The organism is Gordonia sp. NPDC003422 (assembly GCF_053588675.1).
In genome coordinates, this window is the sequence record NZ_JBSFQL010000010.1 from 1 (window position 1) to 176,378 (window position 176,378).

168 protein-coding genes and 2 tRNA genes are annotated in these 176,378 nt (G+C 66.0%); 88 read left to right on the forward strand and 82 right to left on the reverse strand.

Annotated features, from left to right (window positions below):
• Positions 1–148: 148 nt before the first annotated feature.
• A complete protein-coding gene (locus ACWDTF_RS10335) occupies positions 149–1,690 on the reverse strand; it encodes an alanine/glycine:cation symporter family protein (RefSeq protein WP_355275113.1) in 1,542 nt (513 codons plus the stop codon).
• Positions 1,691–1,959: 269 nt separating this feature from the next.
• On the opposite strand from ACWDTF_RS10335, the gene ACWDTF_RS10340 reads away from it, so the two are divergent.
• Positions 1,960–2,307, forward strand: a complete 348-nt coding sequence (locus tag ACWDTF_RS10340; RefSeq protein WP_355275115.1) for an FmdB family zinc ribbon protein — start codon at positions 1,960–1,962, stop codon at positions 2,305–2,307.
• A 44-nt stretch (positions 2,308–2,351) separates the two neighbouring features.
• On the opposite strand, the gene ACWDTF_RS10345 is transcribed toward ACWDTF_RS10340, so the two are convergent.
• Positions 2,352–2,930 carry a 5-formyltetrahydrofolate cyclo-ligase gene (locus ACWDTF_RS10345; protein WP_433259439.1) on the reverse strand — a complete coding sequence of 193 codons (579 nt, stop codon included), beginning with the start codon at positions 2,928–2,930 and terminating at the stop codon, positions 2,352–2,354.
• Positions 2,931–3,092: 162 nt separating this feature from the next.
• Here ACWDTF_RS10345 and ACWDTF_RS10350 point away from each other — a divergent pair, with 162 nt between their 5' ends.
• The 14 genes from ACWDTF_RS10350 to ACWDTF_RS10415 all read left to right on the forward strand — a co-directional run bounded on the left by ACWDTF_RS10350 (position 3,093) and on the right by ACWDTF_RS10415 (position 13,789).
• Positions 3,093–4,040 carry a UTP--glucose-1-phosphate uridylyltransferase gene (locus ACWDTF_RS10350; RefSeq protein WP_240856399.1) on the forward strand — a complete coding sequence of 316 codons (948 nt, stop codon included), beginning with the start codon at positions 3,093–3,095 and terminating at the stop codon, positions 4,038–4,040.
• Between the two features lie 31 nt (positions 4,041–4,071).
• Positions 4,072–4,398, forward strand: coding sequence for a nucleotidyltransferase family protein (locus ACWDTF_RS10355; protein ID WP_240856400.1), 327 nt, complete (start codon positions 4,072–4,074; stop codon positions 4,396–4,398).
• A 290-nt stretch (positions 4,399–4,688) separates the two neighbouring features.
• Positions 4,689–5,255, forward strand: coding sequence for a hypothetical protein (locus ACWDTF_RS10360; RefSeq protein ID WP_240856401.1), 567 nt, complete (start codon positions 4,689–4,691; stop codon positions 5,253–5,255).
• Positions 5,239–5,466: a hypothetical protein gene (locus ACWDTF_RS10365; protein WP_240856402.1), complete on the forward strand. Its 228-nt coding sequence runs from the start codon at positions 5,239–5,241 to the stop codon at positions 5,464–5,466. The genes ACWDTF_RS10360 and ACWDTF_RS10365 overlap by 17 nt, the downstream gene beginning before the upstream one ends.
• 90 nt (positions 5,467–5,556) lie before the next feature.
• Positions 5,557–6,861 (forward strand): molybdotransferase-like divisome protein Glp, encoded by a 1,305-nt coding sequence (gene glp, locus ACWDTF_RS10370; RefSeq protein ID WP_240856403.1) that lies wholly within the window; start codon positions 5,557–5,559, stop codon positions 6,859–6,861.
• A gap of 32 nt (positions 6,862–6,893) precedes the next feature.
• Positions 6,894–7,550: a GNAT family N-acetyltransferase gene (locus ACWDTF_RS10375; RefSeq protein ID WP_240856404.1), complete on the forward strand. Its 657-nt coding sequence runs from the start codon at positions 6,894–6,896 to the stop codon at positions 7,548–7,550.
• Positions 7,550–8,197, forward strand: coding sequence for an SIMPL domain-containing protein (locus ACWDTF_RS10380; protein WP_240856405.1), 648 nt, complete (start codon positions 7,550–7,552; stop codon positions 8,195–8,197). Before ACWDTF_RS10375 ends, ACWDTF_RS10380 begins: the two co-directional genes overlap by 1 nt.
• A 293-nt stretch (positions 8,198–8,490) precedes the next feature.
• On the forward strand, positions 8,491–8,925 hold the full coding sequence (locus ACWDTF_RS10385; protein ID WP_355275122.1) for a hypothetical protein: 435 nt from the start codon (positions 8,491–8,493) through the stop codon (positions 8,923–8,925).
• 153 nt (positions 8,926–9,078) lie between these two features.
• A complete protein-coding gene (sepX, locus tag ACWDTF_RS10390) occupies positions 9,079–10,242 on the forward strand; it encodes a divisome protein SepX/GlpR (protein ID WP_240856407.1) in 1,164 nt (387 codons plus the stop codon).
• A gap of 103 nt (positions 10,243–10,345) precedes the next feature.
• The gene (locus ACWDTF_RS10395) at positions 10,346–11,077 is read left to right on the forward strand and encodes a hypothetical protein (RefSeq protein ID WP_449754345.1); all 732 of its coding nucleotides are present in this window, start codon (positions 10,346–10,348) and stop codon (positions 11,075–11,077) included.
• The gene (locus ACWDTF_RS10400) at positions 11,074–11,778 is read left to right on the forward strand and encodes a hypothetical protein (RefSeq protein WP_449754346.1); all 705 of its coding nucleotides are present in this window, start codon (positions 11,074–11,076) and stop codon (positions 11,776–11,778) included. The genes ACWDTF_RS10395 and ACWDTF_RS10400 overlap by 4 nt, the downstream gene beginning before the upstream one ends.
• A 69-nt stretch (positions 11,779–11,847) precedes the next feature.
• Positions 11,848–12,105: a hypothetical protein gene (locus ACWDTF_RS10405; RefSeq protein ID WP_355275130.1), complete on the forward strand. Its 258-nt coding sequence runs from the start codon at positions 11,848–11,850 to the stop codon at positions 12,103–12,105.
• Entirely contained in the window at positions 12,102–12,500 is a 399-nt protein-coding gene (locus tag ACWDTF_RS10410) for a PIN domain-containing protein (protein ID WP_240856409.1), read from the forward strand. Before ACWDTF_RS10405 ends, ACWDTF_RS10410 begins: the two co-directional genes overlap by 4 nt.
• Before the next feature lie 413 nt (positions 12,501–12,913).
• A complete protein-coding gene (locus ACWDTF_RS10415; RefSeq protein WP_449754368.1) occupies positions 12,914–13,789 on the forward strand; it encodes an arylsulfotransferase family protein in 876 nt (291 codons plus the stop codon).
• A gap of 186 nt (positions 13,790–13,975) precedes the next feature.
• On the opposite strand, the gene ACWDTF_RS10420 is transcribed toward ACWDTF_RS10415, so the two are convergent.
• Positions 13,976–14,209 (reverse strand): FitA-like ribbon-helix-helix domain-containing protein, encoded by a 234-nt coding sequence (locus ACWDTF_RS10420; RefSeq protein ID WP_449754347.1) that lies wholly within the window; start codon positions 14,207–14,209, stop codon positions 13,976–13,978.
• A gap of 138 nt (positions 14,210–14,347) precedes the next feature.
• Here ACWDTF_RS10420 and ACWDTF_RS10425 point away from each other — a divergent pair, with 138 nt between their 5' ends.
• The 3 genes from ACWDTF_RS10425 (at position 14,348) to ACWDTF_RS10435 (ending at position 16,595) form a co-directional block, all read left to right on the forward strand.
• The gene (locus ACWDTF_RS10425; RefSeq protein WP_449754348.1) at positions 14,348–15,175 is read left to right on the forward strand and encodes a formate/nitrite transporter family protein; all 828 of its coding nucleotides are present in this window, start codon (positions 14,348–14,350) and stop codon (positions 15,173–15,175) included.
• A 561-nt stretch (positions 15,176–15,736) separates the two neighbouring features.
• Positions 15,737–16,147 carry a hypothetical protein gene (locus ACWDTF_RS10430; RefSeq protein WP_240856412.1) on the forward strand — a complete coding sequence of 137 codons (411 nt, stop codon included), beginning with the start codon at positions 15,737–15,739 and terminating at the stop codon, positions 16,145–16,147.
• 1 nt (position 16,148) lies between these two features.
• Positions 16,149–16,595 (forward strand): hypothetical protein, encoded by a 447-nt coding sequence (locus tag ACWDTF_RS10435; protein ID WP_240856413.1) that lies wholly within the window; start codon positions 16,149–16,151, stop codon positions 16,593–16,595.
• A 410-nt stretch (positions 16,596–17,005) separates the two neighbouring features.
• Here ACWDTF_RS10435 and ACWDTF_RS10440 read toward each other — a convergent pair.
• A tRNA-Ala gene (locus ACWDTF_RS10440) sits at positions 17,006–17,078 on the reverse strand.
• An 87-nt stretch (positions 17,079–17,165) separates the two neighbouring features.
• On the opposite strand from ACWDTF_RS10440, the gene ACWDTF_RS10445 reads away from it, so the two are divergent.
• Complete coding sequence (locus tag ACWDTF_RS10445) at positions 17,166–17,948, forward strand: hypothetical protein (protein WP_433258466.1); 783 nt, start codon at positions 17,166–17,168, stop codon at positions 17,946–17,948.
• Between the two features lie 10 nt (positions 17,949–17,958).
• Here ACWDTF_RS10445 and ACWDTF_RS10450 read toward each other — a convergent pair whose 3' ends face one another.
• Positions 17,959–19,158, reverse strand: a complete 1,200-nt coding sequence (locus ACWDTF_RS10450) for an arylsulfotransferase family protein (protein WP_449754349.1) — start codon at positions 19,156–19,158, stop codon at positions 17,959–17,961.
• A 200-nt stretch (positions 19,159–19,358) separates the two neighbouring features.
• On the opposite strand from ACWDTF_RS10450, the gene ACWDTF_RS10455 reads away from it, so the two are divergent.
• The gene (locus ACWDTF_RS10455; RefSeq protein WP_240856415.1) at positions 19,359–20,318 is read left to right on the forward strand and encodes an esterase/lipase family protein; all 960 of its coding nucleotides are present in this window, start codon (positions 19,359–19,361) and stop codon (positions 20,316–20,318) included.
• A 185-nt stretch (positions 20,319–20,503) separates the two neighbouring features.
• On the opposite strand, the gene ACWDTF_RS10460 is transcribed toward ACWDTF_RS10455, so the two are convergent.
• Positions 20,504–22,021, reverse strand: a complete 1,518-nt coding sequence (locus ACWDTF_RS10460; protein ID WP_355275144.1) for a hypothetical protein — start codon at positions 22,019–22,021, stop codon at positions 20,504–20,506.
• A gap of 183 nt (positions 22,022–22,204) precedes the next feature.
• Between ACWDTF_RS10460 and ACWDTF_RS10465 the strand changes: the two genes are divergently transcribed.
• On the forward strand, positions 22,205–23,521 hold the full coding sequence (locus ACWDTF_RS10465) for a family 1 glycosylhydrolase (RefSeq protein ID WP_240856417.1): 1,317 nt from the start codon (positions 22,205–22,207) through the stop codon (positions 23,519–23,521).
• A 9-nt stretch (positions 23,522–23,530) separates the two neighbouring features.
• Here the strand turns inward: ACWDTF_RS10465 and ACWDTF_RS10470 are convergent, their stop codons facing one another.
• Positions 23,531–23,851 (reverse strand): AzlD domain-containing protein, encoded by a 321-nt coding sequence (locus tag ACWDTF_RS10470; RefSeq protein WP_240856418.1) that lies wholly within the window; start codon positions 23,849–23,851, stop codon positions 23,531–23,533.
• Positions 23,848–24,615 (reverse strand): AzlC family ABC transporter permease, encoded by a 768-nt coding sequence (locus tag ACWDTF_RS10475; protein ID WP_240856419.1) that lies wholly within the window; start codon positions 24,613–24,615, stop codon positions 23,848–23,850. The genes ACWDTF_RS10470 and ACWDTF_RS10475 overlap by 4 nt, the downstream gene beginning before the upstream one ends.
• Before the next feature lie 18 nt (positions 24,616–24,633).
• On the opposite strand from ACWDTF_RS10475, the gene ACWDTF_RS10480 reads away from it, so the two are divergent.
• Both ACWDTF_RS10480 and ACWDTF_RS10485 read left to right on the forward strand, forming a co-directional pair.
• Positions 24,634–25,242 carry a helix-turn-helix domain-containing protein gene (locus tag ACWDTF_RS10480; RefSeq protein ID WP_240856420.1) on the forward strand — a complete coding sequence of 203 codons (609 nt, stop codon included), beginning with the start codon at positions 24,634–24,636 and terminating at the stop codon, positions 25,240–25,242.
• Positions 25,243–25,517: 275 nt separating this feature from the next.
• Positions 25,518–26,969 carry a DEAD/DEAH box helicase gene (locus ACWDTF_RS10485; RefSeq protein ID WP_240856421.1) on the forward strand — a complete coding sequence of 484 codons (1,452 nt, stop codon included), beginning with the start codon at positions 25,518–25,520 and terminating at the stop codon, positions 26,967–26,969.
• Between the two features lie 432 nt (positions 26,970–27,401).
• On the opposite strand, the gene ACWDTF_RS10490 is transcribed toward ACWDTF_RS10485, so the two are convergent.
• From ACWDTF_RS10490 to ACWDTF_RS10505, 4 genes are all read right to left on the reverse strand, one after another.
• Positions 27,402–28,208: a maleylpyruvate isomerase family mycothiol-dependent enzyme gene (locus ACWDTF_RS10490; RefSeq protein ID WP_240856422.1), complete on the reverse strand. Its 807-nt coding sequence runs from the start codon at positions 28,206–28,208 to the stop codon at positions 27,402–27,404.
• Positions 28,209–28,328: 120 nt separating this feature from the next.
• Entirely contained in the window at positions 28,329–28,805 is a 477-nt protein-coding gene (locus tag ACWDTF_RS10495; protein ID WP_240856423.1) for a hypothetical protein, read from the reverse strand.
• A gap of 17 nt (positions 28,806–28,822) precedes the next feature.
• The gene (locus ACWDTF_RS10500; RefSeq protein WP_433258478.1) at positions 28,823–30,382 is read right to left on the reverse strand and encodes a 4Fe-4S binding protein; all 1,560 of its coding nucleotides are present in this window, start codon (positions 30,380–30,382) and stop codon (positions 28,823–28,825) included.
• A 33-nt stretch (positions 30,383–30,415) separates the two neighbouring features.
• A complete protein-coding gene (locus tag ACWDTF_RS10505; protein WP_240856425.1) occupies positions 30,416–31,420 on the reverse strand; it encodes an AurF N-oxygenase family protein in 1,005 nt (334 codons plus the stop codon).
• A gap of 165 nt (positions 31,421–31,585) precedes the next feature.
• On the opposite strand from ACWDTF_RS10505, the gene ACWDTF_RS10510 reads away from it, so the two are divergent.
• Positions 31,586–33,397, forward strand: coding sequence for a cation:proton antiporter (locus tag ACWDTF_RS10510; protein ID WP_449754350.1), 1,812 nt, complete (start codon positions 31,586–31,588; stop codon positions 33,395–33,397).
• Between the two features lie 604 nt (positions 33,398–34,001).
• Here the strand turns inward: ACWDTF_RS10510 and rpsR are convergent.
• Genes rpsR through rpmB form a run of 4 tightly spaced genes read right to left on the reverse strand, consistent with a single transcriptional unit; the run spans position 34,002 to position 34,996 of the window.
• Positions 34,002–34,262, reverse strand: a complete 261-nt coding sequence (rpsR, locus tag ACWDTF_RS10515; protein ID WP_240856427.1) for a 30S ribosomal protein S18 — start codon at positions 34,260–34,262, stop codon at positions 34,002–34,004.
• A 22-nt stretch (positions 34,263–34,284) separates the two neighbouring features.
• Positions 34,285–34,590: a 30S ribosomal protein S14 gene (rpsN, locus tag ACWDTF_RS10520; protein WP_240856428.1), complete on the reverse strand. Its 306-nt coding sequence runs from the start codon at positions 34,588–34,590 to the stop codon at positions 34,285–34,287.
• Positions 34,590–34,760 (reverse strand): 50S ribosomal protein L33, encoded by a 171-nt coding sequence (gene rpmG / locus ACWDTF_RS10525; protein WP_240856429.1) that lies wholly within the window; start codon positions 34,758–34,760, stop codon positions 34,590–34,592. Before rpmG ends, rpsN begins: the two co-directional genes overlap by 1 nt.
• On the reverse strand, positions 34,760–34,996 hold the full coding sequence (rpmB, locus tag ACWDTF_RS10530; protein WP_449754351.1) for a 50S ribosomal protein L28: 237 nt from the start codon (positions 34,994–34,996) through the stop codon (positions 34,760–34,762). Before rpmB ends, rpmG begins: the two co-directional genes overlap by 1 nt.
• A 69-nt stretch (positions 34,997–35,065) precedes the next feature.
• Between rpmB and mrf the strand changes: the two genes are divergently transcribed.
• The 7 genes from mrf to ACWDTF_RS10565 all read left to right on the forward strand — a co-directional run bounded on the left by mrf (position 35,066) and on the right by ACWDTF_RS10565 (position 43,663).
• Entirely contained in the window at positions 35,066–36,421 is a 1,356-nt protein-coding gene (gene mrf, locus ACWDTF_RS10535; protein ID WP_240856535.1) for a ribosome hibernation factor-recruiting GTPase MRF, read from the forward strand.
• Positions 36,418–36,678 carry a type B 50S ribosomal protein L31 gene (locus ACWDTF_RS10540; RefSeq protein WP_240856431.1) on the forward strand — a complete coding sequence of 87 codons (261 nt, stop codon included), beginning with the start codon at positions 36,418–36,420 and terminating at the stop codon, positions 36,676–36,678. The genes mrf and ACWDTF_RS10540 overlap by 4 nt, the downstream gene beginning before the upstream one ends.
• Before the next feature lie 485 nt (positions 36,679–37,163).
• Complete coding sequence (locus ACWDTF_RS10545; protein WP_355277683.1) at positions 37,164–38,657, forward strand: FAD/NAD(P)-binding protein; 1,494 nt, start codon at positions 37,164–37,166, stop codon at positions 38,655–38,657.
• 3 nt (positions 38,658–38,660) lie between these two features.
• Complete coding sequence (locus ACWDTF_RS10550; protein WP_240856432.1) at positions 38,661–39,098, forward strand: hypothetical protein; 438 nt, start codon at positions 38,661–38,663, stop codon at positions 39,096–39,098.
• Complete coding sequence (locus ACWDTF_RS10555) at positions 39,095–40,690, forward strand: FHA domain-containing protein (RefSeq protein ID WP_355277653.1); 1,596 nt, start codon at positions 39,095–39,097, stop codon at positions 40,688–40,690. The genes ACWDTF_RS10550 and ACWDTF_RS10555 overlap by 4 nt, the downstream gene beginning before the upstream one ends.
• Before the next feature lie 11 nt (positions 40,691–40,701).
• Positions 40,702–42,849, forward strand: coding sequence for a cation:proton antiporter (locus ACWDTF_RS10560; RefSeq protein ID WP_449754352.1), 2,148 nt, complete (start codon positions 40,702–40,704; stop codon positions 42,847–42,849).
• A gap of 1 nt (position 42,850) precedes the next feature.
• Positions 42,851–43,663, forward strand: a complete 813-nt coding sequence (locus ACWDTF_RS10565; RefSeq protein ID WP_240856435.1) for a protein kinase domain-containing protein — start codon at positions 42,851–42,853, stop codon at positions 43,661–43,663.
• Positions 43,664–43,895: 232 nt separating this feature from the next.
• Here the strand turns inward: ACWDTF_RS10565 and ACWDTF_RS10570 are convergent, their stop codons facing one another.
• Both ACWDTF_RS10570 and ACWDTF_RS10575 read right to left on the reverse strand, forming a co-directional pair.
• Positions 43,896–45,476: a serine/threonine protein kinase gene (locus ACWDTF_RS10570; RefSeq protein WP_449754353.1), complete on the reverse strand. Its 1,581-nt coding sequence runs from the start codon at positions 45,474–45,476 to the stop codon at positions 43,896–43,898.
• A gap of 74 nt (positions 45,477–45,550) precedes the next feature.
• Positions 45,551–45,844: a hypothetical protein gene (locus ACWDTF_RS10575; protein ID WP_240856437.1), complete on the reverse strand. Its 294-nt coding sequence runs from the start codon at positions 45,842–45,844 to the stop codon at positions 45,551–45,553.
• 173 nt (positions 45,845–46,017) lie between these two features.
• On the opposite strand from ACWDTF_RS10575, the gene ACWDTF_RS10580 reads away from it, so the two are divergent.
• The 7 genes from ACWDTF_RS10580 (at position 46,018) to ACWDTF_RS10610 (ending at position 53,015) form a co-directional block, all read left to right on the forward strand.
• Positions 46,018–46,878, forward strand: coding sequence for a universal stress protein (locus ACWDTF_RS10580; RefSeq protein ID WP_240856438.1), 861 nt, complete (start codon positions 46,018–46,020; stop codon positions 46,876–46,878).
• Positions 46,879–47,042: 164 nt separating this feature from the next.
• Positions 47,043–47,492 carry a redox-sensitive transcriptional activator SoxR gene (gene soxR / locus ACWDTF_RS10585; protein ID WP_240856439.1) on the forward strand — a complete coding sequence of 150 codons (450 nt, stop codon included), beginning with the start codon at positions 47,043–47,045 and terminating at the stop codon, positions 47,490–47,492.
• Between the two features lie 29 nt (positions 47,493–47,521).
• Complete coding sequence (locus tag ACWDTF_RS10590; RefSeq protein WP_240856440.1) at positions 47,522–48,484, forward strand: patatin-like phospholipase family protein; 963 nt, start codon at positions 47,522–47,524, stop codon at positions 48,482–48,484.
• The gene (locus ACWDTF_RS10595; protein WP_433258491.1) at positions 48,481–49,686 is read left to right on the forward strand and encodes an MFS transporter; all 1,206 of its coding nucleotides are present in this window, start codon (positions 48,481–48,483) and stop codon (positions 49,684–49,686) included. Before ACWDTF_RS10590 ends, ACWDTF_RS10595 begins: the two co-directional genes overlap by 4 nt.
• A gap of 41 nt (positions 49,687–49,727) precedes the next feature.
• A complete protein-coding gene (locus tag ACWDTF_RS10600; protein ID WP_240856442.1) occupies positions 49,728–50,957 on the forward strand; it encodes an arginine deiminase in 1,230 nt (409 codons plus the stop codon).
• Positions 50,958–50,970: 13 nt separating this feature from the next.
• A complete protein-coding gene (locus tag ACWDTF_RS10605) occupies positions 50,971–51,342 on the forward strand; it encodes a GntR family transcriptional regulator (RefSeq protein WP_240856443.1) in 372 nt (123 codons plus the stop codon).
• 32 nt (positions 51,343–51,374) lie between these two features.
• Positions 51,375–53,015, forward strand: a complete 1,641-nt coding sequence (locus ACWDTF_RS10610) for a BCCT family transporter (protein WP_449754354.1) — start codon at positions 51,375–51,377, stop codon at positions 53,013–53,015.
• Between the two features lie 164 nt (positions 53,016–53,179).
• On the opposite strand, the gene ACWDTF_RS10615 is transcribed toward ACWDTF_RS10610, so the two are convergent.
• Complete coding sequence (locus ACWDTF_RS10615) at positions 53,180–54,769, reverse strand: dolichyl-phosphate-mannose--protein mannosyltransferase (protein ID WP_355277686.1); 1,590 nt, start codon at positions 54,767–54,769, stop codon at positions 53,180–53,182.
• Between the two features lie 44 nt (positions 54,770–54,813).
• On the opposite strand from ACWDTF_RS10615, the gene rsmI reads away from it, so the two are divergent.
• Entirely contained in the window at positions 54,814–55,680 is an 867-nt protein-coding gene (gene rsmI / locus ACWDTF_RS10620; protein ID WP_355277670.1) for a 16S rRNA (cytidine(1402)-2'-O)-methyltransferase, read from the forward strand.
• Here rsmI and ACWDTF_RS10625 read toward each other — a convergent pair.
• On the reverse strand, positions 55,613–56,881 hold the full coding sequence (locus ACWDTF_RS10625) for a sigma-54-dependent transcriptional regulator family protein (protein ID WP_355277673.1): 1,269 nt from the start codon (positions 56,879–56,881) through the stop codon (positions 55,613–55,615). The genes rsmI and ACWDTF_RS10625 overlap by 68 nt on opposite strands.
• A gap of 93 nt (positions 56,882–56,974) precedes the next feature.
• Here ACWDTF_RS10625 and ACWDTF_RS10630 point away from each other — a divergent pair, with 93 nt between their 5' ends.
• Both ACWDTF_RS10630 and ACWDTF_RS10635 read left to right on the forward strand, forming a co-directional pair.
• Positions 56,975–57,574, forward strand: a complete 600-nt coding sequence (locus tag ACWDTF_RS10630; RefSeq protein WP_355277676.1) for a TetR/AcrR family transcriptional regulator — start codon at positions 56,975–56,977, stop codon at positions 57,572–57,574.
• Entirely contained in the window at positions 57,574–58,689 is a 1,116-nt protein-coding gene (locus tag ACWDTF_RS10635; protein WP_355277679.1) for a glycosyltransferase, read from the forward strand. Before ACWDTF_RS10630 ends, ACWDTF_RS10635 begins: the two co-directional genes overlap by 1 nt.
• A 108-nt stretch (positions 58,690–58,797) precedes the next feature.
• Here ACWDTF_RS10635 and ACWDTF_RS10640 read toward each other — a convergent pair whose 3' ends face one another.
• The 18 genes from ACWDTF_RS10640 to ACWDTF_RS10725 all read right to left on the reverse strand — a co-directional run bounded on the left by ACWDTF_RS10640 (position 58,798) and on the right by ACWDTF_RS10725 (position 78,556).
• Positions 58,798–59,958 (reverse strand): aminodeoxychorismate synthase component I, encoded by a 1,161-nt coding sequence (locus ACWDTF_RS10640; protein ID WP_240856449.1) that lies wholly within the window; start codon positions 59,956–59,958, stop codon positions 58,798–58,800.
• A 10-nt stretch (positions 59,959–59,968) separates the two neighbouring features.
• A complete protein-coding gene (gene metG, locus ACWDTF_RS10645; RefSeq protein WP_449754355.1) occupies positions 59,969–61,543 on the reverse strand; it encodes a methionine--tRNA ligase in 1,575 nt (524 codons plus the stop codon).
• Between the two features lie 55 nt (positions 61,544–61,598).
• Entirely contained in the window at positions 61,599–62,597 is a 999-nt protein-coding gene (locus tag ACWDTF_RS10650; RefSeq protein ID WP_355278987.1) for a HEAT repeat domain-containing protein, read from the reverse strand.
• The gene (locus ACWDTF_RS10655) at positions 62,597–63,253 is read right to left on the reverse strand and encodes a HEAT repeat domain-containing protein (protein WP_355278990.1); all 657 of its coding nucleotides are present in this window, start codon (positions 63,251–63,253) and stop codon (positions 62,597–62,599) included. Before ACWDTF_RS10655 ends, ACWDTF_RS10650 begins: the two co-directional genes overlap by 1 nt.
• A gap of 161 nt (positions 63,254–63,414) precedes the next feature.
• The gene (locus ACWDTF_RS10660; RefSeq protein ID WP_240856453.1) at positions 63,415–65,778 is read right to left on the reverse strand and encodes a glycoside hydrolase family 65 protein; all 2,364 of its coding nucleotides are present in this window, start codon (positions 65,776–65,778) and stop codon (positions 63,415–63,417) included.
• A complete protein-coding gene (locus tag ACWDTF_RS10665) occupies positions 65,775–66,497 on the reverse strand; it encodes a beta-phosphoglucomutase family hydrolase (RefSeq protein WP_240856454.1) in 723 nt (240 codons plus the stop codon). Before ACWDTF_RS10665 ends, ACWDTF_RS10660 begins: the two co-directional genes overlap by 4 nt.
• Positions 66,498–66,555: 58 nt before the next feature.
• Positions 66,556–67,254, reverse strand: a complete 699-nt coding sequence (locus tag ACWDTF_RS10670) for a GntR family transcriptional regulator (RefSeq protein WP_240856455.1) — start codon at positions 67,252–67,254, stop codon at positions 66,556–66,558.
• Positions 67,251–68,093 carry an oxygenase MpaB family protein gene (locus ACWDTF_RS10675; protein WP_355278994.1) on the reverse strand — a complete coding sequence of 281 codons (843 nt, stop codon included), beginning with the start codon at positions 68,091–68,093 and terminating at the stop codon, positions 67,251–67,253. The genes ACWDTF_RS10670 and ACWDTF_RS10675 overlap by 4 nt, the downstream gene beginning before the upstream one ends.
• Positions 68,094–68,144: 51 nt before the next feature.
• On the reverse strand, positions 68,145–69,059 hold the full coding sequence (locus tag ACWDTF_RS10680; protein ID WP_240856457.1) for an oxygenase MpaB family protein: 915 nt from the start codon (positions 69,057–69,059) through the stop codon (positions 68,145–68,147).
• A gap of 53 nt (positions 69,060–69,112) precedes the next feature.
• On the reverse strand, positions 69,113–69,835 hold the full coding sequence (locus ACWDTF_RS10685) for a hypothetical protein (protein ID WP_355278998.1): 723 nt from the start codon (positions 69,833–69,835) through the stop codon (positions 69,113–69,115).
• On the reverse strand, positions 69,825–71,093 hold the full coding sequence (locus tag ACWDTF_RS10690) for an MlaD family protein (protein WP_240856459.1): 1,269 nt from the start codon (positions 71,091–71,093) through the stop codon (positions 69,825–69,827). The genes ACWDTF_RS10685 and ACWDTF_RS10690 overlap by 11 nt, the downstream gene beginning before the upstream one ends.
• Positions 71,090–72,232 carry an MCE family protein gene (locus ACWDTF_RS10695; RefSeq protein WP_355279001.1) on the reverse strand — a complete coding sequence of 381 codons (1,143 nt, stop codon included), beginning with the start codon at positions 72,230–72,232 and terminating at the stop codon, positions 71,090–71,092. The genes ACWDTF_RS10690 and ACWDTF_RS10695 overlap by 4 nt, the downstream gene beginning before the upstream one ends.
• Positions 72,232–73,434, reverse strand: coding sequence for an MCE family protein (locus tag ACWDTF_RS10700; RefSeq protein WP_355279004.1), 1,203 nt, complete (start codon positions 73,432–73,434; stop codon positions 72,232–72,234). Before ACWDTF_RS10700 ends, ACWDTF_RS10695 begins: the two co-directional genes overlap by 1 nt.
• Complete coding sequence (locus ACWDTF_RS10705; RefSeq protein ID WP_355279007.1) at positions 73,434–74,477, reverse strand: MlaD family protein; 1,044 nt, start codon at positions 74,475–74,477, stop codon at positions 73,434–73,436. Before ACWDTF_RS10705 ends, ACWDTF_RS10700 begins: the two co-directional genes overlap by 1 nt.
• Before the next feature lie 75 nt (positions 74,478–74,552).
• Positions 74,553–75,572, reverse strand: coding sequence for an MlaD family protein (locus ACWDTF_RS10710; protein WP_355279010.1), 1,020 nt, complete (start codon positions 75,570–75,572; stop codon positions 74,553–74,555).
• The gene (locus ACWDTF_RS10715; RefSeq protein ID WP_355279012.1) at positions 75,569–76,885 is read right to left on the reverse strand and encodes an MCE family protein; all 1,317 of its coding nucleotides are present in this window, start codon (positions 76,883–76,885) and stop codon (positions 75,569–75,571) included. Before ACWDTF_RS10715 ends, ACWDTF_RS10710 begins: the two co-directional genes overlap by 4 nt.
• A gap of 1 nt (position 76,886) precedes the next feature.
• Complete coding sequence (locus ACWDTF_RS10720; protein ID WP_240856465.1) at positions 76,887–77,747, reverse strand: MlaE family ABC transporter permease; 861 nt, start codon at positions 77,745–77,747, stop codon at positions 76,887–76,889.
• Positions 77,747–78,556: an MlaE family ABC transporter permease gene (locus ACWDTF_RS10725; protein ID WP_355279015.1), complete on the reverse strand. Its 810-nt coding sequence runs from the start codon at positions 78,554–78,556 to the stop codon at positions 77,747–77,749. Before ACWDTF_RS10725 ends, ACWDTF_RS10720 begins: the two co-directional genes overlap by 1 nt.
• Before the next feature lie 565 nt (positions 78,557–79,121).
• Between ACWDTF_RS10725 and ACWDTF_RS10730 the strand changes: the two genes are divergently transcribed.
• From ACWDTF_RS10730 to ACWDTF_RS10750, 5 genes are all read left to right on the forward strand, one after another.
• Positions 79,122–79,967, forward strand: coding sequence for a PhzF family phenazine biosynthesis protein (locus ACWDTF_RS10730; protein WP_449754356.1), 846 nt, complete (start codon positions 79,122–79,124; stop codon positions 79,965–79,967).
• Between the two features lie 21 nt (positions 79,968–79,988).
• The gene (locus ACWDTF_RS10735) at positions 79,989–80,861 is read left to right on the forward strand and encodes a TatD family hydrolase (protein ID WP_449754357.1); all 873 of its coding nucleotides are present in this window, start codon (positions 79,989–79,991) and stop codon (positions 80,859–80,861) included.
• A gap of 158 nt (positions 80,862–81,019) precedes the next feature.
• A complete protein-coding gene (locus ACWDTF_RS10740; RefSeq protein ID WP_449754358.1) occupies positions 81,020–82,138 on the forward strand; it encodes a transglycosylase family protein in 1,119 nt (372 codons plus the stop codon).
• Complete coding sequence (gene rsmA, locus ACWDTF_RS10745; protein ID WP_449754369.1) at positions 82,102–83,001, forward strand: 16S rRNA (adenine(1518)-N(6)/adenine(1519)-N(6))-dimethyltransferase RsmA; 900 nt, start codon at positions 82,102–82,104, stop codon at positions 82,999–83,001. The genes ACWDTF_RS10740 and rsmA overlap by 37 nt, the downstream gene beginning before the upstream one ends.
• Positions 83,002–83,232: 231 nt before the next feature.
• A complete protein-coding gene (locus tag ACWDTF_RS10750; protein ID WP_449754359.1) occupies positions 83,233–83,805 on the forward strand; it encodes a GNAT family N-acetyltransferase in 573 nt (190 codons plus the stop codon).
• A gap of 20 nt (positions 83,806–83,825) precedes the next feature.
• Here the strand turns inward: ACWDTF_RS10750 and ACWDTF_RS10755 are convergent, their stop codons facing one another.
• The gene (locus tag ACWDTF_RS10755; protein ID WP_449754360.1) at positions 83,826–84,821 is read right to left on the reverse strand and encodes a TIGR03557 family F420-dependent LLM class oxidoreductase; all 996 of its coding nucleotides are present in this window, start codon (positions 84,819–84,821) and stop codon (positions 83,826–83,828) included.
• A 112-nt stretch (positions 84,822–84,933) separates the two neighbouring features.
• On the opposite strand from ACWDTF_RS10755, the gene ACWDTF_RS10760 reads away from it, so the two are divergent.
• Together ACWDTF_RS10760 and ACWDTF_RS10765 are read left to right on the forward strand one after the other, a co-directional pair.
• Positions 84,934–85,626, forward strand: coding sequence for an HAD family hydrolase (locus tag ACWDTF_RS10760; protein WP_449754370.1), 693 nt, complete (start codon positions 84,934–84,936; stop codon positions 85,624–85,626).
• Between the two features lie 6 nt (positions 85,627–85,632).
• The gene (locus ACWDTF_RS10765; protein WP_449754361.1) at positions 85,633–86,586 is read left to right on the forward strand and encodes a 4-(cytidine 5'-diphospho)-2-C-methyl-D-erythritol kinase; all 954 of its coding nucleotides are present in this window, start codon (positions 85,633–85,635) and stop codon (positions 86,584–86,586) included.
• A gap of 185 nt (positions 86,587–86,771) precedes the next feature.
• Here the strand turns inward: ACWDTF_RS10765 and ACWDTF_RS10770 are convergent, their stop codons facing one another.
• Entirely contained in the window at positions 86,772–87,512 is a 741-nt protein-coding gene (locus tag ACWDTF_RS10770; RefSeq protein ID WP_240856472.1) for a glycoside hydrolase family 25 protein, read from the reverse strand.
• 42 nt (positions 87,513–87,554) lie between these two features.
• Between ACWDTF_RS10770 and ACWDTF_RS10775 the strand changes: the two genes are divergently transcribed.
• Positions 87,555–88,703: a lipase family protein gene (locus ACWDTF_RS10775; protein ID WP_449754362.1), complete on the forward strand. Its 1,149-nt coding sequence runs from the start codon at positions 87,555–87,557 to the stop codon at positions 88,701–88,703.
• Between the two features lie 17 nt (positions 88,704–88,720).
• On the opposite strand, the gene ACWDTF_RS10780 is transcribed toward ACWDTF_RS10775, so the two are convergent.
• The 3 genes from ACWDTF_RS10780 to ACWDTF_RS10790 all read right to left on the reverse strand — a co-directional run bounded on the left by ACWDTF_RS10780 (position 88,721) and on the right by ACWDTF_RS10790 (position 92,770).
• Positions 88,721–90,520, reverse strand: a complete 1,800-nt coding sequence (locus ACWDTF_RS10780) for an ABC-F family ATP-binding cassette domain-containing protein (protein ID WP_355276311.1) — start codon at positions 90,518–90,520, stop codon at positions 88,721–88,723.
• 24 nt (positions 90,521–90,544) lie between these two features.
• A complete protein-coding gene (locus ACWDTF_RS10785) occupies positions 90,545–91,417 on the reverse strand; it encodes a GDSL-type esterase/lipase family protein (protein ID WP_433258527.1) in 873 nt (290 codons plus the stop codon).
• Positions 91,418–91,576: 159 nt separating this feature from the next.
• Positions 91,577–92,770: an acyl-CoA dehydrogenase family protein gene (locus tag ACWDTF_RS10790; protein ID WP_355276309.1), complete on the reverse strand. Its 1,194-nt coding sequence runs from the start codon at positions 92,768–92,770 to the stop codon at positions 91,577–91,579.
• Between the two features lie 135 nt (positions 92,771–92,905).
• Between ACWDTF_RS10790 and ACWDTF_RS10795 the strand changes: the two genes are divergently transcribed.
• A complete protein-coding gene (locus tag ACWDTF_RS10795; RefSeq protein ID WP_449754363.1) occupies positions 92,906–94,129 on the forward strand; it encodes an acetyl-CoA C-acetyltransferase in 1,224 nt (407 codons plus the stop codon).
• 511 nt (positions 94,130–94,640) lie between these two features.
• On the opposite strand, the gene ACWDTF_RS10800 is transcribed toward ACWDTF_RS10795, so the two are convergent.
• Complete coding sequence (locus ACWDTF_RS10800; protein ID WP_355276305.1) at positions 94,641–95,375, reverse strand: alpha/beta fold hydrolase; 735 nt, start codon at positions 95,373–95,375, stop codon at positions 94,641–94,643.
• Between the two features lie 69 nt (positions 95,376–95,444).
• Complete coding sequence (locus tag ACWDTF_RS10805) at positions 95,445–97,058, reverse strand: ABC-F family ATP-binding cassette domain-containing protein (protein ID WP_355276303.1); 1,614 nt, start codon at positions 97,056–97,058, stop codon at positions 95,445–95,447.
• Positions 97,059–97,200: 142 nt separating this feature from the next.
• Here ACWDTF_RS10805 and ACWDTF_RS10810 point away from each other — a divergent pair, with 142 nt between their 5' ends.
• A complete protein-coding gene (locus tag ACWDTF_RS10810; protein WP_240856479.1) occupies positions 97,201–98,202 on the forward strand; it encodes an enoyl-CoA hydratase/isomerase family protein in 1,002 nt (333 codons plus the stop codon).
• 14 nt (positions 98,203–98,216) lie between these two features.
• Here ACWDTF_RS10810 and ACWDTF_RS10815 read toward each other — a convergent pair whose 3' ends face one another.
• The 4 genes from ACWDTF_RS10815 to ACWDTF_RS10830 form a co-directional block, all read right to left on the reverse strand.
• A complete protein-coding gene (locus tag ACWDTF_RS10815) occupies positions 98,217–98,972 on the reverse strand; it encodes a hypothetical protein (protein ID WP_355276300.1) in 756 nt (251 codons plus the stop codon).
• Between the two features lie 15 nt (positions 98,973–98,987).
• A complete protein-coding gene (locus ACWDTF_RS10820) occupies positions 98,988–100,607 on the reverse strand; it encodes a peptide chain release factor 3 (RefSeq protein ID WP_240856481.1) in 1,620 nt (539 codons plus the stop codon).
• Positions 100,608–100,692: 85 nt separating this feature from the next.
• The gene (locus tag ACWDTF_RS10825) at positions 100,693–101,544 is read right to left on the reverse strand and encodes a DUF559 domain-containing protein (protein ID WP_355276298.1); all 852 of its coding nucleotides are present in this window, start codon (positions 101,542–101,544) and stop codon (positions 100,693–100,695) included.
• Positions 101,545–101,655: 111 nt separating this feature from the next.
• Positions 101,656–102,672, reverse strand: a complete 1,017-nt coding sequence (locus ACWDTF_RS10830; protein ID WP_240856483.1) for a beta-ketoacyl-ACP synthase III — start codon at positions 102,670–102,672, stop codon at positions 101,656–101,658.
• Between the two features lie 173 nt (positions 102,673–102,845).
• Between ACWDTF_RS10830 and ACWDTF_RS10835 the strand changes: the two genes are divergently transcribed.
• Positions 102,846–103,850: an ATP-binding cassette domain-containing protein gene (locus ACWDTF_RS10835; RefSeq protein WP_240856484.1), complete on the forward strand. Its 1,005-nt coding sequence runs from the start codon at positions 102,846–102,848 to the stop codon at positions 103,848–103,850.
• On the forward strand, positions 103,847–104,671 hold the full coding sequence (locus ACWDTF_RS10840) for an ABC transporter permease (protein WP_276614618.1): 825 nt from the start codon (positions 103,847–103,849) through the stop codon (positions 104,669–104,671). Before ACWDTF_RS10835 ends, ACWDTF_RS10840 begins: the two co-directional genes overlap by 4 nt.
• Positions 104,672–104,798: 127 nt before the next feature.
• On the opposite strand, the gene ACWDTF_RS10845 is transcribed toward ACWDTF_RS10840, so the two are convergent.
• The 4 genes from ACWDTF_RS10845 to ACWDTF_RS10860 all read right to left on the reverse strand — a co-directional run bounded on the left by ACWDTF_RS10845 (position 104,799) and on the right by ACWDTF_RS10860 (position 109,698).
• On the reverse strand, positions 104,799–105,869 hold the full coding sequence (locus ACWDTF_RS10845; RefSeq protein ID WP_240856541.1) for a beta-ketoacyl-ACP synthase 3: 1,071 nt from the start codon (positions 105,867–105,869) through the stop codon (positions 104,799–104,801).
• A 741-nt stretch (positions 105,870–106,610) separates the two neighbouring features.
• Positions 106,611–108,410, reverse strand: coding sequence for an SLC13 family permease (locus ACWDTF_RS10850; protein ID WP_355276295.1), 1,800 nt, complete (start codon positions 108,408–108,410; stop codon positions 106,611–106,613).
• A 53-nt stretch (positions 108,411–108,463) separates the two neighbouring features.
• Entirely contained in the window at positions 108,464–109,030 is a 567-nt protein-coding gene (gene pth, locus ACWDTF_RS10855; protein ID WP_355276293.1) for an aminoacyl-tRNA hydrolase, read from the reverse strand.
• A 38-nt stretch (positions 109,031–109,068) separates the two neighbouring features.
• Complete coding sequence (locus ACWDTF_RS10860) at positions 109,069–109,698, reverse strand: 50S ribosomal protein L25/general stress protein Ctc (protein WP_240856487.1); 630 nt, start codon at positions 109,696–109,698, stop codon at positions 109,069–109,071.
• Between the two features lie 260 nt (positions 109,699–109,958).
• Between ACWDTF_RS10860 and ACWDTF_RS10865 the strand changes: the two genes are divergently transcribed.
• Both ACWDTF_RS10865 and ACWDTF_RS10870 read left to right on the forward strand, forming a co-directional pair.
• On the forward strand, positions 109,959–110,420 hold the full coding sequence (locus ACWDTF_RS10865; protein ID WP_240856488.1) for a limonene-1,2-epoxide hydrolase family protein: 462 nt from the start codon (positions 109,959–109,961) through the stop codon (positions 110,418–110,420).
• Positions 110,421–110,467: 47 nt separating this feature from the next.
• Positions 110,468–110,881, forward strand: coding sequence for an NINE protein (locus ACWDTF_RS10870; protein WP_240856489.1), 414 nt, complete (start codon positions 110,468–110,470; stop codon positions 110,879–110,881).
• A gap of 64 nt (positions 110,882–110,945) precedes the next feature.
• Here ACWDTF_RS10870 and arsC read toward each other — a convergent pair whose 3' ends face one another.
• The 4 genes from arsC to glmU all read right to left on the reverse strand — a co-directional run bounded on the left by arsC (position 110,946) and on the right by glmU (position 115,145).
• Positions 110,946–111,287 (reverse strand): arsenate reductase (glutaredoxin), encoded by a 342-nt coding sequence (arsC, locus tag ACWDTF_RS10875; protein ID WP_355276290.1) that lies wholly within the window; start codon positions 111,285–111,287, stop codon positions 110,946–110,948.
• 9 nt (positions 111,288–111,296) lie between these two features.
• On the reverse strand, positions 111,297–112,472 hold the full coding sequence (locus tag ACWDTF_RS10880; RefSeq protein WP_355276288.1) for an MFS transporter: 1,176 nt from the start codon (positions 112,470–112,472) through the stop codon (positions 111,297–111,299).
• A 224-nt stretch (positions 112,473–112,696) separates the two neighbouring features.
• Complete coding sequence (locus ACWDTF_RS10885; protein WP_240856492.1) at positions 112,697–113,674, reverse strand: ribose-phosphate diphosphokinase; 978 nt, start codon at positions 113,672–113,674, stop codon at positions 112,697–112,699.
• A gap of 10 nt (positions 113,675–113,684) precedes the next feature.
• Positions 113,685–115,145 (reverse strand): bifunctional UDP-N-acetylglucosamine diphosphorylase/glucosamine-1-phosphate N-acetyltransferase GlmU, encoded by a 1,461-nt coding sequence (gene glmU, locus ACWDTF_RS10890; protein WP_355276285.1) that lies wholly within the window; start codon positions 115,143–115,145, stop codon positions 113,685–113,687.
• A 237-nt stretch (positions 115,146–115,382) separates the two neighbouring features.
• Between glmU and ACWDTF_RS10895 the strand changes: the two genes are divergently transcribed.
• Together ACWDTF_RS10895 and ACWDTF_RS10900 are read left to right on the forward strand one after the other, a co-directional pair.
• Complete coding sequence (locus tag ACWDTF_RS10895; RefSeq protein ID WP_240856494.1) at positions 115,383–116,138, forward strand: SDR family oxidoreductase; 756 nt, start codon at positions 115,383–115,385, stop codon at positions 116,136–116,138.
• 61 nt (positions 116,139–116,199) lie between these two features.
• Positions 116,200–116,271 (forward strand) — tRNA-Gln (locus ACWDTF_RS10900).
• 50 nt (positions 116,272–116,321) lie between these two features.
• Here the strand turns inward: ACWDTF_RS10900 and ACWDTF_RS10905 are convergent.
• The gene (locus ACWDTF_RS10905) at positions 116,322–116,531 is read right to left on the reverse strand and encodes a hypothetical protein (protein ID WP_240856495.1); all 210 of its coding nucleotides are present in this window, start codon (positions 116,529–116,531) and stop codon (positions 116,322–116,324) included.
• Positions 116,532–116,852: 321 nt separating this feature from the next.
• On the opposite strand from ACWDTF_RS10905, the gene ACWDTF_RS10910 reads away from it, so the two are divergent.
• Together ACWDTF_RS10910 and ACWDTF_RS10915 are read left to right on the forward strand one after the other, a co-directional pair.
• The gene (locus ACWDTF_RS10910; protein WP_355276318.1) at positions 116,853–117,440 is read left to right on the forward strand and encodes a vitamin K epoxide reductase family protein; all 588 of its coding nucleotides are present in this window, start codon (positions 116,853–116,855) and stop codon (positions 117,438–117,440) included.
• Between the two features lie 66 nt (positions 117,441–117,506).
• Positions 117,507–118,061, forward strand: coding sequence for a hypothetical protein (locus ACWDTF_RS10915; RefSeq protein WP_240856496.1), 555 nt, complete (start codon positions 117,507–117,509; stop codon positions 118,059–118,061).
• 426 nt (positions 118,062–118,487) lie between these two features.
• Here ACWDTF_RS10915 and ACWDTF_RS10920 read toward each other — a convergent pair whose 3' ends face one another.
• Complete coding sequence (locus tag ACWDTF_RS10920) at positions 118,488–120,002, reverse strand: DHA2 family efflux MFS transporter permease subunit (protein ID WP_355276282.1); 1,515 nt, start codon at positions 120,000–120,002, stop codon at positions 118,488–118,490.
• 101 nt (positions 120,003–120,103) lie between these two features.
• Between ACWDTF_RS10920 and ACWDTF_RS10925 the strand changes: the two genes are divergently transcribed.
• Positions 120,104–120,790 (forward strand): TetR/AcrR family transcriptional regulator, encoded by a 687-nt coding sequence (locus ACWDTF_RS10925; RefSeq protein ID WP_240856498.1) that lies wholly within the window; start codon positions 120,104–120,106, stop codon positions 120,788–120,790.
• A 21-nt stretch (positions 120,791–120,811) separates the two neighbouring features.
• Here ACWDTF_RS10925 and ACWDTF_RS10930 read toward each other — a convergent pair whose 3' ends face one another.
• From ACWDTF_RS10930 to ACWDTF_RS10955, 6 genes are all read right to left on the reverse strand, one after another.
• Positions 120,812–121,711, reverse strand: a complete 900-nt coding sequence (locus ACWDTF_RS10930) for an AurF N-oxygenase family protein (RefSeq protein WP_355276280.1) — start codon at positions 121,709–121,711, stop codon at positions 120,812–120,814.
• Positions 121,712–121,742: 31 nt separating this feature from the next.
• The gene (locus ACWDTF_RS10935) at positions 121,743–122,741 is read right to left on the reverse strand and encodes a glycine betaine ABC transporter substrate-binding protein (RefSeq protein WP_240856500.1); all 999 of its coding nucleotides are present in this window, start codon (positions 122,739–122,741) and stop codon (positions 121,743–121,745) included.
• On the reverse strand, positions 122,738–123,478 hold the full coding sequence (locus ACWDTF_RS10940) for an ABC transporter permease (protein ID WP_240856501.1): 741 nt from the start codon (positions 123,476–123,478) through the stop codon (positions 122,738–122,740). Before ACWDTF_RS10940 ends, ACWDTF_RS10935 begins: the two co-directional genes overlap by 4 nt.
• Positions 123,475–124,764: an ABC transporter ATP-binding protein gene (locus ACWDTF_RS10945; RefSeq protein WP_240856502.1), complete on the reverse strand. Its 1,290-nt coding sequence runs from the start codon at positions 124,762–124,764 to the stop codon at positions 123,475–123,477. Before ACWDTF_RS10945 ends, ACWDTF_RS10940 begins: the two co-directional genes overlap by 4 nt.
• On the reverse strand, positions 124,761–125,405 hold the full coding sequence (locus tag ACWDTF_RS10950) for an ABC transporter permease (protein ID WP_240856503.1): 645 nt from the start codon (positions 125,403–125,405) through the stop codon (positions 124,761–124,763). The genes ACWDTF_RS10945 and ACWDTF_RS10950 overlap by 4 nt, the downstream gene beginning before the upstream one ends.
• Positions 125,406–125,563: 158 nt before the next feature.
• Positions 125,564–125,977: a nuclear transport factor 2 family protein gene (locus ACWDTF_RS10955; RefSeq protein WP_355276276.1), complete on the reverse strand. Its 414-nt coding sequence runs from the start codon at positions 125,975–125,977 to the stop codon at positions 125,564–125,566.
• A 62-nt stretch (positions 125,978–126,039) separates the two neighbouring features.
• On the opposite strand from ACWDTF_RS10955, the gene ACWDTF_RS10960 reads away from it, so the two are divergent.
• From ACWDTF_RS10960 to ACWDTF_RS10970, 3 genes are all read left to right on the forward strand, one after another.
• Complete coding sequence (locus tag ACWDTF_RS10960; protein ID WP_355276274.1) at positions 126,040–126,738, forward strand: TetR/AcrR family transcriptional regulator; 699 nt, start codon at positions 126,040–126,042, stop codon at positions 126,736–126,738.
• Positions 126,739–126,821: 83 nt separating this feature from the next.
• Complete coding sequence (locus ACWDTF_RS10965) at positions 126,822–127,175, forward strand: hypothetical protein (protein WP_355276272.1); 354 nt, start codon at positions 126,822–126,824, stop codon at positions 127,173–127,175.
• A gap of 103 nt (positions 127,176–127,278) precedes the next feature.
• The gene (locus tag ACWDTF_RS10970; protein WP_240856507.1) at positions 127,279–127,476 is read left to right on the forward strand and encodes a hypothetical protein; all 198 of its coding nucleotides are present in this window, start codon (positions 127,279–127,281) and stop codon (positions 127,474–127,476) included.
• A 4-nt stretch (positions 127,477–127,480) separates the two neighbouring features.
• On the opposite strand, the gene ACWDTF_RS10975 is transcribed toward ACWDTF_RS10970, so the two are convergent.
• A complete protein-coding gene (locus ACWDTF_RS10975) occupies positions 127,481–128,290 on the reverse strand; it encodes a dioxygenase family protein (RefSeq protein ID WP_449754364.1) in 810 nt (269 codons plus the stop codon).
• A gap of 90 nt (positions 128,291–128,380) precedes the next feature.
• Between ACWDTF_RS10975 and mfd the strand changes: the two genes are divergently transcribed.
• From mfd to ACWDTF_RS10995, 4 genes are all read left to right on the forward strand, one after another.
• Positions 128,381–131,965, forward strand: coding sequence for a transcription-repair coupling factor (gene mfd, locus ACWDTF_RS10980; protein WP_355276267.1), 3,585 nt, complete (start codon positions 128,381–128,383; stop codon positions 131,963–131,965).
• Between the two features lie 826 nt (positions 131,966–132,791).
• Complete coding sequence (locus ACWDTF_RS10985) at positions 132,792–133,718, forward strand: MazG family protein (protein WP_355276265.1); 927 nt, start codon at positions 132,792–132,794, stop codon at positions 133,716–133,718.
• 130 nt (positions 133,719–133,848) lie between these two features.
• Entirely contained in the window at positions 133,849–135,405 is a 1,557-nt protein-coding gene (locus ACWDTF_RS10990; protein ID WP_355276263.1) for a hypothetical protein, read from the forward strand.
• A gap of 59 nt (positions 135,406–135,464) precedes the next feature.
• A complete protein-coding gene (locus ACWDTF_RS10995; protein ID WP_449754371.1) occupies positions 135,465–136,142 on the forward strand; it encodes a glycosyltransferase in 678 nt (225 codons plus the stop codon).
• A gap of 4 nt (positions 136,143–136,146) precedes the next feature.
• Here ACWDTF_RS10995 and efeB read toward each other — a convergent pair whose 3' ends face one another.
• Genes efeB through efeU form a run of 3 tightly spaced genes read right to left on the reverse strand, consistent with a single transcriptional unit; the run spans position 136,147 to position 139,657 of the window.
• The gene (gene efeB / locus ACWDTF_RS11000; RefSeq protein ID WP_433258613.1) at positions 136,147–137,454 is read right to left on the reverse strand and encodes an iron uptake transporter deferrochelatase/peroxidase subunit; all 1,308 of its coding nucleotides are present in this window, start codon (positions 137,452–137,454) and stop codon (positions 136,147–136,149) included.
• A 38-nt stretch (positions 137,455–137,492) separates the two neighbouring features.
• Positions 137,493–138,722: an iron uptake system protein EfeO gene (gene efeO / locus ACWDTF_RS11005; RefSeq protein ID WP_355277932.1), complete on the reverse strand. Its 1,230-nt coding sequence runs from the start codon at positions 138,720–138,722 to the stop codon at positions 137,493–137,495.
• 11 nt (positions 138,723–138,733) lie between these two features.
• Positions 138,734–139,657 carry an iron uptake transporter permease EfeU gene (efeU, locus tag ACWDTF_RS11010; RefSeq protein ID WP_240856517.1) on the reverse strand — a complete coding sequence of 308 codons (924 nt, stop codon included), beginning with the start codon at positions 139,655–139,657 and terminating at the stop codon, positions 138,734–138,736.
• 248 nt (positions 139,658–139,905) lie between these two features.
• Between efeU and ACWDTF_RS11015 the strand changes: the two genes are divergently transcribed.
• From ACWDTF_RS11015 to ACWDTF_RS11045, 7 genes are all read left to right on the forward strand, one after another.
• Positions 139,906–140,625 (forward strand): lytic transglycosylase domain-containing protein, encoded by a 720-nt coding sequence (locus tag ACWDTF_RS11015; protein WP_240856544.1) that lies wholly within the window; start codon positions 139,906–139,908, stop codon positions 140,623–140,625.
• Positions 140,626–141,364: 739 nt separating this feature from the next.
• The gene (gene eno, locus ACWDTF_RS11020; RefSeq protein ID WP_240856518.1) at positions 141,365–142,648 is read left to right on the forward strand and encodes a phosphopyruvate hydratase; all 1,284 of its coding nucleotides are present in this window, start codon (positions 141,365–141,367) and stop codon (positions 142,646–142,648) included.
• A gap of 13 nt (positions 142,649–142,661) precedes the next feature.
• A complete protein-coding gene (locus tag ACWDTF_RS11025; protein WP_240856519.1) occupies positions 142,662–143,336 on the forward strand; it encodes an FtsB family cell division protein in 675 nt (224 codons plus the stop codon).
• Complete coding sequence (locus tag ACWDTF_RS11030; protein ID WP_240856520.1) at positions 143,333–143,860, forward strand: DUF501 domain-containing protein; 528 nt, start codon at positions 143,333–143,335, stop codon at positions 143,858–143,860. The genes ACWDTF_RS11025 and ACWDTF_RS11030 overlap by 4 nt, the downstream gene beginning before the upstream one ends.
• On the forward strand, positions 143,857–144,825 hold the full coding sequence (locus tag ACWDTF_RS11035; protein WP_355277936.1) for a Ppx/GppA phosphatase family protein: 969 nt from the start codon (positions 143,857–143,859) through the stop codon (positions 144,823–144,825). The genes ACWDTF_RS11030 and ACWDTF_RS11035 overlap by 4 nt, the downstream gene beginning before the upstream one ends.
• A gap of 126 nt (positions 144,826–144,951) precedes the next feature.
• Positions 144,952–145,455 carry a DUF4395 domain-containing protein gene (locus ACWDTF_RS11040; protein ID WP_240856522.1) on the forward strand — a complete coding sequence of 168 codons (504 nt, stop codon included), beginning with the start codon at positions 144,952–144,954 and terminating at the stop codon, positions 145,453–145,455.
• 58 nt (positions 145,456–145,513) lie between these two features.
• On the forward strand, positions 145,514–146,131 hold the full coding sequence (locus tag ACWDTF_RS11045) for a class I SAM-dependent methyltransferase (RefSeq protein WP_355277939.1): 618 nt from the start codon (positions 145,514–145,516) through the stop codon (positions 146,129–146,131).
• Between the two features lie 108 nt (positions 146,132–146,239).
• On the opposite strand, the gene ACWDTF_RS11050 is transcribed toward ACWDTF_RS11045, so the two are convergent.
• The 3 genes from ACWDTF_RS11050 to ACWDTF_RS11060 all read right to left on the reverse strand — a co-directional run bounded on the left by ACWDTF_RS11050 (position 146,240) and on the right by ACWDTF_RS11060 (position 149,216).
• Positions 146,240–146,680, reverse strand: a complete 441-nt coding sequence (locus ACWDTF_RS11050; RefSeq protein ID WP_240856524.1) for a hypothetical protein — start codon at positions 146,678–146,680, stop codon at positions 146,240–146,242.
• A gap of 111 nt (positions 146,681–146,791) precedes the next feature.
• Positions 146,792–148,051 carry a fatty acid desaturase family protein gene (locus tag ACWDTF_RS11055; RefSeq protein WP_355277942.1) on the reverse strand — a complete coding sequence of 420 codons (1,260 nt, stop codon included), beginning with the start codon at positions 148,049–148,051 and terminating at the stop codon, positions 146,792–146,794.
• A 46-nt stretch (positions 148,052–148,097) separates the two neighbouring features.
• Positions 148,098–149,216 carry a ferredoxin reductase gene (locus ACWDTF_RS11060; protein WP_355277945.1) on the reverse strand — a complete coding sequence of 373 codons (1,119 nt, stop codon included), beginning with the start codon at positions 149,214–149,216 and terminating at the stop codon, positions 148,098–148,100.
• A gap of 159 nt (positions 149,217–149,375) precedes the next feature.
• Here ACWDTF_RS11060 and ACWDTF_RS11065 point away from each other — a divergent pair, with 159 nt between their 5' ends.
• From ACWDTF_RS11065 to ACWDTF_RS11100, 8 genes are all read left to right on the forward strand, one after another.
• Positions 149,376–150,035 (forward strand): TetR family transcriptional regulator, encoded by a 660-nt coding sequence (locus ACWDTF_RS11065; RefSeq protein ID WP_433258620.1) that lies wholly within the window; start codon positions 149,376–149,378, stop codon positions 150,033–150,035.
• Positions 150,036–150,519: 484 nt separating this feature from the next.
• A complete protein-coding gene (locus ACWDTF_RS11070) occupies positions 150,520–151,695 on the forward strand; it encodes an LLM class flavin-dependent oxidoreductase (RefSeq protein WP_240856546.1) in 1,176 nt (391 codons plus the stop codon).
• 55 nt (positions 151,696–151,750) lie between these two features.
• Positions 151,751–152,863 carry a dimethylsulfone monooxygenase SfnG gene (gene sfnG / locus ACWDTF_RS11075; RefSeq protein WP_240856547.1) on the forward strand — a complete coding sequence of 371 codons (1,113 nt, stop codon included), beginning with the start codon at positions 151,751–151,753 and terminating at the stop codon, positions 152,861–152,863.
• Entirely contained in the window at positions 152,860–154,092 is a 1,233-nt protein-coding gene (locus ACWDTF_RS11080) for an SfnB family sulfur acquisition oxidoreductase (protein ID WP_355277952.1), read from the forward strand. Before sfnG ends, ACWDTF_RS11080 begins: the two co-directional genes overlap by 4 nt.
• Positions 154,093–154,178: 86 nt before the next feature.
• On the forward strand, positions 154,179–155,795 hold the full coding sequence (locus ACWDTF_RS11085) for a serine/threonine-protein kinase (protein WP_355277955.1): 1,617 nt from the start codon (positions 154,179–154,181) through the stop codon (positions 155,793–155,795).
• Positions 155,795–156,721, forward strand: a complete 927-nt coding sequence (locus ACWDTF_RS11090; RefSeq protein ID WP_355277958.1) for a serine hydrolase — start codon at positions 155,795–155,797, stop codon at positions 156,719–156,721. Before ACWDTF_RS11085 ends, ACWDTF_RS11090 begins: the two co-directional genes overlap by 1 nt.
• Positions 156,709–157,533, forward strand: a complete 825-nt coding sequence (locus ACWDTF_RS11095; RefSeq protein WP_355277961.1) for an N-acetylmuramoyl-L-alanine amidase — start codon at positions 156,709–156,711, stop codon at positions 157,531–157,533. The genes ACWDTF_RS11090 and ACWDTF_RS11095 overlap by 13 nt, the downstream gene beginning before the upstream one ends.
• A 135-nt stretch (positions 157,534–157,668) precedes the next feature.
• Complete coding sequence (locus tag ACWDTF_RS11100) at positions 157,669–158,505, forward strand: hypothetical protein (RefSeq protein ID WP_355277981.1); 837 nt, start codon at positions 157,669–157,671, stop codon at positions 158,503–158,505.
• Between the two features lie 235 nt (positions 158,506–158,740).
• Here the strand turns inward: ACWDTF_RS11100 and ACWDTF_RS11105 are convergent, their stop codons facing one another.
• From ACWDTF_RS11105 to ACWDTF_RS11125, 5 genes are all read right to left on the reverse strand, one after another.
• Positions 158,741–160,162: a YibE/F family protein gene (locus ACWDTF_RS11105; protein WP_355277984.1), complete on the reverse strand. Its 1,422-nt coding sequence runs from the start codon at positions 160,160–160,162 to the stop codon at positions 158,741–158,743.
• Between the two features lie 154 nt (positions 160,163–160,316).
• Positions 160,317–161,240, reverse strand: coding sequence for a MetQ/NlpA family ABC transporter substrate-binding protein (locus ACWDTF_RS11110; protein WP_355277964.1), 924 nt, complete (start codon positions 161,238–161,240; stop codon positions 160,317–160,319).
• Between the two features lie 41 nt (positions 161,241–161,281).
• Positions 161,282–161,989, reverse strand: a complete 708-nt coding sequence (locus tag ACWDTF_RS11115; RefSeq protein ID WP_240856553.1) for a methionine ABC transporter permease — start codon at positions 161,987–161,989, stop codon at positions 161,282–161,284.
• Positions 161,986–162,993: a methionine ABC transporter ATP-binding protein gene (locus ACWDTF_RS11120; RefSeq protein WP_355277966.1), complete on the reverse strand. Its 1,008-nt coding sequence runs from the start codon at positions 162,991–162,993 to the stop codon at positions 161,986–161,988. The genes ACWDTF_RS11115 and ACWDTF_RS11120 overlap by 4 nt, the downstream gene beginning before the upstream one ends.
• Positions 162,990–164,390: an LLM class flavin-dependent oxidoreductase gene (locus ACWDTF_RS11125; protein WP_449754372.1), complete on the reverse strand. Its 1,401-nt coding sequence runs from the start codon at positions 164,388–164,390 to the stop codon at positions 162,990–162,992. The genes ACWDTF_RS11120 and ACWDTF_RS11125 overlap by 4 nt, the downstream gene beginning before the upstream one ends.
• 171 nt (positions 164,391–164,561) lie before the next feature.
• On the opposite strand from ACWDTF_RS11125, the gene ACWDTF_RS11130 reads away from it, so the two are divergent.
• The 3 genes from ACWDTF_RS11130 to ACWDTF_RS11140 all read left to right on the forward strand — a co-directional run bounded on the left by ACWDTF_RS11130 (position 164,562) and on the right by ACWDTF_RS11140 (position 167,111).
• The gene (locus ACWDTF_RS11130) at positions 164,562–165,065 is read left to right on the forward strand and encodes a mycothiol transferase (RefSeq protein WP_355277971.1); all 504 of its coding nucleotides are present in this window, start codon (positions 164,562–164,564) and stop codon (positions 165,063–165,065) included.
• A gap of 176 nt (positions 165,066–165,241) precedes the next feature.
• Entirely contained in the window at positions 165,242–166,147 is a 906-nt protein-coding gene (locus ACWDTF_RS11135) for a cation diffusion facilitator family transporter (protein WP_355277973.1), read from the forward strand.
• A gap of 34 nt (positions 166,148–166,181) precedes the next feature.
• Entirely contained in the window at positions 166,182–167,111 is a 930-nt protein-coding gene (locus ACWDTF_RS11140; RefSeq protein WP_355277976.1) for an LLM class F420-dependent oxidoreductase, read from the forward strand.
• 12 nt (positions 167,112–167,123) lie between these two features.
• Here ACWDTF_RS11140 and ACWDTF_RS11145 read toward each other — a convergent pair whose 3' ends face one another.
• Entirely contained in the window at positions 167,124–167,858 is a 735-nt protein-coding gene (locus tag ACWDTF_RS11145; RefSeq protein WP_355277978.1) for a pirin family protein, read from the reverse strand.
• Positions 167,859–167,943: 85 nt separating this feature from the next.
• Between ACWDTF_RS11145 and ACWDTF_RS11150 the strand changes: the two genes are divergently transcribed.
• Both ACWDTF_RS11150 and ACWDTF_RS11155 read left to right on the forward strand, forming a co-directional pair.
• Positions 167,944–168,336: a hypothetical protein gene (locus ACWDTF_RS11150; protein WP_240856559.1), complete on the forward strand. Its 393-nt coding sequence runs from the start codon at positions 167,944–167,946 to the stop codon at positions 168,334–168,336.
• A gap of 5 nt (positions 168,337–168,341) precedes the next feature.
• A complete protein-coding gene (locus ACWDTF_RS11155; RefSeq protein WP_449754365.1) occupies positions 168,342–169,196 on the forward strand; it encodes an alpha/beta hydrolase in 855 nt (284 codons plus the stop codon).
• Between the two features lie 294 nt (positions 169,197–169,490).
• Here ACWDTF_RS11155 and ACWDTF_RS11160 read toward each other — a convergent pair whose 3' ends face one another.
• Positions 169,491–171,062, reverse strand: a complete 1,572-nt coding sequence (locus ACWDTF_RS11160; protein ID WP_355277599.1) for an alpha/beta hydrolase — start codon at positions 171,060–171,062, stop codon at positions 169,491–169,493.
• A gap of 123 nt (positions 171,063–171,185) precedes the next feature.
• On the reverse strand, positions 171,186–172,610 hold the full coding sequence (locus ACWDTF_RS11165) for an aldehyde dehydrogenase family protein (protein ID WP_240856562.1): 1,425 nt from the start codon (positions 172,608–172,610) through the stop codon (positions 171,186–171,188).
• A 149-nt stretch (positions 172,611–172,759) separates the two neighbouring features.
• Between ACWDTF_RS11165 and ACWDTF_RS11170 the strand changes: the two genes are divergently transcribed.
• On the forward strand, positions 172,760–173,080 hold the full coding sequence (locus ACWDTF_RS11170) for a putative quinol monooxygenase (RefSeq protein WP_240856563.1): 321 nt from the start codon (positions 172,760–172,762) through the stop codon (positions 173,078–173,080).
• 4 nt (positions 173,081–173,084) lie between these two features.
• On the opposite strand, the gene ACWDTF_RS11175 is transcribed toward ACWDTF_RS11170, so the two are convergent.
• Positions 173,085–175,442, reverse strand: coding sequence for an MMPL family transporter (locus ACWDTF_RS11175; RefSeq protein ID WP_449754366.1), 2,358 nt, complete (start codon positions 175,440–175,442; stop codon positions 173,085–173,087).
• Between the two features lie 4 nt (positions 175,443–175,446).
• Positions 175,447–176,100: a TetR/AcrR family transcriptional regulator gene (locus ACWDTF_RS11180; RefSeq protein WP_449754367.1), complete on the reverse strand. Its 654-nt coding sequence runs from the start codon at positions 176,098–176,100 to the stop codon at positions 175,447–175,449.
• Positions 176,101–176,378: the final 278 nt, after the last annotated feature.

Consider the following 176,378-nt stretch of genomic DNA (forward strand, 5'->3'; position numbering starts at 1 on the left):
CTAGGCGGCCTCGGGGCCCTGCGCTCCACCGGCTCCCGCTCACCCTTTTCGCTCCCGCTTATTAGATCTAATAAGCGGGAGCGAAAAGGGTGAGCGGGAGTTCTTCCCCAACTTTCAGTGCCACCCGGGTGGCGTTGGGGTCAGGCCGTCAGGCCGAAACCGATTCCTTGCGTTCGTCTTTGGGTTGGTAGCTCTCCCAGAACGACGCGCCGACGATGCCGAGCGCGATCGGATCGAACACGGGATCCTTGCCCTGCTTCTTCTGGCGTTCGTAGTCGCGTAGCGCCTTGAACGCGGGTTGCTGGAGGATCAGGATGCCGACGATGTTGAGCCAGGCCATCAGGCCGACGCCGATGTCGCCGAGCGTCCAGGCTTCGGTAGCCGTCGACACCGCACCGATCGCCACCGACACCAGGATCAGGCCCTGCAGCAGCATGGTGACGTTGGTTCCCACCGTGCTGCGCAGGGGCTGGATGTAGACGGTCGACGCCTTGCCGAGCAAGAACCGCAGATTGGTTTCGGCCATGTAGTAGTAGGCGATGATCGTCGTCAAACAGAAGAAGGCCAGTGAAATGGCGACGAACGACGAACCCGCGCCGCTCCAAAGGGTGTCGAAGCCGGCCTGGACGAACGTGGGACCCACCTCGACGCCGTCGTCAAGCAGCCCGCCGTCGGCGATGACGGCGCCGGAATCGGACTCGCCCTCGAACACGCGGTAGGCCCCGGTCGACAGGATGAGGAATCCGGTCGCCGAACAGATGAACAGGGTGTCGACGTACACCGCGAACGCCTGCACGAGTCCCTGCTTGGCGGGGTGCGACACCTCGGCTGCGGCCGCCGCGTGCGGGCCGGTGCCCTGGCCGGCCTCGTTGGAGTAGATGCCGCGCTTGACGCCCCACATGATGGCCGCGCCGATGATCGCACCGAATGCCGAGTCCAACCCGAAGGCGCTGCTGAACACCATGCGCACGACGCCGGGAACCTCCGAGGCGTTCATCGCGACGATGACGATGGCCAGGACGATGTAGACGATCGCCATGAAGGGGACCACGATCGACGCGAACGCCGCGATCCGCTTGACGCCACCGATGATGATGAACGCCAGGACGATCACCATGCCGATCGCAGCCCAGTAGGTCGAGATGCCCCACGCGTCGTTCATCGCCACTGCCATCGAGTTCGACTGCACGCTCGGGAGCAGCAGCCCGCAGGCGAGCACGGTGACCGCGGCGAAGACGAGGCCGTAGACCTTGAAGTACGGCGCCGCCTTGGTGTGCGCCAGTGCGCGGCTGAGGTAGTACGCGGGACCGCCGCGGTATTCGTTGGTCAGGCGGTCGCGGGTCTTGTAGATCTGGCCGAGGGTGCACTCCACGAACGACGTCGACGCCCCGAGGAACGCGACCATCCACATCCAGAACAGCGCACCCGGTCCGCCGAAGGCGATGGCTGTGGCGACGCCCGCGATGTTGCCGGTGCCGACGCGGCCGGCCAGCGACATCGTCAGCGCCTGAAACGACGAGACGCCGTCGGGGGAGCGTTCACCGTGCAGCATCACCCGGATCATCTCCGGGATCTGGCGTACCTGCACAAACCTGGTGCGCAGCGAGAAGAACACCCCCGCTGCCAGGCAGAGGTACACGAGCGGATTGCTCCAGATGTAGCCGTTGACGGTGTCGAGAAAATCGGTCATGGGAACGTGCTCCGGGATCGGGTGCTGGGTCTCATGGCACGGGGCTCCGTTGTCCGCCGCCGACCTTTACCATTCCATGACCAAAGGATGTTCGCGACGCGAACGGGTGGAGAACCGAACAGGTTGCAACGACACTCGGAAAACGAGCGTCATGGCAATCGGAGTTCACTGGCACGGCGCACCGTCGGACCAGCGGCTTAGCACTCGGAATGTTGGAGTGCCAAAATCGGTTACACTTGTCAGCGATTCACTGACTTCCGGAGGTTTCGGTGCCCACTTATTCGTATGCGTGCACGGAGTGCGACAACAAGTTCGACATCGTCCAGTCGTTCTCGGACGACTCGCTGACCGAATGCCCGCAGTGCACCGGACGCCTCCGCAAGTTGTTCAACAGTGTCGGCATCGTCTTCAAGGGCAGCGGCTTCTACCGCACCGACTCCCGTCCCGGCTCGTCCTCCTCGGACAGCTCCTCGAGCGACAGCTCGTCGTCGAGTTCGGAGTCGAGCTCGACGAAGTCCGATTCGAGTTCGAGTAAGTCAGAGAGCAGCAGCTCGTCGAAGTCCGACAGCAGCTCGTCGAGTTCGAGTTCGACAACCAAAGCTGCCGCGCCGGCCTGATCAACCAGGTCTGAAACCCAGCTAGCCCAATGCCCCGAACCCGGCTAGCCCAACGCCCCGAACCCACCCTCAGGGGTGAGTACCCAGCCGACCGGTACGTCGTACGGTCCTGCGGGTAGGGAGTCGACGAGCTCGTCGTCGTAGATCACCGCGACCACGTCGGCGGTCAGTCCGGTGAGGGTGCGGTCGTAGTAGCCGCCGCCACGGCCCAGTCGGACGCCGGACTTGTCGACCGCGAGCGCAGGGACCAGGATCACCGACGCCGCGCGGATGGCCTCGGCTCCCAGGCGCGAACCGGTCGGTTCCCACAGTCCCCATCGGCCGCGGGCCAGCGACTGCTGGCCGGTGTAACGGGCCCAGTCGAGGCGGTCGGGTTCGCCGGGCGGCACCACCGGGATGAGGACGGTGACGCCGCGGTCGAGCAGGGCGTCGAGCATCGCCAACGATCCGGGCTCCGACTCCACCGGCACGTACGCGGCAACCGTGACGTCGTATTCCAGGCGGAACGGCGCCGCGTAGATCCATTCGGCGAGGTTGGCCGCAGCCTGCTCGCGCGCAAACGGGGACATGCGGGCCCGATGCTCGGTGCCCTCATCCCGTAGTCGTCTCTTCAGAGTCCGCAACCCCGACCATCCCTCGCGCAGATCCCGATGCTTCTCGAACCGGACTGTAGCCGATCGCACACCGCGTCGGACCCGCTACGACCAGGAATTCACCTGTTCGACCGAGGTGACTTGCATCGTGACGACAGGCTTCTGACAGCGAGCTGTCCTAGGGTGGTGACCATGACGTCCAGCACGCAAACCGACGAGTTCACCGAGTACGAAGCCGTACCGAACACTCCGCCGATCCCACGCACCGCCGTCGTCCCCGCGGCCGGTCTGGGTACCCGATTCCTGCCCGCCACCAAGACGGTGCCCAAGGAATTGCTGCCGGTCGTCGACACCCCCGGCATCGAGCTGGTCGCCGAGGAGGCCAAGGCCGCCGGCGCCGAACGTCTGCTCATCGTCACCTCGCCCGGCAAGGACGGCGTCGTCGCGCACTTTGTCGAAGACCTGGTGCTGGAGAACACGCTGGCCAAGCGGGGCAAGGCCGCGATGCTGGCCAAGGTGCGCAAGGCGCCGTCGCTGCTCGAGGTGGCGTCGGTGGTCCAGGAGAAGCCGCTCGGCCTCGGACACGCCGTCGGATGTGTGGAGAAGTACCTCGACGACGACGAAGACGCCATCGCGGTCCTCCTACCCGACGACCTTGTCCTTCCGGGCGGCGTGCTCGAGGTCATGGCCCGTACACGTCAGCGACGCGGCGGGTCGGTGCTGTGCGCGATCGAGGTACCCGGAGACCGGATCTCCGCGTATGGCGTGTTCGACGTCGAGGAGTTGCCCGACGCGCACAATCCGAATGTCAAACGTCTCAAGGGAATGGTGGAGAAACCGGACCCCAAGGACGCTCCCTCGAACCTCGCGGCCGCCGGACGCTACATCCTCGACCGCAAGATCTTCGACGCCCTGCGCCGCATCGAACCCGGCGCCGGCGGCGAGCTGCAACTCACCGACGCCATCGCACTGCTCATCGCAGAAGGCGAGCCGGTGCACGTCGTCGTGCATCGCGGCACGCGTCACGACCTCGGCAACCCAGGCGGCTACCTCAAGGCGGCCGTCGACTTCGCCCTCGACCGCGAGGATTACGGACCCGACCTGCGGGAGTGGCTGCAGAAGCGGCTCGCAGAGGGCTGAGGACATACCACGACTGGTATAAACTCTGGCTGTGGATCGCGCGGAATTGAGCAGACGAACACGGCAGCGTCCATCGGTTCTGCTCAAGAAGCATCGCGACGAGATCATCGAGCTGGTCGCCGCTCATCGGGGCTCGAACGTCCGGGTATTCGGTAGCGCCGCAAGCGGTATCGACACCATCGACAGCGACCTCGACCTCCTCGTCACCTTTCTTCCGGACACGCACCTGGGTGAGGTGGGCATCTTGATGTCGGAGCTCAGCGACTTGCTCGGTATCAAAGTCGACGTGATCAGCGAAGGTGCACTCACTGATGATCGGTTCTCTCGGCGCGTACTCGCCGACGCTGTGTCGTTGTGAGGCGGTGTCCGCCGGCCACCTCCCGGTGGAATTCCGGAACGCCTATTCCGGCCAGCCGTGGGATCTGGTCATCGGCATAGGCAGCACCAATCAGCTCTACGAAACGTCGTGCGCTCAACAGGATTTGCAGTGCTCGTCCAGAAGTACTGCAGTCGATTGCGAATTGATGCCCTTGAGCGTGTCTAGGATTCAGGGCGACATCGGAACGCTATTTCCCGGAGGACCGAGCGCTGCGACCCGCACCACGTAACAACCCGCTGGGCGGACCGACGGCCGCTGATGCCCGCGACTTGATCGCTTATCTCGACGCCACGATGCCGGGCGACGATCTTTCTGGTGAGGAGCGTGCTGCCGTTGTGCGTTGGCAGGGATTGGATCGCTTCTACGAAAGGGTCCAAGCGATTGAACGCGAAATCGACCCTCCCGCCGACTACGAGGCCGAAGAGGTGCGCGACTTTCTTGAGGTTGTGATTCGGCGCCATCCGATCGGTCGCCGTGCGATGGCGTGGCGCGGTATCCGCGACGCGGGGTCGGCTTTGGGCGTCGCGGGCCATGAAGTCGAACAATTGGTCGACCGAGTAGTGCGTGTAGGCGGTTTCTTGGCCACGTCGCCGTTGCGCTCGATTGCTTCTTCATTCACGGTTCCTCCGCGTGATCCCCTCGTTCTCCGTCTGATCGTGCCGGCCGGCACTGGGGTGTTGTGGGTGCCGCCCGCTGGAGTGCCTGCACTCGCTGAGCAGTATGAGCTGTTGATGAGGTCATCGGCCCTGTATATCCTCGGGGTGAGCAGCGGAGAAGATGGGACTCCCGAGCTGACGGCAGAGTTGCGGAGGTGGGACGATGGCGATCATGAATGAACGAGTGCAGGACGACAGCGTCTTTCTGCACTCTGGGGAGCCGCGCCCAGCGCCTCAGTCATTGGGCGCACTGCTGGCCTGCCTTCGTCTCGACTACGCCGACATTGCCGCCCAGCGGGCTGGGCTGCGGCGTTGGCTCGACGACAACGAGCCGTCGAAACGCTTGATGAGCAGCATCGAGCGGCAGGGATTTGGCGACCTGCTGACCTGACAGTCGGTAGCGGTCCGCGCGCCTGCGTCGTACCCTCCGCTCGAACCGCTACAGTTTTCGCTGTGCTGTATCCGGTGAGAGTGCGGTGAAATGCGTTCGGTCGAGGATCATCTGACCCTGGTGACCGCTGCTGCCGTGGCGCCACGGCCGGTGCGGGTGGCGATCTCGGAGTCGCAGGGTTTGATGTGCGCCGAGGAAGTGGTCACCGAGCTGCCCATGCCCGGGTTCGATCAGGCCGCCATCGACGGCTACGCCGTGCGGGCCGTCGACGTCGGGCTCGCGGGCACCATCGCACCCGAGGACATCGAGGACTTCGACACCGCCGGAGCCGAATTGGTGGACCTCGAGCCGAATGAGCCGATGATCGTGTCGTTGCCGGTGGTCGGGGAGATGGAGCCGGGCACCCGCACGCCGACGAGACTGCAACCGCATCAGGCGGTGCGCGTCGAAACCGGTGCGCCCATGCCCACTCTCGCCGACGCGGTGGTCCCGCTGCGCTGGACCGACGGCGGCGAGCAGAAGGTCAAGATCGGTCACGCCGTCGAGAGCGGCGACTACGTCCGACGCGTCGGCGACGACGTGCAACCCGGTGACGTCGCCGTGCGGTCCGGGTCCATCATCGGTCCCGCCCAGGTGGGACTGCTTGCGGCGGTAGGACAGTCGCGGGTGATGGTGCATCCCCGGCCGCGCCTGTCGGTGATCTCGGTGGGCAGCGAACTAGTCGACATCGACCGCACCCCCGGGCCCGGCCAGATCTACGACGTCAACAGCTACGCGCTCGCCGCCGCCGCGCGCGACGCCGGTGCCGACGTGAATCGCGTCGGCATCGCCGAGCGCGAGGCGTCGCGGATGCGGGAAGTGGTTGAGGCGCAACTCATCCGGTCGGAGATCGTGGTGATCTGCGGCGCGGTGGGCGGCAGCGCGTCGCGCGCCATCGCCGACGCCCTGGCCGACCTCGGTGATCTCGAGATCGTGCGCGTCGCCATGCATCCGGGTTCCGTGCAGGGCTTCGGCCGGCTGGGGCGAGACGAGGTCCCAACGTTCCTGCTGCCCGCCAACCCGGTGAGCGCGCTCGTCACGTTCGAGGTGATGGTTCGACCCCTCATCCGCATCGCCCTCGGCAAACGGCAACCCATGCGCCGCGTCATCAAGGCACGCACCATCGGACCGATCGCGTCGGTCCAGGGTCGTAAGGGCTATCTACGGGGACAGCTTATGCGGGACGAACGGTCGGGGGACTACTTGGTGCAGGTGCTCGGCGCGTCGCCGACCGGGTCGTCGCACCTGCTCGCCGAACTCGCCGAGGCAAACTGCCTGATCATGGTCGATCCCGAGGTCGACGAACTCGGCACCGGCGACGAAGTCGACGTCGCGTTCCTCGCGCAACGCGGCTGAGGTTTGCCTTTCACCGCATAAACTCAACTCTTGTGTTCAGGTGGTTGAGCGGTGAGCAGGCCAGTCCGGGGTGGCCGGCGACCCTCGGTCCGTTGCGTTTGCCCGCGGGAGCGGTGAATTTGCGGCCGGTGAAGCTTCGCGACGGCAAGACGTGGAGCGAACTGCGCATCCGCAACCAGAATTCGTTGCTGCCGTGGGAGCCGACCGGCGTCGGAAGCTGGGCCGACCGTCACCAACCGAGTTCGTGGCCGCCGCTCTTCGCGATCCTGAAATCCGAGGCCAAACGCGGCACCATCCTGCCATTCGTGATCGAACTCGACGGTGTGTACGTGGGGCAGCTGACCGTCGGCAACATTCAGCGGGGCGCGGTACGGACCGCGTGGATCGGCTACTGGATCGACGAGGTGCACGCGGGCAAGGGCATTGCGACCGCGGCTGTCGCCCTCGGCGTCGACCATTGTTTCGGCGTGGTCGGGCTGCACCGGCTCGACGCAACGGTTCAGCCGTCGAACGTTGCGTCGCAAAAAGTCTTGAGCAAGGTCGGTTTCCGTCAGGAAGGGCTGCTCGAGCGGTACATGGACGTCAACAAACGCTGGCGCGACCACCTGCTGTTCGCGTTGACCGTCGAAGAGGTGGCCGGCAGCGCCGCCGAGACGCTGGTGCGGGCGGGTCGGGCGAGCTTCCGCTGATGAGCCCACTGGAGATCGTGGTCCGCGGCAACGCGAGCGGCAGGTATGCGCCGGAGTTGGCGGTCGTGGGTCTTGCGGTGCGCGCCGAGGACAACGACAAGGCGACGGTCCGTTCCGCCGCAGCCGCCGCGCACGCCTCACTCACCGAGGCGCTCGCGTCGTTGGAGGCCGACGGTGCGGTGACGACGTGGTCGAGCGATGCCGTGCGCGTCTACTCCCACCGCCCCTACGATCCGAGCGGTGAACGCCGAGAACTCTTGTACACCACAAGGATCGGGGTCGAGGCGACGTTCGTCGACTTCGAGAAGCTCTCCGAGTTCGTCGATCGATGGATCGGCGCCGACGACGTCGAGGTGAGTCGGGTGTCGTGGGCCGTCACCGAGGAGAACCGGCGAGCGTTCGAGCGAGATCTGCGTCGGCTGGCCGTCGACGACGCCGTCGACAAGGCGCAGGCGTACGCCGACGCGGTGGGACGCGGACCGGTCGTGGCGACGCAACTCGCCGATCCCAACATGCTCGCCGAACCGCGACCGATGCCGATGATGCGCGCGGCCGCACCGATGGGCGACACCGGCCCGAGCATCGAACTGCGACCCGAGGACATCGAGATCGTCGTCGCTGTCGACGCACGGTTCGCTGCGGACTGAGTTGCGCTGGCGGCTTGCCCACCCCGCTGCCTGAGGTGCGAGGAGCGCTAGCCGCCGGGCTGAGGAGCCCCATGCGAGGTACGAGCATGGAGCGTCTCGAAGTCGACGAGCCTCGAAGGCCTGGCGAGCCGACAATGTCCTCTCACCCGGGCTTCGAGGCTCTCGGCTGGCGCCTCGAGCACCTCAGCCAGCGGGGTGGCGCCCTCCGGCAAGGGGGCGGACCATCGAGCGGGGTGGTGACTCAAGGTAAGTTCGACATCACAAATTCGCGATGCGACAGAGACGGGGGGCAGATGATGAAGTTGCGTGTGCTTGCGGGGGTCATGGCCATCGGTGCGGGGGTGACGAGTGTCGTGGTGGCGACACCGACAGCCGACGCCGCGCCTGCGCCGTCGGTTCGGGTCTGCGCGTCGTGGTTCGACGGTCGGCCCTACCACGGCGGCGTGACGCTGGTGAATCGCAACTGGTGGGAGATCGGCCGTACCCAGGGGACAACCGGCAACGGCTGCACCGTTTTCCGGAACGTACGGCCGCTCACCACCTACCGGGTGCTGGTGAACACCGAGATCAAGCCCTGCAGTCAGGCGTTGCGGCCCGACGGCAGTTGGTACAAGACCGGCACCAAACGTGACGCGGTCGGTTCGTCGCGGTGGCAGACCACACCACGACACGGGCAGGTCGACCTCGGACGATTCCGGGTCAACATCTCGGAGCAACTCTGTCAGTGAGGTAGCCCGGTTTCATGGCGGTCTTGCTGAGAGGCCGCTATGAAACTGGCCGACTTTGCTCTCCCTCGGCGCGTCTGCGCAGGACCCGCGGTGATCGGCAATAGATTGTCGAGTGAATCCGTGTGACCAGAGTGAAAGAAAGGGAGAGTCACCATGCCCAACTCTGTACTGTGGGTCTGCCTCGTCGCGGTCTGGCTCTTCGTGCTGGTCCCGATGGTGATCAAGGGCCGGCCGCAGATGCTCAGGTCCACCGACATCGCCCGCGCCACCCGACTCCTACATCGCGGCGGAACCAAGACCGCGACGCCGCGTCGACGTGCCGCCGGGCGCCATCCCGACAGCCCATCATGGTCACGCAAGACCAAGGAAGAACGACTCAAGGCGAAGCTCGGCGACGCCGCCGAATCCGACGAGGTCGATTCTGACGCCGCTGATTCGGACGACGAGAAGGTCGAGTCGACGACGGTGCGGCGGGCCTCCGCCGAGGCTGTCGAAGCACCGGTGGTCGACGACGCCGATCTCGACGAAGATGCGGAGGCCGATCAGCCGGCCGATGCCGACGCTGAGGCCGAGGACGCTGAAGACGCCGAGTACGAGGACGAGTACGACGAGGACGCCGAGTACGAGGACGACGCCGACTACGAAGATGCCGAGTACGACGAGGATTACGACGACGAAGACGACTACGAGGCAGAGTCCGAGTACGAGTCCGAAGACGACGACCTCGACGAGGACGAGTACGACGGCTACTCGCGGTCGGCACACGAGGACGACGATGTCCGCGCCGACGATGCCGAGGATGCGACCGAATCCGAGACCGCGCAGCGCTCCGAAGCCGGTCGGGGAAGCCGCGTGCGTGGATCCACCCGCAGCAGTGCGTATTCCATTGAAGACAAGGGTCGCGACCTGCGCTACCGCGAACGGCAGCGCGTCACCATCGGCCTGCTGATCCTGGTGTTCGCGGCAGTCGCCGGCGGGTTCGCCTTCGGGTTGGCGGGCTGGGTCGCAACCGGCGTGACCGCGACACTGCTTCTCGGCTATCTCTTCTACCTACGACGCGCCACCAAGACCGAGCAGAAGATCCGGGCTCAGCGCGCCACACGGGCTCAGCGGGTGCGCCGTCAGGAAGCCGAGCGGCGTCGTCGTATGGAGCAGACCCCCGAATTCGCTGCTGCGCCACCGCCTCCCCGGTTGCGCCGCCCCGGCGGTGCGGTGGTGCTGGAGATCGACGACGAGGACCCGGCGTTCGAGCATCTGCCGCCGTTCCAGCGTCGCCGCGTGATGCGCGAAGAGCCGGAGTACCGCCGCGTCGGCTGACCGAGCGAAAGGCATTTCGTCAATCCGCCGACAACTCGGTACCCCATCGACTTGACTGGTTTGTGCACGACCACTGCCAGTCCAGCGATGGAGGCTCAGGATCATGCCGAAGCCAAAGCCGGTGCGCGTCAAGCACGTAGTGGCGACGTTGTTCGCCGGGGCGTGTGTGACCGCCGCAGCCCTTCCCGCGATGGTCGGCGGTGCCCATGTGTCCGTCGAGCCGGCTCCGGGCCGGTCGGCTTCGTCGGGCCCGCCGATCGTGGTGGTGTCCAAGAAGGTCGTCGTGCCACGGTGGGCCGTACCGGCCGCCCCGGTTGGTCGCGAAACCACCTTGAACACAACGATTTCGACCGTGCCAACCTTCGACGACGGCGCGCGCACCTACGCGCGGTCCTCGACAACCCGATCCAGATTTGTCGACGGTCGATGGTGGTCGGTCTCGGCCGCGACGGTCGGCATGCTCTCGAGTGACGGCGGATGGAAGTCGGTGAGCGCCACGACCGCCCGGTCGGCGACGGTCGACGATCAGGTGCTGTCGATCACCACGACCGTCGCCACTCCGGTCGCCGGAGATGCAGAATCCCTTTCCGTCACCACCACCACCGCTCGGCCCATGTTCGGTGACGGTGGCTGGTTGTACGGCAACGGTCGGGACGCCCTGGTCGTCGATCCTGACTGCACGAGTAACTGCGTCGGCGAGGACGGTGGACTGCTCGGCGGTGACGGCGGTGACGGTGCCTTCGGCGGTGCGGGTGGCAGTGCCTGGCTGTTCGGCAATGGAGGACGCGGCGGGGACGGTCTGAACGCGGTGTACGACAGCACCGGACGGTGGTGACGGCGACCAATGGTGGCGTGGGCGGCGACGGCGGACTGCTGAGCGGAAGCGGCGGCGACGGCGGCAACGGCGGCTGTGACATTCAAACGTCCGGGGTACTCGGCGCCATCGCCGGAGACGGCGCCATCGCCGGAGACGGCGCCATCGGCGGTGCCAGCGGATTGTTCGGTGGCAACTCGGGCCGCGGAGGCGACGGCGGCGATGCGTACGCGGCCTACGGTGACGCCTTTGCGGGTGACGGTGCCGACGCCGGTTCGCGCATCTCGGATCTCAACTTCTTCGGTGACAGCGGTGGCGGCGGCAACGGCGGCGACGCCACAGCGGTCAATGGCAACGCGACCGGCGGAAATGGCGGAAATGGCGGCGACGCCAAGGGCGGTCACACCACGACCGGCGGCAAGGGTGGCAACGGCGCTTACGGCGGCTTCATCGGCAATGGGAACGGCGGCAACGGAGGGAACGGTGGCAACGCCGACTCCGCCGACACGAAGACCGGAACGGCGAACGGCGGAAACGGCGGAAACGGTGATGATGGTGGCGTGGTGGCCGGCAATGGTGGTGACGGCGGGAACGGCGGAAATGCCAACGGCGGCAACAAGAACAACCCCGGAAACGGCGGCGACGGAGGGAACGGCGGCGTCGGGGGCAACAACGGTGACAACGGTAACGACGGTGACGGTGGTGACGACAGCGGGAGCTGACGAGTGAGGTGCTCCTGCGTCGATCACCAGCAACGCTCGTGTAGCACCGAATCAGCGCTACGCTGATGCATGGCGAATCTGACGATCATAGTCGACGACGAGACGCTGAAGCGAGCCCGGATTCGCGCCATCGAACGTGGTGAATCGGTGAATCAGTATCTGGCGCAACGTCTTGTCGAGTATGCCGACGCGGACACCGCACGTTCGCGTCGGCAACGGGCGGCCGCCGACTTTGTCGATTTGTCCCGCGAGTTGAGTGGCAGCTCCGAAGGTGCCGGCTGGACACGTGAAGAGCTGTACGACGAGCCGCGCAAGGCGCAGCGGTGACCGTCTTTCTCGACACCAACCTCCTCGCGTATCAGTTCGACGACAGTCTCCCGGGTAAGCAGTCCCGTGCCCGCGAGGTGTTCGCCGCACATGCCGCTGACGCGGTGATCAGCACACAGGTGCGTGTCGAATTGCACTCGGTGCTGATCCGCAAACTCGGTCGGTCGCGGTCTGAGGCTGCCAGAGTTCTCGACTCGTTGCCGCTTGACGTCATCCCCGCGGATGCCGAACTTGTTCGGGTGGCTGCGCACACCGCCGCACGACACGAGCTGTCGATCTTCGACGCGATGATCCTGGAAGCGGCTGTCCGCGGTGGGTGCGACGAACTCTGGACCGAGGACCTGGCGGACGGCGGCACTCTGCGGGGAGTGCGTGTCGTCAATCCGCTGAGCTGACGTGCTTTTGCCCAACCAGAGTCCGTCGAAGTCTGCCGACGACTAGAATCGCTGTACCGAGCATCCTCCAGTGCCTCATTGGGGAGGACACGATGCAGACGACGACTCGTCGGCCTTGGACGCTCATCTGCGCTGCCCTGTTGATGGCGGCGGTCGTCGGAATCTCGATCATCTGTGCTCCGGCGGCGACCGCCGAACCCCGACAACCCACACTGCCGTTCGGCACGCCCTGGTACACGGTCTGGGTCAACAAGCCGAACGCCCAACCCGGGTATGTCTTTCTACACCACCGGAATGGCGGTCGCGCTTCCGATCCAGCTCGACCTCTCGCTGTTCCCACCGACCCGACCGGCCAACATCATCGCCGACAAGTCCGGGCGTGAAGTGTTCCGCTACACCCGCCGAGCGGTCAGCTGGTCGCCGACTTCCGCGCCCAGACGTACCGGGGCCGCAAGGTGCTCACCTGGTGGCAGGGCGACGGAACCAACGGCATCGGCTCGGGCGTGCACTACATGGCCGACACCCGCGGCCGCATCATCAAAAGGGTCACAGCGGGTGCCGGATTGACGTCGGACCTGCACGAGTTCCAGCTCACCCCGGACGGCCGGGTGCTGATCATCTCGTACGTGCCGGTCCCTGCCGACCTCACCCCGGTTGGCGGGCCACGCAACGGCACACTGTTCGACTGCGTCGCCTCGGTCATCGACGTCGCGTCCGGACGAGCACTGACGCGCTGGTCGACGCGGGCCCACGTCCCCTTCACCGAATCGACGATGCCCCTCGCGGCGGGTAGTTCCACCTACGACGCCTACCACATGAACTCGGTCTCGCTCGATCCGTCCGGAAACCTGCTGATGTCGTTCCGGAACATCAATGCCGTCATCCGCACCGGCAGGGTGAATTGGCAACTGGGCGGCAAACATCCGACCCTCGCCATGGGTCCGGGAACCTCGATCGCCGGGCAGCACGACGCCCAGTTCACCGACGCCAACACGGTCCGCGTGTTCAACAACAACGAGGACGGCAACAATCAGCTCGGCTATTCGAGCATCAAGTGGATCCGGATCGATCCCGCTCGCCGCACGGCCCGATTAGTAGGCGCCACAACGCACCCCGCCGGTCTTGCCAGTTTGGCGATGGGCAATGCGCACGGCCTGTCCAACGGCGGCGTCTTCGGTGGCTGGGGCTCGTCACCACACATCTCGGAGTTCTCCCGCTCGGGCGAACTCGTCTACGACGCCACGCTGCCGGTCGGGACGTATCGCGCGTATCTTGGCGCCTGGCCGTGAGTTTCGGTGGCAACGAGGCTCTGCGCCTGGGTTCGGGGCGTCAGCAAACGTCCACCCGGCACCGAATCCCGGGTGCGCGTGACAGTTTCGCGTCTCGAGTAAGCAGTGAGGCTCCAAGATGCTCGGCGAGACCATTGGGATCCAGCCACAGCGACACCAGGACCGAAGCGTCCACCACGAGAGTCGTCAACTGCGGTCGGTGTTCAGGTCCTCGAGAATGTCGTCGACGGTGGTCGCCGGATTGGCGCTCGCCGAGGCGCGAGCATCAGCGAGCCAGTCCTCCAAGGTGGGCTGGGCGGCAAGGCGCTCGAGTTCGGCGACCAGGTACTCCTGCAGAGACCGCCCTGACCGTGCCGCGCGATCGGCGAGCACATCCCGCGTGTGGTTCGGAACGTGGCGAATCGTGATCGACACAGGCATGCATGCATTTTAGCGGCACCTTCGGTGGTCCTTCGTGATGATGCCGCCGTGCGCATATCGTGGGTCGGACGTAGGCAAAGCAGTGGAGCTGTGTTGGCGGCGGCAAAGCACGTTCCGCGTTTCGAAGAGTGGGCGAGGATGAGCGACGACACACAGCGACGGCGCATCGGCCGCAACGACGCACCCGTCGAAGAAGAACTCGAACGCAGTTTTGAGGCCGTGGTCACCGAGGGTGCCGAACGCCTGCATCGCACAACGCGCGCCGTCATCATCACCGGACTCTTCGGCGGGATCGAGGTATCGGTCGGCATCATGGCGATGCTTGCCGTGCTCCACGAGACCGGAAATCACCTTCTCGCCGGCGTGGCCTTCTCCATCGGACTCATCGCCATCTACCTCGCGCACAGCGAATTGTTCACCGAGGACTTCCTGATGCCGATCGCCGCAGTCGTGGCGCGGGACGGCAAGCTTCGTCACCTGGCCAAACTGTGGGTCGGCACGCTCGCAGCCAATCTGGTCGGCGGCGCGATCATGATGTGGATCGTGACCCGCGCGTTTCCCGAGTGGAGTTCGACGCTGGCCGAATCGGCCGAATACTTTGTCAACGCGCCTCTCAATCTGCAATCCATCTGCCTGGCAGTGCTCGGCGGGAGCACGATGACCCTGCTGACCCGGATGCAACAGGGCACCGATTCGCCCGTCGCGCGGATCATTGCGTGTGTCGGCGCGGCCTTTCTACTTGCCGGCCTCCAACTCTTCCACTCGGTACTCGACTCGCTGCTCATCTTCGGCGGCATCTTCTCCGGAGCCGACGTCAGCTATGCCGATTGGCTCGGATTCTTCTGGTACGCAGTGCTGTTCAACATCGTCGGCGGAGTCGTGATCGTGACATCGCTGCGGCTCTTGCGGACGAAGGAGTTGGTCGAGGAAGAGCGCAAGGAAGGAAGTAACTACAGCGACGGGTGAACGATCGTGATTGTCGACCAACGCGTCGAGCAGCCGACGCCCGCTGATACGAGCCCAATCCGCTGAATGCCGCCGTGAACTGGGCGTTCTCTAGTGGAGTTAGGGGAAATCGAACCCTTGACCTACTCGATGTGAACGAGGCTTCCGGGGTATTTGCTGCGCCAAACCTGAGTTGGTTGTGTGTGAACCACTGCGGTCGCGAAGTTGGTTTCGCTGGCGCCTGGAAGCGGCCTTTGGGCCTGTTGCGGACTGCCCTCTGCTTCAACATGCGATCACCGCTAGGCAGTTCGAAGCAGGTGCCGTAGCGAGTACTCGTCTGGTTCCTCGGCCAACGCTGTCGACGCGTGCCTTGATCGAGTTCGGGAAGGCGATCGCCCTTGGTTGACAATTGGGCGGTTCCCCGGGGCGCCGACATCCGTCGCCAACTCGTCGAGCGAATTCGCCATCGACGCCTCTCCGCGCTCGGCTGCGAGCTATTCAGCGGCTTGTCAAGCAATCCATGTACTGTTGACTACTTACTTGTTGTGGATTCAGTGACCGTCCGTATGGGAGGGGCAGTCCATGGGCGCCGGATTTCTGGCTACTCAGCTCGACAAGCTGATGCTGCGAGGCAAGATGAGTCCTGCTGACACCGACATCAACGACCTCCCCGAACGGACTGGCGCCGAGATCGCTGCAGAGCTGGGCGGACGTATGCTTCTGAGGTATGTCGAGCATCCGGATGAGGTAGGACGAACCCACCCGACGTTCGTGTGTCCGACGCCTTACTCTATGGACGAGGTGTATCAATGGCTTGCTCTGCCGAAGCCGTTGAGTGTGCGTAGATGGGTTGTGGTACTTGACCCAACTGGTATTGATTACGTTAAGGGACCAAAGGAGTGCTCCCTGGGCGGAGGTATCGAGTACCTGCTGCCCAACGGGTATGAGTCCGGGGCAATAGCTTCACCCGGATGGGCTGTGGAGGTTCGGTGAAATGGAACTGATTGACACGGAAATCCGTGAGTCGGTCGTGACAGCCACGGAGAAGGCATTTCACGAATTCGGTGCGGAAACCGTCTACTTGGGGATCGATAGACATGGCGTCACAGAGTCCGTGGCGCTGCGTCGCACTGCCGATCCTGACGTTCTTGTGTTTGTAGCCCTGGCTGCATGGACTCCGCAAGCCGACGGTCATTCGCTCATGATTCAGTCCTCCTACGCGGTGAAGAACCTCGCTTCGACAGTGCGTCGAGAGGTCGACACGATCACGATTGCCGAGGCCGAGCAGCATCGGGAGCTCCATACTCTGGTGATGCGTGCCGTAGAGTCCGCATTCCGAGCGAGCGACAAGCTGGTAAAAAGTCCGCCACCCGCTGATCAACCGCTAACTGAGGGACTGCTTAGCTCTGAGGCCTACGAAGGGCTTGCGCGGGCAACGTAGTAGAGCGGCACCGCCCGTCCCACAAGAGATGTGGCAGATCGGAGCAAAGCTCAGCGATCTCGTTGGGACTTGTGACCGACGTCCTTGCCGCAGATTGAGCGCGCTTCGAGAGTGCCTTCACCCTGCCTGTGGACAGCACACCAATCCTAGGTTTACGGTTGGCCGGATGACGAAGCGGCGCCGTACCAACGGTGCCGGGCAGCAGCGCCCTTTCGAGGCTCCGAGTCGCGTGGTCACCTCCAACGCCTGCTCCACCGCTCGACGTACAGGTCAGAGCTTCACGGGAGCAATCGTAGTCGCAGGGCGCGACTCGCCGGGCGTGCCCTGGCTGTGCCCTTCAGGTTCGGCCAGACAGACGACGAGACCCCTAGCTCCTGCTCCTTCGCAGGTGAGAGGGGGTCTCGCGATTGTGGAGCTAAGGGGAATCGAACCCCTGACCTACTCGATGCGAACGAGTCGCGCTACCAACTGCGCCATAGCCCCGGGCGGTCTCTCGACCGGCCGCGTGTCACTTTATCAGTCGATGCCGAGCACATCCCAAACGCACCCGGAGCCGGATAGGCTTCGGGTGTGGCGCAGATGTCCGACCAGCAGATCGCGACGGTTCTCGACAATGCCGTGGCCGGGATCAACCCCGTGCTCGACGCCCTCGCCGAACGCGACCCGTTCGGTCTGAAGGGTCACACCTTCCACGACCATGCGGACGACGAGTCCGGTCTGGAACGCACCAAGCATCACGCCGCCCGATTCCTGAATGCCGCCGACTGGCCGGGCACCAAGGGGTGGTCGGAGCGTCCGATGAACAAGCGGGCCAGCTGGTGGGTCAGCCGCATCGGCACCATCAACACCGGTGCCGTCGCGTTTCCCGGCATCTTCGGAGCGTGGACCAAGAAGCTTCCGGTCGCGTCGGTCCTGGGGTTCGCGAATCAGGCGATGGTCCTCGTCGCGATCGCCCGCGAATACGGCGTCACCGACCGCGCGAAGCAGGTGCGTCTGCTTGGCGCGGTGCTGTGTCAACGCGACCTCGTCGATCCGGACGTGGGCGTCGAATCGAAACCGGCGCTACCGGCAGAAGGCAAGGCGCGCAAGAAGTCTCTGACACGGGCTGTCTGGGACACGGCCAAGACCTTGCGCGCCATCAGCGACGAACTCGATCGCCGACCCCAACCGATCTTCTTCTTCCGGATGCTCGCCTGGATTCCGCTGATCGGCGCGCCGGCTCTGTATATCGGTGAGCGGCTTGCGCTTTCCCGTGCGGTGAAGCGTGGTCGTGCGTGGATCGTCGCGCACCCCGACACCGTCGAGCCCAAAAAGGCCGACGACGAGTCAGGCGAGGCAGAACACGCCGGTTAGGGACGCACCGTCACGGCCAGGTGTCGAGATATGCGCGGTAGGTGCCGATGGGTAGCGTCGCGTCGTAGACGAGTTGCCCGCTGGGGCTGAATTCGGAGATGTGCGGCGCAGTTCCCCAGCTGCCGAACGTGTTTCCGTTCGACAACCCCTGAGCGTTGCCGGTCGCGGCCGCCGACAATCCGGCTGGATGCCTCTGCGCCCGAACCAGATGCGCTGTCCGACGCTGCAGGTCGAGGCGAATCCACTTGATGCTCGACGTGCCCAACTGCTGGGTGCCGGTGATGTTGTTGTCGAAGACGCGGATGGTGTTCGGGCCGGCGTATTCGGCGTCGTGCTGGCCGTGCATGGCCACACCCGCGCCCAGCTTGAGATCTGAATGTTTGCCGCCCAGACGCCAATTCACTTTGCCGCTCCGGATGTCCACGTTGTAGATCGCGCTCAGATTCCGGAACGAGAAGAGCAGGTTGCCCGACGGGTCGAGCACGATCGAGTTCATGTGGTACGGGTCGAAGGTGGACCCGAGGACGGCGTTGCGCGGGTCGCCATACCGCAGCGCCGTCTCCGACACTGGGATGTGTGCGTGCGATGACCATTGCAGGACAACACGTTTGGTTGCGACGTCGATGACGGTGGCCACGCAGTCGAGGATGGTGCCGTTGCGCGGTCCGCCGACCGAACTCAGGTCGGCGGCGATCGGGACGTACGACGTGATGAGCGCCCGACCGTCCGGGGTCAACCGGAACTCGTGGACGTCGGACTTGAGGCGTCCGGGCGTCACGGTGGTGATCAGACGGCCGCGGGTGTCGGTGATGTAGTTGACGCCCTCGCCGTGCCCGCCACCGCCGCCGCCCTGCCACCAGGTGAGCACCTTGCGGCCCTGGTAGACCTGGGTGCGGAAGTTGGAGACGCTCTGGCCCTTCGGCGGGACGTAGCGCCACACCTCTTTGCCCGACTTGTCGACGATGATGTTGGCCTGCCCGAACTGGTCGAGCCCCGGGCCGCCGACGGTGAACGGCACCGCCGCGGCCAGGCCGCTGGTGTAGAAGATGTAGCCCGGCGCGCCGCCCGGTCTGTTGACCTGCACCGTGTAGGTGGGCGTTCCGAACGGCAGGGTCGGCAGCGCCGTGGCGTCCGGCGCGAGCAGAGCACTCACGCCGAAGACTCCGGCGAACAACAGCGCAATGCGCGCCACCAACGTTTGACGGTGCATGACGACCCCCTTCGAGACAGACGAATGCATGATTCGCCGCATCCGACGCCGGCGCAACGCGGACATGCCGGGCAAAGCGGATCAATCAGGGCGGTTGCTGCAGCTTCCGGAGTTGCGATCGGGCGGCACAAAACACCAGGTTTCCGCAGATTCGGTCAACCGTGCCACCTGCCAACCAAGCACTTGCTAGGTTCGGCGTCATGCCGTTGACCAAGCCTGCCTTCCGCCGCGCTGCTCTGAGCGCGCTCCTCGCTGCAGTTCTCGCGGGATCGTTCCTTGCCGCGGGCAATCTCCGCGCCGAACCGCTGCCGGTGACGTTCAACTTCTTCGCCGGCATCCCCGCCGAACTCGCGCATCCGGGCGGCTCGCTGCCAGGCTCCAACGACTTCGCGTGCAAACCGTCGTCGCGGCATCCCCGGCCGGTGGTGCTCGCGCACGGCACGGGCGGCTCCCAGCAGACCAACTGGGGAACCTACGTGCCGCTGCTCAAGAACGAGGGGTACTGCGTCTTCGCCCTGACCTACGGCGCGCCGACGTACCTGCCGTGGCCCGGCAGCGCCATCGGCGGCATGGGCACGATGGAGGACAGCGCGAAGCAGTTCAAGACGTTCGTCGACAAGGTGCTCCGCGCGACCGGGGCGTCGAAGTTCGACGTCGTGGGGCATTCGCAGGGGACCGTCGTGCCCGCGTACTACGCGAAATACCTTGGTGGGCGGAACAAGATCGGCAAGTATGTGTCGCTCGCCCCGGCCTGGAACGGGACGACGCTGGCGGGCACCGACCTCCTGCTGCCGTTCTGGCGCGGGTTGGGCGTCAGCGCAGAGCAGGTTCCGGTCTGCCATGCGTGCTTCCAACTCGATCCGCAGTCACCGTTCCTACGCAAGGTGCGCGCAGGGGGTTACTACCTCCCGAACGTGGAATACACCAACATCGCCACCCGCCACGACGAACTGATCGTCCCGTACTGGCTCGGTCTGCCGCCCGGCCGGAACACGCGCAACATCGTCGTCCAGGACGGATGCCCGGTCGACTACACCGAACACGCAGGCGTCGCGGGGTCGCGCCGGGCGGCGTACTTCGTACTCAACGCCCTCGACCCGCAACACCCACGTCCGGTCCCATGCGACCGCGCAGCGCCATTCACCGGTGCTGCATTCTGATTCGACGAGTCCCATCCGCTCCCTGAGCAGGCCTTCCACCCGCTCCCTGAGGTGTCCCCTTACGCTCCCTGAGGTGCGAGCGGAGCGAGCCTCGAAGGGGCCGGTGAGACGACAATGTCATCTCACCAACGGCTTCGAGGCTCGCGCCTCAGCCATCGACAGGGGCGCTCCTCCCGAGAACGCGCTCAGGTGGCCGCCGTGACCTGCTCGGTCGGCGTCGGACTTTCGCCGGCAGAGGAATCCGGTTTCGGAGCGACGGCGTTGCGGCCCGGTGCGGCGGCGAACTCGAAGGCGATGAGCACCAGGACGGCGATCACCGCGGTCCAGAACACCACCAGACCTGTGGGGAACTCCCAGAACACCAGGACCAGGCCGGCCGCCACCGCGATGGTCACCCGCACCGGGATGCGGATGCGCCACAGCGTCTGCTCGATGTTGTTGGGTTCGCGCTTGCCTCGGCCACCCATCAGAGCGGCGTGCCGGAACGCGTCTCGGGTCGCCGACGCCGTGCGCGACGGACCGCTGAAGAAGCTGATGATCGCGACGGCGAGCGCGATCACGGCAACCACGCGAAGCGGTACTCGCAGCGGATTGATGAGCGTGTCGAAGATGTAGGACGCCGCAGCCGGGGACAGCACGTCGGTCGGGATGGCGTGGAGGTAGAACGACCGTCCGATCAGCAGGCCTAGTGCCAGCGCGAACATGGCGATCAGGAGTGCGACCGCGACGGTCGTCACCATGGCGCGTCGTCGGCCTGCACCGACCAGGGCCACCGCCCCGATGGCGCATGCGAGCGCGATCCACGGCAACCAGGTGCCGGCGCGGTCGAGTACGTGGAAAGTGTTCTGCGCCCGGGCAAGTGGCGCCGACTGGACGATGACGAATTCCTTGTTGATCGTGGGAATCCTTGCGGCGAGCGAGAATCCGCGTTGAACCAGCCTCTGCTTCACCTGATCGATGATGGGGCCGAGCTGGATACTGATCGTGCCCGCCTTGTCCATCTTGACCGCGGCGTTCTTCGGGTCGGCGCTCACGAGACCCAGAATGCGTTCCTGGGCACGCTTGTTCGCGTTGATCCACAACGTCTGGAAGTCGGGGGATCGGACGAACTCGCTGACCGTCTTGTTGATGTACGACGTTGCCTGCCCGGCGATGACCGGTGCCAGTCCGACGAAGGCCGCATCGATTCGAGGCCGGTCGGCCGGTGTCGCGTCGACGATCTTCTGCAGCGCGTCGCCGACCACCGCTTCGAGATTCAGCTGGTCGTTGATCGCGGTCGTGATGGAGGTGATCACCTGATCCTGAACCGCTGGATTCGCCGCGATCGGCGTCACCATCGCGACATAGCGGTCGGTGTTGATGATGTCGTTCTGGATGTAGCGGGTGACCACGCCGAGGATCGCCAAGAGGGCGCACACCACGACCAGGAAACCGGCGACGATGCGTCGGCCCAGGTGCCGGGGGAGTTTGTCGTCCTGTTTCGACTCGGCGTCGGTCTTCGCACGCAGCGACGCGACCTCCGCGCGCAGGCGCTCGAGTTCGGCACGTTCGTCGGCTTCTAGCTTGTTCAGCGGAGCGGTCACGACCGGTGTGGTCTTTGCGGGCTCAGGTGAGTCGCTGGTGATCTCGGTGGTAGGGGTCGCGTCGTCGGAGTCGGTACTCTCCGACGATGAATCGTCCGCGGGTGGTGGCTCGGTGGTCATGGCGCTCCTGTGGACTCAAGTGTCGCGAAAACCGTACTTCGTGGTGGTGCTCCGAACAGGTCGGTCGGAGAACATCACACAGACAATCGCACGTGCGACGGCGCGGGGCATCCCCCGTCACGTGTGAGATCGTCGCGTCGATTCGTGCGTCGGCGGCGTCGTCGATGGGGTAGAAATCCAGAGATGCGCCAGTTTCGAGTGTTCATGACGATGATCGTGTCGGTCGCACTCGCTGCGGCCATGCTGGTGCTGGTCGGCCCGACGCCCGCGCGCGCAGCGGTACCAGACCTCGGACCCGGGTTCCAGTTCGGCGTCGCACAGTCGGGATTCCAGTCCGAGGGCTACAACCGCGACTCCAACTGGTTGCGCTACGGCAAGCAGGGCAAGGTCGACCAACCGGTCGGGAGGGCGGTCGACTTCTTCCACCAGTATCGCGGCGACATCGCCCGCGCCAAGTCGCTCGGCGTCGGGATCTATCGGACGTCGATCGAGTGGTCGAGGGTGCAGCCCGCGCCCGGTCGTTACGATCCGGCGGGCTGGGCGTTCTATGACCGCGTGATCCGTGACGTCGTCGACTCCGGCATGCGACCGATGATCACGCTGAATCACTGGGTGCATCCCGGCTGGGAGGTGGATCGGGGCGGATGGAATCGGGCCGGGATGGCCGCCGATCTGGTCGCATTCGCCAACCGTGCGGTGAACCGGTACGCATGGGCCAATCCGCTCTGGATCACCTTCAACGAGCCGACCGAGTACGTGCGTCGCGAACTGATGTACGGCGGTGTGCGACCCGAGAATCTCGGCCGAATGGTCGACGGGATCATCGCGGCCCACCGCGCAATCTACCGTCACATCCACGCCGTGCAGCCGGGCGCGCAGGTGTCGTCGAACTTGGCGTACTTCCCGGTGCCGGGCGTCCAGTCGTGGTTGGAAAGTCTCTTCCCGGAACGACTTCGAGACACGCTGGACTTTGTTGGCGTAGACCATTACTACTCGTTCTCGGTGACCGATGCGTCGGTGGCATATGGCGCGACCGGTGAGTTCTGGAAGAGTTCGCAGGCGCCGGAGTCCATCTACTACGTCCTTCGTCATGTGGCGCAACGGTTTCCGGGGAAGCCGATCCGGGTGGTCGAGAACGGTCTGGCCACCGATCCGCGAGGTTGGCGAGCCGACGGATACCGTCGGGGCGATCATCTGCGCGACACCGTGTACTGGTTGCAACGCGCCAAGCAGGACGGTGTGCCGGTGGTTTCGTACAACTACTGGAGCCTGACGGACAACTACGAATGGGGTGACTTCGACGCGCGGTTCGGTCTGTACACCGTTGACGCACAGGGTGATCCGTCGCTGAAGCGCCATGCCACCGATGGCGTTGTCGCTTATCGTGCAATCACGGCCGCCCGCGGCGTTCCGGTGGGATACCGGCCCACCCGCATGCCTGTGCCCTGCTCGCTGGTCGCCGTTCCCGACAGCTGCACCCATCCAGCGGTGGTGCGCTGACCACGAGGGTCAGGGGAGTCCGAGCAGGCGTAGTCCAGCGGCTGTTGCGGCGGCCAGGATCACGACGACGGCGATCGGCGCCTTGCACAGCGCGGCTACGACGCCGACCCCGACACCCGCGGGCCGAGCCCAGCCGGCGAAATCGTGGTCGACGAACATCGTGCCGGTCACGGCAACGGCCACCAGCAGGACGATCGCGGCGCGGTCGAGAAGGGCCTCGGTGGCGGACGAGATCGTGATGCGGTTGCGCAGCGTCGGACCCGCGAGCCGGATGAGGTAGGTGCCAACAGCGAGCACCCCGACAGCAATTCCCAGAGCCCATCCGCTCATCGCAAACCCGCCTCGTCGACCTGTAGGAATTCTGTACCCCGGGGCTCTGCCGAGTGCACAGTGCACCCGACGACGCTCCCAGGTACAGATTTCGGCGGACGACGCAGCGCTTCGAGGGCGGCGAACCCGGCGAGTGCGCCGAGGATCGGCAGGCCAGCTGGGGTGAACGGCGTGAGCATAAGTGCGACAGCGCCGCCGACGAGTGCCGCAAGCAGGGTTCGACGATCACGCAACGCTGGGATCGCGAGTGCGGCCAGGAGTGCGGGGAAGGCGGCGTCGAGGCCGAGCGCCTCCGGCGACGCGATGACGCCGCCCATTGCGGCACCGATTGCCGCACCGGCCGGCCAGGCCACGAGAATGCCTGCGCCGCAGAGTAAAAACGCTGCGCGAGCCCGTCGGGGATCGCGTTCCGCAGTGGTCAGCGCCGCCGTCTCGTCGTTGATGAGGTGGGCTCGAATGAGCAGACCCCGACCGCCTGGCAGATGTTTGCCGACCGCCAGCCCGTAGCCGAAATTGCGTGTGTTGACCAGGATTCCGGCGAGTGCACCGAGAATGGGGGCGCCGCCGGCGGCAAGGATTCCGACAAAGACGAACTCCGACGACCCTGCCAGCACCACGGTCGCGATGCCGACGATCTGCCACCACGTCAGCCCCGCGCCATGGGCCGTGACGCCGTACGACGCGCCGATGACGAGAACCGACAGGCACATGACGGCCACCGCACGCACCGTCGAGCCGTCTAATGTTCTCCAAGCCGAACGCATGTCCACTATAATGAACACATGACACCTGTTCGTCAAGACGGACACTCGTTCAATGAACCGAACGACTCGCGCCGCGCGACCGCCGATCCCAAAGCGCTGGTCGCGGCGTCGCTCAAACGTGAGCGCACCAGGGCGGGGCTGTCGATCGGCGAACTCGCGCGACGTGCGGGTATTGGCAAGTCGACGTTGTCGCAGCTCGAGTCGGGCGACGGAAACCCCAGCGTGGAGACGTTGTGGGCCCTCTCGACTGCCCTCGGAATACAGTTCTCGGCACTGCTCGACTCGCCGACCCCGACCGTCGAGGTCATCCGCTTCGGCGGCGGTCCGGTGATTCCAGCAGCCGACGCCGACTACTCGGCGACGCTGCTCTCCACCGCGGCGCCCGGATCACGCCGGGACATGTATGTCATCCGGGCCGAACCCGGCAAGCCGCGGATATCGGCGCCGCATGCGCGGGGGATCGTCGAACATGTCGTGATCAGCGCAGGCCGCGCCCGACTCGGACCGACCGACGCACCGGAGGAACTCGGACCCGGTGACTACATCTCGTATCCGGGCGACGTGGAGCACGTTTTCGCGGCACTGGAGCCGGGCACGGTCGCGGTGATGCTGAGCGAAGCGTTCTGACGGCCAAAGGCGACGTGGGTCACAGAATTGGCCGTGCGACTACTAGACACGTAGGGTGGTCAGCGGTGACGCGCCCGATGGGCGACGTCAACGCGTCGTAGAACGCTGATTCGCAGCGCGGCCGCAGGACAAACAGACCCAGTCCGCAACCCGGCCCCTGCTCCACGACTTCGTACGGCGAACGGACCCGCACACCTGCGTGTTCGCCATCTGAGCACCTGAGATCGACCGGCAATGGCCGCGATCGGAGCGTGCCTCAACGCAGAAAGCAGTACATGACCACATTCGAATCCCTCGGTGTGCCCGCAGAACTGGTGAAAGTTCTTGCCGCCGAAGGTAAAACCGAAGCATTCCCGATTCAGGCCGACACCCTGGGCGACACCCTCGAGGGCAACGACGTCCTCGGTCGCGGAAAAACCGGCTCGGGTAAGACCCTCGCCTTCTCCATCCCGCTGGTCGCGGGTCTGGCCGAGTTGAAGGTCGCCCGCACCCCGGGCGCGCCGACCGGCCTGGTCCTGGCCCCGACCCGTGAGCTCGCAACGCAGATCGCGGGCGTCGTCGAACCGCTCGCGGCGGCCGTCGGCCTGCGCGTGACCACCGTGTTCGGTGGCGTCAAACAGGCCCGCCAGGAGCAGGCTTTCCGGCGTGGCGTCGACATCGTCGTCGCATGCCCGGGCCGTTTGGACGACCTGATGAAGCAGGGCATCGTGACGCTCGACGACGTGGAGATCACGGTCATCGACGAGGCCGACCACATGGCCGACCTCGGTTTCTTGCCGGTCGTCACCCGGATTCTGGCCGCGACTCCCGCCGACGGACAGCGCCTGCTGTTCTCGGCGACCCTCGACAACGGCGTCGACAAGCTCGTACGCCGCTTCCTCGACAACCCGGCGATGCATTCGGTCGACGAGGCCAATTCGCCGGTCGCGGCCATGACCCACCACGTCTTCGAGGTGTCCGCGAGCGACAAGGCGGCGCTGATCACCGAACTCGCGTCGGGCGCCGGGCGTCGAATCCTGTTCACCCGCACCAAGCATCACGCCAAGAAGCTTGCTCGCAAGCTGACCGAGGGTGGCATCCCGGCGGTGGACCTGCACGGCAATCTCAGTCAGCCCCAACGTGATCGGAACCTGGGCGCTTTCGGTTCCGGTGATGTGCGCGTGCTGGTCGCGACCGATGTCGCGGCCCGCGGCGTGCATGTCGACGACATCGAGCTCGTCGTGCACGTCGACCCGCCCGCCGAACACAAGGCGTACCTTCATCGTTCGGGCCGTACCGCTCGTGCGGGCAGCGCAGGCGACGTGGTGACGGTGTGCCTGCCCGACCAGCGGCGCGACGTCGCTGCTCTGCTGCGCAAGGCCAAGATCTCGGTGTCGCCGACCGTGGTGTCGCCGACCTCCGAGGCGGTCGGCGTCCTGGTCGGCGAGCGTGCCGCGCACGTCGCACCTGCGCCGGCGAAGGCTCCGCAGGCGCGCTCCCAGTCGGGCAAGTCCCAGCCGGGTAAGCAGCGTCGACGCGGTTCCGGCCGGTCACACTCGGGTGCCGGTGCGGCGGATGGTCGTCGCAGCGGTGCCGGGAATGCGCGCCGGACCGGACACACCGGCAGCGGACACGCAGGCGGCGGACACGCGGGCACCGGACACTCAGGTGGTGGCGCCCAGGGCGCGGCTCATCGTCGTGCCGGGCAGTCGCGCGGACGCCGACGCGCGGTGCGCGCAGCCGGCTGACCACGTCCATCCAAGCCAAGACGATCCGTTTGAAGTTGAGCCTGGAATCCGGACCCAACGTCGAACGGATGAGGCCTGTCACCAGACTCGTCGGATCAGCGGCCCACCCGCCGCCTGCGGCGGCGATCGTGGAGGCGGGAAGAGGGCCGTGGAGCGCGACGCGGCGACGATGATCCACGAAAAATAGGGGAAGAAACTCGTCCGCTACCCCTGGAGTCCTCCCCGCGAACTTTCTCGCGGACGACTCAACAAGCAGGGGCAGAAAGTAGGGGAAGAACCTTCCCCTACTTTCAGTGGTCCGGTGGCTCGCTGACGTGGCCCGTTCACCTGCCCTTCGAGGTATCCCTCGGCTGGCGCCTCGGGCACCTCCGAGAGCGTGGGGCGGTGGACGCTTATGTGCAGGTCAGAGCGCTAGTCACCGAACTCGTCGAATCAGGCAGGCAGAAACCGTTTGGCGAGTGCCGGAGCCAGCCAGGGTTTGCCACCCCAGGCGAAGGCCCGGCCCGTCACGCCCGCCCACATCGGTGAGCAACGACCGTAGCCGGCCAACAGCGCCGTGGTTGGCTCGACGCTGATGTGGACGTCGGTGGGCCGGGGGTCGGGCGGGTTGATCTCCAGATTTCCCGCGGTGAACTCGTAGATGAACGATTCGTCGGAGCCGCGCAGGTGGATGTCGTAGGTGGCGAAGTGGCCGGCGCAGGCCGAAGCGTTCACCCAGCTCGGCAAGATCTGGTGTCGTCCGCGGGCGATCATCGCCGCCACCTCCGGGTCCACCGGCCATGGCGCGCGGACCGTGCGGGCGATGTCGTGTCCGTGCACCACGAACTCGCCGATGAGGATGCCCAGCGCCGCGTCGGCCCGGATCATCCGATCGCCGTCGAAGTGCATCTTGGGTACCTGCGCACCGAAGTGGGCGACCGCGTCGAGAAGCTCGTCGAGGTCGTCGAGCAGGGTTGCGACCAGGATCGGAATGTCGCGGCTGGTGAGGTTCGCGATCTGTTTCGCGTTGAAATCGGGCACGTCAGCGGCGTGGAACGACCAGTCGCCTACACCGCGGGCCAGGGCGAGATAGCGGGCCGGTGCGGTCGAGACGTGTCCGACGCAATCGGCCACCGTCCAGCCGGGGGTTGCCGAGAGTCGGGCTTCGGGATCGGTGACCGAACTGACGAGTGCGGCGAACTGGGCTGCCGTCGCACGGGCAGCGTCGATGTAATCGAATCTCGAGTACATCTGCGTCATCGGTGGGTCCCCCACATGGGGGACGAGATTACTCCCGGAGGCCGGGGTGTGCGAGGCATCGAATCCGGGTCGTCACCAAACTGAGTTGATCCGTGATCAGATGCGCTGTGGCAGTACAGGTCAGGGATTCTTCGCGCCGACGATCGCCGCACGGACGGCTTCCTGGCACGCCGTGCCATCGGGTGCGCCGACCCCGATGTGGAGACTGCCCGGCTGAGCATCCGCGCCGAAACCGGTGACCGAGAAGCCGTCGTCGGACGTCGGACCCAGCTGCTGCATCGAGGCACGGGCGAGCGGCACCGACAGCGCACTGGTACCGCGTTGTGCGCCCGACACCACGACGATCAGGTGTGTCGGATGCAGAACCACCAGCGTCTGGTGCTCGGAATCGGGATCGACGGCGTTGGCTCGCCGCCCGAACAGCTTGCCGAAAAACGTCGTCGACGGCGGATTGATGCTCCGGGTGATCCAGGCCGGCAGATCGTCGGTGATCTGCAACTGATGTGACTTGGCGTGCTCGCGAAGAGCGGTCGCCATGCCGGGAGCCAGGTCGGTCAGGTCGGCGTGTGTGGTGGTGCGCTGGTATGCCGCTGCCATGGCCCCAGCGTAGATGCCTACCGCGCGAGGAGTCTGCGACGACGAGTCGCAGCGGGTGCCCCGAGTGCCCCGGACTCCAGATCGGCGATCAGCGCGGCGACGGTCTCGGCGGAGTCGGTCTTGTTGGTCCCGATGAAGCCCGACGGTCCGCGTTTGATCCAGCCGGTTACATACATGCCGGTCAGCGGGTCGTCGCCGTCGTACACGCGTCCCGAGCGATGGCTGATGGTTCCGGTCGATTCGTCGAACGGCAGACCCGGAACGGGCCGCCCACGGTAACCCACCGAGGTCAGCACCAGGCTGGTGTCGACAGTGATCGTCGCGCCGGTCGGCTCGACACCTCCGTCTGCGGTGGCCCGATTGCGGCCGAGGACGACGCCGGTGGCCACGCCCTTCGACGAGGTGATGACCTCGAGCGGCGAGGAGAAGAAGGCCAGCCGGATGTGTCGTTCGGCGGGTACGCCACGATCGGCGATCTCGCGCAACAGGTTCAGCTTCGCCGTGTCGGTCGCGTCGCGTGGGATCTGGGGGTCGAGGTGGTCGAGGTCAGCGGGGTCGACGGCCACCGGGACGCCGGAGTCGACGAGTCCGACCAGTTCGGGCAGCGTGAACGCCGCATGTTCGGGGCCGCGTCGACCCGCGACAATCACTTCCTGCACCTGCGAGGTCCGCAGTGCACGCAGGGCCCGACGCGAAATCGTGGTGTGCGCCAGTGCGTCGGGGTCCGACACCAGGATGCGGGCGACATCCAGTGCCACGTTCCCGTTGCCGATGACGAGAGCGCTCTCGCCATCCAGGTCCAGACATTTCCCGTCGCTTCGCTCGCCCCGGTCGAGGTCGGCGAAATCGGGATGGTCGTTGTACCAGCCGACAAACGACGTCGCGCTGGCAACGCCGGGCGCGTCGATGCCGGGGATGTCGAGACGCTTGTCGGTGGGTGCGCCGCCGGCCCAGATGACCGCATGATGCCGTGCGCGCAGCTCGTCGAGCGTGATGTCGCGTCCGACCTGCGTGTTCAGCAGGATGTCGAGCCGGGGGTTGGCCGCGACGTCGTCGAAGAGCCGCATCACCGTGCGGGTGGCCAGGTGATCGGGTGCGACGCCGTATCGAGCCAGGCCGAACGGTTTGTCGAGGCGCTCGTAGATGGTGACCGAGATGCTGGGGTGGCGCAGCAGTTCGTCGGCGGCGTACATGGCCGACGGTCCCGATCCGACGATCCCGACCGTGACATCGCCGTCGACGGCGATCCGACGCGGCTGGTCGATGGGGGCTAGGGGTAACCGCATCGCAGGATCGACGGGGAACCGTGCGCCGACGTCCATCGGATCGGCGTAGGCGGCTGCGTTGATGTCGGCGAACCGCTCCTGGCCTTCCGGCAGGCGGTGGCCGGGAACGATCGCGCCGACCGGGCACGCGCTTACGCAGGCGCCGCAGTCGACACACGTCGACGGGTCGATGTAGAGCATCTCGGCAATGCCGAAATCGGGCTCTTCGGGTGTGGGGTGAATGCAGTTGACCGGGCATGCGTAGACGCACGAGGCGTCACCGCAGCACGCCTGCGTTACGACATGAGGCATGAGTTTGCTTGCTGGGTAGGCGGATTGGTCGAATCAGGCTGCGGTGTAGATGGGTTCGCTGCGGAACCGCGACGACCGGCCGTCGATTCCCAGCACGCGCCAGACCAACCGGGAGATCGGGTTCATCAGGCCGCATTGTTCGGCCAGCATCCGCACGTCGCCGAAGACGTTGCGGCGCACACGCTTGGACTCTCCGGAACGCCAGAAGATGTCCTTCATCACCTCGCGGGGCACGTCGAACTCCTTGGCGAAGGAGCGCGGCGGAACCATGATGGCGCCGAGCAGGATTCGCATCGTGAGGGGGAACATCAACGACAGCGCGAACCGCTGGATGCGGCCCTTACCCGGAACGGTGGCGCGCAAGTGGTTGTGCGCGAACGAGATGTGCCGGGCCTCCTCGGCGACGTGTAGCTGCATCACCGCTGCCATTGCCGGGTGCAGGTTCGAGCGGGTGCGCAGGAAGTCCTTCTGCAAGTGGTCGATCGGCTCCTCGCCACCGAGGACGCCGAAGAAGAAAATGCTCGGGAACGTCGTCGACGCCAGGGGGACCAGCGGCGAGATCAGCCGGTAGCCGACCTTGGCGCCGGGAACGTCCATGCCGATGCGGTTGACCAGTTCCTGAAACATCAGGGTGTGGTTGCACTCTTCCTTGGACTCGTGCGTCGTGTAGCGGAATCGCTTGTCGCCGTTGGAGAGTTTGAAGCTGTACTGCATGAGACCGCGGATCAGGATGGACTCGAACTGCAGTCCCACTTTGGCCACGTTGGCCTGGCGCCACATGCCGATCTTGATCTGCTTGTCCTGCGGCAGGTTCTGGTACCAGGGGTGGCGACCGATGGGGTCCACGTCGTAGGAGAGGATCCACCGCGGATCGTTCTCGACGACCGCCATGTGCGGTGCGTCCCAGTCGATGTCGAGGTATGGATCGAAATTGCGGTGCACCGACGCGGACGACAGGTCGTCGAGGACCTGGGCGTAGTCATCTGCAGCGATGGACTTGTCATGTTCGGGCACGTAACGCACGGCGGCGTCGGTCATCGTCCTCGCCTCTCTCGTCGTCGACGCGACCGAGAGTCGCGTCAGGTGTGTTGGTTGCGAAACTATGTCCAGCGGGGCTATTTGTCAACATTCAATGTCACATTCGCTGATGGCACGGGGTGTCATCGGGGTATCCCGACGCGGCGATGGACGATGATGGTCTCCATGGAGCATGTCCTGCTGGTGGTCCTTGCTGTGCTCGCGATCGCGGCCGTGCACGAACTGGCCCCTCGAGTGCACGTCGCACCCGCGCTGGTGCTGGTCGTATTCGGCGCCGTGATCGGGGTGATGCCCGGCGTGCCCGAGGTCGAGATCGATCCCGAATGGATCCTCGTCGGTGTGCTGCCGCCACTGCTCTACGCTGCGGCCGTCTCGATGCCGACCATGGATTTCCGACGGGACTTCGGGACCATCAGCGCGCTCTCGGTGGTGCTCGTCGTGATCAGTTCCGTTGCGCTCGGGTTCTTCTTCTACTGGCTGATTCCCGGCATCGGTCTCGCCGCGGGTATCGCGCTCGGCGCGATCGTGAGTCCGACCGACGCCGTGGCCACCGCGATCGCGAAACGCATGGGCGCGCCGTCGCGGGTGACGGCGGTGCTGGAAGGCGAGAGCATGCTCAACGACGCCACCGCCCTGGTGCTGCTGCGCTCGGCGATGGCGGCGATCTCGATGAGTGTGTCGTTCGGCGGCGTCGTCCTCGGTTTCGCGTGGGCGGTGGTGGGCGCGGTGATCATCGGCAGCGTCGTCGGGGTGCTCAATCTGCTTGTGCGATCGCGGGTCTCGGATGCGACGGTGAACACCGCGATCTCCTTCACCGCGCCCTACCTGGCGTATCTGCCGGCCGAGCACTTCGAGGCGTCGGGCCTGGTCGCCGCGGTCACCGCCGGCCTGATCACCGGTGCCGGCGCGGCGCGCTACCTGACGCCGCAGCACCGGCTCTCCGACACCCAGAACTGGCACACCGTCGAGCTGATCCTGGAAGGCGGGGTGTTTCTGCTGATGGGTCTGGAGGTGTTCGCGCTGATCCAAGACGTGGAGAGGCACCACGAAGGGGTGATGCGCGCGGTGTGGATCGGACTGGCCGCGCTGGCGGTGACGCTGCTCATCCGAGCGTTGTATGTCACACCGCTGGCCTGGCTGCTGAATCGGGCGGCGAAACGCGGGTTGGCGGTGCGCCCATACCTGGAGACGATGAACGACAACATCACCTCACATGCGAAGACGCAGCGATTGTCGGCGCAGTCGGCGTCGGGTGCCACGTCGTCGGGCAAGCGACGACGCCAGAAGGTCGACCGCCGGCTGCGACGCGCACTGTCCGGTCGAAAAGGGGCAGGCGAACCAGCTGACGTATCGCAGCTCGGACCCGAGACCGCGCGGCTCTACAGTTTGCGCATTCGTCGCCAGATCGCGGACATCGACTACTACCTCGCCGCTCCGTTGGGCCCCAAGGAGGGCACGCTCGTCGTGTGGGCGGGAATGCGCGGCGTCGTGACGGTGGCGGCGGCACAGACGCTGGACCCGGACACGCACTACCGCTCGCTGCTGGTGCTCATCGCCTTTGTGGTGGCTGCGGCGTCGCTTCTGTTGCAGTCGGGCACCCTACCGTGGCTGATCAGGAAGCTCGGGGTCGCCGACAAGCCCGAGGAACTCGCCGCCGAGCACGACCGCCTGCGCGCCGACCTGAACAAGACCGCGCAACGTGTGATGACCGAATCCGATGCGGTGCAACGATTCCCGTGGCTGCGCGCCCGGATCGAGCAGATGGAACGGGAATCCGACGAGGACGAGGACGCCACCGGCAGCGCTCTGGACTACCGCGCGAGTTTCGAGAAGACCCGACGCGCGATCATCGAAGCCCAACGCCGCACCCTGCTCGCGTTGCGCAAACAGGGCACCTACTCGTCGGCCCTTCTCACCCGCGAACTCAAGCAACTCGATGCCGAGGAGATCAGTCTCGACATGCGGACGGAGGATTGACTGGCCGCCGACAGCCGGAGATCACGGGTGGCCAGAAACCGCTGGTGTACATCGGGTTTCTAACTGAACACACGATTTATGGCATCGCGACGCGTCGCGATCACAAAGACCTCACAAATGAGGTCCATGTCGCAGCCCTGCTCCGACGATCCAGGTCGTTGGCTGACGGTCGTGAGCCCGGAAGACCTGGTGGCACGCGCGCTTTCCCCTAGATTTCGCGGTCGGGTCGCTGGCGTTTCTCCCCGATTCGGGGGTTGGCAACCGAACTCGCCGAGTCAGCGACCCACCCGCCACCTGCGGCGGCGACCCTGGAGGTGGGAAGAGCGACGCCGTCCGAAGCGTCCCAAGAAAGTAGGGGAAGAAACTCGTCCCCTATTCTTGGAGCCCTCCCCGCGAATCTTCTCGCGGGCGACTCAACAAGCAGGGGCAGAAAGTAGGGGAAGAACCTTCCCCTACTTTCAGTGGTCCGGTGGCTCGCTGACGTGGCCCGTTCGCCTGCCCTTCGAGGCGGCATCCCTCGGCTGGCGTCTCGGGCACCTCGGAGAGCGGTGGGGTGGTGGACGCTTATGCGCAGGTCAGAGCCCTGTTCGCCTAACTCGTCGAGTCAGCGATTGCTGCCGTAGGGCAGCAGCGCCATTTCTCGTGCGTTGCGAATCGCGGTGGCCACCTGGCGTTGCTCCTGGGGTGACAATCCGGTGACTCGTCGGCTGCGGATCTTGCCTCGATCGGAGAGGAAGGTGCGCAGCAGGGAGACGTTCTTGTAGTCCACCGGGTTGCGACCGTCCACCTTGATTCCCTGTGCGGTCAGTTGATTACGCGCCTTGCGGGCGGGTTCGGCCGCGCGTCGGCGAGAGGGTTTGGGCATCGATGGCTCCTGAGATCGGCTGTTACCAGCTGGATTTGTGGATTCCGGGCAGCTCGCCGCGGTGGGCCAGTTCACGGAACCGGACCCGTGAGACCCCGGCCTTCCCGATGTATCCGCGGGGGCGGCCGTCGATGGCGTCGCGGTTGCGCAATCGGGTGGGGCTGGCGTTGCGGGGGAGTGCCTGCAGTTCGCTCTGCGCACGACGACGGTCGGCGGCGGGCAACGATATGTCGGCGATGGTGCGTTTGAGGGCAGCGCGACGCTCCGCGTGGCGGGCGACGATCACCTTGCGCTGCTCGTTGCGAATCACCTTGGACTTCTTGGCCATCAGCGTTCCTCCCGGAATTCCACGTGGCGACGGACAACGGGGTCGTATTTCTTCAACGTCATGCGGTCGGGATCGTTGCGCCGATTCTTGCGCGTCACATAGGTGTATCCCGTTCCGGCAGTTGACTTCAGCTTGACGATGGGGCGAATCTCGCTTCCGCGCGCGGCCATCAGATCTCCTCCCCGCGGGCGCGAATACCGGCCACCACGGACTCGATGCCCTGGCGGTCGATGGTGCGCAACCCTTTGGTGCTGACGCGCAAGGTGATGTAGCGGTTCTCGCTCGGCAGGTAGAACCGCCGACGTTGGATGTTGGGGTTCCAGCGACGACGAGTTCGCCTGTGCGAGTGCGAGACCCGATTACCGAAGCCGGGTGAGCGGCCGGTGACCTGGCAGTGTGCGGACACGAGCACTCCTTTTTTGTTGGCAATGATTTCCAATTACTGTCAGGACACGGTAGCGTGGTCGACGTGCAAATGGAAATTGTTCCCAATAGCCGGACGCCGGTGATCCTGGTTTCCGGGCTCGACCGTGACGGCGTTGCCCGCGTGAGCGACTCGCTTGCGACGCCAGGAACGACGCTGATCCACCACGACCTGCGATCGCTGAACTCCGGCGCAGTCATTCGAACGGTGCGCTCGGTGGACCCCGACGGCACCGACCGTCAACAGTCCACTCTCGTGCAACTCGAGCACGGATGTGCGTCGTGCACGCTGCGCTTCGACCTCCTGCCGCTGCTTCGTCAGCTGCATCGGCGCACCAGCGTGAATCGCATTGTCCTCGAACTCGACTCCACCCTGGAACCCGAGGTGATCAGCGAGGCCATCGACACCGTGATGATCACGGACATGCCCGGTTTCGTCGACGGGCCGGCCGGCCTGGATGTCGACATCCACGCGACGGTGGTCTGTGTCGCAGAGGCCGATTGGCTCGACGCGGCGACCGGCGACATCACGCTGGGCGAAGCGGGCCTGCTGAATCGCGAACCATCGATCGGCGACGACGTCCCGGAATCGGAGATGATTTCGGTCGAGTACGACGACGATCGGACGCTCGCGCAGGTGGCCGTGGGTCAGGTCGCGTTCGCCGATGCCCTCGTGGTGTCCGCCGCCGATCCGGCTGTGCGCGACAACTGGGCATCGGCACGTTTGATGGCCGTCCTCACGAGGTTGGCGCCCAAGGCGCCTATCATTCTGGAACTCCCGCAACGGCCGATGTCGTCGTCGCATGCGACAAGCCTGCTGCAGGCCATACAGCCGGGTGCTCGCCGCGGTCGGGTGAGCGGTCCGCACAGTCCGCTCCTCGTCGGCGAACCGCCGCTGGATTCCGAGTGTGGTGTGCAGATCGTCGAGTTCCATTCCGATCGGCCCTTCCATCCCGAACGACTGCACGAAGCGCTCGACGCCCTGCTCGACGGTGTGGTGTGTTCGCGGGCGCGGGTGTGGTTGGCGACGCGGCCCGACCACATGTTCTGGCTCGAATCCGCCGGTGGCGCCCTGCGGGTCAGCGAGGCGGGCCGGTGGCTGGTCGCGACGCCGGTCGACGAACTGGCCGGCGTCGACGCCCAGTGGCGCGCGATGGCGGCGCTGCGCTGGGACGACACCCATGGAGACCGGCACTCGTCGATGGTCGCGCTCGTCCACCGGGCCGACCCGATCGAGATACAGGAAGCGCTCCGCGACGCCTGCCTGACCGACGCCGAGATGGCTGAGGGGCCGCAGGCTTGGCTCAGTTATTCCGACCCGTTCGGTGTCGTCCACAACGACCCCTGCGAACCCGATGAACGCGATGCCGACGAGTCGACGAGCATCGCCCGAGAGGACCGACGATGAAGAAGGGTGTTCACCCGGAATACCACCCGGTGGTCTTCCGCGACGCCAACACCGGCGACGAATTCATGACCCGATCGACCGCGACCTCGTCGTCGACCGTGGAGTGGAGCGATGGTGAGACCTACCCACTCATCGTGGTGGAGATCTCATCGAAGTCGCATCCGTTCTGGACCGGCAGGGCGCGGGTGCTCGACCGGGAAGGCCGCGTCGAACGCTTCCGTCGGAAGTACGCTGACCTGGGTCGAAACGCCGGATGAAAGCCATCTGTCGCGTGTCGTCTGATTGAGTGGTTGTGATCGCCGGTCGGATTTCTACGGGTTAGAGTTGTCGCACCAAGTTCCCGCCTCTCACCTGGAGGACCGATGTGCGGTCAGGCTAGCCCGTCCGGCGCCGTGCACGCGATCGTCCCAGTTCGATTGAGTGTCACCGGACACCCGAGGACACTGGGGTGAGCGCGCCACGAGGGCCGCACGATCCGCGTGGCCCGCAAGGTCCGACGCGGATCGTGCCTGCCTCCCCTCCTCCGGGCGGGCCGCCGCCTCCCGGTCCACCACCGCGATACCCCGGTCGGCCGGGAGGACCACCTCCGGGACCGGGTTTTCCGCCGCCTCCTCCAGGTCAACGACCACCCGGTCCGCCGCCGAAGTCTGGGGCACCGCAGCCAGCTGCACGTGGTCAGGTGCAGACCGTCGGCGGTGACCTGACACCGGAGCTCATCGACTCCGACGTCTGGACCGACCAGATGGTCGAGCTCGCCGGGATCCCGGTTGTCGACGTGCCTTTCGTGACGGTCGGATCGGGTATCGGCTCCTTTGTCACGGTCGACTACCTCCGCATTTGTGGCGTCCCGCTGGACCGGATCGCGGTGCTCGGTCCGCAGGATGTGCCGTGGCACAGCTACGAATACCTGACGCGGGTGTCGCAGATCCCGCGCGGTGAGCGGCTGCGCTCGGACTCCGCCTCGACGCCGGACAACATCTGGGGATTCCCGTCGTATGCGGTGCGGGAAGCGTGGAACGACAAGAAGATCGGGCCGCTGTGGAACGTGCTGACCGAGCCGATCTTCTCGAACTACTACACGCCCAAGGCCGGGCACGCATTCGAGTCGATGGAGAAGGAGTGCAACCGGATCGGCTACCTGAATTGCCTGCATCGCGGACAGGTTCGGATGATCCGACGCCGGGCCGGTGGCGGCTACTTCACGATTCTCACACCGCCGCAAGGAACTTCGCCCACCAAGCGCGTCGCGTTCCGCAGCCAGTGGGTTCACGTGGCCATCGGCTACCCGGGTATCAAACTGCTGCCCGACCTGCAGGCATTCCGTGAGAAGTACCGCGACGCAAGCAAGGTCGTCAACGCCTACGAGCCGCACGAACACATTTACCAGTCCCTCCAGCGCAAGCCCGGCACGGTGATGATCCGCGGTGCCGGTATCGTCGCATCGCGTGTCCTGCAGCGGCTCATCGACGACCGCGACAAGTACGGCCTGCAGACCCAGATCGTGCATCTGTTCCGCAGCTACGTCGACAAAGCGCACGGACCGCACATCTTCATGCGGCGCAAAGGCAAGGACGGATGGGCCTACCAGGGCTTCAACTATCCGAAATCGGTGTGGGGTGGCCAACTCAAGGCGCGCATGCGCAAACTCGAGGGCCACGAACGCGCCGAGGCGTACAAGCAGATGGGCGGCACCAACACTCCGGTGCGCGACGACTGGCAGGAGCAACTCAAACGCGGACGCTCCGAGGGCTGGTATCGCGTCGCGGTGGGCAAGGCCGAGAGTCTGGTCCCGGCCCAGGGCGGTCAGGGCGTGATGGCGACGGTGCGCGTCGACCCGCACGCACCGATCGAACAGCAACACCGGCCGGACGGGACCTTCGAGCTGTACGCCGATTACGTGATCGACTGCACCGGACTGGAAGCCGACGTCCGCGAGCATCGGCTACTCGCCGACCTCCTCGACCACACCGGCGCCGGCATCAACCCGGTCGGTCGCATGGATGTCGAACGGGACTTCGAGCTCAAGGGCACGCGCAATGGCAGCGGGAAGATCTATGCCTCGGGCAGTGCGACTCTCGGTGGGTACTTCCCGGGCGTCGACACCTTCCTCGGGCTGCAGATCGCGGCCCTCGAGATCGTCGATGATCTTGCCAAGCAGGGCTTTTGCAAGCGGCTCGGACCGGGCAGATCGGTGCGGCAGTGGTGGCGCTGGGTGAATCACAAGGGGGTGGACTGACCCATGCTGCCAACTCTGTGGGGCCGAATTCAGACCCGGGTGCTGGTCCTGGGCATCCTCGGTGGACTCTGGACGCTGGTCCTCGCTCCGTTCCTGCCCGACGGCGCTCCGATTGCCACCAGCTATCAGGTGGCGTTCACGGTGCTGGCCGTGGTCATCGTGCTGGGTGTCGGCTGGGAGTTCATCTACCACTTCCTGCAACAGTTCCGGTGGGAGAAGGACTGGCCGACCCTGTTCGGATTGCTCACCGCCATCAACGAGGGCATCGCGGCCTGGTTCTTCCTCAAATACGTCCCGGTGCTGCCCGACGATGTGGAGCTGACCCCACTCGTGTTCTGTATCCAGTTCATCACCACCTGGCTGATCGTGTGGGTGGCGGTCAACGGGCCGTTGCGAGCGATCTTCCCGCACTGGCGATTCCAAGGAGGCCGGTTCTTTTGACCACGTCAGCCGAGACCCCGAGTCTGACGCCCACCGTCACCCTGGTCCCGGGCGACGGAATCGTGATCCGCAAACCCGCATTCCTGTGCGTGCTCACCACCGACGCACCGGCCGCGCTGCTCAAGGACGTCACTGCGCTGCAGGCCGCCGTCGCGGTACCCGACCGGATGCCGCGCCGCGGCCGTCATCTGGTGCGCAAGCTCGCCGAGATCGTCGCCACCGCCGACGACCCGGTGAACATCGCCTTCGCCGCGCCCGACAGCGCCGGAATCGCAATCTTCATGTCCGGGGCGGTGTTTGCCGAAGCCGACGGTGAGCGACTCGAACCGGAGGGCGACGAACCGTTCGACCGCGCCGTGGTGTGGCCGTTCGAAGGATTGGGACTGTATCTGGTCGGCGCAGTCCCCGCCGAACCGGGCGAAGAGTCCTTCGACCTGGTCAACGGCGTGGTCCCGGCCAGGGGTGCCCTGTTGCACACGCCGCTGGGCCTGCGGGGCACCGAAATCCACGAGATCGCGGCGCCACCACCGCGTATTCGTCCGGAAGTCCACGTCGACGACATCGCATCCAAGCCTGCCGCCGAGCCGGTCGACGCCGAGTCCGACGAGTCCGTTCCGGCCTTCCACGAACCGCCCCTGGACTTTTCGAAGCCGGCGCCGGAGCCACCGGTGGAAGAGCCGGTCGTCCAACCGGATCCGGTTGCGCCCGCGCCGGCCGTCGACGCTGTGGACGAATCGATGAACTCGGCGACCGAACCCATGCGGGCGCCAACTCCGCCGCCGCCTCCTCCTCATCCTCCGCAGCCCGAGCCGCGCCCTGGCCCGGTGGCAGTGCCCGAACCGCAGCCGTTCCAGTCGTCGTCACTGGGCGGTGGTGAACCTTTCCAGTCGGCGTCGCTCGGTTCCGCAGTTCCCGACCCCGTTGCACCCGAGCCCATTTCGCCCGAGCCGGTTCCGCAGCCGCTTCCCGTCGAACCCGTGCGACCCGCCGAACCGGTGCCGCACGCACACGTGCATCACGACGACCTGCACGAACCGGTGGAGCAGCGCGCACCGCTGCCCAAGCAGGAACATCAGCGGCCGGCAACCGAGGTTGTGAAGATCGAGGAATCCCGCGCACATGTTCACGGGATTCGCTGCTCCCGTGGACATCTCAACCACCCGCAATCGTGGCTGTGCGGGGTGTGCGGCATCCGCATGGATCAGCTCACCGCGATCCTGGTCGAAGGGGAGCGGCCGCCGCTGGGCTGGCTGTTGCTCGACAACGGGTCCACGTACCTGCTCGACGAGGATCTGGTGATCGGACGTGAACCGGGAACCGGAGGGGGTGGAGGGCGGGGGAAGCCCAAACCGATTCGCGTGCAGGACGAGTCCGGACAGCTCTCCCGGCGACACGTCGAGATCCGGCTCGTCGAATGGACGGTGCAACTCGTCGACCTTGGTTCGGCGAACGGTACCTACGTCGTCGACCCGTTGAGCGGCAATCGGGAGACCCGACTGCCCGCGCAGCGCCCGCATGTGCTCGCTCCCGGTTCGCACGTGCGAATCGGCGGACGGCACTTCATCTTCGAATCCCCGCACGCCCGAGTCTGACCGAGGGCGACATGGCCGACACGCACACCGTCACGTTCCTTCTCCTCGACGTCGCCGTCGTCATCGCGGCGGCGCGAGCGGGTGGCTTCGTGGCACGTAAGTTGGGGCAGCCCGCGGTGGTAGGTGAGATCGCGGCCGGAATCGCGCTGGGGCCGAGCCTGCTCGGGCTGTTCCCGGGCAACCCCGACGAATGGCTGTTCCCGACCGAGGTGCGACCGCTGCTCTTGGCGATAGCCCAGCTCGGGCTGGTCTTGTTCATGTTCATCGTCGGGCTCGAACTCGACATGCGGCTCATCAAGGGGCGTGAACGCGCTGCGGCGAGCATCTCGCTGTCGTCGATCATCCTGCCGTTCGCGCTGGGTGCGGCACTCGCCCTGATCCTGTACGACCAGCACGACGACAAGTCGCTCGCCCCGAATGTCAGTCTCGCGAACCTGACGCTGTTTCTCGGAATAGCCATGTCCATCACCGCATTTCCGGTGCTGGCCCGCATTCTGAACGACCGCGGGATGATGCGCACGGTGCCCGGCGTGTTCAGCCTGGCCGCAGCCGCGGTCGACGACATCGTCGCCTGGACCCTCCTCGCATTCGTGACCGCCATCATCGGTGGCGAGAACGTGGGTGACGTCGGCAAGATCGTCGGGCTATCGCTGTTGTACTGCGCGGTGATGTTCCTCGTCGTGCGCCCGTTGCTCGCTCGTCTGGTCGAGTGGCGCGACACCGCGGGCCGCATGACTCCCGACATCCTCGCTGTTGTCCTGATCGGGCTGTTCCTGTCGGCGGCGGCCACCGAGTGGATCGGCATCCACTTGATCATCGGTGCCTTTGTGTTCGGTGCGGTGATGCCGAAAGTCGGCGCCGAACAACTGCACCGGGAGATCCTCGAACGGCTGGAACAGGCCAGTGTGCTGCTCTTGCTGCCGATGTTCTTTGTGGTCACCGGTCTGGCGGTGGACCTGAGCGGCATCGGTCTGGACGGGTTGTGGCAGCTCGTGCTGGTTCTCCTCGTGGCGATCGCGGGTAAGTTCCTCGGAGCCTTTGCCGGTGCTCGGGCCAGTGCGATCCCGGGCAGACAGAGCGCTGCGATAGCCGTGCTGATGAACACCCGAGGGCTCACCGAGTTGGTGATCCTGTCCGTGGGGCTCAGCCTCGACGTGCTCACACCCCAGCTCTACGCGATGCTCGTGGTCATGGCGCTGGTCACCACTGTGCTCACCGCGCCGCTCCTACGACTCGCGTATCCGGATTCGGTGGTGGCCAACGACATTGCGGAGGCTGAGCGCCTCGCATTGGCGGCCGGATCGGCCAACCGGGCGATGGTGGTGCTGACCGATCTCGACGCGAGTGTCGACGAACTGTTGCATCGACATCGGCGACTCTTCGGTGCGGCGGCGGGCTACGACGTGGTCCTGGCCGGCGTACTCTCGGTCACGGCGCCCGCGAAGCGGCTCGAGGTCGGGGTGCCGATCATGCCGGACTTCGCTGCGATGGCGTCGGCCGTGGAGAAGCTGAACATGTTGGGATCGGCGTTACCGGGCCCGGATTCGGTGTCGGTGCTGTGCCGCTTCAGTGCCGACCCGGTGGTCGATCTGACCGAGATGGCCGAGAACGCCAACATCGATTTCATCTTCCTCGACAGCAGCCGTTCCGAGATCGCCGACGGGCTGCAGATCGCACCCGTGGTGACGGTGGACGAGCGAGCTCCGGGACCCGATATTGCTGCGAGCGGGGATCGGGGGGCCGCGTCGATCGTCTGCGTCGCACCGGAGACGCGTGCCGGCCGGACCGCCATTCTTGTGGCTGCCGGGTTGGCACTCAACGAATCTGCGCCGCTGACGATCGTGACCGGCGCATCTCGGCGTCGCATGCTCGCCGATCTGGAACCGGCGATCGACCAAGGTCTCGAGATCAGCGTCATCGACCGCAAGCGCTCCTACGATCGGGTCGCGGCATTGATTGTGGTGGCCGACGAGGAGACCGACGGCACCGTCAAGGTCGTCGACCATGTGGGAACCAGTGAAGAAGGCTTGGGGGACAGGGTGAGTCGCTACTTTGAACGGGTGGTCGCAGAACGGGTGGACTCAGCCGCCCCGCGCCCGATACTCGGGCAACCAGTGCACACGCACACCACAGCACACGAAACACCGGAGAGGCACTGACATGGCCACCGTCGAGATTCCGCAACAGCTCGCGGATTTCACTGTGCTCAGCAAGTTGGGTGCAGGAGGAAACGGCACGTTCTACGTGGCGGTCCCACCACCGCGCCTGAACATCAACGCCGAGCGCGTAGTGGTGAAGGTGTTCAGCGGCACCTGTAGTGACGATGCCTATCGTCGCGGTGTCCGCGAGCTCCGCGCGTTCGCCGCGGTGCAGTCGCCGTATCTCGCCGCGTTGTACGACGCTGTGCTCCAAGGCCAATTCATGTATGCCATGGAGTATTTCCCGCTGGGATCGCTGGGCGCTCCGACTCGGCCGCTGACCCGCAACGAGAAGCTGTCGGCGATCGCCGACGCGGCCCGTGGCGTCGACGCACTGCACGAAGCTGGGATCGCCCACGCCAACATCACGCCGACGAGCATCATGGTCACCGAGGGCGGCGGTCGCATCTCGGACCTCGGTCTGGCCCGGGTTCTCGCCGCCGATGAGCCGATCACCAGTTTCGCGCAGCCCGGCGCGGTCCAGTACATGGATCCTGCTCTGCTGGCCGGTGACACACCATCCCGTGCCACCGACATCTGGTCGCTCGGTGCGTGCCTGCACGTCGCGCTCACCGGTCGCGGCGTGTACGGCGACATCCCAGAAGCCCAGCCGCTGTTGGCGATTCGCGCCGCACTGTCCACTCCGCCGGCGCTCTCGGAGAACCTCGACCGCGACGAGCGTGCGCTGATCGCGAGTTGTCTCGCACTGGCCGGCACCCGCCCGGCCACCGCACTCGAGGTCGCCGACAAGATCGAGGCGATCAAAGAGGCGTGAGCCCAGCCGCCGGGAGAGCCGACCATCCGCTCCCTGGCTCGAAGGGCCTATTCCGCTCCCTGAGGTGCGAGCGAAGCGAGCCTCGAAGGGGCTTGGTGAGACAACAACACAATCTCACCAGGGAGGCTTCGAGGCTCGTCGTTTGCGCTCCTCGCACCTCAGCCGACGGGACGCCTCAGCCGACGGGACGCCTCAGCCGGCGGAAGCGGTCTCGAGTTGGGGATGGTCACCGTCAGGTGCCGAAAGGTGCTGTCTGCCACCAGTCGTCGAGGACTTGCTGCCCGGTGTGGCCGGGCCACGTGGCGACGATCGTGTAGGGGCGCCGTGGGTCGTCGTTGAAGTTGGTGATGGTCCAGCCGTGCGGGACCGTGTCGGGGCTGGCGAAGACCGGGCCCTCATCCCACCGGTGGGGCTGGCCGGGGCGTTTGGGCAAGTCGGCGGTGACGACGGACCGGCCGGCCATGGTGGCGGTGTGCCACACGACGAACGTGAGGTTGTTGGGGTTGATGCAGCTGATCCCGGGGACGTCGCCGTTGGTGATCTCCTTGCATCCGGAGTCACCCCAGCCGTTCTCGGCCGGTCGCGAGGGAAGCAGGTCGGGGAAGGTGTCGGCGATCGGTGCGGCGGCCGACGACCACTTGTCGCCGCCGTTCCGCGCCCCCAGGTAGGCGAGCGTGCCGATGACGACACCGACGATGACCAGCACGGAGACGATGGGCACCACGACGGGCGGCATCCGCCGGTTGTGGGCAGATTTGGCACGGACTGCCGACCCCGATCGAGATGCGTTGCGCGGCTGGGGATGATGAGAGGCGTCGGCCTGCCCGAGGGCGGCGCGGCGGTCGGTGACCACCTCGGTGGCACTCTCCGGATTTGCCCGCGGGGTGAACAGTCGCCGGAGGCGGGTGGTCGGCTGGTCTATCGCCTGGGTGGTCGCCTCCACTGAAGCAGGAGCGGGTTGTGATCGCTGCGCGTCGGCGACCTGTGCGGCCCTCGTCGCCGACGACGACGGCGGCACCGGGCTCCCCGACGGGAAGTCGCCCGACGGCGGTGGCTGGGCGGCTTCGGGCCGGGACAGTGTGACGGCGAGTTCGGCCGCGCGCGTGAATTCGGCGCACGTGCGATAGCGCACGTTCTTGTCGGCACCGAGGGCGCGGTCGATGGCCGACCGCAGGGTGGGCGAAATGCTCTCCGACAGTGGTTCATTGGGTGACGGAGGGGTTCCGGTGAGCAGCTCGAGGAGCACGTAGGCCAGCATGTGAACGTCGTTCGCGGGATGGTACCGGGCGTCGTCTGCGGTGCGCGACAGGGCAAATCCGGTGAGGACGGCGCGTGGTGCAGCTGTCTGCTGTCCCGCCTCGGCTGGCACGAGGATGATCGTGGCCGGGCTGATGTTGCGCAGGACAAGGCCTTTGCGGTGCGCGCTGTCGAGCCCCTTGCCGATGTCGGTGACGATGGCGACGGCGGTCTCTTCGTCGAAAGCGTTGGGTCCACTGCGGAGACGTTCGGCAGCGGAGATGCCGTCGAGGTGTCGGGCGGCCACCCACAGTTGCGCGTTGTCGCTCCCGCGTCCGAGCACTTCGGCGAGGTTGGGATGCCGCAAGCGCGTTGCGACGTCGATGGCGCGCTCGAGTCGGCGTCGAAAGTCGGGATCGGCGGAGAGATCGGGTCGGATCAGGGTGAGGTCCACCGGCTCCGGGTGCGAGGGGTTGGTGGCGAGGTAGGTGACCCCGCCCGGGTCCGCCCGCAACACGGCCTCGATCCGATGCCCTGACACTGTGGTTCCCGGCGGGACGGTGCCAGAGATGTTCACAGTCGGATCTGCTCCCCGAGTCGTGAGGTTACTGCCCGTCGCTTCGCTCGCCCCGGGTTTGTTGGAGTCTAGCCCTAAGACTCGACGAGTTCGCCTGCCGTGCCGAAGAGCGTGATCACGAAGAATGCGAGCAGAAACCACGATCCGCCCTGCCATACCTGCCAGCGGCCTTCGTTTCGCCAGACCCGATAGGTGCGCCACAACATGGCGAGTGCCCCCAGCAGTGCCACGATCGGTGACGCCGCGAACAGCGCCGTGCGCAAGGGCGAGGACGACGCGACGGCGACGCCGATGAGGCCGAAGGTGAAAGCGACAGTGACGATCACGTGAATGGCCACCGCGCGGAGATCGTCCGACGTGCCGGTCATCGGGCCGACTCCTGGTAGTTCGCAAGCATGTTCATCGTCGACAACACCCTACACGGAGCTTCGCAACGCGTAAGAACGGGACTTTCGCCTTATTGCCACCACAGTCGTAACCGGGCACGATAGAAGGTGAGGATAAGAGTATCCTCCAGTCGAATTGAGGAGATGGTCTGCATATGAACGCGATTCTCGTCGGCGTTGACGGGTCGGACGCGGCAACAGGTGCAGTACGGTGGGCGGCTCGAGCCGCCGCGGTGGAGAACGCCGAACTCAAGTTGGTGGGCGTGTATGACGCCAGCACCAGTGACTACGCCCCGGGGTTGATCATTCCCCAGGACGTCATCGACGCAATTCGTCAAGATGCCTCTGATGCGGTACATGCCGCCGCGGATGCGGCCAAGCAGGTGGCTCCCGACGTCAGTGTCGTCACCTCGATCGTCGACGGCGATGCCGGCCGCGTCCTTCTCGAACTCGGCAAGGAAGCATCGATGATCGTCCTCGGTACCCGCGGGCTCGGCAGCGTCAAAGGACTGTTCCTGGGTTCGGTGAGCACCACGGTCGCCGCACACGCGCATGGGCGCGTCGTGATCGTCGCCGGTGAAGGCGGCGGCGGACCGGTGGTGGTCGGTGTCGACGATTCGCCGGTCAGCGAAGCCGCTGTCGCCGAGGCGTACCGGCAGGCGTCGTTGCGCAACGCGACACTCGTGGCAGTGCACACCTGGACACCGCTGGATGTGGATGCCCTGCACGGCTATGGCATCGACCCCGATGAGGTCGCGCGGATGTCGCAGGACGCCGTGGAAGCCGTTGCCGAGCGGATGGCCGGATTCGCCTCCGACTATCCCGACGTCAACGTCGAGCGCAAGGTGCTGCCGGAGGATCCGGCCAAGGCGCTGCTGGACGCTGCGGGCGACGACGCTCAACTGATAGTCGTGGGCAGCCGCGGTCGTGGCGGCTTCAAAGGACTACTGCTCGGCTCGACCAGCCAGAAGGTCATGCACCAGGCGCAATGCCCGGTGATGGTCGTCCGGGCCTGACAGACTCGCGTCCGCGGGCGTGCGGGCGCAATCGATCGAACACCCCATGATCCCGTCGGGGGCAGGGGTGTTCGTGATCATGGATCGCCGACGGTGGCCTTCGTACGACGACGGGCCGCTCGCTGCGATCCTTCTCCGGGACCGGTGACGCCTACCATGGCGGCATGGCCCTGAAGAAGCTCGAGCTCTCCGTGGGAGAACTCGCGCAGCGGGCAGGAATCGCACCGTCGGCGGTCCGATTCTATGAGGAGCAGGGACTCATCTTCTCCCGGCGTACCTCGGGGAATCAGCGACGCTATCACCGTGCGATGCTGCGTCGAGTGGCCTTCATCCGGGCGTCGCAGGCAGCCGGGATTCCGCTGGCAGTGATTGCCGAGGTCCTCTCCGAACTCGGTGACCACGAATCGCCGCCGAAAGCGATGTGGGAAGCGGCGTCCAAACGGTGGATCGACGACATCAACCATCGCATCGCACTCCTGGAGAACATGCGCGACATGATCGGCTCGTGTGTGGGCTGCGGATGCCTGTCGCTGGGGGAGTGTCACCTGCTCAATCCGGGGGACGAACTCAACAAACTCGGCCCCGGGCCGCGTCGACTGATGCGGGATAACTGACTTTCTGGGGGCGTCGATAGTGTGGGGGCATGGCTCGACCGACGCGGGTGGCGCTCGCCCTGGGTAGTGGTGGCGCGCGGGGCTACGCGCACATCGGGGTGATCGAGGAACTCCTTGCGCGTGATTTCGAGATCGTCAGCGTCGCGGGCTCGTCGATGGGTGCACTCGTGGGTGGACTGCACTGTGCGGGCCGCCTCGATGAGTATGTCGAGTGGATCGCGGGTCTGCGACAACTCGACGTCGTCCGCCTGGTGGATGTGTCGTTGAACAAACCGGGCGGAGTGATCGGTGCCGAGCGGGTCGTCGACCGAGTTCGGGAGATGCTGGGAGACAAGCAGATCGAGGATCTCGAGATCCCGTTCACCGCTGTCGCCACCGACCTGAACGCCGGGCGGGCGGTGTGGTTCCAGCGTGGCCAACTCGTCGACGCGATCCGCGCTTCGATCGCCATTCCGGGTGTCATCAGTCCACACGAATACCAGGGACAACTCCTCGGCGACGGCGGCATTCTGGATCCGCTTCCGGTGGCACCGACCTCGGCGGTACCCAGCGACGTCACGATCGGGGTGATCCTCGGCTCCGACAGCGGGCCCGACGACGGCGCATCGCGGGAACCGCGCCCCAAGGGCCTGCTGCGCCGCAACGTGGCACCGATCCTGGAGACCGAGTTCGTCCGATCGGTCCGCGAACGCTTCGGCTTCGATGGCACCGGTTCCGATACCGACACCAAGGACACCGACGACACCGCCGACGCCGCCGACGCCAAGGAAGGGCCGCAGCGGATGGGCCGAATCGAGGTTCTCGGCCGTTCGCTCGACATCATGCAGGAAGCGCTGACGCGCTACCAGGTCGCCGGATACCCGCCGGATGTGCTCATCCGGGTCCCGCGCAATGCGGTCCGGACCCTCGACTTCCACAAGGCGTCCGAGATGATCCAACTCGGGCGGGAACTCACCGCGCAGGCGCTCGACGATCTGCCCGAGCGGCCATGAAGCAGATTCCTCGCGGTATCTGGGTGTTGCTCGCCGCCAACGTGGTGATCGCCCTCGGCTATGGCCTGATCGCACCCGCGTTGCCGAGTTTTGCGCGCAGTTTCAACGTGTCGCTCACCGCGGCGACGGCCGTCGTGTCGGCGTTCGCGGTGATGCGGCTGCTGTTCGCGCCGGCCACCGGGCGTCTCGTCACCCTGTTCGGTGAACGCCGCATCTACCTCACCGGGCTGTTGATCGTCGCCGTCAGTACCTTCGCGTGTGCGTTCGCGCAGGGCTACTGGCAGTTGCTGGTGTTCCGGGCGGCCGGTGGCATCGGATCGACGATGTTCAGCATCTCCGCGATGGCGCTGCTGATCAGGATGTCGCCCAACGACATTCGCGGTCGCGTGTCCGGATTCTTCTCGGCCGGTTTCCTGATCGGCAACATCACCGGCCCGCTGATCGGGGCGGCGCTCGTCGGGTTCGGGCTCCGTATGCCGTTCGTCGTCTACGCGATCGCACTGGTGATCGCCTCCGCGGTGGTGGCCACCCAGCTGCGTGAGGTGCCGGCACCCGACCGCACCGACGGCCCGGCGAGCGGCGTCATCTCCTTTCGGCACGCCCTCGGCGACAGCGCCTACCGCGCGATCATCGCGTCCAACTTCACCCAGGGCTGGGCGTCGATGGGGGTGCGGGTTGCCGTGGTTCCGCTGTTCGTCACCGAAGGGCTCGACGAGGGTGCCGGCATGGCGGGGGTGGTGCTGGCCGTGTACGCCGCCGGCAACGTCGTCGCGATCCTCAGCGCGGGCCGGCTGTCGGACAGGTACGGTCGTCGGCCCGTCATGCTGCCCGGACTGGTCCTGATGGCGGCCTCGACGGCCGCTCTCGGGTTCTCCGCGAACATCGTTGTCGCGCTGGTCCTGTCGCTCGTCGCGGGTGCGGGATCGGGGTTGTTCGCACCCACCCATCAGGCGGCCCTCGCCGATGTGCTCGGAAATCGGCAACAGGGCGGCTCTGCGTTGGCGGCCTATGGCATGTCGTCGGATCTGGGTGCGATCAGTGGGCCAGTGATCGTCGGGTTCGTGGCCGACCGGGTGGGTTTCGGTCCAGCGTTCGTGTTGACGGGTGTGGTGGCGGCGCTCGCCTGCGTGATGTGGCTGTTCGCGCGGGAGACCGCGCCGGCGATCGTCGGCGACGGTCCGACGATCACACCCACCGGATGATTTGAAATGTGCGCGCCTCGCCGAGGCTCTACCGTTGACTCATGACCGATCGGGACGCGTACGACTATCGGCTCGGGGCGACATCGGAGGTGGGCCGACTCCGCGCCGTCATGCTGCACCGGCCCGGCGACGAGCTCAGGCGTCTGACCCCGCGCAACAACGATCAACTCCTGTTCGACGGTCTGCCCTGGGTGGGTCGCGCGCAGGAGGAGCACGACGCCTTCGCGCAGGTGCTGACCGACCGCGGTGTCGACGTCTACCTCCTCGGTGATCTCCTCACCCAAACCCTCGAACACAGTGGTGCCGCACGTATTCAGGGGATCGCGGCGGCGGTCAGTGCGCGGCGGCTGGGCAACCACCTGGCCGAGGACCTCGCCGGCCACCTCCGGTCGTTGCCGCCCGCCGAACTCGCCCGTGTCCTGACCGCGGGAATGACCTACGACGAACTGCCGATCACACCGTCGGCGGCCACGTCGTCGCTGGTGCGTCGGATGCACCACGGGCCGGAGTTCGCGATCGACCCGCTGCCGAATCTGCTGTTCACCCGCGACAGTTCGTTCTGGATCGGGCCGCGGTTCGCGATCACCTCGCTGGCCCTGCCGGCGCGTGCCCGCGAAACCTCCCTGACCGACCTCATCTACGCACACCACCCGCGGTTCACCGGTGCCCGACGCGCCTATGAGTCGCAGGTGGCGCCCGTCGAAGGGGGTGACGTGCTGCTGCTCGCCCCGGGCGTGGTGGCGGTCGGTGTCGGCGAACGCACCACACCGGCCGGTGCGGAAGCCTTGGCGCGCAGTCTCTTCGACGACGAACTCGCGCACACCGTGCTCGCGGTGCCGATCGAACAGGCCCGCGCGTTCATGCACCTCGACACCGTCTGCACCATGGTCGACACCGACGCCGTCGTGATGTACCCCAACATCCGCGACACGATGTCGGCGTTCACGTTGACCCACCGCGACGGCGAGGTGACCGTGACCGGTTCGCGACCCTTCGTCGACGCCGCCGCCGAGGCGATGGGAATCGACAAGCTTCGCGTGATCGACACCGGACTCGATCCGGTGACCGCCGAACGTGAGCAATGGGACGACGGGAACAACACGTTGGCCGTCGCCCCGGGCGTGGTGGTCTCCTATAACCGGAATGTGGAAACCAATCGACGCCTTGTGGATTCGGGTATCGAGGTGATCGAGATCGAAGGCCGCGAACTCGGTTCGGGCCGTGGGGGACCGCGCTGCATGTCCTGCCCCATCGCCCGAGATCCACTGTGAGAAGCGACGTTCCATGACGCTCGCCGAGAAGCTGGCCATCGACCCGTCGTCCGACCGGGCGCCGTTCGAGCAGGTTCGCCTGGGCATCATCGAGCTGATCTCGACCGGCGCACTGCTGGCCGGCGAGCGTCTGCCGACCGTCCGGGCACTCGCCACCGACCTGAACCTCGCGTCGAACACCGTCGCCCGCAGCTATCGCGAACTCGAGGCGGCGGACGTGATCGAGACCCGCGGCCGTCAGGGGTCGTTCGTCAAAGCCGGACGAAGCACCACGCTCGACGCGGCCGCGCGGGCCACCGTCGAGCATGTGACATCCCTGCGTGAACTGGGTGTCGACGACGAGACGATTGTTTCGCTAGTGCAACGAGTGGTGCGTGGTGCTTGAAGTCTCATATCAAGATTTGATTACGTGAAGTAATGACAGCTGAACAGTTCCTGAAGAAGCCGGCTCGCCCGGTGGTGGATCCGTGGGTTTTCGGGATCACTGCGGTGATTGTGATCGCCTTCGTCGTCTGGGGCCTCGTCGATCAGGAAAGCCTGAACAACGTCAGCCAGGACGTCCTCGACGTGATCACCGAGAACCTCGGCTGGCTGTTCATCCTGGCCTCCACCGGCTTCGTCATCTTCGCCGTGTGGCTCGCCCTGTCCAAGTACGGGCGCATCCCGCTCGGCAAGGACGACGACAAGCCCGAATTCCGCACGGTCAGCTGGATCGCGATGATGTTCAGCGCAGGCATGGGCATCGGCCTGATGTTCTTCGGTGCCTACGAACCGCTGTTTCACTACGTGAGTGCGCCACCGGAGTTCCCGGAGGCCGACATCCGCGCAGCGATGGCGACCACGATGTTCCACTGGGGTTTCCACCCGTGGGCGATGTACGCGGTGGTGGGCCTCGCGATCGCCTACAGCACCTACCGGGTGGGGCGGACCCAGCTGATGAGCGCGGTGTTCGCCCCGTTCCTGGGCGAGCGCACCAACGGGCCGGGCGGCAAGATCATCGACATCCTGGCGATCTTCGCGACGCTGTTCGGCACCGTCGCGTCGCTGGGACTCGGTGCCCTTCAGATCGGGTCCGGTCTGGACACCGTCGGGTGGGTACACGAGCCGACGACACCCCTGCTGGTGGGCATCATCGCCGTTCTCACCGCCGCATTCGTGCTGTCGGCGGTGTCGGGCATTGCCAAGGGCATCCAGTGGCTCTCCAACATCAACATGGTGGCGGCGATCGTCCTGGCGGTTTTCGTGTTCGTCGTCGGCCCGACGATCTTCATCCTGAACCTGCTGCCCACCACGCTGGGTGCCTATGCCACCGACATCACCACGTTCTCGGCCCGGTCGGCGGCCACGGTCGGCGACGAGGGCGAGAAGTGGCTGGCGGACTGGACGATCTTCTACTGGGCATGGTGGGTGAGCTGGACGCCGTTCGTGGGCATGTTCCTGGCCAAGATCAGCAAGGGCCGGACGATCCGCGAATTCGTTGTCGGCGTGATGCTGGTGCCGACCACGGTGTCGTTGGTGTGGTTCTGCATCTTCGGTGGTACCGCCATCCGGCAGCAGATGACCGGCGAACTCGGTTTCAGTTCCGACTCGTCCAGTGACTCGGCACTCTTCGACGTCCTCGGCCACCTCCCGTTGACGGGTATCGCATCCGCACTCGTGATGTTCCTCGTCGCCATCTTCTTCGTGTCGGGTGCCGACGCGGCGTCGTTGGTGATGGCCACACTGTCCGAACGCGGCGCGGAGGATCCGTCGCGATCGGTCACCATCTTCTGGGGTGTGCTGACCGGTGCCGTGGCCGCGCTGCTGCTCGCCATCAGCGGCGACGACGCACTCGAGGGAATCAAGAAGATGGCGATCATCGCGGCACTGCCGTTCGTCATCGTGATGATCGGTATGTGCCTGGCCCTCTACAAGGATCTCCGGCGCGATCCGCTGATCGTGTCGCGCAAGATCCTGACGACCCAGGTGGACAAGCACATTCGGGAGCAGGCCGAGAAGATCACGACCGGCGAGTTCGAGGCGATCGACCCGGCGACCGCGGAGCGTGTCGATGGATGACGAAGCGCCTCCCGCCGGCTGAGGTGTGAGGAGCGATAGCGACGAGCCTCGAAGCCCTGGTGAGACGAAGTTGTTGTCTCACCAGGCCCTTCGAGGCTCGTCGCTTGCGCTCCTCACACCTCAGGGAGCGGGGGCGCAGGTGGCGAAGGCGGGAGTGTCGTCCATCAGCCCCAGCTGGGCAGCCAGATCTGCTGGTCCCACTGGGCCGGCGAGATCGGGGAGCCGGTGAGGATCGGCCACAGCCAGACGAAGTTGGTCACCACGAGGCCGACGTAGATGGCGACCACCAGGATCGCGAGTATGCGACGTTCGGGTCTGACGCCGGCGCGGGCGGTGGCCGAGCGCAGGATGTCCCCGCAACACAGGGCCAACCCCATCACCAGGAACGGTGCCATCACCGTGGCGTAGAAGAAGTACATCTGCCGGTCGATCTCGGCGAACCAGGGGAGGAACCCGGCGGCGTACCCGGTGAGGACGGCGGCGTAGCGCCAGTCACGGCGCACGATCCACGACCACAGACCCCAGAGCAGCATCGGCAGGGCGAGCCACCACAGTGCGGGCGAACCGATGAGCATCTGCGCGCGGACACATTCGCCGACGCCGCAGTGGTCGGGCCCGCTCTCGTAGGCGTAGAGCATGGGGCGCAGGCTCATCGGCCAGGTCCATGGCTTGGACTCCCACGGATGGTGGTTGCCCGCCGAGTTCGTGAGTCCGGCATGGAATTCCAGGATGCCCGACTCGTAATACCAGAGCGATCGCCAAGCGCCGGGCACCCAGGCCCAGGTTCCTCCGGTGCCGATCGAGTTGCCGACCTGGTACCGGTACACGGCGGTCTCGCTGTTGAACCAGGGGATGAATGTCGCCAGATAGATGGCGATCGGCATCACCACGAGACTTGCGCCCGACGGCACCACGTCGCGTACCAGCGTCCCCACCCACGGGCGCTTGACGTGGTACGCCCGCCGCGCCGCGACGTCGAACCCGATGGCCAGCAGTACGAAGAAGATGACGAAATAGATGCCCGACCACTTGGTGCCGCACGTCAGACCGAGCATCACACCGGCGGTGAACCGATACCAGCGGAATCCCAGGCGCGGGCCGAAGTCGGAGTCGTCGATGCGGCCCTCGACGTACACGCGGTGCATGCGGGCGCGTACCTGATCGCGATCGGCGATCAGCGCGGTGAACGCGGCCACCACGAAGACGGCCTGGAAGATGTCGAGCATGCCCATCCGCGACTGCACGAACAGCACGCCGTCGCAGACAGCGAACACGCCGGCGATCGCGCCGACAAGGGTGGACCGCGACATCCGTCGCACCACGAAGTAGATCATCACCACGGTGGCGACACCGCAGACTGCCGATGCCACTCGCCAGCCGAGCGGACCGTAGCCGAACATGCCCTCCGACGCGGCGAGCAACCACTTGCCGACCGGCGGGTGCACGACCAGCCCGTACCCCGGATTGTCCTCGATCCAATTGCCCCCGGTGAGTACCTGCCACCCCTGCGGCACGTAGTGCTTCTCGTCGAACACCGGGGTGCCGTGGTCGGTGGGGTTCTGCAGGTTCCAGAACCGGGTGGCGATCGCCAGCAGGGCGATCACGGCTCCGACGACGAGTCCGCGCGCACGGTCGGGCGCACCGAACAGGGGGGTCGGGATCGCCGCGGCGAGTTGTGCCTGAGTGCCGCTCGGTTCGGTGGGCGGTCCGCCGTCGGCGGCGACGTCCGGCTCGCGGTCGCCGACAGCGGTCATGGTCACCCGTCCGATCGTAGGGGACACTCGTAAGCTGGCTCATCATGGACGCTCCGCACTCGGTCGAACACACCACGGACTCGGGTCGCCTGGTCCTCGCCGCGACCCCGATGGGGCAGGCCGACGACGCGTCCCCGAGGCTGCGTGCCGCGTTGGCGACCGCGGACGTGGTGGCCGCCGAGGACACCCGGCGCGCCCGATCGCTCGCGGCCGCGCTCGGTGTCGAGATCGGCGGCCGGCTGGTGAGCTACTACGACCAGGTGGAGGCGGCGCGCACACCGGCACTGCTCGACGCGATCGCAGCCGGTTCCACGGTCCTGCTGATCACCGATGCCGGAATGCCGTCGGTGAGCGATCCCGGCTACCGCATTGTCGTGGCCTGCGCCGATGCCGGCCTGCCGGTGACCGCACTGCCGGGTCCGTCGGCGGTGACCACCGCGCTGGCGGTGTCGGCGATGCCGTCGGAGCGGTTCTGCTTCGAGGGTTTCGCGCCCCGCAAACCCGGTGCACGTCGGGATTGGCTGGCCACCCTGGTCGACGAGCGTCGGACCGTGGTGTTCTTCGAATCGCCCCATCGACTCGCCGAGACGCTGTCGGCCGCGGTGGACGTCCTCGGCCCCGACCGGCGTGCGGCGGTGTGCCGCGAACTCACCAAGACCTATGAGGAGGTGCGGCGGGGCCCGGTGTCGGAGTTGGCGCAGTGGGCCGCCGACGGTGTGCGCGGCGAGATCACGGTGGTCGTCGCGGGTGCCGAGATCGCCGAACCAGATGTGGGCGAGCTCGCCGATCGTGCCGAGCAGCTGGTCGAGGCCGGCACCCGCCTCAAGGAGGCGTGCGTGATCGTCACGCGAGGAACCGCTGCCTCTCGTCGAGACGTGTATCAAATGGTGCTCGAGCGCCGTCGGGAGTGACACCGTCGGGAGTAACACCGTCGGGGATGAGGCGGAGTTCGACGTCGGGCGCCAGTCGGTAGGGCCTGCTGGTCACCAGCGCGCCGACGGCACGGCGCAGGCGCGACATCTCGGCGCGCACGGTCACCAGGTGTCCGCCGTCGCCGAAGATCAAGTGGCTTAATCGTTCTGCGTTGAGGCCGTGGTCGCCCGCGTTGCCGAGCAGGATCAGTATCTCGGCGTGGCGGGGCGTCAGCACGGTGTGCCACGGCTCGGCGTCACCACTGACGGTCACCGTCGGCTCGCCGCGCAGATCCAGCTCGGCAACCACCGGCGACGACGGCCCGACCTGCCGGACCAGCCAGCCCTTCGGCAGGCGTTCGACGACGCACGCACCGAGGCCCGGAATGAACTGGCGCATGCCGTCGACCGGTGCCGCGACGCGGGTCGGCTGCGTGCAGCCGCGGCCTTCGGCGACCCATCCGTCGTCGTCGATCAGCAGTCCGGGTCCCCGAATTCCGGCCAGCCGCGAGGTTCCCGCGCTCCGCAGCTCGGCCAGGGCGGCGAGGTGTGCCGTGGACATCTCGTGCTCGCCGAGTGTGGCGATGGCGGTGGTGAACGCGGTGGCGGCCGGTTGTAGCGCCATTGCCGGGCCGGCGAGTCCGGCAATGGCGACCATCTCACCGGTCCGCCGGTCGTGGATAGGGGCGGCGGTGCAGTACAGGCCGTGCAGGGCACGGTTGTAGTGTTCGGCGCCGAAGAGCCGGGTGGGCCGCTGATGCCGGACGACGAGTCCGACGGCTGTCGTGGCGGTGGACTCCTCGTCCCATCGGGCACCTTCGACGAGGTGGAGGCGGTCGGCCACCGTCAGCAGGCCCGATGACCCGCCGCGCCACAGGAGTACGCCGTCGGCGTCGAAGATGCCCATGGCCATCGCGGTGTCGTCGGCCGCGTCGGAAAACAAGGTCTGGATCTTCTCGACCGCGTCCCGGACCGGGTGGTGGGCGCGCCGCTCGGCGAGTTCGGTGCCGCTGATCGACGTCGGATTGTGGGTGTCGGGGCTGGGGCGTGTGCCGGACGAGCGTGCGCGCGTCCATGATTCGTGCACGTCGTCGTCGGGCGCGGCCGTCGGGGTCGCGCCGGCCATCACGGCGTCGTGCGTCGCGCTCAGATCGCGTGCGAGAACCGTGAGGTCGGTACCCGGAGCGATGGGGATGCCCATGGTCGGCAGTCTACGCAGGCTGCGTATATCCGGCCTGCTTGACGCGACGCCACGGGTGGTGCCCGGGCAACTTTGATGTTAACGTCGATTGACATGAAATCTGCGGGGTCGCCGGCCGATACGCGGCGGTACCGTCAGACGGCGCGCGCCGAGAAGTCGGCGCGGACGGCGCAACGAATTCTCGATGCGTGCCTGGAACTGGCGTCGACCACTCCGCTGACGTCCATCACATTGACGAAGATCGCCGAGACCGCCGACGTATCTGTTCAGACGGTCATGCGGCGCTTCGGAAGTCGTGACGGGGTGGTGGCCGCGGCCGTCGAGCACTTCCAGGTGTCGGTCACCGATCAGCGCCGCGTCACACCGGGCAACATCGATGAGGCCGTCCGAGTCGTGGTGGAGCATTACGAAGAGTACGGCGACATCGTCATCGGGCTACTCGCGCAGGAGAACGAGGATGCTCAAGTTGCCGCGATCACCCAGCAGGGCAGAGAACTTCACGATCGATGGGTATCCGACTCCTTTGCGCCGGCCGGCCCGGTGATCCATCGACTACTCGTGGTGGCCACCGATGTGTACACCTGGAAACTGTTGCGATGCGACCGCGGTCTGACCGCGACGCACACCGAAGAACACATGCGCAGGCTGTGCCACGCGATCCTGGCAGATGCGTCGAACACCGAGGAGAACTGATGGCCGACATACTGTTCGTCACGATGGATGCGGGCGGCAACGTGCAGCCGATGCTCGGGGTGGCGCAGGCCGTTGCTGCCATGGGGCATGACATTCGGGTCGTGGGCCATGAGTCGCTGCGCGCCGAAGCGTCGCGGTACGGTGTCGACCTGATTGCGTATAGATCTGTACGACAATGGGATTCACTCAAAGTGCAGAGTCCGCTACGGTGGCCGCAGATGCTCAACGACCGGCGGATCGGCGACGAGGTGCGTGAGCTGTGTGAGACTCGACGGCCCGACGTCGCGGTCGTCGATTGTCTGCTGGCGCCTGCGCATCATGTGGTTCGTGAACTGGGAATATCGCGCGTCGTGTTCACTCACACCTTCCGCGAGTATGCCGACCACATGCGTCAGCTCCGACGGCTCGGCGGTGGCAGCCCCGCCGCGTTCTACGGCTATCGTCTTGGTGCGCTGTGGAACTCGGCGTCGGCGAACCTGGTTGCGACGCACCGCGCACTCGATCCTGCGTCCCGTCGTACGCAGCCGGCCAACGTGGAGTGGACGGGTGTGGTACTGCCCGAGGTCGTCGGGCCTGCCGCGTCGTCAGCGAGCAATGTGCTGGTAAGTATGTCCACCAACGGTTTTCCCGGTCAGGATCGCACCTTGCGGCGGATTGTCGAGGCGCTCGGGGACTTACCGGTGCAGGCGACGGTGACAACCGGAGGGGTCTTCGATCCGTCGGCCTTCGACGCACCCGACAACGTGACGATCACCGGCTATGCGGACCACCTGACGCTGATGCCGCAGTGTTCGCTGTTGATCGGCCACGGCGGACACTCGACCACCATGCGTGCCCTGGCTCATGGCATGCCGGTCCTCGTCATCCCGGCTTCGGCGTTCCTGGACCAGCGGATGATCGGGCGGGCATTACGTACTGCGGGCGTCGGAAATGTGTTGCCGCGCTGGTCATCGGCCGCGGCGATTCGACGGGCCGTGCAGACCTTGCTGGACGAGGAGGACATGCGTCGTCGGGCGGCGGCGTTGGGGGCCGAACTTCGTGCCGAGGACGGTGCGCGTCGTGCTGCCGAGAAGATCGACGCGCTGGTCGCGACGCGCGGTGTCGACTCGGCGTGACGATTCGCTCGCGTGCGGGATGACCGTGCCACTGCCGGTGCTTCCGCAGCGGATGGGATCTTCGGGCGAGGGAGCGGATACGACTCTACGAGGCAATGCGGTGCGCGATCACGGCTCGCTATGCTGCACGATGCTGGCCGCCTTGTCGAGGCACTCCTGCCATTCGGCGAGGGGGTCGGAGTCGATGGTGATCCCGCCGCCGACCCCGAGGGTGGCGCGCCCGTCCGGCGCGATCGCGACGGTGCGGATTGCGACATTGAGGTCCAGTTCCCCTCCGGGGCCGGCGATTCCGACCGCTCCGCAGTACACGCCGCGCGCAGCGGATTCCCACTCCGAAAGTAGCTCCAGCGCACGTAGTTTGGGGGTTCCGGTGACCGATGGTGGGGGAAACGTGGCCGCCAGCAGGGCGTCGTTACCGGTGCCGACCTCCAGGATGGCCTGAACGCGGGAGACGAGGTGCCATACCCCGGGGGCGGGCATGATCGAGAGCAGCTCAGGTACCCGAACCGATCCGGGTACCGCGAGGCGGCCGAGGTCGTTGCGGGTCAGGTCGACGATCATGATGTTCTCCGCGACATCCTTGACCGACGACGAGAGCACGTTCGGGTCGTCGTGGCCGGCGATGGTGCCCTTGATCGGCGCCGACGAGACGATGTTCCCGGTCCTGCGCAGGAACAGTTCCGGCGAGAAGCTCGCCACCGAGCCCCAACTGCCTTGCAGGAAAGCAGCTTTCGCCGGTGCGGTGGCGGCGGTGAGGTCGGCGAAGTAGTCGAGAGCGTTTCCGGTGACGCTCCCGGTGAACTGTGTGCATACGCAGGCCTGGTACACCTCACCGGCCCGTATCGCCGCCAGGCACCGCTCGATCGCCATCAAGTGGGGATCACGTTGTGGTGCAACCCAGTCCGCATGCCATTCGTTCCCTCTGGCCGGCCGAGCCGATGAATTGCCTGCGACGACGGCCAGTGCCCACGGCGGCACATCGCCGATCGTCTCCCAGACGCCGTCGCGCAAGATCAGCAGGTGGTCGGTGAGTCCACCGACCACCGTCGGAAGCGGCGATCGGTCGTTGTGCACCGGAAAACCCAAGTAGCCGAGCCAGTATCGGTCCGGGTTGTCGGGTGGGCGCACACCCGCGCGCAACTCGATCGACGGCGCGATGACCGCGTCCGCGTCCCACCACTCGCCGACCAGGGCGGCCGGCGGCGCCACGCCGTGTTCGGCGGTGTGGGCAGACAGCGCCCGCAGGACGTCGAGCGCGGTGCCGACCATCCGCGTCGGATCAGCTTTCGTAGCGCGGGAAGACCGGCGACGGCTTGGGCAGGGCGGTGCCCGGCACCAGGCGATCGCCGACCGCGCTGAACTGCCGGTCGGGCCCCACCGCGAGCAGGTCGAGCATCTTCGCGGTCGACGTCGGCATCACCGGCTGGCTGAGCAGGGCGACGATGCGCACCACCTCCGAGCACACGTACAGGACGGTTCCGGTGCGGCCGAGATCGGTCTTGGCCAGCTTCCACGGTTCCTGCGCGGAGATGTAGCGGTTGGTGTCGGCCAGCACCGCCCACAGCGCTTCCAGCCCGAGGTGGATGGCTTGGACATCGAATTGTGCACGGACCGCGTCGAGCAGCGCGTCGGCCTTGGCGAGCAGCTCGGTGTCGGCGTCGAGATAGACCCCCGGCGCCGGTAGTTCACCGTCGAAGTACTTGCCGATCATCGACAGAGTGCGTTGGGCGAGGTTGCCGAATTCGTTGGCGAGGTCGGCGTTGATACGGGCGATGATGGCGTCGGTCGAGTACGAACCGTCCTGGCCGTAGGAGATCTCGCGCAGGAAGAAGTAGCGGACGGGGTCGAGGCCGAACTCGGCGACGAGGGCATCGGGATCGAGGACGTTGCCGACCGACTTGCTCATCTTCTCGCCCTTGTTCAGCAAGAACCCGTGCACGAACACCCGCTTGGGGAGCTCGATCCCCGCACTCATCAGGAATGCCGGCCAATAGACGCAGTGGAACCGGATGATGTCCTTGCCGATGATGTGGAGATCGGCCGGCCAGAAACGACGCAGCGTTTCCTCGTCGTCGGGGAAGCCGACGCCGGTCAGGTAGTTGGTGAGGGCGTCGACCCACACGTACATGACGTGGTCGGGGTGGTCGGGGACCGGGACGCCCCAGTCGAAGGTGGTGCGCGAGATCGACAGGTCGGTGAGGCCGCCCTTGACGAAGCTGACCACCTCGTTGCGCCGGACGTCGGGACCGATGAACGACGGATCGGCGTCGTAGAGCTCGAGCAGCTTGTCCTGATAGGCGGACAGCCGGAAGAAGTACGTCTCCTCCTCGGTCCACGTCACCACATGCCCGGATTCGGTTGCGACGCGGTCGCCCGCCTCGTTCACGCTGGTCTCGGAATCAGCGTAGAAGGTCTCGTCGCGGACGTCGTACCAGCCCGAATACTTGTCCAGGTAGATGTCGCCGTTGTCGTTCATCCGCTGCCAGATGGCCTCCGACGCTCGCTTGTGGTCCTCGTCGGAGGTGCGGATGAAGCGGTCGTAGCTCGACGACAGGCGGTCCTGCAGAGCCTGGAACCGGTCGGAGTTGCGGTTGGCGAGCTCGGCAGTCGGGATGCCCTCGGCCTCCGCGGTCTGCTGCATCTTCTGGCCGTGCACGTCGGTCCCGGTGAGGAACCGCACGTCGTACCCGTCGAGCCGTTTGAACCGGGCGAGGACGTCGGCCGAGATGTACTCGTAGGCGTGGCCGATGTGCGGTGCGCCGTTGGGGTAGGCGATCGCGGTGGTGATGTAGAACGGGCCCCCGTCACCGTGCGAGGTGGCAGGGGTGTCGGTGCTGGTCGGGTTCTCGGCCATAGTGGTGCCAGATTACCGATCGCGGGGTTCGGGCCACCAACCGGCGTACACGCCGCTACGACGAGTTGCGGTGGCGCAGGATCGCCGCCGCGGTCCCGGCGACCGTCGCGTCGGGATCGGTGGTCATCTGGGTCAGCACGTCGACCGCACCCGGACCCGGAATCTCCGCCAGGGCCTGTGCGAGGCGTTGGCGCTGGGCTGGGCTCCCGTCGCCGAGTGCGGTGGTGAGAGTGCCGACGATCTGCACGGCGACGGTCGGGTCGTCGGCGTAGGTGCCGAGTATTTCGGCGGCCTCGACGTCGCGGCGGCCCTCGACGATGAGGCCGACCAACGACGTCACCGCGACCTGATCACCGCGCGCACCGAGCGCGAGCGCACTCCGATGACGGATCTCGTCGTCGGAGTCGGTGAGTAGTCGTCGGAGCAACTCGGTTGCACGATCGTCGTCGAAGCCCGCGATCGCCGTCGCCGCGCGGCGTCGCACATCGACATCGGTCGAGTCCAACCCTTGTGCGAGGACTGATAATCCGTCGCCATCAGACTGTGCCAACGCCCACCGCAACGCGCCGGCGACGTTGGTGTCGCTTTCGGTGAGGACGGCTTCGGCGAGACTGTCGGCCGACAGCCCGGGTGGGCTCGGGGACTCGAGCGCCGCCCGCTGCCGCAGCGCCGCATGCTCGGATTCGACGCCGCGCAGGAGTGCGACCACGTGCAGCACCGAGTCCCAATCGGTCGGCCCGGCATCCGATACGTGCTCTAGGCGTTCGAGAAGGTCGGCGTCAGCGGCCATCCGGTTGCGGGTGTGGCGGATCAGGTCGGCGACGAGGGCGGACGGTGCGAAGCCGGGGTCGTCGAGCGCGTTGTGGATGTCGCGCAATGACATGCCCAGTGTCCGAAGGCTTTCCACGTGCAGCAGGCGCGTGATGTCGTCGGCCGAATATTCGCGGTAGCCGCCAGAGGTTCGGCCGGTCGGTCGCACGAGCCCCAGCTTGTCATAGTGACGCAGCATCCGTGTGCTGACGCCGGAGCGTCGTGCGACCTCGCCGATCAACATCAGGCGTCGTCACCAAGCGCCGCAACGCGTTTGGCCGATTCGACCTCCAGCGCGAAGTCGGTGTCGGGGTCGAGCATCAGGCGCTCGGTGGCAATTGCGTGCGCCCGAACGCTTTCGAGCGCAGGAACAGCGGCCTCACCCAACGCGACAAGGGCGCGGCTCAAACTGCGCTGGACATCGATGTCGCCGCGGCCGAGTTGCGCTGTGAGCGTTCTCGCCAGTGCAGCTTCGCTGCCCGACGGCACCAGTGCGACGGCCGCCCGCCACGCGCTGCGCGCCACCTCGTCGTTGTCGTCGTCCATCAACGACGACGTTATCGCGGCCCAGGCCCGACGATCGCCGATCTTGGACAGCGTGTGCAGCGCCTGGCTGCGTGCCTGCGGGTTCGGTGCGCCGAGCTCGACGATCAGGCGCTCGACGGTGACCTCGGTCGGCAGTCGGGTCAGTGCCCACGTCAACATGTCGCGGACGAAGAAGTCCGGCTCGACCCCGCACCGTTCGGTGAGCGTGTCGACGAGTCCGGCGTCGGCGTGCGTGCCGGCCGCCAGTGCCGCCTGCAGTCGAGTCGACGCGTTCGGCGCGGCGAGCGCGGCTACGAGTCGGTTGTCGACGGTGTGCCGGGTCGCTGGGTGCTGGGTCGTGCTGTTCTGGGTCATGGGGACCACCTCCTTCACCCATGACCCAACACCTTGTCACCGTGTGAAGGTCAACGGTGGTCTCGACACGACGCCTCGCCCCACGGGGCTCGGTGTCGGCTCGACCAGCGGTGGGTGCGGGTTGGCTGGTGGTCTCGACCAGCGGTGGGGGCGGTGGTGGGTCAGATCTCCCGGCGGTAGGGTTCGCAGCCGTGTGGCGCCTTCGGGGGTTCGCGGTACTCGAGGGGTGGGATTTCCATCGCCACGGGTGCCGATTCCAGGGTGAACTTCTCACCGTGGTGGGCGAGGTCGATGGGCGGTCCGGAGAGCAGCCGGTAGGTGGCGTGATCCTTGTCGATCGCGACGACGATCTTGGAGTCGCGCACGATCATGCGGAACGACAAGTAGGTGAGCCGGCTCGGTAGCCGCGGCGCGAACGTGATGTTGCCGCCGAAGTCGCGCATCCCGCCGAACCCGGCGACGCAGTCGGTCCACGCCCCGGCGAGGGCCGCGATGTGCAGACCGCTGTTGACGTTGTTGTGCAGATCGTGCAGATCGGTGAACACCGATTCGGCGAGCAGGTCGTAGGCGAGATCGAGATATCCCACCTCGGCGGCGGTGACCGCCTCACAGCACGCCGACAGCGACGAGTCGCGCACGGTCAGCGGGTAGTAGTAGTCGAAATTGCGCAGCTTCTGTTCGGGCGTGAACGACGACCCGAACAGGTAGGTCGCGAACACCAGGTCGGCCTGCTTGACCACCTGCTTGCGATAGAGGTCGTAGTACGGGTAGTTCAGCAACAGCGGGTAGCGGCCGGCCGACGACTCGAAGTCCCACGCGCCGAGCAGGGTGAACGACTCACACTGCTGGTGCACGCCGAGCGCCTCGTCGTAGGGGATCGTCATGTCGTCGGCACACGATTCCCAGTGTGCGGCTTCGGCATTGGTGACACCGAATTGCTCGGCCAAATCGGGTCGACGATGGACCGCGGCCACCGCGTCACGCAGATTCTGCTGCGCGGCAAGGTTGGTGAAGGTGTTGTTGTTGACGACGGCGGTGTACTCGTCGGGTCCGGTCACACCGTCGATGCGGAAGCGTCCGTTGGCATCGTGATGTCCGAGCCCGGCGAACAGTCGCGCCGTCTCCACGAGAATCTCGACGCCGCACTCGGTTTCGAACTGCTCGTCATGCGTCGCGCGTAGGTAGCGGCCGGTCGCGTTGGCGATGTCGGCCGACACGTGCACACCGGCGGTGCCCGCGGGCCAGTAGCCCGAACACTCGTCGCCGTTGATGGAACGCCACGGGAACATCGCCCCGCGCTGGCCGAGTTCGGCGGCGCGGCTCTTGGCCTTGTCCATGGTCGCATGCCGCCATCGCAGTTCCTCGCCGGCCGCCGCGGGCACGGTGTAGGTCAGCATGGGCAGGATGAAACTCTCGGTGTCCCAGAAGGTGTGGCCGTCGTATCCGGGTCCGGTCAGACCCTTCGCCGGGATGGCGCGGGACTGCCCGCGGGCGCCGGCCTGCAGGACGTGGAACAGGGCGAAGCGCACGGCCTGTTGCAGTTCGGGGTCGCCGTCGATCTCGACGTCGGCGTCTCGCCAGAACTCCTCGAGGTAATGCACCTGATCGGCCTTGAGGGAGTCCCATCCCGTCTCCATCGCCATGGCGAGCGCGGCGTCGACCTGGGCACGGAGCGCGGGCACCGAACGTCGCGCCGACCACCCGTAGCCGATGTACTTGGTGAGCGTGATGCTCTTGCCCTGCGGCACATTCGCGGCGATGGTGAGGCGGGCCAGGTCCGCGTCGGCGCGGATGAACGTGTCGGCCTTGTCCGGGAAGTAGATCTCGTGGTCCATGCCGGCGGCGATGTGCAGGCCAGACTTCTTGGTGTGGTGGACCAGCATGCCCCAGTAGTTGCGGCATGTTGCGAGATCGGAGACCAACGGCGCGTCGAGCGCCGCGGCCAGACGTGGATCGTTGCCGGGCGCCGGAACCGGTTCGTTGGCAAGCAGATCGGACTGCAGGACCAGCTTCATGTCCTCGCCGATGGGCTCGACCTCGTAGCGGATCGCGGCGATGGTGCGCTTGGTGAACGACACCAGCCGCTCGGATTTGATGCGCACGGTACGACCGGTCGGCGACGTCCACAGCGTATGTCTGCGCAGGGTTCCGGTCCGGAAGTCCAGTACCCGCTCGTGAATTTCGGTGCGTCCGTAGCGAAGATCCATCGGCTCGTCTTCGACGAGCAGCCGGATGATCTTGCCGTCGGTGACGTTCACCACCGTCTGGCCGGATTCCGGGTAACCGTAACCACTTTCGGCGTAGGGCAGGTCACGTAGCTCGTAGAAGCCGTTCAGATAGGTGCCCGGATGATCGACCGGCTCACCCTCCTCGAATGTTCCGCGCAGCCCGATGTGTCCGTTGGACAACGCGAACAGCGTCTCCGTGGCCCCGAGCATGTCGAGTTCGACTCCGGCCGAACGCTTGAGCTGCCAGGGATCGATCTCGAAGCCGAAGCCGCTCTCCTGCGGCGAGTGGCCGCTCATGCGGGGAGCAATTCGTCGAGATCGCCGACGACGACGCTGGCTCCGGCCGCACGCATGGCCTCGGTCTGCGCACCGTCATGCCGGTCGATGGCGACGACGAACCCGAATTGGCCTGCGTGACCGGCCTGCACGCCCGAGATCGCATCCTCGAACACGGCGGCCTGCGCCGGCGGGACACCCATCAGTTCGGCGCCCAGCAGGAACGAGTCGGGAGCGGGCTTGCCCGCCAAGCCTTTCTCGACGATCTCGAGGCCGTCGACCCGGACCTCGACGAACTGTGACAGGTCGGCTGCATCCAGCACGGCTGCTCCATTCTTCGATGACGTCACCACGGCGATGCGCAGACCCGCATCGCGTGCCGCGTTCAGATAGCGCACAGAACCCGGGTAGGCCTCGACACCCCCCTCCGACAGTGCGGTCAAGAACATCTCGTTCTTGCCGGTGCCGATGGCGGCAATCGTGTCGTCGTCGACGTCATCGATGGCACGCGAGTGCAGAAAGGCGCGGACGCCTGCCTCGCGCGGACGCCCGTCGACATAGTCGAGGTAGTCCTGATCGGTGAACTCGACGAAGTCGGGACTGTCCGTCCCGCCCGCCCGTTCGGAGAGGAAGTCGTCGAAGGCCGTCTTCCATGCCTTGCGGTGCAAGACCGCTGTGGACGTGAGCACACCGTCGAGATCGAACAGTGCCACCGAGATCGCTTCTGGCAAACCCAACACGCTTGGCAACGCTACCCGTCCGACGCCGCTCTGGCGCGGTTAGCGCGTGTCCTGGCGTTCAGGCCGAAGTCGCGGCGGGTTCGGAGTCGTCGTCCCAGAAGCCGATCGACTCGAGTTGGGCGATCAGACGATCGCGCGCGTCGGCGAATCGGGCGTGGATCTCGTCGCGGATACCGCGGACATCGCCGGTACGCAGTTGCTCGATCAGCAGGCGGTGGCTCGTCACCGCCTCGCGTCCCCAGGTCTCGTCGCCGGAGTACAGCTCGAACGGGTTGTACTTGCTCGCGGCGTACTGGAACCATGCCAGTTTCTTGCTGTTCGCCATCAGGTGCACCTTGCGATGAAAGGCGAACTCGCCGGCGAGCACGCGGTCGGCAAAGCCTGCGTCGACCGCCCGCTCGAGGTCGTCGACGATGGCGGACAGCTCGGCAAGATGGCGTTCGATGTCGGGCGTGTCGACGGCGTGAGTGGCCAGCCGCGACGACAATTCCGCCTGCATCCAGAAGATGTCGACGATGTCGCCGCGGTCGAGTGGTTCGACGATGAATCCACGGTGCGGTGACGAGCGGACCAGTCCTTCGCCGCGCAGGGTCACCAGCGCTTCACGAACCGGAGTCACACTGCAGCCGAGTGCCGACGCGGTCTCGTCGAGCCGGACGAAGTCACCCGGCCGGAGTTGTCCGGTCATGATCCGGTTGCGGAGGTAGTCGGCGACCTCGTCGGTCAGTTGGGTACGCCGAAGGGACGCGGGGCTCATGTGCGGCTCCGTTGGTTCAGGGGGTCGTGATACACGGAGTTCTCTTTCAGTCGCGTGACCGCCTTGGCGGCCTTGCGCTTGCCGTGGCGACGTCGGGAGGGGCCAGGCCAGCACGCTTGCTTCCACCGTACTGTCCGGACGGCTCTTCGGAAGCGAACATCGTGTGCGGGGGTCCACTCGATGCCGTAGATCGATCGAAGTTGTGCGCCGGCCATGCCCCAGGTGATCAGCCGGACGCGCGGTATCTGGCGCACATGTCGCCAGGGTAGGGAGTAGGTCGAGAAGACCTGCGTCGCGACATCGCCCGGGGTGGCCGTCTCCGGCGGGTCGGCCGGGTCCGACCGTGGACGATGCGCCGGGTAGTCGCCCTCCATGTAGGCGACGTAGGAGCGCAGGGCGGCGACGTCCACCGGCCAGTCGCCCACCTTCATCTGCAGCAGCGTGCCGACCGGGAGGAACTCTCGGTAGAGCTGCTCGATGACGTCGTCGTCGAGCGGGGAGACGAACAACTGGTAGGTGTCGACGATGCTGACGAACCAGGTCGAGGCCACCCACAGCTGGTGGCCCGGATCGAACGCGGGGCGCCGACGACCATCCGGATGACCCGCGGGTACGCGGACATCGGCGTGGATGCGGTTGACCTCACGGACCAGCGGACGAAGCACCTCGTCGTCGCCCGAGGTGGCCAGACGCAAGTAGTTGATGGTGCCCGCCCAGCGTCGGGCCCCACGCATCCCGTAGACACCGCTTTCCACCTCGGTGGGAGCGATGTCGTCATGGGCGAGCTGCATGAGTGCTGCACGCGGCCACATCAAGTAGATGACCGGTTCGTTGAGCACCCGCTGCAGGTCGGGTCTCGACCTGGTTCGCAATGTCAGTACTCCGGGTCCTCAGACCATCGCCCGGTCGTGCTTCATGCGGAAACGCAGGTCGCGCATCAGCATTCGGCTGCCACCGAAGCGGATCGACTTGGGCAGGAACTTGTTGACCACCGACACGAAGGTGAACAGGTGCTGGAACCGACGGCGGTCGTCCTCGGTCCATTCCAGACCGAGCTGGTCGCGGTAGATGGGCGGCAGGGTGCCGATGGTGAGGAAGCGCAGCAGGTTCACGAACGGCAGCCGGATCATCGGGTTGATCATCCGCAGGTCGACCAGGTCGTTGAGGAAGTCGCAGGTGGTGTCGTCGATGACGATGCGCTGGCAGGCCACGTTCCAGTAATGGTCGAATTCCTTGCGGCTGGCCGGCCACATGTCGTCGGGGACCTGCAGCGTGGTGCCCAGGGTCTTCGACGACTGGTAGAACTCCTCGGCTTCTTCCTCGTTCATGACGCCGTGCAGCAGCTGGTGGGTGTCTTCGATGCCGACGAACAGGCAGGCGGCCACCCACATCTGGAGTTCGCGGTTGAAGGCGTTGTACTTGACCGGGCTGTTGGCGTCGGACTTGACGTGCCGGTGGGCGGAGTTGACGGCCTCGCGGAACGCGGCCTTCTCCTCGTCGGTGCCGAGGATCGCCACGGCCAGGTACTGGCCGGTGGTGCGGGCACGCTTCCAGGGATGTTTGACCAGCGACCCGGATTCCACCTTGGACTCCATGACGCCGTAGGCGACCTCGGGCCAGCCGAGTTGCATGACGACGTTGGCGGCGCCGCCGGCGAAGGACCAGAAGTCGATGGCCTCCTGGATGCGCGCCGGCTTACGCAGACTGGTGGAACGACGTTTGCGGGTGTCGATCTCGATCCGTGTTTTGGCGGTGGTCAACTCGGGGACGGTCTCGGTGAGAACGGGCAGGTAACTAGCGGCCATCGTCGTTCCTTTCTGTGTTCTGCGGTGGGTGGTGACGCACTATTCGGTTGTGATCACTTCGTCTGGATGTCGTCGACCAGCCAGTGGCCGTTGGAGTTCTTGAGCTTGACCACCATGCGGTAGGCCTGGGTCTTGCCGGTCGGTGCGACCACGTTGCGGGCCTGCTGGTCGACGAACAGCATCACGGTGGCGTCGGTTGCGCTGACCTGCTCGGCCGCTGCGTGACTGACGGTTGCGGTGGCCTCGCCCTTGCCGTCGGTGACGATCTGGGTGAGGTCGGTGACCATCTGGCTGTACTTGGCGGCGAACTCGGGGGTCGACATCGCCGCGATCGCCGCACGGTTCTTGTTCAGGTCGCGATAGTCGAAGCTGGACAGCTTGATCGCGTAATCCTTGGCGGTGTCGATGGCCTCGGCGGTGCTCGGCGCGGCCGCGCTCGAGGCGTCGTCGTCGGAGAGGAACTGATAGGCGAAGAAGCCGACCACGCCGATCAGGATGACGAACAGCAGGCTGACTGCACTGATGATCAGCGCGCGGGGCCGGCCTCGCTCGGGCGCAACGTCGCTCGAAGTGTCGGTGTCGGTGTCGGTGTTGTGGCCCACGGTCTTCGAGTCTCGTGTGGCGCTCGGCCGTTTGGCCTGCTTGCGCCGCGCGACCGGGGCCGTGCGTGCGGCAGCGCTCTTCTTGCCGCGGGGCGTGTCGGTCTCGCCGGTTGCCCCGGTGTCGTTCTTCTCAGTGTCCTTCTTCTCGGTGAGAGAGGTTGTATCAGTTGCCACTTCGTGCCCTTTCTAGAAGCTCTTGCCACCACTGGAGAAGTTCGACGCCGTTCGGGATGAGAAGCGGGTCGGCGACTGCGGGCGGCCCGGAAACCCCGCCCGGGGTGGTCATGTTGGTCGTTCCGAGTCCATTGGGTCGCGGTGCGTTTACCGCCCCGCGCTGTCCGTAGCCGTTTCCGGGCGGGCAGTAGCGGGTGAGATTGGGTGCGGTGACGGTGAGATCGCCGATCGCGCTGCGCGGTACGTCGTAGAACATGCACACCGGCCCCTGCGTGCCGATGAGGGCGAAGTCGGCGCGGTTGCCCTTGACGATCGATCGCAGGTCGAGCAGCCCCTGCGGAATCGTGTTCAAACCGGTTGTGAGCGCGGCATTTCGGTCGCTGATGATCGGCTCGACGACGGCCAGGTTGGCGAGCACACCGCCGAAGGTTCCGCGGTAACGATCGAAGAGAGTGCGGGTGCGCGCCAGGCTCTTCGGTCCGTGGTCGAGCAGGTAGACAAAGGTCGGCTGGTTGGCGTCGAGTTGGTCGGTGAAGTTCGCCACCGACCGCATGCCCGACTCGAAGGCCGCCGTGTTGTTGCTCATCGCGCCGAGCACGCTCAGCAGGTCGTCGAAGAGACCACGCAGGATCGGCGCATTGCGGTTGACGAGACTGGCGAGCGCGCTGCCGTTGCTGACGAGCTTGGCCAGCGCCTGATCGTTGTGATTGAAGGCGGCATAGAACTCGTTGCCGAAGGTGCTCAGATGGCCGGTCCCGATGCTGCGCAACACCGATGCGGCCTCGGTGATGATGGCGTCCATCTGCTTGGGCTGCAATTGCTGTGGGGCCTTGATGCTGTCACCGGATTTGAGGAACGGCGGCTCCTGGTCGGGCGTGATGATGTCGACGCTCTGGATGCCGGCCATCGAGGCCATGGTGACCTGCATGACGGAGTCGACCGGGATGAGGGTGTCGCCCCGGACGGTGAGTTCGATGTCGGCACTGTCGCCGGTGTCACTGAGGGACACCGATTTGACGGTGCCGATGTCGACGCCGCGAAGCGTGACCCCGGTGCCCGGGGTGAGGCCGAAGGCGTCGACCATGGTGGCGTGCAGCGTCATCTTGTCGCGCAGCCCCTCGGGCCCGGACACGAAGGTGATGCCGTAGGGGATCACCACGGCGGACAACACCAGGAAGATGATGAACTGCAGGGTTCCGGTGCGCGGCTTGGGCATCCGGTGGCGGCGTTTGGTTCCCGAGGGTGTGGTGTGAGTCATCGCGGGGCTCCTGGCCGGGTCGTCGTCGGGCGGGCCGGACTCGGTTGCGGTGTGGCGGGGCGATTGGCGCGAGCCTGCTTCTGAGGCCGCCCGAGGCCACCGGTGAGGGCGTCCTCGAGCTGCTTGGGTGTCGGCAGCGGCTGGCCGCTGAGCAGCAGCCCGCCGGTGAGGATCTGGTCGATGCCGCCGGGGATGTCGAGTGCACCGTCGAAGACGAGGTAGTCGCCGCGGATGGCCCGATTGAAGTTGCGCATGAACGAATTCATGTTGTTCAGCGTGGTGCCGACCGTCCCGTTGAACGCGGCCAACGACTGCACCAGGATGTTCGCGTTGGCGACCATCGTGTTCAGCGACGCCTGACGTCCCTTGACGACGGCGTCGAGATTGACGGCTAGCGTGGTGGTGTTTCGCATCAGCGATGCGACCTGATCACGCTGTGCGGCAAGGACTCCAACGGCGGTCGGCGCCTGCTGCAGGAAGTCGTCGACGACGGTTCGCTGGCTGACCAGCAGGTTGCTGACCTCGGTTGCAGCGGCGATCGCCGCGTTGAAGTCGTTGGTGTACACCGACGATCGGGACAGCAGCCGGTTGAGTGTGTCGATGAGATCGCCGACCTTGTCCGACCGGTTCTCGAACGCCGTGTTGAGGCTGTTCATCACCGACTGCAACTGGCTGACACCGCTGCCGCCCAGGATGTTTCCGAGTGCGGCCAGGGTGCTCTCGATCTGTGGGCCGACCGACGTCTGGGCGAGCGGCAGGTGTGAGCCGTCGCTGAGTTCGCCCTCGGGATCCTTGGGTGCGCTCAGCCGGATGAACGGAGTGCCCAGGGCCGACGGCAATTCGACGGTCGCATTGGTGTTGGCGGGCAGCGTGGTGCCGTCCTCGAGCGTCATCGTGATCTCGGCGTGGTTGCCGTAGAGGCCGATGTCGGTGACCCGTCCGACGATCTGCTGACCGTGGCGCACGTCGGCGCCCGACACCACTCCGTCGGCGGTGATCAGTTCGGCGGTCACGTCGAAGGAGTCGCCGCTGCCGGCACCCAACGGGAGATCCTGCAGTCCCGCCGAGCAGGCGGACAGCGGGATCGTCACGGCCGCTGCGAGAGTCGCGACGCGCAGTGCGGTCTTACGCCCGGCCATCAGTTCCCACCCCTCGGTGCTGGTGTCCCATTCCCTGGTGTCACTGCTGGGGGCCGGACGGGCAGCGCACCGCCGGTGATCGCCGAGACGATGCCCAGCGGATCGGACGAGCTGATCGGGAAGGCGATCGGGTTGGTGAGGCCTGCCCCGATGCAGATCGGCATCGGGAACTGATCGCACAGCGGCTTCAGCTTCTTGAACTGGGCCAGTGTGGTGGAGATGTTGAGGCGGATCCGACCACGACGGTCGGGGCCGATGGTGCTCGACAGGTTCTGCATCATCAGCGGTGCGAGATCCATGAACTCGGCGAGCCCGGCCTTGTTGGCGACCAGGGTGTTGCCGAGGTTCTCGAGGTTCTCGGCGACCACGCCCACGTCGTTGCCGTGTTGCATCACGAAGCCGTTGATCTGGTCGAAGACGATCCGCAGGTCGTTGATGGGTGTGGTGATGTCCTGGTTGGCGCCGGCCCACTGCGTGGACAGTCGGCTCATCGCCTCGACCAGGCCCGTCAGCGACACCTGCTTGGAGCGGAAGGTCTGCATGAGCTGATTGAGGCTCTCGATCAGATCCTGCAGATCCTCGGTGCGTGCGCCGAAGACGCCGGAGGCCGACGCCAGGCCCGTCATCATGGTGCCGAACTGTTCGCCGCGTCCGTCCCACGACTTTGCGGTGGCGGCCAAGAGCGTGCCGATGCCGTTGGGGTCGTTGTTGTTTGCGCCGCCCGGTGCAGGGCCCATGATCTTGGTCAGCGTGCCGATGCTGTCGAGCAGCTGGTCGAAGCTGATGGGGGAGTGGGTGTGTTCCATCGGGATGGTGCCGCCGTCGGGGAACTGCGGTCCGCCGGTGTAGGCCGGGCCGAGTTCGAGGTGGCGGTCGCTGATCACCGACGGATTCAGCACGTACGCCTGGACATTGGCGGGCAACTTCACGTCGGCCGGCATGCTCAGGGTGACGTTGACGTGGTTGCCGGCCGGCTCGACGGTCTCGATGCGGCCGATGTGGACGCCGAGCACCGTGACCTTGGAGCCTTCGTAAAGACCGTTGACGAAGGCGAATTCGGCATGCACGGTTCGGGTGTCGGCCTTGTCGACAAAGACGTACCAGTAGCCGGCGACGAGCGCGCCCACCAGCAGCAGTGCCATGAAGATCTTGCCGCCGTGGGTCTTACGCCGGCGTACTTCGCGAACTTGACGGAAGGTCATCAGCGGCACCCCTGCATCGCACCGAGCAAACACAGCATGTTGTCCGGGATCACCGCACTCGGCGACACCACGTCGGCCCAGTTGCCGTTGCCGGTCGCGTCGGTGATGGTCCGGATGGCCGGTGGCAACTGCTTCATGATGGCGTCGATGGTGGTGACGTTGGCGCTCAGCGTGCCGGTCACCGACTGGATATTCGTCACGAGTTGCCCCATCGGGATCTTCGGGAAGGTGGCGGCCATCTGGGCGAGAATGGTCCGGAGGTTGTCGACCAGGCGCGTCAGCACGATCCGGCGCACCGCGAGGGTCTGCACGATCAGCTGGGTGCTCGAGAAGGCACTCGCCACCGAATCACTCTGCTGCGCAGTCACTGTCGCGAGCCGCTTGGAGATGGCGAGCAGCTGGTCGATCTGCGTGCCGGTCTGGGTGATGGCCGCGGTGGCACCGGCCGCACCGGCGATCGACTGATCGAGGGTGTCGCCGTTGGGCACGATCTGGTTCATGGTGGTGATCATTGCGCGCACCGCGTCGGAGTCGATGTCGCGCGAGGTGTGCACCGCCGCGCTGGAGATGTCGTCGAGGTTGTACGGAACCGTGGTGCGCGACAACGGAATCGTGTTGTCGGGACCCACCTGGCCGGAGCCGGCCGGGATGATCTCCAGGTAGCGCTTGCCGAGCACGGTCCGCAGTCGCACCGTGGCGCGGGTCTGGTTTCCGAGCGGCTGGCCGTTGTCGAGGCGGAAACCGACCCGCACCTTGTCGCCGGCCAGGTCGATCGACTCGATGCGGCCGGCCGGAACACCTGCCACCAGAACCGGATCGGCGGTGGTGAGGCCGGAGGCGTTCTTGAGTTCGGCGGTGAACGGCGAGGTTTCGGCGTGGTACTTGAGCTGCGGGACGCCGAGGGCGATCAGCATGAGTGTCAGCAGGGTGATGATCCCGGCGGTACCCAGCACGGCCGCCGACGCACCCTGGGCACGCTTGTCGGACTTGAAGACGAACTCCAAGATTCCGACGAAGACGTCGATGAGTCTGACCAGAAACACGGGCTGGGCTCCTACTTTCTTTCCGGCTGTCGGCTGATGGGCAAGTCGTTGGTGGTCACGGGTTGTCGCATTCGCTCACATGCAGACCGGCGAGTGCTGCGGACCGAAGATGTTGGCCTCCAGGTTGAACGCCTTGAGGGTGAAGTTGCAGAGGTAGAGCATCATGAAGCCGCCGTAGCGTCCGCTCTGGTTGATCTTCTGCGCGAGCACCGGGAACTGTTTGAGGAATGTCGTGAACTGCGGGGTGTGGGCGACCCAGGTCGAGGTGACACCTTCCAGGCCGGTGAGGGCCTGCTGGAAGTTGCCGCCGGCCGACGTCATCATCTGCGCCAGTGAGGACACCGCGCGGTCGCCACTGGTGAGCAGGGCCGCGAACTGTCCGCTGTCGCCGACCACCGCCGACGTCAACGAGCTCAGCCCGTTGAACAGCTGGGTGAGCTGCGGGTTGTGTGAATCCATCGTGCCCATGAGCTCGTTGAGGTTGGTGACGAGCTGCGCGAAGATCGCGCTGTTGGCCGACAGATTCGATCCCATGCTGCCGATTTGCTTGAGCAGCAACTGGACCGAACCCTGGCGACCCTCGAAGGTGTCGACGAAGCCGCGGGCGAGTTCGTTGACCTGCTTGGGATCCAGCGCGGAGAACAGTGGCTGGAATCCGTTCATGAGAGCGGTCAGGTTCACCGGTGCCGACGTCGCTTCGACCGGGATGTCGGTGCCGTTGCGGCCCGGCTGTCCCGGACGAGCCTGGGAAAGCGCGATGTAGCGGGCGCCGAGCATGTCGCCGTACCGGATGGACGCGTGCACCTGCTGGGGAAGGCTGACGTCTTGCTGGATGTCGACCTCGACGTCGGCGAGCGCGGTGCCGTCGGGCTGCGGGCTGAACTCGATCTTCTTCACCCGTCCGATCCGCACGCCGGACATGGTCACCGGGTTGCCTTCCAGCAGGCCTTCGGCGTCGGTGAATTGGATGCTGTAGGTCGTCGTCGGACCCGAAACCGGAACGCGCAGAGTGTTGCTGACGATCACGGCCGCGATGATGCCGATGATCACGAAGGACATCGACTTGACGACGGTCACCCAGGACAGGCGGGTCATCGCACCCTCACCTCGTTTCCGCGGAGCATCGGGCCGAGCATCAATGTGGTCGCCGGGTTCGGGGTCGCCGCCACCGGTCCGCCGCGCAGCTGGGTCTCGAGCCCGGCCAAGGTGGGCGCTTCGGCAGCACCGTCGATGACGGCGGGTCCGGTGAAGCCGGACGGTGTGTAGCCCGGCCGCGCGGTCTGCCGAGGCGACAGCAACGGTGGGTTGGGGGCGCCGGGCGCGCGCACCGGACCGGTACCGAGGCCATTGCCGGCGCCGAAGCACTGCTGGCCGCGCAGGTTCACATACGTCGGGCAGTTGGCGGCCGTGTACGGCATCGGTTGCGAGAACGTCGGTACCGCAGTGATGTTGAACCGTCCGCTGGAGAAAAGGATGGTGCCGGCGGCACCGAACTTGGCGGCCTCGGTGACGGTGTCGGTGATGCCCGACGGGTTCTGCGCGACGGTCGACAGGATGACGTTCGTCGAACTCAGCACCGTGATGAGGTTCTTGCGCTGCTGCGCGATGAACGGGGCGACGCTCCCGACGAAGCCGGAGGCCGAGGCGAGGAAGGCGCCGAGGTTCTCCTGGTGTTCCACGATCCCACGGGAGATCGAGGTGGTCGACTGCAGGGTCCGGGTGATCGATGGTGTTGCGCGACGCAGGCTTTCGACGACGGCACGGAACCGCGGCGTCGAGTCGATGAATCGGTTGATGGTCGATTCGAGTTCACGCGACGCCTGCCACCAGTCGTCGATCATGATCCCGAGATCTCCACCGCTGGTACCGATTGCCTGCGAGACCGCGGCAAGCGCGATGTTCATCTTCTCCGGCTGCACTTCGGCGAGGACGCTGGAGAGCTTGCTGAAGATGTCGTACAGGTTGATCGCGTCGGGTCCGGCGTCGATCTTGATCTCGTCACCGTCGCTGAGCGACTCGGTGGACCCGGCCGGGGCCAGCGAGTTGTCGACGAGCTGAACATAGATGTCGCCGAAGAACGTTCGGGGAAGAACCCGCATGACGACGGTGCTCGGGATCTTCGACAGTTCGTCTTCTTTGATGGCGAGACTGACCTGCGACGACGTTGTGCCGGCGTCGATCGAGCTGATCTCGCCGACCTTGACGCCGTGGTAGCGCACGGGTGCGCCGGTGGTGATGAGACCGGCCTCGACCGGCACCTCGGCGTGGATCTCGGGTTCGGTCTCGAGAACGCCGGTGCTTCGGGCCACCATCCAGATGGCGAAAGTGCCCACGAGGACGGTCGCGATGAGGGCACGCAGGATGTAGGACGTGCGGGACACGGGATTTCCGGGCAGCATGACCGACATTTCAGATTCCGAATCCCGGAATCTGCGGGACCAGGCCCCAGAGTCCGAACGTGAAGATGACGTCGAAGATGCCGATCGCGAGGATCGACGTGCGCAGCGCGCGGCCGGCGGCCTGGCCGACACCCTCGGGTCCGCCGGAGGCGAAATAGCCATAGCTGCAATGCACGAGCGCCACGATGGCGGCGAAGACGATCGCCTTGGTCGCCGAGTAGAGCAGGTCGGTGGGGGTGAGGGCGAGATGGAAGAAGTAGTCGTAGGTGCCCGAGGATTCGCCGTTGTACCAGACGACCACGAGGCGGGTGGCGATGTAGCTCGCCAGCAGGCCGACCATGTAGATCGGCAGGATGCAGACCATCGCGGCGATCATGCGGGTGGTCGCGAGGAACGGGATCGACCGGATGGCCATCGAGTCCAGCGCCGCGATCTCGTCGGAGATGCGCATCGCGCCGACTTGTGCGGTGAATCCGGTTCCGACCTTGGCGGCCAACGCAATTCCGACGACGACGGGCGCGAGTTCGCGGGTGTTGGCGATCGCCGCGAGCATGCCCGACAGCGAGGTCATCCCCACCAACTGGAGTCCGCGGTAGGTCTCGACACCCAGCATCATGGCCGCGGCGAGTGACATGGCCAACACGATGCCGAGGGTGCCGCCGCCGGAGAGCAGGGACTTGGAACCGAAGGTGACCTCGGCGATCTGGTTGAGCACGTGCTTGCGGTAGTGCACCAGGGTGAACGGGATCGCGATGATCGAGCGCCAGATGAAGGTGACGAACTCGCCGAGCCGGACCAGACCGGACGTGAACTGTTGCAGCCGAGCCGAAGTGCGGCGCTGGACGCGCAAGGAGAAGTCTGCGGAAACCATCAGTACGCTCCCACCGCCGGGACGATCACCGTGTACAGCTGCGACAGGATCGTGTTGAAGATGAACACCAGCGCGAAGGCGATGACGACGGCCTCGTTGACCGCGTCGGCAACACCGCGTGGTCCGCCTCGGGCGTGTAATCCCTTGAAGGTGGCCACGATTGTGGATGTCAGCGCGAAGATGGTCGCCTTCACCAGCGCCATGACGAAGTCCGAGAAGCGTCCGTACTGGCTGAAGGTCGCCATGAAAGCGCCGGCGGGCAGGTGCTGGACGTAGATGTGGTAGAGGTAGCACGCCCCGACGCCGGTCACGGTGATCAGTGAGCACAGCACGAGCGAGACGATGATCGCGGCCAGGATGCGCGGCGCGACGAGACGCTCGATCACGTTGAGCCCCATGACTTCCATCGCGTCGATCTCTTCGCGGATCTTGCGGGAGCCGAGGTCGGTGCAGATCGCGGAACCGGCGACACCGGCCATCATGAGCGCGCAGACGAGGGCCGAGGCCTGACCGACGATGACGAAGGCGACGACCGCACCGGAGTATCCGCCGGCCCCGATCCGGCCGGCGAGTTCACCGACCGAGACGGCGATGAAGACACCGACGGGAATCATCAGCAGCAGCGACGGTCCGGTGCTGACCCGTCCGATGAAGACGGTCTGGTTCAGCGTCTCGGCGATCGACAGTCGACGTCGAAATGTGGCGACGACGAGGGCCCCGATGGCCTGGAGTGCGAATCCAAGAGTGTGGCCGGCCTCGTTCGCGAGATCGCGGACCGGCCCCTTGGATGCGGGCAGCTCGAACGCCAATGTGACCCCCTGTCATCGTGCGCGCTCTTGAAGCGGCGAGACGGGTCGCACCTACTGCGTATGGTGTGACCCGCATCGCAACGGAAAGCTATCGTGTTTCATATATGAAATCAACTCCTGAGTTGGTCGATCGACCAGAATTGGGGTTCACGCGGCTCCCTGAGGTGCTCGAGGCGCTAGCTTTCGCCGCTCCCTGAGGTGCTCGAGGCGCCAGCTTTCGCCGCTCCCTGAGGTGCTCGAGGCGCTAGCCGAGAGCCTCGAAGGGGCCTGGTGAGACGACAATCTGAGCTCACCAGGGGCTTCGAGGCTCGTCGCTATCGCTCCTCGCACCTCAGCCATCGGGAGGGGCCTCCTCGCACCTAGCCATCGGGAGGGGCCTCCTCGCACCTCAGCCATCGGGAGGGGCTTTCTCGCACCTCAGCATCGGGAGGGGCTTTCTCGCACCTCAGCCGTCGGGTGGGGGCTTCGTGTGGCCATCGGGTGGGCGGCTCGCGCCCGAGTCATCGGGAGTCTCGTCCGAAAACCGGTGGCCCCGCCGCCAGCCCATACCGCAGGATGACGACTCATGAAGAGACGTTTCGCGCAGGTGGATGTGTTCTCGGCGGTCGGCACTCTCGGCAATCCGGTCGCCGTGGTGCTCGACGGGGATGGACTGACGCCCGACGAGATGGCGGCGTTCGCGCGGTGGACGAACCTGTCGGAGACGACGTTCGTGCTGCCTGCCACCGACCCGCCTCATGCTGATGTTGCCGCCGACTACCGGCTGGTGATCTACACGCCGGGCGGTGAGTTGCCGTTCGCGGGTCATCCGACGCTGGGGTCGGCGTTCGCCTGGCTCGCGGCCGGTGGGTCTTCGCGTAGGGAACGGATCGTTCAGGAGTGCGGAATCGGCCTGGTCGAGATCCGGGAGGAGGCGGGGCGGTTGTCGTTTGCCGCGCCGCCGTTGACCCGGTCGGGCGCGGTCGATGCAACAACGGTCGACGAGGTGTGTGCGGCTCTGGGCGTCGGGATCGACGAGGTCTCGGATGCGCAGTGGGTCGTCAACGGGCCGGAGTGGATGGTCCTGCGGCTGCCGTCGGCCCAACGCGTGCTGGACGTGACACCGGACATGGCCGCTCTCGGCGATCACCTCGTCGGGCTGGTCGGCGCCCATCCGGTGAACGGCGACGCGGCGATCGAGGTGCGGGCATTCGGGCCCGGCGTCGGGGTGCCCGAGGATCCGGTGACCGGCAGCCTCAATGCCGGCATCGCGGTCTGGCTTCGCGCCACCGATGCCGTGCCGTCGCAGTACATCGCGACCCAGGGCGCCGCGCTGGGTCGCGCCGGCCGGGTGCACGTGGACGACGACGGCACCGACATCTGGATCGGTGGTGACTGCATTCGGGTCATCGACGGAACGGTCGACATCTGACTCTGTGACATCGTTGGGTTCATGACCGAGGAGACGTTGAGCAACAAGGCGGCCAAGAAGCGTCGTCGTCGTGAGCCGCCGCCGGATCCTCAACCGCTGCCCGGGCTTGTCGACGCACACACTCACCTTGCGGCCTGTGGTGGCCGGGATGCGGAGACGGTCCACGCGATCCTCGACCACGCCGAAGCGGTCGGGGTGGGCCAGGTCGTGACGGTGGCCGACGACATGATCGACGCGCGCTGGGCGGTTGCGGCCGCCGAATGGGACGACCGCGCGTTCGCCGCCATCGCCCTGCACCCGATGCACGCGGGTGATCTGACCGACGAGGCCGCTGCGGAACTGGAAGAGATGGCGCGGCATCCGCGAGTGGTGGCGATCGGCGAGACCGGGCTCGACTACTACTGGCCGGCGCGATCGGAGGACTGTGCCGATCCGGCGATTCAGCACGAGGCGTTCCGATGGCACATCGACCTCGCCAAACGCGTCGGCAAACCCCTGATGATCCACAATCGGGAGGCCGATCGGGACCTGCTCGATGTCCTCGCGGACGTCGGCGCGCCGGAGACCGTGATCATGCACTGCTTCTCCGGTGACCGAAATGTTGCATCCGAATGCATAGATCGCGGGTACTTGCTGAGCTTTGCCGGAACTGTGAGCTTCGCCAATGCCGGAGAACTCCGAGCCGCGGCCGAGATCGTGCCCGACGATCAAGTACTGGTCGAGACCGACGCGCCCTTTCTGACCCCGGATCCCTATCGTGGCCAGCCCAATCAGTCCTATTGCCTGCCGTACACCGCCCGTGCGCTGGCGCAGGTCCGGGGCGTCGACGACGCCGAGATGGCGCGGGTCCTGGGCGACAACGCCAGAAGAATTTACCGACTGCCTTTGCAGTAATCAGGCCGGTTCGTTATCGTACTGTGATCCACCAGTGCTTCGAGGATCCCGCCAGGATTCCGAGGAGACATTCCGGCCACGAGGGGCTTACGGCCGTCGGGGATGTTTGTGTCTAGCGCGTTGGTGGACGCCCGTGTAGTCGATCAGGATGTTTCACCTTGTCTGTGCTCTCGAAGATCAACGAGTCCAAGTCCACCCGTGCGCGTGTGGCCGTCGGAGCTGTGCTCGCGACCGTCGCCGCCGGTGGTGTCATGGGCATCGCCATGCACAAGAACGTCACGATCGACGTCGACGGCTCCACTCAGAACGTGTCGACGATGGCGTTGTCGGTGGAATCGCTCCTCTCCTCACAGGGCATCGACCCGGTCGACGGCGACAAGGTGACCCCGGCGCTCGACTCCGGCTTCGACGACGGCCAGACGATCACCGTGCACCGGAAGAAGACCCTCACCCTCGACATCGACGGTCGTTCCGAGGTTGTTACCACCAACGCGGTCACCATCGACCAACTGTTGGCCGAGCGCGGACTCGCGCACGCCGCAGATCTCCCGAACTTCCAGCCGCACGCCGCGATGCCGGTCAAGGGCGGCGTCGTCGATCTCGCCATGCCCAAGAAGGTGCAGCTGACCGACGGCACCGCGGTCTCGCGACCGACCGTTGCCGCCCAGACCGTCGCCGATCTGCTCGCGACCCTGGGTAATCCGCTGGTCGCCACCGACAAGGTGGTGCCCCCGGCGAACACCCCGGTCAGCGCGAACATGAAGATCAACGTGACGCGCATCCGCACCGAGACGTCGACCGTCAACGAAGCTGTCGCACCGCCAGAGGTCAAGAAGAACGATCCGACCCTCATCAAGGACCGCAAGGTCGTGGTGAAGAAGGGTAAGCCAGGTCAGGCGCGCGTGACTTACAACATCACCACCGTCAACGGCAAGGTCGTCAAGCGCGAGCGCCTGCAGTCGGTCGTACTGGCTGCGCCGGTCGCCGCGACCGTCCGCGTGGGCACCAAGCCGGGTGCACCGTTCGTGCCGTACGGCGTCTGGGACGCCCTCGCGCAGTGTGAGGCCACCGGCAACTGGGCCATCAACACCGGCAACGGCTTCTACGGCGGCGTCCAGTTCGACCAGAACACCTGGGATCGCTGGGGTGGCCAGGAGTACGCGCCGCGCGCCGACCTGGCGACACGCGAGGAGCAGATCGCCATCGCCAAGAAGACTCAGGCCGCACAGGGCTGGGGCGCCTGGCCGTCCTGCTCGTCCCGACTGGGTCTGCGCTGAGCGACTCCGACGCACGCAGGGTCGGTCTCCTCGGTCCTGTAGAGATCCGTCGGCTCGCCGACGAGGTGGGGGTGCGCCCCACCAAGACACTGGGTCAGAACTTCGTTCATGACGCCAATACGGTGCGACGTATCGTCGCGGTCTCGGGTGTTGGCCCCGACGACACCGTCCTCGAGGTTGGTCCCGGCCTCGGATCACTGACCCTCGCGTTGCTCGAGGTCGTCGGTCGGGTGGTGGCGGTGGAGATCGATCCTGTTCTCGCCGAGCTACTTCCGAGGACTGTCGCAGACCGCGCGCCGTCGCGCGTGGATCACTTCGAGGTGATCACTGCGGACGCGCTGCGTGTGTCGAGAAGTGATCTGCCGGTGCTGCCGACCGCGTTGGTCGCGAATCTGCCGTACAACGTCGCCGTTCCGGTGTTATTGCATCTTCTGGCCGAATTCCCGGAGATCACAACCGCTTTGGTGATGGTGCAGGCGGAAGTGGCCGATCGGCTCGCCGCCGGACCGGGCAGCCGCACGTACGGGGTCCCCAGCGTGAAGGCGCGCTACCACGGCACGGTCAGTCGTGCCGGAGCGGTGGGCCGCAACGTCTTCTGGCCCGAGCCGAAGGTCGAATCGGGGCTGGTGCGCGTCGAACGGACGTCCACCTACCCGCAGGATGCCGAGTTGCGAGCGAATGTCTTCGCGGTCATCGACGCAGCATTTGCGCAGCGCCGCAAGACGATGCGCTCGGCACTCGCCGGCTGGGCCGGCTCACCCGCCGAGGCCGAACGCCGACTGCGCGCCGCCGACATCGATCCCGGAATCCGTGGTGAACGGCTGTCCGTCGACGATTTCGTGCGGCTCGCCCAAACGAACTAGGGCGTGTCTCCCAATCCCCTTTGCGGGTCTTGGCGGCTCGATTGCACCCTGGCTGCGTTGTCGTCGAATCACAATAGCGCCGCTATTGCTCTCTCCTCCGCCTTGCCAGAGCACAATCGACTCCACCAATCCCTCGCAGTGGGATTGGGAGGCACGCCCTAATTCGCTCGCTTTGTCCGGTTCCGGCTCGTAGCGTGTTGCAACACAAGCCGATACCGAAGGGAGAGCGCGATGACAGTAGACACGCACGTGAAGACCCTACGCACAGGACGACTCGTCATGCGCCTTCCCGAAGAGCGCGACATCGAGCCGATCTTTCAGGCGTGTCAGGACCCGCTCATCCAGCGATTCACGCTGGTGCCGGTTCCGTATCGACGCTCGGACGCCGAATGGTTCGTTCGGGTGAACGCGCCGAACCCCGCCTCGGTGACCTGGTCGATCGAGGCCGCCGACGGGCATCTCGCCGGGACGATCGGGGTGTCGTTGAAGGGCGACGGGTCGGGTTCGGTCGGGTACTGGTGCGCGCCCGCCGATCGAGGCAACGGCTATCTGGGTGAAGCGCTGCATGCCGTCGTAGAGCACGCGTTCGACGACGAGGACGGGCTCGGGCTGCGGCGGGTGACGTGGCGAGCTCTGTGCGACAATGTCGTGTCGGCCCGCATGGCTGCGGCGGCCGGGTTCCGCTACACAGGGGTACGCACCGACAACCTGCGTGATGGCGACGAACGGATGCACACCGCCGAGCTCTGGGCAGCCGATGATCGGTCGCCGCAGATCTGGCCGCACGAGGTGGTCGAGGTCTGACGCCGACGGCGGCTCGGTTCTCAGTTCGGCGCGGCCTCGCGGAGCTTGCGCAGCAATGGTTGGGCGGCCTCGCGTAGGAAGGCATCCTGTGCGTCGCCGCCGACCTGGACCAGCGCGATGTCGGTGAAACCTGCACACCAGTATGCGGCGACCGCGTCGACGATCTGGTCCAGGTCGGGTCCGCACGGTATCGCATTGGCGACGTCCTCGGCGCGCACGTACTGGGTGGCGGCCGCAAATCCCGCGGTGGTGCGGAGATCGGCGTTGACGTCCCAGCCGCCGGCGAACCACCGGAACTGCTCGTGCGCGCGGGCAATCGCGGTGTCGCGGTCGGGATCCCAGCAGATCGGAATCTGCCCGATTGCGCGGGTGGCGGGGCTATCGATTGTCGGGGTGCGGTCGTGCCGATTCCATGTCTCGACGAGTTCGGCGTCGGGCTCGACGGCGATGAGGTGGTCGGCGAGGGAGGCGAACCGGTCGACGCCCGTCGCGCCGGCCACTGCGACGCCGATCGGTACGGGTGTCTCGGGGAGATCCCAGATGCGTGCGGCGTCGACCTGGAAGTACTCACCGCGATGGTCGACGAGTTCGCCGTCGTGGAGCTTGCGGATGATCTCGATGGCCTCGGCAAGCATGTTCTGTCGGTCGGCGACCGCAGGCCACCGGGCGCCGACGACGTGCTCATTGAGGTTCTCGCCGGAGCCCAACCCCAGGATGAACCGGCCGTCGGCCAGGATCTGCAAGGTCGCCGCCTTCTGCGCAACGATCGCCGGGTGGTACCGGATCGTCGGGCAGGTCACATACGTCATGAGTTCGACGCGCTGGGTTGCGTGGGCGACGGCGCCGAGGACTGTCCACGCGTAGGGGGCGTGCCCCTGTGCGGAGAGCCACGGAAAGAAGTGATCGCTGGACACCTCGAAGTCGAAGCCCGCGGCTTCTGCGTCGACCGCGTAGCGGACCAGATCCTTTGGACCGGCTTGCTCGGTCATCAGCGTGTAACCGAATCGAACGGGCATGGAGTGCTCCTCTTCTCCGAGCCTGTTGTCGACCGTCGTCGACGTCGGCCCGGTGATGGGATGTGTGCAAGGCTGGGATGCGGGCACGATTCTCGACCCGGAGGGAGATTCGATGGCACCGGAGACCGGACCTGTCGACACTGTGCTCCTCGATGTCGACGGTACGCTGATCGACTCGACCTATCTGCACGCGTTGGCCTGGATGCGGGCGTTCGCCGCTCATGACCTCACCCCGAAGTGGTGGCACGTGCATCGTGCCATCGGCATGGGTGGTGACATGTTGGTCGGGGAGATATGCGGGCAATCGGTCGAGGACTCGATCGGGGATGAGCTGCGGGCCGCCTGGGAAGCACGCTATCGCGAACTGTTGCCTGAAGTGAATCCGATACCCGGTGCGGCGCAATTGATCTCGGAGCTCGGCGGGGCGGGCTTCAAAGTGGCGCTCGCCTCGTCGGGGAAATCGGAATTCACTGATGCGGCAATCGATTCGCTCGGCTTTCGCCTGGTGGACTTCGCGGCGGTCACGAGTTCCGACGACGCCGAGAAGTCCAAGCCCGAGCCGGACATCCTCGGTGTCGCACTCGAGGCGGCCGGGGGTACTCGATCGGTGGTGATCGGTGACACGGTGTGGGATGTGGCGTCGGCAAACCGGCTGCCGGCCGCGTGCGTCGCCGTGCGCAGTGGGGGTTTCGCGGAAGCCGAACTCGCCGACGCCGGGGCGGTGCTCGTGGTGGATGATGTGGGCGTGCTGGCCGAGCGGGGGTGGCTACCCGGGCGCACGTCACCCGGTGGCCCGCTACGCTGATTTCTTGTGCCTCGCTCGTCCCTGTCGGTGGTGTCCGACTCCGTCACGGCGCGGGCTCCGTCCAAGGTCAATCTGCACCTGGGTGTGGGTCCGCGCCGGGCAGACGGCTACCACGACCTCGTCACGGTCTTCCAGGCCCTGTCGCTGCACGACGACGTGCGGGTAGCGCCGGCCACCGGCCTGCAGGTGACGGTGCGCGGCGAGGGAGCGTCGTCGGTGCCCGCCGACGACTCCAACCTGGCCGCACGAGCAGTGATCGCGCTCGCGCAGTGGGCCGGACGCGAACCCCGCGTCGACATCGACATCGACAAATCGATCCCGGTGGCCGGCGGCATGGCCGGTGGCAGCGCCGACGCGGCGGCCGCCCTCGTGGCCGCGGCCACGATGTGGAAGCTCGACATCGACCGCGCAGAACTGGCCGAGATCGCGGCCACGCTGGGCAGCGACGTGCCCTTTGCTCTCCATGGCACCACCGCGCTGGGGACCGGCCGGGGTGAGCAACTCATGTCGGTGCTGTCGCGTGGTGAGTTCCACTGGGTGCTGGCGTTGGCCCGAGAAGGGTTGTCGACGCCGCAGGTGTACGGCGAACTGGATCGGTTGCGCGACAGCCGATCTGACGGTTCCGAAGACGATGAGGATTTGCTGCGTTCGCCCGACGAATTGATGGTGGCGTTGGCTGCCGGCGACCCGGAAGCCGTCGCCCCGCTACTGCACAACGATCTGCAGCCGGCGGCCCTGAGTTTGCAGCCCACGCTGCGTCGAACGCTGCGCGCCGGGGTGGACGCGGGTGCGCTGAATGGCATCGTGTCGGGCTCCGGACCGACCTGTGCGTTCCTGTGCGCGGACGAGGATGCCGCGGTCAACGTCGCGGCGGAACTCTCCGGGGCCGGGGTCGCGCGTTCGGTGCGCACCGCGTCGGGACCGGCGGTCGGTGCGCGGGTGGTCAGTCCGGGCGTGTGATTCCCTGCCTCTCCCTGAGGCGCCCCCTCCGCTCCCTGAGGTGCGAGCGAAGCGAGCCTCGAAGGGCCTGGTGAGACGACCAATGTCCTCTCGCCAGGGGGCTTCGAGGCTCGCAGGCTCGCACCTCAGCCATCGGTGGGGGCTGCTCGCACCTAGCTGGCGGGGGTGCGGTGACGCTCGGTGGATCAACTGCCGAAGACGTTGATGGCGTTTCCGTAGGCGCGCAGCGACGCGATCGAACCGTTGTAGCGGTTCAGATCGACGCGGGTGGGGACGCCGGGCAGGCGACCCGACGAGGTGTACTGCCAGAACCGCCAGGTGCGCCAGCCGCCGCGCGGCATCTGTGGGGCACTGCGGCCGTTGTACGACGCGATCCAGAGTGGGTGGTCGGCGAACTCGCGGGTCCCGCCCATCGCGGTGTTCCAGAAGTTCGGGTAGGTGTACAGGATCGTCTTGCGTCCGGTGAGCGGCTCGAGCGTCGCGAAGAACTCCCGCGCCCACGCGGCGAGAGCCCGCGGCCCGAGGCCGCCGCTGTGCTCGAAGTCGAGTACCGGCGGAAGGTCGAGAATGCCGTTCTGGCCGAGCACGATCGTCGCGTAGAAGATGGCTTGCGGCGCAGCGGGCCGACTGGGGTCGGCGTAGTGGTAGGTCCCGCGAATCAGTCCGGCGGCGCGCATGGCGAGACTGTCGGTGATGAAATACGGGTTCACATACCAGGTCGACTCGGTGGCCTTCACCATCGCGATCTGTTGCCCGGCCGCGCGAACCGCGAACCAGTTGATCGACGCACCGCCCGGATGCTGATGGCTCGACACGTCGGGACCGATGGTCTGCGGAGCCGCGTCCGCGCCCGGGACCTGCGACAACCCGCCCACGACGAGGGCAGCGGTGAGTGTGACGGCGACCACGATTCGTCGGACAACCACAGGTCAACGCTAGGTGATGCGGTGGACTATTACAGTTGTTTCGTGCGACCGACACTCATCCGGCCCGTGGTGGCAGCGATCGTGGTGCTGCTCGCCGCCGCCTGGGGGGTCGCCGTCGTGCCGCCGCAGGCGTCGGCCGCGGCACCCACCCCCGGCTTTGTCTTCTCGGCACGGCCCCTCGCTGCCGACCAGTTGCCCTCGGGTGCGGCGCAGGGCACCGACCTCGTCTACGCGACTCTCGATCAGAACGGCCGCCCTGCCATGGCGAGCGGGGTCTTCTGGACGCCGCGCGGCACCCCGCCTGCCGGTGGATGGCCGGTGGTGTCGTGGGCGCACGGAACCACCGGCATCGCCGATGACTGCGCACCGAGTCGAACTCGGCACGGCGACGGTCTCGAAGCTCCCGTCCGAAAGGCGCTCGACGCCGGATACGCCGTCACCGCCACCGACTACGCCGGGATGGGATCGGCGGGGGAGACCGAGTACCTCGGTGGCCGGGCGGCCGCGCACGCGATCGTCGACATCATCCATGCCGCACGGTCGATCGATTCCTCACTGTCGACGCGGTGGGTGTCGACCGGGCATTCGCAGGGTGGGCATGCCGCGCTGTTCGCGGCCCGGTTCGCCGGCGAGTACGCGCCGGATCTGTCGCTGCGCGCGGCCGTTGCCATCGCCCCGGTGTCGTCGATCGAGAACTACTTCGGCCTCTTTGGCCCGCGCACACCGGGATTGGGCCGATTCAACGGATTCAGCGGACTGTTCCTCTACATCTTGGCCGGCCTCGACCACGCCCGCCGCGACCTCGGCATCGCCGACCACCTCACCGACAACGGCCGCCGCTACCTCGACGCCGCCCGCGAACAGTGCTACGGCGACCTGAACGAGTCGCTGCGGTCGACGTCACCGGGATCGTTGGTGGCCAAGCCTTTTGACGACAGCGCGTTCCGCGACGCCCTGCGTGACTACGCGGCGGTACCGACCGGTGGCTACTCCGTGCCGGTGCGCATCGAACACGGCTTCCTCGACCCCGTTCTGCCGTACTTCCTGAGCCGCGATCTCCGCAAGGAAATGCGCGACGACGGCACCGACGTCACGCTGAAGACCTACCTGCGAGCCGACCACACGACCGTCGTCGACGAGTCACTCGACGACACGATGCGGGCCATCAAGGACGGGTTCGCGCGGGACTGATCAGCCGATCAGCCCCGTCAGCCGATCAGTTCCGACAACTCCAGCCAGCGTTCCTCGAGTTCGGCGGTCTCCACCTCGACCGCCCGCAACGAACCGGCGAGTTCGTGCAGACCGGTGTGATCGCTCTGATCGTGCTCGGCCATCCGCTGATGCAGACGCTCGACCTCGACGCCCAACTTGTCGAGCCGCCGCTCGATGGACGACGCCTCCTTTTCTGCCGCGCGACGATCGGCGCCCGACAACGCCGGTGCACCAGCCGTATCGGGTTTCGGTGAAGCCACAACCGATTCCGACGCCGAGGCCTCGGCCCGCCGCAGTCGCAGGAACTCGTCGACGCCGCCCGGCAGATGTCGGAGTCGTCGGTGGAGGATGCCGTACTGCTGATCGGTGACGCGTTCGAGGAAGTACCGGTCGTGGGAGACGACGATCAAGGTGCCGGGCCACGAATCGAGCAGGTCCTCGAGCGCGGCCAGCATGTCGGTGTCGAGGTCGTTGGTCGGCTCGTCGAGGATGAGGACGTTGGGTGCGTCGAGCAGGATGAGCAACAGTTGCAGCCGGCGCTTCTGCCCGCCGGACAGATCGCGGACCGGGGTGGACAGCTGTGCACCGTCGAAGCCGAGTCGTTCGAGGAGCTGCGACGGTGAGAGTTCCTGCGCCTTGGAGCCCGACCCGAAGGTGTAGGTGCTGCGCAGGTCGGCCAGCACCACCCGCACCGGGTCGTCGAGGAAGGGGTCGAGGTCGTCGAGACGCTGGGTGAGTGTCGCGACCTTGACGGTCTTGCCGCGCTTGACCCGTCCGCCCGTCGGTTCCACCGTGCCGGCGATCAGACCGAGCAGCGTCGACTTGCCCGCGCCGTTGGCCCCGAGGATGCCGGTGCGTTCACCGGGTGCCAGTCGCCACTCGACGTCGTGCAGCACCTCGCGACCGTCGTAGGACACCGAGGCGTCGAGAAGGTCGACGACGTCCTTGCCGAGGCGTGCGACCGCGAGCGACTGCAGAGCGACGTTGTCGCGGATCTGCGGGACGTCGGCGATGAGTGCGTTGGCGGCGTCGACGCGGAACTTGGGTTTCGAGGTCCGGGCCGGGGCCCCGCGTCGTAGCCAGGCGAGTTCCTTGCGGGCGAGGTTCTGCCGGCGCGCCTCGATGGCGGCGGCCTGCCGGTCTCGTTCCACCCGCTGCAGGATGTAGGCCGCGTAGCCACCCTCGAAGGGTTCGACGATGCGGTCGTGCACCTCCCAGGTGGTGGTGCACACCTCGTCGAGGAACCACCGGTCGTGGGTGACCACCAGCAGCCCACCGGCGTTCGGCGGCCAGCGTTTCTTGAGATGCTCCGCGAGCCAGGTGATGGCCTCGACGTCGAGGTGGTTGGTCGGCTCGTCGAGGGCGAGGATGTCGTGATCGCCGGCGAGCAGCCGGGCCAGCGAGACGCGTCGCCGTTGCCCGCCGGACAGCGATTCGACCGGGGCGTTCCAGTCGACGTCGCCGAGCAGACCGGCGATGACGTCGCGGATTCGCGGGTCCGACGCCCATTCGTGTTCGGGTCGGTCGCCGACCACCACGTCGCCGACCGTTTGATCGCCGTCGAACACATCGGCCTGATCCAGCACACCTACTCGGACCCCGCCGCGGACCGTCACGCGGCCCGAGTCGGGCTCGCGCCGCCCGGCCAGCATCGCCAGCAGGCTGGACTTGCCGTCACCGTTGCGTCCGACGATGCCGATCCGGTCGCCCTCGTTGACGCCGAGGGACACCGAGTCGAAGACCTTGGTCGTCGGATACTCCAGGCCGAGGGCTTCTGCCCCGAGAAGATGTGCCACCCGACAACGCTAACCGAGGTGCGATTACCGCCTGATGGCGCCGTTCACCATCATCGCGATGGCCAGTGCGCCGGCCTGGTTGAGGTGGAACGGATAGGCGATGGTGTTGGACAACGCGGATTCGTACCAGGGGTTGATGAGGTTGCACGGATCGTGCCCGGCAGAGAGGCGATTGGCGTCGACGAAGGTTCCGTTCACTTTCACCGTCGCCCGCCACAGTGCACCGTTCGCGCGGTTGAACACCCGGTTCATGTAGCGGGTGTCGGGGTCGCTGAGCGGCACCATCGGCCAGCAGCCGTGGTTGCCCATGAAGCCACCGATGCCGACGACGATGATCTGTGCGCGGGGCGCCTTGCGTCGGATCGCCTTGAGCGCAGGCGTGACCCGGTTCTCCATCTTAGCGATTCGCGCGCGGACCTCGTTCTCGACGCTACGGCTGTGCCGGCAGCGTCGATCCTGGAACGGCGCGGTGGTGCATCGGGCGTAGATCCGGCCCCAGGCCATGTCGTTGCCGCCGATGCTGACGGTGATCAGCTCGGCGTCGCGCGGGACCAGATACAGCTGCGGCACCTTGTATCCGGCGTTGGTGCGCTGCCCGTAGGCATAGAGGTTGGCCGACTTCGCGCCGGCGCAGGACGTGTCGACGTAGCGGCGGGGAAGCGTCATCGCGGCGACGTAGAGCGGGTAGTTCAGCAACGACCGTTTGCAGCCGAGGAAGTAGTCGGGCGTCATGGAAAAGAACGCGCCCGACGCGCGGGAATCGCCCATCGCGACATAGGGGCCGTGGTTGTAGCGGACGGGCTGGGCGACCGGTTCGGCGTTGGGTTCGGCTTGAGCCGGCGACCACGCGGCGGACACCAAGGAAAGGACGAAAGCGGTCACCAGGACCAACGTCACGCCGCGCCCGATCCCCCGATGTGTCCCTCCTCGACGTACCACCCGAACCACTCGTCCACTCACTTTCGCCAACCAACATCTGGCACCGGCCCCGGCGCTCAGCAGATTCTAAGGCACGACCCACTTTCTCGGGTCAACTATGGCGTACGCCACATTTGCTCACCTGTCGCGGTACTCCCGCAGCAGGCCGCGGCTGATGATCTGCTTCTGGATCTCGCTCGTGCCCTCGCCGATCAGCAGGAACGGCGCCTCACGCATGAGACGTTCGATCTCGTATTCCTTCGAGTAGCCGTAGCCGCCATGGATGCGGAAGCTGGCCTGGGTGACCTCGGCGCAGTATTCGCTGGTCAGGTACTTGGCCATGCCCGCGGCGACGTCGTTGCGTTCCCCGGAGTCCTTGAGGCGTGCCGCGTTGACCATCATCAGGTGTCCGGCCTCCACCTTGGTGGCCATCTCGGCGAGCGAGAACGCCACAGCCTGGTGTTCGGCGATGGGCTTGCCGAAGGTGCTGCGCTGCTGCGCGTAGCGGACGGCGAGTTCGAAGGCCCGCTGCGCCACCCCGCACGCCCGGGCAGACACGTTCACGCGGCCGACCTCGACACCGTCCATCATGTGGGCGAAGCCGCGGCCGCTGACCCCGCCCAGAATGTCGGTTCGCTCAGCCCGGTAGTCGTCGAAGATGAGCTCGGTGGTGTCGATGCCCTTGTAACCCATCTTCTCGATCTTCCCGGGGATGGTGAGGCCCGGTTTGATCTCGCCGAAGCCCGACGGTTTCTCGATCAGGAAGGTCGTCAGATTGTGGTGTGGTTTCTCGGCACCTTCGTCGGTGCGGACCAGGGCGGCGACCAGGGTGGACGATGCGCCGTTGGTCAGCCACATCTTCTGTCCGTTGATCCGGTAGCCGTCGCCGTCGGCCTTGGCGGTCGTCTTGATGGCCGCGACGTCGGAACCGAGGTCGGGTTCGCTCATCGAGAAGGCGCCGCGCACCTCGCCGGTGGCCATGCGCGGCAAGAAGTGCTGCTTCTGTTCGTCGGTGCCGTGCTGGCGGATCATGTAGGCCACGATGAAGTGCGTGTTGATCACCCCGGACACGCTCATCCAGCCGCGCGCCAGTTCTTCCACACACAGCGCGTAGGTGAGCAGCGACTCGCCGAGGCCCCCGTACTCCTCGGGAATCATCAGGCCGAACAGACCCATCTCGCGCATGTCGGCCACGATCTTCTCGGGGTAGGCGTCGGCATGCTCGAGTTCGTTTGCGGCCGGGATGATCTCGCGGTCGACGTAGGACCGGACGGTGGCGAGGATGTCGCGCTGGAACTCGGTGAGATCGAGGGTCTGGGCGATGCGGGCCATGTGGTCAGCTCCGTTGCTTCTCGGCAGTGATGGCGCCGTGTGAGTGTCACACATCGCGGGACCCGGGGGTGGCCCGGGATGTGTGACGTGTAGAACGATTCTCGTTGCCACAACTTGCCCGAGAGGACCCACCCCATGCGTGAGATCGTCATCTGCGAACCGCTCCGCACACCGATCGGCCGGTATGGCGGGATGTTCGCGTCACTCACGGCCGTCGACCTGGGTGTCGCCGTGCTGACCGGCCTGCTGGAGCGGACGGGCCTGCTCGCCGATGCCGTCGACGACGTGATCCTCGGGCAGTGCAATCCCAACAGTGAGGCTCCGGCCATCGGACGTGTGGTGGCGCTCGACGCCGGGCTCGGGGTGAGCGTGCCCGGTATGCACGTCGATCGTCGGTGCGGTTCCGGCTTGCAGGCGGTGATCCAGGCCGGTCTGCAGGTCGCCGCCGGCGCCGACGACGTGGTGATCGCCGGTGGGACCGAGTCGATGAGCAACGCGTCGTTCTACTCGCTGGACATGCGGTGGGGCGGCGCGCGGTCGGGTGTCGAGGTGCACGACAGCCTCGCGCGCGCTCGCACGACGTCCGGTGGACGGAATCACCCGGTCGCGGGCGGGATGATCGAGACCGCGGAGAACCTGCGCCGGGAGTACGGCATCGAGCGCGTCGAGCAGGACGAGTTGTCGCTGGCATCGCACGAGCGCGCGGTCCGCGCCCAGCGCGACGGCATCTTCGCCGAGGAGATCATCCCGGTGCGGGTGGCCGGGCGTAAGGGCGAGACGATCATCGACACCGACGAGCACCCGCGCCCCGACATCTCGATGGACGCGCTGGCCAAGCTGAAACCGATTCTGGCGTCCTCGGATTCGGAGGCGACGGTCACCGCGGGCAATGCCAGCGGCCAGAACGACGCGGCGTCGATGTGCGTGGTGACGACACCCGACGTCGCACACCGTCACGGCCTGGTGCCGATGGTGCGCCTGGTGTCGTGGGCGACGGCGGGAGTACCGCCGGAGACGATGGGCATCGGTCCGGTGCCGGCGACCGCCAAGGCTCTGGGACTCGCCGGTCTCTCGCTCGACGACGTCGGCCTCATCGAGCTCAACGAGGCGTTCGCCGCGCAGGCGCTCGCGGTGACCCGTGAGTGGGGGTTCGGGACATTCGGTGCCGGAACGGGTTTCGACCGGACCAACGTCAACGGCTCCGGAATCTCGCTGGGCCACCCGGTCGGCGCCACCGGTGGGCGCATGCTGGCGACGCTAGCCCGCGAAATGCGTCGTCACTCAGTGCGTTACGGACTCGAGACGATGTGTATCGGTGGTGGCCAGGGACTTGCCGCGGTGTTCGAACTGGTGGATTGAGCCGCCGCAGCGTGGGCCCGCATTTCCGCTCCCTGAGCTGAGCGGGAGTAGCGCTTGCCGCCACCGCTCCCTGATCCGAAGAGTTCGGTGACCGACGCTCTGACCTGGGCAAATACGCTTGCATCGTGCCGAAAAATCTAGGGGAAGAACTTCCTCCCCTAAGTTCCAAGTCGTCCCCGCGAAAATTTGTGGGGAGGACTCCAAGGGTCGGGGAAGAAGTTTCTTCCCCTATTTTCTGTGCGGTCCCAGGCCGGACGACCACCCTTGTCTGGGTGCTCGTCGGCGTGTCGCGAACCGAGAACCGCGTTCTTCCCGCCTCCACGATCGCCGACGACGTCGGCGGGTGGGTCGCTGATACCCAAATAGCCCATTTGCCCTGGTCACGACGCCACCCCCGTGGCCGCAACACTGAGGTTCAAGGCTCTCGGCCGGCGCCTGGATCACCTAGCCAGCGGTGGACGGCGGCTTCGAGGCTCTCGGCCGGCGGAGTGGGGTGGGTGCGCAAACCGGCTCAAGCAACCGGCGGCAACCCCAGCGAGCACGACGACGCGAAATCGTCGATCAGCCGGCCCGTGCGTTCAGGCTGGATGAGCGGAAACAGGTGGCTCGCACCGGGGATGACGGTGAGTGCGGTGGCGTCGGATACGGCTTCGAATCGGCGTTCGTGCGCGCGGAACGGATCGCGTCCGCCGTTGACGAGTGCGATGGGACCCGGGAATCGCCCCAGTTCGCCCAGTGCGTCGAAATGCCGTACCTCGCCGACCACGTCGGAGATCGCGGCCAGGGCCAGACCGCCGATCTCCATGTCGTCGGACACCTGACGACCGACGGTCACCCGGGTGAGCCAGCGGCTGATGGCGGCCGCCTCTTTCGGTAGGAAAGCGGTTGCCGCACCGAAGATCTGGAACGGCAGCGCGAACACGCGGCCGGGTTGGACGGTGGCGCACATCGGCATCACCCCGGCGACGAGTTCGGGATGCCGGCCGGCGACGGCCATCGCCACGTAGCCACCCATCGACATCCCGGCGATCACAGCTGGCCGGCCGAAGCCCTCGATCGCCGCGACCGCGGTGGCGACTGCGCCGTCGAGCGTGAAGGTTTCGGCCTGGCGCGCCCCGTGCCCGGGGAGGTCGGGATGCACGACGCGGCGGTTGGGGATGGCGGCGGCGATGCGGTGCAACGACTCGCCGCTCACCCGGATGCCGTGCACGAGAACGACTGGTGTGGCGTCATGAACAGAGGTCACCCCAGGCAGCGTGCAGGTTGTGGCTGGCGTGGCGGTGGCCGGGAGGAAAACGTCGGGTGACAACCCCGTTCAGCTGTCGTCTCCCAGCGCAACAGTGCGGTCGATGCCGATCGCGTCGAGGAAACCACTGTCGTGCGACACGACGAGCAGTGCACCAGTCCAGTTGTTGAGGGCGTCGGCCAACTGGGTGACGGTGTCGAGATCGAGGTTGTTGGTCGGCTCGTCGAGGACTATCAGTTTCGGGGCGAGCGAAGCGACGGGGGATTGATGCGGGGCGAGCGAAGCGACGGGGGATTGATTCGGCGGAGACTCACGAAGGAGTGCCGACGCCAGGGCGACTCGTAGCCGTTCGCCGCCGGAGAGTTCATCGACCGCGCGCTCGGCACGTGCACCTCGAAACAGGAACCGGGCCAGGTGCGCACGGACCTGCTGTGCCGGAATGTCGGGATGTGCCGCGCTGAGTTCGTCGGCGATGCTGCGGTGCGGATCGTCGAAGCCGAATCGCTGTGGCACATAGGCAAACGGGACGACGATCCGCCCGGTGTCGATCAGTTCGGTGATGAGCGTGGACTTCCCGGACCCGTTGGGGCCCACGAGCGCGACCCGCTCTGGACCGTCGATGCGCAGTCGGTCGTCGGTGATGACCTGCGCGTGGGCTGCCAGTTCCACTGTCGGCACGGTGATTCGGGTAGTGCGATCGTCGCGGATGTCCGCACGTGCGGCGTCGAGCCGGGCGGATGCCGCAGTGACGTCGTCGCGATGGGCGTTGCGCAGCTTGCCGGCCGAGACTTGCGCTGCATCCCGCCGCAGGTGCGCGATGATCTTCGGGACCCGTTTCTCCCGTTCGGCCTTGTCGGCGGTGCGGGCGCGGCGGTCGAGCTTGATCTGTGCGTCGACGAGTTCGCGCTTCTGCTTGCGCAGATCCCCGGCCGCGGTCGTCGCGGTCGCGACCGCCGCGTCCTGCTCGGCGTCGACGACCTCCCGGTAGTGCGTGTACGGACCACCGAAGAGTCGGACCGAACCACGGTACAACTCGAGCGTGGCGTCGACCCGGTCGAGGAGTTCGAGGTCGTGGCTGACCACCACCACGGTTCCGGTGAAGGCATCGAGAGCATCGAAAAGCCTTGCTCGCGAGCGACTGTCGAGGTTGTTGGTCGGTTCGTCGAGCAACAGGACGGCCGGGCGGAGCAGCAGGCGGGCAGCGATCGCCAGCAGCGTGGCCTCACCGCCGGACAGACCGCCGACTCTGCGGTCGAGGTCTGTCGGCAACCCGAGTTTCGACAGCTCGGAGATCGCGCGATCTTCGATGTCCCACTCGTCTCCGACGACGGCGAAGTCGCGTTCGTCGACGGAGCCCGCCTCGATCCGACGGATCGCGTCGGCCACCGATGCCACGCCGAGGGCGGCGGCGATCGTCGTCGTGGGCTCGTCGAAGCTGTGCTGCGGAACAAGAGCCACGGCGCCGTGTGTGGTGACCGACCCGGAACTCGGCCGCAGTCGGCCGGCGATCAGTGCGAGCAGCGTCGACTTGCCCGCGCCGTTGGCGCCCACGAGCGAGTGCACACCCGTGCCGACGGTGAACGACAGGCCGTCGAACACCGGTGTGCCGTCCGGCCACGCGAAGGTGACGTCCGAGAAGGTGATGGGGGCCGACGATGGTGCGCCGAAATGAGATGCGGTCATGAAAACTCCCGAGATGGTGGCGGATCACGCGATGGGCGGTGTCCGCGGCGACGTGCGGACGCATCTCAGCTGTTCATGATGGCTCCACCGTAACGCCCGGGTGGGTCGGGATGTCAAGTTGGTTTCGCGCTACCGTGACGGCATGTCGCTTATTCGTACCTCGGTCGCCAACGGTGTCGGTGAAGTCATCCTCGATCGCCCCAAGGCGCTCAACGCGCTGGATCAGAGCATGATCGACGACATGCATGCGGTCCTCACCGTCTGGGCCGACGACGACTCGGTCGAGACGGTGCTCGTCACCTCGGCGAGCGACCGCGCATTCTGTGCGGGCGGCGACATCCGTGCGATCCGCGACCACGCCGTCGATGGCGACATCGACGCGATCACCCACTACTTCCACAGCGAGTACCGCCTCGACCAACTCGTCGCCGACTATCCGAAGGCCTATGTCAGCCTCATCGACGGCGCCGCGATGGGCGGTGGACTGGGAATCAGTGTGCACGGCGAGATCCGGGTGGTGACCGAGAAGGCCCTCATCGCGATGCCGGAGACCGCGATCGGCTTCTTCCCGGACATCGGCTCCACGTATTTCCTGCCGCGGCTGCCCGACGGCGTCGGAATGTGGCTGGGGCTCACCGGTGCTCGTATTCGCGGCATCGACGCGGTGGCGGTCGGCCTCGCCACCCATTTCGTCGCGTCCGCGGATCTGCCGGACGTCGCCGACGCGATCCGGTCCGGCGCGCCGCTCGCCGACGCCCTCGCGACGTCGGGAACCGACGAAACCAGCGACGTGCCACTACGCAAGATCGGGGAGTACTTCGCCGACGACAACGTCGTGGCGATCGTCGGCGGCCTGCGCGGCGCGGTCGGCGACGAGTGGGCCGCCGAGATGCTGGCGCTGATCGAGAACGCCTCGCCGACAAGCCTGTTGGTCACCGCAGCGATGGTGAAGGCGGGCGCGCGATCGGGTCTCGACGAATGCTTCGATCGCGAACTCCATGCAGCACAACGGATCACAACCACCAACGACTTCCTCGAAGGGGTCCGGGCGGTACTGGTCGACAAGGATCGCAACCCGCATTTCGACCCCGCCACCATCGAGGCGGTCGACCCGGCCGTCGTGGCCACGATCGTCGGGGACTGAAGTCCGGACGCACCTCACGGACGGATGTCGAACCACCCACTGAACGACACCGTGGCCGGTGGACCCGGCGTCGTCGTCGATGTGGTGGGCGGAAGAGTCGTCCCAGGAGCGGGAGGCGGTGGCGGTGGTGGCGCGCTCGACGACGACTCGTCGGCGTCGTAGGGCACCGCGTCGTCGGGTGCGATGGGGTTCGCGTCGGTGAGCGCGGCGGTCGGGCAGACGAAGGAGCCGGCCGCGCGGTCGTCGGACATCGCGGTGATCGTCAACGCGCACACCGCGGAATGGTGATAAGCGCCTCCCGCCGAGACGCCGACCTGGGCGTTGATCGGCGCGGTGAGCGGTCCGACCTTGGGTCGTACGGTCCCGATGTTCGGGAGGACGCCACCGGTGAGCTCGCCGATGAGAAACTCGAGCTGCGCGCCGTCGGTACCCGCACCCTTGAAGACGAACAGCAGGGAATCCGGCGGCACGTCCGGTTGCGCCGGACCCCATCTGGCGAATTCGTAGCAGGTCGTATTGTCCGGCCCCACCACCGCGACGCGCATGAATCCCTTGCGGAACGCCAGATCGTGTGCGGCGCGGTCGATCCTGCCCTGGGGTGCTTCGGCGAGGCACTGGTCGGTTTCGAGGGTGCGTGAGGTGGCGGGCGTCGTGGGGGCGGCCGTCGACGACGCAGCATCGTCGGTGGTTTCCGCCCCGCAGCCTACGACGCCAAGCGCAACGACAACGCCCAGCGCCGCGAACAACCGCATCCGAGAACGTGCGCTCATATCGGTTGTCCGCTCTCAATCCGCGGTCGCGACAAGGGGTTCCAGCGTGAGATCGGAATGCTCTTTCTCGATGTACTGCAGCCGCCACTTGTCGCTGAACAGCGCGAGGATCGCGCCGTCGGTACGAGTGAACACTTCGACGCCGCGCTGCCGATCGAGTTCGGGTGCGCTCTGCTCGTCGGTCCGTCGGGCCAGGGTGTAGCCGAGCGGGTCGATGACGGTGTCGACGTTGAACTCCGACTTCATCCGTGCGGTGACCACTTCGAACTGCATCGGACCCACCGCCGCGAGCACCGGCGAGGCGTCGCCTCGGGTGTCGTTGCGCAGGACCTGAACCACGCCTTCGCTGTCGAGTTGATCCATCGCCTTGCGGAACTGCTTGTACTTGTCCGCGGTGGTTGCCCGCAGCGACGAGAAGTGTTCGGGTGCAAAGGACGGGATCGGCGGGAACTGCACCCGTGGGCCGTCGAACAGTGTGTCGCCAGGGGCGAGTGCGGTCGCGTTGACCAGTCCCACCACGTCGCCGGGAAATGCCACGTCGACCGTCGAACGGTCCCGACCGAACACCGCCTGGGCGTACTTGGTGGCGAACGGTTTCCCGGTCTGCGCATGGGTGACCACCATGCCGCGCTCGAACTCGCCGGACACAATACGCATGTACGCCAAGCGATCTCGGTGACTCGCGTCCATGCCGGCCTGCACCTTGAACACCACCGCGCTGAACGGGTCGGTGACCTCACGCTCGCCGCCGTCGACGTCCGCGCGACCGGCGGGTGCGGGGGCCAGCTCGACGAGCGTCTCCAGCAGTTGTCGCACACCGAAGTTGAGCATGGCCGACGCGAAGATCATCGGGGACGTCTGCCCGGCGAGGAACATCTCCTGATCGTGATCCTGACCCATCTCGCTGAGCAGTTCGCTCTCCTCGACGGCGGCGATCCAGGCGTCACCTTCGCGTTCGGCCGCGTCGTCGGCAGTCACAAACTCCTCGGGTGCGATCTTGGCGCCGCCCGCGGTGCGGGTGAAATGCACGTACTCGCCGGTGCGACGATCGAGCAGTCCGCGGAAGTCGCCGGCGATGCCGACCGGCACGAACAACGGCGTCGGCGTGAGGCCGATGCGTTCGGAGATCTCGTCGATCAGTTCGAGGGGTGTGCGGCCGGGTCGGTCCCATTTGTTGATGACCGTGACCACCGGGATACCGCGATGCCGGCACACCTGGAACAGCTTCAGCGTCTGCGGTTCGAGACCCTTGGCTGCGTCGATGAGCATCACCGCCGCGTCGACCGCCGTGAGCACCCGGTAGGTGTCCTCGGAGAAGTCGGCGTGGCCGGGGGTGTCGACGAGATTGATGACGTGCGGCAGGTCGGGATTGTCGGGTGAAGTGGTCGGCGAACCCTGCGAGGTGTAGTTGAACTGCAGCGCGGTCGAGCTCACCGAGATGCCGCGAGCCTTCTCCATCTCCATCCAGTCCGAGACGGTCGATTTGCGTCCGGCCTTGCCGTGGATGGCACCGGCTTCGCTGATCATGCGCGCATGCAACGCCAGCGCCTCGGTCATCGTCGACTTACCCGCGTCGGGGTGGGAGATGATCGCGAAGGTCCGGCGGCGTCTCACTTCTTCGGCCACAGAACTCACCTGATGAGGCTACCCGTCGGTCCGACAGTGGCCCAAACCGGCGAGGTTGCCACGACGCTCGGAAACCGAGCGCGGTGGCAACCACTCATGCTGCGGGCCGTTTGAGTGCGTGCCGGACTTCTGCCGCGACCTTCATCGGCCGCAATGTGATGTCGTCCCACGTGAAGTGCAGTGCTCGCCAACCGTTGCCTGTCAGAACGTTGCGTTTGGTGCGATCACGCTGAAACACCTCGGAATCACGGTGGTACGCGAATCCGTCGATTTCGACGATGAGCTCGGACTCTTCGAACACGAAGTCCCACGGGTGACCATGGATCTCGAAGTTGGCGATCCATCCAGTGATGTCCGCGTCGCGAAACACCTCCGCGACGATGCGCTCGGCCTCGCTACGTGTTCCGTTTCGCATCGCGGCGAGGGTCTGCCGTGCCCACGGCGCACCGCGTCGTCGTGGATATCGCGCATGGGCCGCGTCGAGCTGGTCAAGTGTCACCCGCTTGCGCAACAGTGCGTTGTCGAGCACACGCACGCCCTGAACGGCGGCGGCCTCGAGCGCGGTCAGGGCCGGCGCTGTGACGCGCAGGCCGTCTACGACGACGACGTCGCACTCGTGAAGCCGTCGGCAATGGATGTCGATGTCGCTGCCGACGGTTCGATGGCGTCCTTTCGCCGGCGTCGTCACACTGAGCATGGCCGGCAGCCTGTCGATCAGGCCCAGCCACCATGCGGCGGAGACCCCGCTCAGCGCTGCGACTTTTCCCGCCGACGCCACCGCCGCGCGAACGCGCGTCCGGTCGGTCTCCGGGTGTGCCGCCGACCGGTAGACCCCCAACACAACTCGTACCCACTCACCGCGGGCGACGCGACGATTCGCTGGTGCCGAGCTCATGCCGCAGGCGCGGGCCTCGGCTATGGTGATGATGCCGTCGTGCGCTGCCAAGAAAGTGCGTATGTCCACATGAGATCAGACGCTCTGCACCGCCCGGCGGATCCCCCGGATCGAAAGTGGTTGCCACGACGCTCGGAAACCGAGCGCCTTGGCAACCGGAACTCACTCGAACGGCACCGGCGGCATCTTGACGACCTGCGCCGCGTAGGAGAGTCCGGCTCCATAGCCGAGCAGCAGTGCGGTGTCGCCGGGCTTGGCGCGCCCGGTGGAGAGCAGGTCTTCCATGGCGAGCGGGATCGAGGCGGCCGACGTGTTGCCGGTGTGCTTGATGTCGTCGGCGACGACAGCGTCCTCGCGGAGCTTGAGGGTCTTGGCGAGCAGGTCGTTGATACGCGAATTCGCCTGGTGTGGAACAAAGACGTCGAGGTCCTCGGCGCCGACCTTCGCGGCGTCGAGGGCCTTCTGACCGGCCTTGCCCATTTCGAACGCAGCCCAACGGAACACCGCGGTGCCCTCGAGACGCAGGTAGGGGCGCTGCACACGGTCGCCGTCGAGGAAGGTGATCCAGTCGATGTCCTGGGCGATCGCCTTGAACTGGGTGCCGTCGGAGCCCCACACCACCGGTCCGAGTTGCTGGTCCTCGGTCGGTCCGACGACAACAGCGCCGGCACCGTCACCGAAGATGAAGCAATTGGTGCGATCGGTCATGTCCATGGTGACCGACAGTTGCTCGGCGCCGATGACGAGTACGTGCGTCGCGCTGCCGCCGCGGACCATGTCCGACGCGATCGCCATGGCGTAGCCGAAGCCCGCGCAGCCGACGGTGACGTCGAAGGCCGGGACACCGTTCGCGCCGAGTTCGGTGGCGACCTTGACCGCACCCGCCGGGGTCAGGAGCAGGTGCGTATTGGTGGCCAGGATGACGGCGTCGATGTCGGACCCGGACAGCAGTGCGTTCGCGATCGCCTTGCGGCCCGCGTTGACCGCCATCTCCATCACCGTCTCGTCACGTCGGGCGAAGCGTCGGGTCTTGATGCCGGTGCGGGTGTAGATCCACTCGTCGGAGGAGTCGATGTTCTCGCAGATCTCGTCGTTGGTGACCACACGCTCCGGGCGGTACGTACCGATGCTGAGCATCCCGATGTTGTTGGTCCCCGTCTGTTCTGCGAGCACAGTCATGTCGATCCTTCCGTTATGTGACCCGCCATAGACCGTACTCATGTGCTGCGCTACTGGGAAGTAGGGGCCGACACGGTTGGCCTGCGGACCGCAGCTGTCCGCGATCCGGTGAATTCTGTCGGTGAACGAAGTCAGAATCGTCGGGCCGCAAAAGACACAACGAGGGGAGCGACATGATCCACGCGAGAGGTCTGGTGCAGACATTCAGCACCGGGCGGGGAAAGCAGAAACGTGAGGTGCGGGCCGTCGACGGCGTCGACCTCGACATCGCCGAGGGTGAGGTGGTGGGGTTCCTCGGACCCAACGGCGCCGGAAAGACCACCACGTTGCGCATGCTGACGACGCTGCTGCGGCCCACCGCCGGCACCGCGACCGTCAACGGGTTCGACGTCGTCAAGGACGCCGTGATGGTGCGCCGCAGCATCGGATACGTGTCGCAGGCGGGTGGGACGTTCAGTCAGGCGCAGGCCGGCGACGAGGTGGTCGACCACGGGATGCTCTACGGACTCTCCCGCGCGGAGGCAACCCGACGCGGCAAGGCGCTCTTCGACGAACTGCAGCTCGACGGCCTGTGGGAGCGGATGCCGAAGAACATGTCCGGCGGCCAGAAACGACGCCTCGACATCGTGATGGGCCTCGTCCACGAACCGACACTGGTGTTTCTCGATGAGCCGACCACCGGCCTCGACCCGCAGGCCCGCGCCAACCTGTGGGAACACATCCGACGGTTGCGCACCGAACGCGGCGCGACAGTGTTCCTGACCACCCACTACCTCGACGAGGCCGACGAACTCTCGGACCGGATCATCGTCATCGACAACGGTCAGATCGTCGCCGCCGACACCGCCGACAACCTCAAAGCCCAGGTGTCCGGCGATCTCGTCGACCTCGAGGTGTCCGACGACGCGCTCGTGGCGGTATCGGCGGAGAAGCTGGCGTCGATCGCGTCGTCGGTCGACACCGACGGTCGTCACGTCCGTGGTCGCGTGCAGCGGGCCGGACGTGCGGTGCCCGGACTGCTCCGCGATCTCGAATCCGCCGGCGTCGCACTGGATTCCATCGAGGTGATCCGACCCACCCTCGACGATGTCTTCCTCACCCTCACCGGCCGATCGCTGCGCGACGCCGAATCAGAAAAGCCCGCAGACGAGCCAACCCCGGCAGGAGCCCAACAATGACCACCTCCACGAAATCACCGGAATCCGCGGCAGCCCATCCGGTCAAGACACTGCCCAAGGGCAACTTCTTCCGGGAGAGCTACATCGTCTTCCATCGGCAGATCCGGATGAACCTGCGCAACCCGGCGTGGGTGCTGATCGGGGTCCTGCAGCCGGTTCTGTACCTGGTGTTGTTCGGGCCGTTGCTCAAGCCGATCGTGTCGTCATTTCCGGGTGGGGACGAGAATGCCTACACCTTCTTGGTTCCAGGTCTGCTCGTCCAGCTTGGGTTCTTCGGAGCGATGTTCGCCGGATTCAGCCTGATCGGGGAGTGGCGCGAAGGGGTCATCGAAGCAGAACGCGTGACCCCCGCAAGTCGTACCGCGCTACTGGTCGGCCGACTCATGCGCGACGTGCTGCAGTTGCTCGTGCAGTCGGTGATCCTTGTCGTGCTCGGTTTCGCCATGGGGATGCGTGGGTCGTTCCTGGGCATCATCGTCGGCATCGTGATCACCCTGCTCGTCGGCGGCGCCTGCGCGGCGGCGTCGAACGCGTTGGCTCTGACCACCAAGAGCGAAGACGTGATGGCACCCGTGGTCAACATGGTGATGATGCCGGTGCTGCTGCTCTCCGGCATCCTGCTGCCGATGACCCTCGGACCCACCTGGCTGCAGAAGCTGAGCGACTTCATGCCGTTCAAGTGGATCGTCGACGCGGTGCGTTCCGCATTCGGCGGCGACATCGCGACCGCGCAGGTGGCCTACGGTCTCATCGCGTCGATCGTGCTGGCCGCCCTCGGAACCTGGTGGGGCACATCGGTGTTCCGCAAGGAGAACGCCTGATTATTCCCGCTCACCCCATTCGTTCCCGCCTACTGGATCCAATAAGCGGCAACGAACTGGGTGAGCGGGAACTCAGTCGAGGTCGTCGAAGCTGGTCACCTCTGGTGCCGGGGGTAGCGTCACGGTGTCACCCCAGGTCGTCGAAGCTGGTCACCTCTGGTGCCGGGGGTAGCGTCACGACAGCTCCCGCGTACGACAGCCCCGCACCGAACCCGAGCAGCAACGCGGTCTGCCCGCCCTTCGCCTTACCGGTCGCGAGCATTTCTTCCATCGCCAGCGGGATCGACGCGGCCGACGTGTTGCCGGTGTTCTCGATGTCGTTGGCCATCGGGATGTCGTCGGCGAGCCCGAGATTCTGCTTCATCAGCTCGTTGATCCGGGCGTTGGCCTGGTGCGGTACAAACACTTCGATGTCGTTGACCGCGACGCCCGCGGTGTCGAGCACCGACGACAACGCCTTGGGCAAAGTGATTGCCGCCCAACGGAACACCCGTGGTCCCTGCATGGTGACCACCATCCGGCCGACGGGATCGGTTGCGGGGTCCTTGTGCTGATACTCCTGCGCGCGATCCATGTACTCGGGGATGTCGTAGTTCTGGCCGATGGCCTCGGCGTTCTCGCCGTCGGATCCCCACACCGTGGGGGAGATGCCGTTCTCCTCGCTCGGCCCGACGACGACCGCGCCCGCACCGTCGCCGAAGATGAATGCGGTGTTGCGGTCGGTGGGTTCCATCACCACAGACATCGTCTCCACCCCGACGACGAGCACGTACTGCGCCGAACCTGCGCGGACGGTGTCCGCGGCGATCCCCAGCCCGTAGCCGAAGCCGCCGCACCCGGCCGCGACGTCGTAGGCGGGAATGCCGTTGAGCCCGATGTCGTAGGCGATGATCGGCCCGCCGTGCGGGATCTTGGTCTTCCAGCTGTTGGTGGCGAGGATCAGCGCACCGATCTTCTCCTTGTCGATGCCGGAGTTGGCGATCGCCCGTTCGGCGGCAGTAGCGGCCATCGACCGTGCCGACTCGTCGCCGGAGATCCAGCGGCGATTGCGGATGCCGCTGCGCTCGAAGATCCACTCGTCGGTGGAGTCGAGCACCTTGCACACCTCGTGGTTGCTCACCAGCCGACTCGGTCGGCAGGCGCCGATGCCCAGCATCGCCACATTCTGATGTCCGGTGTTCGCCGCGATTTTCGCCACAGTCATCCGCCCCTTTGCAGAATTGTTCCCCGCGATTCTATTCCGTCCACGACGCGGCGTGAGTGAGCCCATGGTCCCGCGTGCGTCGCGTCACATCGCAGCGAACTGGGTCAAAGGACCAGATCAGCGACCCGCCCGCCGACATCGTCGGCGATCGTGGAGGCGGGAAGAGCGCCGTGGAGCGCGACGCGGCGACGATGATCCACGAAAAATAGGGGAAGAAACTCGTCCCCTACCCCTGGAGTCCTCCCCGCGAATTTTCTCGCGGACGACTCAACAAGCAGGGGCAGAAAGTAGGGGAAGAACCTTCCCCTACTTTCAGTGGTCCGGTGGCTCGCTGACGTGGCCCGTTCACCTGCCCTTCGAGGCATCATCCAACTCAACTCGAATTCGCGCAGCTCGACGCGGGATGAGGCCACACCCTGTGCCGAGTCGGCTCATCTGTGTGCTGCACCACACAGATTCTCCACCAGGACACAGAGTGTCCGGAGCACCTCCCCGGGCAGGCCGCGTTTCACCAGGTCAGAGAGTTAGTCACCGAACTCTTCGGATCGGCTTCACTCCGTCGGCGTGCCGACGGTCATGGAGGCGGGCAGAACTGGGGACGCCACGCGCGCGGCATGGATTCTCTGCGAGACCGGTACTCGCCACAACCGGTGCCGAGTTGGAGAATGCGAGTGCTGTAGCACTCGCATTCTCCAACTCAACTCGCGATCTCTCAGGTCGACGCCGGACGTGGCTTCACAGCGGCCAGATCAGCGGGATCAGGACGGTCGAGATCGCCAGCCAGCACACCATGATGACCGCGCCGAGCCGCCAGTAGTCGCCGAAGCGGTAGCCGCCGGGGTTCATCACGATCATGTTGGCGGGCGTGCCGATGGGGGTGAGGAATGCGGCCGCGGCGGCGACACAGACCAGCATCAGCACCGGGCGTGGGTCGACGCCCACATCGGTGGCCGCCGACACCGCGATCGGAATCACGATCAGCACCGTCGCCGCATTCGAGATGAACTGGCCCAACGCGGCAGTGAGGACGAACAGCGTCAGCAGCAGGACGTAGGGGCTGTGGTCGGCGACCAGGTCGACGATCGGCTTCGCCACCATGTCGGCGCCACCGCTGTCGGATACCGCCGTCGACATCGGAATGAGGGCGGCGATCAGCACCAGCGTCGGCCAGGAGATCGCCCGGTAGGCGTGTTCGGAGGTGAGCACCCGCGAGAGCACCATGGCCACCGCCGCGAGGAGTCCCGCGACGACCGGCGGCACCACCCCGGTCGCGAGCAGCACGATCATCGCGACCAGGATGACGGCCGCCCGCGGTGCGGTTCGACCCAGGCCGGCCGCCTGCCGTCGTACCTGCTCGGAGGATTCGACCACCAGCACTCGACGGTCGTCGGCGAGCGCGTCGATCGCCGTCCACGGCCCGTGGACCAGCATGGTGTCGCCCTCGGTGAGTTCGACGACGCGGGCCCCGACATCCTTGTTGCGTCGTCGGATCGACAGCACGAGCAGACCGTCGTCGGGCCGCACCATGCCCGGAAATGCTTGCGTGCCGATCCATTCCGACCGCGGCGGCACCACCACCTCGCTGATCCCGACGTCGCGGCCCAGCAACCGTCCGCCACCGCGACGCCCGGCAACGTCCTCGATGGTCAGTGATGCCTCGCGGGCCAGCGATTCGACAATCGCGCCCGGCCCGGACACCACGATCACGTCACCATCACCGAGTTCCGCGACGTCGTCGGCCACGCGCGGCCCCTGCTCGGTGGCGATCAGGGTGAGCGCTGCGTCGCCGACCACCTGCCGGGTGCTCCGACCGACGGATGCCGACCCGGCCTCCACGCGCAGCCGGTAGACGAGTTGGTCGAGTCCGTAGTGGTCGACGATGGTGCCGACGTAGTTGCGGAAATCGGCGGGCAACGACGTCGACTCGCGCACCGGCAACAAGCGGTGGCCCAGCACGACGGTCACCAGGACGGTCACCACCAGCAGCGGCGCACCGATCAGCGCGAACTCGAAGAAGCCGAATCCGTTTCCGGTGTAGTCACCCGCGGCCTCGTCGATGATCACGTTGACCGGGCTGCCGGACAGGGTGAGCAGCGCTCCGGCGCTCGCTGCGTAGGCGAGCGGGATCAGGACGCGCGACGGCGACATGCTCGCGTGTCGGGCGATCGCGGCGGTCACCGGCACCAGTGCGGCTGCTGCACCGTTCACGGTGATCAGGGCACTGAGGATGGCGCCGAGCAGCATGATCGAGCCGATGACCCGGGCCCGTGAGGTTCCGGCGGCGCGACTCATCAGACCACCCACCCAGCCGGTGATGCCAGATGCCTCGAGTCCTTCGCTGACCACGAACAGTGCCGCGATGAACGCGATCACCGACGCGCCGAGGCCACTGGTGAGGGTGTCGACGTCGATGAGGTCGAAGAAATACAGCGCGAGCGCGGAACTGATCGCCACGATGCCGACGGGCAGCCGGTTCCAGATGAACAGGGCAACAGTCACCCCGAGGATGACGAGGCTGAGCGTCGCATCGGACACCACCCAATCGTGGCATCGAGCTCAGCGCTTCGCAGGGAGAGGGCAGAACCCACTCACCATGCGTGGACGGTGTTCTGGGCGGCCTCGAGGCCACTGTCGATCAGCAACTCCACGGCGTCGCAGCCGTTGGTGATCAACAGTTCGACGTCGGCGCGGGCTGCCGACGGAAAGGGTTTCAGCACGAAGTCGGCGGGATCCTGTCGGCCCGGCGGTCGCCCGATGCCGAGCCGGACGCGGAGATAGTCACGCGTGCCGACGGCTTGACTGATGGATCGCAGACCATTGTGGCCGCCTTCACCACCGCCGCGCTTGAGCCGTACAGCCCCGAAGTCGATGTCGAGTTCGTCGTGCACGACGATCAGATCCTCGGGCGCCACCGAATAGAAGCTCGCCAGCGGACCGATCTGGCGTCCCGCGGTGTTCATGTAGGTGCGGGGTTTGGCGATGAGTACGGCCTGTCCGGCGAGGGTGGTCGAGGCGACGTCGGCGCCGGAGCGCTTGTGCACCTTCCACCGCTCGCCGGCCGAGGCGACGAGGGCGTCGGCGACCATTGCGCCGACGTTGTGCCTCGTCTTCTCGTACTTGGGACCGGGATTACCCAGTCCGACAATGAGTTTCACTGCTTGGGATTTTCACCACTCAGGGAGCAGCGGTCGGGTTACTCCGACTCTTCGGTCTCGTCGCTCTCGGTGGGCACCTCGGCGCCGGCCTCCACGGCCTCTTCCTCGAGATCGGCAGCGGTCGGGGCCTCGTTGACCGCGACGATGAGGGTCTCGGGGTCCGACACCAGTGCAACGCCCTCGGGCAGGTCCAGATCCGACGCGTGGAAGCTGGTGCCGGCCTCGACATCTTCGACGCTGACGGTGATCTGCTCCGGGATCGACAGCGCGTCGGCCTCGATCTCGACGGTGTTGGCGTCCTGGACGACGAGGGTGCCGCTGGCGGCGTCGCCCTCGACCACGATGGTCACCTCGACGGTGACCTTCTCGCCACGACGGATCACGAGCAGGTCGACATGCTCGATGTAGCTGCGGATCGGGTGAACGTCGATCTGCTTGGTCAGGGCGAGCTGGCTGGTGCCCTCGATGTCGAGGTCGATGATCGCGTTGGTGCCGTTGGCACGCAGGATCGTGGCCAGTTCACGCGACGGCAGGTTCAGGTGCTGCGGGTCGGTGCCGTGTCCGTACAGCACGGCCGGGACCAGGCCGTCGCGGCGTGCGCGGCGGGCGGCGCCCTTGCCCTTCTCGGTGCGGGTGGTTACCGCGAGCTTGGCGGTGTCGTTGGCCATGATGATCTCCTCGTGATCGATATCGGCGGTGGGTCGGTCACGACGAGCGGACACAACCAGCTTCACGCCATCGGGTTCAGACGCCCGAGAGGAGAACTGCGATGGTCGCGCCGATAACGGTGACCCAGGACTTTCACCCAGTCACCCTCGCCGAGACAACGGCAATCAGAATAGTCGACGGGGACGGTCGATGTCACATCGCTGCATGTCGGGTTCCCAGACCTTCCGTTGGCGCTGCGACAACCGGCATACTCGCCGGCATGACATCTCAGACCCCGATCGACATCACGACCGCTCTGCTCGATGGACTCGCCCGCGACGACATCGACGCCGCTCTGGGCGTCGTCGACGACGACATCGACTACACCAACGTCTCGATGCCGACGGTGCGCGGCAAGAAGAGGGTCGGCAAGATCTTTGCGCCGATGGCGCGCAACAGTCGGGTCGGTTTCAACTACCGCATGGTGAACGTGAGCGCCGACGGTCCGGTGGTGCTGACCGAACGGGTCGACGAGATCCGGATCGGCCGCGTCCACCTACAGTTCTGGGTGTGCGGGCGCTTCGAGGTCCGGGAGGGCCGGATCGTGGTGTGGCGCGACTACTTCGACTATCTCGACTTCACCAAGGCCATCGTCCGGGGTCTCGTCGGCGCCGTGATTCCCGCCGTCGTGCGTCCATTGCCGGTCCGCCGGCAGGTTGGCGGTGTTCAGTCGATCGGATGACGTCGGCGAGTATCGGAATCGGGTGATTTCCCATATGATTTCGCCCCATGAGCTACCAGCAGCCGGTTTACGGTGCACCCCCGAGCGGCGCCTACTACATCAACGTCCTGGGCCAGGAGCAAGGTCCTCTCGACGTCGGACAGCTTCACCAGATGGCCCTGGCCGGCCAACTGAAGAGTTCGACCATCGTCCGCTCCGCGGACAACCCGAATCAGTTCCCCGCAGGCCAGATCCCGGGTCTGTTCTCCGACAAGTCCAAGATGATCGCGGGCCTGCTCGAGATCTTCCTGGGTAGCTTCGGCGTCGGCCGGTTCTACCTCGGGTACACCGGCCTCGGCATCGCCCAGATCGCCGTTGTCTGGCTGACCTGTGGCCTCGGTGCCATCTGGCCGCTCATCGACGGCATCATGATGCTGCTCGGCAAGGTGCCGGACTCCGACAACCGACCGCTGATCGACTGACCCTCGTCGAAGACCTCGAGGCCGGATGGTTCACCGAACCATCCGGCCTCACTTATATTGAGGCTCAGATGATTTCGTCGAGCTTCTCGATCGGACGCGCGAGCCGGGTGCCGTTGTCGGTCACCACGAAGGGCCGCTCCACCAGAATCGGGTGCTCGACCATCTCGGCGAGGAGTTGCGCGTCGGTGGCCGAGTCGAGTTCGAGTTCTTTGTAGAGCGCCTCGCGTTTGCGTGCTGCTTGGGCAACGGTGAGTCCGGCGTCGGCGATGAGACGTTCGAGCTGGGCCCGGGTGTAGGGCTTCTCGAGATACTTGACGATCGTCGGTTCGATCCCGGCGTCGAGCAGCTTCTGCAGTGCCTTGCGTGAGGTCGAGCACTTCGGGTTGTGATAGATCGTCGCGTTCACCCGGACAGCTTAATGCGTGGCGGGGCGTCGTACGGGCAGCGTGATGGTCAGCAGGGCGGCGGCCACGCAACACAGCGCACCCACCGCGATCGGCGTGCTCGGGCCACCGCGGTCGATGGCGATGGCACCCACGAGCGCCCCGATCGCGATCGACGAGTTGAAGGTGGTGGCGTACAGGGTTGTCGCAGCTTCGCGGGCCTGCGGTGCGGCGCGGAAGACGGTGGTCTGCAAGCCGACCGGGATTGCCGCGTACGCCGCGGCCCACGCCAGCAGCATGACGATGGCGATCGCGGCGATCGGGGCGGTGATCAACACCAGGGCCAGTGCCCCGGCCAGCGACCCGACAAGTCCGGTCAGCGCCCAGCGCAACGACGTCGCGCGGGTCATGAAGGCGCCGGCCGCGAAGTTGCCCGCCACCCCGGCGGCACCCATCGCGAGGAGTACGGCGCTGACCAGATCGTCGTCGATGCCGATGCTGTCGACGATGAACGGTGTGACATACGTGTATGCCGCGTAGGCGCCGATGATCACCAGAGCTGTCACACCCAGCGTCGACGCGAGTACACGATTGCGCAGCACCGCGGGCAGTTTGCGCAGCGAGACGCTCCCGACCGGCGCGGTGGGACGCATGAACACCGCGAGCGCGACGAAGGCGATCGCGCTGAGCCCGGCCAGACCCCAATACGCCGCCCGCCACCCCAACGACTGCCCGACGAAAGTGCCCAGCGGCATCCCGGCGACCGATGCGATCGACACACCGGAGAACGCGATGGTGGTCGCACGAACCGATGCCGATGCAGGGACCAGCAGGACGGCGGTCGCAGCGACGATCGCCCACATCAAGCCGAGCGCACACCCGATGACCGCGCGCACCGCGACGAGCAGCACGTAGTTGCCGGCAAGTGCGGTGAGCGCGTTTCCGACCGCGAACATCGCGAGGACGGTCAGAAGGATGACTCGGCGGTCGAGCCGACGGGTCGCGGTGGCCAGTGTCGGCGAGGCGATCGCGGCGACGGCCGCGAAGAACGTCACGGTGAGCCCGATCATGCCCTCCGACACGTCGAGGTCGTCGGCCATCGGTGCGAGCAGCCCGATCGGCATGATCTCGGTGGTGGTGATCGTGAAGACCCCGAGCCCGAGTGTTGCGACCGCGGCCCAGTCGCGCCAGGTGGCCGGTGTCCCCATGCGACCCATTCTCATCCGCCGGCACTCAACGCGCTGATCGAGCGGGTGCCAGGTCCACCTTCACGCCGATCGAGCCCCTACCGCTGATCGAGCCGGGACCGAGCCGCTAAGCGAGGACCCGTGTCGAGATCACGTCGGCGCGCCAGTGGTCTCGACACGCCGCCTCGCCCTAGGGGCTCGGTTGCGGCTCGACCAGCGCGGGTTGTGCCAGATGGTGGTGGGCCCTACGCGACGCCGTCGAAAAGGCTTGTCACCGAACCGTTCTCGAAGACCTCGCGGATGGTCTGGCCGAGCAGCGGCGCGATCGACAGAACGGTGAGGTTGTCGAAGCGCTTCTCCGGGGGAATCGGGAGAGTGTCGGTCGCGATGACCTCGGTTGCGCCGCAGTTGGCGAGCCGCTCAGGTGCCGGATCGGAGAAGACGGCGTGGGTGGTGGCGATGATGACATCACCGGCGCCGGCGTCCTTGAGCTTGCTGACCGCGCCCGCGATGGTGCCGCCGGTGTCGATCATGTCGTCGATGAGGACGCAGGTGCGGCCTTCGACCTCGCCGACGACGCGGTGGGCGACCACCTGGTTGGCGACCATCGGGTCGCGCGTCTTGTGAATGAAGGCGACCGGGGCTCCGCCGAGTGCGTCGGCCCACTTCTCGGCCACACGCACACGGCCCGAGTCGGGGGAGACGATCGCGATGTTGTCGGTGCCGTACTTGTCGCGCACGTAGTCCGACAGCTGGCCGAGCGCGTGCATGTGATCGACCGGGCCGTCGAAGAAGCCCTGGATCTGGTCGGTGTGCAGGTCGACGGTGATGATGCGGTCGGCGCCGGCGGTCTTGAGCAGATCGGCGATGAGGCGAGCCGAGATCGGTTCGCGGCCGCGGTGCTTCTTGTCCTGGCGGGCGTACGGGTAGAACGGCAGGATCACGCTGATGCGCTTGGCCGATCCGCGCTTGAGCGCGTCGATCATGATCAGCGCTTCCATCACCCATTGGTTGAGCGGGAACGGGCAGCTCTGCAGCACAAAGGCATCCGAACCGCGCACGGACTCCTCGAACCGCACGAACAGCTCGCCGTTGGCGAAGTCACGCGCGGTCTGCGGGGTGACCTTGATGCCCAGTTCGTCGGCGACGGTTTCGGCCAGTTCGGGATGGGCGCGACCAGAGAACAGCATGAGGTTCTTCTGGTTGTCGGTGGTCCAGGTCATGAAAACTCTTCTACTCGGTTGGCTGCTGTCTGGCTGTGCGAGCGGCACGGGCGGCCGGGGTGTCCGGTCGCTTGCGTACCACCCAGTCTTCGATATTGCGTTGTTCGCCCGCCGAAACAGCCAGGGCTCCCGGCGGGACATCATGCCGTACGACGGTTCCCGCACCGGTGTATGCCCCATCCCCGACGTTCACCGGCGCGACAAACATGTTGTCAGACCCGGTACGGCAGTGGGACCCGATTGTGGTGTGATGCTTGGTCACACCGTCGTAGTTGACGAAGACACTCGATGCGCCGACGTTCGACTGTTCGCCGATCGTCGCGTCGCCGACGTAGGTCAGGTGGGGCACTTTGCTCCCGGTGCCGATGCTGGCGTTCTTGGTTTCGACGAAGGTGCCGATCTTCCCGTCGGCGCCGAGCTCGGTGCCCGGACGTAGATAGGCGAACGGGCCCACCGATGCGCCGTCGCCGATCACCGCGGAACTGCCGTGGGTGCGAATCACGTGGGCGCCCTTGCCGATTGACACGTCGGTGAGGGTGGTGTCGGGGCCGATGACCGCGTCGGTGTCGATGCGCGTGTAGCCGTGCAGTTGTGTGCCCGGGTCGATGCGCACGTCGGCCTCGATCGTGACGTCGACGTCGATCCAGGTGGTCGCCGGATCGACGACGGTGACGCCGGCCAGCTGATGGCGTCGGATGATGCGGCGATTGAATTCGGCGGCGAGGTCGGCCAGTTGCACCCGGTCGTTGCAGCCGGCAACCACCACCGGATCGGTGACGGTAAAGGCGCGCACCGGGTGCCCGCCGCGACGTGCGATCTCCACGACATCGGTCAGGTAGAACTCGCCCTGCGCGTTACCGGTGGACAATTGCGCCAGTGCGGCCCGCAGTGTGTTGACGTCGAAGGCGTAGATGCCGGCGTTCACCTCGGTGATCGCTCGCTGAGCGTCGGTGGCGTCCTTCTCTTCGACGATGGCCTGCACGGAGCCGTCGTTGGTGCGGATGATGCGCCCATAGCCGGTCGGCTCGTCGGCGATGAACGACGTGAGTGTGACGACCGCCGGGTTGTCGCCCGCGGTGTGTGTGGCAACGAGGCCGCGCAGCGTGTCGGCATCGAGAAGCGGAACGTCGGCCGCGGTGACGATGACGATGCCGTCGAAGTCGGCGGGCAGTGCCTCGAGCCCCACCCGCGCCGCGTCGCCGGTGCCGAGCGGCGCCTGCTGCCAGGCGGTGACGTACGGCAGGTCCAGATGGACGACGGCGGTGTCGACCGCGTTGGCCACTCGGTCGCCCTCATGTCCGACGACGGCGACGACATCGCTGGGACCGATTCCGGCTGCGGCGTGCAGCACGTGACCGACCAGAGACCGGCCCGCAATGGTGTGCAGGATCTTCGGTGTCTTGGATTTCATCCGGGTGCCAGCGCCCGCAGCGAGAACGATCACGGCAACGGGTGACGTGGTAGCCGTCATGACTTCGTCCGCCTTTCTGCCGCACCGGGTGCGATCCTACGCACCGCGTGCGTTGTGCAGGCACGCACCGGGCGAGTTCGGCGCCTGATAGAAAACAAGGTGAACCGCAACCCCGTGCGCGTGATCATCGTCTAGTTCCGAGGCGATTCCTACCGCATCAGGGGGCCGGGGACCAAAACGAACTCGCCGTGTCGACCGTCGGGCCGCCACAGCACAGTCACCAACGGAGGTAATTCGATGAGCACTCAGAAGACCGCGATCGTCACCGGGTCGGCCCGGGGAATCGGCGCGGCCGTCGCCAAGCGCCTGGCGTCCGACGGACTCGCGGTCGCCGTCCTCGACCTCGACGCCGACGCGTGCGCCGACACCGTCAAGGCCATCACCGACGCAGGTGGCAAGGCTATTGCCGTCGGCGCCGACGTTGCCGACGAAGCTTCGGTGCAGGCCGCTGTGGTGACCGTCTTCGATCAGCTCGGTGCCCCGACGGTGGTGGTCAACAATGCCGGCGTGCTCCGCGACAACCTGCTTTTCAAGATGACGGTCTCCGATTGGGACACCGTCCTGGCGGTCCACCTGCGTGGTGCCTTCAATGTGACCAAGGCCGCTCAGAAGCACATGGTCGACGCCGGGTGGGGTCGCATCGTGAACCTGTCGAGCACCTCGGCGCTCGGAAACCGCGGCCAGGCCAACTACTCGGCCGCCAAGGCCGGCATGCAGGGCTTCACCAAGACCCTCGCGATCGAACTCGGCAAGTTTGGCGTGACCGCCAACGCCATCGCCCCCGGCTTCATCGAGACCGAGATGACCGCCGCGACCGCCGCCCGCGTCGGCGTGCCGTTCGAGGACTTCAAGAAAGCCGCCGCGTCGCAGATCCCGGTCAACCGGACCGGCGTCCCCGAGGACATCGCGCACACCGCGTCGTTCTTCGTCAGCGAGGGCGCGGGCTTCGTCTCCGGCCAGGTCATCTACGTCGCAGGTGGTCCCAAGGACTGACCTGAGGGGTTCCTCAACGCTGTGGCACAATCGTGTCCGCAGTAATTGGAGCCCGCAGTATTCCCCCATGGTGTAATCGGCAACACTTCTGATTTTGGTTCAGGCATTCTAGGTTCGAGTCCTGGTGGGGGAGCAACGGTAAGCCAAGCAAGTCCTGAGTGGGCACTTCTGAACTGATCGCGACTACCCCGACCTCTGCGATGAGTAGCGAACCGGGGTATCGCCCAGCCCGTGCAAGAAGGTGTCGACGGCACGGGCCGATCGTCGGGCCAGGGAGTCGTCGGCTCCGAGTGGCACAGCAGCGGCCTTGACCAGCGTGAGGTAGACGGTCGCCGCCCAAACGAGATCGACGTCCGGCGCGAGGTGGCCGTGCGCCTCAGGTAGGTCATCCACACGATCGCTGAGGCCGGCACCGGGTAGCGATCGGTGTCGGGATTTCCGGACTCGAGATCGCGCAGCACCCAACCCCAGTCCACCTTCAGCAGTCGCAATGTCACCGAGTGCAGGCGAACCACCGGTGGCTCCTCGGCCAACATGCCGGACCGCAACTCGCCGCGCCCAACGCCGTCGCTTGACCCGCCGGCAGATCACGGCCCACCGATTAGGGACCAACTCCCATAGTCACGTCTCAGGCGCCTGGTTCATTCTGTAGTGGTGCAAGAAGCTGCAGCGCCGCAACAGGATGAACTCGACGACGCGTCCGTCCCGGAGTCCGTGGTCGAATCATGGACTCGAATCGTCGCGTGGACGCTGACTGTCGGAGGGCTGATCGCGTTCATCGCCTCGTTCACCCTGACGATCGAACGCATCGAGCTGTTGAAGAACCCCGACTACGTGCCGTCGTGCAGCTTCAACCCGGTGTTGTCCTGCGGATCGGTGATGAAGACGTGGCAGGCGGCGCTGTTCGGGTTCCCCAACCCGCTGATCGGTATCGCGGCCTTCGCCGTGGTGATGACCGTCGGTGTCGGGATCTTCGCCGGTGCTCGCTATGCGGGGTGGTTCTGGGCCGGTCTGCAGGTGGGGGTGACGCTCGGCATGATCTTCATCTGCTGGCTGATCTCGCAGAGCCTGTACAGCATCGACGCCCTGTGCCCGTACTGCATGGTGGTCTGGGCGATGATGATCCCGATCTTCGTCTTCGTCAGCGTTCGCAACGCGCACGCCAGCGGCTTGACCAGCCGTTCCGGGTTCGTCGCCTTCCTGGCGCGCAACCACGCACTGATCATCACGGTCGCGGTTCTGGTGATCATCGCGATGATCGGCCAGCGATTCTGGTCGTACTGGTCGAGCCTCTACTCATAGATTCCAACACGCCCGGGTCTCACCGTTTTCCGGTCGGATGACCTGACCAGGCAGCAGGATGGCCATATGACCCAATTGACGTACGAGGAGTTCGGACGCCGGTTCTTTGAGGTTGCGGTCACCGAGGAGCGCGTCGAGTCGGCATTCGCGTCCATAGTCGGTGATTCCTTCGAGGTCGGTCCCATCTCCTCCGGACCCGGCGGCATCGCCAAGGTGCTCGCACGCGTGCGCATCGACGAGCCGCGTATCACTCGCGACGTGGGGGAGCTGATCACGTTCGCGGTGGAGATCCCGCTGACGATCCGACTTCTCGTCGACCTCAAGCTCGACCGCATCAAGTACGACGTCGACGGCCAGGTGGCACTGTCGCTGACCGCGCGGGCCGCGGAGCCGCTCGAGCTACGCATCGAAGTGCAACCACCCAAGCCACGCGACGTGACGGTCGGCGTGGCATCGCACAATCTGCGCGGCGAGATCATCCGCATCGTCGGGCAGGTCGACGACGAGATCAAGCGATTCATCGCCCGTCATGTGGCCGCCGAGATCGACAAACCAGAGGTGCGCAAGGCCCGGATCATCGACGTCGCAACCGAACTCGGCCGCGCCTTCGAGTCGCTGTAGCAACGGTCGCCGTGACGTGTCTCCGAGGGCAATATTCCCTCGGTGGCACCTGAGGGCGACCGCTTCGGACGGCTCCGATCTTCCCGCCTCGACGACGTCGGTGGGTGTTGGCACCACCGATGCGTCGTCGGCGTGTCGCGATGTCAGAAACCGCGTGTCTGGTCAGAAACCCGAGGCGCACCAGCGGTTTCTGGCTACACCGGCGGTTTCTGGCCACGAATGCGGTTTCTGCGACGACGACCGCGATCTTCCCGCCTCCATGTCGTCGGCAACGCCGACGGAGGGACGCTGACTCGAAGAGTGTGGCGACCTGCGTCGCCACCTCGGCAAACGCAATGTCGACGATTCCGTCGCGCAGCAACACAAGACCCGGCATCGCACGGGGCGATGCCGGGTCCTCGGTGTTGCGATGTGGCGCGCGATTCCTCAGTGCGCCATGGCGACTGCTTCTTCGGACGCGACCGGCAGCTTGCCGCTACGCACCACCAGTCCCGCGATGACTCCGCCGACAGCGAAGACCGCGGCCGCCACCCAGAATGCTGTGGTGTAGGAGTGCACGGCAGCCAACTCGGCCAGTTGCTGTGGATTGCCAACGCGCGCAGCATTATCCGCCACATAGGCGGTCGCCGCGCTGGCGGCGATGGTGCTCAGCAATGCGGTGCCGATCGATCCGCCGACCTGCTGCATCGTGTTGACCGTCGCCGACGCCACGCCCGCATCCTCGGAAGACACGCCCGAGATCGCACCCTGCATGGCCGGTGCCATCGACGCGCCGATTCCGACGCCGAGGATGAGCAGCGCGGGCAGGATGTGCGTCGCATACGAGCTGGTCGGGGTGATCTGCGTCAGGTAGGCCATACCGAGCGATGCCACGATCATGCCGCCGGCCATCAACCAGCGAGGACCGAAGCGGGGCAACAGAACTCCTGTCGACGTGGTTGCGGTCACGATCAGCATGCCGATCATCGGCAGGAACGCAAGACCGGTCCGGATCGGCGAGAACATCAGGTTCTGCTGCATGTAGTAGGTGAGGAACAGGAAGATCCCGAACATGCCGATACCGGCGATGAACACCACGAGGTAGGAGCCCGCCCGGGTACGGTCGGTGATCACCCGCAGCGGCAACAACGCGTGATCGGTGCGGGCCTGCAGCCATACGAAAACCGCGAGAAGCGCTGCACCGGCGACCAGCCAGGTGATCGTCGCCCAGTCGGCCCAGCCGTTGGTCTCGGCGTTGGAGAAGCCGTAGACGATCGAGAAGAGCGCGACCGAGACGGTCACCACGCCCGGGATGTCCAGACGCGGACGGTGTTCGGAACGATGCGACCCGAGAAACAGGACGGCCCCGACCAGGGCGATCGCGGCGATCACCAGGTTGACGTAGAGGCACCAGCGCCAGTCGGCCCATTCGGTCAGCATGCCGCCGAGGAGGAGGCCCAGCGCGCCGCCACCGCCGGCGATCGCGCCGAAGATGCCGAACGCCCGCCCACGCTCGGCGGGATCGGTGAAGGTGGTCGTCAGCAACGACAACGCGGCAGGCGCGAGCAGGGCGCCGAAGACGCCTTGGCCGGCACGAGCGGCGACCAGCATCTCGAAGTTCACTGCTGCGCCGCCGATCGCGGACATCACCGCGAAGCCGATGAGGCCGGTGATGAAGGTGACCTTGCGGCCCAGCAGATCCGACAACCTGCCGCCGAGAAGCAGCAGGCTGCCGAAAGCAAGGGCGTAGGCGGTGACGATCCACTGCCGGTCCTCGTTTCCGAAGCCGAGTGACTCCTGCGCATGGGGAAGAGCGATGTTCACGATGGTCGCGTCGAGCACGACCATGAGCTGTGCGAGTGCGAGCACACCGAGAATCACCCAGCGCAGCCGGTGATGGCGGTCGGCGGGTGATTCGACGTCTGCCGACGAGGTGTCGAGCTCGTTGTAGGTGGTCGTCATCGCGCCTCCAATTCTGAGATCAGGCGGAGGTGTTTCCTCCGGTTCTTAGTAGCCAACGGGGGACAAGCGGAGATGATTCCTCCGATTGCTAGACTGTGACCATGACCACCGGATCGACGTCGAATGCCCGCGAGCGTCCGCTGCGCGCCGACGCCGAGCGCAACCGGCTGCGAATCATCGCAACCGCGCGCGAACTGTTCGCCGAACGCGGCCTCGACGTCTCACTCGACGACGTCGCAGCCGCGGCAGGTGTCGGCGTCGGGACGGTCTACCGGCGGTTCGCGAACCGCGACGAACTCATCGTCGGGGTCTTCGTCGAGCACCTCAAGCAGGTGAGCGCGCAGGTCGCCGGCGCCCTCGAGGACCCGGATCCGTGGGCCGGCGTGGTCAACCTCATGACCTGGTTCGGCACCATCACCGCAGGTGACCGTGGCTTGGCCGCGATCATCATGCGCATCGACCACACCGACCCGGAGATCGAGAAGGTGAAGGCGGGGATGAACGAGCGCATCCAACTCGTCTTCGATCGTGCGCAGGCGGCAGGTGTGCTGCGTCCCGACCTCGCGTCGACCGACTTCTTCGCCCTGTTCACGATGCTGTCATCGGTCGCCGAGGTCACCGAGCCGACGGTCCCCGGGGTGTGGCGTCGCTACCTCGAACTGATACTGCCCGGCATCCGCGCCGGCAGTGAGCAGATCCCCTTCACCGTGCCCGCGTTGTCGGAGGTGCAGATCCGCGCGGTGCAGCGGGATCGGGCGCAGCGTCGACGGACGTCTCCTTCCGGCTGAGCGGTGTGAGGAGCGGTGGGCTCACAGCATGTGCACCTTGCGATAGACCTTCGCGGCTGCCGGCGTGAGGAGTCCGACCTCGTCGAGGAAGGCCATCAGGTGCGCGCACCCGGTGCGCACCATCGACTGGAAATGGTGGTTGCGACGCATCTCGGCGACGGCACGGTACTTGTCGAGTCCGGCGTCGGAATATGCTTGTGGCCGAACAAGGCTGGTGAAGATGAACGACGCAGCGACGGCGGTGTGATACGCGCTCCAGCGCTGCTTGAGGGGTCCGGCTGCCGCCATCGCCTCGCGCACCTGCTCGCGGGCGTACTTCATATGCCGGGATTCTTCGAGGACGTGGATCTCGTTGACGGTCCGGATGAAGGGGAGGACTCGATCGTCGCGCATGCATCCGCGTTGGAAGACGTCGAGGATCTCCTCGGCGACGAGGATGCCCGCGTAGGCCACCTCGTCCTTCGCGGTGGCGCCGAAGAGTTTGGCGGCCTTGCCGATTCGCGGATGTGGCCGATAGGACGTGCCGACCATCTTCTCGGTCGCCTTGGCGAACATCAGCGAGTGGCGGCATTCGTCGGCGATCTCGGTGAGCGCGAACTGATACTCGGCGCGATGGTAGTCGCCGAGGTACTGGTCGCGTAATACCAACTGCTGCAACAACATCTCGAACCAGATGCCGATGCTCATGATCGACGCGAACTCGTGTCGGGTCAGCGTCACACGCTGCTGCTCGGTCATCTCGTCCCAATATGCGGTTCCGTACAGCGTCGACCACTCGGGGCTGCACCCGTAGTGCGCGGGGTCCATCGGCGCGTTCCAGTCGATCTCGGTCATCGCGTTACGCGAGAGGCGCGCCGCGGAGGTCAGTAGACGGCGTGATACTTCTTCGGTGTCCGAGAGCGTCGAACTCTGACATTGCATAATGGCAACGTACCATCACGCAATGGCATAGTCACGCGTCCGGGTCGTCCTCGACGACCAGTCCCTGACTCACGAGCCAGTCGTAGGCGACGTCGGCGGGGTCCTGTCCGTCGATGTCGACGCGGGCGTTGAGGTCGAGCATCACCTCGTTGGTGAGGCGCTTGGAGATGGTGTCGAGGAGGCCGCGCAGCTGTGGGTACTGACGCAGGATCTCGCCACGCACCACCGCGGTGCCGCTGTAGGGGAGGAAGAATTTCTTGTCGTCCTCGAGGAGGACGAGTCCGAGGTTCTTGACGCGGCCGTCGGTGGTGTACACCTCGCCGAAATTGCAGGGGTCGCTGTCGGCGGTGGCGGTGTAGATCACGCCGGCATCCATGCGCGTGACGTTCTGGATGGGCACACCGTCGGGGGTGTTGTACGGCATGCCGTAGGCGGCGAGCATCTTCACGAAACCGTCCGGCCGAGAGAAGAACTCGTCATCGACGCAGAAGGTGCGTTCCTTCACCGGGAGACGGGTGATGTCGGAGATGGTGTGCACGTTCAGTCGTTTGTGCACGGCAGGGGCGGCAGCGAAAGCGTAGGTGTCGTTGAAGTTGGCCGGCGCCATCCAGATGAGGTCGTGTTCGCTCTCCTCGATCGCGGCGACCTCTCGCCACAACTCCTGCGGATCTGCGATTGTCTCGGTCTGGTTGTGATAGTTCAGCCACGCGGTACCGGTGTACTCCCACACGATGTCGGCGTCGTTGTTGAGGATCGCCTGCCGCGACGACGCAGACCCGGGCGCGCCGGTCAGGTCGGTGATGTTGGCGCCGGCGGCCGCAAGGTAGGTTGCGGTGATCTTGCCCAGGATGACGCCCTCGGTGAAGCTCTTCGACGTGACGACGATGTCGGCGCCGTCGAGCGGGCGCGCACCGTCCGGCAGTGCGGCGCTCTGGAACGTGCCCGACGAACTGACCAGCCCGCAACCGGCCAGCAGCGCAATCGTGGCCAGGATGCTGATGGCCAGGGTGAGCAGGCGGCGTGGTCTCATCGCACACCTCGCGGGGTCGCGGCCAATTCGAACAGTCGGCCGAGCCAGTCGATGATCATCGCGAGGAGGGCCACCAGGATCGCCCCGGACACAAGGAGTTTGGGTAAGAAGAGGGTGATCCCGGTGTTGATCAGCGTGCCGAGGCTGGTGGCGCCGATGAAGACGGACAGCGTCGCCGTGCCGACCAGGATCACCAGCGCCGTGCGCACCCCGTTGAGAATCACCGGAACCGCGAGGGGCAATTCCACCTGGACCAGGGTGCGCAAACCCGAGTAGCCGATGCCGCGGGCTGCTTCGACGGTCCGCGGATCGACCTGTCGCAGACCGACGATCGTGTTCTGCAGGATCGGCAGCACGGCGTAGACCACGAGCGCGACGACGGCGGTCTTGAAGCCGGTACCGAGCCAGAAGGTGAACAGCACCAGCAGGCCGAGGGCGGGAGCAGCCTGACCGACGTTGGCGATGTTGACGACGATCGGGTTGAGCCGGCGCATCGACGGCCGGGTCAGTGCGATGCCGAGCGGAATGGCGATCACGATGACGATGAGCGTCGCGGTGAGGGTGAGTTTGATGTGGTCGAAGATGGTCGACTGCAACGTTTCCCAGGCCAGTGAGGTCTCCTCGACCTCGGTGAAATCGGTGGTGGCGTACCAGATGAAGTAGCCGACGCCGACCACCAGAATGACCAACGGCTCCAGCCACACATCCAGGGGCGTGCTCTTGAATCGTTGTTTCATCGCGGCGCGGACCCGTCGGGATCGGTCTCGGTGGGTACGTCGAGCACTTCGGTGACGTCGATGGGGCCGGTGCCCTCGGCGTGTTCGGCGTACGACGTGGAATCTTCCTGCGCGCGGGCTTCGGCGAGCTGCCCGCGGATGATGTCCATGACCGCGTCGATGTTGAGGGCTCCGACCACCGCGCCCTGCGCGTCGGCGACCAGCACGCCGCCCTGGCTGGCGGCCAGCATGGTGTCGAGTGCGTCATTGAGGGTCGACGACCGCGCGACCACCGGCAATCGCGCGTCGACGTAGTCGGAGACCTCCGGTTTGGAGGCGAGTTCGTCGAGCGACGGCCACGCGCGTGGCCGCCCGTGCTCGTCGACGACGACCACCCACGTGTGTCCGGCGGCGCGCGCTCGCGTTATCACCTGTCCGGCCGGCTCGCCGACCTTGGCGGTGACGATGTCGGCGTGCGCGACGTCGCGCACCCGGGTCAGCGTGAGCTGGGCCAGCGTCGCACCCGACCCGATGAAGTCCTCCACGAACGGCGTCGCCGGATTGGCAAGGATCTCTTCGGGAGTCGCGTACTGCTCGATGTGGCCGCCCTCGGAGAGGATGAGGACCTTGTCGCCGAGTTTGGTCGCCTCTTCGAAGTCGTGGGTGACGATCACGATGGTCTTGGCCAGCTCGTGCTGAATCGCGATCAGGCTGTCCTGCAACCGAAGCCGAGTGATCGGGTCGACCGCGCTGAACGGCTCGTCCATCAGCAGGACCGGCGGGTCGGCGGCCAAAGCGCGTGCGACACCGACACGTTGCTGCTGGCCGCCGGACATGTCCTTGGGCAGACGGTCGGCAAAGGTGGCGGCGTCGAGTCCGACGAGATCGAGGAGGTAGTCGGTGCGGTCGGCGATCTTCTTCTTGTCCCACTTGAGGACTCGCGGAATCGCGCCGATGTTCTTGGCGACCGACCAATGCGGGAACAGGCCACCGGACTGGATCACGTAACCGATGGATTGGCGCAGCTTGTCGGGATCCTCCTTGGTGACATCGCGTCCCCCGATGAAGATCCGGCCCTCGGTGGGTTCGATGAGACGGTTGATCATCTTGAGCGTCGTGGTCTTTCCGCACCCTGACGGTCCGACGAAGGCGACGATATGTCCGGCCTCGATGTCGAGGTCGAGCTGGTGAACCGCGGGTTCGGTCTGTCCCCGGTACCGCTTGACGATTTTGTCGAGGTGGATGTCGGCCCCGGTGACCGTGCGCTGGGCCGACGGCGCGGTCGGTTGGTCGGTGAGGTCGGTCATGACAGTCCCTTTGAGATCGTGAGGCGGCCGAGCAGTACCAGCAGTGCGTCGAAGACGAGTGCGATGATGACGATGAGAATTGTTCCGGTGAGCGCCATTTCGAGGGCATTCGCGCCGCCGAGGCGCGAGAACCCGTTGAAGATCAACGATCCGAGTCCCGGTCCGAGGACGTAGGCGACGATCGCCGCGACGCCGACGATCATCTGGGTGGACACCCGAATGCCGGTGAGGATGACCGGCCAGGCGATGGGAAGTTCGACGGTGAACAAGATGCGGAATCTGGAAAGACCGATGCCACGCGCGGATTCGACGACCGCCGGTGGCACCGAACGTAGTCCGACGACCGCGTTACCGATCACCGGCAGCGCCGCGAAGAAAGCCAGCATGATGAACGACGGCACCACGCCGAGCCCGAACGGGACGATCAGCAGCGCCAGTAAGGCGAGCGAGGGAATCGTCAGCGCGATGCGACTCGTGGTGAGTGTCAGCGACGACACCAGCGGCAACCGATAGACGCCGATCGCGATCGCTATGGCCACGAGCGTGCCGACGAGAACGGTCTGAAAGGCCAAGGACGCATGTTGATACGTCAGGAACGTGAGCCTGTCGGCATGGTCGGACACGTAGTTCCACAGCTGCACGATCGTCCCATCGTCAGGGGTGCTTGGATCTGACCTTACGCATACCGAACGGCCATGCGGTGCTCTTTGGACGTCGTTGTTGTCGGCGCGAACTGCGGTAGACCTGCTGATCAGGCGATTCCGCCTGCCCCCCGGCTTTTACTCGCGATGATGAAATGTCACGCGACCCGGGCGTCGAAGCACTTCTCCAACGACCGGGCGGTGATTCGCCAGCCGTCGTCGGTCAGAATCCACGCGTCGCGGTACCAGAGTCCCAACAGATGCGTCGAGGAGTCGGTCTGCATCGGATTGAGACACAGGGTTCGCGTCCGTGCACGAGTGCCGTCGACCGTTATGTCGTGATTGCCCACCAAGTGGCAGTAGGCGGTGAAGGCGGGCAGAACCTCGCCCAGCCACGCCTGCACTTCGGCCAGGTCACCGACGATTCCGCCCATCGCGCTGTAGTCGATGCGTGCGTCGGCGGTGAACACCCGGTCGAGGTCACCGAACCGTCGTGCGTCGACGGCGGTGGAGTAGTCGGTCAAGGCCTGCGTGATCTCCAGGCGGGCAGAAATCTCCTCGATGCTCAGCATCCGTGCAGTCTGACACCGTAGTGCAGCGCTTGGGAGAACCTTCGGAGTACTAGTCTGTTGCCATGGCAGTCAGTCGTCCCACTGATGGTGGCGCCGAGGTGCGACGCGCCCCGCGGGCCCGGATGACCGGTGCGCAGCGTCGCCTGCAGCTGATCGAGGTGGCCCGCGGATTGTTCGCCGAACGCGGCTTCGAGGGCACGTCCATCGAAGAGATCGCGCAGCGCGCCGGTGTGTCCAAGCCGATCGTCTACGAGCACTTCGGTGGCAAAGAGGGTCTGTACGCGGTGGTCGTCGACCGCGAGATGGAAACCCTTCTCGAGATGGTGACGTCGTCGCTGACGAAGAACCGGTCGCTGTACCGCATCCAACAGGTGGCGCTTGCGTTGCTGACCTACATGGAGGAGCGTACCGACGGCTTCCGTATTCTGGTTCGCGGCGACAGCACCGCGTCGACCGACGAAACAGCCACGTACTCAAGCCTTTTGAACGATGCCATCAGCCAGGTCGAGCACATCCTGGCCGGCGATTTCGAACGCCGCGGCTTCGAGCCGGGGCTTGCACCTCTGTATGCGCAGGCGCTGGTGGGCATGGTGTCGGTCACCGCGCAATGGTGGCTTGATGTCCGCGAACCGTCGAAAGAGGTTGTCGCAGCACATCTTGTCAACCTGTGCTGGAACGGACTGACCCGCCTGGACCCGAATCCCGAACTGGTGGGACCCGACTATGTGGAACCCAAGGAGCGCAGGTCCTCCGACGAGTGACTTGGTGCGCCGCCTGTGGATCGTCGTCGACCACAGTGCTGAACCGGTGTTAGCGTGACGCGAAACAACCAGGGGGGAAGCGCATGTCAGATCTTGTCGTGGATCCATCGTCACTCACATCGGCTGCCGTCGAGATCCAGCAGTGCGCTGCGCGGTTGCGTGCGCTCAAGTTGGCGGCCGGCTTCCGAAGTGGTTACTCGACAGCGACCTTCGGTCAGCTCGCGGGCGCGTTCAAGGGTGCGACCACCGACATAACGGATGTCGCCGGCGCGGCCGACCAGCAGATCGCCAGATCGTTGGCCAATACGTCCGCCCGGCCTTTGTGCATGCAGCTTCGGCAGTCGAAACCCAGTCCGTCATCGTGGCAGTTGCGCTGGTGGTGGCGCGCGCAATCGCTGCACCGCGTCGCCCCACCGCCGTCCGCTGGGCATTGGTAATCGCGGTTGGTGCGTGTGTTGGTGGTCTGACCTCCGTGTTGCTGCCGGTGTGGCACTGAACATGGGCGGTCGATTCTTCGGTCCCGCAACACCATTCGCGGCGATGGTTGCACTGGGTGCGGCAGTGATCGCGGTGACCTACCTCTGGGTGGTCGGTTTCCTTGTGATCGTAGCGTTCGCGCTGGTTGCGGCAGCGTGCGCAATTGCCCCCGGCAAGCAACGCCAGTTCGGAGTAGGGGCAGTCATCGGATGCGCGGTCTGCGTGAGTGGACTCGCGGTGGCGATTGCCACGACGTTCTAGCGCGCTACGTCAGTACAAGACTCCGTTTGGCCAACCCCATCCAGAAGCCGTCGATCACCTGGTCCGGGCGTTGTTCTGGGTCCGTACTCGCGCCGAGGGTGACGAACAGCGGTGAGAAGTGCTCGATGGTCGGGTGGGCGTACGGCATTCCCGGGGCCTTGATGCGAAAGTCGATGAGCGACTCCACATCTCCGGCGGTGAAACGTTCGTGTGCCCAGGCGTCGAATTCGGCGGACCACGTCGGAGGTGTCGCGTCGGGCCGCGGATCGGTGAGGTAGGGAAGTCCGTGCGTGGTGAACCCGGACCCGATGATCAGCACGCCCTCGGCGCGCAGCGGCGCCAGTCGACGGCCGAGGTCGAGAAGTCGCTCCGGGTCGAGTGTCGGTAGGGAGATCTGGAGAACCGGAATCTCGGCGTCCGGGTACATGACGGTGAGCGGGACGTAGGCACCGTGGTCGAGCCGGCGATTCGGGGCGTGCGCGACGGGCTCGCCGTCGGGCATCAACGCCGCGACGCGTCGGGCGAGCTCCGGGGCGCCGGGTGACCAGTAAGTGGTCTCGTAGAAGCGGTCCGGGAAGCCCCAGAAGTCGTAGGTCAGCGGGGTGTGCGGGTCGGTGGACCCGATGGTCAGTGGTGCGGCTTCCCAGTGCGCGGACACGACGAGGATCGCGGTCGGGCGCGGGAGGTCTGCGGAGAGGCCGGCAAGTTGCTCGACCCATATCTCGCTGTCGACCAGCGGCGGGGCGCCGTGGCTGAGGAACAACGCGGGGATGCGATCCGACTGGGGGGCGTCGGTGGGCTCTGACATGGACATATCTTACTAAACAGAACTGCGGTCCGGTTTGTTTCCACAGGTGGCCGGGGTGATCGTGGCCGTCCCGGCGTCCCACCTACAATTGCTGGAGTGTCGACTCCGCGCGCCCTCGTCGGGCTTTCAGAACTTGCCTGCGCCGACACGGCGATCCACGGACTCGTCGCACGACGCGACGAACGCCGCCTCGACATCACCGCTCCCGACGCCGCACGACCGTTCGTGGTGTCCTGCCTGGCCAAGGATTCAGCGGCCCCGCTCCTCGTCGTCTCCGCGAACGGACGGGAGGCCGACGACCTGACCGCCGAACTCGGCGAGCTGCTCGACGACCCCGAAGCGGTCGCCCAGTTCCCCTCCTGGGAGACGCTCCCGCATGAGCGGCTGTCGCCCAGCGCCGACACCGTCGGCCAGCGACTCGCAGTTCTCCATCGGCTCGCCGATCCCGGCGATCGCCCGCTCGCAGTCGTGGTCACCACGGTGCGCTCGCTGGTGCAGCCGATGGCACCGGGACTTGGTGACGTCACCACGATCACTCTCCGTGAGGGTCTCGAGATCGACTTCGACCGCTTGCTCGTCGACCTGGTCGAGATGGCTTACGAGCGGGTCGACATGGTCGGCCGCCGCGGCGAGTTCGCGGTACGCGGCGGCATCCTCGACGTCTTCGGCACCACCGCCGACTTCCCGGTGCGCGTCGAGTTCTGGGGCGACGAGATCACCGAGATGCGCGCGTTCTCCGTGGCCGACCAGCGCAGCCAGCCCGAGGTCGACGCGTCCACAGTGATCGTCCACCCGTGCCGCGAGTTGCTCCTGACCCACCAGATACGCAGTCGGGCAGCCGAACTCGCCGAGAAGTCCGAGGGTGACCCGACGCTCACCGAGATGCTGACCAAGCTGGCCGAGGGTATTCCGGTCAACGGCATGGAAGCTCTCATCCCGGCACTCGTCGACGGTGAGATGCAACTCCTCACCGAAGTGGTGCCGGACGGGACGCGGGTACTGATCCTCGATCCCGAGAAGGTGCGCACGCGCGCAGCCGATCTGGCCAAGACGGGTGCAGAGTTCCTCGAGGCGTCGTGGACCGCTGCGGCGATGGGCGCCTCGGCCCCGATCGACGGGCGTTCGTCGCAAACCCTCGGAGTGGATCTGCAGGCGAGTGCCTACCGGCCGCTCGACGGGGTGGAAGAGTCCACGTTGGCGGCGGGGCGGTCGTGGTGGACGATGAGTCCGCTGTCCACCGGCTCGGGTGACGAGGTGGAGCTCGATCTCGCGGCGGGCCCGGCTCCACGCGGCAACAACGACGAGATCGCCGCGGTGTTCGCACAACTGCGCGCGCATGTGACGGGTGGTAAGACGGCAGCGATCGTGGTGGCGGGCAAGGGAACTGCCCAGCGCGTCGGCGAGCGGCTGGCCGACGCCGAAGTTCCGCACGTGCTTGCCGAACCCGGGTACCGGCCCCAGCCGGGCGAGGTGACGGTGTTCGGCGGCACCTTGCGTCAGGGGCTGGTGTGTCCCGACGCCGGGTTGGTCATCGTCACCGAATCCGATCTCACCGGCACCCGGGTCGCGAATGTCCGTGACGGGCGCCGACTTCCGGCCAAGCGTCGCAACCAGGTCGATCCGCTGGCGCTGACCGCAGGCGATCTCGTCGTCCACGACCAGCACGGCATCGGCAAATTCGTCGAGATGATCGAGCGCACGGTGTCGGGTGCGCGGCGGGAGTACCTGGTGCTCGAGTACTCACCGTCGAAGCGTGGCCAGCCGGGCGACCGATTGTATGTCCCGATGGATGCCCTCGACCAGCTCTCCCGCTACGTCGGCGGCGAGCAGCCGTCGCTGTCCAAACTGGGCGGATCGGACTGGCAGAACACAAAGCGCAAGGCGCGCAAGGCGGTCCGTGAGATCGCCGGCGAGCTCGTGCAACTCTACGCCGCGCGGCATGCCGCTCCCGGTCACGCGTTCGGGCCCGACACCCCCTGGCAGCAGGAGATGGAAGACGCCTTCGACTTCACCGAGACCGTCGACCAGCTCACCGTCATCGCCGAGGTCAAGTCCGACATGGAACGACCGGTGCCGATGGACCGGGTGATCGTCGGCGACGTCGGCTACGGAAAGACCGAGATCGCGGTCCGCGCCGCTTTCAAGGCGGTGCAGGACGGCAAGCAGGTTGCCGTGCTGGTCCCGACGACGATCCTTGCGCAACAACATCTTCAGACCTTTTCCGAACGGATGACCGGGTTCCCGGTGCGGGTTCGCGGCCTGTCGCGGTTCACCGACGCCAAAGAGTCCAAAGAGGTCATCGGCGCGATGGCGAGCGGTGAGGTGGACATCGTGATCGGCACCCACCGCCTGCTGCAGACCGGCGTCACCTGGAAAGATCTGGGTCTGGTGATCGTCGACGAGGAGCAGCGCTTCGGCGTCGAACACAAGGAACACATCAAATCCCTTCGGACGCATGTGGATGTGCTGACGATGTCGGCGACGCCGATCCCGCGCACACTGGAGATGTCGATGGCCGGGATCCGGGAGATGTCGACGATCCTCACCCCGCCGGAGGAACGTCATCCCGTCCTCACCTATGTCGGCGCCTACGCGCCGAAGCAGGTCGCCGCCGCCATCCGGCGCGAACTCCTGCGTGACGGCCAGGTCTTCTACGTGCACAACCGGGTGTCGACCATCGACAAGACCGCGCGCGACATCTCCGCGATGGTTCCGGAGGCGAAGGTTGTTGTCGCGCATGGTCAGATGAACGAGGATCAGCTGGAACGAACGGTGTCGGGGTTCTGGAATCGCGAGTTCGACGTGCTGGTGTGTACCACGATCATCGAGACCGGCCTGGACATCTCGAATGCCAACACGCTGATCGTCGACCGTGCGGAGAACCTCGGGCTCTCCCAGTTGCACCAGTTGCGTGGCCGTGTGGGCCGCAGCCGCGAACGCGGGTATGCCTACCTGCTGTACAGCCCTGAGCGGCCATTGACCGAGACGGCTTACGACCGCCTTGCGACGATCGCGCAGAACAACGAGCTCGGTGCCGGAATGGCGGTGGCGCTCAAGGATCTCGAGCTTCGCGGTGCCGGTAATGTGCTCGGTGCGGAGCAGTCCGGGCATGTGGCGGGCGTGGGTTTCGACCTCTACGTCCGGCTCGTCGGGGAGGCCGTGGAAGCCTACCGCGCAGCCGCCGACGGGCGTGAAGTGACCACCCAGGAAACCGGGGAGGTGCGCATCGACCTGCCGGTCGACGCGCACATTCCGGTCGAGTATGTCGACTCCGACCGCCTACGACTCGAGGCCTACCGCAAGCTCGCGTCGGCCACCGACGACGCCGCAGTCGACGGCGTGATCGCCGAACTCACCGACCGCTACGGCGAGCCCCCGGTCGAGACAACACGATTGGCGTCGATCGCGCGCCTGCGGTTGCGTTGTCGCGAGCGTGGCGTCACCGAGATCGGCTTGGCCGGAACAGGAATGAAGATCTCGCCGCTGCCGCTGCTCGACAGCGAGCAGGTGCGCCTGAAGCGCCTCTACCCGGCTGCCACCTTCCGCGCGACCACATCCGTTGTGACGCTGCCCATCCCACGCACCGGAGGCGTGGGATCAGCACGCTTGCGCGACGACGAGCTCATCGTCTACCTGACGACTTTCCTGACGCAGCTCAAGCCGACTCCCGCTGCCGACTGATCCGAAGAGTACTGCTTTCGGCCTCCTTGAACTGGGGTTATGTGGAGCCTCCGCTGCGGCTGTCCCACCGAAAGTAGGGGAAGTGGTTTCTTCCGCGAGGTTCGGAGTCGTCCCCTAGAAATTCATAGGGCAAGACACCAAGGGTAGGGGACGAGTCTTCTTCCCCTACTTTCTTCGGTGACGCGGGAAGCCTTCTCCTCTCGTCGGGGCGTGGTCCTCGACGCCGTGACCAGGATCGGGCCGCTGGGGAGCGTCCTCCGGAATATTCCCGGCGGACCACCCTGAGGGGCCCGCTCTCAGTCATCCGAGGGGCCAGGGGGTACAGAGTTTCCGACGGGGGTGGCAGTGTGCTCCCGTGGTCTGACCGGTTCGCTGCTGACTCGAAGAGTTCGGTGGCGAGCGCTCTGACCTGGGCAAACGCCGCAGCGCTCTGCCCCTGAAAATAGGGGAAGAACTTCTTCCCCGGGGTTCGAAGTCGTCTCCTAGAAAATCTGCGGGGAGGACACCAAAGGTAGGGGACGAGTTTTCTTCCCCTGATTTCTGCAGCGACCGCGCACCCCTGCGCTACGACGAGCCTCTTCCCGCGTCCATGATCGCCGCCGCAGACGGCGGGTGGGTCGCTGATCCGAAGTGTTCGGCGACCGGCCCCGGACCGGGAAGTCTCCACTCGGTCTACCTGCGGACCCCAACCACCAATCGTCTCGACACACGTTCTTTGTCGCCCACCCGCGTGGCGGCGCTGCGCCCTGCGAATGACCGCACGTATGGTTTAAACATTCCGACGTGCATCGATCGTGGGGGTTCGAGTGAAAGGCGCACTGCCGAGATGACCGTGGTTCTGCTGGACCCCAGCCGCCCCGACCTGATCCCGATCCGGGCCCGCACCCTGCTGTCCGGGCGGGTGATGGTCACCGAGGACGTGTCGGCCGCGACGCTCTGGGAGTTCGATCACGTGGAACCCGCGGTCGACGCCCCACCCGGCTCGGACGGGTCCGACGCAGTGGCCGTGCTGGTCAGCACCGATCCGGCCCACCCGCTCGTACGCACCCGGATCGCTCGGGGTGAGGAGGTGATCGCCGCCGAGCGAGTGTCCGGTGCCGTGCTGCTCGAGGCCGTCGCGCTGATGGACACCCTGCGCCGAAACGGGCCGTGGGAGAGTCAGCAAACCCACGCATCACTGCGCCGATACCTCCTCGAGGAGGTCTACGAACTCCTCGACGCCATCGAACTCGACAACCCGGACGAACTGCGCGAGGAATTGGGAGACCTGCTGCTGCAGGTGCTCTTCCACGCGCGGATCGCCGCCGACGATCCGGATACCCCGTTCGACATCGACGACGTCGCACGCAGTTTCACCCAGAAGGTGACCGGGCGGACACCGGGCGTGCTGTCGGGTGCGCATTCCGACCTCGAAACACAGATCCGCGAATGGGAGGAGCGCAAGGCGGCGGAGAAGCAGCGCGGATCGGTGCTCGACGGCATCGCCACCACCGCGCCGGCACTCGCCCTCACCCAAAAGGTGCTCGAACGGCTCACCGCCGCGGCCTATCCGGTCGAGACGATCGATCCGCAGGTCCTGACGATCACCGTGACGGCCGACGGCGACAGCGTCGAAGACACCGCCCGCCGTCGTGTCCTCGCCTTGATCGACCAGGTGCGAGCCGCCGAGGAACGCGCCAAGAGCGCCGACGTGACACTCGACACCGCCGACGCCTGGCACGGGGTGCTAGTCGACGTTAGTCGAGAAGACTGATGGTATCTCCGTTGACCGCGAGCGACGGTCACGAGCGATTGACCCGATCGGCGGTAGACGCGTATGGGTCTTTGTCGGCGGGGCAGATTCGGGACGGCAAGGCTCGGGCCTGGGGAGTATGGAGGTACGCATGACGATCGCCGACGGCGACGATGGGGATGCGAGCACCGAATGGGTGTGTGTTCATTTTGCGCTGGTGGTCCCAACGAGGGTTGGCGACCTACTTGTTCCAGAGGGATGGTCTGCCGGCGCGTACCCCGGGGCGGACCATCCCTACGCTGGAGCGTTGCAGCGCAATGGAATCGGTGGTGGTGGAGATCCTGCGGAGTGGTTCCCCGGGCGACTGGCTGACGCCACCGCGAACAGGAACAGCGGTAATCGATCCGCGAGGGCGTACAAGCGTCTGGACGCGCCGGGCTATACGCGCGGCAACGTGGCTGTGATAGCGCTGGAATTGCTGACCTTTACATGTGACAGTGACGCGCAGGCAAACGATTTCGTCATCGCCCACATTTCGGTCGATCGGCCAGATGCGACTCAACTGATGCTGATCTCTCAGAATCTTCGTCGACCCTGGGTCGATCCCTTCGGAGATGTGGAGGAGCGGAGCTATTACGATCCGATGGGGATCGTGGTGCGAGCAATAGAGGTCGAGTTGCATGCGGCGGTCGGAATCGATCTGGTGGCGATCGGTGCCAGCGGACGGGTGAGGTTCGCCCGTCCGCTGCAGCAACAGAACCCCGTCAACGACAGAGCGCCCCTTTCGGTGTCCGTATCCGGTGTGGCGACACGTCTGCCTGCGGTTTCGGCGCTGGGTGTCCAGTATGGCGACACTGCTTGGTCGCCGCAGCAACTGTGGGCATTTGCCCTTGCTTATGGACTTGCGCCGGGCATGCAATGGCCAGGCGACACGCTTTCGGCAGCCGAGGAGGTTACTGTCGACTGTCCGAAGGATTGGACGGGTGTCGTCACTGAGATCGGGCAGGCATTCATCTGTGTCGATCCAAGCCCGGACGATGTGCGGTTTCGAGGATTCTGGAATTTGGGCCATACGCGTTTCGTGGACCTGCTCATTCTGGGTTCCCGCCAGACTCACCTGCTCGAGCTCTTGTCCGAAGACCTCGTGGCGCTAGGACGGGACGCATTCGAGAAGACGCGCCGCATCGATGACATGACGATCTCTGGCGTTTCCGAGCTTCGTTTGGAGGTTGAGAGGTTTGGGCAGCGATATGCCGAGTTTCGTAACGACAACTGGTTCACCATCATCCCTAGGCGGAATCGCGCTACTGTAATCTTGCAGCAGATCCAACGCCGGCTGTATGCGCAGCAGTTGTTGGACGATATCGACGCGGAGCTCCGCAGGATGTCCGAGATCATCACTGTTGCCGCCGATCGGCGTCATGAGGCCCATGAGCAGGCTTTGCGTGAGCGTGTCGAGGCGCGAAATGCATTGGTTCAGGAAGAATCTCGGGCTCGAGAACTCGAGCGGGCAAAGCGTGACTGGCTCATATCCGTGATTTCGGCATTAATCGGTCTTCCATCGATCACTTACGCTCTGGCCGCGATATCAACTCCTTCAGGTGCATGGAACGGGGCGCTGTGGAGCATCGTCTGGATGGTCTTGGCGGTTCCGACAATACTATTCGTGCATTGGTTGATAACACGCAGGGGATCGGGAGGTCGGTAATGAGCTCACCTGAGATCGCCGTGATAACAACGGTTGACCCTTCGCGGACCGATCACCTGATGAGCACCTATCAATCACTCCAAGAACAGATCGATGTAAATTGGGAATGGTGCGTTTACTTTGACGGACCGGGGGTGCAGCACCCGCTGGAGTCCACGTCAGATTCGCGAGTGAAGGTTAGACGCGGAGATAGGTCCCGCGGAGCCGCATTCGGTAGAAACTGCGCGGTGCTCATGTCCAGGTCTGAGTTCTTGAGGAACCTTGATGCCGACGACCTGCTGATCGGAACCACCGCATTGTCGCTCTGCTTGAACAATCTGATGAGGCCGGGGATTGGATTCTGTGTAACCGTCACGGCCGACCAGAAGCACGATGGGTCATTGACGAACTTTGAATCGAGGTTTACGCCGTACGGCGTCCTTCCGCGGGGGTACTGGGGATCAGCGTGGATCGAGCATCGGTTCTTGGATATGCGCGCCCACACGCTAGGTTGTCGAAAGGACCTGTACTGGGTCTGCGGGGGGTACCGTGCAATGCAGTTTGCCGAAGATGTGACGCTCATCGTTTCGATGAACGAACTCTGTGAGGGTTGGTTCGAGCGCACGCCGTCTTCGATCTATCGACTGTGGTCGGGTCAGATGTCCGCTGCGCCCGAGCGTCCCTGGGAGCTCGACGCAACTTACCGTGAGGTGACACAGTCCGTTGGATCCTTGCGACGCTGGCTGGGTCCGCACTGATTCCCTAAGACTCGAACAACCCCTGACCCCACCACTCGCCGTCGGCCAGTCCGGGCGGAACCGCGAAGATCGATGAGCCGTTGGGGATCAGGTATTCGGTCATGGCGTCGCGTCGTGAAAGTTCTTGCTGCATCGGGATGAACTGGGTCTGCGGGTCCCGGTTGAAGGCGATGAAGAACAAACCGGCGTCGAGGTGGCCGAATCCGTCGGAACCGTCGGTGAAGTTGTATCCGCGCCGGAGGATCTGCACACCGCCGAGGTTGTCCGGATGTGCCAGGCGCACATGGGCATTGCGCGGGATCATGGGTGCGCCGTAGGAGGTGATCTGGAAGTCGGGGGTGTCGAATTCCTTCTTCTGGCCCAACGGTGCGCCGCTGTTCTTCTCTCGGCCGATGATCTGCTCCTGCTCAAGGAGGTTGGCGCGGTCCCACGGCTCGATGTCCATCCGGATACGACGGGCAACCAGATAGCTGCCGCCAGTCATCCATTGGGCTCCCGGCGGATTGTCGGCGGCGTCCACCCACACCCAGCGGTCGAGCAGGTCGGTGTCCTCCGCGCGCAGGTTCGCGGTGCCGTCCTTGAACCCGAACATGTTTCGCGGGGTCTCCTGGGCCTGCGTGGTGGAGGCGGTGCGACCGAAGCCGAGCTGCGACCATCGCACGGCCACCACCCCGAAACCCATTCGGGCGAGGTTGCGGATCGCGTGGACGGCGACTTGCGGGTCGTCGGCGCAGGCCTGCACGCAGATGTCGCCGTAGGAGCGCAGCGGATCGATGCGCTCGGCAGCGAAGATGGGAAGGTCCTGCAGCACAGCCGGTTTCCGGTCGGCGAGACCGAATCGGTCGCCGCGGCCGGGAAATGCTGCGGTGGGTCCGAACAGTCCGGGACCGAATCCGATGGTCAGGGTGAGCTTTGACGGCGAGAGTCCCAGCGCCTCACCGGTGTCGGCGGGTGGGACGTAGTTGCCCAACCCGGTCGCGCCGTTCTCGACGGTCTCTTCGCCGCGCGTCATCCGCTCCGCGGCAACCGTCCACGCTTTGAGCATGGCCACCAGATCGTCACGCGACTCGGTCACGACGTCGAAACTGGCGAAATGCAGACGATCCTGGGCCGCGGTCACGATGCCGGCCTGTCGCTCGCCGCGGAACGCGACGATCTCCGACGACTCCTCCGGCTCGGGCGCAGTCGCCCGGCCGACGGCCATCCCGCCGGCCGCAGCGACCACCACACCGGCCCCGGCGCCACCCAGCAACGCGCGCCGTGACAGCCGCGAGCGTCCTGAATCTTCCGGTGCCGGTGTGGTTTCGCTCATCGTGTCCCCGTCATCGCGTCCCAGTCGTCGTATAGACGTTACTGCGGCAGGACGATGCCCGGCACCTGCGAGAGGGTCGCCGACAAGGCGTCGATCTTGGCCGACAGATCCTTGCGCTGCTCCGGTGTCACCTGCGTGTAGGAGACGTAACCCTCGCCCTGCTGGAACTGGTTGATCGCGGCGCGAACATCCGCGAACTGCGCGGTGATCTTGTCCATCAGCGGCTGGTCCTTGGCGGAGATGATCGGCTGCATGGTCGCGATGGCCGTCTCCGAACCGTCCACGTTGGCGGCGAAGTCCCAGAGGTCGGTGTGCGAGTAGCGATCTTCCTCACCGTTGACCTTGGTGGCAGCGACCTCGTCGATCAGGGCCTGCGGTCCCTGAACGAAAGATCTTGTCTCGAAGTTGAAGTCGGGCTTGTTGACCTCGTCGTGCAGCTTGTTGACGTTGGCGAGCAACAAGTCTGCCTGCTGGTCGATGTTGGCCTTGGTGTCGGTGGCCTTGGCGTTGGCCGCGTCGGCCGGACTGATCTGTCCTTCGCCGTCACCGATCTCGTTCGGCTGCGGCGGCCACAGGAATCGTTCGATGCGGTGGAAGCCGGTGAACGGTTGCGTGCCGTTTTCGGTGTCCTCCCAACGCATGTCGATGGCCGGGTCGAGGTCGGGGAACGACTCGGCGACCGGCTCGATGCGCTCGTAGGGCGTGCGCACGAGACCGAACTGGGCGCGCGCGGCGTCGAGGTTGCCGCTCTTGACGTTGTTCACGAACGACTGGGTCTGTGCCTGCAGCGTGTTCAACTGGTTGCGGACATAGCCGAGGTAGGCGACCTTGGCGGCGTTGACATCCGCGGGCACCTCGGCCTTTTCCTTCTTCTCACCGCTGACGGTGATCTCCTTGCGGATACCGGTGCCGACCATGCCGGGCTTGCAGGCCACGGTGTAGGTGCCCGGGTCGACGATCTCGACCGTCAGGTTGCCGGAGACACCCGGACCGATGTTCTCGACCTCGCCGAGAACCCGGTTGTTGTTGCCATAGACGTAGAACTCGGTGACCTTGGTCCCGTTGTTGGTCACGGTGAAATCGACGTCGCCGGTCTGCGCTTCGGTGCTCGCCAGATCGCACTCCGAGTCCGACGAGGTCACCTTGATGGCGCCCTCCGAGTCGGTCTTCGACGTACAGCCCACCAGGAGCAGTGGGGTGGCGCACACAAGGGCGGCGGCGGCAATTGTCGTCGCTACCTTGCGATTCGCTCGAAGGCGTTTGCGCATCGGGTTTCCTTTCAGCGGCCGGCGTCGGGAGTTGCCGGGGTTTCGGGGGAGGTGTCGGCGGGCGTGCTCGCGGGAGCGCGATCGGCCGGTCGACGGCGGTTGGCGCGTAGGAAGATCGTCAGCACCACCACGACGTAGAGCACCCAGGCCACCACCTGCAAGACGGTGGGGTCGGGCCGGAAGTTGAAGATGCCCGCGAGCACCGTGCCGTACCACGACGACTGGTCGTAACTCGCGGAGATGTCGAAGGCGATGTTGTTGAGGCCGGGTAGCCAGCCGACCGTCTGCAACGCGCGCACCCCGTAGGAGAGGATGCCCGCGGCGACGATGATCAGGAAGATCCCGGTGTAGAGGAAGAACCGGTGGAAATCCAGGCGGATCGCACCCTGATAGAGGAGCACCGTCAGCACGATCGCGACCACCACGCCGATCAGCAGACCCAGCAGTGGCCACCATCCGCCCGACACGCTCTCCGCATATCCGACCATCAGCAGCGCGGTCTCGAAGCCCTCTCGGCCGACGGCCAGGAAGGCCAGGCCCATCACCGACGCACCGCCGGCCAGCAGTGCGTCGGACATGCTGTCCTTCAGGTCCGACGAGATGTGCGAGGCGGCCTTGCTCATCCACAGCACCATGAAGGTGACGATCGCCACCGCGACCAGCGACGCGACTCCGGCGATCAGCTCGGCGGCCAACGGCGTCATCGTCGACGTCCCGAAATGGATGACGAGGAAGACGACCACCACCATGGCGACCGCTGCCGCGACACCTGCCCAGATCCATTTGAGGGCGCCGCGGCGGCCCGCACGCGTCACGAAGGCCACCAGAATCATGACCACAATGCCGGTTTCGAGGCCTTCGCGAAGTCCTATCAGTCCGCTTCCGAACATCTGCGCGAAAACCGAGGGCGCGCCACCCGAAGCGAGAATCTCCACCGTGCTCTTTCCGACGGCCCGCTCCCGAAGCGGAGTGTGGTGAGGCTAACCAGACGACAGTAGCGCCGGATCCCGGGAACCGGAAGCTGAGACGGCGAGTTGACTATGCGATTGGGTCTTAAGTCCTCATCATGCGATGGTGGGTGGTCGTCGCGACGGATCTGTGCGAATCGGTCGCGACCAACAAGGCAGGGAGTGAGTGAGTAGTGCGTGTGCGTGGTCCGTTGTCGCGGGCAGTACAGGGTGCAATGGTCGGCGTCGCCGCGGTGGCGGCGTCGGTCGTGCTGGCCGGGTGCATCGACCTGCCCACGTTCGACCGGCCCGACATCCCCGACGGCATCCCGCCCGGTCCGGGGACCCCGCAGCCCTACATCGACATCAACGCGCCCGGACGTACCGCCGAACTCATGCGTGAGTGGGCCACGCCCATCGCGGACTCGACGGGTATCCCGCTCATCGCGATGGAGGCCTACGGCAACGCCGCCGAGATCCAGCGCCAGCAGCACCCCGAATGCGGACTGGCCTGGACCACCCTGGCGGGCATCGCGGGGGTGGAGAGCAAACACGGCACGTATCGCGGAACCCGGATCGCGGCCAACGGTGACACCTCACCGCCCATCCGCGGAGCCAAGCTCGACGGCTCGCGCGGCAACCTCGAGATCCACGACACCGACGGTGGCCGCCTCGACGGTGACGCCACCCACGACCGCGCCATGGGCCCCTTCCAGTTCATCCCCGAGACCTGGACCCGGTACGGCGTCGACGCGAACGGCGACGGCAAGGCCGACCCGGACAACATCGACGACGCGGCCCTGTCGGCGGCGCGCTACCTGTGCGTGTCGTCGGGCGGCGACATGACGACGCCGTCGGGCTGGGAAAAGGCCGTGAAGGTCTACAACAATTCGATGGCCTACGTCCTCGACGTGCGGGATCACTCCAACGCCTACTCGATCAACGTCCGCTACTGACCGGTCCGGATCTGTGGCAACCGACCATCCCTCGGGCCGTCGGAAATCTGTACCTCGGAGGCCGGCCAGGTGCATAGTGCACGTGGGCGGGGTTGGGAGGTACAGGCCGTCCGACGGGGTGGTGGTGCGCTCGCGTGAAATGACCCCGGGACGACGACGTCGTCGGGTCGGTGGCTCGGTAGCGTTCCTTCTGAACTGGGGAAACGCGATCCAGCGGCCCGCAAAATCTAGGGGAAGAAGTTTCTTCCCCTGGGTTCGTAGTCATCCGCGAGAATTTTCTGGGGGAGGACTCCAAGGCTAGGGGAAGAACTTCTTCCCCTAGATTTTGCGGGCGCGTGTTCCTGGCGTCGCGTTCGGCGGAACGCGATGACCACGATCGGTGACTGAGATCGGGCCCGTCAGCGTCCGCTTCCGGGAGATACCCGGAGCACCACAGTCAGGGGCCCGATCCTGGCCACCGGTCCGACCTCCAACCCTTCCCGCCTCCACGACCCCCCGCCGCACTTGTGGAATCTGTACCTGGGAACCCATGAAGTGCACAGTGCACTTGGTCGGGCTGGGGGGTACAGATATCCGACGGGGGTGGGGCTCCCGCGGCCTGGTCGGGTCGCCGACTTCACGAATTTGTTTCGTGCGCGGCCCTTGCCACATGTGTCGAGGCACTAGCGATTAGGCTTTGACCCGTACCTTGGCCGTCGCCAGATGCGTCGGCCCACCACCGAGAAATAGGGGTTGAACCGTGGCAATCATCGAGCAGGTTGGTGCACGAGAGATTCTCGATTCGCGGGGCAACCCGACGGTCGAGGTCGAGGTCGTCCTCGATGACGGCACGTTCACGCGGGCCGCTGTGCCGTCGGGCGCCTCGACCGGTGAGCACGAGGCCGTCGAACTCCGAGACGGTGGCGAGCGCTACCTCGGTAAAGGCGTCACCAAGGCCGTCGAAGGTGTGCTCGGTGAGCTCGCGCCGGCGGTCATCGGGATCGAGGCCGAGGAGCAGCGTCTCGTCGACCAGGCCCTGCTCGACTGCGACGGCACCCCCGACAAGGGCCGCGTCGGTGCGAACGCGCTGCTGGGTGTGTCCCTCGCCGTCGCCAAGGGAGCTGCCGAATCGGCCGGACTGCCGCTGTTCCGCTACATCGGCGGACCCAACGCGCACATCCTGCCCGTGCCCTGTATGAACATCATCAACGGCGGCGAGCACGCCGACAACGGCATCGATTTTCAGGAGTTCATGATCTGCCCGGTCGGTGCGCCGACCTTCAAGGAAGCCCTGCGCTGCGGCGCGGAGGTGTACCACGCACTCAAGTCCGTGCTGAACAAGCAGGGACTCAACACCGCGCTCGGCGACGAGGGTGGCTTTGCACCCGACCTGCCCCACACCGACGCTGCGATCTCGGTGATCGGCGAGGCGGTCGGCAAGGCCGGCTACAACTTCGGCAAGGACGTCGTGATCGCGCTCGACGCGGCCGCGACCGAGTTCTACTCCGATGGCGTCTACAAGCTCGAGGGCAAGGACTACTCGACCGCCGACATGGTGCCGTTCTACGAGAAGCTCATCGCCGACTTCCCGATCGTCTCGATCGAGGACGGACTGGCCGAGGACGACTGGGACGGGTGGGCCAAGCTGACCGAGGCGGTCGGCGACAAGGTGCAGCTCGTCGGTGACGACCTGTTCGTGACCAACCCCGAGCGTCTCGAACGCGGGATCACCGAGGGAGTCGCCAATGCCCTTCTGGTGAAGGTCAACCAGATCGGCACGCTCACCGAGACCCTCGACGCGGTGGCCCTGGCGCACAACAACAGCTACAAGACGATGATGAGCCACCGGTCCGGTGAGACCGAGGACACCACCATCGCCGACCTGGCCGTTGCCTGCGCGTGTGGTCAGATCAAGACGGGTGCGCCGGCGCGCAGCGAGCGTGTCGCCAAGTACAACCAGCTGTTGCGCATCGAGGAAGGTCTCGGCGACGCGGCACGCTACGCCGGTGACCTCGCCTTCCCGCGTTTTTCGTTTGGTTCGTGATTAGCTGGAGCCCATGGCTAACCGTGGGCTCAGTGACAGTGCTGGGCGTCGGCGGGTCCGCGACTCGCGAGGCGATGCGCGCTCGCGTGAGCGCGCACGCCAGACTCGCCGACGCCGGCCGACCGCAACCCAGGCCGACGCGTCGGAGTCGGCCACCCAGACCGACGCACCCGACTCGGTCACCCAGACCGGCGAGCACGAACTCGACACCGTCGGCGCCGACGAGCAGAGCACGCGCAAGCGTCCGCGTCGGATCTCGAACGCCCGTCGGCGCCCGGACGGGTCCCGTTCGGCAGCGTTGGTGTCGCGGGTTCGGCATGTCGACGCCAAGCGGGCCGTCGTGCTGGCTCTGGTGATCAGCATCGTGGCGCTCACCCTCGCGATGCCGATGCGTACCTACTTCGCCCAGCGCTCCGAGTTGCGTCAGCTCACGGCGGCCAACGTGGAGAAGGAACGTGAACTCGCCGACTACCGGCAGAAGGTGAATGAGCAGGAAGACCCGGCCTACATCGAGGCCAAGGCACGGTCGGAACTTCTGTTCGTGAAGCCGGGTGAGACGCCGCTGGTGATGATGTACCCCGGCGACGAACAGCGTCGAGCCGCAGCCGCGGCAGCCGAAAAGCGTGCTCGCGCACCGTGGTACGGCCGACTGTGGGATTCGGTCGCGACTCCTCCCGGCGTCCGGTGAGCACCTTCGACGCCGACCTCGAGATCGTTGCGCGACAGCTCGGCCGGGAGCCGCGTGGCGTCATCGAGGTGAGTTACCGAACGCCCGACGGAGTGCCGGCCGTGGTGAAGACCGCTCCGAAGCTGCCCGACGGCACACCGTTCCCGACGCTCTACTACCTCACCGATCCACGGCTGACCGCCGAGGCCAGCCGCCAGGAGTCGGCCGGGGTGATGAGGGAGATGACCGCCAGGCTCGCGGAAGACGTTGAACTCGCGGCGGCCTATCGCCGTGCGCACGAGAGTTATCTCGCTGAACGCGATGCGATCGAGTCGCTGGGCACCGACTTCACCGGTGGCGGGATGCCCGACCGCGTGAAATGCCTGCATGTCCTGATCGCGCACTCGCTGGCCAAGGGGCCGGGAGTCAACCCGCTCGGTGATGAGGCGGTGGCGCTCGCCGCCGACAACGGTCTTCGCGGCACAGCCATTCCGGCGGACTGGCCGCATCTGACGGCGGACGATACCGAGGGTGACGAATCGTGACCGTCGTTGCGGCGGTCGATTGCGGCACCAACTCGATCCGCCTGCTCGTCGCGCGGCCCGACGACTCGGGACGGTTGATCGACATCCACCGCGAGATGCGGGTCGTCCGGCTCGGGCAGGGGGTCGACGCCACCGGGCGCTTCGCCGATGAGGCGATCGACCGCACCCGGATCGCGCTCGCCGACTACGTGGAGATCATGCGGTCGCACCGGGTCGAGCAGGTGCGCATGGTGGCCACCTCGGCCACCCGCGATGCGTCGAACCGTGATGCGTTCTTCGGCATGACGGCCGAACTCCTGGGTTGTGTGGTGCCCGACGCGATCGCCGAGGTGATCACCGGCGACGAGGAAGCGCGGCTCTCGTTCCGCGGCGCCGTCGGCGAATTGGATTCGGCGCAAGGGCCTTTCGTCGTCACCGACCTGGGCGGTGGCTCCACCGAGGTGGTGTTCGGCGGTACGGGGACAGGCGGGGCCGACGGCGTGCGCGCCGCTTTTTCGGCCGACATCGGGTGTGTTCGGCTGACCGAGCGGTGTCTGCCGTCAGATCCGCCGACCCCCGCCGAGGTGTCCGCGGCGCAGGCGTTCACGCGGGAGCGACTTGCCGAGGCGTTTGCGGCGGTGCCCGTCGACGGCGCCCGCACCTGGGTGGGCGTGGCCGGAACGATGACGACGCTGGCGGCACTCGGTGCCGGACTCGACACCTACGATCCCGAGGTCATCCATTTGTCGCGGATCCCGCTCGACGACCTCGACCAGGTGTGCCGACGGCTGGTGTCGATGACGCGCGCCGACCGCGCCGCCCTCGGACCGATGCATCCCGGTCGGGTGGACGTGATCGGCGGTGGTTCCCTGGTCACGATGGAACTGGCCCGCGAGTTGTCGGCGCGCGCGGGCATCACCGAACTCGTGGTGAGCGAGCACGACATCCTCGACGGTATCGCCCTCGGCCTCCTCGACCCCCGTTGACCGTGCGTCCCAAATCGTTGACCGTGCATTCCCGGCCGGTTTAGACCCGCAGTGGGTCCAACGTTTGGCCTGCTGGGCGCACACGCGTAGCTTGGTTTCGTTACGCACCCACACAGGAGGTCAGGAGTGTCGACACCGTCGGTGTTCACCTTTCCCAATCCGGTCAACGACTACGCAGCGCGTTCGACCGCCGGCCTGGTCGTCGCGCTGGCGATCGTGACGGTCGCCGTCAACCATTGGGCGCTGTACGCGGTGTTGGCGATCGGCTTCGCGCTTCGTGTGCTTTCGGGACCCAAGCTGTCGCCGTTCGGCCAGTTGTCGGTGCGGGTGATCGCACCGAAAATCTGGCGCAAGACGAAGCTCGTTCCTGGTCCGCCGAAGCGGTTCGCACAGACCATCGGCCTCGTGGTGAGCACCACGGCCCTCATCCTGAGTCTGCTCGGCTTCGGACTCGCCGCCCAGCTCGTCGTCGGTGTCCTCATCGTCGCCGCGACACTCGAGTTCGTTTTCGGTTTCTGCCTGGGCTGCACCATCTTTGGCTTCCTGCAGCGTCGCGGCGTCATCCCGGACACCGTGTGCGAGGCCTGCAACAACATCTCGCTGCGCACACCCGAACCCGCGCAGAGCTGACACACGCCGAGGCGGCGATGACTGCGGTGGGAAGCGGCTCATAGCCCACAATGAACCGGTGAGTCAGCCCGGATACGACGCCCTCGCCGCTCTGTACGCCGACACCTTTCCCACCCCGTACATCACCTCGTTGGAGCGACACGCGGTCCACGCGTTCGCCGACACGGCCGCTGCGCAACTCGGTGGCGATGTCGTCGTCGACATCGGATGCGGCCTTGGTCATGTCACCGCCGACCTGCATGATCGCGGCCTGCCGATCGTCGGGATCGAACCCAGTGCCGGCATGGTCGAACTCGCGCGCACCGGCCACCCGCACTGTGAGTTCATTGCCGACGACGCACACCTGCGCGGCACCGCCGCCGACCTCCGTATCGGCGCGATCCTGGCGCGCTTCAGCCTGATCCACGTGTCTCCGTCGGTGCTCCCGCAGGTGCTGCGAGCCTGGTCAAGTCGCCTTTCTGACGGAAGCCCCGTGTTGATCGCGTGCCAGACCCTGGACCGCGGCACCGAGGAGGAGTTCGACCACCGGGTTGCCAGAGCATGGCTGCGTCACCCGGATCACCTCGCTGCACAACTGAAGGAAAGCGGCTTCGACGAAGTCTGGCGAATGATCAGCCGCCCCGACGACGAACACCGGTTCCCGGAGCTGCATCTCCTGGCGCGTCGACGACCATGACAAGTCGCTGACCTATTGCGGAATGCACGGTCAACGATTTGCGACGCACGGTCAACGGTTTGAGGCGCACTGTCAACGGTGACAGGACCGTGGCGACCTGGGCAATCGCTACTCCGGCGCGACCGGAGCCTCCATCGCACCCTCGAGGGTGACGTCGTGGATGTCTCCGGAATCGTCGGTGTCGATCTCGGGTGAGTCGAGTTCCTGCGGCACGACGGGCGCCTCGATCGATGCCTCGATGTTCAGCGGCTCATCCTCGATGTCGTCGTCTTCGAGGTCGGCCAGCTCTGCGTCCTCGAGCTCGGCGTCCGCGGGTTCCGCATCGACGATCTCGTCGACCAGGTCGGCATCGAGGATGCGTTCCTCGTCGAGCTTCGCCTTACGCGCGGCCTCACGCATCTCGAAACCGTCGGTGAAGATCTCACCGACCTCACGGGCCACACCGGCGACGGCGCCGGTGATGATGGTCGCGATCTGACCGACGTGATTGGCGGTCGACTCGACGAGCTCTTGAATCAGGTCCTTGTTGCGTTCGATGCGATCGACCATCTGATCGGACTCCTTGTCGCTGGGGACCATCCGGGGAAACCACACCCGGGCGGCATCGCCGACGACGATACCGCCCGGAAGGTGGTGGTGCCATGGGACGTCGCGGACCGTTCAGGCAACGTCCGCCGGCTTGTTGCGCTCGACGATGACGGTGAGGTCATCGTCGTCGCGCGTCATGAAATTGGGCAGCGACAGCTTGGCGATCTTCTTCCAGGTCGACGCGAGCTGCTGGCTCAGCGAACCGGTGTTGTAGGGCAACCCGTAGCGTTCGCAGATCTCCTGGACCTCGCCCGACACCTCCGGGTAGCGGCTGGCCGGGATGTCCGGGAACAGATGGTGCTCGATCTGATGCGACAAGTTGCCGCTCATGATGTGGAACAGCGGGCTTCCGGTGATGTTGGCCGACCCGAGCATCTGCCGCAGGTACCACTGTCCGCGCGTCTCGTCTGCGCATTCCTCGGAGGTGAATGTCTGTGCACCGGTGGGGAAGTGGCCGCAGAAGATGATCGAGAACGTCCACAGGTTGCGCACGAGGTTGGCGCTCGCGTTGCCGACGAGAGTCGACACGAACAGCGGTCCGGTCAGCGCCGGGAAGACGACGTAGTCCTTGAGCACCTGACGACCGGCCTTGCGCCACATGCCTTTCACCAGGCCCTTGATGTCGGTCCACTTGCGCTTGCCCGCGATGATGTTCTCGGCTTCGAGATCGTGCAGCATCACGCCCCACTCGAACAGCAGCATCAGGGCGGTGGCGTAACCGAGGTTGCCCAGGTAGTAGGGATTCCACTTCTGGTCACGGGCCATGCGCAGGATGCCGTAGCCGATGTCGCGGTCCTCACCGATGATGTTGGTGAAGGTGTGGTGCAGGTAGTTGTGGCTGTGCTTCCACTGGTCGGCCGGACACACTGTGTCCCACTCGAATTCGCGCGAGTTGTAGGTGTCCTCGCGCATCCAGTCGTACTGGCCGTGCATGACGTTGTGGCCGATCTCCATGTTGTCGAGGATCTTGGAGACCGAGAGTGCGCCGACCGCCGCGATCCATGCGGGCGGGAAGAAACCCAGGTACATCAGGGCCCGTCCGGTGACCTCGAACCCGCGTTGGGCGCGGATGACCGAGTACAGGTATTCGCGGTCCTTCTCGCCGAGGTCGGCGACGATCCGGGCGCGCAATTTGTCCAGGTCGCGACCGAGTGCCTCGACCTGCTCATAGGAGAGAACGACGGTATTGGGGTCGGTCACCTGCGTGGCCGCCGGATCGATCACGGTTGTTTCCGCGGTCGCGTCGGATGTCGGTTTGGTTGCCTCGGGTTCGATCACCGCAGGCAGATGGGCGGGGCGGAGTTCGGTGTCACGGGTGAGCTCGATGGTCATGGTGATACCTCCGTAGGGGTGTTGGGCGATTGCGGGGTGGTGGCGGTCAGATGTCGATGTCGACGTCGCCGACCGGGGCGTTGATGCAGAGCTGGATCTGTTTGTCGGCTTCGGTGTCGAGTTCTCCGGTCAGCACATTGCGGGTGCATCCGGAGAGCTTGGTCGCGGTGCATGAGAAGCAGATGCCCATGCGGCATCCGGACTCGGGCGTCAGGCCGGCCGATTCGGCCTGATCGAGGATCGGACGACCGTCGTTGGTCGTGGTGGCGCCGGAGGCGAGGAAGGCCAGTTCGCCGGTGATCGGTTCGTCGGGGTCGACGGCGATCGGTGCGGCGAGGGTGAATGCCTCGGTGTGCAGCGGCCGATGCAGTCCTGCGGCCTCGTGGAAGTCCGACACGGCGTCCATCAGGGCTCCGGGGCCGCACACGAACACGTCCGCGTCGACCAGGTCGGCGACGCCATCGAGATGCGCTTCGCTGAAATGGTCGTCATCGACTCGCGTGTAGTAGCAGCGCAGGTCGAGGTTCGGATTCACCGCCGCCAGCGATGCGAGTTCGGCACGGTATGCGGCCTCGCGGGGTGTCGGCGCGTAGTGCACAAAGGTGATCGGTCCGTCGTAGTCGTCGGACAGCAGTGTGCGCAGCATTGAGAGTACAGGTGTAACACCGCTGCCGCCGCTGATGAAGACGACCGAACGAGGATCGGACTCAGGCAGGGTGAACTCGCCCTGGGCTTGCGACAGGCCGACGACGTCGCCCGCGCGGGCCGTGGCGGCCAAGTGACGGGAGACAAAGCCGTCGTCGTGGGCAGCGATGGTGAGTTCGATGTCGCCGTCGCGTCCCGCGGCATTGGCCGGCGAGAAGCAGCGGCTGTGCCGAACGCCGTCGATGACGACGCTGAGCTGCACAAACTGGCCTGCTCGGTGTCCCTTCCACTGCCGCGTGGGCCGCAGTTGGAGGCGTACAGTGTGCGGGGTGGGGTGCTCGACGCGGACGATCTGCGCACGCAGGTCGCGCCAGGTCAGCATCGGGTCGATGAGTTCGAGGTAGCGATCCACCGGATGCGGCGACATTGCCGCTTCGACGATGGAACCGAACCAACGGTTGAGTCGGCCGGTCGACGCGGTGGCGTCGGCGGTGCGAGTTTGGGGGGTGCGGATGCTCATGGGCGGGCTCCGTTCTGGGTTGTTTCAGTGAACAACTGTACACGGAAAAGTGTGACACACGGGCGCGGTGCCGCGTCAAGGGTTGATTGCCGTGACGGCTGTCACTTGGCGCGGAGGGTCGTGCCCGAATGTGCCGGCAGCACCACTTAGACTCGGATGGTGACCCGGACGCGACACACGAGCCAGCGTGAGACGCAGTCGCGTGCCGACAAGAAGAACCAGACGCGTCAGGCTCTCCTCGACACGACGTTGACCCTGGTGGGTGAGCGCAGCTTCGGGAGCATCAGCCTGCGTGAGGTGGCACGTGGCGCCGGAATCGTGCCGACGGCCTTCTACCGCCACTTCGCGTCGATGGAGGATCTGGGCGTCACCCTGGTCGAGGATTCGATGCGGGTGCTGCGTCGTGCGTTGCGGGACGGTCGGCGTGATCTGGCCAGTCGTCAGGCGCTGCCGACCGCGCAGAATTCACTCGCCATCCTCTTGCGGCACGTCCACGAGAACGAACCCGCGTTCCGCTTCCTGATCCGCGAACAACATGGCGGGATCGCCGAGGTTCGACGCGCCATCGACACCGAATTGCGGCTGTTCTCCAAGGAACTCGCCATCGACCTCGCGCGGATGCCCGCCCTCGTCGGGTGGGAGGCCGAGGACCTCGAACTCGCCGCCGACCTCATCGTCACCATCATGCTGACCGCCGTCGCGGATCTGATCGACGGTGAGTACCGGGGGCGCGATGCCGAGCGCGACGTCGTCGAACGCACCGAACGCCAACTCGTCATGGTGTTCCTCGGCATGGGGCAGTGGCGTACCGGCGGTTGATTCGACGAGTCAGGTGACCATCCCGCTGACCTGGGCAAATGTAATGGACCCGGCCGCGGCCGTCCCACTAAATCTAGGGGAGGAAGTTTGTTCCCCGATGTTCGGAGTCGCCCCCTAGAAAGTTTGCGGGGAGGACACCAAGGTTAGGGGAAGAGTTTCTTCCCCTACCTTCTTCGAGACGCTCCGGTGGATCGATGGTTCGTCTGCCGGGTCGGATCGCCGGGACGATCGGCCTCGTCTGAAACGGTCTTCCTGGCGTGCATCCGAGGGAAATGTGCCCTCGGTGGCTCCTCACGGAGACCGTTCCGGACGGCCTCACTCTTCCCGCCTCCACGATCGCCGACGACGTCGGCGGGTGGGTCGATGTTGCAACCAGGGCGATTTCAAGGGTGGGCAGCGCAATGATGTGGTCCGACACTACTCGTCGGACCACATCCGCGGGGGTTGGCGATCGCCTGCGCCCCGACCACATGAAAGGCACCTGGTGTCACTGCAATTCCACTGGTTCCTGCCCACGTACGGAGACTCGCGCAATCTGATCGCCGGTGGTCACGGCAGTCAGATGTCGGGAGACCGGCGGGCGGATCTCCGCTATCTCAAGCAGTTGGCGGGAGCGGCCGAGATCAACGGCTTCGAGGCCGTGCTCACCCCGGCCGGATTGTGGTGTGAGGACGCGTGGCTCACGACGGCGGCCTTGATCGACGCGACCGAGACACTCAAGTTCCTGGTGGCCTTCCGGCCGGGACTGCTCAGTCCGACGCTGGCCGCGCAGATGGCAGCGACGTTCCAGTGGCAGTCGGAGGGTCGCCTGCTGGTGAACGTCGTGACCGGTGGTGAGGCGAGTGAGCAGCGGGCGTTCGGCGACTTCCTCACCAAGAACGCGCGTTACGAGCGGTGCGGCGAGTTCCTCGACATCGTCCGCAAGCTGTGGACGTCACCCGAGCCGGTCGACGTCGTCGGGAAATACCTGCGGGTCGAGAACGCTCAGCTCGGCCGGCAACCCGATCCGGCGCCGGAGGTGTTCTTCGGTGGGTCGTCGCCTGCGGCAGGCGATGTGGCGGCCAAGTTCGCCGACGTCTACCTGACCTGGGGTGAGCGGCCAGATGCAGTGGCCGACAAGATCTCCTGGATCGACGGCCTCGCCGCGGCACAGGAACGACGCGTCCGGCATGGCATCCGGTTCCATGTGATCGCACGGGAGACCACTGAGCAGGCGTGGGCCGAGGCGGAGCGGTTGCTCACCGCGCTCGATCCGGAAACCGTCGCCAATGCGCAGCGCAATCTCGCGCAGTCGGAGTCCGAGGGTCAGCGTCGTATGTCCGAATTGCACGGTCGGGGATCGAATTTCGACGGATCCCGCGATCCGCGGTCGCTCCAGATTCATCCCGGCGTGTGGTCGGGTGTCGGCTTGGTCCGTGGAGGTGCGGGTACTGCGCTCGTCGGGTCGTACGCGGAGGTCGCCGATCTCATCGCGGAGTATGCAAATCTCGGACTCGAACACTTTGTGCTGTCCGGATATCCGCATCTCGAAGAGGCCTACCACTTCGGTGAAGGTGTGCGTCCTGCTCTTGCCCGTCTGGGGCTCATCGAGTCCGACGATCGTGGCCGCGAGGCCGTTCGCGGCGCATTCCTGCCGACCCTGCAAGCCGCTTCTTCCTGATCACAGCTGTTCTGCCCCAAGCTCTTCTGAACCAGCGCCAACCGAGAGGTAAATCATGTCCACCGAATCGATCGCCGACGAGATCAAGTTCGCCTACTGGGTACCCAACGTCAGTGGCGGCCTGGTCACCAGCACCATCGAACAGCGCACCAGCTGGGACTATGACTACAACGTGAAGCTCGCGCAGACCGCGGAGAACAACGGCTTCGAGTACGCACTGTCGCAGGTGCGCTACGAGGCGAGCTACGGTGCGGAATTCCAGCACGAATCAACGAGTTTCAGTCTTGCCTTGCTGTTGGCGACGCAGCGACTGAAGGTGATTGCCGCCGTGCACCCGGGTCTCTGGCATCCGGCGGTACTGGCCAAGCTCGGCGCCACCGCAGACCACCTGTCGAATGGCCGGTTTGCCATCAACGTGGTGTCGGGCTGGTTCAAAGACGAATTCACCCACCTCGGTGAGCCGTGGCTCGAACACGACGAACGTTACCGTCGCAGTGCGGAATTCCTCGAGGTGATCCGCAAGATCTGGACCGAGGACAACGTCGACTTCCGCGGCGACTTCTACCGCATCCACGACTTCACGCTCAAGCCCAAGCCGCTCAACACCCCCGAACGGCCCAATCCTGAACTTTTCCAGGGTGGTAACTCGACGGCGGCCCGTAGCAACGGTGGACGTTTCTCCGACTGGTACTTCTCCAACGGCAAAGATTTCGACGGCGTCACCGAGCAACTCGACGACCTGCGTGCGGTCGCTCGGGCGCACAGTCGCGAGGTGAAGTTCGGACTCAACGGCTTCATCATCGCCCGCGACACCGAAGCCGAGGCTCGGGACACCCTGCGGGAGATCGTCGAGAAGGCGAATCGTCCTGCGGTGGAGGGCTTCCGCGATGCCGTGCAGCAGGCCGGCAACTCGACCGGAAACAAGACGGGAATGTGGGCGGACTCGACCTTCGAGGATCTCGTCCAGTACAACGACGGTTTCCGCACCCAGTTGATCGGTACGCCAGAGCAGGTGGCCGAGCGGATCGTCGCCTACAAGCGTCTCGGCGTAGACCTGATCCTGGGTGGATTCCTGCACTTCCAGGAGGAGATCGAGTACTTCGGTGAGCGGGTGCTTCCGCTGGTCCGCGAACTGGAGGCAGCGCAGGAGCCCGCGGGGGTCGCGTGACCCGGGTGAGTTCGGCAGCCCGGATCGCCACGGCACGCGAGGCCGTGGCGATCGCGCGGGAGCTGGCAACCGAGTTCTCGGCAGGTGCCGCGCAACGGGATGCGCAGCGCCGGTTGCCTTTCGAGGAGATCGAGCAACTGTCATCGACGGGCCTGCTCGCGGTGACAGTGCCGCATCGCTTCGGTGGCGCCGACCTCCCACCCAGCGTCGTGGCAGAGCTGACCGCGATCATCGCGGCCGCCGACCCGAGCATCGCGCAGATCCCGCACAGTCACTTCGTGTATCTGAATCTGCTCCGTCTTGGTGCGTCCGACGATCTGCAGAAGCGGATCTTCGGCACGGTGCTCGACGGCGGCCGGGTGGCCAACGCGCAGTCCGAACGTGGCGGCAGGACCATCGCCGACATCTCGACGCGCCTGACGCCCACCGGCGGAGGGTTCTCACTCGACGGGGACAAGTTCTACGCAACCGGATCGCTGTTCGCCGACACCCTCGCCGTGCTGGCCCGTCTCGAGGTTGAGACCGACGATCATGCGCCGGGCGAATACGTGGCGTTCATTCCGGCGGACGCGGACGGGGTGGAACTCGTCGACGACTGGAATGGCATGGGGCAGCGCACCACCGGCTCCGGCACGGTGCGGCTGCGCGGTGTTCACGTCGGCGCCGACGATCTCGTGGCCCGGGCTCCCGCGGTGTCGGGGGCGACGGGCTATGGCGCCTTCGCGCAGTTGCTGCACGTCGCGATCGACACCGGAATCGCCCGCGGTGCGCTTGACGCGGCGGCCGAATTCGTTCGCAGCACGTCGCGTCCGTGGTTCGAGGCAGGAGTCGAACGCGCCGTCGATGATCCGCTCGTGGTGCAGCGGTTCGGCGAACTCGGCGTCGACGTTGCGAGTGCCGAGGCGACGCTCGCCGCAGCCGGCCGGAGCGTCGACCGCGCAACAGGATTCGGGGATCCCGACGAGATCGAACCCGACGCGGATCCGGTGGCGGAGGCGTCGATCGCCGTCGCGGCCGCCAAGGTGGTTGCCGACCGGGTTGCGAACAGCGTGACGTCGGCTCTGTTCGAGGTGAGTGGTACACGCAGTGCGGGTGCGGACCTCAACCTGAATCGGTTCTGGCGTGACGCCCGTACCCACACCCTGCATGACCCGGTGCGGTGGAAATACCAGCACATCGGCCGATACGTGCTGCGCGACGAGAAACCACCGCTGCACGGCGTCATCTGAGGCCTGGTCATCCAAGCGTAGGACGGGGCCGAAGCCAATCGGTCGAGGGACAGACGGTGTCGGTGCCGGCGCTTATGCTTCTCGATATGGCAGAGAGTCGGGTGGACACCCAGTTCGGGCCGTATCGGCTCGATGAACTGCTCGGCCGTGGCGGCATGGGTGAGGTGTATCGCGCCTACGACACGTCCAAGGACCGGGTCGTCGCGCTCAAGCTGCTGAAATCCGGTCTGGCGCATGACGGCGTCTATCAGGAGCGGTTCCGGCGCGAATCGCATGCCGCGGCAAAGCTCGGTGAGCCCCACGTCATCCCGATCCACGACTGGGGCGAGATCGACGGGGTCCTGTTCATCGACATGCGCCTGGTGGAGGGCGAGGATCTTCGCGCCCTGCTACGTCGTGAAGGGGAGCTGTCGCCGGAGCGCTCGGTCCAGATCATCGAACAGGTCGCTGCGGCGCTCGACGCCGCGCACCGGCACGGACTCGTCCACCGCGACATCAAACCCGAGAACATCCTGATCGCGGAGAACGACTTCGCCTACCTGGTCGATTTCGGCATCGCCCACGCCGCCGAGGACACGCATCTCACGCAGGCCGGCACGGCGATCGGATCGATCGCCTACATGGCCCCGGAGCTCTTCGACGCGAGTTCGGTCAGCGCATCCAGCGACATCTACGGACTGACGTGCGTGCTGTTCGAATGCCTCACGGGTCGGGTGCCGCATCCCGCCAACACGGTCAGTGCCGCCATCAAAGCTGCCGTCCTGTCGCCACCACCGTCGCCCAGCGCGTTCAACGGCGCCGTCCCGCAGGCGTTCGACGCGGTCATCAGCCGAGGTCTCGACCCCGACCCGGACCGACGGTATCCGACGGCCAAAGAGCTGGCGGCCGCGGCGCGTGCCGCGTTGACCGGTGGCGACGTCGAGGCCACTGTGACTCCGAACGGCGAGAGTGAGACCAACATCATCCGCCGCGCCCCCAAGACGGTGATCGGCGCGCCGGTCAACCTGGCGAAGCCGGCCGATTACCCGCCCACCCAGGTGTCGAGCACCGGCCCGCAGGGGCCTGACGGAACCCGGAATCTCGGTGGTCCCCCGCAGTTCTCGGGACCCCAGCAATATTCGGGACCACAGCAGTATTCAGGCCCCCAGCAGTACTCAGAGCCGCAATACTATTCGGGTCCCCAGCAGTACTCGGCTCCACCACCGAATTACCCTCCGCCGCAGGTCTATCCGGCCGGCTACCCGCCGCCGGAGCAACGCTCGACCGCCATTCCCGTGTTGATCGGCGTGATCGCCGCCGTCCTCATCGGCCTGCTGGCGCTCGGTGGGTATTGGCTGGCGACCCAGGGCAACGATTCGTCGTCGAAGAACGCGGACGCCGAGCGGTCCACGGTCACCCAGACAGTGTCGGCGCCGGAGACGCAGGAGACGACCACTGCGCCCACGACGACGGGACCGGCAGCGCCACCACCGGGGTCGGCTCCCTGCGACGCGACGGTCGGTATCGAAGCAGGAACGCCCACTACGTGTGGGTTCGCGTTCAACGTGCGAGACGCGTACCTTGCGTCGGGCCCAAAGGGGACCGGGAGAGTGGTCATTGCGTCCAGCCCGACGACGGGGCTGACGTATTCGATGTCCTGTGTGCCGGAATCGGGCATCGTCGTCTGCCGGGGTGGCAACAATGCGGTGGTACACATCTACTGATGGCGATTCTCAGGCACACCCGTTTCGCACCCGTCGTCGCGCTGTTTGCTGCCACCGCGCTGGTGGCCGGCTGCGCCACATCGTCGGACTCCGCTGGCCAGGCACCGGTCACCGTGACGGTCACCTCGACGGGCAAGGCGTACCCCGGCGGGTACGGCAAGTCGTCGTCGGCAGCGCCGTCGACCGTGTCCCGAGCCGGCAACTACCGCGCGCTGGCAGCCGGTTTCGCACGGGTCGCCGGGCAGACGGGTAACACGGTCGGGATCGCCATCGCCCCGGTCGGCGGAAAGGCCGTCACAGCGCTCACACTCGGTGACAAACACTCGCGCGTTGCCTGGTCGACCATCAAGGTGCCGCTGGCCGTCGCGGCAGAGCGCGAGAACGGCCAGAGCGCGGCCGAGACCGCGGCGATCGTCAACTCGGACAACGCGTCGGCCGAAGCGCTGTGGGCATCCCTGGGTTCGTCGACCGAAGCCGCCCGCGCCGTCACCGGTGTTCTGCGGGAGGGTGGCGACACCACGACTGTGGTGCCCTCGGAGCAGCGTCGCGCCGGGTTCACGATCTTCGGCCAGACCGTGTGGCCCTTACCGGCAGCGGCCACGTTCACCGCGCACCTGCCATGCATGCCCGGGACCGAACATGTGGTCTCGCTGATGGGTCAGGTTGCGGGCAACCAGCAGTGGGGTGTCGAGATCATGCGCACGCCGACGTCCACCGCTGTCAAAGGCGGATGGGGGCCGGGGGAGAGCGGCGGGTACCTCGTGCGTCAGATCGGTCTGATCACCCACCGCGACGGCACACAGACGGCGGTCGCGATGAGCGCGGTCGGGTCGTCGATGGGGGACGGAATCGCTGCGCTGAACTCGATCGGTAACTGGCTGAACCGCAATGTGGCGCGGCTACCGCGGGGCCGATGCGCAGGCTGATTCGAGCGGTGGCGGTCGCCGGTTTGGTGGTGGTGATCGGGGCGTGCAGCACGACCGACCCACCCGGTCCGACGAGCCCGCCGTACCGTGCCACCTCGGCGTATGCTTCCGCGAGCGCATCCTCGACGCCGTCCGCCGCGCCCTGCGACCGTACCGTCGTCGCGCTCGACCCGGGCCACAATCCGGTCACGGTCGACGGCTTCGATCCGGTGACCGGCGTCCGGCAGGTCGACTACCCGAACGGAGCCGAGGATCGGGATGTGTTCCTGGTGGCGCAGCGGGTGCGTGCCGCGCTGAGCGGCGTCGGATATCGCGTGGTCCTGCTCAAGCGCTCGGTCCGCGAGAACGTCACCTACCGGCAGCGGGTCGAGCGAGCGCGGGCGGCCGGTGCCGACATCGCCGTGAGTATCCACACCAGTCCGGGCGTCAATGCGGTGTTCCCGCAACGCGTCGGGCTCTATCGCGAGGGAACCGGCGCCGACGGTGAGCATCTGCGGGTGGTGTTCACCAACCGCGCCACCGCCGTGCGGTCCCAGCGATACGCGCGGCTGATCGCGGCCCGCCGAACCGCGATAGAAGGCCACCCGGTTGCGGTGACGGACAACGACTTCGGTGGACGCGCACCGTTGTGGTCGGGCAACATCCCGGTGATAGCCCTGATCGCCGACGACACACCATGGGTCTACAACGAATTCGGCACAGCGGGTGCCGGCGGGTCCATCGCAGTCCCGAGGAGCCGTCTCGAGGACTACGCGCGTGGCCTGACCGCCGGGGTTCGGGCTGCCGTGCCGGTCTGCGCGGTGTCGCGATGAGGTCCCGATTGGGTCTCGCCGGGTGGCGAAACCCTGGATAGCCACTACTCTCATGTGTCTGCTGTGGCTAAAGGGGCTCATGTGATTAGAGTGAAACGTCTGTTCATCACGACCACCGTCGTCGCCTCATGTCTGATGGCCGGCGCGGGCTCGGCCTTCGCGGCGCCGGGCATCGCCGGTCTGCCTCTGCCGGAGCCGCTTGCGCGACTCCTCGCCCCGCCCGTGCCCGTCGAGAAGAAGCTGTCGAAGGGCTTTGGCGGCCTGCAGAAGTCGATGCGAAAGACGATGCCGGGACAGATCGGAATCGCGGTCGTCCCGGTCGGTAGCGACAAGGCAATCTCGTTGGGGCCGTTGAAGACCGGTCGCGCGTGGTCGACGTTGAAGGTGCCGGTGTCGCTGGCGGCGCAGCGGCAGAACGGAACCGCGGTCGCTGCCATGGAGAACAAGGCGATCACCTTCTCCGACAACGACGCCGCCGGGAAACTGTGGGGATCGCTCGGCGGTGGAGTTGCCTCCGTGAAGGCCGTCACCGGCATCCTTCGGGAAGGCCATGATCTGCGTACCCGCGTCTCGTCGGAGGCCGACGCCCCGCCGTCGTACCCCGGCTACACCCAGTGGGCCCTGGTCGACCAGGCGCGGTTCGGCGCCCACCTGCCCTGCATGGCGGGCAGCGAGCAGATCATCCGGTTGATGAGCTCGGTCGCACCGAATCAGCAGTGGGGGGTCGCGAAGGTGGGCCGATCGGCCGGTGCAGTGAGCGCGGTCAAGGGTGGCTGGGGGCCTGCCACCTCCAAGTCGCCCGGCTACCTGGTGCGTCAACTCGGCATCATCTCGACCACCCGGGGGCAGTTCGCCGTTTCGTTTGCCGCCGTACCCAAGAGCGGCAAGTTCAGTGACGGCACCAAGATGCTCAACCGGATGGGCGCGTGGTTGGGCAAGTACCTTGCCGAACTACCTGCGGGTCGGTGCTGACCTGAAGAGTTCGGGACAACCCGCTGGCCGTTGGAAATCTGTACCTGTGAGGCCGGCCAAGTACACAGTGCACTTGGTGGGGTTGGCAGGTACATCTTTCCAACGGGTCGGGAGCGTCGGTTGGTAAGACGGCAATGTCGTCGCACCAGGGCTAATGGGGGCTGTCGCGGCTAAGCCGGCGGGAGGGGCCGCTCGTACCCCAGCTGGCGGGAAGTGGACTCTTTTCATCGACAGCTCACTCCGGCAGTGAATGGCGTCCGGTGGGGCGGGGTGCCGGTGGTGGCGTCGGTCGCGGTGCTGACGTCGGGGTCGCTCGCGGCTTCGCCGTAGGCCGCGACGGTGCCGGCGTCGGAGACTGGGCAGCCGACCCCATCGGACGGACGAGTGCGGCTGCGATCGCCGTGGTGAGCGGCACCGACAAGGCAATCGCGATACCGCCGACGAACGACCGTGCGAGTTCGACGGCGACGACGTCGGTGGTCAGCAGAGACCCGAGCGGCTGCTGTGCCACCGAGAACAACAGCAGGAGTGGGAGCGCGCTGCCCGCGTACGCGAAGACCAGGGTGTAGACGGTGCTGGCGATGTGATCGCGCCCGACGCGCATCGCCGCGCGGAAGGTGGCCAGCCGTGTCGGCTCGCCGGCGGCCGCCAACTCGAACGCCGCCGACGCCTGGGTGATGGTGACGTCGTTGAGCACACCGAGAGTGCCGATGATGAAGCCGGCGAGCAACAGACCACTGATCGAGATGCCGCCCTGATAGACCTGCAGGTTGGTGGTCTGGTCTCCCGAGAGGCCGGTCAGGTTCATCGTCCTGATTGCCAGCCAGCTCAGCACCCCGGCCAGGACCAGCGACGTCAGCGTGCCGAGCAGCGCCGAAGATGTGCGCAGACTCACGCCGTGCGCGAGGTAGAGCACGACGAACAGGATCGCCGCCGACGACACGACCGCCACCGCGACCGGCGAAGACCCGGCGAGGATCGCAGGCAACGTGAACACTCCGAGCACGAGGAACGCGAACGCGAGCCCTAACACCGACCGGAACCCACGCCACGCGGCGACCAGCACGATCGCGGCGACGAACAGCAGCGCCCAGATCAGCGTCGCACGTCCGCGTTGGAAGTCGAAGAAGGTGTAGCGGTCACCGCCGTCGGGTCCGGGGACCGTGGACAGCCGGATGTCGTCGCCGTCGTGCAGCGTCGGCTGACCGGCTTGCGGATCATCGAGCGCACCGGGAGCGACCGCCACCGAGTCGGGTCCCGAACCGGTCTGTGCACGGTTCGTCGGCACCTCCAGGACGGTGTACTTCCCCTTGTCGGAGCCGGAATCGAGCCGGACGGTGTGCAGGATGCACGGGCCGTTCTCGACCGGGTTCACCGGAACATCGGCGGTGTCGAGGACCGTGCCGGCCACCGAATTCAGACAATCCGCACGGATGTGATCGACGACCTCGCCGTCGACTGTATGGATGGATCCGCCGTCGGCCGCCCGGAACTGCGGAGGAATCGGATGTGGTGAATCCGAGGGCCACAGCACGACCGTGCCGATCACGACGGCCAGCCCGATGACGCCCAGCGCCCCGATCACCAGCCACTTGGCGTACGGCGACAAGACATGCGAGATGTCGGAGAGGTGACCGTGGCCGTGCGAATGTCCGATATGCGAATGCCCGGTACCGCTCGAGGCGGTACCGGGCTTCGCGGCTGTCGCGGGTGCAACTGCGCCGTCGTTGTCCGAGTTGCTACTCGATCTCGACCATTTCACTTCGACACCCTATGCGCATGGCGGTATCGAGTTCCATAGGGCGGGATTTCTACAGCGGCAGCAGAATGTTCTTGACCGAGGGATCGGTGCGCAGGAAGTCCTGGACGGCAGGATCTTTGAACGCCGCGACGAGCTTCTTGATGTTCTCGGTGTCCTTCCACTTGGTGCCGATGGTGAGCTGACCGGCAAACTCGTCCGGGGCGGGCGGCGCGAAGATCTGCTTGTTGATGTCGATGTCTGCCGCCAGGTAGTACTCGGTGTATCCGACGGCCGCGTCGAGGTCGGCGAGTGACCGCGACTGTGCCGCGAAATCGAGCAGTTTGAACTGCAGGCCGCGCGGATTGTTCGCGATGTCGTCCTGCGTGGCCTGCCACTTGTTGATGCCCGGCTTCAGTGTGATCAAACCGGCCCGCTCGAGCAGCCACAGACCCTGCGCCTCGTTGGCCGGGTCGGAGTAGAGCGACACGGTCGCGCCCTGCGGCAGATCGGCCGGACTGCGGTAACGGTCCGACCAGATGCCGAAGCCCCAACGGAACACCGGAGTGGCTGCCTCCAACCCGAAGTCGGGGTTGGCGGCCAGCACCTGACCCAGCCACAGCTTGTGCTGATAGATGGTGCCGGCGACCTCCCCGTCGCTGACGGCTCGGTTGAGCGTGGTGGAGTCCGACAGCCCCTTGAACGCCACCTTGATGCCGTACTTCGGCGCGACGTTGGTGGCAATGTAGTTGACGAGCGCCTCTTCGGCGGCGTTGCCCTCGGCGGTGACCACAATCAGTGTGGCGCCGGCAGTTTCGTTGGCGGACGTCTCTTCTGGGCCAAAGAATCGCCACCCGATGGCACCGAGAACGACCACCGCGACCACCACCAACGCGGTGATCAGCGGCCAGCGACGACCCTTGGCGATCTCGATATCCGACCCGCCGGGCGGTGCGGGCGTAGGGGTTTCTATCCCGGAGTCGGTTGAACTGGACATGGGGGTGCCTTTCGAGGGAGGGGGGTTGAATCGATTGCCGCTCAGCGATTGACGCGGCGGGACTTCTCCGGCGTGAGGCTGCGCACCAGCGCGTCGCCGACGATCTGGATGAGTGCGACGGTGATGACCAGGACGATGATCGTGGCGACCATGACGGCGTGGTCGAATCGTTGGTAGCCGTAGGTGACGGCGACATAGCCGAGACCGCCGGCGCCAATCGTGCCGGCGATGGTGGAGTACTCGATCATCGCGATCGTGTTGATCGTCAGGCCGCCGATGATGTTGGGTAGGGCTTCGGGAATCTGTGCGGTCCAGATGATCTGGGTGTTGGACCCGCCGGATGCCTTGGCGACGTCGACCACCGACGACGGCACCGCCCGCAGCGAGTTCTCCACGATCCTGGTGAAGAACGCGATCCCCGCGATCGACATCGGAACGACGGCCGCGGCGATCCCGATGTTGGTGCCGGTGACGAATCGTGTGAACGGGATGATCGCGGTCATCAGCACGAGGAACGGCAGCGACCGTCCGATGCTGATCACCCACGACAGCGGTGTGTGCAGTCCACGATTCTCGAAAAGCCCGCCGGGGGCGAGGTTGTGGATGAGAGCTCCGAGTGGAACCCCGACCACGAGCACGACGATCATCACGATGCTGACCATCAGGACGGTGTCGACGAACGCGGGGATCAGTAGATCGGGAATCTCGTTGACCGGGACCGTGATTGCGGCGAGATCGAGGCGCGTCACGCAGCGACCTCCACCTGATGCCGATCGAGCACGCGCGCGGTGATGCCGAGTTCGTGGGCGGATCCGACGAACGATGCGGCGTGACCGATGGGAACCGACACGGTCAGGTCGCCGAAGGACACACCGTCGACGGTCTGAACCGACGCACCGAGTACGGCGATCGGAATGCCGAGGTTTCCGCCTATTCGGGTGAGCCAGTCGGCGGGCACGGTGGCAGAGTTGTAGATCACCGAGATCGCCGACTGTCCCGACGCCGTGTCGGCGCTCGGTCCACGTGGTCGAAGTGATTGTCCGAGTGGAGATTCGGGATCGAGAACGAGGTCGGCGACGCGACCGCGCTCGACGAGACTGCCACCATCGAGACGCCCCACCGTGTCGGCGACGCGGACGATGGTGTCCATCTCGTGGGTGATGAACACTACCGCGAGACCGAGGTCGTCGCGGACCTCGGTGAGCAGCCGGAGGAAGGTGTCGGTGGCAGCCGGATCCAGACCAGAGGTCGCCTCGTCGGACAGGAGGACCGATGGTTTCAGCGCGAGTGCGCGGGCGATGCCGACTCGTTGGCGCTGACCGCCGGACAACTGATGGGGATAGAGTCCGGCCTTGTCGGCGAGCCCGACGCGATCGAGCAGTTCGGCAACGCGTTGCTTGGTGGAAACCTTGGTGGCCCCGAGGTATTCGAGTGGCAGTGCGACGTTGTCGGCCGCGGTGCGTCGCGAGAGCAGGCTGGCCGACTGAAACACTGTGCCGATACGACGCCGGGCGTCGCGCAACTGCGTCGACCCCAGCGACGACAGATCTTCGCCGTTGACGATGACCTGCCCCGAGGTCGGCCGTTCGAGCAGGTTCAAACAACGGGCGAGGGTGCTCTTGCCTGCACCGGACGGTCCGACGACCGCAAAGATCTCGCCCTGTTCGACCCGGAAGTCGACCCGGTCGAGCACGGTGCTCGGATTCGTCGACCCGACGCCGAACACCTTGGTGAGCTCGACCGCCTCGATCATCGGACGCCCCCGGTCACGAGACGGGCGGCCGTGCGTGCCGAGTCGTCGATCGTCGAACCCGTACCACCCGGCCGGAAGGTTGAGCCGCGATGGTTGTCGGGGAGCAGATCACCGCGCCCGAACAGCTTGTGCCGCAGGGTTCCTGGAACGTACGCGCGGTCGTACACGCCGCGTCGCTCCAGTGCGGGTACCACGTGGGTGACGATGTCCTCGAACGAGCCCGGCGTGACCGCGTAGGCGACGTTGAACCCGTCGACGTCGGTCTCGTCGACCCAATCCTGCAGTGCTTGCGCCACTTCGTCGCCCGAGCCGATCAGGACCGGACCCATCCCGCCGATGCCACCCCAGGCCGCGATGTCGCGGACCCGCCATTCCTCGCCGCTGTCGGTGGCCTGGCTGAATGCGGCGACGGCAGACTGGATGGCGTTGCTGTGGACGTTGCCGATCGGTTCGTCGATGTCGTAGGTGGACAGATCGATTCCCATCCAGCCGGACATGAACACCAGCGAACCCTCCTCGCTCGCATACGACTGGTACTCCTGCGCCTTCGCGCGCGCGGCTTCCGGGGTCGAGTCGGTGATGATCGTCAGCAGTGTGTAGATGCGGGCGTCGTACGGGTCGCGTCCCGCGCGCACGAGTTCTTCGCGCACTTTGGCCACGGTGTCGCGCAGAATCGCCTTGGTGGGGGCCGCCACGAAGATGGCCTCGGCGTTCTCGGCAGCAAAGCGTCGGCCGCGTGGCGATGCGCCGGCCTGGTAGATGACCGGGGAGCCCTGCGGTGACGGCTCGGCGAGGTGAATGCCGGGAACCGTGAAATGTGTTCCGCGATGGCCGATGTGGTGGACCTTGTCCGGGTCGGCGAAGATGCCGTTCGCTCGGTCGCGCCGGACGGCGTCGCGCTCCCAGGAGCCTTCCCACAGCTTGTACAGCACAGTGAGGTACTCGTCGGCCTGGTCGTAGCGGCTGTCGTGTTCGGGCTGGTCGTCGGCGCCCATGTTGCGTGCCGCGGCGGGCAGATATCCGGTGACGACGTTCCAGCCGATCCGGCCCCTGGTGAGGTGGTCGAGGGTCGAGAGTCGACGCGCGAACGGGTACGGGTGCTCGAAGCCGGTTCCGGTGGTGATGCCGAATCCGAGGTGCTCGGTGGCATGCGCCATCGCCGAGACCAGCAGGAGTGGATCGTTGACCGGGATCTGCGCACCCTGGCGGATGGCAGCCTCGTCGGTGCCCGCGTACGCGTCGTACGTCCCGAGCACGTCGGCGATGAACAGGCCGTCGAATCCGCCGCCCTCGAGGAGCTGGGCCAGGTTCACCCAGTAGTCGATGGTGTTGTACTCCCAGGACCGATCGGCCGGGTGACGCCACAGTCCGGGTGACTGGTGCGCAACGCAATTCATGTCGAAGGCGTTGAGACGGATCGGGCGTGGTGATATCGGTGCAGGCACTCGGACGATGATGCAGACAGATGTCGGCGGCGGCCATCGTTGTACGCAGCGCGAGCGTAAATCGTCCGCCCGCGTGAGGCCGATCCGAGTCCGTGCTGGTGGGAATCCGGCTAGCCTCGACGTATGCGCTCCGCGGACATACTCCTTGATTCACTGAGCCGAGTCGCCGAGAACGTGCACGCCGTCGTCGACGACATCGCCGTCGATGTGCTCAATCGCGCGCCCGGCGACGATGCCAACACGATCGCCTGGCTGGTCTGGCACCTCACGCGAGTCCAAGACGCACAGGTCGCCGATGTCGCCGGCACCGACGAGGTCTGGGTGGCCGACGGTTGGGCCGACAGGTTCGCGTTGCCGTTCCCCGTCGGCGAGACCGGTTACGGCCAGTCGGCGGCCGACGTCCCACGCGTGGTGGTCGACGACCCGTCATTGCTCACCGGCTATTACGACGCCACCCACCGCGCATCCGCGGATTATCTTGCGGGCCTGTCGGATTCCGATCTCGATCGGGTTGTCGACACCAACTGGGAGCCGCCGGTGACCCTGGGCGTCCGGTTGGTGAGCGTCATCGACGACGACGCACAGCACATCGGACAGGCCGCGTATCTGAAGGGCTTGTTCTCCTGACCAGTGCGCTCGGCCTGGGTGTCCCTCCGCTCCCTGTGCCACCCACCGCTCCCTTGGGTCCCCTCCGCTCCCTGAGGTGCGAGGAGCGCAGCGACGAGCCTCGAAGGGCCCCCTCGTGAGAGGATCGGATGTGTGACGGATGAGCAGCAGGTACGCGAATCGCGGACGGCGATCTGATGGTCACCGTCGTCATCGCCTTCGCGATGAACATCCTCGTCGCCGTTGCCAAATCGATTGCCGCAGTGCTCACAGGCTCGGCGTCGATGGTGGCCGAGGCCGCGCATTCGTGGGCGGACGCGGGTAACGAGATCTTCCTGCTCATCGCCGAGCGACGTGGCGCGCGCGGGCGAGACCGCAAGCATCCCTTCGGGCACGGTCGAGAGACCTACATCTGGGCGATGTTCGCGGCGTTCGGTTTGTTCACCGTCGGCGCGGTGGTCTCGATCATGCACGGCATCACGTCGCTCGCCGATCCGGAGCCCGACACCGATTACCTCATCGGCTACATCGTTCTGGCCATTTCTGCGGTGCTGGAAGGGGTTTCGTTCGCCCAGTCGGTCCGCCAGGCGAAGGCTGGCGGCACTCGCTTCTCGATGTCGCCGTTGCGGTTTCTCAACCGGACCTCCGACACGACGTTGCGCGCGGTGTTCGCCGAGGATGCGGCGGCACTCGTCGGCCTGGCGATCGCGGCCCTCGGTATGGCCTTGCACGAGATCACGGGATCTGCGGTCTGGGATGCGTTGGGGTCCATCCTGGTCGGCTGTCTGTTGGCCTACATTGCGGTGTTCCTGATCAGGAGAAACAGCGAGTTCCTGGTGGGGCAGGTGGCGTTGCCGTCGGTGCGCGACGACATGTTGCGGCGTCTGCGCGAGCACGCCGCGATCGACCGCATCACCTACTTGCACGCCGAATACGTGGGTCCGATGCAGTTCTATCTGGTTGCGGCCGTCGACATCGTCGGCGACATGGCCGAGCACGAACTGGCCGTCGCGCTGCGCAGCCTCGAGGCAGAACTCGAGCAAGACGAGGTCATCGTCGAAGCGGTTCTGACGCTGTCCACACCCGACGAACCGTCGTTGTAGGCCACCACGGTGCCGACGAGCGTAGGTTGAAGCCGTGGACCTCCGCATCTTCACCGAACCCCAGCAAGGCGCGACCTACGACGATCTTCTTCGCGTGGCACGCGCGACCGAGGAACTCGGCTTCGACGCCTTCTTCCGCTCTGACCACTACCTGGCCATGGGTTCCGACGGACGTCCGGGACCGACCGATGCGTGGCTGACGTTGGCCGGGCTGGCACGTGAGACGTCGAAGATCCGGCTCGGCACCCTGGTCTCCTCGGCCACGTTCCGTCATCCCGGCCAGCTGGCGATCGAGGTCGCGCAGGTCGACCAGATGAGCGACGGCAGAGTCGAATTGGGTTTGGGTGCAGGCTGGTTCGAGCGAGAGCATGCTGCCTACGGCATCCCCTTCCCATCGATGGGCGACCGCTTCGACCGTCTCAAGGAGAGCTTCGAGATCGTCACCGGACTGTGGGAGACCCCCGAGGGACGCACCTTCGATTACGAGGGCGCACACTACTGGCTGACGAATTCGCCTGCCCTGCCCAAACCGGTGCAGCGGCCGCGGCCACCGATCATCGTCGGCGGCAGCGGCAAACGCCGAACTCCTGCCCTGGCGGCTCGCTTCGCCGACGAGTTCAATGTGGTCTTCGCGCCGGTCGACGAGGCGAACGCGCAGATCGGTCGGGTGCGCGCCGCGTGTGCGAAGTCGGGAAGACGGCCGGAGACGATGCGATTCTCCGCCGCGCTGGTGCTGTGCTGTGGAGCCGACGAGGCGGAGTTCGCGCGACGTGCCGATGCCATCGGACGCGCCCCCGATGAGCTCCGCGACAACGGTGCTGCCGGTACTCCCGACGAGGTTGTCGCGACCATCGAACGGTATCGGGAGCTGGGCGTCGACCGGGTCTACCTGCAGACTCTCGATCTCGACGACCTCGACCATCTCGAACTGGTGGCGGCCAAGGTCGCCCCGCAGTTGGGCTGACGGGAGGCGCGCTCAGCGGTCGAAGGCGGCGTGCATCTCCCAGAACAGGATCTCCGCACCGGCATCGGTGCCGACCGTGAGTGGGCCTTCGTCGGTGGTGCGCACCGCGTCGCCCTCGTCGAGGGTAGCGCCGTCGGGCAGCTCCACGGCACCGCGCGCAACGTAGAGGTGACCGTACTCGGCCGCGGGTAGCACACACGACGTGCCCGCATGAAGACGGGCAACATGAAGTGCCACAAAGGGATTGGCGATCGATAGGGCAGGACCGGACGCGTCGGTGGCGAGGCCGGACACCACCGTCACGAGGTCTCCGGATGCCAGGTCGGCGCTGAAATCCTTTTCGGCGTAACCGGGTTCGAGGCCGGCGCGTTCCGGGGCGACCCACATCTGGACGACCCGTAACGGCGCATCTTCCGACCTCGACGCCGGATTGCCCTCGGCGTGACTGATCCCGCGACCCGCCGTCATCCGCTGCACCACTCCGGGCGTCAGATCGCCTTCGTTGCCCGTTGAATCGCGGTGGTGCAGTGTGCCGTCGAGCACCCACGTGACGATCTCGGTGTCGCGATGGTGGTGAACGTCCAATCCCTCGCCGGCGTCGACGCGGTCGTCGTTGTGGACCATCAGAACCCCGTGCGCATTGCCCACGAGGTCGAAGTTCCCGGTCGCCGGGAACGACTGCCACGACTCGAGCCACTCGTTGCGCCAGTGATGGCGGTCCGCCGCTCGGACGACCTTGCGCGTCATGGATCTCCTCATTCACCTGGTGTCGCGTGCCACGTACTTCGTCGACTCGGTCTCGTGTCCCATCGTTGATGGATAGTGTCCAATCATGGCCGATAGAGGTACACAGGATTCGACGACCCGCCAGCCGGAACGCCAGCGCATCCGCAAGCTTGCGCAGGCGGCGCTGAATGCGGACGTCACCGTCGAACAGCTCACCACGATCATCGACGACATGGGCGAGACCATCGACGGCATCGGCGACACGATGACGGGGATGAACTCCACCATCGAGAAACTCGACGCCACGTTGACCCGGATGTCGGGGACCCTCGATCAGGTCGACGCCACCGTCGATCGGATGGCGGATGTGGTTGCGCGGCTCGAGAGCATCGTTGCCCGTGTGGAGGCGATCGTCGAGATCGGGGAGATCGCCGCTCGGCCGCTCGGCGCGATCGAATCGGCCGGACGCTCGGTGATCTCGCGCCTCGGGCTAGGGTGATCGACATGGAGACAAGGACATTCACGGGTGGTCACGGCGAGCTGATCCAGTACGACCTGTACCGGCCGGACGGTGATGCGCGTGGCACGTTGGTCATTGCGCACGGCCTGGCCGAGCATGGTGCCCGATATACGCACGTCGTCGACCGACTCGTCGCGGCCGGTTTCGTGGTCGCCGTGCCCGACCATGTCGGGCACGGCAGGTCGGGCGGCAAGCGCCTGCGGGTGCGCGGGTTCGCCGACTTCACCGACGATCTGGACACGGTGATCGACCAGGTGACGACGCCCGACGCGCCCACTTTCCTCCTCGGGCACAGCATGGGTGGCGCCATCGCGCTCGACTACGCCCTCGACCACCAGGACAAACTCGACGGGCTCGTGCTCTCCGGTGCTGCCGTGGTTCCCGGCGACGACCTGGCGCCCGCGGCGATCAAGGTGGCAAAGATACTGGGGCGCGTCGCGCCGTGGATGCCGACCACCGCGCTCGACTCGGCGAGCATCTCGAAGGACCGCGCGGTGGTTGCCGCCTACGATGCGGATCCGCTGGTTCCTCGTGGCCGTATCCCGGCAGGTCTCGCCGGCGCCCTGCTGTCGACGATGCAGACCTTCCCGGATCGTCTACCGTCGCTTCATCTTCCACTATTGGTGTTGCACGGCAGTGCCGATGCGCTGACCGCGCCGGCCGGCAGCGAGATGGTCGACCGTCTGGCGGGATCGGCCGACAAGAAACTCGTCATCTACGACGGCCTCTACCACGAGATCTTCAACGAGCCGGAGCAGGACATCGTGATCGGCGACGTGGTCGAGTGGCTCGAGGCGCGAGCGCCGATCGCATCCCCACCCGCCGACACCGCTCCGTGATTCGGCGTTTCCTCCCCGCTGCTGAGGCGCCCACCGCTCCCTGACGTGCGAGGAGCGCAAGCGAGCCCCCCCTCCGCTCCCTGAGGTGCGAGGAGCGCAAGCGAGCCCCCCTCCGCTCCCTGAGGTGCGAGGAGCGCAAGCGAGCCCCCCTCCGCTCCCTGAGGTGCGAGCGAAGCGAGCCTCGAAGGGTCCTGGTGAGACGACAATGTCATCTCACCAGGCTTTCGAGGCTCTCGGCTGGCGCCTCGAGCACCTCAGGCAGCGGCTCTGATGTAGGGGTGGCAGAGGTAGGCGTCAGTTCAGCGGTGGCGGAGGCGGCGTCGTCTCGGTGGTGGTCGGCGCCTCGGTCGCCGACGGCGTGTCGAGCGGCTCGGGCGTCGGGTCGACGGCTTCCGGTTGCGTCTCCACGGCCTCCGGCGTCTGCGTGGTCTCGGCGGTCGCCGGGGGTTGCGTGCTGGTCTCGACCGGGGTCGGGACCTCGGTGCCGGCGACCTCGTTCGGTGTCACGACACCGTCCGGGGTCCGCGCGCCGGGGGTTGCCGCTCCCGGATCGTCGGTGGTGCTCTCCGGCGAGTCCTCGGTCGTGGCGGCGTCGGTGGTCTCCGATTCAGCGGCCGCGAGGATGGCGGGATCGAGAACCGGTGGCGTCGCCGCCGCCCGCTTTGCCGCGACCGTCGCCTGGGCAGTGCCTTCCGGCTCGGGGGTGCCCTGCGCCGACACCAACTGGGTCTTGGCGGTGACCGGCGGGTTGTTGCGCAGCGCCTCGAGAACGTGCGGTTTGCCGTCGGCGAGCGCCCGACCCCAGTTCTCCCACGTGTGACCACCATAGTTGGGCAGCGAGATCACCGACGCGCCGCTCTGCGAGGCCTGCATCTGGAAGAGCACCGTGGACACCGCGGACAGGATCTCCAGGGCGATCGCGCTGATCTGGTCCTGCTGCGAGAGTTTCCGCATCTCACTGTTGGTCAGGAAGCCGTTGCCCGACGAGATGATCAGGACCTGACCGTTCTCCTTGAGCTTGCCGATGTTCTTGGACGGATCGTTCTCCGCCCACCGCTGGCTACCGGGTGTGCCCCACATGTTGAGGATGCCGTTGGTGTAGTTGGACACCATGGTCTGGGAGGCGAGGACGCCGGCGTAACCGATCGGGTTGTCGGTCTGGTAGTAGCCGGACATCGCCTGGACGACCTTGAACTGTTCGGGGTGCTTCTCGGCCAGCGTGACGGCCGGACCGCCAGACATCGAAAGTCCCACGATCGCATTGTTGTTGGGGCTGACCCCGAAGTTCTCCTGCAGGTAGGCAGGCAGTTCGTCGGTGAGGAAGGTTTCCTGCTTGATGGTCTTGTTCTCGTTGCCCGCACCGGCATCCCAGTCGGTGTAGAACGACGACGCGCCGCCGACCGGCATGACCAGGGTGGTGTCGGTGCTGCGGTCGTAGACCTTGGCCGCCTGGACGTCGGTCGTCCACGCCGAGCGCTGCTCGTTGGCACGCATGCCGTCGAGCAGGTAGATGCCCTGGTTGCTGCCGTTGGAGGCGCGGATCTGCACGATGACGTACTTGTTCTGCGACTTCGACCAGACCTTGCAGTTCTGCACGTAGTTGCCGGACTTGTCCCACGTGCATCCGGGCCGAAGAACCTCGGGATGCCCCGAGAGCGCGCGGGCCGGATTGCTCGCGGCAAACAGGCCGCTGGCCGCGAAGAGCGCCATGGTGACGATTGCGACCGCCGACACCCCACTGATCAGTCGCTGGCGCGGAGTCAGGCGGGGTCGTCGGCTGGTGGATTCCGAACCTTCCGACGCGGCGTCGGCCGGGGCGTCGTCGACGGAAATGAAGTCATCGGTGTTGTCGAGATGGGACGACATGGAACTCCTGTCATACGCGGCACCGACAAGCGTGCCGGGATGACTGGAATGTCGTTCGATGGGTATACGGACGTTACAGCGCCCCGGTCGGATGACCGGGGCGCTGCAATCGGGGGAGGGCGATCAGGCGCTGTAGCCCAGCAACGACTTCACTTCGAGGAACTCGTCGAAGGCGTAGTCGCCCCACTCACGGCCGTTTCCGCTCTTCTTGTAGCCGCCGAACGGGGCGACCGGGTCGACCTGGGCGCCGTTGAGTGAGATCGATCCGGCGCGGATCTGCGAACCGATACGACGCACCTCGTCGACGTCGGCACCGGACACGTAGCCGGCGAGTCCGTACTCGGTGTCGTTGGCGATCTTGAGCGCTTCGTCGATCGAGTCGTAGCCGATGACCACCAGAACCGGACCGAACACCTCGGTGCGGGCGATCTCCATGTCGTTGGTGACGTTGGTGAACACCGTCGGCTGCACGTAGTAACCGGTCGGCAGGCCCTCGGGACGGCCGGGACCACCGATGGCGGGCTCGGCGCCGTCGGCGATGGCGCGCTCGATCAGACCCTGGATCTTGTCGAACTGGGCTTCGGAGACCACTGGGCCGAGCATCACGCCGCCGGTGGGGTCGCCGACGGTGAAGTTGGGTGCGGCCGCCTTGGCGATCTCGGTGACCTCGGCGACGCGGGCCGACGGAACGAGCATGCGGCTCGGCGCATTACACGACTGGCCGGAGTTCAGGAACATGGTGGCGATGCCGCCGGCAACGTTCTCGGCGAACTTGTCGTCGTCGAGGATGATGTTGGGGCTCTTGCCGCCGAGTTCCTGCGCCACCCGCTTGACCGACGGTGCGGCGCTCTTGGCGACCTCGATGCCGGCCCGGGTGGACCCGGTGAACGAGATCATGTCGATGCCCGGGTGACTGGCCAGCGCGGTGCCCACGCCGGGGCCGTCGCCGTTCACCAGGTTGAAGACACCGGCGGGAACGCCTGCGGCGTCGAAGATCTCGGCGACGATCGCGGCACTGAACGGCGCCACCTCCGAGGGCTTGAGCACCATGGTGCAGCCCGTGGCCAACGCCGGTGCGACCTTGCACATCACCTGGTTGAGCGGCCAGTTCCACGGGGTGATGAACCCGCACACCCCGACCGGCTCCTTGACGATGCGGTGCGCACCGCGTTCGGCGCTGAACGCGAACTCGGGGAGCGCAGCAGCCGCGGTCATCAGGTGGCCGAGCCCGATCGGCACCTGGGCAGCGTTGGTCAGACCGGTCGGCGATCCCATCTCCTCGGTCACGGCTGCGGCGAGGTCACCCATCCGGTTCTGGTATTCGGCGATGATCGCGTTCAGCACGTCCACACGCTCGTCGACGGTGGACTGGCCCCACGTGACAAAGGCACGTCGTGCGGCGTCGACCGCCGCGTCGACGTCGGCGGCACTGCCGAGCGCGACGTGTCCGGCCGCCTTCTCGGTCGCGGGGTTGATGACGTCGATGATGTTGAGCTCCGCCGGCTCGACCCACTGACCGTCGATGTAGAACTTGGTGATTTCCCGCATGGTGCCTCCGTGTTGATTGGCGCATTTGCGCATGACGTAGTGCGCAAAGTGGTGACAGATGTTGTCTGTTTCACAGTCTAGCCATCTTGGCCGTTGCGGATTCTCATATCGCGACGAGCGGGTGACCGAGGCTGTTCTACAGTCGGGGGATGATCCTCATCGTCGTGAAATGGCCCATCAAACCCGAGCACGCGGATCGCTGGCCGGAACTGTCGGCGGAGTTCACCGCCGCGACCCGAGCCGAACCGGGCAACAAATGGTTCGACTGGTCACGCAGCCTCGACGACCCGACCACCTACGTCCTGGTCGAAGCTTTCGAGGACGACGCCGCCGAGGCACACGTGACCTCCGACCACTTCCGCAAGGCGCAGGCCGACCTGCCCCAATACCTGGTGCGCACACCCGACATCATCAACGCGACGATCGACGCCGACGAGTGGTCGACGCTGGGGGAGTTTCCCGTCGAGTAGCGTCTCAGGCCTTGGTCGACACGACCGCGTCGCCCGAGTCTGTTCTCGCGTCGGTCGCAGGGGATTCCGCGATGCCGAGTGCCTCGCCCTCGACGTCGACGTTGGGCAGAATCCGGTCCAGCCAGCGCGGCAGCCACCAGGCCTTGTCGCCGAGCAGCGTCAGCACGGCCGGCATCAGCGTCATCCGCACGACGAACGCGTCGAAGAAAACCGCGGCGGCAAGCGCGAAGCCCATCACCTTGATGAACGCCATGTCCTGGAGCATGAACGCGGCGAAGACCGAGATCATGATCGCCGCGGCGGCACCGACCACACGCGCGCCATGCCGATAGCCGACGATTACGGCCTGTTTCGCATCGGCGCCATGGACATAGGCCTCGCGCATACGTGTCACCAGGAACACCTGGTAGTCCATGGCCAGGCCGAACACGATGCCGATCATGATGATGGGCAGGAACGACACCACGGGCTGCGGGTTGTTGATGATCCCCAGCGCGCCGTCGGTGAACAGCGCCACCGTGACGCCGAAGGTGGCGGCGACACTGAGCAAGAATCCGAGCGCAGCGGTGAGCGGTACCAGGATCGAGCGGAACACGATGATCAACAGGATGAACGCGAGTCCGACGACGACGAGGAGGTAGGGCACCAAGGACTCGGACAGTCGGTCGGACACGTCGAGTTCGATCGCGGTCTGCCCGGTGACGCCGTAGCTGATCCCGGTGGTGCGCTGGACGGTCGATTCCATGGAACGTAGCGTCCCGACCAGGTCGTGGGTCGCCTCATCGTCGGATGCGTGGGTCGGTAGGACGCTGATGACCGCGATGTCGCGGGACTGGTTGAGACCGTCGGCGCCGATCCAGACGTTCGAGACTCCGTCGACCTTCTTGAGGTCCTCGACGAGGCTGTTGAACGTGCGCACGCGCTCGGTCTGGTCCTCGATGTTGCGGCCGTCGGCGACCACCACGAGCGGTCCGTTGTATCCGGGGCCGAACTTCTCCGACACCAGGTCGTAGGCCTGACGCTGCGTGGTGGACGGGTCGGCGGTGCCGTTGTTGGGCAACGCGAGTTTCAGTCCGGCCATCGGGATGGCCAGGAGCAGCATGACGACGACGATCCCGCCGGTGACCAGGCGCGGATGGTCGACGACGCGACGCACCCATCGCTGACCGTTGTGTACGCGCGCAGGGTCGTGCGGCCCCACATCGGGGGCGTTGAGGAACGGTAGTTGTCCCGCAAAGGCTTTGGAGCCGAACAGTCCGAGGATGGCCGGGAGCAACGTCAGCGCGACCAGCACGGCGACGACCACGGTTCCGGCCGCCGCGATACCCATGGCGGTCAGGAACGGGATGTTGACGATGGCGAGTGCCGCCAGTGCGATCACCACCGTGCTGCCGGCGAAGACGACGGCCGAGCCGGCGGTGCCCACCGCTCGACCGGCTGCGTCGGCTCGGTCCACGGTGCGATGCATTTCGTGACGGTAGCGGGACACGATGAACAGCGCGTAGTCGATTCCGACGGCGAGCCCGATCATCGTGGCCAGCATCGGGGTCTCTTTGCTGAGGTCGAAGAAATACGTACCGACCGAAACCCCGAGCATGCCGATGGCGACGCCGACGATCGCGGTCACGATGGGCATGCCCCACGCGACCAGCGACGCGAAGGTGAGGATGAGAATGATTGCGCCAACCGCGATTCCGATGAGTTCGGACGTCATGCCGAGCTCGTGCGATTCGATCGCCGAACCCGACATCTCGACGGTGAGTCCGCTCTTGCGGGCGTCGTCGGCGACCTTCTCGATCGCGTCCTTGGTCGCCGGGGTGAGGTCGTCGGCGGTGTCGACGGCGAAGGATGCGCCGAACTGTGCGGCCGTCGCGTCGGCGGTGATCGGTGAGGTCGCCTGCGCGTCGGCGGCGGCCTGCTCGGCGGACTTTCCGAACACCTGCTGCTCGAACCCCTCGATCATGGTGCGTGCCTTGCCAGGATCTTGCGCGGTGCCGAACGTCACGAACGGACTCTGCACCGAATCCGGGTTCTTCACCTGCTCCATACCGCGCAGCGAGGTCACCATCTGATTGATGGCTTCCTGGTACCGCGCCTCAGTGAGGGTCGAACCCTGCGGCGCGGCAACCACATACGTGACGTCGACGCCCTCGCCGAACTTGGGTTTGTCCGGGAACCGCTCGACCATCAGGTTCTGTGCGCGCTCCGACGGGATACCCGGGATGGAGAACGACTCCGACGTCGGCTTGGCGAGGAGATTGGCGCCGATGCCGAAGGCGATGAGGACCAGGATCCAGATCGCGATGGTCTTGAACCGGTTGGCGTACGACCATCGCCCCACCTTGTAAAGAAAGGTTGCCACGTTCCTAGAGCTCCTTCGGTCGGGAAATCATCGGGCGGGAAATCGGTTGGACCATACCGGCTTGCACCTGATCCAGTGCAGCGTCGAGCACTGTGCGGACTTTGTCGGGATCGTTGACGTCGTCGCCCTGGGCGCGCGCCACCCAAAACTCGAGAGCTACTCGGGTTGTCGCGATCGCGTTGTGCAGCACCAGATGTGGGTACAGCTCGTTGCCATCTTGTCCGCGCTGGGTGAACAGCGCCTCGACGCGCGCGTCGATCTGGCCGATGAGGTCGACGTGCTGCGAGTGCGCGGCAACGATCGGTTCGGAGTCCAGCAACCGGAGCAGCGTCACGAACTCGGCGGGCTTTCCGAGGTCGGGGGAGGTGGCGACGTCCACCAGCGCACTGCGAACGGCACTCCAGAACGACTCGTCGAGTGGCTGCGACTCGATGCGGTCGACGATGGAATCGAACAACGCCGCAGCAAAGAAGACCAGAGCGTCTTCCTTGCCGCTGAAGTAGTTGTGAAAGGTGCGCACCGACACGCCGGCCTCGGCTGCGACGGTGTCGATGGTGACGCGGTCGATCCCGTCACGGGTGGCCAGGCGAAGTACCGCGCTGGCGAGGGCGAGCCGAGTAGCCGCCTTCTTCGTTTCGCGCAGGCCTGTCGAGTGCATAGAGCCCACGGTACTGAAGTTGCAGATCTCTGCAAGATTGCAGACGAATGCAAGTTTGCGATTCTGGTCACAGTTGCCCATGGAGGGTGACCGGTGCGACGCACCTGAGTACTCGCTTATCCGAAGCGTTCGGTGACCAGCCTTCTGACCTGGGTAAACACGGTACTGTGCCCGCAAAATCTCGGGGAAGAAGTTTCTTCCCCGGGCAGCCTCAATCGGTCGACGCAACAGGCCTCGTGTGAGAGGTAGCCGGTATGGGCAGGGCGGTAGCGCCGGAA

Coding starts and splice junctions, on each gene's coding strand:
- ACWDTF_RS10880 (WP_355276288.1), bottom strand. CDS start 112,472: ATGGGGACACCGGCCACCTGGCGCGACTGGGCCGCGGTCGCAACACTC.
- ACWDTF_RS10700 (WP_355279004.1), bottom strand. CDS start 73,434: ATGACCTTCCGTCAAGTTCGCGAAGTACGCCGGCGTAAGACCCACGGC.
- ACWDTF_RS10605 (WP_240856443.1), top strand. CDS start 50,971: ATGACGCTCGCCGAGAAGCTGGCCATCGACCCGTCGTCCGACCGGGCG.
- ACWDTF_RS10610 (WP_449754354.1), top strand. CDS start 51,375: ATGACAGCTGAACAGTTCCTGAAGAAGCCGGCTCGCCCGGTGGTGGAT.
- ACWDTF_RS10545 (WP_355277683.1), top strand. CDS start 37,164: ATGGTCGAGCTCGCCGGGATCCCGGTTGTCGACGTGCCTTTCGTGACG.
- ACWDTF_RS11095 (WP_355277961.1), top strand. CDS start 156,709: ATGCGCAGGCTGATTCGAGCGGTGGCGGTCGCCGGTTTGGTGGTGGTG.
- ACWDTF_RS10920 (WP_355276282.1), bottom strand. CDS start 120,002: ATGACGACCACCTACAACGAGCTCGACACCTCGTCGGCAGACGTCGAA.
- rpmG (WP_240856429.1), bottom strand. CDS start 34,760: ATGGCCGCGCGCGGAAGCGAGATTCGCCCCATCGTCAAGCTGAAGTCA.
- rsmI (WP_355277670.1), top strand. CDS start 54,814: ATGGACGCTCCGCACTCGGTCGAACACACCACGGACTCGGGTCGCCTG.
- ACWDTF_RS10805 (WP_355276303.1), bottom strand. CDS start 97,058: ATGACCGCATCTCATTTCGGCGCACCATCGTCGGCCCCCATCACCTTC.
- glp (WP_240856403.1), top strand. CDS start 5,557: ATGCGTTCGGTCGAGGATCATCTGACCCTGGTGACCGCTGCTGCCGTG.
- sepX (WP_240856407.1), top strand. CDS start 9,079: ATGCCCAACTCTGTACTGTGGGTCTGCCTCGTCGCGGTCTGGCTCTTC.
- ACWDTF_RS10500 (WP_433258478.1), bottom strand. CDS start 30,382: ATGCCTCATGTCGTAACGCAGGCGTGCTGCGGTGACGCCTCGTGCGTC.
- ACWDTF_RS10830 (WP_240856483.1), bottom strand. CDS start 102,672: ATGACTGTGCTCGCAGAACAGACGGGGACCAACAACATCGGGATGCTC.
- ACWDTF_RS10460 (WP_355275144.1), bottom strand. CDS start 22,021: ATGACCACCGAGCCACCACCCGCGGACGATTCATCGTCGGAGAGTACC.
- ACWDTF_RS10595 (WP_433258491.1), top strand. CDS start 48,481: ATGAAGCAGATTCCTCGCGGTATCTGGGTGTTGCTCGCCGCCAACGTG.
- ACWDTF_RS10565 (WP_240856435.1), top strand. CDS start 42,851: ATGGCCACCGTCGAGATTCCGCAACAGCTCGCGGATTTCACTGTGCTC.
- ACWDTF_RS10730 (WP_449754356.1), top strand. CDS start 79,122: ATGAAGAGACGTTTCGCGCAGGTGGATGTGTTCTCGGCGGTCGGCACT.
- rpsR (WP_240856427.1), bottom strand. CDS start 34,262: ATGCCCAAACCCTCTCGCCGACGCGCGGCCGAACCCGCCCGCAAGGCG.
- ACWDTF_RS10960 (WP_355276274.1), top strand. CDS start 126,040: ATGGCAGTCAGTCGTCCCACTGATGGTGGCGCCGAGGTGCGACGCGCC.
- ACWDTF_RS11055 (WP_355277942.1), bottom strand. CDS start 148,051: ATGACCATCGAGCTCACCCGTGACACCGAACTCCGCCCCGCCCATCTG.
- ACWDTF_RS10870 (WP_240856489.1), top strand. CDS start 110,468: ATGAGCTACCAGCAGCCGGTTTACGGTGCACCCCCGAGCGGCGCCTAC.
- ACWDTF_RS11135 (WP_355277973.1), top strand. CDS start 165,242: ATGGTCACCGTCGTCATCGCCTTCGCGATGAACATCCTCGTCGCCGTT.
- ACWDTF_RS11180 (WP_449754367.1), bottom strand. CDS start 176,100: ATGCACTCGACAGGCCTGCGCGAAACGAAGAAGGCGGCTACTCGGCTC.
- ACWDTF_RS10945 (WP_240856502.1), bottom strand. CDS start 124,764: ATGACCGACCTCACCGACCAACCGACCGCGCCGTCGGCCCAGCGCACG.
- ACWDTF_RS10540 (WP_240856431.1), top strand. CDS start 36,418: ATGAAGAAGGGTGTTCACCCGGAATACCACCCGGTGGTCTTCCGCGAC.
- ACWDTF_RS10735 (WP_449754357.1), top strand. CDS start 79,989: ATGACCGAGGAGACGTTGAGCAACAAGGCGGCCAAGAAGCGTCGTCGT.
- ACWDTF_RS10650 (WP_355278987.1), bottom strand. CDS start 62,597: ATGTTGATCGGCGAGGTCGCACGACGCTCCGGCGTCAGCACACGGATG.
- ACWDTF_RS10465 (WP_240856417.1), top strand. CDS start 22,205: ATGCGCCAGTTTCGAGTGTTCATGACGATGATCGTGTCGGTCGCACTC.
- rpsN (WP_240856428.1), bottom strand. CDS start 34,590: ATGGCCAAGAAGTCCAAGGTGATTCGCAACGAGCAGCGCAAGGTGATC.
- ACWDTF_RS11165 (WP_240856562.1), bottom strand. CDS start 172,610: ATGCGGGAAATCACCAAGTTCTACATCGACGGTCAGTGGGTCGAGCCG.
- ACWDTF_RS10660 (WP_240856453.1), bottom strand. CDS start 65,778: ATGAGCGGCCACTCGCCGCAGGAGAGCGGCTTCGGCTTCGAGATCGAT.
- ACWDTF_RS10625 (WP_355277673.1), bottom strand. CDS start 56,881: ATGGGCATCCCCATCGCTCCGGGTACCGACCTCACGGTTCTCGCACGC.
- ACWDTF_RS11130 (WP_355277971.1), top strand. CDS start 164,562: ATGCGCTCCGCGGACATACTCCTTGATTCACTGAGCCGAGTCGCCGAG.
- ACWDTF_RS10495 (WP_240856423.1), bottom strand. CDS start 28,805: ATGGCAGCGGCATACCAGCGCACCACCACACACGCCGACCTGACCGAC.
- ACWDTF_RS10590 (WP_240856440.1), top strand. CDS start 47,522: ATGGCTCGACCGACGCGGGTGGCGCTCGCCCTGGGTAGTGGTGGCGCG.
- ACWDTF_RS10975 (WP_449754364.1), bottom strand. CDS start 128,290: ATGTCCATGTCAGAGCCCACCGACGCCCCCCAGTCGGATCGCATCCCC.
- ACWDTF_RS10790 (WP_355276309.1), bottom strand. CDS start 92,770: ATGGCCCGCATCGCCCAGACCCTCGATCTCACCGAGTTCCAGCGCGAC.
- ACWDTF_RS10965 (WP_355276272.1), top strand. CDS start 126,822: ATGTCAGATCTTGTCGTGGATCCATCGTCACTCACATCGGCTGCCGTC.
- ACWDTF_RS10450 (WP_449754349.1), bottom strand. CDS start 19,158: ATGCACCGTCAAACGTTGGTGGCGCGCATTGCGCTGTTGTTCGCCGGA.
- ACWDTF_RS10990 (WP_355276263.1), top strand. CDS start 133,849: ATGACGATCGCCGACGGCGACGATGGGGATGCGAGCACCGAATGGGTG.
- ACWDTF_RS10640 (WP_240856449.1), bottom strand. CDS start 59,958: ATGGTCGGCACCGCGCTCGACGTCCTGCGGGCGCTGTCTGCCCACACC.
- ACWDTF_RS10840 (WP_276614618.1), top strand. CDS start 103,847: ATGACCACCTCCACGAAATCACCGGAATCCGCGGCAGCCCATCCGGTC.
- ACWDTF_RS10695 (WP_355279001.1), bottom strand. CDS start 72,232: ATGGCCGGGCGTAAGACCGCACTGCGCGTCGCGACTCTCGCAGCGGCC.
- soxR (WP_240856439.1), top strand. CDS start 47,043: ATGGCCCTGAAGAAGCTCGAGCTCTCCGTGGGAGAACTCGCGCAGCGG.
- ACWDTF_RS10480 (WP_240856420.1), top strand. CDS start 24,634: ATGACACCTGTTCGTCAAGACGGACACTCGTTCAATGAACCGAACGAC.
- ACWDTF_RS10865 (WP_240856488.1), top strand. CDS start 109,959: ATGACATCTCAGACCCCGATCGACATCACGACCGCTCTGCTCGATGGA.
- ACWDTF_RS10385 (WP_355275122.1), top strand. CDS start 8,491: ATGATGAAGTTGCGTGTGCTTGCGGGGGTCATGGCCATCGGTGCGGGG.
- ACWDTF_RS10550 (WP_240856432.1), top strand. CDS start 38,661: ATGCTGCCAACTCTGTGGGGCCGAATTCAGACCCGGGTGCTGGTCCTG.
- ACWDTF_RS10505 (WP_240856425.1), bottom strand. CDS start 31,420: ATGACCGACGCCGCCGTGCGTTACGTGCCCGAACATGACAAGTCCATC.
- ACWDTF_RS10885 (WP_240856492.1), bottom strand. CDS start 113,674: ATGACCTGGACCACCGACAACCAGAAGAACCTCATGCTGTTCTCTGGT.
- ACWDTF_RS10670 (WP_240856455.1), bottom strand. CDS start 67,254: ATGAGCCCCGCGTCCCTTCGGCGTACCCAACTGACCGACGAGGTCGCC.
- ACWDTF_RS11100 (WP_355277981.1), top strand. CDS start 157,669: ATGGCCGGCGCGGGCTCGGCCTTCGCGGCGCCGGGCATCGCCGGTCTG.
- ACWDTF_RS10395 (WP_449754345.1), top strand. CDS start 10,346: ATGCCGAAGCCAAAGCCGGTGCGCGTCAAGCACGTAGTGGCGACGTTG.
- ACWDTF_RS10365 (WP_240856402.1), top strand. CDS start 5,239: ATGGCGATCATGAATGAACGAGTGCAGGACGACAGCGTCTTTCTGCAC.
- ACWDTF_RS10405 (WP_355275130.1), top strand. CDS start 11,848: ATGGCGAATCTGACGATCATAGTCGACGACGAGACGCTGAAGCGAGCC.
- ACWDTF_RS10630 (WP_355277676.1), top strand. CDS start 56,975: ATGAAATCTGCGGGGTCGCCGGCCGATACGCGGCGGTACCGTCAGACG.
- ACWDTF_RS10925 (WP_240856498.1), top strand. CDS start 120,104: ATGACCACCGGATCGACGTCGAATGCCCGCGAGCGTCCGCTGCGCGCC.
- ACWDTF_RS11160 (WP_355277599.1), bottom strand. CDS start 171,062: ATGTCGTCCCATCTCGACAACACCGATGACTTCATTTCCGTCGACGAC.
- ACWDTF_RS10750 (WP_449754359.1), top strand. CDS start 83,233: ATGACAGTAGACACGCACGTGAAGACCCTACGCACAGGACGACTCGTC.
- ACWDTF_RS11125 (WP_449754372.1), bottom strand. CDS start 164,390: ATGAATTGCGTTGCGCACCAGTCACCCGGACTGTGGCGTCACCCGGCC.
- ACWDTF_RS10720 (WP_240856465.1), bottom strand. CDS start 77,747: ATGGTTTCCGCAGACTTCTCCTTGCGCGTCCAGCGCCGCACTTCGGCT.
- ACWDTF_RS11060 (WP_355277945.1), bottom strand. CDS start 149,216: ATGAGCATCCGCACCCCCCAAACTCGCACCGCCGACGCCACCGCGTCG.
- ACWDTF_RS10680 (WP_240856457.1), bottom strand. CDS start 69,059: ATGGCCGCTAGTTACCTGCCCGTTCTCACCGAGACCGTCCCCGAGTTG.
- ACWDTF_RS11050 (WP_240856524.1), bottom strand. CDS start 146,680: ATGGTCGATCGCATCGAACGCAACAAGGACCTGATTCAAGAGCTCGTC.
- ACWDTF_RS10425 (WP_449754348.1), top strand. CDS start 14,348: ATGAGCGACGACACACAGCGACGGCGCATCGGCCGCAACGACGCACCC.
- ACWDTF_RS11155 (WP_449754365.1), top strand. CDS start 168,342: ATGGAGACAAGGACATTCACGGGTGGTCACGGCGAGCTGATCCAGTAC.
- ACWDTF_RS10810 (WP_240856479.1), top strand. CDS start 97,201: ATGTCGCTTATTCGTACCTCGGTCGCCAACGGTGTCGGTGAAGTCATC.
- ACWDTF_RS11145 (WP_355277978.1), bottom strand. CDS start 167,858: ATGACGCGCAAGGTCGTCCGAGCGGCGGACCGCCATCACTGGCGCAAC.
- glmU (WP_355276285.1), bottom strand. CDS start 115,145: ATGACGGCTACCACGTCACCCGTTGCCGTGATCGTTCTCGCTGCGGGC.
- ACWDTF_RS10715 (WP_355279012.1), bottom strand. CDS start 76,885: ATGTCGGTCATGCTGCCCGGAAATCCCGTGTCCCGCACGTCCTACATC.
- ACWDTF_RS10380 (WP_240856405.1), top strand. CDS start 7,550: ATGAGCCCACTGGAGATCGTGGTCCGCGGCAACGCGAGCGGCAGGTAT.
- ACWDTF_RS10455 (WP_240856415.1), top strand. CDS start 19,359: ATGCCGTTGACCAAGCCTGCCTTCCGCCGCGCTGCTCTGAGCGCGCTC.
- ACWDTF_RS10510 (WP_449754350.1), top strand. CDS start 31,586: ATGGAGCATGTCCTGCTGGTGGTCCTTGCTGTGCTCGCGATCGCGGCC.
- ACWDTF_RS10860 (WP_240856487.1), bottom strand. CDS start 109,698: ATGGCCAACGACACCGCCAAGCTCGCGGTAACCACCCGCACCGAGAAG.
- ACWDTF_RS11090 (WP_355277958.1), top strand. CDS start 155,795: ATGGCGATTCTCAGGCACACCCGTTTCGCACCCGTCGTCGCGCTGTTT.
- ACWDTF_RS11150 (WP_240856559.1), top strand. CDS start 167,944: ATGGCCGATAGAGGTACACAGGATTCGACGACCCGCCAGCCGGAACGC.
- efeO (WP_355277932.1), bottom strand. CDS start 138,722: ATGCGCAAACGCCTTCGAGCGAATCGCAAGGTAGCGACGACAATTGCC.
- ACWDTF_RS10915 (WP_240856496.1), top strand. CDS start 117,507: ATGACCCAATTGACGTACGAGGAGTTCGGACGCCGGTTCTTTGAGGTT.
- ACWDTF_RS10435 (WP_240856413.1), top strand. CDS start 16,149: ATGGAACTGATTGACACGGAAATCCGTGAGTCGGTCGTGACAGCCACG.
- ACWDTF_RS10485 (WP_240856421.1), top strand. CDS start 25,518: ATGACCACATTCGAATCCCTCGGTGTGCCCGCAGAACTGGTGAAAGTT.
- ACWDTF_RS10635 (WP_355277679.1), top strand. CDS start 57,574: ATGGCCGACATACTGTTCGTCACGATGGATGCGGGCGGCAACGTGCAG.
- ACWDTF_RS10475 (WP_240856419.1), bottom strand. CDS start 24,615: ATGCGTTCGGCTTGGAGAACATTAGACGGCTCGACGGTGCGTGCGGTG.
- ACWDTF_RS11025 (WP_240856519.1), top strand. CDS start 142,662: ATGGCTAACCGTGGGCTCAGTGACAGTGCTGGGCGTCGGCGGGTCCGC.
- ACWDTF_RS10935 (WP_240856500.1), bottom strand. CDS start 122,741: ATGAGACCACGCCGCCTGCTCACCCTGGCCATCAGCATCCTGGCCACG.
- ACWDTF_RS10420 (WP_449754347.1), bottom strand. CDS start 14,209: ATGCCTGTGTCGATCACGATTCGCCACGTTCCGAACCACACGCGGGAT.
- ACWDTF_RS10335 (WP_355275113.1), bottom strand. CDS start 1,690: ATGACCGATTTTCTCGACACCGTCAACGGCTACATCTGGAGCAATCCG.
- sfnG (WP_240856547.1), top strand. CDS start 151,751: ATGTCCACCGAATCGATCGCCGACGAGATCAAGTTCGCCTACTGGGTA.
- ACWDTF_RS10690 (WP_240856459.1), bottom strand. CDS start 71,093: ATGACTCACACCACACCCTCGGGAACCAAACGCCGCCACCGGATGCCC.
- ACWDTF_RS10560 (WP_449754352.1), top strand. CDS start 40,702: ATGGCCGACACGCACACCGTCACGTTCCTTCTCCTCGACGTCGCCGTC.
- ACWDTF_RS10350 (WP_240856399.1), top strand. CDS start 3,093: ATGACGTCCAGCACGCAAACCGACGAGTTCACCGAGTACGAAGCCGTA.
- ACWDTF_RS10985 (WP_355276265.1), top strand. CDS start 132,792: ATGACCGTGGTTCTGCTGGACCCCAGCCGCCCCGACCTGATCCCGATC.
- ACWDTF_RS10615 (WP_355277686.1), bottom strand. CDS start 54,769: ATGACCGCTGTCGGCGACCGCGAGCCGGACGTCGCCGCCGACGGCGGA.
- ACWDTF_RS10710 (WP_355279010.1), bottom strand. CDS start 75,572: ATGACCCGCCTGTCCTGGGTGACCGTCGTCAAGTCGATGTCCTTCGTG.
- metG (WP_449754355.1), bottom strand. CDS start 61,543: ATGGCCGAGAACCCGACCAGCACCGACACCCCTGCCACCTCGCACGGT.
- ACWDTF_RS10755 (WP_449754360.1), bottom strand. CDS start 84,821: ATGCCCGTTCGATTCGGTTACACGCTGATGACCGAGCAAGCCGGTCCA.
- ACWDTF_RS10835 (WP_240856484.1), top strand. CDS start 102,846: ATGATCCACGCGAGAGGTCTGGTGCAGACATTCAGCACCGGGCGGGGA.
- ACWDTF_RS10795 (WP_449754363.1), top strand. CDS start 92,906: ATGCGTGAGATCGTCATCTGCGAACCGCTCCGCACACCGATCGGCCGG.
- ACWDTF_RS10760 (WP_449754370.1), top strand. CDS start 84,934: ATGGCACCGGAGACCGGACCTGTCGACACTGTGCTCCTCGATGTCGAC.
- ACWDTF_RS10580 (WP_240856438.1), top strand. CDS start 46,018: ATGAACGCGATTCTCGTCGGCGTTGACGGGTCGGACGCGGCAACAGGT.
- ACWDTF_RS10575 (WP_240856437.1), bottom strand. CDS start 45,844: ATGACCGGCACGTCGGACGATCTCCGCGCGGTGGCCATTCACGTGATC.
- mrf (WP_240856535.1), top strand. CDS start 35,066: ATGGAAATTGTTCCCAATAGCCGGACGCCGGTGATCCTGGTTTCCGGG.
- ACWDTF_RS10930 (WP_355276280.1), bottom strand. CDS start 121,711: ATGCAATGTCAGAGTTCGACGCTCTCGGACACCGAAGAAGTATCACGC.
- ACWDTF_RS10955 (WP_355276276.1), bottom strand. CDS start 125,977: ATGCTGAGCATCGAGGAGATTTCTGCCCGCCTGGAGATCACGCAGGCC.
- efeB (WP_433258613.1), bottom strand. CDS start 137,454: ATGAGCGAAACCACACCGGCACCGGAAGATTCAGGACGCTCGCGGCTG.
- ACWDTF_RS10470 (WP_240856418.1), bottom strand. CDS start 23,851: ATGAGCGGATGGGCTCTGGGAATTGCTGTCGGGGTGCTCGCTGTTGGC.
- ACWDTF_RS10430 (WP_240856412.1), top strand. CDS start 15,737: ATGGGCGCCGGATTTCTGGCTACTCAGCTCGACAAGCTGATGCTGCGA.
- ACWDTF_RS10895 (WP_240856494.1), top strand. CDS start 115,383: ATGAGCACTCAGAAGACCGCGATCGTCACCGGGTCGGCCCGGGGAATC.
- ACWDTF_RS11110 (WP_355277964.1), bottom strand. CDS start 161,240: ATGTCCAGTTCAACCGACTCCGGGATAGAAACCCCTACGCCCGCACCG.
- ACWDTF_RS11015 (WP_240856544.1), top strand. CDS start 139,906: ATGGTCGGCGTCGCCGCGGTGGCGGCGTCGGTCGTGCTGGCCGGGTGC.
- ACWDTF_RS10970 (WP_240856507.1), top strand. CDS start 127,279: ATGGTTGCACTGGGTGCGGCAGTGATCGCGGTGACCTACCTCTGGGTG.
- ACWDTF_RS11170 (WP_240856563.1), top strand. CDS start 172,760: ATGATCCTCATCGTCGTGAAATGGCCCATCAAACCCGAGCACGCGGAT.
- ACWDTF_RS10940 (WP_240856501.1), bottom strand. CDS start 123,478: ATGAAACAACGATTCAAGAGCACGCCCCTGGATGTGTGGCTGGAGCCG.
- ACWDTF_RS11120 (WP_355277966.1), bottom strand. CDS start 162,993: ATGATCGAGGCGGTCGAGCTCACCAAGGTGTTCGGCGTCGGGTCGACG.
- ACWDTF_RS10815 (WP_355276300.1), bottom strand. CDS start 98,972: ATGAGCGCACGTTCTCGGATGCGGTTGTTCGCGGCGCTGGGCGTTGTC.
- ACWDTF_RS10995 (WP_449754371.1), top strand. CDS start 135,465: ATGAGCACCTATCAATCACTCCAAGAACAGATCGATGTAAATTGGGAA.
- ACWDTF_RS10600 (WP_240856442.1), top strand. CDS start 49,728: ATGACCGATCGGGACGCGTACGACTATCGGCTCGGGGCGACATCGGAG.
- ACWDTF_RS11085 (WP_355277955.1), top strand. CDS start 154,179: ATGGCAGAGAGTCGGGTGGACACCCAGTTCGGGCCGTATCGGCTCGAT.
- ACWDTF_RS10655 (WP_355278990.1), bottom strand. CDS start 63,253: ATGACCCAGAACAGCACGACCCAGCACCCAGCGACCCGGCACACCGTC.
- ACWDTF_RS10490 (WP_240856422.1), bottom strand. CDS start 28,208: ATGACGCAGATGTACTCGAGATTCGATTACATCGACGCTGCCCGTGCG.